This window comes from Pseudoclavibacter helvolus (assembly GCF_014191305.1).
Lineage (GTDB): Bacteria > Actinomycetota > Actinomycetes > Actinomycetales > Microbacteriaceae > Pseudoclavibacter > Pseudoclavibacter helvolus.
In genome coordinates this window covers 1-222,658 of the sequence record NZ_JACHWJ010000005.1, presented here as the reverse complement: position 1 = coordinate 222,658, position 222,658 = coordinate 1, and the positions used below count along the sequence as shown (strand labels likewise).

The 222,658-nt window shown below is 67.9% G+C and carries 213 protein-coding genes, 5 tRNA genes, 1 other RNA gene, 6 pseudogenes and 1 riboswitch (1 of these 226 cut by a window edge); of the genes and pseudogenes, 127 read left to right on the top strand and 98 right to left on the bottom strand.

Annotated elements, in window-relative coordinates; translation table 11 throughout:
* Positions 1–1,617, bottom strand: the 5' portion of a protein-coding gene (locus FHX72_RS15800; RefSeq protein ID WP_183626367.1) for an ABC transporter transmembrane domain-containing protein. The gene continues 162 nt to the left of window position 1, outside the view; the window shows 1,617 of its 1,779 coding nt (coding positions 1–1,617); the start codon lies at positions 1,615–1,617; its stop codon lies beyond the left edge, outside the window.
* Between the two features lie 85 nt (positions 1,618–1,702).
* Here FHX72_RS15800 and FHX72_RS15795 point away from each other — a divergent pair, with 85 nt between their 5' ends.
* Positions 1,703–2,488: a helix-turn-helix domain-containing protein gene (locus FHX72_RS15795; protein WP_068492706.1), complete on the top strand. Its 786-nt coding sequence runs from the start codon at positions 1,703–1,705 to the stop codon at positions 2,486–2,488.
* A gap of 337 nt (positions 2,489–2,825) precedes the next feature.
* On the opposite strand, the gene FHX72_RS15790 is transcribed toward FHX72_RS15795, so the two are convergent.
* Positions 2,826–3,620 (bottom strand): hypothetical protein, encoded by a 795-nt coding sequence (locus tag FHX72_RS15790; protein ID WP_183626365.1) that lies wholly within the window; start codon positions 3,618–3,620, stop codon positions 2,826–2,828.
* A 181-nt stretch (positions 3,621–3,801) separates the two neighbouring features.
* Between FHX72_RS15790 and FHX72_RS15785 the strand changes: the two genes are divergently transcribed.
* From FHX72_RS15785 to FHX72_RS15770, 4 genes are read left to right on the top strand one after another with little or no spacing between them, the layout of a single operon-like run.
* Entirely contained in the window at positions 3,802–4,920 is a 1,119-nt protein-coding gene (locus tag FHX72_RS15785; protein ID WP_183626363.1) for an ABC transporter substrate-binding protein, read from the top strand.
* Positions 4,917–5,846, top strand: a complete 930-nt coding sequence (locus tag FHX72_RS15780; RefSeq protein ID WP_183626361.1) for a siderophore-interacting protein — start codon at positions 4,917–4,919, stop codon at positions 5,844–5,846. The genes FHX72_RS15785 and FHX72_RS15780 overlap by 4 nt, the downstream gene beginning before the upstream one ends.
* Before the next feature lie 7 nt (positions 5,847–5,853).
* Positions 5,854–6,663 (top strand): iron chelate uptake ABC transporter family permease subunit, encoded by an 810-nt coding sequence (locus tag FHX72_RS15775; RefSeq protein ID WP_221186993.1) that lies wholly within the window; start codon positions 5,854–5,856, stop codon positions 6,661–6,663.
* Complete coding sequence (locus FHX72_RS15770) at positions 6,663–7,538, top strand: ABC transporter ATP-binding protein (protein ID WP_183626357.1); 876 nt, start codon at positions 6,663–6,665, stop codon at positions 7,536–7,538. Before FHX72_RS15775 ends, FHX72_RS15770 begins: the two co-directional genes overlap by 1 nt.
* 435 nt (positions 7,539–7,973) lie before the next feature.
* On the opposite strand, the gene araA is transcribed toward FHX72_RS15770, so the two are convergent.
* The 4 genes from araA to FHX72_RS15750 all read right to left on the bottom strand — a co-directional run bounded on the left by araA (position 7,974) and on the right by FHX72_RS15750 (position 13,160).
* The gene (gene araA, locus FHX72_RS15765) at positions 7,974–9,491 is read right to left on the bottom strand and encodes an L-arabinose isomerase (protein ID WP_183626355.1); all 1,518 of its coding nucleotides are present in this window, start codon (positions 9,489–9,491) and stop codon (positions 7,974–7,976) included.
* On the bottom strand, positions 9,488–10,198 hold the full coding sequence (locus FHX72_RS15760) for an L-ribulose-5-phosphate 4-epimerase (RefSeq protein ID WP_183626577.1): 711 nt from the start codon (positions 10,196–10,198) through the stop codon (positions 9,488–9,490). Before FHX72_RS15760 ends, araA begins: the two co-directional genes overlap by 4 nt.
* Before the next feature lie 2 nt (positions 10,199–10,200).
* Positions 10,201–11,976 carry a ribulokinase gene (araB, locus tag FHX72_RS15755; RefSeq protein ID WP_183626353.1) on the bottom strand — a complete coding sequence of 592 codons (1,776 nt, stop codon included), beginning with the start codon at positions 11,974–11,976 and terminating at the stop codon, positions 10,201–10,203.
* Positions 11,977–12,152: 176 nt separating this feature from the next.
* Positions 12,153–13,160, bottom strand: coding sequence for a substrate-binding domain-containing protein (locus FHX72_RS15750; protein WP_183626351.1), 1,008 nt, complete (start codon positions 13,158–13,160; stop codon positions 12,153–12,155).
* Between the two features lie 135 nt (positions 13,161–13,295).
* On the opposite strand from FHX72_RS15750, the gene FHX72_RS15745 reads away from it, so the two are divergent.
* Both FHX72_RS15745 and FHX72_RS15740 read left to right on the top strand, forming a co-directional pair.
* Positions 13,296–14,567, top strand: coding sequence for a M23 family metallopeptidase (locus FHX72_RS15745; protein ID WP_183626349.1), 1,272 nt, complete (start codon positions 13,296–13,298; stop codon positions 14,565–14,567).
* A 301-nt stretch (positions 14,568–14,868) separates the two neighbouring features.
* Entirely contained in the window at positions 14,869–15,978 is a 1,110-nt protein-coding gene (locus FHX72_RS15740; protein WP_183626348.1) for a type III polyketide synthase, read from the top strand.
* Between the two features lie 32 nt (positions 15,979–16,010).
* On the opposite strand, the gene FHX72_RS15735 is transcribed toward FHX72_RS15740, so the two are convergent.
* Positions 16,011–16,148: a hypothetical protein gene (locus FHX72_RS15735; protein WP_183626346.1), complete on the bottom strand. Its 138-nt coding sequence runs from the start codon at positions 16,146–16,148 to the stop codon at positions 16,011–16,013.
* Between FHX72_RS15735 and FHX72_RS15730 the strand changes: the two genes are divergently transcribed.
* The 3 genes from FHX72_RS15730 (at position 16,147) to FHX72_RS15720 (ending at position 18,179) form a co-directional block, all read left to right on the top strand.
* Positions 16,147–16,812, top strand: coding sequence for a methyltransferase domain-containing protein (locus FHX72_RS15730; RefSeq protein ID WP_183626344.1), 666 nt, complete (start codon positions 16,147–16,149; stop codon positions 16,810–16,812). The genes FHX72_RS15735 and FHX72_RS15730 overlap by 2 nt on opposite strands.
* A gap of 71 nt (positions 16,813–16,883) precedes the next feature.
* A complete protein-coding gene (locus FHX72_RS15725) occupies positions 16,884–17,222 on the top strand; it encodes a hypothetical protein (RefSeq protein ID WP_183626342.1) in 339 nt (112 codons plus the stop codon).
* A 144-nt stretch (positions 17,223–17,366) separates the two neighbouring features.
* The gene (locus tag FHX72_RS15720) at positions 17,367–18,179 is read left to right on the top strand and encodes a nitroreductase family protein (protein WP_183626340.1); all 813 of its coding nucleotides are present in this window, start codon (positions 17,367–17,369) and stop codon (positions 18,177–18,179) included.
* Between the two features lie 165 nt (positions 18,180–18,344).
* Here FHX72_RS15720 and hutH read toward each other — a convergent pair whose 3' ends face one another.
* The gene (gene hutH, locus FHX72_RS15715; protein ID WP_183626338.1) at positions 18,345–19,973 is read right to left on the bottom strand and encodes a histidine ammonia-lyase; all 1,629 of its coding nucleotides are present in this window, start codon (positions 19,971–19,973) and stop codon (positions 18,345–18,347) included.
* A 319-nt stretch (positions 19,974–20,292) separates the two neighbouring features.
* Between hutH and FHX72_RS15710 the strand changes: the two genes are divergently transcribed.
* Entirely contained in the window at positions 20,293–20,997 is a 705-nt protein-coding gene (locus FHX72_RS15710) for an IclR family transcriptional regulator (protein ID WP_221186992.1), read from the top strand.
* A 239-nt stretch (positions 20,998–21,236) separates the two neighbouring features.
* Positions 21,237–22,142 (top strand): SDR family NAD(P)-dependent oxidoreductase, encoded by a 906-nt coding sequence (locus FHX72_RS15705; RefSeq protein WP_183626336.1) that lies wholly within the window; start codon positions 21,237–21,239, stop codon positions 22,140–22,142.
* A gap of 433 nt (positions 22,143–22,575) precedes the next feature.
* Here FHX72_RS15705 and FHX72_RS15700 read toward each other — a convergent pair whose 3' ends face one another.
* A complete protein-coding gene (locus FHX72_RS15700) occupies positions 22,576–23,598 on the bottom strand; it encodes a VOC family protein (RefSeq protein WP_183626334.1) in 1,023 nt (340 codons plus the stop codon).
* Positions 23,599–23,773: 175 nt separating this feature from the next.
* Here FHX72_RS15700 and FHX72_RS15695 point away from each other — a divergent pair, with 175 nt between their 5' ends.
* The 3 genes from FHX72_RS15695 to FHX72_RS15685 are packed head-to-tail and all read left to right on the top strand — an operon-like array spanning position 23,774 to position 25,286.
* On the top strand, positions 23,774–24,523 hold the full coding sequence (locus tag FHX72_RS15695; RefSeq protein ID WP_183626332.1) for an IclR family transcriptional regulator: 750 nt from the start codon (positions 23,774–23,776) through the stop codon (positions 24,521–24,523).
* A gap of 57 nt (positions 24,524–24,580) precedes the next feature.
* On the top strand, positions 24,581–24,754 hold the full coding sequence (locus FHX72_RS15690) for a hypothetical protein (protein ID WP_183626330.1): 174 nt from the start codon (positions 24,581–24,583) through the stop codon (positions 24,752–24,754).
* A 22-nt stretch (positions 24,755–24,776) separates the two neighbouring features.
* Entirely contained in the window at positions 24,777–25,286 is a 510-nt protein-coding gene (locus tag FHX72_RS15685; protein ID WP_183626328.1) for a MarR family winged helix-turn-helix transcriptional regulator, read from the top strand.
* Between the two features lie 81 nt (positions 25,287–25,367).
* On the opposite strand, the gene msrA is transcribed toward FHX72_RS15685, so the two are convergent.
* The 18 genes from msrA to FHX72_RS15595 form a co-directional block, all read right to left on the bottom strand.
* Positions 25,368–25,877, bottom strand: coding sequence for a peptide-methionine (S)-S-oxide reductase MsrA (gene msrA, locus FHX72_RS15680; RefSeq protein WP_068481693.1), 510 nt, complete (start codon positions 25,875–25,877; stop codon positions 25,368–25,370).
* Positions 25,877–26,332: a peptide-methionine (R)-S-oxide reductase MsrB gene (gene msrB, locus FHX72_RS15675; RefSeq protein WP_068481697.1), complete on the bottom strand. Its 456-nt coding sequence runs from the start codon at positions 26,330–26,332 to the stop codon at positions 25,877–25,879. Before msrB ends, msrA begins: the two co-directional genes overlap by 1 nt.
* A 206-nt stretch (positions 26,333–26,538) precedes the next feature.
* Positions 26,539–28,083, bottom strand: coding sequence for a sugar porter family MFS transporter (locus tag FHX72_RS15670; RefSeq protein WP_276510532.1), 1,545 nt, complete (start codon positions 28,081–28,083; stop codon positions 26,539–26,541).
* Positions 28,080–28,964: an ATP-binding cassette domain-containing protein gene (locus FHX72_RS15665; protein ID WP_183626323.1), complete on the bottom strand. Its 885-nt coding sequence runs from the start codon at positions 28,962–28,964 to the stop codon at positions 28,080–28,082. Before FHX72_RS15665 ends, FHX72_RS15670 begins: the two co-directional genes overlap by 4 nt.
* Entirely contained in the window at positions 28,961–30,001 is a 1,041-nt protein-coding gene (locus FHX72_RS15660) for an ABC transporter permease (protein ID WP_183626321.1), read from the bottom strand. Before FHX72_RS15660 ends, FHX72_RS15665 begins: the two co-directional genes overlap by 4 nt.
* 63 nt (positions 30,002–30,064) lie before the next feature.
* Positions 30,065–31,060: a substrate-binding domain-containing protein gene (locus FHX72_RS15655; protein ID WP_183626319.1), complete on the bottom strand. Its 996-nt coding sequence runs from the start codon at positions 31,058–31,060 to the stop codon at positions 30,065–30,067.
* A gap of 181 nt (positions 31,061–31,241) precedes the next feature.
* Positions 31,242–33,137 carry a 3D-(3,5/4)-trihydroxycyclohexane-1,2-dione acylhydrolase (decyclizing) gene (iolD, locus tag FHX72_RS15650; protein ID WP_183626317.1) on the bottom strand — a complete coding sequence of 632 codons (1,896 nt, stop codon included), beginning with the start codon at positions 33,135–33,137 and terminating at the stop codon, positions 31,242–31,244.
* A 48-nt stretch (positions 33,138–33,185) separates the two neighbouring features.
* Positions 33,186–34,031, bottom strand: coding sequence for a 5-deoxy-glucuronate isomerase (gene iolB / locus FHX72_RS15645; RefSeq protein WP_183626315.1), 846 nt, complete (start codon positions 34,029–34,031; stop codon positions 33,186–33,188).
* Between the two features lie 26 nt (positions 34,032–34,057).
* Positions 34,058–34,933: a sugar phosphate isomerase/epimerase family protein gene (locus FHX72_RS15640; RefSeq protein ID WP_183626313.1), complete on the bottom strand. Its 876-nt coding sequence runs from the start codon at positions 34,931–34,933 to the stop codon at positions 34,058–34,060.
* Positions 34,933–35,940 carry an inositol 2-dehydrogenase gene (gene iolG / locus FHX72_RS15635; RefSeq protein WP_183626311.1) on the bottom strand — a complete coding sequence of 336 codons (1,008 nt, stop codon included), beginning with the start codon at positions 35,938–35,940 and terminating at the stop codon, positions 34,933–34,935. Before iolG ends, FHX72_RS15640 begins: the two co-directional genes overlap by 1 nt.
* The gene (locus FHX72_RS15630) at positions 35,937–37,040 is read right to left on the bottom strand and encodes a Gfo/Idh/MocA family protein (RefSeq protein ID WP_183626309.1); all 1,104 of its coding nucleotides are present in this window, start codon (positions 37,038–37,040) and stop codon (positions 35,937–35,939) included. The genes iolG and FHX72_RS15630 overlap by 4 nt, the downstream gene beginning before the upstream one ends.
* Positions 37,037–37,945, bottom strand: a complete 909-nt coding sequence (locus FHX72_RS15625) for a sugar phosphate isomerase/epimerase family protein (RefSeq protein WP_183626307.1) — start codon at positions 37,943–37,945, stop codon at positions 37,037–37,039. Before FHX72_RS15625 ends, FHX72_RS15630 begins: the two co-directional genes overlap by 4 nt.
* 29 nt (positions 37,946–37,974) lie before the next feature.
* Complete coding sequence (locus FHX72_RS15620; RefSeq protein WP_183626305.1) at positions 37,975–39,189, bottom strand: Gfo/Idh/MocA family protein; 1,215 nt, start codon at positions 39,187–39,189, stop codon at positions 37,975–37,977.
* 192 nt (positions 39,190–39,381) lie between these two features.
* Positions 39,382–40,119, bottom strand: coding sequence for an IclR family transcriptional regulator (locus FHX72_RS15615; RefSeq protein ID WP_183626303.1), 738 nt, complete (start codon positions 40,117–40,119; stop codon positions 39,382–39,384).
* Complete coding sequence (locus FHX72_RS15610) at positions 40,116–40,892, bottom strand: IclR family transcriptional regulator (protein WP_183626301.1); 777 nt, start codon at positions 40,890–40,892, stop codon at positions 40,116–40,118. Before FHX72_RS15610 ends, FHX72_RS15615 begins: the two co-directional genes overlap by 4 nt.
* Before the next feature lie 130 nt (positions 40,893–41,022).
* Entirely contained in the window at positions 41,023–42,033 is a 1,011-nt protein-coding gene (locus FHX72_RS15605; RefSeq protein WP_183626299.1) for a 1-phosphofructokinase family hexose kinase, read from the bottom strand.
* A gap of 8 nt (positions 42,034–42,041) precedes the next feature.
* A complete protein-coding gene (locus FHX72_RS15600) occupies positions 42,042–42,977 on the bottom strand; it encodes a transketolase family protein (RefSeq protein ID WP_183626298.1) in 936 nt (311 codons plus the stop codon).
* Positions 42,974–43,861 (bottom strand): transketolase, encoded by an 888-nt coding sequence (locus tag FHX72_RS15595; RefSeq protein ID WP_183626296.1) that lies wholly within the window; start codon positions 43,859–43,861, stop codon positions 42,974–42,976. The genes FHX72_RS15600 and FHX72_RS15595 overlap by 4 nt, the downstream gene beginning before the upstream one ends.
* 195 nt (positions 43,862–44,056) lie before the next feature.
* On the opposite strand from FHX72_RS15595, the gene FHX72_RS15590 reads away from it, so the two are divergent.
* From FHX72_RS15590 to FHX72_RS15570, 5 genes are all read left to right on the top strand, one after another.
* Positions 44,057–45,571, top strand: coding sequence for a sugar ABC transporter ATP-binding protein (locus tag FHX72_RS15590; protein WP_183626294.1), 1,515 nt, complete (start codon positions 44,057–44,059; stop codon positions 45,569–45,571).
* Positions 45,558–46,511 carry an ABC transporter permease gene (locus FHX72_RS15585; protein ID WP_183626292.1) on the top strand — a complete coding sequence of 318 codons (954 nt, stop codon included), beginning with the start codon at positions 45,558–45,560 and terminating at the stop codon, positions 46,509–46,511. The genes FHX72_RS15590 and FHX72_RS15585 overlap by 14 nt, the downstream gene beginning before the upstream one ends.
* A gap of 65 nt (positions 46,512–46,576) precedes the next feature.
* Positions 46,577–47,536 (top strand): sugar ABC transporter substrate-binding protein, encoded by a 960-nt coding sequence (locus tag FHX72_RS15580; protein WP_183626290.1) that lies wholly within the window; start codon positions 46,577–46,579, stop codon positions 47,534–47,536.
* A 62-nt stretch (positions 47,537–47,598) separates the two neighbouring features.
* The gene (locus tag FHX72_RS15575; protein WP_183626288.1) at positions 47,599–48,648 is read left to right on the top strand and encodes a tartrate dehydrogenase; all 1,050 of its coding nucleotides are present in this window, start codon (positions 47,599–47,601) and stop codon (positions 48,646–48,648) included.
* Between the two features lie 46 nt (positions 48,649–48,694).
* Positions 48,695–49,726 carry a zinc-dependent alcohol dehydrogenase gene (locus FHX72_RS15570; protein WP_221186991.1) on the top strand — a complete coding sequence of 344 codons (1,032 nt, stop codon included), beginning with the start codon at positions 48,695–48,697 and terminating at the stop codon, positions 49,724–49,726.
* A gap of 120 nt (positions 49,727–49,846) precedes the next feature.
* Here the strand turns inward: FHX72_RS15570 and FHX72_RS15565 are convergent, their stop codons facing one another.
* Complete coding sequence (locus FHX72_RS15565; RefSeq protein ID WP_183626569.1) at positions 49,847–51,358, bottom strand: sugar porter family MFS transporter; 1,512 nt, start codon at positions 51,356–51,358, stop codon at positions 49,847–49,849.
* 144 nt (positions 51,359–51,502) lie between these two features.
* Here FHX72_RS15565 and FHX72_RS15560 point away from each other — a divergent pair, with 144 nt between their 5' ends.
* From FHX72_RS15560 to FHX72_RS15500, 13 genes are all read left to right on the top strand, one after another.
* Positions 51,503–52,516: a Gfo/Idh/MocA family oxidoreductase gene (locus FHX72_RS15560; RefSeq protein ID WP_183626286.1), complete on the top strand. Its 1,014-nt coding sequence runs from the start codon at positions 51,503–51,505 to the stop codon at positions 52,514–52,516.
* Entirely contained in the window at positions 52,513–53,340 is an 828-nt protein-coding gene (locus FHX72_RS15555) for a TIM barrel protein (protein WP_068481709.1), read from the top strand. The genes FHX72_RS15560 and FHX72_RS15555 overlap by 4 nt, the downstream gene beginning before the upstream one ends.
* Complete coding sequence (locus FHX72_RS15550) at positions 53,337–54,407, top strand: LacI family DNA-binding transcriptional regulator (RefSeq protein ID WP_068481712.1); 1,071 nt, start codon at positions 53,337–53,339, stop codon at positions 54,405–54,407. The genes FHX72_RS15555 and FHX72_RS15550 overlap by 4 nt, the downstream gene beginning before the upstream one ends.
* Positions 54,408–54,590: 183 nt before the next feature.
* The gene (locus FHX72_RS15545; RefSeq protein WP_183626284.1) at positions 54,591–54,953 is read left to right on the top strand and encodes a PadR family transcriptional regulator; all 363 of its coding nucleotides are present in this window, start codon (positions 54,591–54,593) and stop codon (positions 54,951–54,953) included.
* Entirely contained in the window at positions 54,950–55,378 is a 429-nt protein-coding gene (locus FHX72_RS15540; RefSeq protein ID WP_068481717.1) for an HAAS signaling domain-containing protein, read from the top strand. The genes FHX72_RS15545 and FHX72_RS15540 overlap by 4 nt, the downstream gene beginning before the upstream one ends.
* A gap of 108 nt (positions 55,379–55,486) precedes the next feature.
* Positions 55,487–56,194, top strand: coding sequence for a GNAT family N-acetyltransferase (locus tag FHX72_RS15535; protein ID WP_183626282.1), 708 nt, complete (start codon positions 55,487–55,489; stop codon positions 56,192–56,194).
* A 69-nt stretch (positions 56,195–56,263) separates the two neighbouring features.
* Positions 56,264–56,548 carry a hypothetical protein gene (locus tag FHX72_RS15530; RefSeq protein ID WP_183626280.1) on the top strand — a complete coding sequence of 95 codons (285 nt, stop codon included), beginning with the start codon at positions 56,264–56,266 and terminating at the stop codon, positions 56,546–56,548.
* Between the two features lie 9 nt (positions 56,549–56,557).
* The gene (locus FHX72_RS15525; protein WP_183626278.1) at positions 56,558–56,914 is read left to right on the top strand and encodes a nuclear transport factor 2 family protein; all 357 of its coding nucleotides are present in this window, start codon (positions 56,558–56,560) and stop codon (positions 56,912–56,914) included.
* A 200-nt stretch (positions 56,915–57,114) separates the two neighbouring features.
* Complete coding sequence (locus tag FHX72_RS15520; protein ID WP_183626276.1) at positions 57,115–57,789, top strand: hypothetical protein; 675 nt, start codon at positions 57,115–57,117, stop codon at positions 57,787–57,789.
* Between the two features lie 29 nt (positions 57,790–57,818).
* Positions 57,819–57,986 (top strand): RNA polymerase sigma factor, encoded by a 168-nt coding sequence (locus FHX72_RS15515; RefSeq protein WP_167349100.1) that lies wholly within the window; start codon positions 57,819–57,821, stop codon positions 57,984–57,986.
* Positions 57,987–58,007: 21 nt separating this feature from the next.
* Positions 58,008–58,340 (top strand): sigma factor-like helix-turn-helix DNA-binding protein, encoded by a 333-nt coding sequence (locus FHX72_RS19985; RefSeq protein ID WP_082775430.1) that lies wholly within the window; start codon positions 58,008–58,010, stop codon positions 58,338–58,340.
* Positions 58,341–58,527: 187 nt separating this feature from the next.
* On the top strand, positions 58,528–59,010 hold the full coding sequence (locus tag FHX72_RS15505) for a GNAT family N-acetyltransferase (protein ID WP_068481728.1): 483 nt from the start codon (positions 58,528–58,530) through the stop codon (positions 59,008–59,010).
* A gap of 252 nt (positions 59,011–59,262) precedes the next feature.
* Entirely contained in the window at positions 59,263–59,406 is a 144-nt protein-coding gene (locus FHX72_RS15500) for a hypothetical protein (protein ID WP_183626275.1), read from the top strand.
* Between the two features lie 72 nt (positions 59,407–59,478).
* Here the strand turns inward: FHX72_RS15500 and FHX72_RS15495 are convergent, their stop codons facing one another.
* The gene (locus FHX72_RS15495; RefSeq protein WP_183626273.1) at positions 59,479–60,180 is read right to left on the bottom strand and encodes a helix-turn-helix domain-containing protein; all 702 of its coding nucleotides are present in this window, start codon (positions 60,178–60,180) and stop codon (positions 59,479–59,481) included.
* Between the two features lie 70 nt (positions 60,181–60,250).
* On the opposite strand from FHX72_RS15495, the pseudogene FHX72_RS15490 reads away from it, so the two are divergent.
* The 4 genes and pseudogenes from FHX72_RS15490 to FHX72_RS15470 all read left to right on the top strand — a co-directional run.
* Positions 60,251–60,669, top strand: a pseudogene (locus tag FHX72_RS15490) (transposase); the annotation flags it as partial.
* A 48-nt stretch (positions 60,670–60,717) separates the two neighbouring features.
* Positions 60,718–61,703 (top strand): annotated as a pseudogene (locus tag FHX72_RS15480) (IS3 family transposase); the annotation flags it as partial.
* 40 nt (positions 61,704–61,743) lie between these two features.
* Positions 61,744–63,141 carry an IS30 family transposase gene (locus FHX72_RS15475; protein WP_183626269.1) on the top strand — a complete coding sequence of 466 codons (1,398 nt, stop codon included), beginning with the start codon at positions 61,744–61,746 and terminating at the stop codon, positions 63,139–63,141.
* A gap of 7 nt (positions 63,142–63,148) precedes the next feature.
* Positions 63,149–63,460: pseudogene (locus FHX72_RS15470) on the top strand (integrase core domain-containing protein); the annotation flags it as partial.
* Between the two features lie 368 nt (positions 63,461–63,828).
* Here FHX72_RS15470 and FHX72_RS15465 read toward each other — a convergent pair.
* From FHX72_RS15465 to FHX72_RS15445, 5 genes are all read right to left on the bottom strand, one after another.
* Positions 63,829–64,887, bottom strand: coding sequence for a YihY/virulence factor BrkB family protein (locus FHX72_RS15465; RefSeq protein WP_068481736.1), 1,059 nt, complete (start codon positions 64,885–64,887; stop codon positions 63,829–63,831).
* Positions 64,888–64,991: 104 nt separating this feature from the next.
* Positions 64,992–65,573 (bottom strand): DUF3618 domain-containing protein, encoded by a 582-nt coding sequence (locus tag FHX72_RS15460; protein WP_183626267.1) that lies wholly within the window; start codon positions 65,571–65,573, stop codon positions 64,992–64,994.
* Entirely contained in the window at positions 65,570–65,998 is a 429-nt protein-coding gene (locus FHX72_RS15455; RefSeq protein WP_068481741.1) for a phage holin family protein, read from the bottom strand. Before FHX72_RS15455 ends, FHX72_RS15460 begins: the two co-directional genes overlap by 4 nt.
* A gap of 11 nt (positions 65,999–66,009) precedes the next feature.
* Entirely contained in the window at positions 66,010–67,017 is a 1,008-nt protein-coding gene (locus tag FHX72_RS15450) for a hypothetical protein (RefSeq protein ID WP_183626265.1), read from the bottom strand.
* Positions 67,018–67,721: 704 nt separating this feature from the next.
* The gene (locus FHX72_RS15445; protein WP_095376864.1) at positions 67,722–68,345 is read right to left on the bottom strand and encodes a maleylpyruvate isomerase family mycothiol-dependent enzyme; all 624 of its coding nucleotides are present in this window, start codon (positions 68,343–68,345) and stop codon (positions 67,722–67,724) included.
* Between the two features lie 174 nt (positions 68,346–68,519).
* On the opposite strand from FHX72_RS15445, the gene FHX72_RS15440 reads away from it, so the two are divergent.
* The 3 genes from FHX72_RS15440 (at position 68,520) to nhaA (ending at position 74,430) form a co-directional block, all read left to right on the top strand.
* A complete protein-coding gene (locus FHX72_RS15440) occupies positions 68,520–69,758 on the top strand; it encodes a GMC oxidoreductase (RefSeq protein WP_338110147.1) in 1,239 nt (412 codons plus the stop codon).
* A gap of 240 nt (positions 69,759–69,998) precedes the next feature.
* The gene (locus FHX72_RS15435) at positions 69,999–73,004 is read left to right on the top strand and encodes an aminotransferase (RefSeq protein ID WP_183626261.1); all 3,006 of its coding nucleotides are present in this window, start codon (positions 69,999–70,001) and stop codon (positions 73,002–73,004) included.
* A 100-nt stretch (positions 73,005–73,104) separates the two neighbouring features.
* Positions 73,105–74,430: a Na+/H+ antiporter NhaA gene (gene nhaA / locus FHX72_RS15430; protein WP_183626259.1), complete on the top strand. Its 1,326-nt coding sequence runs from the start codon at positions 73,105–73,107 to the stop codon at positions 74,428–74,430.
* A gap of 213 nt (positions 74,431–74,643) precedes the next feature.
* Here nhaA and FHX72_RS15425 read toward each other — a convergent pair whose 3' ends face one another.
* The 4 genes from FHX72_RS15425 to FHX72_RS15410 all read right to left on the bottom strand — a co-directional run bounded on the left by FHX72_RS15425 (position 74,644) and on the right by FHX72_RS15410 (position 80,184).
* Complete coding sequence (locus FHX72_RS15425; RefSeq protein WP_183626257.1) at positions 74,644–76,113, bottom strand: alanine/glycine:cation symporter family protein; 1,470 nt, start codon at positions 76,111–76,113, stop codon at positions 74,644–74,646.
* A 245-nt stretch (positions 76,114–76,358) separates the two neighbouring features.
* Entirely contained in the window at positions 76,359–78,398 is a 2,040-nt protein-coding gene (locus FHX72_RS15420) for a PTS fructose transporter subunit IIABC (protein WP_183626255.1), read from the bottom strand.
* Positions 78,395–79,402 carry a 1-phosphofructokinase family hexose kinase gene (locus tag FHX72_RS15415; protein WP_183626253.1) on the bottom strand — a complete coding sequence of 336 codons (1,008 nt, stop codon included), beginning with the start codon at positions 79,400–79,402 and terminating at the stop codon, positions 78,395–78,397. Before FHX72_RS15415 ends, FHX72_RS15420 begins: the two co-directional genes overlap by 4 nt.
* Positions 79,399–80,184, bottom strand: coding sequence for a DeoR/GlpR family DNA-binding transcription regulator (locus FHX72_RS15410; protein ID WP_183626251.1), 786 nt, complete (start codon positions 80,182–80,184; stop codon positions 79,399–79,401). Before FHX72_RS15410 ends, FHX72_RS15415 begins: the two co-directional genes overlap by 4 nt.
* 125 nt (positions 80,185–80,309) lie before the next feature.
* On the opposite strand from FHX72_RS15410, the gene FHX72_RS15405 reads away from it, so the two are divergent.
* The 4 genes from FHX72_RS15405 to FHX72_RS15390 all read left to right on the top strand — a co-directional run bounded on the left by FHX72_RS15405 (position 80,310) and on the right by FHX72_RS15390 (position 82,974).
* The gene (locus FHX72_RS15405; RefSeq protein ID WP_235812800.1) at positions 80,310–81,179 is read left to right on the top strand and encodes an inositol monophosphatase family protein; all 870 of its coding nucleotides are present in this window, start codon (positions 80,310–80,312) and stop codon (positions 81,177–81,179) included.
* 228 nt (positions 81,180–81,407) lie between these two features.
* Entirely contained in the window at positions 81,408–82,697 is a 1,290-nt protein-coding gene (locus tag FHX72_RS15400; RefSeq protein WP_183626248.1) for a M23 family metallopeptidase, read from the top strand.
* A 96-nt stretch (positions 82,698–82,793) separates the two neighbouring features.
* Positions 82,794–82,868, top strand: a tRNA-Thr gene (locus FHX72_RS15395).
* Positions 82,869–82,900: 32 nt separating this feature from the next.
* A tRNA-Met gene (locus tag FHX72_RS15390) sits at positions 82,901–82,974 on the top strand.
* Positions 82,975–83,204: 230 nt separating this feature from the next.
* On the opposite strand, the gene FHX72_RS15385 is transcribed toward FHX72_RS15390, so the two are convergent.
* The 4 genes from FHX72_RS15385 to FHX72_RS15370 form a co-directional block, all read right to left on the bottom strand.
* Positions 83,205–83,681, bottom strand: coding sequence for a potassium channel family protein (locus tag FHX72_RS15385; protein WP_183626246.1), 477 nt, complete (start codon positions 83,679–83,681; stop codon positions 83,205–83,207).
* Between the two features lie 150 nt (positions 83,682–83,831).
* Entirely contained in the window at positions 83,832–84,104 is a 273-nt protein-coding gene (locus FHX72_RS15380) for a GlsB/YeaQ/YmgE family stress response membrane protein (protein ID WP_068483366.1), read from the bottom strand.
* 269 nt (positions 84,105–84,373) lie between these two features.
* On the bottom strand, positions 84,374–85,447 hold the full coding sequence (locus FHX72_RS15375) for an IS630 family transposase (RefSeq protein WP_183623125.1): 1,074 nt from the start codon (positions 85,445–85,447) through the stop codon (positions 84,374–84,376).
* A gap of 64 nt (positions 85,448–85,511) precedes the next feature.
* The gene (locus FHX72_RS15370) at positions 85,512–86,189 is read right to left on the bottom strand and encodes a fasciclin domain-containing protein (protein WP_183626244.1); all 678 of its coding nucleotides are present in this window, start codon (positions 86,187–86,189) and stop codon (positions 85,512–85,514) included.
* 283 nt (positions 86,190–86,472) lie between these two features.
* Here FHX72_RS15370 and FHX72_RS15365 point away from each other — a divergent pair, with 283 nt between their 5' ends.
* From FHX72_RS15365 to FHX72_RS15345, 5 genes are all read left to right on the top strand, one after another.
* Positions 86,473–88,269 (top strand): cytochrome c biogenesis protein DipZ, encoded by a 1,797-nt coding sequence (locus FHX72_RS15365; RefSeq protein WP_183626242.1) that lies wholly within the window; start codon positions 86,473–86,475, stop codon positions 88,267–88,269.
* Between the two features lie 112 nt (positions 88,270–88,381).
* Positions 88,382–88,942 (top strand): ECF RNA polymerase sigma factor SigK, encoded by a 561-nt coding sequence (sigK, locus tag FHX72_RS15360; protein ID WP_183626240.1) that lies wholly within the window; start codon positions 88,382–88,384, stop codon positions 88,940–88,942.
* Positions 88,939–89,934, top strand: a complete 996-nt coding sequence (locus tag FHX72_RS15355) for an anti-sigma factor (RefSeq protein WP_183626238.1) — start codon at positions 88,939–88,941, stop codon at positions 89,932–89,934. The genes sigK and FHX72_RS15355 overlap by 4 nt, the downstream gene beginning before the upstream one ends.
* A 134-nt stretch (positions 89,935–90,068) precedes the next feature.
* Complete coding sequence (locus FHX72_RS15350; RefSeq protein ID WP_082775539.1) at positions 90,069–91,748, top strand: SDR family oxidoreductase; 1,680 nt, start codon at positions 90,069–90,071, stop codon at positions 91,746–91,748.
* A 220-nt stretch (positions 91,749–91,968) separates the two neighbouring features.
* On the top strand, positions 91,969–92,754 hold the full coding sequence (locus FHX72_RS15345; protein WP_068483349.1) for an SDR family NAD(P)-dependent oxidoreductase: 786 nt from the start codon (positions 91,969–91,971) through the stop codon (positions 92,752–92,754).
* A gap of 823 nt (positions 92,755–93,577) precedes the next feature.
* Here FHX72_RS15345 and FHX72_RS15340 read toward each other — a convergent pair.
* On the bottom strand, positions 93,578–94,132 hold the full coding sequence (locus FHX72_RS15340) for a hypothetical protein (protein ID WP_156475840.1): 555 nt from the start codon (positions 94,130–94,132) through the stop codon (positions 93,578–93,580).
* An 804-nt stretch (positions 94,133–94,936) separates the two neighbouring features.
* Positions 94,937–95,500 (bottom strand): DJ-1/PfpI family protein, encoded by a 564-nt coding sequence (locus FHX72_RS15335; protein WP_068483343.1) that lies wholly within the window; start codon positions 95,498–95,500, stop codon positions 94,937–94,939.
* A 344-nt stretch (positions 95,501–95,844) separates the two neighbouring features.
* Between FHX72_RS15335 and FHX72_RS15330 the strand changes: the two genes are divergently transcribed.
* Genes FHX72_RS15330 through FHX72_RS15320 form a run of 3 tightly spaced genes read left to right on the top strand, consistent with a single transcriptional unit; the run spans position 95,845 to position 98,903 of the window.
* Positions 95,845–96,426: a gluconate 2-dehydrogenase subunit 3 family protein gene (locus tag FHX72_RS15330; RefSeq protein WP_183626236.1), complete on the top strand. Its 582-nt coding sequence runs from the start codon at positions 95,845–95,847 to the stop codon at positions 96,424–96,426.
* Positions 96,423–98,024, top strand: a complete 1,602-nt coding sequence (locus FHX72_RS15325; protein ID WP_068483341.1) for a GMC family oxidoreductase — start codon at positions 96,423–96,425, stop codon at positions 98,022–98,024. Before FHX72_RS15330 ends, FHX72_RS15325 begins: the two co-directional genes overlap by 4 nt.
* A 9-nt stretch (positions 98,025–98,033) precedes the next feature.
* Complete coding sequence (locus FHX72_RS15320; RefSeq protein WP_183626235.1) at positions 98,034–98,903, top strand: IclR family transcriptional regulator; 870 nt, start codon at positions 98,034–98,036, stop codon at positions 98,901–98,903.
* A gap of 169 nt (positions 98,904–99,072) precedes the next feature.
* On the opposite strand, the gene FHX72_RS15315 is transcribed toward FHX72_RS15320, so the two are convergent.
* Positions 99,073–99,558 (bottom strand): hypothetical protein, encoded by a 486-nt coding sequence (locus FHX72_RS15315; protein ID WP_183626232.1) that lies wholly within the window; start codon positions 99,556–99,558, stop codon positions 99,073–99,075.
* A 3-nt stretch (positions 99,559–99,561) separates the two neighbouring features.
* Positions 99,562–99,792 (bottom strand): hypothetical protein, encoded by a 231-nt coding sequence (locus FHX72_RS15310; RefSeq protein ID WP_183626231.1) that lies wholly within the window; start codon positions 99,790–99,792, stop codon positions 99,562–99,564.
* Between the two features lie 203 nt (positions 99,793–99,995).
* Here FHX72_RS15310 and FHX72_RS15305 point away from each other — a divergent pair, with 203 nt between their 5' ends.
* The 4 genes from FHX72_RS15305 to FHX72_RS15290 all read left to right on the top strand — a co-directional run bounded on the left by FHX72_RS15305 (position 99,996) and on the right by FHX72_RS15290 (position 103,343).
* A complete protein-coding gene (locus FHX72_RS15305) occupies positions 99,996–100,973 on the top strand; it encodes a DNA topoisomerase IB (protein WP_183626229.1) in 978 nt (325 codons plus the stop codon).
* 158 nt (positions 100,974–101,131) lie between these two features.
* Positions 101,132–101,554 carry a hypothetical protein gene (locus tag FHX72_RS15300; RefSeq protein ID WP_183626227.1) on the top strand — a complete coding sequence of 141 codons (423 nt, stop codon included), beginning with the start codon at positions 101,132–101,134 and terminating at the stop codon, positions 101,552–101,554.
* A gap of 137 nt (positions 101,555–101,691) precedes the next feature.
* Positions 101,692–102,966, top strand: coding sequence for a phosphotransferase family protein (locus FHX72_RS15295; protein WP_183626225.1), 1,275 nt, complete (start codon positions 101,692–101,694; stop codon positions 102,964–102,966).
* Positions 102,963–103,343: a hypothetical protein gene (locus tag FHX72_RS15290; RefSeq protein ID WP_183626223.1), complete on the top strand. Its 381-nt coding sequence runs from the start codon at positions 102,963–102,965 to the stop codon at positions 103,341–103,343. The genes FHX72_RS15295 and FHX72_RS15290 overlap by 4 nt, the downstream gene beginning before the upstream one ends.
* A gap of 15 nt (positions 103,344–103,358) precedes the next feature.
* Here the strand turns inward: FHX72_RS15290 and FHX72_RS15285 are convergent, their stop codons facing one another.
* Positions 103,359–104,015: a response regulator transcription factor gene (locus FHX72_RS15285; protein WP_183626221.1), complete on the bottom strand. Its 657-nt coding sequence runs from the start codon at positions 104,013–104,015 to the stop codon at positions 103,359–103,361.
* Positions 104,012–105,619, bottom strand: coding sequence for a sensor histidine kinase (locus FHX72_RS15280; protein WP_183626219.1), 1,608 nt, complete (start codon positions 105,617–105,619; stop codon positions 104,012–104,014). Before FHX72_RS15280 ends, FHX72_RS15285 begins: the two co-directional genes overlap by 4 nt.
* 142 nt (positions 105,620–105,761) lie before the next feature.
* Between FHX72_RS15280 and FHX72_RS15275 the strand changes: the two genes are divergently transcribed.
* Both FHX72_RS15275 and FHX72_RS15270 read left to right on the top strand, forming a co-directional pair.
* The gene (locus FHX72_RS15275; RefSeq protein WP_183626217.1) at positions 105,762–106,094 is read left to right on the top strand and encodes a tryptophan synthase subunit alpha; all 333 of its coding nucleotides are present in this window, start codon (positions 105,762–105,764) and stop codon (positions 106,092–106,094) included.
* Between the two features lie 69 nt (positions 106,095–106,163).
* On the top strand, positions 106,164–106,880 hold the full coding sequence (locus FHX72_RS15270) for a metal-dependent transcriptional regulator (RefSeq protein ID WP_068483313.1): 717 nt from the start codon (positions 106,164–106,166) through the stop codon (positions 106,878–106,880).
* Positions 106,881–107,076: 196 nt separating this feature from the next.
* Here the strand turns inward: FHX72_RS15270 and FHX72_RS15265 are convergent, their stop codons facing one another.
* From FHX72_RS15265 to FHX72_RS15255, 3 genes are all read right to left on the bottom strand, one after another.
* Positions 107,077–107,955 carry a metal ABC transporter permease gene (locus FHX72_RS15265; protein ID WP_183626215.1) on the bottom strand — a complete coding sequence of 293 codons (879 nt, stop codon included), beginning with the start codon at positions 107,953–107,955 and terminating at the stop codon, positions 107,077–107,079.
* Between the two features lie 130 nt (positions 107,956–108,085).
* Complete coding sequence (locus tag FHX72_RS15260; RefSeq protein WP_377604400.1) at positions 108,086–108,862, bottom strand: metal ABC transporter ATP-binding protein; 777 nt, start codon at positions 108,860–108,862, stop codon at positions 108,086–108,088.
* Complete coding sequence (locus tag FHX72_RS15255; RefSeq protein ID WP_183626213.1) at positions 108,859–109,809, bottom strand: metal ABC transporter substrate-binding protein; 951 nt, start codon at positions 109,807–109,809, stop codon at positions 108,859–108,861. Before FHX72_RS15255 ends, FHX72_RS15260 begins: the two co-directional genes overlap by 4 nt.
* Before the next feature lie 155 nt (positions 109,810–109,964).
* Between FHX72_RS15255 and FHX72_RS15250 the strand changes: the two genes are divergently transcribed.
* Positions 109,965–110,933, top strand: coding sequence for a pentapeptide repeat-containing protein (locus FHX72_RS15250; protein WP_221186990.1), 969 nt, complete (start codon positions 109,965–109,967; stop codon positions 110,931–110,933).
* 108 nt (positions 110,934–111,041) lie between these two features.
* Entirely contained in the window at positions 111,042–111,416 is a 375-nt protein-coding gene (locus FHX72_RS15245; RefSeq protein ID WP_183626210.1) for a VOC family protein, read from the top strand.
* A 78-nt stretch (positions 111,417–111,494) separates the two neighbouring features.
* Here the strand turns inward: FHX72_RS15245 and FHX72_RS15240 are convergent, their stop codons facing one another.
* Positions 111,495–112,340 (bottom strand): PhzF family phenazine biosynthesis isomerase, encoded by an 846-nt coding sequence (locus FHX72_RS15240; RefSeq protein ID WP_183626208.1) that lies wholly within the window; start codon positions 112,338–112,340, stop codon positions 111,495–111,497.
* A gap of 531 nt (positions 112,341–112,871) precedes the next feature.
* Here FHX72_RS15240 and FHX72_RS15235 point away from each other — a divergent pair.
* From FHX72_RS15235 to FHX72_RS15225, 3 genes are all read left to right on the top strand, one after another.
* Positions 112,872–113,456: a TetR family transcriptional regulator gene (locus FHX72_RS15235; protein ID WP_183626206.1), complete on the top strand. Its 585-nt coding sequence runs from the start codon at positions 112,872–112,874 to the stop codon at positions 113,454–113,456.
* Positions 113,457–113,560: 104 nt separating this feature from the next.
* The gene (locus tag FHX72_RS15230) at positions 113,561–114,406 is read left to right on the top strand and encodes a sugar phosphate isomerase/epimerase family protein (protein WP_068483406.1); all 846 of its coding nucleotides are present in this window, start codon (positions 113,561–113,563) and stop codon (positions 114,404–114,406) included.
* Positions 114,403–115,575, top strand: a complete 1,173-nt coding sequence (locus FHX72_RS15225; protein WP_183626204.1) for a Gfo/Idh/MocA family protein — start codon at positions 114,403–114,405, stop codon at positions 115,573–115,575. Before FHX72_RS15230 ends, FHX72_RS15225 begins: the two co-directional genes overlap by 4 nt.
* Positions 115,576–115,623: 48 nt before the next feature.
* Here the strand turns inward: FHX72_RS15225 and FHX72_RS15220 are convergent, their stop codons facing one another.
* Complete coding sequence (locus FHX72_RS15220; protein ID WP_183626202.1) at positions 115,624–116,391, bottom strand: maleylpyruvate isomerase family mycothiol-dependent enzyme; 768 nt, start codon at positions 116,389–116,391, stop codon at positions 115,624–115,626.
* Between the two features lie 9 nt (positions 116,392–116,400).
* Positions 116,401–116,718, bottom strand: a complete 318-nt coding sequence (locus tag FHX72_RS15215) for a putative antibiotic biosynthesis monooxygenase (RefSeq protein ID WP_221187027.1) — start codon at positions 116,716–116,718, stop codon at positions 116,401–116,403.
* Positions 116,719–116,900: 182 nt separating this feature from the next.
* Between FHX72_RS15215 and FHX72_RS15210 the strand changes: the two genes are divergently transcribed.
* From FHX72_RS15210 to FHX72_RS15195, 4 genes and pseudogenes are all read left to right on the top strand, one after another.
* The gene (locus tag FHX72_RS15210; RefSeq protein WP_183626199.1) at positions 116,901–117,434 is read left to right on the top strand and encodes a quercetin 2,3-dioxygenase; all 534 of its coding nucleotides are present in this window, start codon (positions 116,901–116,903) and stop codon (positions 117,432–117,434) included.
* Positions 117,431–118,276, top strand: a complete 846-nt coding sequence (locus FHX72_RS15205) for an alpha/beta hydrolase (RefSeq protein ID WP_221186989.1) — start codon at positions 117,431–117,433, stop codon at positions 118,274–118,276. Before FHX72_RS15210 ends, FHX72_RS15205 begins: the two co-directional genes overlap by 4 nt.
* 80 nt (positions 118,277–118,356) lie before the next feature.
* Positions 118,357–118,527: pseudogene (locus tag FHX72_RS19980) on the top strand (LysR family transcriptional regulator); the annotation flags it as partial.
* Between the two features lie 74 nt (positions 118,528–118,601).
* Positions 118,602–119,249: a LysR substrate-binding domain-containing protein gene (locus tag FHX72_RS15195; RefSeq protein ID WP_183626197.1), complete on the top strand. Its 648-nt coding sequence runs from the start codon at positions 118,602–118,604 to the stop codon at positions 119,247–119,249.
* A gap of 31 nt (positions 119,250–119,280) precedes the next feature.
* On the opposite strand, the gene ppk2 is transcribed toward FHX72_RS15195, so the two are convergent.
* Entirely contained in the window at positions 119,281–120,186 is a 906-nt protein-coding gene (gene ppk2 / locus FHX72_RS15190) for a polyphosphate kinase 2 (protein WP_068483279.1), read from the bottom strand.
* Positions 120,187–120,330: 144 nt separating this feature from the next.
* The gene (gene pcp, locus FHX72_RS15185) at positions 120,331–120,972 is read right to left on the bottom strand and encodes a pyroglutamyl-peptidase I (protein ID WP_183626195.1); all 642 of its coding nucleotides are present in this window, start codon (positions 120,970–120,972) and stop codon (positions 120,331–120,333) included.
* Between the two features lie 132 nt (positions 120,973–121,104).
* Here pcp and FHX72_RS15180 point away from each other — a divergent pair, with 132 nt between their 5' ends.
* Positions 121,105–121,665, top strand: coding sequence for a recombinase family protein (locus FHX72_RS15180; protein WP_183626193.1), 561 nt, complete (start codon positions 121,105–121,107; stop codon positions 121,663–121,665).
* 75 nt (positions 121,666–121,740) lie between these two features.
* On the opposite strand, the gene FHX72_RS15175 is transcribed toward FHX72_RS15180, so the two are convergent.
* Positions 121,741–122,193 (bottom strand): Lrp/AsnC family transcriptional regulator, encoded by a 453-nt coding sequence (locus FHX72_RS15175; RefSeq protein WP_183626191.1) that lies wholly within the window; start codon positions 122,191–122,193, stop codon positions 121,741–121,743.
* 110 nt (positions 122,194–122,303) lie between these two features.
* Here FHX72_RS15175 and FHX72_RS15170 point away from each other — a divergent pair, with 110 nt between their 5' ends.
* The 9 genes from FHX72_RS15170 (at position 122,304) to FHX72_RS15140 (ending at position 128,666) form a co-directional block, all read left to right on the top strand.
* On the top strand, positions 122,304–122,924 hold the full coding sequence (locus tag FHX72_RS15170) for a LysE family translocator (protein WP_183626188.1): 621 nt from the start codon (positions 122,304–122,306) through the stop codon (positions 122,922–122,924).
* 116 nt (positions 122,925–123,040) lie between these two features.
* Positions 123,041–123,163, top strand: a complete 123-nt coding sequence (locus FHX72_RS19480) for a hypothetical protein (protein ID WP_276510528.1) — start codon at positions 123,041–123,043, stop codon at positions 123,161–123,163.
* Positions 123,164–123,369: 206 nt separating this feature from the next.
* A complete protein-coding gene (locus tag FHX72_RS15165; RefSeq protein ID WP_183626186.1) occupies positions 123,370–124,632 on the top strand; it encodes a glycosyltransferase in 1,263 nt (420 codons plus the stop codon).
* Positions 124,625–125,404: a PIG-L family deacetylase gene (locus FHX72_RS15160; protein WP_068483256.1), complete on the top strand. Its 780-nt coding sequence runs from the start codon at positions 124,625–124,627 to the stop codon at positions 125,402–125,404. The genes FHX72_RS15165 and FHX72_RS15160 overlap by 8 nt, the downstream gene beginning before the upstream one ends.
* Before the next feature lie 89 nt (positions 125,405–125,493).
* Positions 125,494–125,618: riboswitch (FMN riboswitch) on the top strand.
* A gap of 109 nt (positions 125,619–125,727) precedes the next feature.
* Entirely contained in the window at positions 125,728–126,834 is a 1,107-nt protein-coding gene (ribD, locus tag FHX72_RS15155; RefSeq protein WP_183626184.1) for a bifunctional diaminohydroxyphosphoribosylaminopyrimidine deaminase/5-amino-6-(5-phosphoribosylamino)uracil reductase RibD, read from the top strand.
* The gene (locus FHX72_RS19975; RefSeq protein WP_377604385.1) at positions 126,831–127,007 is read left to right on the top strand and encodes a 3,4-dihydroxy-2-butanone-4-phosphate synthase; all 177 of its coding nucleotides are present in this window, start codon (positions 126,831–126,833) and stop codon (positions 127,005–127,007) included. Before ribD ends, FHX72_RS19975 begins: the two co-directional genes overlap by 4 nt.
* Positions 126,956–127,528, top strand: a complete 573-nt coding sequence (locus FHX72_RS15150) for a 3,4-dihydroxy-2-butanone-4-phosphate synthase (RefSeq protein WP_377604382.1) — start codon at positions 126,956–126,958, stop codon at positions 127,526–127,528. The genes FHX72_RS19975 and FHX72_RS15150 overlap by 52 nt, the downstream gene beginning before the upstream one ends.
* On the top strand, positions 127,525–128,019 hold the full coding sequence (ribH, locus tag FHX72_RS15145) for a 6,7-dimethyl-8-ribityllumazine synthase (RefSeq protein WP_183626182.1): 495 nt from the start codon (positions 127,525–127,527) through the stop codon (positions 128,017–128,019). The genes FHX72_RS15150 and ribH overlap by 4 nt, the downstream gene beginning before the upstream one ends.
* Positions 128,020–128,021: 2 nt before the next feature.
* Entirely contained in the window at positions 128,022–128,666 is a 645-nt protein-coding gene (locus FHX72_RS15140) for a riboflavin synthase (protein ID WP_183626561.1), read from the top strand.
* Between the two features lie 11 nt (positions 128,667–128,677).
* Here FHX72_RS15140 and FHX72_RS15135 read toward each other — a convergent pair whose 3' ends face one another.
* Positions 128,678–129,100, bottom strand: a complete 423-nt coding sequence (locus FHX72_RS15135; protein WP_068483400.1) for an arsenate-mycothiol transferase ArsC — start codon at positions 129,098–129,100, stop codon at positions 128,678–128,680.
* A 183-nt stretch (positions 129,101–129,283) separates the two neighbouring features.
* Between FHX72_RS15135 and FHX72_RS15130 the strand changes: the two genes are divergently transcribed.
* Together FHX72_RS15130 and FHX72_RS19795 are read left to right on the top strand one after the other, a co-directional pair.
* The gene (locus tag FHX72_RS15130; RefSeq protein ID WP_183626181.1) at positions 129,284–130,171 is read left to right on the top strand and encodes an aminotransferase class IV; all 888 of its coding nucleotides are present in this window, start codon (positions 129,284–129,286) and stop codon (positions 130,169–130,171) included.
* Positions 130,168–132,420: a chorismate-binding protein gene (locus tag FHX72_RS19795; RefSeq protein ID WP_183626180.1), complete on the top strand. Its 2,253-nt coding sequence runs from the start codon at positions 130,168–130,170 to the stop codon at positions 132,418–132,420. Before FHX72_RS15130 ends, FHX72_RS19795 begins: the two co-directional genes overlap by 4 nt.
* 202 nt (positions 132,421–132,622) lie before the next feature.
* On the opposite strand, the gene FHX72_RS15120 is transcribed toward FHX72_RS19795, so the two are convergent.
* Together FHX72_RS15120 and FHX72_RS15115 are read right to left on the bottom strand one after the other, a co-directional pair.
* Complete coding sequence (locus FHX72_RS15120) at positions 132,623–133,690, bottom strand: ABC transporter permease (protein WP_183626179.1); 1,068 nt, start codon at positions 133,688–133,690, stop codon at positions 132,623–132,625.
* Entirely contained in the window at positions 133,687–134,625 is a 939-nt protein-coding gene (locus FHX72_RS15115; RefSeq protein ID WP_183626178.1) for an ABC transporter ATP-binding protein, read from the bottom strand. Before FHX72_RS15115 ends, FHX72_RS15120 begins: the two co-directional genes overlap by 4 nt.
* 295 nt (positions 134,626–134,920) lie before the next feature.
* Here FHX72_RS15115 and FHX72_RS15110 point away from each other — a divergent pair, with 295 nt between their 5' ends.
* Positions 134,921–135,811, top strand: coding sequence for a class II glutamine amidotransferase (locus FHX72_RS15110; RefSeq protein ID WP_183626177.1), 891 nt, complete (start codon positions 134,921–134,923; stop codon positions 135,809–135,811).
* A 29-nt stretch (positions 135,812–135,840) separates the two neighbouring features.
* Here the strand turns inward: FHX72_RS15110 and FHX72_RS15105 are convergent, their stop codons facing one another.
* Entirely contained in the window at positions 135,841–137,241 is a 1,401-nt protein-coding gene (locus FHX72_RS15105; RefSeq protein ID WP_183626175.1) for an SLC13 family permease, read from the bottom strand.
* Between the two features lie 116 nt (positions 137,242–137,357).
* Positions 137,358–138,578: a glycerate kinase family protein gene (locus tag FHX72_RS15100; RefSeq protein ID WP_068483224.1), complete on the bottom strand. Its 1,221-nt coding sequence runs from the start codon at positions 138,576–138,578 to the stop codon at positions 137,358–137,360.
* A gap of 351 nt (positions 138,579–138,929) precedes the next feature.
* Here FHX72_RS15100 and FHX72_RS15095 point away from each other — a divergent pair, with 351 nt between their 5' ends.
* Positions 138,930–139,253, top strand: coding sequence for a hypothetical protein (locus FHX72_RS15095; RefSeq protein WP_183626172.1), 324 nt, complete (start codon positions 138,930–138,932; stop codon positions 139,251–139,253).
* Between the two features lie 126 nt (positions 139,254–139,379).
* Here the strand turns inward: FHX72_RS15095 and FHX72_RS15090 are convergent, their stop codons facing one another.
* Together FHX72_RS15090 and FHX72_RS18630 are read right to left on the bottom strand one after the other, a co-directional pair.
* A complete protein-coding gene (locus FHX72_RS15090; RefSeq protein WP_068483222.1) occupies positions 139,380–139,982 on the bottom strand; it encodes a hypothetical protein in 603 nt (200 codons plus the stop codon).
* Positions 139,979–140,566: an OmpA family protein gene (locus tag FHX72_RS18630; protein WP_068483219.1), complete on the bottom strand. Its 588-nt coding sequence runs from the start codon at positions 140,564–140,566 to the stop codon at positions 139,979–139,981. The genes FHX72_RS15090 and FHX72_RS18630 overlap by 4 nt, the downstream gene beginning before the upstream one ends.
* Positions 140,567–140,777: 211 nt before the next feature.
* On the opposite strand from FHX72_RS18630, the gene FHX72_RS19185 reads away from it, so the two are divergent.
* From FHX72_RS19185 to FHX72_RS15070, 3 genes are read left to right on the top strand one after another with little or no spacing between them, the layout of a single operon-like run.
* The gene (locus FHX72_RS19185) at positions 140,778–141,236 is read left to right on the top strand and encodes an FAS1-like dehydratase domain-containing protein (RefSeq protein WP_068483216.1); all 459 of its coding nucleotides are present in this window, start codon (positions 140,778–140,780) and stop codon (positions 141,234–141,236) included.
* A 4-nt stretch (positions 141,237–141,240) separates the two neighbouring features.
* Positions 141,241–141,732 carry a MaoC/PaaZ C-terminal domain-containing protein gene (locus FHX72_RS15075; protein ID WP_183626170.1) on the top strand — a complete coding sequence of 164 codons (492 nt, stop codon included), beginning with the start codon at positions 141,241–141,243 and terminating at the stop codon, positions 141,730–141,732.
* A complete protein-coding gene (locus FHX72_RS15070; protein ID WP_183626168.1) occupies positions 141,729–142,784 on the top strand; it encodes a UDP-N-acetylmuramate dehydrogenase in 1,056 nt (351 codons plus the stop codon). The genes FHX72_RS15075 and FHX72_RS15070 overlap by 4 nt, the downstream gene beginning before the upstream one ends.
* A 92-nt stretch (positions 142,785–142,876) precedes the next feature.
* On the opposite strand, the gene FHX72_RS15065 is transcribed toward FHX72_RS15070, so the two are convergent.
* From FHX72_RS15065 to FHX72_RS15055, 3 genes are all read right to left on the bottom strand, one after another.
* Positions 142,877–143,152, bottom strand: a complete 276-nt coding sequence (locus FHX72_RS15065) for a hypothetical protein (RefSeq protein ID WP_183626166.1) — start codon at positions 143,150–143,152, stop codon at positions 142,877–142,879.
* Positions 143,153–143,511: 359 nt separating this feature from the next.
* Positions 143,512–144,027: a GNAT family N-acetyltransferase gene (locus FHX72_RS15060; RefSeq protein ID WP_183626163.1), complete on the bottom strand. Its 516-nt coding sequence runs from the start codon at positions 144,025–144,027 to the stop codon at positions 143,512–143,514.
* 58 nt (positions 144,028–144,085) lie between these two features.
* Positions 144,086–144,529: a hypothetical protein gene (locus tag FHX72_RS15055; RefSeq protein WP_183626161.1), complete on the bottom strand. Its 444-nt coding sequence runs from the start codon at positions 144,527–144,529 to the stop codon at positions 144,086–144,088.
* A gap of 60 nt (positions 144,530–144,589) precedes the next feature.
* On the opposite strand from FHX72_RS15055, the gene FHX72_RS15050 reads away from it, so the two are divergent.
* On the top strand, positions 144,590–145,039 hold the full coding sequence (locus FHX72_RS15050) for a hypothetical protein (RefSeq protein ID WP_183626159.1): 450 nt from the start codon (positions 144,590–144,592) through the stop codon (positions 145,037–145,039).
* Between the two features lie 60 nt (positions 145,040–145,099).
* On the opposite strand, the gene FHX72_RS15045 is transcribed toward FHX72_RS15050, so the two are convergent.
* Genes FHX72_RS15045 through FHX72_RS15030 form a run of 4 tightly spaced genes read right to left on the bottom strand, consistent with a single transcriptional unit; the run spans position 145,100 to position 148,896 of the window.
* On the bottom strand, positions 145,100–145,765 hold the full coding sequence (locus FHX72_RS15045; RefSeq protein ID WP_068483194.1) for a response regulator transcription factor: 666 nt from the start codon (positions 145,763–145,765) through the stop codon (positions 145,100–145,102).
* Positions 145,762–147,015 (bottom strand): sensor histidine kinase, encoded by a 1,254-nt coding sequence (locus tag FHX72_RS15040; RefSeq protein WP_244964329.1) that lies wholly within the window; start codon positions 147,013–147,015, stop codon positions 145,762–145,764. Before FHX72_RS15040 ends, FHX72_RS15045 begins: the two co-directional genes overlap by 4 nt.
* Positions 147,016–147,070: 55 nt before the next feature.
* Complete coding sequence (locus FHX72_RS15035) at positions 147,071–147,955, bottom strand: ABC transporter permease (protein WP_183626155.1); 885 nt, start codon at positions 147,953–147,955, stop codon at positions 147,071–147,073.
* Positions 147,952–148,896, bottom strand: coding sequence for an ABC transporter ATP-binding protein (locus tag FHX72_RS15030; protein ID WP_183626153.1), 945 nt, complete (start codon positions 148,894–148,896; stop codon positions 147,952–147,954). The genes FHX72_RS15035 and FHX72_RS15030 overlap by 4 nt, the downstream gene beginning before the upstream one ends.
* Before the next feature lie 122 nt (positions 148,897–149,018).
* Between FHX72_RS15030 and FHX72_RS15025 the strand changes: the two genes are divergently transcribed.
* On the top strand, positions 149,019–149,540 hold the full coding sequence (locus FHX72_RS15025; RefSeq protein WP_082775529.1) for a helix-turn-helix domain-containing protein: 522 nt from the start codon (positions 149,019–149,021) through the stop codon (positions 149,538–149,540).
* Positions 149,541–149,695: 155 nt separating this feature from the next.
* Here FHX72_RS15025 and FHX72_RS15020 read toward each other — a convergent pair.
* Positions 149,696–150,715 (bottom strand): annotated as a pseudogene (locus FHX72_RS15020) (IS110 family RNA-guided transposase); the annotation flags it as partial.
* Between the two features lie 237 nt (positions 150,716–150,952).
* Here FHX72_RS15020 and FHX72_RS15015 point away from each other — a divergent pair.
* The 3 genes from FHX72_RS15015 to FHX72_RS15005 all read left to right on the top strand — a co-directional run bounded on the left by FHX72_RS15015 (position 150,953) and on the right by FHX72_RS15005 (position 154,452).
* Complete coding sequence (locus FHX72_RS15015; protein WP_068492670.1) at positions 150,953–151,357, top strand: VOC family protein; 405 nt, start codon at positions 150,953–150,955, stop codon at positions 151,355–151,357.
* 80 nt (positions 151,358–151,437) lie between these two features.
* Positions 151,438–153,171: a ubiquinone-dependent pyruvate dehydrogenase gene (gene poxB / locus FHX72_RS15010; RefSeq protein ID WP_183626149.1), complete on the top strand. Its 1,734-nt coding sequence runs from the start codon at positions 151,438–151,440 to the stop codon at positions 153,169–153,171.
* 69 nt (positions 153,172–153,240) lie between these two features.
* Positions 153,241–154,452, top strand: a complete 1,212-nt coding sequence (locus FHX72_RS15005) for a hypothetical protein (protein ID WP_183626148.1) — start codon at positions 153,241–153,243, stop codon at positions 154,450–154,452.
* Positions 154,453–154,543: 91 nt separating this feature from the next.
* On the opposite strand, the gene FHX72_RS15000 is transcribed toward FHX72_RS15005, so the two are convergent.
* Positions 154,544–155,755: a pyridoxal phosphate-dependent aminotransferase gene (locus FHX72_RS15000; protein ID WP_068482369.1), complete on the bottom strand. Its 1,212-nt coding sequence runs from the start codon at positions 155,753–155,755 to the stop codon at positions 154,544–154,546.
* 191 nt (positions 155,756–155,946) lie between these two features.
* On the opposite strand from FHX72_RS15000, the gene FHX72_RS14995 reads away from it, so the two are divergent.
* From FHX72_RS14995 to rplA, 5 genes are all read left to right on the top strand, one after another.
* A tRNA-Trp gene (locus tag FHX72_RS14995) sits at positions 155,947–156,019 on the top strand.
* A 70-nt stretch (positions 156,020–156,089) separates the two neighbouring features.
* A complete protein-coding gene (secE, locus tag FHX72_RS19180; RefSeq protein ID WP_068492650.1) occupies positions 156,090–156,401 on the top strand; it encodes a preprotein translocase subunit SecE in 312 nt (103 codons plus the stop codon).
* Between the two features lie 76 nt (positions 156,402–156,477).
* On the top strand, positions 156,478–157,407 hold the full coding sequence (nusG, locus tag FHX72_RS14985; protein WP_068482362.1) for a transcription termination/antitermination protein NusG: 930 nt from the start codon (positions 156,478–156,480) through the stop codon (positions 157,405–157,407).
* 112 nt (positions 157,408–157,519) lie between these two features.
* Entirely contained in the window at positions 157,520–157,951 is a 432-nt protein-coding gene (gene rplK, locus FHX72_RS14980) for a 50S ribosomal protein L11 (protein WP_068482359.1), read from the top strand.
* 103 nt (positions 157,952–158,054) lie between these two features.
* The gene (gene rplA, locus FHX72_RS14975; RefSeq protein WP_068482355.1) at positions 158,055–158,741 is read left to right on the top strand and encodes a 50S ribosomal protein L1; all 687 of its coding nucleotides are present in this window, start codon (positions 158,055–158,057) and stop codon (positions 158,739–158,741) included.
* Between the two features lie 97 nt (positions 158,742–158,838).
* On the opposite strand, the gene FHX72_RS14970 is transcribed toward rplA, so the two are convergent.
* Positions 158,839–160,533, bottom strand: a complete 1,695-nt coding sequence (locus FHX72_RS14970) for a 2-isopropylmalate synthase (RefSeq protein WP_183626147.1) — start codon at positions 160,531–160,533, stop codon at positions 158,839–158,841.
* A gap of 267 nt (positions 160,534–160,800) precedes the next feature.
* On the opposite strand from FHX72_RS14970, the gene FHX72_RS14965 reads away from it, so the two are divergent.
* On the top strand, positions 160,801–161,469 hold the full coding sequence (locus tag FHX72_RS14965) for a FadR/GntR family transcriptional regulator (RefSeq protein WP_183626133.1): 669 nt from the start codon (positions 160,801–160,803) through the stop codon (positions 161,467–161,469).
* 45 nt (positions 161,470–161,514) lie between these two features.
* Here the strand turns inward: FHX72_RS14965 and FHX72_RS14960 are convergent, their stop codons facing one another.
* From FHX72_RS14960 to FHX72_RS14945, 4 genes are all read right to left on the bottom strand, one after another.
* A complete protein-coding gene (locus FHX72_RS14960; RefSeq protein ID WP_244157453.1) occupies positions 161,515–162,516 on the bottom strand; it encodes an NADP-dependent oxidoreductase in 1,002 nt (333 codons plus the stop codon).
* Between the two features lie 62 nt (positions 162,517–162,578).
* Positions 162,579–163,607 carry a YqaJ viral recombinase family protein gene (locus FHX72_RS14955; RefSeq protein ID WP_244964314.1) on the bottom strand — a complete coding sequence of 343 codons (1,029 nt, stop codon included), beginning with the start codon at positions 163,605–163,607 and terminating at the stop codon, positions 162,579–162,581.
* 71 nt (positions 163,608–163,678) lie between these two features.
* The gene (locus FHX72_RS14950; RefSeq protein WP_183626131.1) at positions 163,679–164,929 is read right to left on the bottom strand and encodes an allantoate amidohydrolase; all 1,251 of its coding nucleotides are present in this window, start codon (positions 164,927–164,929) and stop codon (positions 163,679–163,681) included.
* Entirely contained in the window at positions 164,926–166,077 is a 1,152-nt protein-coding gene (locus FHX72_RS14945) for an FAD-dependent oxidoreductase (RefSeq protein ID WP_183626129.1), read from the bottom strand. The genes FHX72_RS14950 and FHX72_RS14945 overlap by 4 nt, the downstream gene beginning before the upstream one ends.
* Positions 166,078–166,188: 111 nt before the next feature.
* On the opposite strand from FHX72_RS14945, the gene FHX72_RS14940 reads away from it, so the two are divergent.
* The 5 genes from FHX72_RS14940 (at position 166,189) to FHX72_RS14920 (ending at position 171,287) form a co-directional block, all read left to right on the top strand.
* Positions 166,189–167,061, top strand: a complete 873-nt coding sequence (locus FHX72_RS14940; protein WP_183626127.1) for a LysR family transcriptional regulator — start codon at positions 166,189–166,191, stop codon at positions 167,059–167,061.
* A gap of 278 nt (positions 167,062–167,339) precedes the next feature.
* Positions 167,340–167,855, top strand: coding sequence for a 50S ribosomal protein L10 (rplJ, locus tag FHX72_RS14935; RefSeq protein WP_068482335.1), 516 nt, complete (start codon positions 167,340–167,342; stop codon positions 167,853–167,855).
* A gap of 45 nt (positions 167,856–167,900) precedes the next feature.
* Positions 167,901–168,284 carry a 50S ribosomal protein L7/L12 gene (rplL, locus tag FHX72_RS14930; protein WP_068482332.1) on the top strand — a complete coding sequence of 128 codons (384 nt, stop codon included), beginning with the start codon at positions 167,901–167,903 and terminating at the stop codon, positions 168,282–168,284.
* 250 nt (positions 168,285–168,534) lie between these two features.
* Positions 168,535–169,872: a hypothetical protein gene (locus FHX72_RS14925; RefSeq protein ID WP_183626125.1), complete on the top strand. Its 1,338-nt coding sequence runs from the start codon at positions 168,535–168,537 to the stop codon at positions 169,870–169,872.
* 266 nt (positions 169,873–170,138) lie between these two features.
* A complete protein-coding gene (locus FHX72_RS14920; RefSeq protein WP_183626123.1) occupies positions 170,139–171,287 on the top strand; it encodes a hypothetical protein in 1,149 nt (382 codons plus the stop codon).
* 376 nt (positions 171,288–171,663) lie between these two features.
* Here FHX72_RS14920 and FHX72_RS14915 read toward each other — a convergent pair.
* From FHX72_RS14915 to ffs, 3 genes are all read right to left on the bottom strand, one after another.
* Positions 171,664–171,751 (bottom strand) — tRNA-Ser (locus FHX72_RS14915).
* 105 nt (positions 171,752–171,856) lie between these two features.
* Positions 171,857–172,510 carry an SDR family oxidoreductase gene (locus FHX72_RS14910; RefSeq protein ID WP_068482323.1) on the bottom strand — a complete coding sequence of 218 codons (654 nt, stop codon included), beginning with the start codon at positions 172,508–172,510 and terminating at the stop codon, positions 171,857–171,859.
* A 100-nt stretch (positions 172,511–172,610) separates the two neighbouring features.
* An RNA gene (gene ffs, locus FHX72_RS14905) (signal recognition particle sRNA small type) lies at positions 172,611–172,707 on the bottom strand.
* Between the two features lie 102 nt (positions 172,708–172,809).
* Here ffs and pta point away from each other — a divergent pair.
* From pta to FHX72_RS14870, 7 genes are all read left to right on the top strand, one after another.
* On the top strand, positions 172,810–174,924 hold the full coding sequence (pta, locus tag FHX72_RS14900; RefSeq protein WP_183626121.1) for a phosphate acetyltransferase: 2,115 nt from the start codon (positions 172,810–172,812) through the stop codon (positions 174,922–174,924).
* A gap of 54 nt (positions 174,925–174,978) precedes the next feature.
* Positions 174,979–176,166 carry an acetate kinase gene (locus FHX72_RS14895; RefSeq protein ID WP_068482378.1) on the top strand — a complete coding sequence of 396 codons (1,188 nt, stop codon included), beginning with the start codon at positions 174,979–174,981 and terminating at the stop codon, positions 176,164–176,166.
* A gap of 159 nt (positions 176,167–176,325) precedes the next feature.
* Entirely contained in the window at positions 176,326–179,184 is a 2,859-nt protein-coding gene (locus tag FHX72_RS14890; RefSeq protein ID WP_183626119.1) for a DNA polymerase III subunit gamma and tau, read from the top strand.
* Between the two features lie 42 nt (positions 179,185–179,226).
* Positions 179,227–179,823: a recombination mediator RecR gene (gene recR, locus FHX72_RS14885; RefSeq protein WP_068476612.1), complete on the top strand. Its 597-nt coding sequence runs from the start codon at positions 179,227–179,229 to the stop codon at positions 179,821–179,823.
* 174 nt (positions 179,824–179,997) lie between these two features.
* A complete protein-coding gene (locus FHX72_RS14880; protein WP_183626117.1) occupies positions 179,998–181,269 on the top strand; it encodes an aspartate kinase in 1,272 nt (423 codons plus the stop codon).
* A 25-nt stretch (positions 181,270–181,294) separates the two neighbouring features.
* Complete coding sequence (locus FHX72_RS14875; protein ID WP_183626114.1) at positions 181,295–182,347, top strand: aspartate-semialdehyde dehydrogenase; 1,053 nt, start codon at positions 181,295–181,297, stop codon at positions 182,345–182,347.
* 188 nt (positions 182,348–182,535) lie between these two features.
* The gene (locus tag FHX72_RS14870) at positions 182,536–184,026 is read left to right on the top strand and encodes a malate:quinone oxidoreductase (protein WP_183626107.1); all 1,491 of its coding nucleotides are present in this window, start codon (positions 182,536–182,538) and stop codon (positions 184,024–184,026) included.
* A gap of 261 nt (positions 184,027–184,287) precedes the next feature.
* Here the strand turns inward: FHX72_RS14870 and FHX72_RS14865 are convergent, their stop codons facing one another.
* The gene (locus tag FHX72_RS14865; RefSeq protein WP_338110146.1) at positions 184,288–185,619 is read right to left on the bottom strand and encodes an APC family permease; all 1,332 of its coding nucleotides are present in this window, start codon (positions 185,617–185,619) and stop codon (positions 184,288–184,290) included.
* Between FHX72_RS14865 and FHX72_RS14860 the strand changes: the two genes are divergently transcribed.
* Both FHX72_RS14860 and FHX72_RS14855 read left to right on the top strand, forming a co-directional pair.
* Positions 185,612–186,121 carry a GNAT family N-acetyltransferase gene (locus FHX72_RS14860; protein WP_068476606.1) on the top strand — a complete coding sequence of 170 codons (510 nt, stop codon included), beginning with the start codon at positions 185,612–185,614 and terminating at the stop codon, positions 186,119–186,121. The genes FHX72_RS14865 and FHX72_RS14860 overlap by 8 nt on opposite strands.
* 109 nt (positions 186,122–186,230) lie before the next feature.
* Entirely contained in the window at positions 186,231–186,833 is a 603-nt protein-coding gene (locus FHX72_RS14855) for a thymidine kinase (protein ID WP_183626105.1), read from the top strand.
* A 48-nt stretch (positions 186,834–186,881) separates the two neighbouring features.
* Here the strand turns inward: FHX72_RS14855 and FHX72_RS14850 are convergent, their stop codons facing one another.
* Together FHX72_RS14850 and FHX72_RS14845 are read right to left on the bottom strand one after the other, a co-directional pair.
* Positions 186,882–187,916: a methionine synthase gene (locus FHX72_RS14850; protein ID WP_068476619.1), complete on the bottom strand. Its 1,035-nt coding sequence runs from the start codon at positions 187,914–187,916 to the stop codon at positions 186,882–186,884.
* A 20-nt stretch (positions 187,917–187,936) separates the two neighbouring features.
* Positions 187,937–188,929 carry a DUF1852 domain-containing protein gene (locus tag FHX72_RS14845; RefSeq protein WP_183626103.1) on the bottom strand — a complete coding sequence of 331 codons (993 nt, stop codon included), beginning with the start codon at positions 188,927–188,929 and terminating at the stop codon, positions 187,937–187,939.
* Between the two features lie 121 nt (positions 188,930–189,050).
* On the opposite strand from FHX72_RS14845, the gene FHX72_RS14840 reads away from it, so the two are divergent.
* The gene (locus FHX72_RS14840; RefSeq protein ID WP_068476601.1) at positions 189,051–189,992 is read left to right on the top strand and encodes a LysR family transcriptional regulator; all 942 of its coding nucleotides are present in this window, start codon (positions 189,051–189,053) and stop codon (positions 189,990–189,992) included.
* 31 nt (positions 189,993–190,023) lie between these two features.
* Here FHX72_RS14840 and FHX72_RS14835 read toward each other — a convergent pair whose 3' ends face one another.
* Together FHX72_RS14835 and FHX72_RS14830 are read right to left on the bottom strand one after the other, a co-directional pair.
* The gene (locus FHX72_RS14835; RefSeq protein ID WP_183626101.1) at positions 190,024–191,664 is read right to left on the bottom strand and encodes an amidohydrolase; all 1,641 of its coding nucleotides are present in this window, start codon (positions 191,662–191,664) and stop codon (positions 190,024–190,026) included.
* Positions 191,665–191,800: 136 nt separating this feature from the next.
* Complete coding sequence (locus FHX72_RS14830) at positions 191,801–192,922, bottom strand: MFS transporter (RefSeq protein ID WP_183626099.1); 1,122 nt, start codon at positions 192,920–192,922, stop codon at positions 191,801–191,803.
* 194 nt (positions 192,923–193,116) lie between these two features.
* Here FHX72_RS14830 and FHX72_RS14825 point away from each other — a divergent pair, with 194 nt between their 5' ends.
* The gene (locus FHX72_RS14825) at positions 193,117–193,731 is read left to right on the top strand and encodes a TetR/AcrR family transcriptional regulator C-terminal domain-containing protein (protein ID WP_183626097.1); all 615 of its coding nucleotides are present in this window, start codon (positions 193,117–193,119) and stop codon (positions 193,729–193,731) included.
* Positions 193,732–193,878: 147 nt separating this feature from the next.
* On the opposite strand, the gene FHX72_RS14820 is transcribed toward FHX72_RS14825, so the two are convergent.
* Both FHX72_RS14820 and FHX72_RS14815 read right to left on the bottom strand, forming a co-directional pair.
* Positions 193,879–194,550, bottom strand: a complete 672-nt coding sequence (locus FHX72_RS14820; protein ID WP_183626558.1) for an ABC transporter ATP-binding protein — start codon at positions 194,548–194,550, stop codon at positions 193,879–193,881.
* A gap of 77 nt (positions 194,551–194,627) precedes the next feature.
* Entirely contained in the window at positions 194,628–196,160 is a 1,533-nt protein-coding gene (locus tag FHX72_RS14815; RefSeq protein ID WP_338110145.1) for an ABC transporter permease, read from the bottom strand.
* 196 nt (positions 196,161–196,356) lie between these two features.
* Between FHX72_RS14815 and FHX72_RS14810 the strand changes: the two genes are divergently transcribed.
* Positions 196,357–197,040 (top strand): hypothetical protein, encoded by a 684-nt coding sequence (locus FHX72_RS14810; protein ID WP_183626093.1) that lies wholly within the window; start codon positions 196,357–196,359, stop codon positions 197,038–197,040.
* Complete coding sequence (locus FHX72_RS19790; RefSeq protein ID WP_183626091.1) at positions 197,037–198,707, top strand: polysaccharide deacetylase family protein; 1,671 nt, start codon at positions 197,037–197,039, stop codon at positions 198,705–198,707. Before FHX72_RS14810 ends, FHX72_RS19790 begins: the two co-directional genes overlap by 4 nt.
* Before the next feature lie 9 nt (positions 198,708–198,716).
* On the opposite strand, the gene FHX72_RS14800 is transcribed toward FHX72_RS19790, so the two are convergent.
* Positions 198,717–199,109, bottom strand: coding sequence for a DUF1801 domain-containing protein (locus tag FHX72_RS14800; protein ID WP_183626089.1), 393 nt, complete (start codon positions 199,107–199,109; stop codon positions 198,717–198,719).
* 62 nt (positions 199,110–199,171) lie between these two features.
* On the bottom strand, positions 199,172–199,780 hold the full coding sequence (locus FHX72_RS14795; RefSeq protein WP_244964325.1) for an SDR family oxidoreductase: 609 nt from the start codon (positions 199,778–199,780) through the stop codon (positions 199,172–199,174).
* A 115-nt stretch (positions 199,781–199,895) separates the two neighbouring features.
* On the opposite strand from FHX72_RS14795, the gene FHX72_RS14790 reads away from it, so the two are divergent.
* Positions 199,896–201,002: a glutathione S-transferase family protein gene (locus tag FHX72_RS14790; RefSeq protein ID WP_183626087.1), complete on the top strand. Its 1,107-nt coding sequence runs from the start codon at positions 199,896–199,898 to the stop codon at positions 201,000–201,002.
* Positions 200,999–201,511 carry a mycothiol transferase gene (locus FHX72_RS14785; RefSeq protein ID WP_183626085.1) on the top strand — a complete coding sequence of 171 codons (513 nt, stop codon included), beginning with the start codon at positions 200,999–201,001 and terminating at the stop codon, positions 201,509–201,511. The genes FHX72_RS14790 and FHX72_RS14785 overlap by 4 nt, the downstream gene beginning before the upstream one ends.
* Before the next feature lie 39 nt (positions 201,512–201,550).
* On the opposite strand, the gene FHX72_RS14780 is transcribed toward FHX72_RS14785, so the two are convergent.
* Positions 201,551–202,273 carry an aminoglycoside phosphotransferase family protein gene (locus tag FHX72_RS14780; RefSeq protein WP_183626083.1) on the bottom strand — a complete coding sequence of 241 codons (723 nt, stop codon included), beginning with the start codon at positions 202,271–202,273 and terminating at the stop codon, positions 201,551–201,553.
* A 25-nt stretch (positions 202,274–202,298) separates the two neighbouring features.
* Positions 202,299–202,448, bottom strand: coding sequence for a hypothetical protein (locus FHX72_RS14775; protein ID WP_156475545.1), 150 nt, complete (start codon positions 202,446–202,448; stop codon positions 202,299–202,301).
* 117 nt (positions 202,449–202,565) lie between these two features.
* Here FHX72_RS14775 and cysK point away from each other — a divergent pair, with 117 nt between their 5' ends.
* Complete coding sequence (cysK, locus tag FHX72_RS14770) at positions 202,566–203,522, top strand: cysteine synthase A (RefSeq protein WP_183626081.1); 957 nt, start codon at positions 202,566–202,568, stop codon at positions 203,520–203,522.
* A gap of 71 nt (positions 203,523–203,593) precedes the next feature.
* Here the strand turns inward: cysK and FHX72_RS14765 are convergent.
* The 4 genes from FHX72_RS14765 to FHX72_RS14750 all read right to left on the bottom strand — a co-directional run bounded on the left by FHX72_RS14765 (position 203,594) and on the right by FHX72_RS14750 (position 209,805).
* A tRNA-Pro gene (locus FHX72_RS14765) sits at positions 203,594–203,667 on the bottom strand.
* Between the two features lie 85 nt (positions 203,668–203,752).
* Positions 203,753–206,281 carry a transglycosylase domain-containing protein gene (locus tag FHX72_RS14760; RefSeq protein ID WP_068476792.1) on the bottom strand — a complete coding sequence of 843 codons (2,529 nt, stop codon included), beginning with the start codon at positions 206,279–206,281 and terminating at the stop codon, positions 203,753–203,755.
* A gap of 4 nt (positions 206,282–206,285) precedes the next feature.
* Entirely contained in the window at positions 206,286–207,248 is a 963-nt protein-coding gene (locus FHX72_RS14755; protein ID WP_068476794.1) for a metallophosphoesterase, read from the bottom strand.
* 34 nt (positions 207,249–207,282) lie between these two features.
* On the bottom strand, positions 207,283–209,805 hold the full coding sequence (locus tag FHX72_RS14750) for a transglycosylase domain-containing protein (protein ID WP_183626079.1): 2,523 nt from the start codon (positions 209,803–209,805) through the stop codon (positions 207,283–207,285).
* Positions 209,806–209,903: 98 nt separating this feature from the next.
* Here FHX72_RS14750 and FHX72_RS14745 point away from each other — a divergent pair, with 98 nt between their 5' ends.
* Both FHX72_RS14745 and FHX72_RS14740 read left to right on the top strand, forming a co-directional pair.
* Positions 209,904–210,068 (top strand): Sp36 family protein, encoded by a 165-nt coding sequence (locus FHX72_RS14745; RefSeq protein ID WP_167349022.1) that lies wholly within the window; start codon positions 209,904–209,906, stop codon positions 210,066–210,068.
* Positions 210,065–210,526 carry a RidA family protein gene (locus tag FHX72_RS14740; protein ID WP_068476798.1) on the top strand — a complete coding sequence of 154 codons (462 nt, stop codon included), beginning with the start codon at positions 210,065–210,067 and terminating at the stop codon, positions 210,524–210,526. Before FHX72_RS14745 ends, FHX72_RS14740 begins: the two co-directional genes overlap by 4 nt.
* Before the next feature lie 126 nt (positions 210,527–210,652).
* On the opposite strand, the gene acs is transcribed toward FHX72_RS14740, so the two are convergent.
* Both acs and FHX72_RS14730 read right to left on the bottom strand, forming a co-directional pair.
* Positions 210,653–212,620 (bottom strand): acetate--CoA ligase, encoded by a 1,968-nt coding sequence (gene acs, locus FHX72_RS14735; protein WP_183626070.1) that lies wholly within the window; start codon positions 212,618–212,620, stop codon positions 210,653–210,655.
* 328 nt (positions 212,621–212,948) lie between these two features.
* On the bottom strand, positions 212,949–214,022 hold the full coding sequence (locus tag FHX72_RS14730; protein WP_183623125.1) for an IS630 family transposase: 1,074 nt from the start codon (positions 214,020–214,022) through the stop codon (positions 212,949–212,951).
* A gap of 317 nt (positions 214,023–214,339) precedes the next feature.
* On the opposite strand from FHX72_RS14730, the gene FHX72_RS14725 reads away from it, so the two are divergent.
* From FHX72_RS14725 to FHX72_RS14685, 9 genes and pseudogenes are all read left to right on the top strand, one after another.
* The gene (locus FHX72_RS14725) at positions 214,340–215,512 is read left to right on the top strand and encodes a TadA family conjugal transfer-associated ATPase (RefSeq protein WP_183626068.1); all 1,173 of its coding nucleotides are present in this window, start codon (positions 214,340–214,342) and stop codon (positions 215,510–215,512) included.
* Entirely contained in the window at positions 215,509–216,549 is a 1,041-nt protein-coding gene (locus tag FHX72_RS14720; RefSeq protein ID WP_244964313.1) for a pilus assembly protein, read from the top strand. The genes FHX72_RS14725 and FHX72_RS14720 overlap by 4 nt, the downstream gene beginning before the upstream one ends.
* A gap of 87 nt (positions 216,550–216,636) precedes the next feature.
* Positions 216,637–216,855: a DUF4244 domain-containing protein gene (locus tag FHX72_RS14715; protein ID WP_082775001.1), complete on the top strand. Its 219-nt coding sequence runs from the start codon at positions 216,637–216,639 to the stop codon at positions 216,853–216,855.
* Positions 216,852–217,214: a TadE/TadG family type IV pilus assembly protein gene (locus tag FHX72_RS14710; RefSeq protein WP_183626066.1), complete on the top strand. Its 363-nt coding sequence runs from the start codon at positions 216,852–216,854 to the stop codon at positions 217,212–217,214. The genes FHX72_RS14715 and FHX72_RS14710 overlap by 4 nt, the downstream gene beginning before the upstream one ends.
* Positions 217,211–217,561, top strand: a complete 351-nt coding sequence (locus FHX72_RS14705) for an Rv3654c family TadE-like protein (protein WP_183626064.1) — start codon at positions 217,211–217,213, stop codon at positions 217,559–217,561. Before FHX72_RS14710 ends, FHX72_RS14705 begins: the two co-directional genes overlap by 4 nt.
* Before the next feature lie 152 nt (positions 217,562–217,713).
* A complete protein-coding gene (gene topA, locus FHX72_RS14700; RefSeq protein WP_338110144.1) occupies positions 217,714–220,608 on the top strand; it encodes a type I DNA topoisomerase in 2,895 nt (964 codons plus the stop codon).
* Complete coding sequence (gene tmk / locus FHX72_RS14695) at positions 220,605–221,243, top strand: dTMP kinase (protein ID WP_183626060.1); 639 nt, start codon at positions 220,605–220,607, stop codon at positions 221,241–221,243. Before topA ends, tmk begins: the two co-directional genes overlap by 4 nt.
* Before the next feature lie 2 nt (positions 221,244–221,245).
* Positions 221,246–222,415, top strand: a complete 1,170-nt coding sequence (locus tag FHX72_RS14690) for a DNA polymerase III subunit delta' (protein ID WP_183626058.1) — start codon at positions 221,246–221,248, stop codon at positions 222,413–222,415.
* A pseudogene (locus tag FHX72_RS14685) lies at positions 222,412–222,658 on the top strand (hypothetical protein); the annotation flags it as partial. The gene FHX72_RS14690 and the pseudogene FHX72_RS14685, both read left to right, overlap by 4 nt.

Genomic DNA, 222,658 nt, shown 5'->3' with positions numbered 1-222,658 from the left:
GCGAGTGATGAGCAGTGTGGTGACGGGATGCGCGCGAAGCGACTCGGCGACGCGCGCCTCGGTTGCCGGGTCGAGCGCGGAAGCGGGCTCGTCGAGCACCAGCACGTGCGCGTTGCTCGCGAAGGCGCGGGCCAGCAGGACGCGCTGGCGTTGGCCGCCCGAGAGGCGACGGCCACGTTCGCCGAGCTGGCGGTCCCAGCCGAGTGCCGAGACTTCCGTGAGGGCGGCGCGCTCGGCCGCGGATTCGAGGTCGGTGCTGGAGGCGGACGAGCGTGACTCCGACCCTGGCTCTGCCCCCGCCTCCACAAGCAGGTTCTCCTCGAGCGTCGCCGAGAAGACGGTCGCGTCGTGGGGCGGCGCGAAGACGAGGCGGCGGTAGGCGTCCGGGCCCATCGTGCGTGCATCCAGACCGGCGACGGTCAGTTCGCTGTCCTCAATCGCAGTCCGGAACGCGAGTGTCGACGCGAGCTCGCGCGCCGCCGCGGGCGTAGAAGGCCGGATGCCGACGAGCGATCCGGGGGCCACGTCGATGACGCGCCCGTCCGGGGCGCGCCACACAAACGCCGCGGGGGCGGCTGAGGATGCGCGGACCGCATCCACGAGTTCGGCCCCGCCGGTGTGCGTGTCCTCGATGGGCACGGCGTGATCCTCGGCGAGAACCGCGACGATGCGGACCGCCGACGCACGCTTGTGGAGCCAGTTCGACGCGAACGTGCCGACGTGCGCGAGCGAGCCCTGCAGGTACTGGCCGAGCCCGACGACGGCGACGAGTTCGCCGAGCGTGATCTGCCCGAGAGAAGCGAGGGCCGCTGCGGAGAAGGCGAGCAGCGCCAGGAACGCGCCGGATGCGATGCCGCTGACCGCGAGGTAGCGCTGAATGCCGCGGTTCGACGCGATCGCACCGATCTTCGCCTCGGCGCTCGCGTCAAGGTACCTGCGGGTGGCCTGCGGCTGGGCCCGGATGCCGCGGATGATGCGGAGCCCCGCCACGAGGTCGGTCGCCACGTCGCTGGCGGCGCTCGCGGACGCCTGCTCTCGCGCGCCGCGCGCCTCGATGGGCTTGGATGCCGCGTGCATGCCGACCAGGATCAGCAGCGACGCGACCAGGACCCCGACGCCGAGGGGCACCGAGATTGCGAGGAGGGCGGCTGACGAAACGAGGATCGCCGCGGCGCTCGCGCCCTGCTGCACGACCGACCACGAGACACCTGCGACCCGGTAGCTGTCTGACGTCGTGATCTGCAGCAGCTCGCCAGGGCTGCGGCGGCTCGTGACACCGTTCGGATGCAGGACTCGCGTCAGCAGTGAGCGCCGCAACTCCAGCTCGCCGTGGCCGTAGATGCGCACCATGAGCCGGGCCGCCCAGCGGTAGGAGAACGAGAGCACGAGGAAGTTGGCGAGCAGCACGGCGAGCCACAGCGCGAGTTGCGTGGCGTCGTTCGTGACGATGGTGCGGTCCATGATGACGCCCACGAGGACCGGCACGAGCGCCTCCGCGGCTTCGTGCACAACGTAGCCGAGGGTGGCAAGGGAGAGCCGCCAGTTCCGCCCGGACGCGAAGAGCGCGTCCCGCATGACGGATGCTGGGGTCGGGGGCAGGGGCTTCTCACGGGGCATCAGTTGATAGTAAGGTTGACCTAAGTCCCGTTAGTGATGCGTTCGGCCAACTTCTGTTGCGTTGCGGACAACCAGGAGATTCACCGTGTTCCAGGCGCTCGAACTCAGCCCAGGGCCTGCGACCGTCGAGGTCAGGCCGGCGGGCATCCCCGCACCCTTCCTCCTCACGACCGCCGTGCTTGCAGGCCCGAACCTCGGCGAACCCGAGCCGCACATGCATCCAGAGGGCATGATTATGTGGCCATCCCGGGGCAGTGTCGTCGTGCTCGTCGAGGGCGCCATGCGCACGCTCGCCGTCGGCCAGGGCATCTGGGTGCCGCCGTTCACGCCACACACGATGGAGGTCGACGCGTCCTCGACCGGATGCTGCACCTACTTCACGCCCGAGGTCGCCCCCGACTGGCACTCGGTTGGCACCGTGCAGCTGGGCGCCGCGTTCCGCGAGCTGCTGCTCCACCTCGCTGAGTCGCCCATGGAGGTCGACCAGCGATTGCGGGCGCAGACCGTCGTGATCGAGCTCCTCCCCGAAGCGACAAGCTACGTCGAGACCGTGCCCGTGCCGCGCGACGAGCGCCTCGCGCCGTTGGTGCGCCGCGTGCTCAACGATCCAGCGGATGACCGCGGCGTCGAGGCCTGGGCCTGGCAGCTCTCGCTCAGCGTGCGCACGATCGCCCGCATCTTCGCGGCTGAGGTCGGCATGACCTTCTCGCACTGGCGCACCATGGTGCGCATGGCCGCCGCCGCGCGGATGCTCGCCGACGACCTGCCCGTCGGGACCGTCGCGGGACGGGTGGGCTACGCCACGACGAGCGCGTTCAGCGCAGCCTTCCGCCGCGCCATGGGCTCGAAGCCAAGCGACTGGCGGCCGTAGCTCGTCACGCACCGGCCCCCGACCGCCGGCTCTAGTCGAGCGGTCGGAGGCCTTCGTCGAGCCGTCGAGCCGTCGAGCCGTCGAGCCGTCGAGCGGTCGAGCGGTCGGTCGGGCGAGCGGTCGGTCGGGCGATCGGTCGAGCCCCGCCCGCCGGTCCGCCCCTTCGTTTCGGGATGGCTTCCGCACTTCGGGATGGCTTGCAACCCATCCCGAGGTGCGGAACCCATCCGGAGTCGAATAGTTGCAGCGGTTGCAGCGGTTGCAGCGGTTGCCGGGGATGCTTTGGTTGCGCGCGGTCTGTGGGCAGGGCGCCGCGTGCTCGGCAGGGCGTCAGGCGTCAGGAGTCCGACGCGCGGCGCTCCGGGCCCGGAAGGAAATGCATCTGCTCGAACCTTCCGTACTTGACGACAAGCGCCTCGACGAGATCGCGCTGGTCCTCGTCGTCGATGCGGATCTGCATGTGTCCGTTGTAGAGCAGCAGGTCGTGGGCGTTGGAGAAGATGAGTCGCTCCCAGCGGCTGGACCAGAGGCGACGCCCGCGCTCGTCGAACGCGACGAGGTCCTCGTCCGTGAGCGTCACCATTGCGACACCGTCGCTGCCGCGCACGATGAGACCCACGGGGAACTCGCTCTTCTCGTACTCCTCGAAGTAGGCGTTGAAGCCGACGAGGGCCATCGGATGCACGGAGCGAAGTTCCCGGGAGACGCGGGAGACCCGCATCTGCCTCATCTCGGGGAGCTTCTCCGGGGCATCCTCCGCAGCTTTGTTCTTGGAAGCGCCTTTGTCTTCGGCGGCGCCCTTGTCCTCCGCTGCTGCGTCGTCTTCCGCGTCGGTCGTTTCGGCCGGTGCCACAGTCGATTCCTCGTCTTCGAGAGGGACCGCGACGAGAGTGCCGGGCTTGTGGGTCTCGAGCCACATCTCCCAGAGGCGCTGCTCACTTGCCGGGAACGAGCCGGCCGAGGTGACGTACGGCTGGTCCTTGCCGATCACACGGTGCTTGTACTGCCACACGGGCAGGCGCCGCTGGCGGGGGCGGATGCTGAGGTCGCCGAACGCGACGATCGCGCCGATCGCGATGACAGCGAGCACGAAAATGACGAGCAGTCCCCCGAACAGCGCGTCTTGATTCACTCTCGAAGCGTAGCGCGGCACGAGGCCGGTTTCGCGCCGTCGGCTCCGCGACGGGTGGGCGGGACCGTGGCAGGAATGCGACGCCGAGTGTCCGCGGAGCGATACGTCACATCCGTAGGCTCGGTGTGTTCTGAGGTTAGCCTTACCTCTAGCGTTTGTACTTCTGTCGAATGGAGCCACCTTGACCTCGACTGTCAGCCGCCGCCCGTCCACCTCCTCCCGGACCTCCCCGGTCCGGCCGGCGCACCGCCGCTGGACAGGAGCCCTCGCGGCGGCAACCGTTGCAGTCCTCGCCCTTGCGGGATGCGCATCCGGTGACGCCGCGGCGGCGGACGGCGTAACGGCAACGGCAGCCGAAGAAGGTGCCCTGCCGGTGACGATGAAGCACGCCCTCGGCGAGACGACGATCACCGAGGCACCAGAGCGCGTCGTGACGATCGGCTGGGCGACGCAGGACGTCGTCGCCGCGTTCGGCACGGTCCCCGTCGGGATCCCCGAGACGTGGGGCGGGGACGAAGAGGGCTACTCGCCTTGGTTCCGCGCTGAGGTCGAGGAGCTCGGCGGCACGATGCCGGAGATCCTGAACTACAACGACGCGAACGAGCTCGACTTCGAGCAGGTGCTCGCCCTAGAGCCCGACGTGATTCTCGCCCCGCACTCCGGCCTCACCGAGGTCGAGTACAACCGCCTCAGCGAGATCGCCCCGACCGTCGCGTACCCCGAGAAGCCGTGGGCTTCGGAGTCGTGGCAGTCGCTTGTCGAGATCGTCGGCGACAGCCTCGGCCAGCCCGCGAAGGCCGACGAGATCATCGCGGAGACGCAGAGCAAGCTCGACGCCGTCAAGGAAGAGAACCCCAGGTTCGCTGACACGACCTTCGCATACGGCCTCACCCTGAGCGACGGCGCAACGGAAGCCGGCATCTACATCCCGAGCGACCTGCGGGTGCAGTTCCTCACCGAGCTCGGCCTGCAGAACACGCCAGCCATGGAAACCGTGCTCGGCACCGTCGAGGGTGACAACTGGTACGGCGCCGTGAGCCTTGAGGAACTCGACACGATCCCCGCCGACATCTTCGTCGCCTGGTCCAACAGCGAGGAAGAGCTCGACTACACCCTGAACCACCCCACCTTCAAGCTGTGGGAGCCCATCGCGACCGGCCACTACCTCTTCCTCGAGAGTGAGCCCCTCGCGATGGCCACGAACGCGCCGACGCCCCTCTCCATCCCGTGGGCAATCGACGAGTTCGTTCCCATGCTCAACTCGGCCATCGACGGCAACGGCGTCGGAGGCGCAGAATGACCTACCGCACCGCATCCGGAACTGAAGCGACCGAGTACGAGGAGCGCATCCACCGCGCCGTCGTGACCGGGGTGAAGCAGCTCGGGCCTGGGATGATCCGCGTCACGCTGGGTGGCGACGACCTGCTCGACTACCCGACGACGGGCATCGGCGACGAGTACGTGCGCCTCTTCTTCCCCGACGAGGCACACCTCGAACCGCGCCTCCCCTTCGTCTCCGGCCGCGGCTGGGACTACGAGGAGGGCGTCGAGCCGTCGCAGATGCGCACGTACACGATCCGCGACCACCGACCCGGCGAGATCGACATCGACTTCGTCATCCACGAGAGGGGTATCGCGAGCACGTGGGTGCTCGGCGCGAAGCCCGGCTACGTGCTCGGCATCAACCCGCCGCGCGACCTCTACGCGCTGCCGGAGGGGGTCACGAAGCAGATGCTCATCTGCGACGAGCCAGCACTCCCAGCCGCCCTCCGCGTGGCCGAGCTCACGCCGGACGTCGAGACGGAGATCGTCTGTGAGATCCGGGATGCGGGCTACGAGCTGTTCCCTGCGGCCGACCTGAAGGCGGCGAATTGGGTGCGTGGCTCCGGCAACGGGCACCGCCCGAGCCGCCTCGTCGAGACCGTCAAGCGACTCGACATCCCAACAGACGGCAGCGTCTACGTGTGGGTCGCCGGGGAGACGCGCGTGACCCGCGAGGTGCGCAGCCACCTCCGTCACACGCTCGGCCTGCCAGGCTCCGCTTACAAGGTCGTCGGCTATTGGACCTACGAGGTCGAAGCCTGGACGGCCAAGTGGGAGGCGCTCGACGAGTCCATTAAGCAGCAGATCATGGACTTGTACGGGGAGTCCGAAGACGGCGAACAGGTCGATGAGGAAACCCGCATCGACGAGGTCTTCCGCATCTACGCCTCGGTCGGGCTCTAGTCGCATCGTGGTCGCAGTCAGCACTGCAGGGCCGCGGGCAACAGGGGCTATTCCAGGCTCGGGCGCCCGCGGCAGCCGCCCGGATTCTCGCGGCAGCGGCCTGGATGCACGTGGCAGCGGCCTGGCGAGCAGCAACGCGAAGCGCACCCTGGCGCTGGTCATCGCCCTCGCGGTGCTGGCCAGCACGGTGCTGTTGAGCATCTTCGTGGGTGCCCGCGCCATCGCGCCCGAAGTCGTCTGGGAGAGCCTCCTCGGCTCGCGGGCGACGGAGGAGCACGTCATGGTGCTCGACCTGCGCATCCCCCACACCGTCGTGGGACTCGTCGTCGGTCCGGCGCTCGGCCTGTGCGGCGCCCTCATCCAGGCGTTCACCCGGAACCCGCTCGCCGACCCCGGCCTCCTCGGCGTCAACGCCGGCGCGAGCTTCGTCGTGACGCTCGCGGTCGGGATCTTCGGTTTCACGGCTCCAGGCCAGTACGTGTGGTTCGCGCTCATCGGGGCATTCCTCGCGACCATGCTCGTCTACGCCATGGGATCCGTCGGCGGTGGCAAGGCGACACCCTTGGCTCTCACCCTGGCGGGGGTCGCGATCAGCGCCGTGCTCGGCGGGTTCACCTCGGCGATCGTGCTGAAGAACATCGACGCCCTCAATGTCACCCGCTTCTGGGGCGTCGGCTCCATCGGCGGCAGGTCGATGGAAGTTGTGCTCACGTGCCTTCCCCTCATCGTCCTCGGCGTGCTCACCGTGTGCGTCGGCGGCATCTACCTCGCCTGGCTGCTCGTCCACGAGCAGGTCACGAAGAAGGGACGTCAGTGATGACGATCAAAGCTCACACCATTCCGGACACCACCCAGGCGAAGCCAGCCGCATCCGCTGCGAGCGCAGCTGCCAGCGCTGCCGGCACCGCCGACCTGCAGGCCCGTTCCGTGCATGTCGGCTACGACGAGCAGCGGATCATCGAGGGCCTCGACTTCGACCTGCCCGCTCACTCGTTCACGGTCATCATCGGCCCGAACGCGTGCGGCAAGTCGACGCTCCTGAAGGCGCTCGCGCGGCTCCTCAAGCCGAGCGTCGGCGGCGTGCTGCTCGATGGCACCGACATCTTCACGCTCAAGACGAAGGACGTCGCGAAGCGCCTCGGCCTGCTGCCGCAGACGTCGCTCGCGCCGGAGGGCATCCGCGTCGCCGACCTCGTCGCGCGCGGCAGGTTCCCGCACCAGGGTATGTTCGACCGCTGGTCGGAGGCCGACGAGCGTGCCGTGAGCGCGGCGATGGCGGCGACGCGAGTGGATGCACTGTCGTCGCGGTTCGTCGACGAGCTGTCCGGCGGTCAGCGGCAGCGTGTGTGGGTTGCGATGGCGCTCGCGCAGGAAGCGCCAGTGCTGCTGCTCGATGAGCCGACGACGTTCCTCGACATCTCGCACCAGTACGAGCTGCTTGAGTTGTTCCGCCGGCTGCGAGGCGCGGGGCGCACGCTCGTCGCCGTGCTGCATGACCTCAACCAGGCGGCCCGCTTCGCGACACATCTCGTGATCATGCGCGACGGCGAGATCGTGGCGCAGGGCGAGCCGGGCGAGGTGCTCACGGCGGAGCTCGTCGAGGACATCTTCTCGCTGTCCTGCCGGATCATCGACGACCCCGAGACGGGCACGCCGCTCGTGATCCCACGCGAAGGGGTGTGGGCGGAGTAGGGGGCGGGGCCCTCTGCAGACCGGTGCTTTGCGTCGTTCCCCGTGCAGACCGGGGCTTTGCGCATCCGCTTCTCGCAAGCTGGCTGTAGAAGCCCTAGGGCTCGCGCGGCCCCTCTGCAGACATAGCTTCCGTAGACCTGGGGGGTTGCGCACCCGCTCCGCGCGGGGTGGATGAAGTAGCCCCAGGTCTGCGTTCGGCTCCTGCGCACATGTTGGGGGTTGCGCATCTACAGCAGGACAAGCGGATGCGTGAGGCCCAGGTCTGGGCCAGCGGGCGGGAGTTCGCGCCACGGGGTGGCGCCGTTGGCCCTCTCCGAAGAAGAGTGGCGCCACCACGTGGTCGTTGTTTGGGGCCGCCGACGCAAGGAGGCGCGTCGGCGACCCCGATCTCGGGGCGGCTCTGCCGGCGCGCATGCCGTGCAGAAGCCGCCCTGCTTAGAGGCCCTGCGCCAGGCGGTAGTAGGCCTGGTTCCAGCGCACTTCCTTGCTGAACTCGCGCAGGGTGGTGTCGGCGTCGATGCGCAGCAGCTCGGTCTTCGCGATGGTCGCGAAGTCCTCGAACACGTCGATGCCGACCGCGGTCGACATGACCGTGTGGTGCGCGGCACCCGCCGTCAGCGAGGCGGCGGCCGACACCTCGAACGAGGGCTCTGGCTTCCACACGGCGCGGCCGACGGGCAGCTTCGGCAGGGGAGCGGTGGGCTCGACGACCTCGACGACGTTCGCGACGAGGCGGAACCGGTCGCGCATGTCGCTGAGTGCAACAACCACCGCGGGGCCCGGGTCGGCCGTGAAGACGAGGCGCACCGGGTCGTCCTTGCCTCCGATGCCAAGCGGATGCACCTCGAGGGTCGGCTTGGCGACCGTCAGGGAGGGGCTCACCTCGAGCATGTGCGCGCCCAGGATGAGCTCGCTGCCCTCCGTGAGGTCGTACGTGTAGTCCTCCATGAGGCTCGCGCCGCCCGGCAGGCCAGCACCCATGACGTTCGCGGCCCGCACGAGGATGGCCGTCTTCCAGTCGCCCTCCGCGCCGAAGCCGTAGCCCTCCGCCATGAGCCGCTGCACGGCGAGCCCCGGCAGCTGCTTGAGCTCGCCGAGGTCCTCGAAGCTCGTCGTGAAGGCGCTGAAGCCGCCGGCCTCGAGGAACGAGCGCAGGCCCAGCTCGATTGCCGCACCGTCGCGCAGCGACTGGTGGCGCTCGGCGCCGCGACGCAGCTCGGGGGCGACGTCGTACAGCTCCTCGTATTCGGCGACGAGTGCATCCACGGCAGTGTCATCAACCGCGGCTACGGCGTCGGCGAGCTCGTTGACGCCCCACGTGTTGACCTGCACGCCGAAGCGCAGCTCGGCCTCCGTCTTGTCGCCCTCGGTGACGGCGACGAAGCGCATGTTGTCGCCGAAGCGGGCGAGCTTCATGGTGCGCACGGCCTGCCAGGCGGCCGCGGCGCGCGACCAGCTGTTGATCTGCCGCGTCACGCTCGTGCTCGACGCGTGTCCCACAACCGTCTTGCGGGGGATGCCGAGGCGCGTCTGGATGTACCCGAACTCACGGTCACCGTGCGCCGCCTGGTTGAGGTTCATGAAGTCGAAGTCGATGTCGGCCCACGGCAGCTCGACGTTGGCCTGCGTGTGGAGGTGCAGGAGCGGCTTCGCGAGCGAGTCGAGGCCCTGGATCCACATCTTCGCGGGGCTGAAGGTGTGCATCCACGCGACGATGCCGATGACGTTGTCGTTCGAGTTGACCTCGAGGGCAGCGCGGCGGATGGCGTCGGAGTCGGTGAGCACCGGCTTCCAGACGATCTTCACGGGCGTGTTCGGCGACTCGTTGAGAGTCTCGACGATGGCCTGCGACTGGTCGGCGACCTGACGCAGCGTCTCCTCGCCGTAGAGGCCCTGGCTGCCGGTGAAGAACCAGATCTCCGCAGCGTCGAAGGAAGTGGGGAGTGCGCTCAACTGAGGGCTCCTGTCGGGTCTTGTCCGTAGACGTTCTGGTAGCGGTCGAACAGCGAGTCGACGGCCTGCTGGGGGATGGGGTTAGGGCTGCCGAGCTGGCGGGAGATGTGCACGGTGCGGGCGACGTCCTCGACCATGACGGCCGCCTTGACGGCGTCGCGGGCGTCCTTGCCGATGGTGAACGGGCCGTGGTTCTTCATGAGCACGGCCCGCGAGCGGTGCCCGCGCAGCGTCTCGACGATGCCGCGCCCGATCGAGTCGTCGCCGATGATCGCGAACGGCCCGACGGGGATCTCCCCGCCGAACTCATCCGCCATGGCTGTGATGACGCAGGGGATCGGCTCGCCGCGCGCTGCCCAGGCAACCGCGTAGTCGGAGTGCGTGTGAACGACCCCGCCCACCTCGGGCATGTTCCGGTAGACGTAGGCGTGTGCAGCGGTGTCGCTCGAGGGGGAGCGATCGGAGCCGGGTGTGCCCGGAATGACCTCGCCGTCGAGGGTGCAGAGGATCATGTTGTCGGCGGCCAGGTCGTCGTAGCTGACACCGGATGGCTTGATCACGAAAAGCTCGGTGCCGGGCACTCGGCCGGAGATGTTGCCGCCCGTCCAGACGACAAGCCCGTAGCGCACGAGTTCGGCGTGGAGAGCCGCTACCTCGGCGCGGATCGTGTCGATGCTCGCCTGAGTTTCAGGCGTGATGGTCTGGATGCTCACGCGCTGACCTCCTCGTGGGTTGCGAGTGCGGATGCGGATGGGTCTGCTGCGGCGGCAGGGGATGCGGCTCCCTCGGCTGTCGATCCGCCGGCGATCGCCTCGCGGCGGCGCCGCTTGAGGCGCTTCATGACCTGGTTCGCGCCCCGCCCGAAGTGGTCGTGCAGCAGGTCGTACTCGGCGTACAGCTCGTTGTAGGCGGCCACGGCGTCGGGGTTCGGCGTGTACTTGGCGCGCGTCACCCGGCCTATGGCGGCGGCCGCGGCACGCGCATCCGGGTACGCGCCTGCGGCGATCGCCGCGTGGATCGCGGAGCCGAGCGCCGGCCCTTGCGCGCTGTCGATCGTCGAGATCGGCATGCCGAGGATGTCGCTGTAGGTCTGCATGAGGAACGCGTTCTTGAGCAGGCCGCCGGCCGCGATGAACTCGGTGACCGGGACGCCCGAGGCGTTGAAGGTCTCGACGATCTTGCGTGTGCCGAAGGCGGTCGACTCGAGCAGGGCGCGGTAGACGTCTTCCGCCTTGGTCGCGAGCGTTGCCCCGACGAGCAAGCCGGAGAGCTCGTGGTCGACGAGCACGGAGCGGTTGCCGCTGTGCCAGTCGAGTGCGATGAGGCCGTGCGCGCCGACGGGCTGCGCTGCCGCGAGGTTGGTGAGGTGCTCGTGCACCGAGATGCCAAGTTCGGCCGCCGCGCGCTCGTAGCGCGCGGGCACCTGGTTCTCGACGTACCACGCGAAGATGTCGCCCACGCCGGACTGGCCGGCCTCGTAGCCGTAGAGCCCCGCGACGATGCCGCCGTCCACGACCCCGCACATCCCTGGCACTTCCGCGAGCTTGTCGGAGCTCATGACGTGGCAGGTGGAGGTGCCCATAATGGCGACCATCTGGCCGGGCTCGGTCGCCGCGGCGGCCGGGGCGGTGACGTGCGCGTCAACGTTGCCGGCCGCGACCGCGATGCCCTCTGGCAGGCCGGTCCAGGCCGCTGCCTCCGCCGAGAGCGTCCCGGCGGCGTCGCCGAGCTGGCCGATCTCGTGCGCGAGCTTGTCGTCGGCGAAGCCCGCGAAGTCGGGGTTGAGGGTGGCGAGGAACTCGCGGCTCGGGTACTCGCCGTCCTGCAGGATGCCCTTGTAGCCGGCCGTGCAGGCGTTGCGGATGTAGGTGCCGGTGAGCTGCCAGACGATCCAGTCGGCCGCTTCCACCCAGTGGTCCATCGCGGCGTACACTTCGGGGTCTTCCTCGAGGAGCTGCAGGCCCTTCGCGAACTCCCACTCGCTCGAGATGAGGCCGCCGTAGCGGGCGAGCCACTTCTCGCCTCTGAGGTCGGCGAGGTCGTTGATGCGGTCGGCGTGGGGCTGCGCGGCGTGGTGCTTCCAGAGCTTCACGTAGGCGTGCGGGCGGGTTTCGAAGCCGGCAACCTCGCTGAGGGGAGTGCCGTCGGCGAGCGTCGGCACCATCGTGCAGGCCGTGAAGTCGGTGCCGATACCGATGACGTCGGCCGGGTCGATGCCCGCGTCGGCGATGGCGGCAGGCACGGCGACCTTGAGTACGTCGACGTAGTCGCTCGGCACCTGCAGCGCCCACTCGGGCGGGAGCTTCTCGCCCGTTGCTGGGAGCTGCTCGTCGACCACGGCATGCGGATACGGAAGCTCGCCGACGCCGAGCTCGGCGCCGTCGCGGACCCGGACGACGACCGCCCGGCCCGAGAGGGTGCCGTAGTCGACGCCGACGACGTAGGTCTCGCGCTGTGCTTCGCGCGTTTCGGTTGGCTCGCTCATCGTCGGCAGGTCTCCTTTGGCTGTGCCTCGAGGTCATGTGATCGATCACATTCTGTGGGAGAGGCTACGACAAGAACCTTGAAAAGGGAACCGGAGGCGCGTCCCGGGCCCGGGAATGCGTCGCATGGCCAAAGCGCGGCTTTGGGGCGAGGCGCGCTGCTCTGTCGGGCCGGCCGCTAGATCGGGGTGGGACCCGTGGATGCGCGCGTCACCAGCGTCAGCTCCGTTGCGGGTGTCGCGTCCCCGTCGTCCAGCAGCTGCTCGACGCAGCGGCGGCCCGCGACCGAGAAGTCCTGCCGGATCGTGGTCAGCGGCGGCCAGAAGTGGGCCGCCTCTGGGATGTCGTCGAAGCCGATGAGGCTGACGCGGCCCGGTATCTCGACGCCCAGCTCGTGGGCGGCGTGGAGCACGCCGAGCGCCAGCTGGTCGTTCGAGCAGAAGATCGCGGTGGCATCGGAAGTGAGCAATTCGCGGCCTGCCCCATAGCCGGCGGCCGGGGTCCAGGCCCGGGCGTCGACGTGCTGGGGTGACAAGCCGCGCTCCGTCATCGCGTGTTCGTAGCCATGCAGACGCGAGGTCGCGTCGAGCCAGTCGCCGGGCCCGGCGAGGTGCACGATCCTGGTGTGGCCGAGGTCGAGCAGGTGTTTTGTCGCGAGCTGGGCCCCGCGGAACTGGTCGAATGCCACCTCGACTCCATCGAGCGTCTCGCGGTTCTGCACCGTCACGAAGGGGATGCTCGTGTGCGTCGACTGCAGCGCCTCGAGTACCCGGGTCTGCGGGGCGACCGCGACGATGCCCTCGACCGCGAGCTCCGCGAGGCTCGCAAGGGCCGCATCCACCGAGGTCGGCGACAGCTCGTCGGCGTACTCGATGATCGTGCTGTAGCCGCGCGAGCGGGCCGCCTCGGTGATCGCCGAGATGCTCGATGCCGGCCCGAACTCGCCCTTCGACGTCGAGATGACGCCGAGCGTGCGGCTGCGCTTCGACGACAGGGTGCGGGCCGCGAGGTTCGGGCGGTAGTCGAGCTCGCGCATCGCATCCAGTACCTTCGCGCGCGTCGTCTCGCGCACGCTCGGGTGGTTGTTGAGCACGCGCGAGACAGTCTGGTGCGAGACACCGGCCGTCTTCGCGACGTCGAAGACGCTCGCGGCACGCGGCGTCGAGGCGGGGCTGGGAGTCGGCACGGGTTGATTATCTCCGATCGGCCGTCGGGCCCGGTCGGCCCGTGAAACGATGGTCACTTCGCGCTGGCCGTGTGCTGCCGCCAACCATTGCGTTTTCACCTGGCGAGCCTCCGTTCGCGAGCCTAAGCTCAACCCATGACCGGCATCAGGGCGGGGAACGCGCGTGTCTTCTCGGCCGCCCTCGCGGCGGCGGGCCTCCTGTTCCTCAGCGCCTGCTCGGCGAGCCCGGCCCTCACCATCGGGGCGGATGCACCCCCGTCCGTCAGCGAGACGCCTCCCGTCGAGACCGCACCCGGAGCCACCGGCGAGCAGTTCACGCCCGTCGTCGTCTCCGCCCTCGCCGCGCCCATCCCCGTGCTCGGCACGGATGAGCGCATCCACCTCGCCTACGAGCTGCAGCTCACCAACGGGTCGCCGTCGAAGGTGAAGATCCAGGCGGTCGAGGCGAGCAGCGGCGGAACGGTGCTGCAGGAGCTCGAGGGTGACGACCTGAACAACGTGATGCGCGTGGCCGGTGCCACCGACGGCGGAGGGCTTGAGCTCGGGCCTGGGCAGAACGCGACGGTGTGGATGGACGCGACCGTCGCATCCGACACCGACGTGCCTGACCGCATCGACCACACCGTCACCGTCGAGATGCCCAAGGCGCAACTGCCGCTGTACGAGAAGACCATCGCCGAGACCACGCAGGCCGTCGCCGTCGACAGACGCGAGGTTGCTGTCATCGGCCCGCCCCTCACCGGAAGCGGCTGGCTCGACGCCAACGGCTGCTGCGGCCTCACCGCGCACCGCGGTGCCGTCAGCCCCATCAACGGCACCTACTGGGCGCCGGAACGCTGGGCCATCGACTACGTCAAGCTCACCCCGACGATGAAGCTCTACGACGGGGCCCGCGACAACGCGCGCAGCTACCCCGGCTTCGGCGAGAACGTCATCGCCGTCGCCGACGGGCCCATCGTCGCCATCACAAGCGACCGCGAGGAGCAGAAGGCCGGCACAGCTCCCGGCCCCACGCTCACGCTCGACGAATACGGCGGCAACTATGTCGTGCAGGACATCGGCGGCGGCAACTACGCCTTCTACGCGCACCTCAAGACTGGAAACGCCTTCGAGCTCGAAGTCGGGCAGCAGCTCACGCGCGGAGACCGCCTCGGCCTGCTCGGCAACACCGGCAACACCGACGCCCCGCACCTCCACTTCCACATCATGGACTCCCCGAACCCCCTCGCCTCCAACGGGCTGCCGTTCGTGTTCGACACGTTCACGCTCGACGGCCAGGTCACCTCGCAGGCCGCCCTCGACGCCGGCGAACAGGGCAAGGGGTACGAGGTCGACAAGGCGAACGCGGGGGAGCGCACCGGCCAGGTGCCGCTCACCGGCGACCTCATGACCTACCCGGGCGAGTAGCGGGGGCGAGGCGGTGTGACCCGCGCCCTCTTTGACGGCTTCTTGCGGGTCTACCGGGTCTTGCGGGACTTGTGAGTCTCACGGGCACTCGCGGTTGCATCGCTGCCAGTCGATGTGCCCTTCAGGGGCGCCCCTCCGTGATCGCTGCCAGTCGATGTGCCCTCGAGGGTCGACCATGCGTGATCGCTGCCAGCCGATGTGCCCCTAAGGGGCGGCGTATAGGGCCATCTCTCTGGCAGCGATTGTGCTGGCTCGCGGCGGCGCGCGGGTGCTCTCAGGATGCGAGGCGTACCGTCGTGGCGTGAGCGTGCACATCCGCAGCATCGGCACCGCAGTACCCCCGACCGAGCTGCCGCAGACCCAGGCCCGTGACCTATTCGCAGGCCAGCCGGGCGTCAACCGCCTCGGTGCCCGCCTCATCGGCGCGGCGTTCGACGGCTCGGCGATCAACCGCAGGCACACGGTCGTGGATGCGCTCGCCGGCGGCTCCGACTCGGCCCTCGTCGCTGACGGGATCGTCCTCGACGCATCGACGGGTGCCCGCAACCAGCTCTACGCCGAGCGTGTCCCGGAGCTGCTGCTCGGCGCGGCCCGCTCCGCCCTCGACGGCAGCGGGCTCGAAGCATCCGACATCACGCACGTCGTCACCGTCTCCTGCACCGGCTTCTACGCGCCCGGCCCCGACTACGAGATCGTGCGCGGCCTCGGCCTGTCACCGCGCGTGCAGCGCTTCCACCTCGGCTTCATGGGCTGCTACGGCGCCTTCCCGGCGCTGCGGGCAGCGGATGCGTTCGCCCGCGCCGACCCGAACGCCGTGGTCCTTATCGTGTGCGTCGAGCTGTGCACCATCCACCTGACCAGCTCCAACGACCCCGAGCAGATCGTCGCCACCTCCGTCTTCGCCGACGGGGCCGCGGCAGCCCTTGTGACCGCACGCCCCGCGCCCGCTGGCACGAGCATCCTGAGCATCGACGCCCTCGAGAGCACCATCACCGACGAGGGCGAGTCGGAGATGGCCTGGACGATCGGCGACAGCGGGTTCCGGATGCGCCTCTCCGGGTACGTGCCGAGCATCATCGGGGCGTCGATCGAGGACGTCGTCGCGCCCCTGCTCGCGCCGACCGTGCCAGCTGAGACGCCGCTGTGGGCCATCCACCCGGGCGGGCGGAGCATCCTCGACAAGGTTGAGCAGTCGCTCGGGCTCACAGAAGAACAGCTCGCCCCGTCGCGCGGCGTGCTGCGCGACTACGGCAACATGTCGAGCGCCACCGTGCTGTTCATTCTCGAGCGGCTGCTGGCAGAGGGGGCCGACGACACGCACCTCGAGGGCGTCGGCGAGGCGCTCTGCGCGATGGCGTTCGGGCCGGGCCTGACGGTGGAGGTCGGTCGGTTCACGCGGATGCGCGCGTGAGGTTCGAGCGCGGCTTGGCGGTCTCGTGAACGTCACAGCTCCGAGGACGGTCCCGTCGGCAACCCGGTCGCTTGCCGCAACCCGCCGACCCCGAACGAGCGGCCCGCTGCAGTGAGTGCATCCCGTTCCCGCTTCTCGTTGCCACGCGACACGACCTCGCTCGAGCTCATGGACGACCCCGACTGCGACCGCGACCGCCTCTTCGCGACGTATGCCCAGTTCCGCGCCGTGAACGCGCTCGTGGCCGGGTGGCGGCGTGTGTATCTGCGCGACGTGCGGCCCGTGCTCGACCGGCGGCGCGCATCCAGGCTGCTGGATATCGGTTTCGGGGGCGGCGACATTCCGCTCGCCCTCACCTCGTGGGCGGCACGCGACGGACTCCGCCTCGAGGTGACCGCGATCGACCCCGATGAGCGGGCGCACGAGTTCGTGGAGTCGCGCGGGCTGACGCGGCTCGGCGTCGACTTCCGGGCGGCCTCGAGCGGCGAGCTCGTGGCGGCGGGGGAGCGCTTCGACATCGTCACCTCCAACCACCTGCTGCACCACCTCGACCCGGACGCGCTCGCCAGCCTGCTCGCCGACAGCGCGTCCCTCGCCCCGCTCGCCCTGCACAGCGACATCGAACGCGGACGACTCGCGCTCGCCGCGTTCGGCGCCGCGACGAAGCCCCTCGACCGCGGGTCGTTTGTGCACTACGACGGGACGCTGTCCATCCGCCGCAGCTACACGGCCCCCGAACTCCGTGCCGCGGTTCCGCAGGGCTGGCTCGTGCGATGCGAGCTCCCGTACCGGCTGCTGCTGACTCGAGACGAGACGCTCACACCGCAGGGGTGAGCGGATGCTCGTCCCGCCGAGAGCGCACGGCTCCAGCCTTCGCTTCAGGCCGCCCGTGTAGTTTCGGCGTCGTGAATGTGCCCCCGCTGCTGGTCGCCGCGACGACAAGCTACGCCGCCAACTGCGCGCTTGGGCTCAGCGTCGCGACCGGAGTGGTGCGAACCGGTCGCTGGCACTGGATCCACCACGCTCTCTACATCTGCACATCCGCGCTGACACTCGCCGCGGGCGTCGCGTTGCTCACGAGCCGCGACGAGCGCCGCCGCCGCGCCGGAAAGCTGCTGCTGCCGACCGCGGTGCCGCTCGCCGCGATCCCCTTCGCTGGCACCCACTCGCGGCGCCACCCGTCGCTCGCCCTCACCGCCGCACCCTTCTACGCGCTCGCGGTGCGCGCATCCACGCGCCGCTGACACCTGCAAGCCAAACACCCCTTCTTGGGCTTGTCCTGGCGATCGCTGGCAGCCGAATCGCCCTTCAGAGTGAGTGCTAGAGGGCCATTTCCCTGGCAGTGATCGCTCGGCACACGTTTCAGACTGATACGCCAGACTCAGCGCATGGAATTCCTCGACGTTCTGCGACGCCGCAAGACCACGAACGGCCCCTTCCTTCCCGATCCCGTCAGCGAGGAGCACCAGCGCCTCCTCATGGAGGTCGCCGGTCGTGCGCCTTCGCAGCTCAACAGCCAGCCGTGGCGATTCGTCGTTGTGGAGGCTCGCGAGACGATCGAGGCGATCGCGAGCATCAGCGGCGAGAGCATGACGACCGCGATGAGCAACGGCACGTTCTTCGAGCGCTACAAGCCGTACTTCCGGTTCAGCAAGGAGGAGATGGAGCAGCGGCGCGACGGGATGCTGTTCGACAAGCTCCCCGCACCGTTGCGGCCGCTCACGAGCCAGGTCTTCACGAAGCGTGGGCAGTTCCTCATGAACTCCCTGCGCGTGCCCAACACGCTCGGCGAAGAGAACCGGAAGCTCGTCGCCGGCTCCCCGCTGCTCCTCGGCGTCATGCTCGACCGCGCCGAATACCGGCCGGGCGAGCTGTCGTCGTTCTACTCGGTCTTCAGCATGGGCGCCGCGATGGAGAACATCTGGCTCACGACGGGCGAGATCGGCATGGGCATCCAGTTCGTGTCGTTCCCCATGGAGGTGCCCGGCCAATGGGACAAGATCGTCGACCTGCTCAAGGTGCCGGACGAGTTCGAGCTCATGGCCGTCTACCGCCTCGGCTACCTCCCCAAGGAGCAGCGCCGCCCCGCCATCGACTGGTCGTCACACCAGCGAAAGCTGCCCTCGCAGTACGTGTTCCGCGACACCTGCGAGACCCCACAGCGGGGATGGGACGAGGCTACGCCTTCGTCTGGCAGGTAGCTCGGGGCGGCCACGAACCCGCCGCAATTCCGTTTCGGGATGGGAACCTCGCTTCGTTGTGGGGAACTTCCCGCAACGAAGCGACTTTCCCATCCTGAGGTCGGGGGCTGCGCGTGAGCGAGCGGATGCGCGGGGTCGGGCCAGCGCGTCCGTCAGCTCGCGCGTTCAGTTCGCGGCTGAGTTCTCGAGCGCGGTCCGGGCGACCTCGCCGGAGAGCACGAGCTCAGCCACGGCCTCCATCTCGGGGCTGAGGAAGCGGTCGGGGCCTGCGCCGGCGGAGACGGTGGCGACGAGAGCGCTGACGGCTGCGGTCGCGGGCCCCGGCTCGAGCGGTGCTCGCAGCTGCAACGCGCGCGACCCGGTGAGCACCTCGATGGCGAGTACCCGCCCGAGTCCGTCGACGGCGCGGCGCAGCTTGCGGGCTGCGGCCCAGCCCATCGACACGTGGTCCTCCTGCATCGCCGACGACGGGATCGAGTCGACGGATGCGGGCACCGCCAGCCGCTTCAACTCAGACACGATGCCGGCCGCAGCGTACTGCGCGATCATGAGGCCGGAGTCGACGCCGACTTCGTGTGCGAGGAACGGCGGCAACCCGCGGTTGCGGGCCGGGTCGAGGGCGCGGTCGGTGCGCCGCTCGGAGATGCTCGCCACGTCGGCGACCGCGATCGCGAGGAAGTCGAGCACGTACGCGACCGGCGCCCCGTGGAAGTTGCCGTTCGAGGCGACCCGACCATCCACCGTCACGACGGGGTTGTCGACGGCGGACGCGAGCTCCCGCGACGCGATCAGGGTCGCGTGCGCGACCGTGTCGCGGGCCGCGCCGTGCACCTGCGGGGAGCAGCGCAGCGAGTAGGCGTCCTGCACCCGGCCGTCGTCGGCGCCGCGGTGGCTCGCGACGATGGGGGACCCGGCGAGGAAGCGGCGCAGGTTCGCTGCGGAGTCACCCTGCCCGAGCTGCGGGCGCAGTGCCTGCAGATCAGCGGCGAAGACGGCGTCGGTCGCGAACTGGCTCTCGACCGACATCGCCGCCGCGACGTCGGCCGTCGTGAGGAGCATCTCGATGTCGTGGATGGCGAGCAGCAGCATCCCGAGCATCCCGTCCGTGCCGTTGATGAGCGCGAGGCCCTCCTTCTCGCGGAGCACGAGCGGCTCGATGCCGGCCGCGACGAGCGCGTCTCGGGCATCCACCTCGGTGCCGGATGCGTCGCGCACCGTCCCCTCGCCCGTCGCGGCGAGCGCCAGGTGGGAGAGCGGGGCGAGATCGCCCGAGCAGCCGAGGGAGCCGTATTCGCGCACGATCGGCGTGATGCCGGCGTTCAACATGGCCGCGTACGTCTTGACGACAATCGGGCGCACCCCGGTACGCCCCGTCGTGAGCGTCTGCAGGCGCAGGAGCTGCAGCGCCCGAATCACCTCGCGCTCCACCTCGGGGCCCGTGCCCGCCGCGTGCGAGCGGACGAGGCTCGCCTGCAGCTGCACGCGCCGCTCCGGCGCGATGAAGGTCGTCGCGAGCGCGCCGAAGCCCGTCGAGATGCCGTAATGCGGGTTCGGGTCGTCCGCGAGGCGCTCGATGAGCTCACGCGAGCGGGCGACCTCGGCGAGTGCGTCCGGCGCGACTTCGACGAGCACGCCATGCCGCGCGACCGCGACCACCTCGGAGGGCTCGAGCGGGCGCAGGCCGATGGTGACGGTGACGCTGCCGGCTGTTTCCTCGGCGACGCGGCCGGTGCCTGGGCTGGCGACGTCTGCTTCGCGCTCATTGCGGCCTGCTGCGGGTACGGGTGTGCTCATGCCATCGATTCCACTCCAACCGTTGCGCGTTGTCTCCCCGGCGAGGACACTCATTGTCTGTGATCTCAGACATGACGGGCAAGGCTGACGTGTGCTCGTGCCGCGCTGCAAATCTCGGTGACGACTCGGCGGTTCTGGCTCGTTTCCGGCGCGTTCGGTGCGTTTTGTCACCGAAGTTTGTCGGTGGCGGCGTCAACGCCCGCGTGTCGCGCACGCAGGGCGCAGCCGGGGTCGGCGCGTGACCGCCCGGGGAGGCTCGGCGGCTCGGTCCAGCCCGCAGGTGCCCGCGGCCGATCAGACGCTTGCGATTCTCAGCTTCATGAGCTGGCAGCGAGGACCTGTGGCTGCGAGCACGATCGCGACGCAGCTTGGCATCCCACGCTCGACCGTCTATCACCTGCTGACGACGCTGCTCGAGCACCGTTTTGTCGTGCACCTGCGCGGCGAACGTCGGTGGGGACTCGGCACGGCGGCCTTTGAGCTTGCAGGCGGATACGCGCGGCAGGAGCCCCTCGCCCGCGTCGGACACCAAGTGGTCGCCGACCTCGTCGATCAGGTGGGAGAGAGCGCACATCTCGCGGTGATGAGCGGCCGCGATGTGCTCTACATCGTCGACGAGCGCGCCCCGCGCCGGCCCGTGCTCGTGGCCGACGTCGGCGTGCGACTGCCGGCGCACCTCACCGCATCCGGTCGCGCCATGCTCGCCGCGATGCCGCAGAAACAGGTGCGTGCCCTGTACCCCGACGCTTCGTCGTTCGCCGACCGCACTGGTCGCGGGCCGAAGAAGCCTCGTGAGTTGCGGTCGGTGCTCGACGAGATTCGCAGCGGCGGGCTTGCCTCCGAGAACGGCGAGGTCTCCGTCGGGATGCGCTCCGTCGGCATGCCCGTGCTCGACCACGCCGGGTGGCCCGCGGCCGCCATCGCCGTGACCTGGTCTGAAGATCGCCCGCAGGACGAGGACCGGATGAGGGGCCTGCTCGAGGTGGCCGCAGCTGAGATTCGCCGGCGCATCTCCGGCTCGTAGCCGACCGCGGTGCGGGTGCCCCGTGCCGCTCTGCCGTGCCGCTCTCCCGTGCCGCTTCTCCGTCTCGGGATGGGTTCCGCACTTCGGGATGGGTTCCGCACTTCGGGATGGGTTGCAAGCCATCCCGAAGTGAGGAAGCCATCCCGAAACTCCCGGGTTCACTCGCGAAGGCGGTGGCGCTGATGTGCGCATAGGCAGAAACGATCACGAGCGAGCGGATGCACGGACACAATCGAGAGATGACCTCCCCGGCAACGACGCCAGAACCTCCCGACCCGATATCGCCGCTTCCGGGGTTGCCGGATCCGTCTCCACCCGCTCCGACGGCGCCTGCTCCTGGGGCACCAGACTCGACACCCCCGGACCCGGCCACCCTCGCCCCCGCCGCGCTGTTCGACTGCAGCGGCCAGGTTGCGATCGTGACGGGCGGCGCAAGCGGCATTGGCCTGAGTTCGGCGACGGCGCTCGCGGCCGCCGGCGCGCACGTCGTGATCGCGGGACTCGCGGAGAGCGGGCCGGGGCGGGCTGCGGCCGAGCTGAGTGCATCCGGTCTCGATGTCGTCGGCGAAATCTGTGACCTCACCGACGACGATCAGCTCGCGAAGCTTGTCGAGCGCACCCGCGAGCGGGCTGGCCGCATCGATACCGTCCTCGCTAACGCAGGTGCGGCCCTCGACCGACCCGGCGGCCTCGACTCGGTGGAAACCCTCGACGCCATGTACCGCCTGCACGTGCGCTCGGTGGCGCTGCTCGCCGAGCTCACCCTTCCGACAATGGCGGCGGTGGGAGGAGGTGCGTTCATCGTGATGTCGAGCATCGCGGGGCTCCGCGGAAACCGCGCGCTCGCGGGCTACGGGGTGACGAAGGCCGCGAACGCGCAACTGGTGCGCAACCTCGCCGTGCAATGGGGCTCGAAGGGCGTGCGAGCGAACGCGATCTCGCCGGGCGTCATCTCGACCGACTTCGCGAAGCCCATCACGGGCGGCGGGGCGGCCGCCCTCGCCCGCCTCGCGAAGACGCCGCTCGGCCGCTTCGGTAAACCGGAGGAGGTCGCGGGAGCGGTCGTCTGGCTCGCGTCCCGTGCTGGCGCATTCGTGTCGGGCCAGAACATCGTCATCGACGGCGGCACCCTTATCGCCGACTGAGTGGCGATGGTGCGTCTCCCTCGTGAAGCCGGCGCTCCTCGGGAGGCCCGACATGCCACGACTCGGGAGGCCCGACATGCCACGACTCGGGAGGCCCGACATGCCACGACTCGGGAGGCCCGACATGCCACGACTCGGGATGCCCGACATGCCACGACTCGGGATGGGTTCCTCATCTCCGGATGGGTTGCAAGCCATCCCGAAGTGAGGAAGCCATCCCGAGATTCAGAAGTGGCCGGCCGCGCGCGCGAACGCGGGCCACGCGCATCCACCAGGAAAGGAGGAACCTGGTGGATGCGCGTGGCCCGCGCAGATCTCGGGAGCGCAGATCTCGGGAGCGCAGATCTGGGGAGTGCAGATCTGGGGAGCGCAGATCTCGCTCGTGCGGATCTCACGCCGCCGCTGGAGAAACGGCGACGTCGCTTGTGGCGGGTTAGCCGCGTCCCTGCACGGCGTATGGGTTGAGGATGGCTTCTTCCGTGCCCGGCAGGATGCCCTCTTCCGTGGCCGTGGGGCGGCCGGCGTCCGGCGGGAAGGACTCGGTCATCGAGATCGGCATGGCGCCGTTGCGGTAGAGGTTGTTGGAGCCGGTGGAGGGCTTCCAGTCGTTGGGCTCCCAGTCGGGGACGTAGTTGCGGTAGCCGCCGGTGTTGACCTCGATGCGCATGCCGCTGGGGTCGCGGAGGTAGAGGAAGCTCTGCTCACCGATGCCGTGGATGGAGGGGCCGTACTCGATGGGGATGTTGTTCTCCATGAGCACGTCGGCGCCCTGGAGGAGTTTCTCGCGGGTGTCGACCCAGTAGGCGTAGTGGTTGATGCGGCCGGGGCGCGACGAGCTGTCGAGGACAACGCCGAGGTCGTGCGACTTCTCGTTGGTGGTGAGCACGGAGAAGACGGTGACGGGGTGGTCGTCGAGCACCGTGTAGGCCATGATGCGGAAGCCGAGGACCTCGTTGTACCACTTGGCGAAGCCGCGCACGTCGGAGGCGGCGACGGTGACGTGGTCGAGCTGGCGGGGGCCGACGGCGTGCTTCGAGCGCTTCTCGGGGCGGTCGGGGAAGACGGAGGCGTGCTCGGCGTCTGCCTGGTACTTCTCGACGTCCCAGTAGAGCTCCATGGTGTGGCCGTAGGGCCCCGTGAAGGTGTACGACTTCCCGTGGCCGACGCTGCCCTCGGCCCACGTGCCCTGCACGCCTGCGGCCTCGACGCGCTTGGCGGCCTCGTCGAGCGCTTCGGCGCTGGAGGTGCGCCAGCCCATGACGTTGAGCGCCGCTTCCGGGCCCTCGGCGATGACGAGGCTGTACGTGTAGTAGTCGCCCCACGAGCGAAGGTAGACCTTGCCGTCTTCGCGAGCGACGACGCGCAGGCCGAATTCTTCTTCGTAGAACCTCACCGAGGCTTCGACGTCTGGCGTCGCGATCTCGATGTGCGAGAGATGGGAGAGCAGTTTGATCATCGTCGATCCTTTTCGTCTGGTGCAGTGCGTCTGTGGCGGTTCTCGGCCGCGGTGTGCACGTGCCGTTCTTGGGCACACCACAACTTTCGTCTCGAACCCACATATCAGGGAAGCTGAACTTCATGATGCCGAGCATCATCGATGTGGATGCTCCGCTCGCGGCTAGCATTGCGGCATGGCAGGTGGCGGTGGTGACGAGCGCAGCGTGGCGCAGAAGCTCTTCGCGATCGCCGAGGCGTTCGCCGCGAAGGAGGAGCTGACACTCACGCAGATCGCGGCGGCGGCGAACCTCCCGGTGTCGACGGCGCACCGGATGCTCGCATCCTGGACCGAGTGGGGTGGCCTCGAGCGCACCGACTCTGGTTCGTACCGCGTCGGTATCAAGTTGTGGCGCCTGGGTGCGCGTCGCACGACCGCCGAGCGGCTGCGCGCGATCGCGCGCCCCTACCTCGAAGACCTGCTGGACGCGACGGAGGAGAACGTGCACATCGCGGTGCGCGACGGACTCGGCGCTGTCTACCTCGAGCGCATCTCGAGCCCGAACGCGGTGCGGGTCATCTCAGATGTCGGCACGCGTCTGCCGCTGCACGCTACCGGCGTTGGGCTCGTGCTGCTCGCGCATTCGCCCATCGAGGTGTTCGACGAGGTGGTCGCGTCGAAGCCGCGACAGTATCTGCCGAATACGATCACCGATCCGAAGGCGCTGCGGCGGCGGCTCGCGGAGATCCGCGCGACCGGCATCTCGAGGTCGGTCGAGGAGATGACGCCGGGGGCCTTCTCGATGGCCGCCCCGGTGGTGGATGCGCACGGCGAGGTTGTGGCGGCCGTGTCGATCATCGCGCACGTCGAGCGGCTCGCCGAGCCGCAGTTCGCGCTCGGGGTGCGGATGGCGGCGCGCGGAATCTCGGGGGCGCTCGGGCGGTAGGGGGTGGCGGGGAGTTCTCACTTTGTCGCCTCCGAGGAATATAGCTAGGCTAACTACATGACTTCCGTAGCCCCCACCTCCCCCTCCGAGAAGTCCTCCCAGCGCTCCACCTCGGACCGCTACTGGGACGCCTACCAGCGCAGCACGCTCCCCAAGGAGTTCCTGGCACTGTGTGCGATCGGCGCGATGCTCAGCGTCGGCTTCATCGCCACCGTGTCCACGTTCCTCTGATGCCGGCCGCGAGCCGCACCTCATGACTGAACTCTCCAACAGCCGTGACAGCCGTGACAGCCGCGCGACGACGCGCGAACATCCCGAACCGACGGCTGGCGATGATGCGTCGGATGCCGTCGATGAACTCCGCCGCGCGGAGGCCCGCCTCGGTCGGCGGCGCCAGGCGACCGGCGAGCTGAGCGAGACGCACCGCTCTGCGATGAGGTTCATTCTCGAGCGCACGGGCGACGGGATCAGCACGAGCCCCGGAGGGCTTGCCGACTACCTCGACGTCACGAGTGCGTCGGCGACGATGCTCGTGCAGCGCCTCACGGACGCTGGCCTCGTCCGCACGATGCAGGACCCGGATGATCGCCGCCGCAAGATGATCGTGCCGGTCGACACCGACCTCGACGCTGATGAGATCGACCCGGTCACCGGGCAGATCCGTCACCTCTCCGAGGACCTGTCCCCGCAGGAGGCGAAGCTCGTCTCGCTGTACCTCGACCGGGTCACCGCGGTTGTCGACGGGGAGTCGTCGAACGCCTGACGGCGACCCGCTCGAGATGAGCGACCATCGAGCACGCCCAGTGCCCGACGGCGGACGCCCAGACGTGCTCGCGGCTCGCGGCTAGCTCGTCGCAGCCGACTCTTCGAGCACCCAGCCGGGGCGCACGTAGTGGCACGTGTAGCCGCCCGGGTGCTTGCGGAGATAGTTCTGGTGTTCTTCCTCCGCGTCCCAGAATTCGCCGGCCGCTTCGACCTGCGTGACGACCTTGCCGGGCCAGCGACCTGATGCGTCGATGTCGGCGATCGTCTCGCGCGCCACTCGCTCCTGCTCGGGGTTCAGCGTCAAGATCACCGAGCGGTAGCTCGCGCCACGGTCGTTGCCCTGCCGGTTCTTCGTGGTCGGGTCGTGTACCTGGAAGAAGAACTCGAGCAGATCACGGTAGGAGGTCTTCGACGCGTCGAACTCGATCTCGACGGCCTCGGCATGGTCGCCGTGGTGCCGGTAGGTAGCGTTCGGGGTGGTGCCGCCGGCGTAGCCGACCCGCGTGCTGAACACCCCAGGCAGGTCGCGGATGAGTTCCTCGAGCCCCCAGAAGCATCCGCCGGCGAGGATCGCGCGCTCGTCAGCCATCAGATTCCCGCCTTGTGCTCGAACAGTCCGATGTACTGGCCGTAGCCGTCCGTCTCAAGGTCTCCGAGCGGAACGAAGCGCAGCGCAGCCGAGTTGATGCAGTAGCGCAGCCCTCCCTGGTCGACGGGGCCATCGTCGAAGACATGGCCGAGGTGGCTGTCCGCGGCGGCCGAACGCACCTCAGTGCGCCGCATGCCGAGCGACGTGTCGGAGTTCTCGACGATGTTCTCCGCGCTCAGTGGCTTCGTGAAGCTGGGCCACCCGCATCCGCTGTCGTACTTGGTGGTTGAGGCGAACAGGGGCTCGCCGGAGACGATGTCGACGTAGAGGCCCCGGTCGTCGTTGTGCCAGAACTCGTTGTCGAAGGGGCGTTCGGTCGCCGACTGCTGGGTCACGGCGTACTGCTCAGGAGTGAGCCGAGCGATGGCGTCTTGGTCTTTCGTGTACTGCGTCATGGGTATGTCCTCTCCAATATCAGGACAACACGCGGGCGGGCGAAAGCGTTCCGACATCGGACGCACGTCTTCGCGCTTTTCGGCGGACGCTCAGGTAGGCGCGCACAGAAGCCCGCGGGGTCCGGCCAGGACGTCCAGATCTAAGCCGATCCCCGCGGGCGGGTCGGCCGCTCGCAGAAGCGGCCGAGTCTTGAATTCTCTTGTGCTTAGCGGCTCTTGCCGAGCACGTGGATGGCTCCCGTCGTGACGCCGACCTCGAGCTTCTCGAGGGTCACACCGCGGGTTTCTGGGACCTGCGTAATCGTGAACAGGAGCGCGAGAGCACCGACACCGGCGAAGAGGAAGAACACTCCGCTGATGCCGAGATTCTCGATGAGTGTCGGGAAGAACAGCGCCAGGAACCCGTTGGTCGTCCAGCCGAAGAACACCGAGATGCCAATGCCCAGGCCGCGCATGTGCAGCGGGAAGATCTCGGCGAGGTAGACCCAGACGGCGACATTCAAGAACGTCTGCATGGACGCCACGAACGCGACAACGAGGATCAGGATGACAAACGGGCGGGCAGGGTTGCCAACCGGGAGCAGCAACGAGGCGGCGCCGATGAGCAGATGGCACGTGGTGGTGAGCGTGAGCCCGATCGCGAACGTCTTCCGCCGGTCGACGCGGTCCATGAGGTACAGGGCGATGAATCCGCCGATGACCGCCACGACACCCGGTGCGATGTTCGCGATGAGAGCTGCCGACTCCTCGAAGCCTGATTCGATGAGCACGACCTGGCCGTAGTACATGATCGAGTTGATGCCCGTCAGCTGCTGCATCATGGCAACGCCGATACCGATCAGGACAATACGGATCAGCCATTTGTTGGTGAGCAGAGCACTCAGCCCGATCTTCTCCTCCTTCTGTTCCTCCTGGGCGATCTGCTCGACTTCGCCCAGCTCGGCGATGGCACGCTCCTCGGAGCGCACCGTCTTGAGGACGGCGAGCGCCTCCGCGTGCCGTCCCTTCTCGACAAGCCAGCGCGGCGACTCGGGCATGCGGAGCATCCCGAAGAAGAGAGCGATGGCAGGGACGGCGCAGACGGCGAACATGATGCGCCAGACCCCGTCGATGTGGCTGAGCGTGTTCCCGAGGATCGCGTTGATCACGAACGCCGAGAGCTGTCCGATGACGATGGCGACCTCGTTGCGCCCCGTGATGGATCCGCGGATCTCGAACGGCGCGAGCTCCGCGAGGAAGACGGGCACCACCGTGGATGCGCCGCCGACGGCGAGTCCGAGCATGATGCGCCCCACAACCAGGAGCGCGAAGTTGGGGGAGACGACGACCACGACGGTGCCGAGGAAGAACATGATCGCGAGGATCAGGATGGTTCGGCGGCGACCGATTGCGTCAGAGATGCGCCCACCGAAGAGAGCGCCGAAAGCCGCGGCGAACACCAGGGAGCTCGTGACGATTCCTTCGGTGAAGGCGTCGAGGCCGATCTCGGCGGCCATCGGACGCAGGGCGCCGTTGATGACGCCGGTGTCGTAGCCGAAGAGGAGGCCGCCGAAGCACGCGACGATGGAGATCAGGCCGAGGCGCTTGCGGTACGGCCCTGGGGTCAGCGCTGGTAGCGCTGGCCGCTCGGTGTGCGAATTGCTTGTGGTACTCATGTCGCTCCCTAATTGCTGTGGCGCATCCTGCGCCGGTTGGTCGCTGCCGGGCTCACATCGAACCCGGCAGCGACGCGGATCTCGGGCGGGGGTCAGTGCGGCTCGATCTCCTCTTCGACTCCACGGATGACGGCGATGTCCTGCGTGTAGCCGCCGAGCTGCTCGAGCTCGTGGGCGAGCTCCTCGAGCTCCGCGCCGCCGGCCATCTGGGCCGTGAGCTCGTCGAGCGTGATGTCGGCCTTGTCGTAGTAGCCGATCGACTTGCCGCGCTTGAGCAGCAGGAAGCGATCGCCCACGGGGAACGCATGATGCGGGTTGTGGGTGATGAAGATCACGCCGAGCCCCCGGTCGCGGGCCGCGAGGATGTAGCGCAGCACCACACCGGACTGCTTGACGCCGAGGGCGGCGGTCGGCTCGTCCAGGATCAGTGCCTTCGCGCCGAAGTACACGGCCCGCGCGATCGCGACGCACTGGCGCTCGCCGCCGGAGAGCTGGCCGATGGGCTGGTCGACGTCGCGGAGATCGATGCCCATCTCGAGCAACTCGTGCTTGGTGATGGTGCGCATCTGCTCGACGTCGAGGCTCTTGAACGGGCCGACGCCCTTCGTGAGCTCAGACCCCAAGAAGAAGTTGCGCCAGATCGGCATGAGCGGCACGACCGCGAGGTCCTGGTAGACCGCCGCGATGCCGCGCTCGAGGGCTTCGCGGGGCGACTTGAGCGTGACGGGTTCGCCCTCGATGAGGAACTCGCCGTCGGTGTGCTCGTGGCGTCCCGCGATGATCTTGATGAGCGTCGATTTGCCGGCTCCGTTGTCGCCGAGTACGCAGGTCACGCGTCCTGGATCGACGTCCATGTCGACCCCCTGCAGGGCGAGGATGTTGCCGTACCGCTTGCCCGCTTCCCGGAGCGAGATGAGGTGCGTGCCCTGGTCGACCGGAGGAAGGGTGTCGACTGGGGGGAGAGTGTCGGTGGTCATGCTTTCTGCTCCGCTCGCTTCTTGACGACGAGGTTCACGATCGTGGCCAGCAGGAGCATGAGGCCGAGGAAGAACTTGAACCAGTCCGGGTTCCACTGGGCGTAGACGATGCCCTTGTTGGCCATGCCGAAGATGAGGGCGCCGATGGCGCCGCCAATCGCTGAGCCGTAGCCGCCGGTGAGGAGGCAGCCGCCGATGACGGCCGCGATGATGTACAGGAACTCGTTGCCGACGCCCTCGCCCGACTGGACGACGTTGAAGGCGAACAGGTTGTGCATGCCGAGTACCCAGGCGCAGAAGCCGACGCCCATGAAGAGCCCGATCTTCGTGGCCGTGACGGGCACACCAACCGCGCGGGCCGCGTTCTCGTCGCCGCCGACGGCGAAGATCCAGTTGCCCACCTTGGTGCGCATGAGGATCCACGTGGCGACCGCGACGAGCACGATCCAGTAGATGACGGTGATCTCGACGTTGACGCCGAAGATGGGGAGCTTCGCGGCGAAGATCGCCTTTGCCGACTCGAACCCGTCGAGATCGCTGATCGAGGGGCTGGAGACGCCCCCGCCGATCAGTCGGGTCACGCCGAGGTTGATGCCGGTCAGCATGAGGAAGGTGGCCAGAGTGATGATGAACGACGGCAGCTTCGTCTTGATGAGCAGCCAGCCGTTGACGAAGCCGACGCCGAGGGCGAAGACGAGGCCCATGAGCACGCCGACCCACACGTTGGTGGCGAAGTACCAGCTGAACAGGGAGGCTGTGAGTGCCGACGAGATGACCGCGACGCCGGTGGAGAGGTCGAACTCGCCGCCGATCATGAGCAGCGAGACTCCGACGGCCATGATGCCGATGGTGGAAGCACCGTAGAGAACTGTGGCGATCGAGTTGATCTGGGTGAACGTCGGGGCGACGACGGCGAAGAAGGCGAAGACGGCGAGGGCGCCGACGATGGCGCCCATCTCTGGGCGCGCGAGGAAGACGCTGATCGGGGATTTTCGTCCGATGCGTTCGTCCGTGGTGGGGGCTGTGATGGTTGCCATGAGCGTGATCCTTTGTTCTGGGGCGCCGGCCGCTCTCACGGCCGGCGCCCACAGGCGACGTGGTTAGCGGATCCCCTTCTCGGCCTGTTCGAGCACAAGTGCCGCGTTCTCGGTCGTGATGATGTTGGGGCCAGTCGCGATCGGGCCGCCACCACCGAGCTCGAAACCGCCGTTGTTGTAGAGCCAGAGCGCATCCACCGACTCGTACCCCTGCAGGTAGGGCTGCTGATCGACGGTGAATACGACGGAGCCGTCGGCGATGAGCTTCGCGAGGTCGGCCGACATGTCGAACGAGCCCACCTTGATGTCGGAGCCGAGGTCTTCGACGGCACCCACTGCTGCGACGGTGAAGGGTGCGCCGAGGCCCATGACGATGTCAGCGTCGGGCGTGGACTGCAGCTTCGCGGTCAGCGTTGAAGTGACCTGGGTCATGTCCGTGCCCTGCACGTAGAGGATCTCCGTGCCCGGCACCTTCTCCTTGATGCCGGCGCAGCGTGCCTCGAGGCCGACGTGTCCCTGCTCCATGATCATGCAGATCGGGTGCGTGAAGCCGTCCTCGACCAGCTTCTCGCCCGCCGTCTGGCCAGCAACGAGGTCGTCCTGGCCGACGTACGTGACGACCCCGGCCTCGAGAGCTTCCTCCTGCCCGCCGTTGAAGCCGACGACGGGGATGCCCGCCGCAATTGCGTTCGCGACCGCGTCCTTGACGGCGTCCGCCTTCGCGAAGGTCACGGCGATGCCATCGACATCCTGGTCGATGGCCTGCTGGATGAGCTGCGCCTGCCGGCCTCCGTCCGGGTCGCCCGAGTAGACGAGGTTCACGTTGTCCTTGGCAGCGGCGGTCTCGGCGCCCTTGCGGACGATGTCCCAGAATGTGTCACCGGGGGCTGCGTGCGTGATCATCGCGATGGTGATCTCTGGGGTGTCGGCGACGGCTCCGCCGGTGCCTTCCGTGCTAGTTCCGGTGTCGCGTCCGCCGCTTGACGAGCAGGCGGCGAGTGCGAGTGCCGGGATGCAGGCGAGTATTGCGATGCCCTTGATGAGCTTTGTCTTCTTCACGAAAATCTCCTTTGGTTGACGTGAGGGTGCTGCGTTTTTGAGCGCACTGATGGTCGGCGTGACGTCGGTGTCGACGAATCTCAGTGAGGTGTGCGGGCCGGTATTCGGGCCGAGGGGAAGTAAGCGGATGCGCGGTGGGGTGTTCTGGGCCCGCCCCGCGCCGGCGGGCCCAGAACGACAGCTACAGGTAGAGACGCTGGTGAGCCTGTGCCTCCTCGTAGCGGGTGCGAGCCTCGAGGGTCGAGTCGAGGGTGGAAACCTCCGCGACAGGCACGTCCCACCACGCGCCGGACCCGCCGAAGCGGGCCTGCGAGTCGACCTGCACGTAGACGACGCTGGTCGCCTCGTGGGCCTTGGCCTCCTCGAGTGCGGCGCGGAAGGTCTCCGCCGTGTCCGCGCTCCAGACCTTCGCGCCGTAGCTGGCCGCGTTGGCGACGAAGTCCACTTCGAGGCGTGCGCCGTCGTGTCGCAGCGCTTCGCCGCGCTCGTTGAAGCGCGTCCCGAAGGTCTGCGAGCCGAGGGTGTCGGAGAGGGCGGCGATCGAGCCGTAGCCCTGGTTGTCGACGATGACGAACGTCATGTGCACGTGCTCCTGGACCGCGGTGAGGATCTCCTGCGCACCCATGAGGTAGGTGCCGTCACCGACAAGACCGAAGACGTGACGTTCCGGAGCGCCGAGGGCGTTGCCGATGGCACCCGGGATCTCGTAGCCCATGCAGGAGTTGCCGTACTCGATGTCGTAGCCCTTGACGGAGCCCGGTCGCCAGAGGCGGTGCAGGTCTCCCGGCATTGACCCGGCAGCGTTGACGACGACGTCCTCGTCGGCGGCCACGGAGTTGAGGATGCCGAGCATCTGGGCCTGCGAGAGGCTCGACGATGCATCTTCGACGGCGATGATGCGGTCGATCTCCTGCCGCCATTCAGCGGCGTTCGTCTTCACCTGCGCGACGGCCTCGGATGGCGCCGTGTGCGCGGCGAGCAGCTCGAGGAGCTCCTCGAGGGTGACGCGAGCGTCTCCCACGAGCGCGGTCGCCGACTCCTTGAGCGCGTCGATTTCGGCGACGTTGATGTTGACGAACTGCACGTTCTCGTCCCGGAACAGGGTGTTCGAAGCAGTCGTGAAGTCCGTGTATCGCGTGCCGACGCCGATGACGACGTCGGCATCCTGCGCGATGCCGTTCGCGAACCGGGAGCCGCTCGCGCCGAGTGCCCCGAGGGCGAGGGCGTGCTCGTGCGGGAACGAGGCCTTGCCGGCCTGCGTGACCCCGACGCCGATGCCAGTGGCCTCGGCGAACGCGACCAGCGCATCCGTCGCGTCGGAGTAGATGACCCCGCCGCCGGCGATGATGACTGGACGCTGGGCACCGCGGATGATCTCGGCGGCGCGCTCGAGAGCGGCGCGGTCGGCCCTCGCCCGGGCGATGTGCCAGACGCGGTCGCGGAAGAGATCGATGGGGAAGTCGTAGGCCTCGGCCTGGACATCCTGTGGGAGCGAGAGCGTGACGGCACCCGTGTCTGCCGGGCTCGTGAGCACTCGCATCGCCTCGAGCAGCGCGGATGCGAGCTGCTCGGGGCGCGTGATGCGGTCGTAGTAGCGCGAGACGGCGCGGAACGAGTCGTTCGAGTTCACCTCGAGCGAGTACGGCATCTCCTGCTGCTGGAGCACGGCACCGGTGCGCCTCGTCGCGAACACGTCCGCAGGGAGGAGCAGCACCGGCAGATGGTTGACGGTTGCAGTGGCTGCTCCAGTGACCATGTTGGAGGCTCCCGGCCCGACCGAGGTCGAGACGGCGAGCGCACCAAGACGGTTCTGCACCTTCGCGTAGCCGGTGGCGATGTGCACCATGCCCTGCTCGTTGCGCCCCTGGTAGTACGGGAACTGGTCCTGGTACTGCAGGAGCGCCTGGCCGAGGCCGGCGACATTGCCGTGCCCGAAGATGCCGAACGCGCCGCCGAAGAAGTGCTTCGTCTCACCGTCGCGTTCCACGTACTGCACGTTCAGGAACTCGACGATCGCTTGGCCGACGGTCAGTCGACGAGTCGTTGCCGGGGTTGGAGTGGTGTGGCTCTGCGACATCGCGTCACCCTTTCTCTCGTGTGCAGCGGAACGCTGCGGTCTCTGTGGTCAGTGCTGTGGGTGCTTCGGGACGAAGGGGACGCGGGCATCGATGCCGATGGCCTCCCAGTCGTCGGCGATCGCGGCGAGCTCGGGGTCCTGGCAGGCCTGCAGCGTCCGCTCCGGGGCCGGCCCCGCGAGCACGTTGAGGTAGTACAGGTCGTGGCCGTGGGCTGCGACGGTCGTGTGGTAAGCCCAGGGGAGGGTGCAGATGTCGCCGTCGTGCACGGTCTCGACGAGCTCGAATCCGCGCTCCGGCTGGTAGGCGCGCTGCACGGCCCAGCCCTTCTCGGGGTCACGGAGGCGGTAGTAGTAGGTCTCCTCGAGTTCGGCTTCGCCGTCTCCGTCGTGCTCGTGCTTGTGAGGCGGGTAGCTCGACCAGTTGCCACCGGGGGTCCAGACCTCGACGACCAGGAGGCGGTCGGCGGGGAAGCCCGGCGGGATGAGCGTGGAGACCTGGCGGCTGGCGTTGCCACCGCCTCGAGCTTCGACGCTGAGGTCGTCTGGGGTGACGAGGACGACCTCGTGCTTGGTCTGTGCCGGCGCGGACGCAACGGCGAGTTCGACGGTGCTGAGCGCTTCGATGGTCACCGCAGTGTCACGAGGAACGTAGAGGCAGTACCCGAGCCCGTCGAAGACGGATGCGCGTCCCCCGAGCTCGTGGCGTGTTCCGTCGATGTCGGCGATGACCTTGCCGGAGAGCGGGATGAAGGCCCGCTCTTCACCGTCGGCGTCGAAGTCTGCACTTTCCCCGGCTTCAAGGGTGAGGACCTCGAAGCCGACGTACGTCCACCCGGCTTTCTGCGGCGTGATCTTGTCCCATTCGCCGGCTTTCCATACCTGTGGCTGTGACATGTCTTGTCCTTTCGAGTCGTGTGGGGTTATGCGAGGGCCGATGAGACGGCGCCCGCATCGTGGAAAGTTGCCAGTGCGGTCTCGTGCGCGAGCTGGAGTGCTTCTCCGAGCGGGCGCGCGCGGTGTTCGCTGGAGAGGATCTCGACGCCCCACGGCCCGGTGTAGCCGAGCGCCGTGAGCATCGTGATGAAGCCGACGACGTCTTGATCTCCTTCACCGATGAGCGTTCGTCGATCGCGGGTGTCCTCGAACAACGTCCCGACGGGCTCAGCTGCAGCGTCGCTGAGCTCTACGCCGAAGATCGCTTCGAGGGGCACGGCTGCGGAGAGCTGCTCAAGGGTGGTTCCAGCTCGGAAGACGTGCCAGTAGTCGACGATGAGCCCGGCAGCCGGGTGATTGACACGCTCGATGAGCTGCGCACCCTGCGGCATCGAACCGATCATCGAGAACGGGAGCGGCTCGAGCGCTACACGTGTGCCTGCCTGCTCGGCCTGCTCGGCGAGGTCACGCATGGGCGCCACGAGGAAGTCGAGATTCTCGACGGGGCTGCCGAAGGCCGTACCGACTTTGATGTGCGCGGCGTCGAGCTGGGTCGCAGCTTCGAGCAGCAGCTGCCAGGTCGCCTCCCACGTCGAGCGGTCCTCGAGCCACCAGTCGCTGGCGAGCTCGATCTCGATGTGACCGAGTCCCAGTTCATCGGACGCGGACTTCAGCTCCTGGAACCCGATCGTGTCACGCACGTATGCCAGGTCGTGGTGGGCAAAGCCGTACCCGCTCCAGCCGGTTTCGGCGATGGCCCGCACGCGCTCGAGCGGCTCGAACGGGCTTCGCTCGTCGGCTGCTCCAGGCAGTGCGTCGCCTGCGCTGGTCCAGCAGGTCGCGATGAGACGTGGAGCCACCATCAGCTGAGATCCACAGCTACGGACTGGCCGGTTCGGGCGGACTCCTCGGCGGCATCCGCGAGGAGAAGCGCTGCGCGTCCATCTTCGAAGTCGGGGGTCGAGACTTCTGCGCCATGGATTCCGGAGATGAACTCTTCGAGCTCGAGGCGGTAGGCGTCGCGGTATCGCTCGAGGAAGAAGTTGAGGTATGGCTGACGGGCCTCGACGAGCGTGTCGTTGGAGTGGCGCACGACGGTTTCGGCGATGTTGCTGACGGAGAGGAGCCCACGGGAGCCGAAGGCTTCGAGGCGCTGGTCGTACCCGTAGGCGCTGTGTCGTGAGTTCGTGATGGTGATGAGCTCGTCGTGTGAACCGCGAAGCGTGACGGCGGCACCATCGAAGTCGCCGAGCTCCCGCGTGGTGTCGCTGAAGCTGTTGAAGCCGCGGGCCGTGACCTCGACGATCTCGGGCACGAAGAATCGGGCCATGTCGAGGTCGTGGATTGTCATGTCGCGGAAGATGCCGCCCGAGGTCGCGACGTATTCGGCTGGCTGCTCGGCGGGGTCCCGGCTGATGATGCTGAGCTGCTCGAGGCGCCCGATGTCGCCAAGCTGCACTCGCCGGTGGAGTTCTGCGAAGTGCGGGTCGAAGCGTCGGTTGAAGCCGAGGCCGACGAAGACACCAGCTTCGCGCACACGGTCGCGGATGGAGTCGACGCGGGTCATGTCGAGGTCGATCGGCTTCTCGCACAATGCCGGGATGCCAGCGGAGATGGCCTGCTCGATCAGGTCGACGTGTGTCGACGTGGGCGTGGCGATGATGACGCCGTCGACGCTCGAGTCGGCGAAGACCTCTGCGGCGTCTGCCGTCGCCCTGGAGCCGTGGCGAGCCGCGAGGGCTTCGGCGCCGGCGATGAACGGGTCGCAGGCCCAGGCGAGCTCGACGTGATCGAGCTCGCTGATGGAGCGTGCGTGGACCTGGCCGATTCGGCCGGTGCCGATGAGACCGATGCGTGTCGTCTTGGTCATGAGGTGACTGCTTCTCTCTGCGTCGCCACTTCGGGCTGAAGGTGGATGGTGGTGCCGGTGCGGCGGGATTCCTCGGCGGCGTTGGCGATGCGCAGGGCGGCGATACCCGAGCGCGGGGAGGTGTGGTTCGCGGTCGAGTCACCTGCGACAAGGCGCAGGAAGTGGTGGATCTCGCTTCGGAAAGCCGGCTCGAACCGGTCGATGAACTGTTCGTACGGCGCTGCCGGAGCTGGGACGTCTGGCTCCAAGGAGGTGATCGGCGTACGCGACTCGAGGCCGGCCGCGAAGGCACCCTCGGTGCCGATGACTTCCATCCGGCAGTCCTGGCCGGATTCGCTGCGCCGCAGACCACTGACGGTTGCGATTGCGCCGGAACGCAATTGCAGCAAGGCGACGCAGGTGTCGGTGTCTCCTGAGTCCGCGTATCGCGGTTCGTCCAGGACAGCCCCGGCCGCCTGCACTGACACGACCTCTTCGCCAGCCACCCAGGTGATGGCATCGAAGTCGTGGATGAGGAGGTCCCTCCAGCTGCCGCCCGAGGTCGGGATGTAGTCCAGGGAGAGGGGAAGGTGGTCGTGGTTGGTCGCTGAGATGACGCGGAGCGTGCCGATGTCGCCTGCAGCAACCCGCGCTTGTAAGGCTTGGTAGGCAGGGTCGTACCTGCGGTGGTAAGCCACCATGACCGGGGTGCCGATCTCATCGAGCTCGTCGACGAGCGCCTCCAGCTCGTCGATGTCGAGCGTGATGGGCTTCTCGACGAGCGTCACGAGCCCGGCCCTTGCTGCCTCCAGCGTCAGCTGCGGGTGACTTGGGGTGGACGTGGCGATCACAAGTCCGTCGAGCTCGGACGCGAGTTCGGTGATGCTCGAGGTCGACGTCTCGAGGGATGCTGGCGCGGTCTTTGGCGCGTGGTACCCCCGCACCTCCGCTGGTGCCCCAGCTGCGAGCATCTGCTCTAGTTCGAGTTTCGCCCGCATTACCCGCTCGGCGTCGCGCCCGATGAGCACGACGCTCCTGACGCCGGAGTCCTGAGCCAGGTTGCGCGCGTGCATGAGCCCGGCCCGGCCCAGCCCGACAATTCCGATGCGTGCTCCGGTCATGCTGACTGCGCCGCCAGGAACTCTGCGATCGTGCCGTTGAGGTACTCGATGCTCTCGCGAGCGTCCTCGATGGGCCCCTCACCCTCGGCGGGCTCGCCGCCGATGAGGACCTTGTCCTGCTCGGTGACGAACCAGCCCGTGTATCCGCTTTCGAGAAGCGCGTGCACGATCGTTCGGATGTCCACGTCTCCCTGGCCGAGCGGCGTGTAGAGGCCGTCGATGGACCCCTGGTAGTAACTGATCTCGCCGTTCTTGACGCGCAGCATCTGCTTGACGGACACGTCTTTGAGGTGAGTGTGGGCGATGCGATCAGCGTGTTGCTGCGCGAATGCGACGGGATCGGTTCCACCGATCATCAGGTGTCCCGTGTCGAAGCAGAAGGGGATCCTCGAGCCGTTCAGTACGCGGTCAACTTCTTCGGCGCTCTCGACGACCGATCCGACGTGCGGGTGGAGCGCGGTCGTGACGCCCACTTCGGCAGCGAGCTCGGTGAGGAGGTCGAGGTTCGAGAAGAGCGTGCTCCACTGCGCTTCCGTGAGCACGGGTCGGGGCTCGTCGTAGCCGTCTTGTCCCGTGACGGCGCAGAGGATGAGTGTGTCCGCGCCGACGGCCGCGTATGCCTCGAGTTCCCGACGGATGCGGGGTGCTGGATCGTTGTCTGCGTCGTGCAGCACGACAGGTACGAAGCTGCCGAGTGCGGTCAGGCCGAATTCCGCGAGGCGAGCGGCCTTCTCGGCAGGCGCGTCGGGCAGGAACCCGTCGGGTCCGATCTCGGTGGCCGTGTAGCCCAGCTCGGACATCTCACGCAGGACACGCTCGGGAGCGAGCTGGTGGCCCCATTCGGGAACTTCACTCACGCCCCAGGAGATGGGTGCGCTGGCGATGCGGGCGGTGGATGCTGCCATGGTTCTGATTCCTGGTCTCGTGGGAGCGATTAGGCGCTGACGGGTGCGAGGGCGCCGCGCACGGCTGAGTTGGTGCCTGGTTCGATGTCGAGGTCGACCCACTGGCCGTTCGCGGCGGAGGTTTCGACGGCGTCGAGGACGCGAGCGGATGCGACGCCGTCGTGGATGTTGGCAGCGCGGGGGGTGCCGTCGAGGAACGTCTGCAGGAACTTGGCCGCTTCAATGACCTTGAGGTCGTCGTAGCCCATGCCCGTGCCGGAGCTGGGCTGGAATCGCGCGAACTCCGGGAAGTGCGAGTTGGCGAAGACCGTGGTGTATCCCACGAAGGGCCCGTCGTTGGTCGTCGAGACTTCGAGCTCGTTCATGCGGGCGAAGTTCCAGCGCACGGCTCCCTTGGTGCCGTTGATCTCGAAGGCGTACTCGGAGGAGGAGCCGACGGCGATACGCGACGCCTCGAGCATCCCGAGTGCGCCCGCCGCGACGGCGTCGTCGCGGAAGCGGATAAGGAGGTTCGCGTAGTCCTCGTTCTCGACGGGGAGGAGTCCCTCGCCGCGGCCGGGGAGCGCTGGGCGCTCGGTGATGTACGTGCCGGTTGTGCCGGAGACGCTCGCGATAGGGCCAAGGACGTGGTGGACCAGGTCGACGAGGTGGCCCATCAGGTCGCCGAGCACGCCGGAGCCGGACGCTGAGCGCACGAAGCGCCAGGCGAGCGGGTCGCTCGGGTCTGCCGAGAATCCGCCGAAGAAGCGGCCTCGGACGTTCGTGATGGTGCCGAGGTGCCCCTCTGCGATGAGCTGCTTGGCGAGCTCGACGGCGGGCACATGACGGTAGTTGAAGCCGATGCAGGAAGCGACGCCTGCCGCCTCGACGGCGTCGGCGATGGATGCTGTCTCCGTGCCGCTGCGGCCGGCGGGCTTCTCGAGCCAGATCGCCTTGCCCGCCTTCGCGGCTGCGATGGCGGCCTCGGCGTGGAGGAAGTTCGGGGCGCAGATCGAGACCACGTCGACTTCCGGATTCGCGAGCACTTCGTGGAAGTCGGCGGTGCTCGTCTCGTAGCCGAGGACGTCCTCAGCCTCTCGGCGTCCGGATTCGAGCGTGTCGGCTGCGATCACGAGCCGGGGGCGGATGCCGAGTTCCGGGTAGCGGTGGTGCAGCGCTGAGTACGCGCGGCTGTGCAGGCGGCCCATCCACCCGACGCTGATGAGGCCGACGCCGATGGTCGTGGGGGTCGTGGACGTTGCCATGTTCTCTCCTCTGTGGGGCTGGTGCTCAGCCGCGCTGTCTCTCGCGCCCGGGGCTCCTGTGCCCACACTGAGCGGCGCTGCTCGCAAGATCTGGCATTACTTTCTCATACTTCGGACGACTCGTCCACTTTTGTTTTCGGCACGAGAAATCGCCTCCCGTGCGGGGTGATCGACTCAGGTGACTACCGCGGTTCAGGAAGCGGCGAGCGTCTCTTCGAGGTGCTGCGCCGCCGTCTTCAGAGAGTCGAGGTAGGCGTCGCGACTGCTGCGCACGGCGGGCGCGAAGCCCGCGACGGAGACACACGCTACGACTGTCCCCGATGGGTCTCGCACGGGAACCGCGAGTGCTCCGACGCCGACGGTCACCTCGCCTGCTGTCTCCGCGTAGCCGCTCTCACGGATGCGATCGAGTTCGCCGACGAGAGTTTCGACGTCTGGCGTGGTCGGGGGCGTGAGCGCATCGGATCGCACGTAGTCGTGGACGTCTGTGGCGTAGGCGAGCAGGACCCGACCTGCGACCGGCGCGTGCAGGGGGAGCGTGCGTCCGGGGCGGAGCAGCAGAATCGCGAAGTCGCGCCCCTGCGCCCACTCGACGCACATCGCCTCGTCGCCCGAGCGCACGCTGAGGTAGGCCGTCAGATGCGTCTCAGAAGCCAGGTCGAGCAGGATGCGGTCGGCGCCTTCCCATTCGCGCATCGTCGCGCGTGCGGCGTCCGCGAGCTGCAGGCAACGCGGCCCAAGCCCGATCGTGCCGTCAGTGCGGGGTTCCACGAGGCTGATAGCGGCGAGGCCGTCGACCAGCCGGTAGACGCTGGGGCGGGGGATTCCGGTGCGGTCGGCGATCTCGGCGTGGTTGAGCGCGCCATCCTGGGCGAGGAGCTGGATGACTGCATCGGCGTTGGCGAGGACCTTGGGGGCCGGCTTGTTCATGAGCGTGCGCTCTCCTCGGGCGTTGGGCGGTAGCCGAGCTCTTCGCTCGCGGCCGAGGCGGCGTCTGCGACGAGGCGCTCGATGTCGGCGCGATGCTCGATCAGCTGTTCGCGGAGGCCGCTCACCGAGAGAGCGCCTTCGAGTTCGCCACGGTGATTGAACACTGGCGCGCCGATCGCCGCGATGCCCGGAGTCACATCCTCATCGGACCAGGCGAGTCCGCGCGTGCGAGCTTCGTCGAGCCTCGTCGTCAGCGTCGTTCGCGCTATCTCGGTCGTGGCGAGGTTCGCGACGAGCTCCTCGCGTTCCTGCTCAGGGCTATTGGCGAGCAGCGCGATGGGCGCGCCTCCCCGGTCGAGCGGGAGCGAATCACCGATTCGCATACTGAGCGATCGCACGCCCTTGCCGTCGTAGCGATCGATGCACACGGCGCCCGTGCTGCGGAGCACGCAGAGGAATGACGTCAGCCGCGTTGCCTTCTGCAGTTCACGCAGAGCGTTCTCGCTGGCCTGTCGGATGTTGATCTGGTCTTCGAGGTATGAGCCGAGTCGAAGGAACGACGCAGAGACGCGGAACGTTCCACGCTCGTGGCCCTTGTCGACCCAGCCGACGCGCACGAGCTGCGCCAGCAGACGGTACGTCGACGAGACAGGTTCGCCTACATGTTCGGCGATGCCCGCGGCGGTGAGGTCGCCTTGGGTTTCGAGTGTCGTCAGCACCGAGCCGGCTTTGGCGAGGATGGCCATGCCTCCAGAGGTCGTGTCATCGCTCATTTCGCGATTTTCTCACAGCGCGGACCGCGCGGTCAGAATTTTGAACCGTGGGGGAGCGCCAGTGGCCCTTTTGGATAAAAGAAGCGCTCTCCCACGGCTCAGCTTGTGTTCGCCCAGGCCGTAGCTGATGTCAGGCGATGGCGAGATCTCGGTCGGGGGTTCGAAGGTCGACGTCGACCTCCGAGACCGTGTTGGGGTCGATGGTGGGCGCGGATGTCTCACAGGCGGCCCGCCCCCAGCGGACCGCGGAGGTGAGCGCCAACCCGAGTCGGCTTGCGCCGCCCTCTCCCTGCCAGGTCGAGAGGAGCCCGGCGAGGGCCGCGTCGCCTGCTCCTGTCGTGTTGACGACTCGCGCGGGCCTGGTGCTCGCCCAGAGCTGCTCGTTGCCGGTGATCAGCAGGGCTCCCGCCGCGCCGAGGCTGACGAGTACCGTCTCCACACCGCGGTCGAGGAGTCGCTGACCGGCTTCGCAGGCCTCACCAACGGTGGCGACCGACGAACCCACGGCTTCTTCCAGCTCGTGCACGTTGGGCGCGACGAGGCTCGGAATCGCGCCCTGCTGCATCCACTTCGCCAGGACAAGTCCGGGTGAATCGAGGCAGATGCGAGCATTGGTGTCCCTCGCGATCTCGAGCAGGGCGTTCGGGTCGAGAGGGGCACCGCCCGTGTCAGGCACGGTGCCTCCCAGCACGATCCAGTCGGGCGATGCCTGGTCGCTTGCATCCCGGACCGCCGCGTACAGACTCCGCCAGTCGCGCGAGGTCAGCGGGTTGGCGGCCTGATTGACGTTCGTGGTCTGGCCGTCGCCCGCGATCACGATCGTGTTGACGCGTGTCGCCTGGTGCACGGGCACCACTCGGAACATCGCCGCGTCTTCGACGTATTCCAGGGCGTCCTCGAAGTTCAGCGGGGCGACTGCGACGACCGTGTTCCCCGCTGCCCGGAGGTCGCGCGCCAGGTTCACACCGTTGCCTGCGATGTGCGCCTCGACGCTGCTCGCACGGTTGACGCGGTCGGCCTTGAGTTCGTCGACACGGTAGACGCGATCGATCGAGGGGGCAGGGGTCAGCGTGACGACACGAGACCTCCTGCCGTGCGTCTCGTTCGGACGTGCCTCGGTGTGCGTGGCGACAAGCGACATGACGTCGTCTACGCCACGGGAGCCGGGAGTGCGGCTTCGATGCTCTCGGCGACACGTTCGGCCGAGAGGCCGTATTTGTCGAGCAGGAAGTCGTTCGGGGCAGACTCCGACCAGCGGTCTTCGAGGCCAATGCGAGTCACTCGGGTAGTACCGCGCTCGGCGACGATCTCGGAGACCAGGCCGCCGAGGCCGCCGATTCGGCTGTGCTCCTCGACCGTGATGACGTGCGACTCGTCGTCGATGAGTGCAAGCAGCGCGTCCTCGTCGAGCGGTTTGATGGTCGCGAGGTGGATGACGCGTGCCTCGATTCCCCGCGCGCTGAGCAGCTCGGCTGCATCCACCGTGCGTGAGGTCTGCACGCCCGTCGAGATGAGCGTGACATCGCTGCCCTCGCGAACCACTCGCGGCTTGCCGAGCTTGAAGGTGAAGGTCTCGTCGAAGACTGGCGTGACCGCATCCCGGGCGAACCGGGCATAGACGGGGCCAGGGTGCGTCGAGGCCCAGCGGACGACGGCCGCGGCCTCGTATTCGTCGGCGGGGGCGATGACCGTCATGTTGGGCATGGCCCGCATGATCGCGAGGTCCTCGATGTCCTGGTGGGTCTTGCCGCTGGAACCGTTGAGCAGGCCGGAGTACGCAGCCGCGATCCGCACTGGCGCCTTTGTCTGCGAGACGAGCATGCGGATCTGATCGGCCGCTCGATGCGTCAGGAACACGCCGAACGTGGACAGCCAGGGGCGGTAGCCGAGGGTCGACATTCCGAATGCCATGCCGACCATGTTCTGCTCGGCGATGCCGACCTGGATGAAGGCATCCGGCTGCTCGGACGCGACGATGTCGGCCCGAGTGGATGTTGCGAGGTCGCCGTCGAGGACCACGAGGGTCTCATCGGTCGCGGCCAGTTCGGCGAGGGTCTCGCCCCACACCACACGCTGTGCTTTCATCGCTGGGAGTCCTCTACGTTCAGCTCGCCGCGGGCGAGGTCGAGTTGTTCCGGGGTGGCGACACCGTTGTGCCACTTGTACGTTCCGGAGGTGAATGAGACGCCGTGTCCCTTGGTGGTGTTCGCGATGATGACGGTCGGCTTGCCGTCGTTCCCGCGGCGCTGCTCGACCTTGTCGTAGGTCGCGAGGATCGCATCGAAGTCGTGACCGTCGACGGTCTCGGCGTTCCACCCGAAGCCGCGGAAAACAGCCTCGAGATCGACGTGGCCCATCGGCTCGCTGCGATCGAAGCGGTCGGTGTCGGCCGCCGGCCAGCCGTACTGCTGCAGGCCGTTGAGGTCGATGATGAGCGTCAGGTTGTCAAGGCCGAAGCGGGGTGCGGAGATGACGGTCTCCCACACCATGCCCTCTTCGATCTCCCCGTCGCCCACCATGACCCACGTGTGGAAGTCCTTGCCGAGGCGCTTCGCGGCGAGAGCCATGCCCGCGCCTGAGGCGAGACCCTGGCCGAGCGAACCGGTCGAGGAGTCGACGCCCGGCGTGAGCAGCATGTCGGGGTGGCCCTGCAGGCGGGAATCTCCGTGGTCGAAGCTGAGGAGCTCCTCTTCGGGGAAGTAACCACGGAGTGCGAGTACCGAGTACAGGCCGATCGCGGAGTGGCCCTTGGAGAGGATGAATCGGTCGCGGTCCGGGTCCTGGGGCTGCGCCGGGTCGATGCGGAGCTGGCGGAAGTACAGCGCCACCAGCAGGTCGGTGGCGGACAGCGGCCCGCCGATGTGGCCGGCCTTGCTCGAGGCCACGGTGTTCAGGATGTGCCAGCGCGCTCGTCGGGCGACGGCGTCCAGCTCTGTTTCCTCGGCGGTGAGGATCTCAGTTGGAGACATGGGGTAACCCCTCGGTTCGTCGTTCAGGTCAGTCGAAAGTATCACCTGACGAACAAACTGTCTAGAAATTGATATTCAAGATCCAGCCCCTTGTCTCGCTTGAGTAACAAGTTGTTCGTTTCGCGAGAAAAAGTTTTGACTTGCCGACGTTCATGTTGTTACATACACCTCGTCCCACGATGCAAAGGTGCACCCATGAGCGAGACCCTTCTGGAGCTCGAGAACATCTCGAAGTCCTTCCCCGGCGTTCGAGTGCTCGACGACGTCTCCGTCGCCGTGCACGCTGGGGAGGTTCACTCGTTGATGGGAGAGAACGGGGCCGGGAAATCGACGCTCATGAAGATCCTCATGGGGATCTACAAGCCAGACGCCGGAACGATCACGATCAACGGCGAAGCGGTCGTCGTCGATGGCCCGCGCGACGCCCTCGACCGTGGCGTCGCGATGATCCATCAGGAACTCAACCCCGTCCTCGACCAGACGGTCTACGAGAACATCTACCTCGGCAGGGAGATCCGAGGGTTCGCGGGTCTCTACGACGCCACCCGCATGCGCGCACAGACGGATGAGCTCCTCCAGCGACTCGGCATCGCCATCGATGCGAACCGCATCATGCGCACGCTGTCCGTCGCCCAAATGCAGCTTGTCGAGATCGCCAAGGCCATCGCACTCGAGAGCCGGGTCATCATCATGGATGAGCCGACCTCGGCGATCACGGAGAGCGACGTGGAAGTGCTCTTTCACCACATCGCGCAGCTCCGCTCGTCTGGGGTCGGCATCATCTACATCTCGCACAAGATGGACGAGATCTTCCGCATCTCCGACACCATCTCCGTGCTGAGAGACGGCAAGCTGATCCGCACGGACAAGGTCTCTGCCTACGACGAGTCGACCCTGATCTCCCTCATGGTCGGGCGCGAGCTCGCCGAGTCGTTCCCCAAGCGTGAGGTCGAGATCGGCGAGACCGTCCTTGAAGTCAGTGGCTGGGAGAGCCCACCTCTTGTCCGCGACGTCAGCCTGAGCCTTCGTCGAGGCGAGGTGCTCGGCCTCGCGGGACTCGTCGGCGCGGGCCGTAGCGAGTTCGTGGAATCGCTCTTCGGCATACGTCCCGGAAGCGGGTCCGCGCCCGTCCGCATCAATGGCAAGGACGTACGCATTCGCCGACCTAAGGATGCGATTGCCCACGGACTGGCGCTCGTCACTGAAGACAGGAAGGTCACGGGCCTGAATCTCGAAGGCTCTGTTGCCGAGAACATCACCATCGTCAACCTGGCCAAGCTCTTTCCCTCCGGCATCGTTTCCGGCCGAACCGAGAACCGCATCGCGGACGGTTACATCGAACAGCTCCGCATCAAGACACCGAGACGCGAGCAGCTCGTCTCTCGCCTCTCTGGTGGTAATCAGCAGAAGGTCGTACTCGCGAAGTGGCTGCTCACCCAACCGCAGATCATCATCTTCGACGAACCGACCCGAGGCATCGACATCGGGGCGAAATATGACGTCTACACGTTGATCGGTGACCTCGTCGCCGCTGGCCGCTCCGTGATCCTCATCTCCTCTGAGATGAGCGAGCTCATGGGCCTGAGCGATCGCATCCATGTGCTTGCCGAAGGGCGCCTCACCGGCACGCTCGACCGACCCGAGTTCTCGCAGGAGCGCATCCTCGAGCTCGCCTCACAGTTTGGAAACACGACCAATGAAGATCGCTGAACGCCGTCTCAACTTGAACATCAAGGACGCCGGTCTGGCGGTGATCTTCGTCGTCTTAATCGTCGGGCTCACCATCGCCTCGCCAAACGCTTCGTTCCTGAGCGTCAACAACATTCTTCTCGTCCTGATCCAGACGTCCATCAACGGGATCCTCGCGATGGGAATGATGTACGTCATCATCTCCGGTCAGATCGACCTCTCGATCGGCTCGACGGTGGGCCTGGCGGGTGTCTCCGCAGCGCTCTTCGCTCATCCGGGCGAGTTTCCGATCTTCGTGCCGATCCTTGTCGGGGTCGCCGTTGGAGCCATCGTCGGTCTCGCGAACGGCATCGGTGTCGCCTACGGTGCGATTCCCTCGTTCATCGTCACGCTCGGGTCGCTGACAGCGGTCCGCGGACTCGCCCTCATGGTGTCGGGCGGTGCACCGATCTCCGACCTCAGCCCTGAATTCCGCGAACTCGCCTCCGGGCGTCCGTTCGGTGTTCCCGCCCTGGCCATCTATTTCGTGATCATCGCCATCATCGCCGGTCTGGTGCTGCGCAAGACGGTTTTCGGGCGCAGGATCTATGCGCTCGGCGGCAACCCGCAGGCGGCGGAAGTCTCCGGCATCAACGTCAAGCGGCTCGCCGTCGCTCCCTTCCTCATCGCCGGCACGCTCGCGGGCCTGTGCGGCGTGCTCCTCGCGTCGCGTACCTTCACCGGTTCGCCAACGGCGGGGGCCTCCTACGAGCTCGACGCGATCGCCGCAGTCGTCATCGGCGGCGTCAGCATGGCCGGGGGTCGGGGGCGAGCAACAGGCGTTGTCATCGGTGCCCTCATGATCGCCGTCATTGCCAACGGCCTCGACATCCTCGGCATCGATTCGAACGCGCAGATGCTCATCAAGGGCGCGATCATCGTGCTCGCAGTGCTCATCGACGTCAAGACAAGGCGGAAGTGACCTCGCGAGATCACGAGGCCATCCGCACCGACCACCCGCATCCGCGGGCCCAGAAAGGATCAACAATGAACAAGCAGCGAGTACTGCGCTTCTCGGTGGCTATGGCAGCCGCGAGTGCGCTTCTTTTGACCGGATGTGCGAACACAGGTGAGAGCGGGGATGGTGCAGGCGGAGGAGAGAACGGCCGAATCGCACTGGCGATGAGCCACATGTCCAACGAGTTCGTGAAGACCGTAGCGGAGGCCGCTCAAGCGAAGGGCGAGGAGCTCGGCTACGAGGTTGTGGTGTTCGATGGCGCCCAGGACGCGTCCACGCAGGTCGGCCAGATTGAGCAGGCTGTCTCTCAGGGCTACGCCGGGATCCTCGTCGAACCCGTCTCCAAGGACGGCGTCGTCCCAGGGCTGATCGCCGCGAACGATGCAGGTATTCCCATCGCCACGATCGTGCAGCAGGCGCAGGACCAGTCTCTCGCGGCCGCGTACGTCGGCGGCGACGAGGAAAAAGCCGGAGAGCTGCAGATGACCGAGGCTATCGAGGCGATCGGAGGCTCTGGCGAGATCGCCCTCCTGTACGGGCCCATGGGCAGCGACGCGCAGCTCGCACGCAAGGCCGGCTATGACCTGGCGCTCGAGAAGAACCCCGGCGTGACCATCGCTTTCGAGCAGACGGGCAACTGGGTGACGGCCGAGGCCCTCGAACTCACCGAGAACTGGCTGTCCACGGGGACAGCGCTCAAGGGGATCGTCGCGCAGAACGATGGAATGGCAGTCGGAGCTGCGCAGGCGGTGACCAACGCGGGAAAGACGGGTGAGATCCCTGTCTTCGGTATCGACGCGACAGCGGATGGTGTCGCCGCGATCAACGACGGATCGCTCGCCGGTACGGTCTCGCAGGACACCGCCGGGATCGGCGAGCTCGGCGTGGAGACGATCGTGAAGGTCATCAACGGTGAGCAGGTTGAGTCGGAAGTTCTCACAGAAGCAACCTGGATCACCAAGGAGAACGTCGACACTCTCGGCAGCTAGCCTCCACGTTGGCCTACGCCGAATGGCGTAGGCCAACGCAATCCGACGGAGAGAAGATCTTGATGCACACATACTCAGTCGCGCTCATTCCCGGAGACGGCATCGGCGTCGATGTCGTAGAGGCCGCGCTCGAGCCCCTCCGGGCTGTCGCCGACAAGCGCGGGTTCCAGATCTCAACCACGGCGTTCGATTGGTCGTGTGAGCGCTACGAGGTGACCGGCTCGATGATGCCGGAGGACGGTCTCGAGCAGCTGCGGCCGCACGACGCGATCCTGCTCGGTGCTGTCGGCTGGCCCGCGCGCGTTCCCGACAACGTCTCCCTGCATGGTCTCCTGCTCCCCATCCGCAAAGGCTTCGATCTGTACGTCAACATGCGACCGCACCGGCTCCTGCCGGGGATCACCGGTCCGCTGCGCAAGAGCGAGTTCGACATACTGTGTATCCGCGAGAACACGGAGGGGGAGTACTCGGGCGCTGGCGGCCGCGTGCACGTCGGGGACTCCTCGGAGGTGGCCGTCGAAACTGCGATCTTCACGCGCAAGTCGGTCGAGCGGATCCTTCGGTACGGCTTCGAGCAAGCCAGGACTCGATCCGGACGCCTCGCATCCGTCACCAAGTCGAACGCGCAGCAGTACTCGATGGTCTTCTGGGACGACGTGACCCGAGAGCTCGCCGCCGAGTACCCGGACGTCGAGGTGACCAGCTACCACGTCGACGCGATCGCGGCCCGGATGATCACGCACCCTGAGACGCTCGACGTCGTCGTGGCCTCGAACCTGTTCGGCGACATCCTGACTGACATCGGGGCCGCGATTCAGGGCGGTCTGGGCTTCGCCGCGTCGGCGAACATCAACCCGCTTGGCGGCGTGCCCTCGATGTTCGAGCCCGTGCACGGGTCCGCGCCGGATATCGCAGGGAAAGGCCTTGCGAACCCGATCGCGACGATCTGGGCAGCGGCGCAGATGCTGGAACACCTCGGTGAAAAAGTCGCGGCCGATGACCTGATCTCGGCGATCTCGCGAGTGACAGCGACGGCCGAGCGGCTGACTCCCGACTGCGGGGGTCGCGGCACGACGGTCAGCGTGGCTCGGGACATCGCGAATGCCCTGTGAGCACCACCCCACTTCCAAGCACTTTCTCGATTGAGGAGCCCCTCCGATGACCAGTACTCTCCAGCAGACCGAGGCTCGCATGCGCGCTGTCGTCAAGACAGGAGCTGGTGCTGAGGCCGTCCGGGTTTCAGACGTATCGGTGCCGGCCGTGGACGAGGGGCTTGTGCGTGTCCGTGTGACTGCGACCGGGATCTGCGGCACGGACGTGCACGTCGCCCACGACCAATACGCGCATGAGGCTCCCGTCGTGATGGGTCACGAGATCGCCGGCATCGTCGACACCGTCGGCGAAGGTGTCGACGAGGTGTGGCTGGGGCGCGCGGTCGCCTGCGAGACCTACTTCTCTGTGTGCGAAGCCTGCCGCTGGTGCAGGGAGGGGCGTCGCAACCTCTGCCCGCAGCGGCGTTCGCTCGGCTCGTATGAGAATGGTGGCTTCGCGGAGTTCGTGGTGCTTCCCGCACGCAACCTTCACGCCCTCCCTGATTGGCTCCCCGCCGAGGCCGGGGCGCTCGCGGAACCGCTCGCCTGCGTGACGCAGTGCTTGCTGGATCCTGCTGTGATCCAAGTCGGCGACCGAGTCCTCGTGACCGGCCCGGGAGCCATGGGGCAGCTTGCTGGCCAGGTCGCCAAGGCGATGGGCGGAGTCGTTACAGTCGCCGGTCTCGAACGTGACAGCGATCGCCTGGCGGTTGCCGAGGGGCTGGGGCTGAACGTCACGACGTCGCCTGTTCAGGACGAAGCCTTCGACGTCGTTCTGGAGTGCTCGGGAAGCGGCCCGGGCGCCTCAGCTGCGCTCGCAGCAGCGCGACGAGGAGGTCGCTACGTGCAGGTCGGTATCTTCGGAAAGGATGTGCAGCTCCCGTTCGATCAGGTCCTCTACAAGGAGCTCAGCGTCAGCAGTGGCTTCGCTTCCACTCCGAAGTCATGGACGTCGGCCATGAGATTGATCGAGCAGGGCCGCATCGAGCTTGTCCCGCTCATCACGAAGCGAGTCGCGCTGTCTGACTTCGCCTCTGCGCTCCAGGCGGCCGAGCGTGGTGAAGGCCTCAAGACGATCGTGCTGCCCGACCTGCGCTAGCGCAGGCTGGGTGCATCCGCCTCGTAAAGAAGCCCGTGGGATCGGGCAATGATGTCCAAGTCTGTGCCGATCCTACGGGCTGGTCGACCGCTCGCAGAAGCGGTCGAGTTTGTGGGGTGCTTAGCGGTTCTTGCCAAGCACGTGGATGGCTCCCGTCGTGACGCCAACCTCGAGCTTTTCGAGGGTCACGCCGCGGGTCTCCGGAACCTGGGTGATCGTGAAGAGGAGCGCGACCGCGCCGATGCCGGCGAAGAGAAAGAAGACCCCGCTGATGCCCATTCCGGCGATGAGGCTCGGGAAGTAGAGGGCGAGGAAGCCGTTGGTCATCCAGCCGAAGAATACCGAGACGCCGATGCCAAGCCCACGCATGTGCAGCGGGAAGATCTCGGCGAGGTACACCCAGACGGCGACGTTCAAGAACGTCTGCATGGACGCGACAAACGCGACGACCAGAATCAGAATCACAAACGGGCGGGCCGGGTTGCCAACGGGCAGCAGCAGCGAGGCCGCGCCGATGAGCAGGTGGCACGTTGTGGTCAGCGTGAGGCCGATCGCAAACGTCTTCCGACGGTCGACGCGGTCCATCATGGAAAGCGCGATGAACCCACCGATGACCGCAACAACGCCGGGCGCGATGTTGGCGATGAGCGCCGCATCCGCTTCGAAGCCAGACTCGATGAGCACAACCTGGCCGTAGTACATGATCGAGTTGATGCCGGTGAGCTGCTGCATCATCGACACACCAATGCCGATGAGCAGGATGCGGATGAGCCACTTGTTTGTCAGAACGGCTCCGAGGCCAACCTTTGCCGCGGTCTGCTCCTCGTGGGCGACCTGCTCAACTTCGCCGAGCTCGGCGATCGCGCGCTCCTCAGACCGCACCGTCTTGAGCACGGCCAGTGCGTCAGCGTGGCGTCCCTTCTCGACAAGCCAGCGTGGCGACTCGGGCATGCGGAGCATCCCGAAGAACAGGCAGATCGCGGGGATCGCGCAGACCGCAAACATGATGCGCCAGACGCCGTCAACGTGGCCGAGGGTGTTGCCGAGGATCGCGTTGATCACAAACGCCGACAGCTGGCCCGTGACGATGGCAACTTCGTTGCGGCCCGTGATCGACCCGCGGATCTCAAACGGGGCAAGCTCCGCGAGGTAGACGGGCACAACGGTGGATGCACCGCCGACGGCAAGGCCAAGCATGATGCGTCCCACAACGAGCAGCGCGAAGTTTGGCGACGCGACAACGACAACCGTGCCGAGGAAGAACAGGACGGCGAGGATGATGATCGTGCGGCGGCGGCCGATGGCATCGGAAATGCGACCGCCGAAGAGGGCGCCAAACGCCGCTGCGAAGACGAGCGAGCTCGTGACGACGCCCTCCGTGAACGCGTCGAGGCCAATCTCGGCGGCCATGGGGCGCAGCGCGCCGTTGATGACGCCCGTGTCGTAACCGAAGAGCAACCCGCCGAAGCACGCGACGATCGAGATGAGCCCGAGTCGCTTGCGGTACGGGCCTGGGGTGAGTTTGGGCAGTGTCGTCTCTGACGCGGATGCCCCATGGGTGGAAGTGATGAGAACTCCTTTGTCTCGGCTGGTCGCGGCTGGCTCTGGCGCTTGAAGCGGCCCTGGTTTCAGGGATGCGGCCCGTGTCGCGGTGGCTGACTGGACGCAACCTTATACGTACTAGACGCCGAGCGCTAGTACGTAATAGGCTGACCCTGCTGGGCGCACCCAGCAGCACAGTGTCGTGTCGGCACGGCCGTCCCCAGGAGAAACACCATGACCACGAACCCCCTCATCCGCGTCGCCCTCATCGGTGCCGGCCGCATCGGCAGCAACCACGCAACGCTCATCGCCCGCGACATCCCGAACGCCGAGCTCATCGCCATCGCCGACCCCGTCGAGGGCGCCGCGGCGAAGCTGGCCGAGTCGCTTGGCGTCGAGCAGTCCTACACGGACATCGCCGAGCTCCTCGCCCGTCCCGACCTCGACGCGGTCGTCATCACAGCCCCGCCCCGCTTCCACACCGCGCTTGTCGAGCAGGCGGCAGCGGCCGGGAAGGCGATCTTCTGCGAGAAGCCGACCGGCGTCTCGCTCGAGGAGCTGCGCCGCGTCGAGGCCGCCGTCGAGCGCCACGACGTCGTCTTCCAGGTCGGCTTCAACCGCCGCTACGCGAACGGCTTCCCCGAGCTGCGCTCCGCCCTCGATGCGGGAGCCCTCGGCACGCCGCAGCTGCTCCGTTCGGTGACCCGCGACCCGGGCCTCGCGAACCCCGCCGCGATCCCGCCGTTCACGATCTTCCTCGAGACGCTCATCCACGACTTCGACACCCTCAACTTCTTCAACCCGGGCGCCCGAGCGACTTCGGTCTACGCGGTCGCGGATGCGCTTGTCGCTCCGGACTTCAAGGACAAGGGCCTGCTCGACACCTCGGTCGTCACGATCCGCTACGACAACGGCGCCATCGCCACAGCTGAGGCGAACTTCTCGGCCGCCTACGGCTACGACACTCGCGCCGAGGTCTTCGGCAGTGCCGGCATGGCCACGGCTGGTGAGCTCGCGGCGTCGAGCCTCCGCCTCTACGGCGCGGCCGGCGCATCCTTCGACACCGTGCGCGCCGACACGCAGCTCATGCGCGCCGCCTACACGGGCGAGCTGCAGGCGTTCGTCAACGCGGTCGCCGGCGTCGAGAGCCCGCGCCCCGGCACGGAAGCCGCGCTCGAGGCCATGGTCATCGCGCTCGCCTGCATCGAGTCGGTCAAGACCGGCGCACCGTCTGAGGTCGTCCGATGAGCGCGGCAGTTGCGGGTACGGACGCTGGCAGCTCCGCGGCCTCACCGTTTGTGCTCGCCGCCTGCGCGGAGATGCTCTTCCTCGACCTCCCGTTCGAGGAGCGCGTGCGGCGCATCGACGAGGCCGGGTTCGAGGTCGAGATCTGGCGCTGGTGGGAGAAAGACCTGGAATCGCTGGTCGCGACCGGCGCGACGTTCGGCTCGATGTCTGGGTACATCCGCGGCGAGCTCATCGACCCGGACGGGGCCGACGCGATCGTCGCCACCGCGCGCGAGTCGCTTGAGGCGGCGCAGGTGCTGAACGTGCCGCGCCTCGTGATCCACGGCACGGGCCTCGACAACAACGGCCTGCCGGTGCGCCCGAGCGCGCACACGACCCCCGCCGACTGGCTGGCGGCGCTGCGCACGCTCGAGCGCCTCGCGAAGCTCGGTGAGGAGTACGGCAAGGTCTTCACGCTCGAGAACCTGAATCACGCCGTCGACCACCCCGGCGTGCCATTCAACCGGGCGAGCGACACGATCGCGCTCGTCGCGGCCGTCGACAGCCCGCACCTCCGGCTGAACCTCGACCTCTACCACGCGCAAATCGGCGAGGGTGACCTCGTCGACCTGTGCGGCCGCGCGCTGCCGTACATCGGTGAGATCCAAGTGGCGGACGTGCCGGGTCGTTGCGAGCCGGGTACGGGTGAGATCCACTACCCGCGGGTCGCGCGGGCGCTCGACGAACTCGGCTACACGGGGGTTGTTGCGATGGAGGCGTTTGCGTCCGCCGACTCCGACCTCGCGCTGCGGAGGTTCCGGGAGGCCTTTAGCATCGGTGTATGAGCGACGCTGACGCACGAGACGCCCGCCGCCCGGTGCGACCGGGCGGCGGCAAGCGCGTCACGATGCGCGACGTCGCCGACGCGGCCGGCGTCTCGCAGCCGCTCGTCTCGATCGTCATGCGCGACGTGCCGGGCGCGAGCCCGGAGTCACGCGCGCACGTTCTCGAGGTCGCGTCCCGCCTCGGCTACCGCCGCGACGAGCGGGCGCGGATGCTCAAACAGGGTCGGTCGCGCCTCATCGGCATCGTCTTCCACGCCGCGCAGCCGTTCCACGGCGAGCTCATCGACGAGCTGCAGCTCGCGGCGCGGGAAGCCGGCTACAACGTGTCGCTCGCCGCGGTCACGAGGCGTCGAGGCGAAGCGGACGCGATCGAGGCGCTCCTCGGCGAGCGAGTCGAGGGGCTTGTGCTGCTTGGCGCGTCGCTGGCAGAGGAGGAGCTCGAACGCATCGCCGACGAGGTCCCGGTTGTCACGGTGGCCAGCCAGTACTCGTCGGCGAGGTTCGACAGCGTCTCCATGGACGACGCCCGAGGCACCGAGCTCGCCGTTCAGCACCTTCGAGAGCGCGGGCATACGCGCATCCTGTACCTCGGGGCGCCCGGCGTTTCTGGCGACGAGGTGCGCACGGCGACGTTCCTCGAGGCAACGACCGCGGCCGGGCTCGGTGACGAGGTCGCGGTCGTCGCGGGAGGAGCGTCGGAAGCAGCCGGCGCGAAGGTGATTGAGGACGCGCTCAAGCACCACCCGGACGCCACCGCCGTGATCGCCTTCAACGACCGCAGCGCGCAGGGGGTAGTCGCGCAGGCGCGGCTCCTCGGCAAGCGCATCCCTGAGGACCTCGCGGTTGTCGGCTTTGACAACTCAGAGCAGGCCGAGCTGCCGTACCTGCAGCTCACGAGCCTCGCCCAGGACCCGGCACAGCTCGCCTCCACCGCCGTCGAGATGGTGGTGGGGCGAGTGGATCCGACCGCCGAAGGGGAGGCGCCACGGACTGGCGAGCACCGCATCCTGCCGACGAAACTCGTGGTGCGCAGCAGTAGCGGCGACCCGGCACCGAGCTCAAGATGACGGCTCGTGGAAAGTCGGGCTCCGATCAGCTCGGAGGTCTGCTGCATGCTTGCGGCGGTCACGCTGCGGGGCGAGCTCTCGTCCGACCGCCGTTGCGATGGGTTTTCCTCGAGCCTCTGGAGCACGAACCGATCCTCCCGCTGCTAGGTAGAGATTCGTACTAGTCCGTGCCATGATCTAGTCATGGAATCGACCAACTGGCCCAGCGAGTGGGTGCGAGCCGCGCTTCCCAGTGCCGTGCTCGCTCTCGTGAGCGACGAAGACGCCTACGGCTACTTGATCGCGCAACGACTTGGAGCGGCAGGGTTCGGCGCGATCAAGGGCAGCACGCTGTACCCGCTGCTGGCGCGCCTCGAGCAGGACGGCACCCTCGCGTCGACGTGGCAAGAGGGCGATGGAGGGCCGGGTCGCAAGTACTACTCGATCGCTGAGTCGGGCAGGCGTCTGCTCGATGAGCATCGGTCCGCCTGGGCAGATTTCACGACGAAGACGTCGGCGCTTTTCGCCGACGGGAAGCCTCTTGACCTCGAGAAGGAGACATCATGATCCGCACGGAGCACGACGACTACGGTGCTGAGCTGGCGGAGGAGCTCGAGCTGCGCGACGTCCCGAACGAGGCCATCGAGCGCATCGTCCGTGAGGTCAGGAGTCACCTCGCAGAATCTGGGGAGGATCCGCGTGACTCATTCGGCTCGCCACAGCACTACGCAGACCAGCTCGTCCCGCGTTCGTGGACGCGTCGGATGCTCTGGCCGATCGTCGCCGTCGCGGGGCTGCTCGGGGCCGGCGCGGGGTTCATGTTCCTGAGCGGCGCCTTCGGGCTGATCGACCCCTCCGTGCAGCTGTGGGGATTGGCTCCCGGTGTGCGCGTCGCCATCAGCGGGGTGTTCCTCGCCGGATTTGTCGGTCTTGTGGCCTGGATGGCCGTCGGGTCGCGTCGGCGGGCTGCGTCGTGGAGGGTTCGATCGTAGATCTCGCGCTGTGTATCGACGCTGGAAGACGCCGGTGACGGGGCAGTTGTTGTCGAGTGATCAGCACCACTGGCGCAGTCCTCCCCAGTGTCGGGCAGTATGAATGCCGTGTTCTCCTCGTTCGTGACCGACCAGTGGATGCCGGCTGCGCTGGATGCGGGCGTCAGCGACCTGGCTTTCGTTGTGGTCGACCCCTCACTGCCCGAGAACCGATCCGGTGCTCGTCTGCGTGTGGAGGCGGGTCCGGTGCTCGTCTCGCTGACGCCAGCACGCGCCCGTGAACTCGAGCTTGCCGATGGGCATCGCATCGACGATGCAACGCTCGGGGGTGTTCTCGATCGTGCCGGCGTAACGCTGAACAGCCCGGATCACCTCTTCTATCTGACGCTCGACGAGCAGGCCGCGCTTCGTGGCGAGGGGCCCCGCCACGGAACGCGGCAGCTGACGGAGGCGGACGCTGCCGCCTTCGAAGAGTTGGTCGCTGCGGCGCCCGAGGCTGATCTCGACGAGGCGTTCGTCGAACTCGACCACTGGCTCGTGTTCGGCACCTTCATCGGTGACAGGCTCGCATCCGCCGTGAGCATGTACCCATGGGACGGCACTCGGCTGGCTGACCTCGGCGTGATCACGCTTCCCGAATTCCGCGGTCGAGGCCTCGGTCGCACGACGGTCCGAGCAGCGAGCTCGGCCGCTCTGGCGCTGGGGTACGAGCCGCAGTACCGCTGCCAGGTGGACAACTTCGCGTCCGTTGCGCTCGCGCGGGCCGCTGGTTTTATGAGCTTCGGGCTCTGGGAAGTCATCATCGATGAGGCATGACGAGGCATGACGAGGCATGACTGGCTCGCACAGGGAGGCTAAGTCGGTAGCTCGTGCCAGACTCGCGGCATGAAGAGAGCATTCTTGATCTCGGCTGGCTTCTTCCTGCTCGGCGCCATCGGAGTCGCCGTGGGCGCCGGCTACGGACACGTCTCGCGTCTCGACCCGAGCTTCGGTACCGAATGGCTCTCGGAAGTTGCGCTCGGCGCCCGGTACGGGGGATTGCTCTTGCTGGTGCTGAGCATCCCCGCCGTGGTCGTGCTGGGCCTGCTCAGCTTGTTCCAGATAGCTCGGGCGGATGCGAAGACCGCTACGTCAGCCGTGGCTCATTCCGACGAGCTGACGCGTCGATAGGGTCGCTCTATGTGGGAGACGGAGAGCGAATGCTTCGCGGACATCAAGAACGTTGAACTCGCGCTGCTCTCATCGTCTGTTCGGGCGGACTCCGCCCAAACGTCCTTGTTGCTCTCCGCGGACTTCGCGGAGGTCGGACGATCCGGGCGTCGTTGGACCTATGCGGAGTCGGTGGCGGCCCTGGAACTCGAGGAGGAGCGCCCGCGTCCACGCACATCCGAGTGGCTCTTCAATCGTGTGAGTGAGGAGCTTGTGCTCGTCAACTACGTGATCCACGAGCCCGGCCAGGACAGTCGGCATGTGTCGCTCTGCGACACGCGAGGTCCCACCCTCCGGTATCACCAAGGGACGCTCATCCCGAGCTAGCCGTCCGTGACGACGAGCGCAGAGAATTTCACAACCCTCGCGTGCGGGTGACTTATCTGGTGGATCGGGAAGTGTCACGGGTCGCTCACCGCCCCGTGAGCCTCGTCGGGACACTCAGCGAGGAGTTTTGCTTGCCGCGTTAAGAATGGGGCGCATCCGGACATATTCGTAGTGAAGGGCAGCCACTGAGGAGGGACGACATGGCCGACATGGATGAGATCGACGATCTGATGCGCCGAAGCGCGCCGCCGGCGCTGGGATCGGACCCCAAGAATGCAACGGAGGCGCGCTTGATCGCGCGCGCAGTCGCGACCGAGCGACGGCCACCCCGCTCGCGGTTACGCACGGGGCTCGGAGCCGCGATCCTCACCGTCGGACTCGTGGGCGTGGGCACGACGGCTGCGGTTGCCGGGCCGACGCTGCTGGGCTGGGTCGGGTGGGTGCCGGACGCCTCCGTGCAGCGCACGTTCGAACTCGACGCTGGGAGCGAGATCGGGTTCTGCGCTGTCGTCGCTCGCGTTGTTCCCGAATACGGCGGAGGACTCTCCGACACCGAGGTAGACGGCCGCACCGAGGAGGCGCGCGAGTTCCTGGCCGACTACGACTGGGGTCCGGTCGTCGCGTCGATCAGCCCCGAAGATATCGGAGCCGCCTTGAGAGCGGAGCAGGCCGAGCGCGAGGCCTCGGAGGAGCGAACCGGAGGTGGAGGAGGAGCCTTGACGGACGTCCCCGATGCGGACCACGGCGTGGTTGTCAGCTCGCTCATGGGTGACGAGATGATGCGGGTGTTCGAGGAGGCCGGTTATCTCGACGGGGGAGTGTCCCTCGAGATGGCAGGCGAGTGCGGAGCCGAGACGCCCGGGGGTGCCGCGTGATCCGCAGACGTGGACGCGATCACCGGGAGGTGAAGCTCGAAGCACTCCACGATGCGAACGCGGCTGACCTGCTCAGTTACTTCGGGAGGCGCGTAAGCATCCCGGCCGACGCCGCCGATCTGCTCAGCGAGACGTTCGTCGTGGCATGGAGGCGCATCGACCACATGCCCTCCGATCCCGAGCAGGCTCGGATGTGACTCTTCGGAGTCGCACGCCGCATCCTCAGCAATTCGATCCGCGGTTCAGCTCGCCACGCGTCCCTGACCCTCAAGCTTCGTCAGCGCCTCGAGGAGCAACCCAGCCCCGCGACCGATACCGAGACGCTCAAGGCACGCGAGACGCTCGACTGCCTACCGTCCGAGCAGAGCGAGCTCGTGCGCCTGATCCTCTGGGATGGCTTCACCCTGCCCCAGGCCGCCACGATCCTCGGGATCAGGGAGTCGACAGCTCGAGGTCGCTACCAGCGTGCCCGTTTGCGGCTCCGAGAGCTGCTGCGCCCAGATGAGCCCTCAGTAAGCACGCCCGGATCGCAGCGTGAAGCTGGGACTTGAGGTTTCATGGGCGCCCGCACGCGCGCGGATGTGTCGGAGCAGCTCAGGAAGGTGCCCGTGGATGATGACTCAGTCGCCCTCAGCCGGCATGTGACGGCGCGAGGCCCGATCCGGTGGAGGCAGCCGATCCGGGCACGAAGCGCAGCTCTCCTGGACGCGGCTCTGACGAGTCGTGCAGACTGCGGCCATGACAATCAGGGTTCGCTTGGCGCTGCCGGAAGACGTGCATGCCGTCAGGTTCGTCGGGCACGCCACCTGGCCCGCCACCTACGGACCTGAGATGGGTGCTGAGTACGTCTTGGCCGGACTCGACAACTACTGGAACTCTGACGCGATCACAGATGCGATCCAGAGGGGGTGCATTGATGTCGCGGAGTCAGCAGACGTCATTGTTGGCATGACCCACGTCGAAGAGCTCGGCCCAGATCTCGTGATGTGGAAGCTGTACGTCGTGCCTGATCAGCAGCACCAGGGCACCGGGCATGCCCTGGTCGGCTCGGCGAAGGTTCGGGCCGTGGCTCACGGCAGTGACCTCCTGACGGAGTACGAGCCAGGGAACGAACGCGTGCGCGGCTTCTATGAGCGTGAGGGCTTCGACGCGACGCCGGCCCCGTGGCCTGGCACAGATGCCATTTGGCTGAGGTGGCGAAGCGGGACAGTGCCGCACTAGTCGGGCTTCTGGTCCAGGCTCTTCGGCGGGGAGAGACGCGGGCCGCTCCGTCTCCGGCGTCGCGGCACGCTTTCTCTGGCGAGTGTCCTCGTCCTCAGATCCCGCGGGCAAGTCGAGGCACAGGAGCCATCCGCGCGTCGGGAGCTCCACTGGCTCAGCGGTTACCATCGGCACATGGCTGCGAACGAGGACACGCAGACACCGATCGCGATCTGGTACTTCGTTGGTGCGACGTTCATCTTCGCCTGACCGATGACGCTGTTCCCTGACATGGAGTGGTGGGTGCGCGTCGGCACCCTCGTCGTTGGCTTCGCCCTGGTCGCGGTCGGCGGTTGGCAGCTCAGTCGTGAGATCCGCGGTCGGAACCGCCGCCCCGACCAGCCACCGCAGGCGTGACGAACAGCTTCCTGGGCTGCCCTTCGCTCTAACGAGGCGCAGCGCCGCAAGGGTGCGTCAGTCGCGCGGGGATCAGGCGAAGAGCAGGCGGTCGTCCGCGCACTCCAGTGCCTGGAACTCTCGCGGTCCGATGCCGTGGAAGCGACTGAAGGCGCGACTGAAGTTCGACAGCATGGTGTACCCGACCCTCGAGCTGACGCTGCTCGCCGAGGCGCCCTCGTGGAGTAGCTTGCGCGCTATCCGCATCCTGGCCGCAAGTTGCCACTGGGTGACCGAGAGCCCGGTGTCGTGCTGGAACGCGGCGCGCACCTCTGCTGCCAAGTCGTTGTGGGCAGCCTCGGCTGACGTCCCGAGCGTCTGAAGAAAGCGCGTTGCCACCGCCCGCGCCGCGGCATGTTCAGGCATGGGCACGGAGCGTGCACGATCGACGGCTACCTGCGTCTCAAAGGCGTCGATGACGTGAGCGTGCAACGGCCACTCCAGTCGAGGGTGGAAGCCGTGGTGGTAAGCGGGGCGCACGAGGGTGCTCGTGCTCGCCAATGCCCACAGCAGCCATTCGTCCCGGACGCGGGAGAATCGCGCCCGTTGCGGGCGCTCCAGCCGCACACAATCGGTGCAGAGGATGCTCAGTGATACCGCCGCGCGCGGTACCTGCTCTACCACTGCGCCCGCTGGTAGCCACAGGACTTCGCCCTGTCTCCCAATCCAGACACGGTCGTCGTAGCGAGCGTGCAGCTCACCATCGCGAAGCCACACCATGACGTTTTCGGTCAAGGGACTGCTGAGGGTTCGGTTGACTCCTGATGTGTGGTGACCGATGGTCGCTGCTGGATGGATGGCAGTCATGCCAAAGCCGTATCCGGAGGAGTTCCGCCGGGATGTCGTCGCCGTCGCGCGCAAGGGAGAGGCACCCCTCGCGCAGATCGCGAAAGACTTCGGGATATCGGAGAACTCGATCACGAACTGGATGAAGAAGGCCGATATCGAGGACGGGGTCAAGCTCGGTGTCGCCTCGGCCGAGTCGACTGAGATGCGTGATCTGAAGCGTCGCAATCGCCTTCTCGAGCAGGAGGCGGAGGTGATGCGGCGGGCGTTGGCGTACTTCGCTTCGCGCGAGGTCGGCCCAAAATGATGTTCCCGCTGGTCCTTGACCTTGCCGCTGACGGGATCGCTGTCGCGGTGGCCTGCCGGGTTCTGGGGTTCACGAAACAGGCGTTCTATGCCTGGAAGAAGCGAACGTTCTCCGACCGGGATTGGGACGAACCGTCCTAGGTTTGGTGCCGTTTCCTTTCGAGTTGAAAGGATGGCGTCATGCCAAAGAAGATTGATCCCGCGCTGCGTGAGCGAGCAGTGCGGCTCGTGCGGGAGCACGGCAGTGAGTATCCGTCGAGAGCGAAAGCGATCGCGGCCATAGCCCGGCAGGAAGGTGTAGGCCCGGAGTCCCTGCGGCGGTGGGTGCTGCAAGCCGAGATCGATGCCGGTGACCGTGACGGTCCGACCAGCGATGAGCATGCGGAGATCCGCCGCCTGAAGGCGGAGAACAAACAGCTCAGAGACGACGTCGCGGTCCTGAAAGCGGCGACGACTTTCTTCGTGGGGGAACTCGACCCCCGCAACCGCTGATTATGGCCTTCGTCGATCAGCTCCGCGCCGAGGGGCTCGCGGTCGAGTCGATCGTGCGCGTCCTGCGAGAGCAGGGCGTGCAGATCGCCGCGCGCACCTACCGAGCCTGGAAGCAGGGGCGCGTCTCGCCGCGAACCGTCACCGACGCCATCGTCGAGGACGCGGTCGGGGACGCCGCGTGGAAGACCAGCGCCGACGCGAGCGGGACGAGACGTCGGAAGCTGACTCCGGAAGGCCTGTACGGGCGGAAGAAGATGACCGCCCTAATCCGTCGCTCCGCGATCGCCGACGCTTCGCGCGGCGCGGTCGACCGGGCCATGCGTTCACTGGGCCTCGAAGGTGTGACGCGCGCGAAATCGACCCGGACCACGATCCAGGCCAAGGACGGCATCCGTGCGGGAGATCTCCTCAACCGCGACTTCACCGCTCCCCGCCCTGACCACACGTGGGTGACCGACTTCACCTACGTGCGCACGTGGGCCGGTTGGGTGTACGTCGCGTTCATCCTGGACGTGTTCTCGCAGCGCATCGTCGCCTGGCACGCGCAGACCGGGAAACACGTCGATCTCGTTCTGACGCCGCTGCGGTTGGCGCTCTGGGAACGCGAACGACAAGGCCACCCCGTCGGGCCGCAGCAACTGATTCATCACTCCGATGCTGGCTCTCAGGGCGGATTCAATCGGTCGTCGCAACACCCTCATCCGGAGGTGTTCGATGGTTCGACGACAGCAAGCAGCAGACAAGGCGATTCGACCGAAGCTTCGGTCTCCCGGGCATCCCAAGTTCCAGCGGCCGGTCGAGGCGGCGTTCTGGGGACACATGGCGGCGGGATTGTTGGCGGAGGAAGCAGCTCTTCTTGTCGGCGTGGCGCCCGCAGTCGGCGCCCGCTGGTTCCGTCACGCTGGCGGCATGGCACCGTTCGACATCACCCAGCAGCCAACAGGCCGCTACCTCTCCTTCGCGGAGCGTGAGGAAATCGCGCTGCTAAAAGCGCAAGGCAAAGGCGTGCGTGAGATCGCACGCTCGATCGGTCGTGACGCGGGAACCATCTCTCGTGAGCTGCGACGCAACGCCGCGACACGGGGCGGGAAAGTGGAGTACCGGGCCTCGGTCGCCCAATGGAAAGCTGACCTGACCGCGAAGCGACCGAAAGTCGCGAAGCTTGTTGCATTCCCGCGATTGCGCGCCTACGTCGAGGACCGCCTCTCGGGAAAAATCACTCGCCCGGATGGCACGGTCGTCACGGGGCCCGAGCCGCCACGGTTCACGGGCCGAGGCAAGCCGCACCGCAAGGACCGAGCGTGGTCATGGGCATGGAGTCCGGAGCAGATCTCGCACCGCCTGAAGATCGATTTCCCGGATGATGAGTCCATGCGCATCAGTCCCGAAGCGATCTATCAGTCGCTCTACATCGAGGGGCGCGGCGCGCTCAAGCGCGAGCTCGTGTGGTGCTTACGCACCGGACGGGCGCTGCGCGTCCCACGGGAGCGATCACGGCGAAAGACCTGGGCGCACGTCACACCCGAGACCCTCATCAGCGAGCGCCCGGCAGAAGTAGAAGATCGCGCCGTTCCAGGGCACTGGGAGGGCGATCTGGTGATCGGGCTCGAGCGATCGGCCGTGGGCACCGTCGTCGAACGCAAGACTCGATACACGTTGCTCGTTCATCTGCCTCGCGAGGAAGGCTACCAACACAAGGCGACACCGAAGAACGGCCCGGCGCTGGCCGGCTACGGGGCGCTCACGATGAAGAACGCCCTCGCAACCACGATGTCCAGGCTGCCCGCGCAACTGACACGCTCGCTGACCTGGGATCGCGGCAAAGAAATGTCCGCGCACGCGCAGTTCCGCGTCGAGACGGGCATCCCCGTGTTCTTCGCCGACCCACAATCTCCATGGCAACGCGGCACGAACGAAAACACCAACGGGCTGCTGCGCCAGTACTTCCCGAAAGGCACCGACCTCTCCCGCTGGGATGCCGAGGACATCGATGCCGTCGCTCACGCGCTCAACACACGCCCCCGCAAATCACTCGATTGGAAGACACCCGCGGAAGCACTCAACGAGCAGCTACTCTTGCTCCAACAACTCGGTGTTGCAACCACCGGTTGAGTCCGGTCAGTACACGTCTGTTCGCCTTACCGAGCACCTCGCGATCGAGGGCATCGCTCCCTCGATCGGGACCGTCGGCGACGCGTACGATAATGCACTCATGGAGACCATCAACGGCCTCTACAAAGCCGAGTGCATCCGCACGACCGTGTTCCACGACGGTGCGTACAAAACGGCCGCGGACGTCGAATTCGCCACCGCCGGCTGGGTCGATTGGTACAACCACCGAAGGCTCCACGGTAGCCTCGGAATGGTCAGCCCCCAAGAATACGAGGCGGCCCACTACGCGACTCTCAACAGAGAGCCGATCCCCGCATAGAAGCGGCACAGAACCTGGGACGGTTCAGCAACGGCGTGGCGAACAGAACCACACACACCCAGTCAGCGTGCATTCCCACTCGCCCCCCTCTCGTCTGCGTGTCGATGGACAGCCAGACCAGCTCCTGGCCTCAACGCACTCTACGCACGGAGACTCCATCACGAACCACCACGCTGCCGGGGAGAACAGGACTGTGGGCAACCCGCAGTTACGACGAAGATCCCATCTTCGTTGCCGTCGCACGGGATACGTCCTGTGGCCGGGCATCCGCCCCGCGAGACCGCTCGGTATGTGGAACATGGGGGTGGCGATTGCGCCTCGGCTCACGAGTCGGCAACCGCCACCAGGGGGCCTGCGAAGACCCCCGGTTACTGGGTGTCCTTCGCTTCGGTGCGGATGCGGCGTCCTTCGGCGATGTCTTCCGCTTCTTTCTTGGCGGCTTTGTCGCTGCGTTTCGTGTCTCGTGGGGGCAGCTGGATGTCTTCTTCGGCGGCGATGCCGGCCTGCAGTTGTCGGCCTCGTTCGAGCTCAGCGTCGAACTCGGCGCCGAACAGGAGTGCGTTGTTCGCGATCCACAACCACAGCAGGAAGATGATGACCCCGGCCAGGGAGCCGTAGTTCTTGTCGTAGTTGGAGAAATTCGCGACGTAGAACCCAAACGCGACGGTCGCGATGCCGAGGATGAGGATCGCGAGGAACGCCCCCATGCTCATCCACCGGAACTTGGGTTGCTTCGCATTCGGGGTCGCGTAGTACAGGATCGCAACGACCAGGATGACGACCAGCGCGAGCACCGGCCATTTCGCGATGGACCAGATGGTGGTGACGGTCTCGCCTACCCCGAGGGCGCTTCCGATTGCCTCGGTCACGGGGCCGGAAACCACCAGAATGATCGCTGCGATCGCGATCAGCACGATCGCGATGAGGGTCACCAGTAGCTGCTGGGGCTTGAGCTTCCAGAAGGGGCGGCCTTCTTCGATCTCGTAGATGCGGTTCATGCCGCGGCTGAACGCACCCACATACCCGGATGCGGACCAGATCGCGACAGCGAGACCCGTGATGAGCGCGAATCCTGCCGCGGGGGAGGACGCGAACTGCTCGATGGGGCCGCGGATCACGTCCGCGGCGCCACCTGGGGCCGCTTCGTCGACGATGCCGAGGACCGCGTCGGCGGCGGCCTGTCCCTGGCCGATGACGCCGAGGAGCGAGAACAGTGCGATGAGGGCTGGGAAGAGCGCCAGGACGGCGTAGTAGGTGAGGGACGCGGCAATGTCGGTGCATTGGTCAGCGGAGAACTCGCGCACGGTCTTCCCGGCGACGTATTTCCAGGACCGTTTGTGGATGTCCGTGGGGCCGTCGGGCTTGCGCGCGTCGTCCGGGTCTGGAGCGGTGAGCTTTTCGCTGGCGCGTGGGGTGTCGGTTGTCATCGTCGTGCTGCTTTCTGGATCGTGCGGAGATGAGGTGGAAAGGGCAACGGCCGGGATGCGCAGTATGCGCATCCCGGCCACCGCCGTCTCGGCGTAGTGCGGGGTCAGGAGCCTTGCTGCTGCACGGTGTGTTTCGCGTCCTGGGCGGAGCCCTTGACGGTTTCCGTGGACGAGCTCGCCTCCGACTTCACCGTCTCCGCGGAGCTCGTCGCCTCACCCTTGACGTTCTCCGCGGCGCTCGTGGCAGTGTCCCGAACGGCGTTCACAGCGTCGGTAGCTGGTTCTTTGAGTTCGGCGGCGACGCCCTTTGCCGCATCCGTCACCTCGTCGACGAGCGGCTGGGCCACATCCTTGGCTTTTGACGCGACCTCCTTCTCTTTCTCGCTCACCGGGATAAGGGAGGACAGGAGCCAGCCGGCTCCGAGCGCGATGAGGCCGACAGCGAGCGGGTTGCCTTTCGCTTTCTGCACCACCGTGTCGGATGCGTCGCTGACGGCACCGCCAGCGTCATCGCGGGCGCCCATGATGGAGTCGCGGACGCTGCCCAGCTTGTTCTTCACTGCCTCTGTCTGCCGGTCCACGATGTGTGAGGGACTGACCTTGTCGGCGAGGGCGTCGACGTCACTGCCGAGGCTGGAGCGGGTGCGTTCGATGTCAGCGCGGATCTGGTCTGGGTCGTTCGTCATCGGTGATCTCCGTTCGGGTTGAGCGTGTCGGGAATCTGCTTAAGGGTGTCGACGGTCTGCGGAGCGCCGTCCACCGTCTTGAGCTTGCTGCGGCCGACCGCGAACAAGGTCGCGGCGATGATGCCCCAGATGACGGCGACGACGACCGCGGACCAGGCGTTGCCGATCAGGTAGCCGAGGCCCCACCAGGCGGCCACGGAGAGAAAGAACACGGCCATGAGGCCCGCGTAGCCGCCACCGCCGAGGAGGCCAGCGCCCGCACCGGTCTTCTTCGCCGATTCGGTGAGCTCCGCTTTCGCGAGTGCCACCTCCTGGCGCATGAGGGTGGAGATGTCGGAGGTGACGCGGCCCATCAGATCACCGAGGGAGGTGTCTCCGACGGGTTCCGCGGGGCGGTGGGGAGGGGGTGCTGGATAGTCGCTCATGCGCGCGCCCCTTAGAGTCCCGCGCCGCGCGGCGGGAGCGTGTCGTCGTCGTCGGCTGCTCGGTGCAGTGGCGTGTCGTCGGTCGTGTACGCGGGGGTGTCGTCACCGAACGCGTACGTGTTCGGCTCGGTCACCGGGGGCGGGGTCGACCCGTGTTGCGGGGGAGTGCCGATCTGCGGGCCCGCCTGCGTCCCGGTGCCGACCGCGCCGGATCCGCCGTCGCCGATCGAGGTCGTCCCGCTGTCCGCGGTGTCGTACGTGTCTGCGGCGGTGAACGTCGCTCGCGTCCGGGACTCCTGCGGGGTGGCGGCGGCCGTGCTGCCGTCCTCGTGGTCGTCCTTCGCGGCTTCCGCGAGAGACCGGGTGAGGCGGCCTGCGACGAGGCCGGTGATGGCCGCGATCGCGATGAACGTGCCGGGCTTGCGGCGAGCGAAGGACTTGACCTCGTTCACGACCTCGCCTGGTCCGCGCGCTTCGAGCCAGTCGCCGACAGCTCCCGTCAGCTCGGCCGATCGGCGCACGAGTTCACCGGCGATGCCGTGCGCTTCCGACTTCTCGACCATGTCGTGGAACTCGCCGCTGAGGGACTTGAGCCCGGACGCGGCGCGCTCCTGCTGCTGGGAGGCCTGCTCGGTCAGCTGCCGAGTCGTCTGCCGGTACAAATCCTTGGCCTGCACTTTCGCCTCGCCCGCGACGTTCTTCGCCTCAGCCTTGGCGGTACCCGCCACATTCTTGGCTTCCGCCTTCGCCGTACCGGCGACGTTCTGCGCCTCAGCCTTCACAGTGTCTTTCACCTCCGAGGCCTGCTGCTTCGCGGCATCCGTGCGCGACGACGAACCATCGCTGGGCGTCGTAGACGTTAGAGCAGGCGGCGGCGTACCGGGGGCGACGCTGTCGAAGAGCGGGGTCGGGTTGGGGGCTCTGAGCCGCGCTTCGTCGCTCAGGGGCCCGGCTTCGGCGTCGCTCCTCGACTCGAACGGCTCATCCGAGGGGGAAGCCGGGGGATACAGATTGGACATTGTGGTCCTTTCGTTCATGAACTCCGGGGACGTTGCTCGCGACAGACGCAACTGACTCCACCATTCCCCTCCCCCAGTGCCAGAAAGATGGCAACACCGCACGCACTCGGGCAGAAGTGAGGCGTCTAGGCTCCAGAAACACCAGATGAAACACGCTTTTACGAGGCCACGGCCACCGATCCTGATACTTGGATGGGAGAACCCACCCTTCCCCTCCCATGGTGTGATCTGCTATGTACCGGCAGTCCTATTGCGATGGTGGCCGCCAGAATGCCCCGCGCCCATCCGATCGCCGCTGACAACTGAGAGCCAGTGTTCTCAGATCAGAGGTACGCGAATGCTGTGACGCCCGTGCCAAGAAGCGTGAGTAACACAGTGACGCTGATGAGGAGCGCTTCGAGCGGCATAGCGCGGCCCACGCCCCAAGAGGACACGACGCGACGAACGACCCGTGTGAGCCCTCCATGGCGCCAGTCATGCCCCCAAGGTCTCCTTCACTCCTCACGGGGGTGTCCTGTCCGCAGCATGGCGAGAGGGGCAGCCCGTTTGAGCCGGGCCAGATGCGTGGGACTCGTGCTGCGGGCACGGGACCCCCACCCACAAGGACCCCCGAAGTGTTCGCGAAACCCATGGGTTTTGGGTCGTCCCGATGCGACAGCGGTAGCCACCGACGAACACTCGGTCGTCCGAGAGGTAGGTTCGCGCTACTTCGCAGCAAGAACCGACGCGCCGGACCCCGAAAGTTGCGGGAGGAACGCGCTCCGCCCGACCATGGCCATAATGAGCGCGAGCGCAGGTCCTCGAACCACGTCCCCCCGTCCCACGACAATGTCCTGATCGGTCGCTTCAAGCTTGAGGCCTCGAACCCGCTTCTTGGCGACCACCACCTGGTCCGTGCTCGCGTAGTACCGCAACAGTGCCGCAAGGACTACGGGCGGATACGTCCGCTCAATCCCCAACGACCAACGGATGTCCTCACCGTGCACGACCATCTCACCCAGCAGCGCCAACCTCGGCAGAGGAGGCGACACACGACTGCCGACCGTCGCCGCGAACCGGCGCAAGGTGTCCACACCGTCACGACCGAGCTGCTCGCGGAGACGATCATGCACCTGCTGATCGAAGTCGAACCGCGCACGAACGACGCCAGCAAACCATCGCGGCCCAGACACCGCCCCGCTGACCGTCATATGCGCCAGTACCTCTCGCACCGAAAGCCCCGCGCACAGCGAAGGCAGCGCCCACCGTGACGGCTCCAGCGACTCGAGATCCGCTACCACCGACCTTCGCTCGGCATCAACACTGGACCAGACGTCATCCCGATTCACTCCACCATTGTTTCTGGAGCAGTCAACAAAGTCCACGCCTCACCGTCGCACACAATGGCCTCTGTGCCCGACTTCAAGCTCGCGAAACCCTAGGGTTTCGCGACGTCTCACCTCTGAAGCAAGGTGTCTGGGTGTGGGTGCGAGGGTCCGCGACCTCCGGAATCTCATAACTATGTGTCAGAACTTCTCCGCCGGAATCCGCCGGCGCACTGGACGTGCGCGACGCCAGCCCCGGAGTTCAGCGAGCGCGTCGACTTCATCGAGAGCGACGAGTGGGAGGAGCTGCTCGCCAACGCCGAGCAGCTGCTCCACGTGCAGTCGGCGGCCTTCGCCGACTCCGGGGTCGGCGAGGCCATCCGCTCGCTCCTGGCCGAGGAGTTCGCCGCCGAGCTGCCGGACGGGTTCGGTCCAGGCACCCTGCCCGTCGCGGGCGACCAGCAGCCAGACGGCACGGTGCGCTGGGCGGGCGCCGACGTCGTCTTCGGCCCGCTCGTCGAGGCAGGGAACCCGCTCGCCGAGCGCTTCGAGCTGCGCGACCTCACCCTCGTGCGTCGGGTCGAGCGCGACGGCGACGGCAAGGGCACGCGCGTCACGGGCGTCACCGTCGAGGACCTCCGCACGCGCGAGCCGAGCTTTTTCGCCGCGGACGCCGTCGTCGTCGCGGCCGACGCGTTCCGCTCCCCGCAGCTCCTCTGGGCATCCGGCATCCGCCCGGCCGCGCTCGGCCGCTACCTCACGGAGCACCCCGTCGTCATCTCGACGGTGGCGCTCGACCCGGAGGGCATGGCCCGCTTCGCCGCGGACGCCGACCTCAAAGAGGAGCTCGCGCGGCGCGCCCTCAACCCCGCCGACCCCGTGGGCGCCGTCAACCGCATCCCGTTCTCGGAGCCAGACCACCCCTTCTCCCTGCAGGTCATGTACGCCGAGAACCCGCCGTTTCCGCTCGACCCCGCGCATCCGCACGCCGGCAACCGCTGGGGCTACGTCAACATGGGGTACGGGATGCGCAAGCATCCGCGCGTCGAGGACGGCATCACGTTCCACGACGACGAGCTCGACTACCGCGGCTTCCCGAACATGACGGTCGAGTATGCGCTTACCGACGTCGAGAAGGCGGAGATCGCCGAGGGCGAGGCGCACCTGCGCCGGGCCGGCGAGAAGCTCGGCACGTTCATCGCCGAGCCGCGCCTCCTCCCCAACGGGTCGAGCCTCCACTACCAGGGCACGATGCGCGCCGGATCAGCCGACGACGGCACGACGGTCGCCGACCCGTACTCGCGCGTCTGGGGCACGGACAACCTCTACGTCGGCGGCAACGGGCTCATCCCCACCGCCACGACCATGAACCCCACCCTCATGAGCGTCGCCATCGCCGTGCGCGGCGCCCGCAAGCTCGCGGAGGAGCTGGCGTAGGGCGAGGGTCTTCCGGGCGTCGTTCGGCCCGGGACTCCTTCGGCGTCGTGCTCTTTTCTCGGACTCCTTCGTCGGAGTCTCGGGATGGGTTCCTCACCTCCGGATGGGTAGCAACCCATCCCGAGATGAGGAACCCATCTCGAGTCGTGGGCGCCACTCCCCGCCCGTAATGTCGGCGGCCGCCGCTAGCATTGCCTCGGTTCGACCGCTTATTGGTCGACGACTCGAAGGGGAGCAGCCTTGGCCGAATTCTCAGAGGGCCTTCCACGGCCGAACGTCACCGTCGACGAGGTTCGTCGCCTCGCGAGCGAGCTCTACGGCGTCTCCGGCGAGGTGCGCGAGCTCGGCAGCCAACAAGACCGCAACTTCTTGTTCACGGAGCCAAGCTCAGCCTCCGAGCCCGATGGCCGTCGGGTCCTCTTCAAGATCAGCAACCGCGCCGTGCGCCGCGACGAGATCGAGGCGCAGAACGAGGCGATGCAGCGGATGCACGCGGCAGGCCACCCGTCGCCGGCCCCGATCCCGAGCGTCAACGGCCGCGAGATCGAGGCGGCCGAGGTCGACGGGGCCCCGCACAGCATTCGCCTCCTGACGTTTGTCGAGGGAACGCCGCTCATCGACTTCGAGCACTTCTCGGCAGAGACGATCGCCGCGATGGGCACACTCGTCGGGCAGGTTGTCGCGACGCTCGGCGACTTCGAGCATCCGGGACTCAACCGCGAGCTGCAGTGGGACTTGCGAGTCGGCGAGCGGCTCGTCGAAGAGCTCATCAACTACGTCGCAGACCCGGAGCGGCGGGCACTTGTGCTCGGCGCGCTCGAGGACGCCACGGCAGTGCTGGCACCGCTCAAGGACTCGCTGCCCCTGCAGGCCATCCACGGCGACCTCACCGACGACAACCTCGTCGCGACCGCGGGCGAACTCGGGCGACCCCAGCTCTCGGGCATCATCGACTTCGGGGACGTCGGCACCGGCTGGCGCATCGCCGAGCTGGCCGTCGCGTGCACGGCGGTGTTCCACCACGACCCCGCGCGCCCGCTCGCCGTGCTGCCGCTTATCCGCGCGTTCGACGAGGTGGTGCACCTCACCGACGCGGAGGTCGACGCGCTCTGGTCGCTCATCGTGCTGCGCGGTGCGACGCTCGTGGTCAGCGGCTTGCAGCAGGTCGCCATCGATGAGGGCAACGACTACGCCGAGGAGGCGCTCGAACGCGAGTGGACCATCTTCGCCGTCCCCGCCGGTCTCGACTCGCGCGTCGCGACGGCCGCCATCCGGCGTGCACTCGGCCGCAACGTGGTGCCCGGGCCCGGGCCCGGTTCGGCTTCTGGCGGCGTGACGATGCTCGACGCGCAGCTCGCGCGGAGCGCCCGCGTCGTCACGCTCGACTACACGAGCACGTCCCTGCGCGACGGGTCCTGGCTCGGTGAAGAAGGCGCCGAGGCAGAAGCCCAGTTGCTTCTCCTCGCAGCGCGGAGCAGCGGGGTAGCGGCGACTCGCTTCGGCGAGCCCCGGCTCACGCGATCGGTCGGCGTCACCCACGACGCCCCCGTCAACGTCGCAACGGGGGTCGAGCTGTACAGCACAGGCGACCTCGCGCTCGTCGCTCCCTTCGACGGGCTCGTGTCGGCGGCCGATGGTCACGTCACAATTTCCGACGGGGCTCGCACAATCGTCGTCGCCGGTGCGCGAGGACTCATCGAGGGCCGCTCCTTGGAAGGCGAGAGCCCCGAGGAATCCACGCGAGTCCAGGCGGGGGAGCCGTTCTGCGAGATCGCCGGCTGGGCGCAGGTCACCCTGCAGCTCGGCGAAGTATCGGCACTGGATGCGGCGGCTGCGCCCGTCCCGCGCTTCGTGACGACCGAGGAGTTCCCCGCCTGGCTCGCGGTGATCGGCGACCCGAGCGAGCTCGTCGGGCTCACGCCGAGCGACGTCCGTGCGGGTGGAGCCGAGGAGACGCTCCGCGCGCGACTCGACGCCTACGCGCCCTTGCAGGGCCACTACTACGCGCATCCGCCGCAGATCGAGCGCGGCTGGCGCGAGATGCTCATCGACACCGACGGCCGCCACTACCTCGACATGGTCAACAACGTGACGGCGCTCGGCCACGGGCATCCCGTGCTCGCCGACGCCGTCGCGCAGCAGTGGCGCATGCTCAACACCAACTCCCGCTTCAACTACGCGTCGGTCGCCGAGCTCGGCCAGCGCCTCCTCGACACACTGCCCGACACCTTCGACACGGTGCTGCTCGTCAACAGCGGCACCGAGGCGGTCGACCTCGCGCTGCGGCTGACTAAGGCGTTCACGGGCCGCGACGACGTGGCGTGCGTCGAGGAGTCGTACCACGGCTGGTCGTACGCGGCCGATGCCGTCTCGACCTCGACGTCGGACAACCCGCTCGCCGCCGAGCGGCGCGCGCCGTGGGTGCACGCGTTCGACGCTCCGAACGCCTACCGGGGCACGCACCGCGGCGATCGCGCTGGCGAGCTGTTCGCGGCGGATGCGATCGCCGAGCTCGACCGCCTCGCCGCCGCCGGCACTCCCGTCGGCACGTTCATCGCCGAGCCGCGCAACGGCAACGCCGGCGCCATCGAGGTGCCGGCCGGCTACCTCCCCGCCGTCTACGACGCCGTGCGGGCCGGCGGGGGAGTGGTGATCTCCGACGAGGTGCAGGTCGGATACGGGCGCCAGGGCGACGTGTTCTGGGGCTTCGAGCAACACGCTGGGCCCGACGGTGAGGCGATCGTCCCTGACGTCGTGACGGTCGCCAAGGCCATGGGCAACGGGCATCCGCTCGGCGCCGTCATCACGCGCGCGGAGATAGCGCAGGCACTCGCCGATCAGGGCACCTTCTTCTCGTCCGCCGGCGGTTCGACCCTCAGCGCGAAGCTCGGCGTCACCGTGCTCGACATCATGCGCGACGATCGCCTGCAGGAGAACGCACGCGAGGTCGGCGGCCACCTGCGCGAGCAACTGCTCGCCCTCGCCGAGCGACAGCCGCTCATCGGCGCGATCCACGGGCGAGGCCTCTACCAGGGCATCGAGCTGGTGCGCGACCGCGAGACGCTCGAGCCCGCCGCCGCCGAGACGCGGGCCCTCTGCGACCGGATGCTCGCCCTCGGCATCGTCGTGCAGCCTACGGGAGACCGCGGCAACGTCCTCAAGGTGAAGCCGCCGCTCTGCTTCACGAAGGAGAGCGCCGACACCTTCGTCGCGGCCCTCGACGAGGTCCTCACCCGCGGCCTCTGACCGGCATCGTTCGGCGGTAGACTCGAATCCCGGTGTGCCGGGAAGTCTGGTCGGCGGCCGAGCCGCACTTCGCTGGCCGGTCTCAGACGTCAGGAGAACCATGACAGCACCCGCCACACGACCGACAGGCTTCGCGCGACTGAACGCGTGGATCATGCGCGAGACCACTGGGGGAGCGCTCCTCCTATTCGCGGCCGCCATCGCGCTCATCTGGGCGAACTCGCCGTGGCGCGGCGGCTACGAAGCGCTCAGCGCGATCAGGATCGGGCCCGCCGCCATCCACCTCGACCTGTCGCTCGCGACCTGGGCCGCCGACGGCCTGCTCGCGGTCTTCTTCTTCACCGTGGGCGTCGAACTCAAGCACGAGTTCGTCTCGGGCAGTCTCCGCAAGCCCAAGGAAGCTGCCGTCCCGGTCCTCGGAGCGATCGCCGGAATGGCGATGCCAGCGATCTTCTACGTGATCGCCGTCTCGGTGCTCGGCGACACCTCTGCGCTCCACGGCTGGGCGATCCCGACCGCCACGGACATCGCCTTCGCGCTCGGTGTCCTCGCCATCTTCGGGCGCGGCCTCCCGCGTGGAGTGCGCACCTTCCTGCTGACGCTCGCGGTTGTCGACGACCTCCTCGCGATCGTCATCATCGCGATCTTCTACACGGCCGGCATCAACGTGCTTGCACTCCTCGGCTCGCTCGTCGCGGTCGGCGTGTTCCTGCTTGTCGTGCGCTCAAAGCGTCCTTCGTGGTGGCTGCTCATCCCGATCGCCATCGTCGCCTGGGTGCTCATGCACGAGTCCGGCGTGCACGCCACCATCGCGGGTGTGCTCCTCGGCTTCTGCGTGCCCTCAAAGAAGGTCCACGGCGAAACGGATTCCCGCACGCACCGCTTCGGCGACAAGATCGGGCCGTTCTCGTCCGGCTTCGCGCTGCCCGTCTTCGCCTTCTTCGCTGCGGGCGTGAACATCGTCGACGGCGACGGTCTGGGAGCCGTGCTCTCCCAGCCGGTGTTCGTGGCGATTGCGGCGGCGCTTGTGCTCGGCAAGCTCATCGGCGTGCTCGGCATGACGGCGCTTGTCGTGAAGCTCACACCGCTGCGGCTACCAGACGCGATCGGCGTGCGCGACCTGCTTCCAGTGGGCTTCCTCACAGGCATCGGCTTCACCGTCTCGCTGCTCATCGCCGAGCTGTCCTTCCCCGACTCGGAGCACACGGCAGCGGCGAAGCTCGCCGTGCTCGGTGGCAGCCTCCTCGCGGCGGTCCTCGCGGCCTTCACCCTGCGCCACGATGCGAAGCGGGCCCGCAGCGACGACATGAACGAGGACGGCATCCCCGACGTCGACAGGACGCCGATCGGCAGCGAAGGCGACGAATCGGACATCGACGCTCAGCTCGACGGCCGCGACGCTCAGCCGCACACCAAGGAAAGCTGACGCGGGCGTCAGAAACCGCCCCCGCCCTCGAACCGGCTGGAGTTGCGCTGAAACGGTTGGAGTCGCGCTGAATCGGCTGGATTCGCGCTGAACTCGCTGAACTCGAACCCGGTTGGCGCATGCTCGGCCGCAGGGGAACAGACGAACCGGGCCCGCATCCACTTCGCATGTGGATGCAGGCCCGGACCGGTTCTGAGCGTCAGGTGGCTGGCGTCAGGCGCGGGTTCTTGTTGCGTCGATGACGGTGAGCGGCCCGGTGACGCTGAGCTCGTTCTCCCAGCAGTGCACGCCCTGCAATTCGGGGAGGCGCGAGCGGGTGAAGACCGGGTCGCGGCCTTGCTTGCGCTGGTCGGTGTAATCCTTCAGCAGCTTGAAGGCGACGCCGGACAGCAGGCCTATGGCAACGAGGTTTACGAGCGCCATGAGCCCCATGATTCCGTCGGCCGTGTTCCAGATGAGGTCTGCCGAGGCGATGGAGCCGAGGAGGACGACAGCCACGACGGCGAATCGGTACACGGTGAGCACCGTCTTGTTGGGGTTGATGAACTCGATGTTCGACTCGCCGTAGTAGTAGTTGCCGATGATGGAACTGAAGGCGAGCAGGAAGATGATGATGCTCAGCAGTATGTTCGCCCACGGCCCGAGCGCCCCGACGACGGCCGCCTGCGTGAGCGCGATTCCTCGTTCAGCGCCTGCGAGATCCGGCGTCGAGACGAGGACGATGAAAGCCGTGATCGAGCAGACGAGGAACGTGTCGAAGTAGACGCCGAGGGTCTGCACGAGGCCCTGCTTGACGGGGTGCGTGACGGCGGCGCTCGCGCCGGCGTTCGGGGCGGAGCCGAGGCCTGCCTCGTTCGAGAACATGCCTCGCTTCACGCCCGTCATGATGATCGTTCCGACCGTCGCTCCGAGCACCTCGTTGAAGCCGAAGGCCTGCGTGAAGATCTGCCCGAACACGACTGGGAGCTGGTCGATGTTCATGCCGACGATGATGATGCCCATCAGCAGGTACATGAGCGCCATGAGTGGCACGACTGCCTGCGTGATGGAGGCGATGCGGTGCACGCCGCCGAAGATGACGAGCGCCGTGAGCACAGCGAGGACGATCCCGACGACCCAGGGGATCCAGCTGACGTCACCGTCGAAGCTCGCCGAGACCGTGGCCGAGATCGTGTTCGCCTGAAGGGAGCTGAACGCGAACGGGAAGCAGATGACGAGGATGACGGCGAAGAGGATGCCCATCCACCGAGACTTGAGACCGTACTGCATGTAGTAGGCGGGGCCGCCGCGGAAGCTGTCCTTGTCCCGCACCTTGTAGAGCTGGCCGAGCGTTGACTCGACGAAGCTCGACGCGCCCCCGATGAAAGCCATCGCCCACATCCAGAACACGGCCCCAGGTCCGCCGATGGCGATTGCGGTGCCGACGCCGGCGATGTTGCCGACACCGACGCGCGAAGCGGCGGAGATGGTGAACGCCTGGAAGGCGGAGACCGACTGAGGCTCACCCGCATCGTTGAGGGGAGTCTTATCGGTCAGCGTGCGGAACATCTCCGGGATGAGACGGAACTGGACCACTCCGGAGCGGACGGTGAAATACACGCCGAGCAGGGCGAGGATGGGCAGCACTAGCCACGTCCACAGCACGTCACCGCCGGTGAGTATGAGTTCGTTGATGAAGTCCATAGTGTGAGTATGCCCGCAGCGTAGTTTCGCCGGAGTAACGATGCGGACTACCTCGATGGACGAGTGCGTTGACACGGCCGCACGTTAACGAGTCTCGGGATGGGTTTCGCACTTCCGGATGGGTTGCAACCCATCCCGAAGTGAGAAACCCATCCCGAGACCGAGGGGGCGTCCGCGACGCGAGCGGCCGACGCGAGCGGCCGTGCGAGTGGCCTAACGGGCCTGCGACCGACCGCGCGAGCGACCTAGTGCGCGAGCTCTCCCTGCAGCGATGCGGCGACGGGCACGTCAGCGTCGACCGGCGCCTTGCGCACCCACTTCTTGAGGGCGATGACGGTGAGGCCGGAGATGACGGTTCCGATGAGGATCGCGAGCACGAACCAGAGCAGGTTGCCGATGGCGAAGAAGACGAAGATTCCGCCGTGGGGTGCCTGCGAGGTGACGCCCGTCGCCATGGTGATGGCGCCGGTGGCCGCGCCGCCGAGGATGCTCGCGGGGATCACGCGCAGCGGGTCGGCTGCGGCGAACGGGATGGCGCCTTCTGAGATGAAGGCCGCTCCGAGGAGCCAGGCCGCGCGTCCGTTCTCCTTCTCGACGGGGGAGAAGAGGCGGGGTGCGATCGTCGTGGCGAGTGCCATGGCGAGGGGCGGGACCATGCCGGCTGCCATGACGGTGGCCATGATCATCCAGGGTGCCTGGTTGTCGAAGGATCCGGCGCCGAGCCCGGCGACTGCGAACGCGTAGGCGACCTTGTTGACGGGGCCTCCGAGGTCGAAGCACATCATGGTGCCGAGGATGATGCCGAGGAGTACCGCGCTGGCGCCGGTGAGGCCGGTGAGCCAGGTGTTGAGGCCGTTGGTGAGGGCCGCGATGGGCCCGCCGAGGAGGATGACCATGAGGCCGGAGGCGATGATGGAGCCGACCAGCGGGATGATGACGACTGGCATGAGGCCGCGCATCCAGCGGGGCACGTTCCAGGAGCCGATCCAGTAGGCCGCGCCACCGGCGATGAGGCCACCGACGATGCCGCCGATGAAGCCTGCGCCCATGATGCCTGCGACGGCACCGGCGACGAAGCCGGGCGCGATGCCTGGCCGGTCTGCGATGGCGTAGGCGATGTAGCCGGCGAGGGCTGGCACGAGGAAGCCCATCGACGCCTGCCCGATGGCGGATGCGACGGCACCGAGGTAAACGAGGAGGCCCGAGCGGGTTGCCTCGTCCGGCGGCAGGTTGAAGAGCGAGTTCTGCAGGATGATGTCGGTGTTGCGCCCGTCGCTGACGATGTCGTAGCCGCCGAGGAGGAAGCCGAGCGCGATGAGGAGTCCGCCACCTGCGACGAACGGGATCATGTAGCTGACGCCCGTGAGCAGCCAGCGCTTGATGCGGGCGCCGACGCTCTCGTTGGCCGTGTTCTCGGAGGAGTCGGCGGCGTCGGATGCGGGGACGCGCTTGGCGTTCGGGTCCTTGGCTGCTGCAACGGCTTCGTTGAGGAGCTCATCCGGGTGGTCGATGCCGCGCTTCACGGGCGACTGCACAACCGGCTTGCCGGCGAAGCGGCCGCGGTCGCGCACGTCGACGTCGTTCGCGAAGATGACGGCGTCGGCGCGCTTGATGATGGCGGGGTCGAGTGGCGTGACCTTCGAGGAGCCCTGCGGCTCGACGTAGAACTCGATGCCCATCTCCTTGGCCTTTGCCGTGAGGGCATCCGCTGACATGAAGGTGTGGGCGATGCCGGTTGCGCAGGACGTGACGGCCACGATGACGGGGCCGGTGGATGCGCCGCTCGCGGCGGGTGAGGGTGCGGGTGCGGCTGCCGCGGCCGGCTTCTCTTCCTCTGGCTCGAGCGCCTTCTCGACGATCGCGACGATCTCTTCCGGCGTCTTCGCGGCGCGGAGCGAGTCGTTGAACTCGGGAACCATGAGCGAGCGGGCGAGCTTGGAGAGCATCTGGAGGTGCTCGTCGTGGGCACCGTCCGGGGCAGCGATAAAGAAGACGAGGTCGCTTGGGCCGTCGTGAGCTCCGAAGTCGACGCCCGGGTTGAGGCGCGACATGGCGAGGGTGGCTTCGGTGACGGCTCCTGAGCGGCAGTGGGGGATTGCGATGCCGCCTGGAACTCCGGTAGAGCCCTGCTCTTCGCGGGCGAGGGCGTCGGCGGCGAGCCCTGCGGCGTCGGTCGCGCGGCCCTGGGAGACGACGCGTTCGGCGAGGTTGCGGATGACATCGGTCTTGTCCGCACCCAGGTCGACGTCGAGGGCGACGAGCCCTGGCGTGATGTAGGTGGTCATGATGCGTTCTCCTTGGTGCTGGTTGCGATGCTGTTGCTGTGTTCGCCGGTGACGGCGAGGTGGGTGATGCGGACGAGGTCCGGCTGTGTCTGCTCTGGGGATGGGACTCCGCTGCCCGGCAGGGAAGCTGCGGCGCTTCCGTGGGCGACGGCTTGGGCGAGGGCGCGCTCGGGGGTGGCCCCGGTGACGCTCGCGAGCAGGTAGCCGGCGAGCGACGAGTCGCCTGCTCCGACGGTGCTGCGCACGCGAGTGGGTGGCGGGGTGGCGAAGAGGCTCGTGGTGGCGTCGCGGTAGATGGCGCCTGCTCCACCGAGGGTGGCGAGGACGGCGTCAGCGCCGTTCTCGAGCGCCCAGCCGGCGGCGTCTGCGGCGAGTTGCGGGTCGGCCTCGAGGGTGTCTCCGTCGGCGATGCCGCTCAGCTCGGCGAGCTCGAACGCGTTGGGCTTGATGAGCTGCACGCGGGTTCCGGATGCGAGGAGCGCTTCGAGTGGGGCGTCTGAGCTGTCGACGGCCACACGCGGAGCAGCCTCGCCGAGTTCGGCGCGTACGGCCTCGATGAGCGTTGCATAGAAGGAGGAGTGGAGGCCGAGCGGGAGGGAACCGGCCAGCACAAGCCAGTCGGCGTCGCGGGACGCGGAGACGACGGCGGCGACGAGGGCGGCCGCTTCGTCCGTGCTGAGGTGCGGGCCCGGCTCGTTGAGCTTGGTCGTGGTCCCGTCGGTCTCGGTGACGGCGAAGTTGGTGCGCACCTTGCCTTCGATGCGCACGGGGAGCATCCGCAGTCCTTCGGCTTCGACGAGGTGCTTGAAGTCGTCCTCGGCGGACGCGGGGAAGACGGCGAGGTTGTCGAGCTTCGATGCGCGGAGGGCGCGGGACACGTTGATGCCCTTGCCGCCTGCCTGCGATTCGCTGCCGGTGAGTCGCTGGACCTCGCCGCGGGCGAGTTCGTGCGGGAGGGCGAGGGTTCTGTCGATGGCCGGGTTGGCGGTGACGGTGACGATCATGCGAGCACTGCTTCCACGTCGTTCTCGGTGAGCGCGGCGGCGAGTGCCGCACGCGGGGGCTGGTCGGTGACCAGGGCATCGACGCTGGAGAGCGGTGCGATGTGGGTGAGGGCGTCTTGGTCGAACTTCGATGCGTCGACGGCGACGACGACGCGGCGTGCGCCTCGGCACATGGCCGACTTCACGGCCGCTTCGTCAGGGTCTGGCGTGCTGAGCCCGAACTCGGCGCTGATGCCGTTGGTGCCGATAAAGGCGAGGTCCGGGCGGAGGGCCGCGAGCTGAGTGAGGGCGCTTGGGCCGACGGCGGCGCTGGTGAGGCCTCGCACGCGACCGCCGATGGCGATCGTCGTGAGCTCGCTGTGTGCCACGAGGAGCGCGAGGATGGGCAGCGAGTTGCTGATGACCTGCAGTCTCGCGAGCTCGTCGGCGGGGCGTCGCACGAGGGCGGCTGCAATCTCGGCGGTGGTCGTGCCCGCGTCGATGAGGATGCTGCCCGTGAACCCTCGGGGGATGAGGCGTTCGGCTGCCTCCCCGATGCGCACCTTGGCGTCGTGGTTGAGGGGCTGGCGGTCGGCCACGGCGGTCTCGGCGAGGCTGCCGAGTGCGCTGCTGACGGCGCCGCCGTGGACTCGCCTGACGAGGCTCTCGAGTTCGAGCTGGTCGAGGTCGCGGCGGATGGTCTCCGGCGTGACGTCGAGGTCGCCCGCGAGTTCTCGCACGGCGACTTTCCCGTGCTGCGCGATGCGTTCGAGGATGAGCGCGTGTCTCTCCGTTGCGTACATGGATGCTCCTGTGCGATCCGAGTGTTGGTTCTGATGGAGAGCGTACGCGGCAAACGGAAACAAAACAAGAGAAACAAACACAAACACAGAAGCGGGCGGAAACGCGGCCTTGCTACGCTCCAGAAGTGACTCAACTCGACGCCTCCTCGCCCACGCCAGACGCTGACCAGCTCACTGCGGAGCAACTGCAGGAGCTCCTCGACATCGCGCTCACACTGGCCACCGAGGCTGGCGAGCTCGTCGCCGCGCGGCGCAAGGAAGGGGTAGCGGTCGCGGACACGAAGTCGTCGTCCGTCGACATCGTCACGGCGTCCGACCGGGAGTCCGAGGCGCACATCCGTCGTCGACTCGAGGAGCTGCGGCCCGGCGACGGCTTCTTCGGGGAGGAGTCCGATGCTACGGCGAGCACGACGGGGCTGACCTGGGTGGTCGACCCCATCGACGGCACGGTCAACTACCTCTACGGCTACCCCAACTACGCGGTGAGCGTCGCTGTCGTTGTTGGTGACCCGGGCTCGGAGCCGGCCAGCTTCACAACGCTCGCCTCGGCCGTGGTTAACCCGGAGGGGCGCGAGTCCTTCACCGCCATGCGCGGTCAGGGCTCCTGGTGCAATGGGGTGCAACTGCGAGTGGATGCCGCCCCGCCCCTCGAGTTCGCTCTTGTCGGCACGGGGTTCAGCTATTCGGCCGAGCGTCGTGTGCAGCAGGCGGAGCAGTGGAAGACCTTGGCGGGTCGCGTGCGCGATCTACGCCGCGTCGGTGCCGCATCCCTCGATCTCTGCAACATTGCGATCAACCGACTTGATGCGTACTACGAGTCTGGACTGAACCCGTGGGATCACGCTGGGGCGGCGCTAGTGGCCCGTGAGGCCGGCGCGGTTGTCGTCGGCGAGGGACTGGGGCGCGAGGGGCGACGCCTGATCATCGCCGCGAAGCCGGGGCTCGAGCTTGAGCTGGCCGATCTGGTCACGGTTCTTCCTGGGGCCGGGCTCTGAATCTGCACCGGCGGCACGCCCGACGCGTTCGGGTCGGGGCGAAAAGCGGCGATCTTGGCTCGACCGCGCATCGCGCTTCATCCCTTGCGGTTGCTGGCCAGGAGGCTGGTGGGTCGGCCGTCGGGATGGACTAACGCGGGCGTCGATTCCCCGGAGACCTTGAAGTTTCCGTGACCTGCGCGTTACTATTTACCAGTTCGTTATAAACCGCGGTAAGGATATGAATCGTTGACTTCCCTTCTCACATCGGGCCAGGAGCAGGCTCAGTCGGCGCCCATGACCCGTCGAGAACTCCGCGAAGCAGAGCGTCTCGCATCGCTCGCAGCTAGCGCACCAGAGGCAGCGCCGGAGGCATTCAGCTCCCGCCGTGCCCGTCGCGAAGCTGAGCGCGCAACGGCTCCAGCTCAGACAGCTCCGGTCATCACCGCGGCGCCTCTCGTCACTGCGGCGCTGGCCCCGAAGATCGTCTCGGTTGTCGAGACGGCCCCCGTCGCCAAGGCTGCCGCGGTTGTCTCGGCGCCGGCTCCTGCACCCGCTTCGATCGTCACGCCGAGCATCGCCGAGGTCGCGCAGATCCGCTCCGACGCGACCGAGTCGACCGCACGCATCGAACGCGCATCCGTCGCAGTCCTCGAAGTTCCGCTGAGCTTTGCTCGCAACGAAGAGGCCCTCCGTCCCGAGGTCGACAGCAAGACGGGCCGTCGCGGCCTCGTCCGCGTCAAGAACTCCGAGAAGTCGCACAAGAAGCGCGGCGCTCTCCTCCGCGGCGCAGCTGGCGTCACGGCCCTCGGCTTCGCAGCGACGATCGCCGTCGTCTCGACGATGCCGGCAAACGCCACCTCCACCCAGGAAGACCAGGTCGCAGGCGACAGTGCAGCAGCGCTCGCCGACGCCGTCTCCTCGGTTCCCGGCCAGACCCTCACAGTCTCCGGTGGCGAGGCTACGACGGTCGAGCGTGAAGGCGCCTACGCCGTCACCACGATGGGTTCGGCCACGGCTGCCAACCTTATGAGCCTCGTCGACCGTGGCACGTACAAGAACGACCTCTCCTCGACGGTCCAGTGGCCCTTCCCGGTCGGCGTTGCGATCACCGACGACTTCGGTCCTCGCGTCTCGCCGGGTGGCATCGGCAGCACGAACCACATGGGCATCGACTTCGCTCCTGCGCAGGGCACCCCGATCGGCACGATCGCGGGCGGCACCGTCAAGAGCGTCACCCCGACCGACAACGGCGGCCTCGGCGTGCACGTCATCGTTCAGCACGTCATCAACGGCCAGAGCTACGAGAGCGTGTACGGACACATGCTCACGGGCTCTATCGCCGTCAAGGTCGGCGACGTCGTCAAGGTCGGCGACGAGCTCGGCAAGGTCGGCAACACGGGCGCATCCACTGGCCCCCACCTGCACCTTGAGGTGCACACGGCTGACGGCAACAAGATCGACCCGATCGCGTTCTTCACGCAGTTCAACGTCGTTTCCACGGTTGTCACGATGCCTGGCGAAAGCTCGGGCGCGTAACACGCGGCACGCCACGAGGGTGGTGGTCTCACGGGGTTCCGTGAGGTGCTATCCTCATCTGGTGCCATTCGGAGCCACAAGCTCGATTGGCATCTTGCCCCGATAGCTCAGTGGTAGAGCACTTCCATGGTAAGGAAGGGGTCGTCGGTTCAAACCCGACTCGGGGCTCCATTCTGGAGCAGTTGAATGTTGCAGAAACCCTTGGCTGGGTAGCTCAGTTGGTGAGAGCGCACGACTCATAATCGTGAGGTCGAGAGTTCGAATCTCTCTCCAGCTACAGATGAAGACCCGGTTGCCGTTCTGGCAGCCGGGTTTTTTCGTTGGCCGCGTTGCCCCGTGCGTTGGTGCCGCGTCGCGTCGTCGCCGAGACGCGTCGAAAGTGGACTTGTGGCTGCTTCCATGGCGTTTTGACGACCACAAGACCGCCCTCGACGCCGAGAAGTGGGAAACAAGGGGCAGGGGTAGGTGGGGAGGAGCGGGGAGCGGGGCTGTGCACCGCGTGGGGGCTCAGTGAGGGGCGCGTTCCGGATGTGCCGCGTCGAGCTCGCCGGGCACCTTCGCGGTGAGCTTCGCCGCGATCGTGCGCGCGTCTTCACGGATGGCCGACATGATGGCCTCGCTCACGAAGCCGACGATGAGCACGCCGGAGACCACGAGGGAGACGGCGAGTGCGCGGCCGGCGACGGTGACCGGGGTGAAGTCGCCGTAGCCGACGGTGGTGATGGTCGTGAACCCCCACCAGAGGACGTCACCCATGCTGACGATGTTCGCGCCGGCGGTGTTGTGCTCGACCAGGTACACGCCGAGCGAGGCGGTGTACACGTACAGGAGCGATGCGATCGAGACGGCGAGCACGTTGCGGGTTGGCTTGGCCCTCGCGCCACCGTCACGGAAGAACGGGAGCCGCCACAGGTAGGTGACGATGAGGACGCGCCAGCGGGCCGCGGCACGGTCGGAGTGGGGGACGGTCGCGCTCGTGGTCATGCAACGAGCGAACCGCATTTCCTCGTAGGAGCACGAGTTTCCGTCGCAGGAGTTCGAGCAGCTCGATCGCAGCGGATGCGTGTGAACTGGAGCGCACACAACAGCGGACCCCGGCCGAGGCCGAGGTCCGCTGTTGAGGTCGTAAGGGGGTTACGCCTTGTTCTTGCTGCCGCGGCTCGTGATGAATCCCCAGATGAGGAGCACGATGAGCGAGCCACCGATGGCGAGGAGCCAGCTGCTGAGCGAGAAGAACGCGTCAACGCCCTCGCCGAAGAGCATGCCGCCGATCCATCCGCCGAGCAGTGCTCCGATGACGCCGAGAACGAGGGTTGCGATCCATCCGCCGCCCTGCTTGCCGGGCAGGATGAGCTTCGCGATGGCCCCGGCGATGAGTCCGAGAAGGAGGAATGCGAGGAATCCCATGAGAGCTCCAAAGTTCGATGTTGACTGTAGTCGCCGGTGTTGGACGCTGGCTGCCCCTGTTGCGCCTGTGGCGCTCAGTTGACTGAACCGCGTTCTTCACCGGACAACCCATTGTGTCCCCCGGATATACGAATAGCGAAATCCTGTGCGTAAATACTCGGAAAGCCGTGCCCGACTTGTGATATTCGCGCGCATATCCGCCAGAAATGCGAAAATAAATCAGACAAAGGCCCCGGATGCAAGATCCGGGGCCTTATTCGTTGTCCGTGCTAGTGTCGCGTTTCTGAAGTTGGTTGACGGTTCGCTTTCGCGAGGATCTCGTCGCTGGTCTTGGTCCAGACGAATGGGTGCTTTCGGTCGTTCCAGCCAGTGATGAACTGCCGGATCTTCGCGTTGAGGTCTTTCACCGAGGTGAAAATCCCGCGACGGATCGCTTGCCGGTCGATGATCCCGAACCACACCTCGACCAAGTTCAACCACGACCCGGACGTCGGCGTGAAATGAACGTGGAAGCGGGGTCGTTTCTCGAGCCAGGTCTTGACCTCTGGCGTTTTGTGGGTGGCGTAGTTGTCCATCACGAGGTGCAGGTCCCGTTCCGGGTAGGCGCGGTCGAGTTGCCGGAGGAACGAGAGGAACTCTTGCCGGCGATGCTTGGGTTTGACCGCTCCGGTGACGTGTCCGGTCGCGACGTCTAATGCAGCGAACAGTGTGGTCGTGCCGTGGCGCTTGTAATCATGCGTGCGCTTCTCGGTGTCCCCGATCCGCATCGGCAGCATGGGTGCGGTCCGGTCAAGGGCCTGGATCTGGGACTTCTCGTCCACGCAGAGCACGATCGCGTTCTCGGGCGGCGCGAGATACAAGCCGACAACGTCGGTGACCTTCCCGACGAGCTCCGGGTCGGTCGAGAACTTGAACGTCTCCGACTTCCATGGCTGCACCCCGTACTCCCGCCACGCCCTGGCCACCGTCGCGTTCCCAACCCCCAGGCGCTGCGCGAGCAGGCGCGAGGACCAATGTGTCACGCCGTACTTCTTCGGCGGGGCCGTCAAGGTCGCTGCCACGATCTCGGCATGATCGAGATGCTTCGGCCGGCCAGAGCGCGGCGCATCGGAGAGCCCCGCAATTCCGGCCTCGGCATACCGTTTCCGCCACTTCCACACCGAGGTCGTCGTAGTCCCAACCTCGGCCGCGATCCGCGAGTTCGCGACACCTTCCGAGGCGAGCAGCACGATCCGCGCTCGCATCGACAGGCCCGCACGAATACTCGTCGACCGAGCCCACGACACCAACTCAACACGATCCACGTCAGGGAGTAGCAGAGCCGCAGCAGGAGAATTCGCCATTCCACATTCTCCCAAACACAAACCGTTTAGGAACTAACGACACGCAGCACTAGGAGCTGCTGTCTTACATCTTCGACGGCGGCATGAGCACCGTGTCGATCAGGTAGACGGTTGCGTTCGCGGTCTGGACTCCACCGCAGATGACCTTGGCGCCGCCGACGGTCAGGTCATCGCCCGAGCCCTCGACAGTGACGGTCTCGCCCTGAACGGTCGTGTGGTCGCCAGCGATTTCGTCAGGCAGGATCTGTCCCTCGACGACGTGGTAGGTCAGGATGCCCGAGAGCAGGTCCGCGTCGGTCTTGAGCGTCTCGATGGTGCCGGCGTCGATCTTGCCGAAGGCCTCATCCACCGGTGCGAACACCGTGAACTCGCCGCCGTTCAGCGTCGAGACGAGGTCGACGTCAGGATTCAGCTGGCCGGAGACGGCTGCCGTGAGCTGCGTGAGCAATGGGTTGTTGGAGGCCGCGACCGCGACCGGGTCCTGGGACATGCCCTGAACCGAGCCGGCGCCGTCCGGCACCTGTGCCGCGTAGTCGGCGCAGCCGGGGCCGACGAGGTTGGCTGCCGGGTCCATGGTCTCCATCGTGGTCTCCATGGGGGTGGCCATCTCGGAAGCTTCAGTCGATGCTTCCGTGGTCGCTTCCGTCATGGGTGCAGAGCTTGAACAGGCTGCCAGGCCGAAGGTCGAGATGGCCGCCAGCGAGAGGAGGGCGAGTGAGCCCTTCCTGGTGATAGTGCGCATAACTTCACTCCTCATTTCTCGGCCGGGGGGCCGGAGCCGCATCCGTTGCGGTTCACTGAGACATTCGGAGGCCCTCCTGAACCGGATTGGAAAAGTTCGGAATAAATTCTGGGTGACCGAAATCACGTGCTCGGATACCTCTCATAAGGGGGCTCTCCGCGCATCCTTTTCGGACCGCTCCACGCATTTCTCGGCTCTGAGACCAAACCGAAAGCGGTGCCGCTCCGAACTTCGAGCACAGGCATGAATGACCGCCTGACAGCCACGCTGCAGGGAGCGCAACATGATCTCGCTAGGACTCATCGGCTTCCTCGGAGGCCTCATCACGGGAATCTCACCGTGCATTCTCCCCGTGCTCCCCGTCATCTTCTTCTCGGGCGGCGTGCAGGGCGCGCGCAGCGACGAGGAGATGCAGGCCGAGGCCCAGGATCCCGGGGTCGATGGGCCTGACGAGGGCGCGCTCAAGACGAGAGTCAAGAGCGAGCAGGCGACGAAGCGGCGCGCATCTGCACGTCCCTACCTCGTCATCCTGGGCCTCGTTACGAGCTTCAGCGTGTTCACGCTGCTCGGCTCGCTGCTCCTCAGCCTTCTTGGGCTTCCCCAAGACGTGCTGCGCTGGGCAGGCATCATCGTGCTGGTGCTCATCGGAATCGGCCTCATCGTGCCGAAGTTCGAGCACCTGCTCGAGAAGCCGTTCTCCTGGATTCCGCAGAAGCAGGTCAATACCGACCGCGGCGGCTTCCTCCTCGGCATCGCCCTGGGCGCCGTGTATGTGCCGTGCGCCGGCCCCGTGCTCGCCGCCATCACGGTCGCGGGTTCGACCGGCCAGATCGGCATCGAGACGGTCATCCTCACGGTGACGTTCGGCATCGGCGCCGCCATCCCGCTGCTCATCTTCGCGCTCGCAGGGCGCCGAGTGGGCGAGCGAGTGAAGGCCTTCCGCAAGCACCAGCGCGGCATCCGCATCACCGCGGGCGTCGTCATGATCGCCCTCGCGATCGGCCTCGTCTTCAACCTCCCGCAGATTCTGCAGCGCCTCGTGCCCGACTACACGGCCGGCCTTCAGGAGCAGTTCAACTCGAACGAGCAGGTCGAAGAGGCCCTCGCATTCGGTGGCCTCGTCAACGAGCAGAACGAGCAGCTCACGAACTGCACGCCAGGCGACCCCGAGCTCGGCGACTGCGGCCCGGCGCCGGAGATCCTCGACATCCAGGAGTGGATGAACACCCCCGACGGTGAAGAGGTGCAGCTCGCGGCCCAGGCTGCAGAGGGCAAGGTCGTGCTGATCGACTTCTGGGCCTACTCCTGCATCAACTGCATCCGCTCCATCCCTCACGTCACCGCCTGGGACCAGGCGTACAAGGACTCCGGCCTGCAGGTCATCGGCGTGCACTCGCCCGAGTACGCGTTCGAGAAGGAAGCCTCGAACGTCGCGAATGCGATCGACGAGTTCGGCATCGAGTATCCGGTCGCCCTGGACAACAACCTCGGCACCTGGACGAACTACCGCAACCGCTACTGGCCCGCCCACTACCTGATCGACGCGAACGGCACCGTGCGTGCGATCCACTTCGGCGAGGGCGGATACGCGGAGACGGAAGCGCAGATCCGCGACCTCCTCAAGGAGGCCAACCCTGACGTGCAGCTGCCAGGAGAGACCGACACGTCCGACACGACGCCGGAGCTCGGCAGCACAACGCCGGAGACCTACCTCATGCCGACGAAGGTCGTGAACTACAACGGAGAGGGCGACTACGGTCAGGGCGACCGCAGCTTCACCTTCCCCGCGGAGCAGCAGCAGGACACGTTCTCCCTCGAGGGTGATTTCAACCTCGACTCGCAGGGCATCCGCAGCGACTCGGACGGCAAGATCAAGCTCTCGTACACGGCCTCGACCATCCGAATGGTGCTCGGCGGCTCAGGAACGGTCACCGTCGACGACGGCACCGGCCCGCGCGAGATTCAGGTGGAAGGCAACCCGGGCTCCTACCTCCTCTTCGAGGGAGACGAGAGCAAGCAGGGCGAACTGACCGTGACGCTGGGGGGTGGCGTGGATGCTTACTCATTCACCTTCGGTTGAGGCCTGGCAGAACGTCCCAGCCACGGTCTTCCCCGGAAGCCCAAGCCCCTTCCTCGAAACCCAGATCGAAGTCAACCGAATTCGCGAAACCTTCGCGAGATGGCAAGCTGAGATGGTGAGCGAAGCCATCGGAGAGATAGAGGACCTTCTCGTGCGCACCGCCACAGGAAGCAAGGAAGCCTTCTCCACCCTCTACGACCTCATGGCACCTCGCGTGCTCGGGCTCATCCGGCGAGTTCTCGTCGATCAGGCGCAGTCCGAAGAGGTCGCCCAGGAGGTGCTGCTCGAGATCTGGCAGACCGCCGCGTCGTACTCGCCGAGCAAGGGCAAGGCGACCAGCTGGATGCTGACTGTCGCGCACCGCAGAGCCATCGACCGGGTGCGTGCATCCCAGGCGTCGAAGGACCGCGACCTGAAGATCGGGGTGCGCGACTTCGAGGGCGAACGCGACGACGTCGCCGAGTCCGCGGAGATCAGCATCGAGCACAAGCGGGCCCAGCAGGCCCTCAGCAAGCTCAGCGATCAACAGCGTGAAGCTGTCACCCTTGCCTACTACGGGGGTCTCACGCAGAGTGAGATCGCGGAACGGCTCGAGGTGCCGCTCGGCACGGTGAAGACAAGAATCAGAGACGGAATGAATAGGTTGCGACGAGAGTTGGGGGTGGAGTCATGAGCAACGGACAGGATCGCGAACGCGAAGAGCTCGAGCAGCTGCTGGCTGCCGAGGCGCTCTCCGCCAACGACTTCGACGACGCTGCCGACCGGGCGCTGCTCAACAAGCTCCTGGTTGACGGTGACCTCGGCGAGGAGCTCGAGAGCTACCAGGAGGCGGCCGCGCAGCTTGCGCTCGCCACCGAGCCCATCCAGCCGCCAGCTTCTATGAAGGACGCGCTCTTCGCGAAGCTCGACAGCTTCCCACAGCAGAACCCTGTTGGGGGCGAGCGGGAGACCGAGGGCTCGAACGGTTCTTCTGCAGCGGCGGATGCACCGCAGGGCGCCGGTCCAGCGGCTGACGGCTCCGAGAACGAGACGCGGCGCACGTTGTCCGCAGTCCCAGAACTCGAGGGACAGGACGACGACGACATCGACGAGGACCGACGCCTCGTCTCGGTGGGCGGAGGAGCATCCAGTCTCGGAAACAGCGAGGACGACTTCGGGCCTGTTGAGACCCGCGCTCGCGGCCGCTGGTTCCGCAACGGCGCCCAGGCGATGCTCGCGGCCACCGCGGCCGTCATCGTCGCGGTTGGCCTGTTCATCGGCGGGGGCTTGGCCTTCGGCGGGTTCGGTCAAGACGGGCAGGAGCCGCCATCCGCCGACAGTGAGGTCGCGATGATCCTCGCGGCCCCGGACGTCGACAGCGCGCGCACTGAGGTCGCAGGCGGCGGAACCGTCACCGTCTACTGGTCAGAGGAACTCGGCCAGTCGGCCGTTGTCGCCCACGGCATGGCCCAGCTGCCGGCCGAGAACGACTACGAGCTCTGGTACATCGACGGGGAGGGCCCGGCACCAGCCGGCATCCTGACCATGGCCGAAGGCTCCCCGGCGGTGCGCGTGCTCGACGGCACGTTTGCGCCAGGCATGGCTGTTGGTGTCACGGTCGAGGACAAGGGCGGCTCTGAGACCGGCCTGCCGACGACCGACCCGGTCGCGGTCGTGCAGAGCTAGCCAGCAGTTTCAGAACGACACGAAGCCCCGAGCGGAAGACCGCTCGGGGCTTCGTCGTTCCCGTCAGCAGCCCAGGCGCGCGGCCTTGTCAACCCATCACCTTGCAATCAGTCTGGGGTCATAGCCTGGCGGGCATGGCATCCCCTGGCACGCCCCCATCCGCCCAGTCCGGCAACGACTTCACAACCGGCGACGCCCCCGCCAACAGCACCACCCCCGCGACGCCCGCGCCGACGGGCAACGAGCCGGCTCTCAAGGCCGTGCCCCGGAGCGATGGCTCCGCCCCGCGCGTGCTCGTCTTCGGCTCGACCGGCTACCTCGGCGGGCGCCTCGTGCCGCGCCTCCTCACCGCCGGTTACCGCGTGCGCGTGCTGGCCCGCAACGCCGGACGCGTCGCCGCCTACGACTGGGGCGACCACGTCGAGGTGGTCGTCGGCGACGCCGACGACCCGAAGGCGGTCGGCGAGGCCATGCAGGACATCGACGTCGTCTACTACCTCGTGCACGCCATGGGTTCCGGCTCCGATTTCGAGCGCACCGACCTGAAGCTCGCCGAGAACGTCGCAGAGCAGGGCGCGAAGGCGGGCGTCTCCCGCATCGTCTACCTCGGCGGCCTCCACCCCGACGACGCGAAGCTGTCGAAGCACCTGCGCTCCCGCAAGGAGGTCGGCGAGGTCTTCCTGAACTCGCCGGTGCCGACGATCGTGCTGCAGGCGGGCATCGTCATCGGCTCGGGCTCGGCGTCCTTCGAGATGGTGCGGCACCTCACTGAGGTGCTGCCGTACATGCCTGCGCCGCAGTGGGTGCGCAACCGCATCCAACCCATCGCCGTGCGCGACGTGCTCCACTACCTGCTCGGGGCCGCACGCATCGAGGGCGAGGAGAACCGGCCGCTCGACATCGGTGGGCCCGACGTGCTCAGGTACGGGCAGATGATGAACGGGTACGCCGTCAAGGCCGGGCTGCGGCAGCGCGCCATCGCCTCGCTGCCCGTCTTCACGCCCGGCCTCGCATCCCGCTGGGTGAACCTCGTGACCCCGATCCCCAAGTCGATCGCGCGCCCGCTCGTCGAGTCGCTGCAAAACGAGTGCGTCGTCAAGAATCGAGACGTGGATGCGCTCATCCCGCCGCCAGAGGGCGGACTCACGACGTACCTGCGGGCCGTCGAGCTCGCGCTCGGGCGGGAGAAGCAGCGCGCCACCGAGACGAGCTGGCGCGACGCGAACGTGCACAACTCGCCAAGCGACCCGCTGCCCGCCGACCCCGACTGGGCTGGCCAGACTGTCTTCACGGACGAGCAGTCGAAGGAGAGCACGGTGCCGCCAGAGCAGCTGTTCCGCGTCATCGAGGGCATCGGCGGCGACAACGGCTGGTACTCGTCGAAGCTGCTCTGGGGCGCGCGAGGCGTCATGGACAAGCTTGTCGGCGGCGTCGGGCTGCGCCGCGGCCGCACCCACCCCGACCGCCTCGCCGAGGGCGACGCCCTCGACTTCTGGCGCGTCGAGACGATCGAACGCGGCGGCGAGCGAGGCTCGCTCTTGCGGCTCCGCGCCGAGATGCGGGTTCCCGGTCTCGCGTGGCTCGAGATGCGGGCCGTGCCCGTCGGCGACGGCGAGGGCGAGTCGGATGCGCGCGGCGACGACGAGAAGGACGGGGAGCGCATCCGTTCCCGCTACGAGCAGCGCGCCGTGTACTTCCCGCAGGGCCTGCTCGGCCGCCTGTACTGGGCCGCGGTGTTCCCGTTCCACGGCTTCATCTTCGCGACGATGGCCTCGCGCATCGTGGCGGCGGCGAGCAAGAACGCGGACGACTGACCGCGCGGCTCTCCCTCCCCGCTCCAGCCGCATCCACACGGGAGATGCAGGTTCGCTCGCGCGAACATGCATCTTTTGTGTGTCTGTCTCTTCGCGGCGTGCATCCGGCCCGTTCTCGCTCAGTGAGAGGGCTTCTTCCGACGCGAGGTGCCCGCTTCGTAGCGCTCGCAGCGAGCGCCGCGCATCGGAGCGCAGGCGCCGCTCGAGTCAAGGAGGACCCATGAGCACCGAACAGCGCGTCGCCATCGTCACGGGAGCAGCACGAGGCATCGGCAAGGGAATCGCGGAACGCCTCGGTCGCGACGGCCTGCACGTCATCGTCGCCGACCTGGAGGGCGCCCAGGCGGGCGTCGAGGAGACCGTCACCGCGATCGAGCACGCGGGGGGCCGAGCGACGGGAGCCGTCGTCGACGTCACGGACGAAGCATCCGTCGACGCGCTCGTCGCCTTCACCGCCGAGAAGGCGGGGAAGCTGGATGTGTTCATCGCCAACGCGGGCATCGCGCAGGTCGAGTCGCTGCTCGACTACTCAAGTGCCGACTTCCAGCGGGTGCTCGACGTGAACGTCACCGGCGTCTTCTACCAGTACCGCTCGGCAGCGAGGCAGTTCATCAAGCAGGGCGGGGGCGGCAAGATCATCGGGGCGGCGTCGATCGTCGTGTTCCGCCCGTTCGCGCTGCTCGGACCGTACTCGGCGTCGAAGTGGGCCGTGCGCGGCCTCACGCAGGCGGCGGCCATGGAGTGGGCCGAGCACAAGATCACCGTCAACGCGTACGGCCCCGGCATCGTCGGCACCGCCATGTGGGACCTCATCGACGAGAAGCTCGGCGCGAAGCAGGGGCTCGCGAAGGGCGAGGCGCTCGCGGAGAACGCGAAGTCCATCCTCCTCGGCCGGGTCTCCGTGCCGAACGATGTCGCGCAGCTCGTCTCCTACCTCTCCTCAGAGGACTCCGACTACGTCACCGGCCAGACGATCCTCGTCGACGGCGGCATCCAGTTCAGCTAGGCCGCGGGCCGGCTGGCGGCCGCGCGCTCTTCCGCCGGCTCTGGAGCTCGCTGGCCCCTCCGCGCGTGCGCTGCGCGCCCCGCCTCCGCCGCCTCCCGGCCAGTCCCGCCTTCCCATGAGCCCTCCCACAGACCTGGGTCTTGCGCATCCGTTTCCCGGAACGTAAGTGCGCCAGCCCCGGGTCTGTGACCTTGGCGGGCTGAGACCTACGGGTTGCGCACGCGGGCCGCGCGGAGTGGATGCGGTAGCCCCAGGTCTGCGCGAGGGCTGGCTGGTGGGTCAGGGCTGAGGGCTGAGGGCTGAGGGCTGGCGGATGCACGCGCCGCCCGCCACAGCCAGCCCGCCATAAGCGCCCCGCCTTAGCCGCCCACGCCGCCGGCTCTGGTCCCGCGCCCGCGTTGCTGAAGCCCCGTCCGCAGACCTGGGTCTTGCGCATCCAGTTTCCGGAGCGCACATGCGCGAGCCCCAGGTCTGTGGCGTTGTCAGAGCGAGACCTGTGGGTTGCGCACGCGGGCCGCGCGCGGAGGATGCGGTTGCCCCAGGTCTGCAAGGGCAGGCTGAGGGGTGGGGCTGGGGGTTGAGGGCTGAGGGCTGAGGGTTGAGGGCTGAGGGCTGGGGGTTGAGGGCTGAGGGCTGAGGGCTGAGGGTTGAGGGGTGAGGGTTGAGGGCTGGCGGATGCACGTGCGCCTCGCAGACCTGTGGGTGGCGCGTCCTTCTTGAGCTGAGCGGGCTACTGCGTTGAGTGGACGCGCAAGGTACGCCCGGCCTACACGGGCCGCGGGTGTGCAGTCGCCGCGCCTCAACGTTCAGAGCGCGAGGCGAGTCACATCTCGCTGAGCAGACGTAGCCGCCGCTCGCGGAGAGCGTGCGCGTGCCTGATGAACTCGCTCGGGTCTGGCCAGAGGTCTGCGAGCGTGAGGCGCTCGCCGTGCCACCCGAGGTTGGTGACCAACCGCGCACGCTTCACGTCTCGTCGCCACTGGCTTGGGCTCACCAGGTGGCCGAGTCCTTCGAAGTCGTAGGCAATCTTGGCTCTGAGATCCGCGCAGTCGGGCCGCGCAAGCTCCACGCCGCCGACCTGCAGCGAGTGCTGCACCGCAAGCTCCGGATACCCGGAGTCGTGGAGCACGAAGCGCATGAGGCTTTCATACGGCGACTCCACCTCCTCTCGGATTTGCGGTGTCATTTCTCGAAGCAGGGCGGAGCCGTAGCCTGGCGACCACTCAGCAACTGCGTCGGCGAGGGTCGCCCGAGTCGCGAGGCTGCCTCTCCAGATACGGTTCGGGTAGTTCGGTGCGGCGGTCACGAGAGCGTCGCCAAGGCTGAGCAGGTCCGATCTCGCAGCGGAGGCCTTTGACCGCAGCAGGTCACGGCTCATCAGGCAATAGAGCAGTGCGGGGTGCGGCAATGGGACCCCCTCGAACATGAACGTGCGCCAAAGCCTCAGCGGCACGATTCGTGTGACGACGCCGGGTCGCCTCGGGAGATTTCTGCCTTCCGGCACGATGAGATGCACGCGTGCGTCGTTAAGCAGCGGCCAGGGCAGTGGCAGACCGAGGACGCGAGCCGCTGAGATCGCCCCGTAAGCCTGAGACTCTTTCAAGAGAGGTGCGTAGTGCAGGTCGTGGGCTCGCCGTTCGCGGCGAATGGCAGCGGCCCTGGCCTCATGCTCGATCGTTGGCTGCGGTGCTATGGCATCGACGCGCACCCCGCGAAAGGGGCGATCAAGGCCGCGGTTCTGCAGCCGGCCCCTGCCCACCCCGAGCGCTTGCGCATCCGCGACCGTGAAGCTCTGCCCACGGAGCTCCGACGGGAGCTCTGTCCGGAAGCGCGGAGGTCTCTGGTCGGAAGTCACACGCCGACGGTAGAGGCGGTGCAGCGTCAACAGTCGCGCTGAGGTACCGGCTGTGGAGAGACGACGGGGCGAGCAGCCTGTGACAATGCAGTCAAGCCGGGCACCGATGGCGTCACGCGTGGCGAGACCTGGGGCTTGCGCGTGCTGTTGGGGTTGTTTGGGGGCGTGGGCCCGAGGTTTGCGCTGGCGGGGTGGGCGGCCTCTGTGAGACCTGGGGCTTGCGCGTGCTGTTGAAGCAAAACGGATGCGCAAGCCCCAGGTCTGCGCCGAGGGCGTGCGGCCGGCCGGCCGGCCAGGCCGGCCAGGCCGGGGCGGGCGCCCCGCGCGCTACGCGGAGAGGGGGGCTTTCTCGCGGAGGAGGGCGATGAACTTGCCGAACCAGGGGCCGTTGTCGTTCCAGGCGCGGGAGCTCACGAGGTTGCCGTCGACGAGCGCTTCCGAGTTCTGGTAGGTGCCTCCGCCTGCCTCGATGTCGGCGGCGATCTCCGGGAAGCCCGACGTGGTGCGGCCCTCGAGAACGCCCGCCTTCGCGAGGATGATGGGCCCGTGGCAGGTGACGGCGACGGGGGAGTCTTCCCCGAAGAAGTGCTTCACGATGCGCTTCACATCCTCGTTGTTGCGGAGATACTCGGGGGCTCGCCCGCCTGGCACAACAAGCGCGACGTAGTCGGACGGGTTCACGTCGGCGAGGGCGATGTCGGCGTTCCAGCCGTGCCCGAGCTTCTCCGTGAACGTGTCGTAGCCCTCGAAGTCGTGCACCACGAACTGGAGGCGCTTCTTGGTGGGCGCTGCGATAACGGGCTCGTAGCCCTCTTCGCGGAGCCGCTCGTACGGGTAGAACACCTCGAGCGTCTCGGAAAAGTCACCGGCGAGGATAAGGACCTTGGACATCGCTGTCTCCGTTCTCTGTTGCTGCAAGCGCGAAAGAGTGCTGCAGGCGGGATTCGCGGGGCTTGCTTCATCCGCCCCGACAGGTCCAAGACTCCCGCCGCGGCGACGACCCAGGCAACGCCGTTTCTTGCATGTCGAGAATGCGGCTGGTGAGGGAAGGAACGCGCGGGGCACCGTATGAGCACGGCATCCGCACTCTCGTCACTGCTGACAGGAGCACTCTCGTCACTGCTGACAGGAGACGGATGCTGGCACCCAACCGCCGGGCATTCGCGCCTGGCCTCGATGGACCTACCAGTGACCACCGAACACCGAAACCTCAACGACGAGGAGAGCGATACCCCATGGCATATCCGGCCAAGTACCCCCAACTCAACGAGACGGAGCTCACCGAGCACGCGCGAGATCTTCTTGTGCGTGTGATCAGGGTGGCGTTCCCACATCCGTCCTTCCCAGATTCGCCGTATGAGCGGACCGCGCAGATCATCCTCGAGGAGTCGAAGTCGTCGACGTGGCTGAGGGTGACGCTCACGCAGGGCCTGTTGACGCTCGACTCGCTGTCGGCTGGCGACTTCACGGCCCTCGATGAGGACCAGGCGACGGCGGTGCTGCGCAGCATCGAGCACACCGACTTCTTCGGCTTCATCCGCCGCACGACGGTGCTGAACCTCTACGACGACCCGGAGGTGTGGAAGGCGGTCGGCTACGAGGGTTCCTCGTTCGAGCTGGGCGGTTACGTGAACCGTGGCTTCAACGACCTCGACTGGGTGCCTGAGCCGCTCATCGAGGAGCCGGCGGATGTGCCCTTCGCGCCGCTCCCCGGGCTGCAGCGTCCGCAGACGGGTGCCGTGCGCATCCCGAACGCCCCCATCTCAACGAACCAGCCAGGCGATCTCGCCGCGAGCCACCAAGGAGTCGAGCGATGACCGAGGAGACGGGCGCACGCCCCACGCAGTTCGGGAAGCCGATCTCGCAGGACGACGACGTCGTCGTGGTCGTCGGGTCGGGCGCTGGCGGCGGCACGATCGCGCACGAGCTGACGGCGAAGGGCATCCCCGTTGTGGTGCTCGAGGCCGGCCCGTACCTGCGCAACGAGGACTACGAGAACAACGAGTGGCAGGCGTTCAACCAGATGGCCTGGCTGGATGCGCGCACGACGAGCGGGTCGTGGCGCATCGCGAAGGACTTCCCGAACCTGCCCGCGTGGATCGTCAAGGCGGTCGGCGGCACGACGACGCACTGGTCTGGCGCGACGCCGCGCTTCTACGAGCACGAGTTCAGGGCGCGCAGCACGTACGGCCGCGTCGACGGCGCGAACCTGCTCGACTGGCCGATCACGCTCGACGAGCTCGCGCCCTGGTACGCGAAGGCGGAGGACGCGATCGGCTCGACCCACACGGGCGGGCGAGCGCCGCTGCCCGCGAACAACAACTACAAGGTCCTCGCCGAGGGGGCGAAGCGGGCTGGCTACGTGCACTACTCGACGGGCCCGTACGGCACCAACGCGGAACCGTACGACGGTCGGCCCGCATCCATTCAGGACGGCTTCAACTTCCAGGGCGACAAGAACAAGTCGAAGTGGAGCACGATGGTGCGCGAGATCCCGCGTGCCCTCGAGACGGGGCTGCTGGACCTGCGCACCGAGAGCCACGCCGTGCAGGTCACGCACGACGTCGACGGGCGAGCGGATGGGGTGCTGTACCTCGACAGGGACGGCAACCTCCAGCGCCAGCGCGCCCGAGTCGTGGTCGTGGCCGGCAACTCGATCGAGACGCCTCGGCTCCTGCTGCTGAGCGCCAGCTCGCTGTTCCCGGACGGCCTCGCGAACTCCTCCGGACAGGTCGGCCGCAATTACATGCGCCACACGACCGGCTCGCTTTACGCGCGCTTCGACAAGCCAGTGCGCATGTACCGCGGCGAGACGATGGCCGGTGTGATCCGCGACGAGTCCGGCCACAACCCGAGCCGCGGCTTCGTCGGCGGCTATTTCATGGAGACTCTGTCGCTCGGGCCTGCGTTCCTCGCGAACTTCGCCGACCCCGGCGCGTGGGGCAAGTCGTTCACCTCGGTGCTCGACGCCTACGAGAATACGGCTGGCATGTGGATCGTCGGCGAGGACCTGCCGCAGGAGTCGAACCGCATCACCCTCAACCGCTCGGTCACGGATGTGAACGGCCTGCCGGTCCCGAACGTGCACTACGACGACCACCCGAACGACGCGGCCATGCGAGAGCACGGCTACGACAGGGGCACGCTCCTCTACGAGGCGGTTGGCGCGGAGCACGTGCACCGCACCCCGCCGTACCCGTCGACCCACAACCTCGGGACGGCCCGCATGAGCGAGCGGCCGGAGGACGGGGTGGTCGACAGGTGGGGCGCATCCCACGACGTGCCGAACCTGTTTGTGGGCGACGGCTCGGTGTTCACGACTAGTGCCGCGGCGAACCCGACGCTCACGATCGTGGCGCTTGCAATGCGCCAGGCCGATTACCTGGCGTCTCAGTTGCGCGCCGGCGAGCTATAAGGGGACGTCATGAGCCACGCGACACTCACCGCGGGTCCAGTCTTCACTGCGCATACTGTTGCGGTGAGTGTCGACGTGGATTCCCCCGCCCAACGCGCAGTACCGATGCTGGCCGAGGTGTCGGCCGTGCCATCGTCGAGCACGCTCAAGGCGCTGTCGCTGCTTGAGCTTGTCGCCCAGAACGGAGGCGCGAGCGCGACGGAGATCAAGGACACGCTCGGCTTCTCGCTGCCGACCGTGTACAGGCTGGCCCAGCTGCTGGTGGATGCGGACTATCTCGTGCACCTGCGCGAGGAGCGCCGTTTCGAGCTTGGCTACAAGGTGCACGAGCTCGGTCGGGCGCTGCACCAGCAGCTCGGGGTCTCGCCGCCGATGCGCGCCGTCGTGCAGGCCCTGCATGAGGCCGGTGACGTGGCCGCGTACTTCGCCGTCTACCGGGGCACGGACGTCGTCGTGGCGCACGTCGCCGACTCGGCTTGGGCGCAACGCATCCGGCCCCTTGAGTTCGGCTTCCACGAGGCGACACACGCGACGGCGTTCGGCAAGATCATCCTGGCTGGCATGAGCGTCGAGGAGCGGGACTCGTTCCTCGACGCGAACGGCATGCCAGCGTTCACGGATGCGACCATCACGTCGCGTGCGGAGCTCGAGCGGCACCTCGAACGGGTACGGCTGCGCGGCGTCGCCTGGGAGCGCGAGGAGTTCGTGCCGGGACACACGTGCGCGGCGGTTGGGGTGCGCAGCGCCTCCGGCGAGGTCATCGGCGCGGTCGCCCTATCGCTCGAGTCGCCGCGGCTCGGGCACCGGTCCGACGAGCTGGAGCGTCTGCTCCGGGGCGCGGGCGCCCGGGCGAGTCACCTCGTGCGCCGCGGCCGCTGAGGCGGACGCGCGCGGCCCGGACCTCATCGAGCTTGCCGGGCGCATCCACACGAGGCATGCAGATCCACCACGACACGAACGTGCATTGTCCGTGTAGATGCACTCGGAGGGCGCGTGAGTGACGGACGCTCAGTAGAGGGGCCGGGAGCGTGTGGCCAGTTTGGTGGGGTCAGTCGGCCGATGCGCCCAGGAACTCCACCTCGGTGCTCGCCGTCAACGGCTCGTCGGTGAGACCGGAGATCGAGACGGTGATCGTGTAGGTGCCGGGCGTTCCCAGCTCGACGGAGATGTCGCCGCAGACGGTGTCGGAGTTGCTCGGCAGTGCCTTCGCGGTGCGCGTGATCGTGTCGACACCCTCGGCGCTCGCGGTGTACTCGCACGTGCCCGACTGTGTCACGCCCTTGACACGGGCCTCCGCCGTGATCCACGAGTGGCGGTCGTCTGCGGTGGCGGCGAGCACGAGCTCGCCGGTGTTGCCCTCTCCCGCGAAGGTCGGCAACGTGACGGTCTCGCCGGGTGCGGGAGAAGACGTCTCAATCGCCGGGCCGCTCTCGATGAAGAGCGAGCATCCGCTCATCGTGAGAACGACAGCAACCACGACCCCGAGGCCCGCTGGTGTCCAGCGGGCCGAGGAGGTGCGGCGAGGCGGCGTCATACGTCAGGCTCGGTCTTGGAGCCCCTTGACGGCGCGATCAAAGTCGCGAGTCTGCAACACTTCGAGCGCTGCCCCGGAGTCGGAACCAGCCGAGACGACGCAGAGTTCGTCGATCTTGTTGATGAAACCGACGATGCGCCCGTCCTTGACGACCCGGTACGTGTTCTCAGAGAGGCGGTCGACGCGGCCCTCTGCGGGCATCCTCGCGGTGAGGGGTGGAACGGGGAATGGCATGCGGCTCCTGCCGTCGTTGGCGACCGTCTCGAACGGATAGTCGCATCCTCGCGCACGGACATGTGCGGAAGGGCGGTTTCCAAGGGATCTGTGGATGGTTCTCACGACATCGTTGGAAACTGGATACCTCCAAGAAATACGCCATCTCGTTTCGCAGCATCCAGGCCTTGCCCGACGGCACGCTCGAGTGCTACTCAGAGGGGATGGTTCGACTGCGAAGGTGGACATCTGCGGACGCCGCGTGGACTCGGCATCCGGCCGGAAGCGGCTTCAGCTACCGGGATGAGCACGGCGAACGCATCGTCGATGCGGAGGTGCGCGATCGGCTCGCATCCCTCGCCATTCCAGCTGCCTGGCGGGATGTTCGCATCGCGCCTCGGGAGAACGCGCACGTGCTCGCGGTCGGCGTGGATGCGCTCGGACGCACCCAGTACATCTACCACCCGGACTGGACGGCGAAGCGGCAGCTTGTGACCTTCGACCGGGCCCTCGAGCTCTCTCGGGTGCTGCCGACCGCGAGGCGCTCGGCGACAAGCGCCCTCCGCACGGCGAGTGATGGGCGGGATGCGTCGCTCGCCGCGAGCTTCAAGCTGCTCGACACCGCGTTCCTGCGTGTCGGGAGCGAGCGGTCGGCGAAGCAGTTCGGGCACAGGGGCCTGACGACGCTCCTGAATCGGCACATCTCGCTGCAGGAGGAGCTCGTGCTGCTCGAGTTCAAGGGCAAGAGCGGGGTGCCGTGGAGCGCACTCATCGAGGACGTCGAGCTCGTGTCGTTCCTCGGGGAACGGAAAGGGAGCGGGGCGCCGGGCCGGCGCATCCTGTCGTGGAAGGACGGGCGCGTGTGGCGTCGGCTCTCGGCGCGGGAGGTGAACGACGACATCAGGGCGCGCACGAAGGGCGAATTCACGGCGAAGGACTTCCGCACACTGCACGGCACCGTCTTCGCGGCGGGGCGCCTGGCCGAGCTGGGCGTCGGCGACACGGCGCGGGAGCGGAAGTCGCTCGTCGCGCAGGCGGTGCGGGACACCGCCGAGCTGCTGGGCAACACCCCTGCCGTCGCGAGGTCGAGCTACATCGACCCACGCGTCATCGACGCGTACGACGAGGGCCGCGTGGTCGACGCACGCAGGGGATCGGGCGAAACCGAGCTGCGCAAGCTGCTGCTGGATTCGTCCAGCTGAGGGCCGGGCCTCAGTTGAGAGGCGGGTTCAGCTGAGGGCTGGTCGCGGAACATGAGGCCGCTCTCATCTTCGGAGCACTGTGCGTCTCATGAACGCTCACGAAGCTTGGGGCTACCGAGACGAACTCGCGACTCGGCAGCCAACAGGAGGCAACTGCCATGAAGAAGAACAGCTGGATCATCGTCGGATCAGCAGGTGCCCTCGGGCTCGGCATCCTCGCCGTCGGAGGCGCCGGCGTCGCCAACGCCCTCGAGGTGCGCGATGTGCCCGGAGAGCAGCTGAACCTGTCGACGCCGTCGGCGACGAGCAGCCCGGCAGCGTCTGCGAGCCCGTCAGCTTCTGCGTCGCCGAGCACCGGCGCCAACGCGTCGCCGACCGCGACGCCCGTCTTCAGCTCGCCGAGCCCCGTCTCCGCGCAGACCCCGCAGAGCGTCCCGACGACGCAGAGCCCGGTGTCGGCGCAGAGCCCGGTGTCGGCGCAGAGCCCCGTGTCGGCGCAGAGCCCCGTGTCGGCGCAGAGCCCGGTGTCCGCACAGAGCCCCGTCAGCGCTCAGACGCCGCCGTCGGTGCCGAGCGCGTAGGCGCCAGTTCTCCACAGCCTGGCAAGCTCCCCGGAGATGCCTCGACCTGCCCCGGTAGGTTCGAGGTCACGCACAACGACGACGCTGCGCAGGCCAGCAGCGCACGATACGACGGTCTATCTCCGCAGGAGGAGCTCATGTTCGCAGCAGCCAGGCAGGTGATCGAGGCCGTCGCCGCGGGCACCGGTCGCGAGGTTGCCTCGGTCACCCTGGCCTGCGCTGAGCCGAGCGGCGACGGCGTGCTCGCCGGGTACGATGTCGAGCTGGCGTCCGTGCAGGGGCCGGATGAGCGCATCCGCCTGTTCATCGACACGGCGACGAACCCGTCCGCGGCGTCGGTCGCGGGGGAGTCCCAGCAGTGGACCACCGTGCAGAACCCGGCGACTCACGAGCAGGTGCGCGTGTGGCGCTACCCGCACGACCCCGCGCTGCCCGCCCTCCCGGCGACGGCGTTCCCCGACTCCGCGCGTGAGACCGCGGCCCGCTTCGGAGCCGTCGGTGAGGGGCAGCTCGAGATGCTCGCGTACCGGCCCGGACGCCGCGCCGTGCTCCGTCTCGCTGGCCCGGACGGAACCCTGTTCTTCAAGGTCGTCCGCCCCGGGCACGCGGAGCCGCTGCACCGCATCCACGAAGAGCTTGTCGGGGCCGGGGTCGCGGTGCCGCGCAGCCGTGGCTGGAGTGATGCGGGTCTTGTCGCCCTCGAGCGCATGCCCGGTCTGCCCGCCGACTCCCACGTGCCCCGTACCCCGGATGCGCGGCTCGCGTTCCTGCGCGAGCTGCAGTCGCTTGTTGCGTCCATCGGCGCAGCCCGTGTCTCCCGAGGGGCCAGGGCGAGCCTGACGGCGGGACTCGACTGGTACCTGCTCCGCCTGCACGACCTTCTGCCGAGCCGCGGTGGCGACATCGACGCGGTGGCCGCGCACATCCGCGAGGCGCTCGCCACGGCCAGGCCGGGACCGGCCAGGACCGTCCACGGTGATCTGCACCTCGGGCAGATCTTTGTCGAGCCGAACGCCCATGCCGGGGGCGGCGTGATCACCGGGGTCGTCGACATCGACACGGCCGGCGTTGGTGACCTCGCCGATGACCTCGGCGGTCTCTACGCGCACGCCATCGTGACGGCCCTCACCCACGACCTGGGCGGTCGGGCCGAGGTCCGCACCGCCACCTTTGAGCTCGCCGAGCTCGTGCGGCTCGCCTGGGGCGAGTTCGCGCACACCTGGAATCAGCCCGGCGACGGGGGAAGGGTCACTGACGACCCCGACCTGAGCGTCCGCGCGAACGCCGTCGCCCTGACCCACCTCCTCTCGCACGCCTTCGGCGCGGCGGTCCGTGGCGGTGTGGGGCTCGACGCGCTGCCCGACCGCATCCTCGACTTCGCCGTCGCACTCTCGAAGGAGCCGAGACGATGACCCTCGAGAAACCCCGCCCACGCTGGCTTGTGCTGGCCCTCGCGGGGGCTGGAGCGATTGCCGTGGTGCTCGCCGGAGTCACGTTCGCGCAGGCCACGTCCCTGCGCTCTTCGCCGGGCGAGGCCGTCGACCTTGGGCCCATCGTCGGCGCCCAGTCGCCGGTGACGACGGTCAGCGTGACGCCGGCCCCGACCGGCCCCGTCTCCACCGCGTCACCCTCGCCGAGTGCCGTGCCGGACCAAGCGCAGCCCGTGCTCCCGACCGGGGGCATCCAGGCGCCGGTGCCCGTCGACCCGGTCGGTCCGGCCCAGATCGACGACGACGACGATGATGATGATGATGATGGGGACGACGACGGGGACGACGACGGGGACTGAACGCCCGCGCTCGTCTCAGCGCAGGCGGTAGCCCATGCCTCGCACGGTTTCGATGCGGTCAGCGCCGAGCTTGCCGCGCAGGTACCGCACGTACACGTCGACGACGTTTGAGCCCGGGTCGAAGTCGAAGCCCCACACGCGGCTCAGTAGCTGCTCACGGCTGAGCACCTGCCCGGGGTTGGCGAAGAACTGCTCGGCGAGCCCGAATTCGCGCGCCGAGAGGTCGACGTCTGCGCCGTTGACGCGCACGCGCCGCGTTCGGAGGTCGAGCAGCAGGTCGTCGTGGACGAGCTCGGTGGTCGCCGCCTGCCCCGCATCCCGCAGCCGAAGGCGGATGCGCGCGAGCAGTTCGTCGAACTTGAACGGCTTCGCGAGGTAGTCGTTCGCGCCACCGTCGAGGCCGCGCACGGTCGCCTCGACGGAGGTGCGGGCCGTGAGCATGATGACGGGGACGGTGTGCCCCTCGGCGCGCAGCCGGTCGAGGACTTCGAAGCCGTCCATGCCGGGGAGTCCGACGTCGAGGAGCACGAGGTCGAAGTCGCTGCCGCGGGCGAGCTCGAAGCCGTCGGAGCCGTTGGCCGCGACGGTCACGGCGTACCCGGCCGACTTCAGGCCCTTCTCGACAAACGAGGCGATTCGGGCCTCGTCCTCGACAACCAGGATGCTGCTCATGCGATGTCCTCTCGCTGGGGTTCGTAGCTCGGGTCGACGCGGGGGTCGCCGATTCCCGGGTCGCTGTCCTCGCCAAGGCTGGGGAGCACGATCGTGAACGTTGACCCGACGCCGGGTTGGCTCGTGAGCTCGACGCGGCCGCCGTGGCCGCGCGCGATGGACTGCACGATCGACAGCCCGAGGCCGGACCCGGTCTGGCTGCGGCCGGTCTCGGCTCGCCCGAAGCGGTCGAAGATGCGCTCCTGCGCCGAAGTGGGGATGCCGACGCCCTCGTCGCGCACCCACAGGCGTAGCTCGCCGCGCGCATCCACGAGGCTGCCGATGCCAACGGTGGAGCCGGCGGGAGAGTACTTGGCGGCGTTGTCCGCGAGCTGCAGCCACGCCTGCGTGATGCGGCGCGCGTCGACGTCGGCAACAACAGGTGCAACCTGCTCGAGCACCCAGTTGTGGCCGGAGAGGGCGCTCGCCTTGGCGTGCACCTGCTCGGTCAGCTCGAGCACGTCGCACGGAGCGATGCTCAGGAGGCCCTGCTGCTCGCTGACGGCAAGCGCCTCGATGTCATCGATGAGCTCGCTCATGCGGTCCAGCTCGTCGAGGGCGAGGGCCACAGCCTCGCGTGTCTCGGCGGGGTCGTTCGGGTCAAGGATCTCGAAGTGCCCCCGCACGATCGTGATCGGGGTCTTCAGCTCGTGACGCACGTCGTCGAGCAGTTGCCGCTGGGAAGTGAGGGAGTCATCGAGGCGGTCGAGCATCCCGTTGATCGTGGCAGTGAGGGCCGAGACGTCGTCGTGGCCGACAACGGGGATGCGCGCCGAGCGGTTGCTGCCAGTGATCGACGCCGCGGTCTCCCGCAGCTCGCGCAGCGGCCTGAGGAGGCGACCGGCGACGAACCAGCCGACAAGCCCGACGACGATGAGCGCCGCGACGGCGACCAGCGAGTAGGTCTGGAAAGTGCTGTTGGTGTCCGCGAGTTCGGCTCGCAGGTCGTAGGCGGCGAGGTACAGGGCGGTGCTCGCGCCGTCGCCCACCGTGAAGGGAACGGCAACGTAGCGCAGCGCGTGCGTGGCATCCACGAACGTGCCCATGCGCACGGAACCGTCGGCCGTCTCAGCGACGGCCCGCTCGACGAGGCCGGGCAGCTCGGCGATGGAGAACGGTGTCGCCGTCGACGGGATGAACGTGGGGACCCCGTCGATGAGACCGATGGCTCCCTCGTTGCGTTCCGGGACGAGGCGCTGCATGACAAGCTCGAGCGCCGCGGTGCTGCTCGCGAAGGTTCGCGTGGCATCGGGGGAGGGAACCGTCGGGCTGGCCGAGGCGGTCGGGGCCGCTGGGTCCGCAGGGTCCGCAGTCTCGGCCGGACCCGGCGACGTGGGCACGGTGAGCTCCTGCCCGCCTACGAGCCCGCGCACGCTCTCGGCCACGGTGATGAGGCGCTCGTCAACCCCGCTGAGCACGCGCTCGCGGGCGGCGACGTAGCTCGTGGCGCCGGCCGCCACCATGCCGAGCAGCGTGACGAGCAGGATCGACGCGAGGATGCGGACGCGCACGGATACACGCGGCCGCAGCTCCTGCCGCCCCTTGTGTGCCGTGGTCACCCGCATCCACTGATTATCTGGGGCCCAGGAGTCCGGATCCTGGCAGGTGAGAAGACTCTCACGCAGAGGCGTTGTCCTCGCGAGAAGGCAGCGCGGTCGGATTCCACAGGACCAAGCGGGATGGCGAGGTGGCGCGTAGGCTCGTCGAGTGGAAACCGAGCGCTACGAACTGACCAGGCGAGCCAGCCTCGAGGTCCTGCGCGCCGAAGCGCAGGACGAGCGCGAGACCATGATCTACGGCCGGGCACGCCGAGGCGAGGATCCGTGGCGCTTCATGCAGGAGCTGCCGAGCGTCGACGAGCTTGTTGTGCTGCTCATGCGCGCCGAGGCGTTGGAGCGGGGCGGCGACGAGGCGCCGGAGAGCGGCACGCACGACGCGCAGCTCATGCGCCGCATCGCGACGGAGTACCCGCCGCTGAGCCCAACGGTGTGGACGATGCTGGCGGGCGAGAGCCGCTTCGGCGACCGCTGGAGCGCCTGACCCGCTGCCACATTCCGGGCCGCGGTCTCGCAGCCCGGCGGCGTGCACCGTGCCCGTAGGCTTGTCGACATGTCGGTGTCAGAACTCTCGGTGAGCGCGCAGAACTACCTCAAGGTGGTCTGGAGCCTGCAGGAGTGGTCGGATGCGCCGGTGACGGCCACGATCGTCGCCGAGCGGCTGCAGCTCCGGCTCTCGACCGTGTCGGAGGGCATCCGCAAGCTCGCAGACCAGGGCCTCCTCGAGCACGCGCGCTACGGCAGCATCTCGCTCACGGCCGAGGGTCGCGCACATGCGCTCACCATGATTCGCCGCCACCGGCTGCTCGAGACCTTCCTCGTGGAAGTGCTCCAATACGGCTGGGACGAGGTGCACGACGAAGCGGAGAACCTCGAGCACTCCGTCTCCGACCTCATGGTCGAGCGCATCGACGCGATGCTCGGGCATCCGGAACGCGACCCGCACGGCGACCCGATTCCGTCGGCCGCCGGTGAGGTGCGCATCCCTCAGGCTGTGCTGCTCAGTAGCCTCGGGGCGGGCACGCGGGTCGTCGTGGAGCGCATCTCGGATTCCGACCCGGAGCTGCTCAAGTACTTCGCCGCGAAGGGCGTCACGGTCGGGGCGCGCCTCGAGATCGGCGAGAGTGACCCGTACTCGGAGTCGATGCTGCTGAGCGTCGCGGATGCGGTTGCCGTGGGGGCAGCGGATGCCGCGCTCCCGTCGCCCGTTTCCGCTCCGTTTGCGCTCGGCCCCGTCGCCGCCCGCGCCGTCTGGGTCACGAAGCGCTAGGTCAGGAGCGTGCCCTCGGGCATTCCTGTTTTCCGGCCGCCCTGTTTTCCGGTGGCGCGACCCGCCGCTGCGCGACCCGCCGCTGCGCGACACGGGCTGCGCGACTAGCCGCTGCGACCCGCCGCTACGCGACTCGGGCTGCGCGACCAGCCGCTACGCCCCGTCGCTACGCGGACTCGGGCTGCGCGCCCCGCCGCTAGGCGGACTCGCGTGCCGCCGCCCTGGCGCGGCGCCGCACCAGGATGCGCGACGTGACGAGCCCCTGCGTGGGCGAGAGCAGGTAGGCGAGCAGGAACGCGACGCCCTGGGCGAGCACGATCATGCCGCCGGATGCGGCGTCGAGGTAGTAGCTCGCGTACAGGCCGATGGCCGAGCAGACAACGGACACGATGGGGGCGATGACAAGCATGCGCGCGAAGCTGCGCGTAAGCATCGTCGCGGTGGCGCCCGGGATGATGAGCATCGCGACGACGAGGATGACGCCGACGGTCTGCAGGGCCACGACGGCGGTCAGGGCGAGCAGCCCGAGGAGCGCGCCACGCAGGAGGCGCGGGTTGAGACCGATCGCGTGGGCGTGGGTGGCGTCGAACGCGACCAGCGTGAAGTCTCGCCGCTTGACGAGGAGGACAACCGCGACGATCGCCGCGAGGATCCCGATCTGCACGAGGTCGGCGTTGCTCACGCCGAGGAGGTTGCCGAAGAGGATGTGGCTGAGGTCGGTCTGGCTCGGCGTGACCGAGATGAGCACGAGCCCGAAGGCGAAGAGCGTTGTGAAGACGATGCCGATCGCGGCGTCCTCCTTCACGCGGCTGGTGTCGCGGATGACGCCGATGAGGCCAACCGCGAGGAGGCCGAACACGAGGGCGCCAAGCGCGAATGGCGCCCCCAAGATGTAGGCGAGCACGACACCGGGGAGCACGGCGTGCGAGACGGCGTCGCCCATGAGGGACCAACCGATGAGCACGAGCCAGCAGCTGAGCAGCGCGCAGACGATGGCCGTGATGACGGTCGTAATGAGGGCCCGCACCATGAATTCGTAGCCGAGCGGCTCGAGCAGGAGGTCGACGAGGTTCATGCGCGGTCTCCAGTTCGGGTCTCGCGGTGCGCGTCGCGCTCGCAGCGCTCGCGGCGCAGAGTTGTGGATGCTTGCTGTTGCGGTGGCGGGGAGCTGCAAGTTGCCACAACTCTGGCGGCGGATGCGGGGCTCATGCGGCCGCACCCTTGCCCGGTTCGATGCCGAAAGCCAGGGCGAGGTTCTCTGGCCGGATGATCTCCTCGGGGCTCGAGTGCAGCAGTACGCGCCTGTTGAAGAGGACGGCCTCGTCGGCGAGTTCCGGCAGCGAGCCGAGGTCGTGGGTCGCGATGAGGATGCACACGCCCTGCGCCGCGAGTTCGTGGAGGAGCCTCGTCATGGTGGCTTGGGAACGGGTGTCGACGCCGGCGAACGGCTCGTCGAGGAGGAGCACCTGCGCTTCCTGGGCGATGCCGCGGGCCACGAAGGCTCGCTTGCGCTGCCCGCCGGAGAGCTGCCCGATCTGGCGGCTCGCGAGGTCGGTGAGCTCGACGCGCTCCAGCGCGGCATCGACGGCCGCGTGGTCGCGGGCCTTCGGCCTCCTCGTGATGCCGAGGTGCCCGTAGCGGCCCGTCATGACGACGTCGCGCACCGAGAGCGGGAAGTCCCAGTCGACTTGCTCGCTCTGCGGGACATAGCTGACGCTGCCCCGCTTGCGTGCATCCGCCGAGGAGCCGCCGAGGATGCGAACGGTGCCAGCGTCGGGTCGCACGACGCCCATGATTGACTTGAAGAGCGTCGACTTGCCTGAGCCGTTCACGCCAATGAGGCCGCACACGCGGCCAGGCGAGATGGCGAGGCTCGCGCCGTCGAGGGCAAGCACCTCCCCGTAGTGGACGGTGAGTGACGAGACCTCGATGGCTGCCGGGGCGGCCACGGTTTCAGGTGAGTTTCTGGATGCGGTGCTCACGACTCGTTTCCCTTCTTGCCGGTGAGACCAGCGACGATCGTGTCGACGTCATGCCTAATGAGGTCCAGGTAGCTGGGGACTGGGCCGTTTTCCTCGCTGAGTGAGTCGACGTAGAGGGTGCCGCCGAACTCGGCGTCGGTGGCGTCGACGACTTGCCGCATCGGCGCATCCGACACGGTCGACTCGCAGAACACCGCGGGCACGTTGTTGTCGCGTACGTGGTCGATGACCCCCGCGATCTGCTGCGGCGTCGCCTGCTGTTCGGCGTTGACTGGCCAGATGTAGACCTCCTCGAGCCCGGCGTCCCTCGTCAGGTACGAGAAGGCACCCTCGCACGTGACAAGAGCGCGTTGCGAGGCGGGCAACGGTTCGATGGCGGCGACAAGCTCGTCGTGCACGGACTGCAGCTCGGCCTTGTAGCTGGCCGCGTTTTCCTCGAAGACGCTGGCGCTCTCCGGCGCGAGCTCCGAGAAGGGCGTGACCATGTTGTCGACGTAGAGCTGCACGTTGAGCGGCGACATCCAGGCGTGCGGGTTGGGTAGGCCCGCGTAGGCGTCTCCCGCGACGGGCACCTCTTCGACGCCGTCGCTGACGACGACGTGGGGCACGTCCGTGCTCGCGACGAACTGCTCGAACCACGCTTCGAGGTTCATGCCGTTGTCGAGGATCAGGTTGGCCTCCGAGGCCTTCGCGATGTCGAGGGGGGTCGGCTCGTAGCCGTGGATCTCGGCGCCGACCTTCGTGATCGACTCGACGCGGAGCTCGTCGCCGGCGACCTGCCTCGCGATGTCGGAGAGCACCGTGAAGGTCGTCAGGACGACGGGACGGTCATCCTCTTCGGCGGCGGGGGAGCAGGCGGTGAGGGAGGCGAGCGCGACGAGGGTGAGGCCAGCCGCGACGATGCGGAGGCCCTTCCGTCGGGCTGCGTGCAGCACGGGGGTCAGCATGACCTGAGCATAGCGCTACGGCGAGAAGAACAACAATGTTCGGTGCGCCGAACTTTTGGGTCGCGCCCGTCTCACCCTGCGGCCCCGCGGAGTGATCCACAGAGTGAAAGGTGCACAGCGAGCTCGTGTGGATGCGAACGTAGTCTGTGGTCACGATGTCACCTGACGACCCCCGCGAGCAGTTGCGGCACCGGCCGAGCGTGCCGATGCCGGTGGCTGGCGAGCACGTTTCCGGGCGGCCCGCCGGAGGCCCAGGCGGGGAAAGTGCGCCGGGGGCTGGCGCGGGCCGTGGGGCGGCTGTCGACGAAGCCCGCTTCAAGAGCGACTGCGCGAACTGCGTGGCGCTCTGCTGCTCCGCGCTCGGCTTCTCCCGTGGCGACGACTTCGCGCACGAGAAGCCAGCGGGGCGGCCCTGCCGCAACCTCGATGCGAACCTCGGCTGCAGCATCCACGCGGTGCTGCTCGAGCGCGGCTACCGCGGCTGCACCGTCTTCGAGTGCCACGGTTCGGGTCAGCGGGTCACGCAGGAGACGTTCGGGGGAGGCGACTGGCGCGAGAGCGACGAGCTGAGGGACGCCATGTTCGCCGTGTTCCCGCTGGTGCGTCAGCTGCACGAGGTGCTGTGGCTCTTGAGCGCGGCAAGGCGGCGCACCACCGACCGGCGCCTGCTCCAACGCATCGACGCGCTCTTCGAAGAGATCGACGCGCAGGCCGCATCCCCCGACGTCGCCGCACTGCGTGCTGCCGTCGAGTCGAGCAGGCCAGCCGCTGGCGAACTCTTCGGAGCCGTGAGTCGCGAAGTGAGGCGGGTGCACGCGCCCCGGCGCCGCGCATCCGGCGCCTGGTCGACGGTCGAGGCGCGCGGTGTCTACCTCGGCACCGACTTCTCCGGCGGCGATCTCAGGGCCGTCGAGCTGCGCGGGGCGCTGCTCATCGCGGCCAAGCTTCGTGGCGCGGACCTGCGCTGGGCCGATCTCCTCGGGGCCGACCTGCGGGACGCGGAGCTGCACGGTGCGGACCTGCGCCACGTGCTGCACCTCACACAGACGCAGCTCGCGGCGGCGTTCGGCGACGAGCACACGCAGCTGCCTGACTCGCTGACGAGGCCTCGCCACTGGGCGTAGGGCTAGGGGCCGGGGCGGCCTCGGGATCCACCGTGCGCGCTGGTAGCTGCTCGTCAGGGTTCTCTCGTAGCTTGGCGGCGTTCCGATCGCCGACTTCTTGGAGGAGCCGTGAAGATTCGCCGCACGATCGTCGTGTTCGACGCCGCCGACATTGAAGCAGAGAGCGCGTTCTGGACTGCGCTGCTCGAGGGAAAGGTCGAGAAAGACGACGACTGGCACAGCATCTACGCCGACGGCGAATGGCGCCTCGGCATCCAGCTGGCACCCGACCATGTGTCGCCGCAGTGGCCGGACGGGCAGCAGCGGCAGCAACTGCACCTCGACCTCTACATCGACGACCTCGACGCGGGTCGCAAGCGGGTGCTCGAGCTTGGCGGTCGTCTCCTGAAGGAGAGCGAGAGGCCCGGCAGCCCCGACGAGTTCGTGGTCTGCGCCGACCCCGCGGGGCATCCGTTCTGTCTGTGCAAGGCGCCGCAGGGCTGAGGCGGGGCTTGCAGGCCATGCCTCGCGCCCAGAAGCGGGGCTGACGACCGCAAGTCCCCTTTTCGATGCTCCGCCCGTCTACGCGAGCGCCGTCCCCGTGAAGAGGGTCGTCGTGACACCGCCGACCCACACGGCGCCGGAATCGTCGACAGTCACCGTGATGTCGCCGGCGCGGCCGAGGCGCGCGCCCTGGGAGACCCGCCAACTCGTGCCGGGCGCGGTGCCCGTGCAGTGCATCCACTGGGCCGTCGAGGCGTTCATGCTGCCGCAGACCGGGTCTTCGTCGACGCCGATCGCGGAGGCGAAGCTGCGCAGCTCGAACGCGTGCGCCGAGCCAGGAGGGTGCGCGCCGACAGCCCCGACCATGTCGTCGGGAAGCAGCGAGAAGTCGGGGTCGAGATCGAGCACTTCCTGAGCGGATGCGAGCTGCACGATCGCCCAGCCCGGCCCGTTGTCGATCCACTGGTGTGCCACGACCTGGTCGGCGGTGATGCCGTACGCGGCGACGATGCGGGCGAGGAGCTCTGGCTCGAGCGGGCCCGTGCGGATCGTCGGCGGGGCCGCGAACGACAGACGGCCAGCGTCGATGCGAACCTCCACGAGCCCCGCGCCACACTCCTGGACGACGCGTCCCTCGGATTTCGGCGTGCCTCCGTGTTCGAGCCAGGCGTGCGCCGAACCGAGCGTCGGGTGTCCTGCGAAGGGCAGCTCCCCGCCTGGCGTGAAGATGCGCAGCCGGTAGTCGGCGGAGTCATCGGTCGTGGGGAGCACGAAGGTCGTCTCGGAGAGGTTCGTCCACCTCGCGATGCGCTGCATGTCGTCGGTGGTGAGTCCGCTGCCGTCGAGGATGACCGCGACGGGGTTACCGAGGTAGGGGGTCTCCGAGAAGACATCGACTTGGGCGAACGGGCGCGAGGTGGTCACGATGCGGGCCTTTCGAGGTGGATGCTGCGCGAGGGTGATGCGCGTCCCGTCACCGTAGGGCAGCGGCGTTCGGGAGTGCTCGTGCCACTTTCGAGCCGGTGGACTTGAGGTCCAATCGGGTGCGTGTGGACTGCTCTCCGAGGCGAGCCGCGCGCAAGGGGATGGCTCCGCGGGTGGTTCCGCGGTCGGGTGTGTGGGGGATTCTGCGGGTGGCTCCGCTCCCGGCCGTGCGTGACTTCGCGGCGGCTGCGCGAATGGCTCGGCGGCGGTTGTTGTGCGAGTGACCCCGCTCGCGGCGCTGCGGTGACTTTGCGCGCGAGCGCACGGGGTACCCAGGCGAGGCCGCCACAATCACGGCATGAGCGATCACGGGCGTGTGCCGACAACCGAGGACGATCCGCGTGAGAAGCCGAGTGCCCAACACCTGCCGCCGCACGGCGTCGACCAGGCGACTGTCGCCGCGGTGGGGAAACTGACCGAGGCCTTGGAGATGGTCGAGCAGGCGTCATGGCCCCGGCTACGATGCATGGCGTGGCAGCAGACGGAACGCGCGGGCGGTACGCGAAGGGGGTCGAGCGGAAACGCGAGATCCTGGCGCAGGCCTACGAGACGCTGCGTGCCACGGGTGCGAGCGGTGCCTCGCTGCGCGCGATCGGGGAGTCCATCGGCGTCTCCCACGGCATGCTGACGCACTACTTCGGCTCCCGTGAAGGTCTGCTCGTCGCGGTGATCCGTGAGCACGACCGCGTCAACGACGAGCGCATGCCTGCCTCGGTTTCGTTGGTGCAACGGATGCGCCTGAGTGCCGAGTTCAACGTGCAGTTCCCCGGAATGGTTTCGCTCTTCACTGAGATGCTGGCGAAGTCCGTCGAGCTGGGAGACGGGCCGGCTCGCGAGTTCTTCACGGCTCGGTTCGCCCGCGCGAGGGTCGAGCTCGCGGCCGAACTGGGTGGGCAGCTCGCGGCACTCCCGGAGGGTCGCCGCGCCGAGGCTGCAATGCTCGTCGACCTCATCATGGCCGCGTCGGACGGGCTCCAGGTGCGTTGGCTGCTCGACCCGAGTGTCGACGTCGCGGCGACGCTCGGGCTGCTCGAGCGTCTCGGCCACGACGGCTGACCCCTCCCCAGCAAATTGAAAGTTGCCAACTGGCAATTTTCTAGTAGCGTCTTCAGTGAGAGCGAGCCGCGATGTGGCGGACGCCCACCGACACAGGAGTCACCGTGCCAACCACTCGACCAGAAGCGCCCTCCGCTGGCCACGGCGCCCAACGCCCGGCGACCTCGCTGCAGCTCTACAGCATCAACTCGCACCTCGAGGCCGACCTCGACGGCACACTCGCGCGCCTCAGCGGGATCGGCCTGCGCAACGTGGAGGCGTTCGCGTTCGTCGACCGGGCCGACGAGCTCGCCGAGGCCTTCGCGAGGCACGGCATCGCAGCTCCAACGGGCCACGCCATGCTCGTCGCGAAGGAGGTCACCCGCGAGGGCGTGACGACGCAGGTGCCGAGCCACGCGGCGACGTTCGAGGCGGCCAAGAAGCTCGGCATGGAGTTCGTCATCGACCCGGCCGTCTTCGACTGGTCCACGCGCGAGGCAGTCGAGGCGACGGCGGCCGCGCTCAACGAGGCCGCCAAGGCAGCCGCCGAGCACGGCCTCCGCGTCGGGTACCACAACCACGCGTGGGAACTCAGCAACACGATTGACGGCGTCCCCGCCCTCGAGTTCTTCGCCGGTCTCCTCGACGACGAGGTGGTGCTCGAGGTCGACGTGTACTGGGCGCACATCGGGGGCGTGGATGCTCCGGCCCTGCTCCGACGGCTCGGCGACCGAGTCAAGGCGCTGCACATCAAGGACGGCCCGCAGGTCCAGAACCCGTTCCTGACGGATGCGCCCTTCGACCCGTCCGGGCTCGGCCAGGTGCCGGCGGGGCTGGGGGTCATCCCGCTCGATGCGGCGCTCGTGGCTGCGCCCTCCGCCGAGTTCGCCGTCATCGAGTTCGACCACTTCGACGGCGACATCTTCGCCGCGATCGCCACCAGCTTCGATTACCTGGAGAACCGCGCATGAGCAGCGCGCAGGCCACGAACGCCGACTCTGTCGCGAGTGCGAGGACGGGCCCAGTCGGCATCGGCATCATCGGAACGGGCATGATCAGCAATGCCTACCTCGACAACCTGACGCGGTTCCCCGACGTCAGAGTTGTGGCGCTGGGCGACCTCAACGAGGCGCTCGCTGCCGAGAAGGCCGAGACCTACGGGGTCCCGTTCTCGGGTTCGCCCGCCTCGGTGCTCGCGAACGACGACGTCGAGATCGTCATCAACCTCACGATCCCGGCGGCCCACGTGCCGGTGGCGCTCGACGCTATCGCGGCGGGTAAGCATGTGTGGATCGAGAAGCCCATCGGCATCAACCGAGAGGAAGCCAAGGCGCTCCTCGCGGCGGCCGACGCGGCGGGACTGCGCGTGGGGGTCGCGCCGGACACGGTGCTGAACCCGGGCATCCAGACCGCCCTGCGGCACCTCGCGGCCGGGGTGATCGGCACACCGATCTCGGCGCGCACGATGATGCGCTACTCGGGTCCAGACCTCTTCCACCCAAACCCCGCGTTCCTTTTCGCGAGAGGCGGCGGCCCGCTGCTCGACATGGGCCCGTACTACGTGACGACCCTCGTGAGCGCGTTCGGCCCGGTCTCGAAAGTGTACGCGACCGGCTCGACGGCCAAGGAGACCCGCACCGTGAAGATCGGCCCGAACGCCGGGCAGTCGTTCCCTGTCGATGTGCTGACCCACGTGGATGCCCTTGTCACGTTCGAGAGCGGGGCAAGCGCGCAGCTCACCTTCAGCAACGACTCGCCGCTCGCCGAGATGGGAACCGTCGAGATCATCGGCGAGGGTGGCATGCTGCTCACGCCGGACCCGAATCACGCCGACGGGGGAACACGAGTCGCGAGGCATCCGCAGACGTATGCGGAGAAGCTCGAGCCGACCTGGGAGGACTACCCCGAGGAGGGCACGGTCACGGGCCGCGGCTACGGCGCGCTCGACATGGCGCGCGGCATCCGCGAGGGGGCCCCACACGTCGCCACGGGCGAGCTTGCCCTGCACGTGCTTGACATCATGCTCGCCATCGAGGAGTCAGCAGCCGCGGGCGAGGTCGTCGCCATCGCGAGCACGGTCGAACCGGTTCCGCTCGTCGACTACGAGCGCGACCCGTTCGAGGCGACGCTCAGCTCCTGAGCGATCGGCCCTGAGCGTTCTTGGTCTGAGCGTTCGTGGCCCGAGTGCTCAGGGCACAAGCGGGTGCGAGAGCACACGCTCGAGGGTGTCCCGGGAACCCGCGAGCCGTGCATCCACCGTCGCGAGGTCGCGCCGCTTCCAGAGCAGGAGCAGCGCATCCTGGGCGGAGACCTCGAGCGTCGCGTCGGCAGGTGTCGGGGCGCCTGCCGACGCTTCGCCGAGTTCCCCGACCGCGCGGAGCCGAATGACGGGCCTGGCCGTGGCGTCTTCGACCCCGGCGGCGTCCTTGAGCCTGAAAACGACGACGGCATCGAGCGACGGCATTCGGCCGAGCGCAACCTGCCTCGGGTACATGTCGTTCGCGACCTCGGCGACTCCGGCCGCCGCGATGCGTGACGGGATGGGCACGGCGATGCCGAGGGCCTCGGTCGCGTCCCACAGGTGCAGGGTCGTCTCGAGCGCCTGCCGCTTGGCCCAGGTGGATGCGCGTGCCGGCGGGTAGAGGGCCCAGCATGGCGCGTCCTCCGGCAACTCGCGCAGCGTCTCCACGAGAGCGGTCGCGCCCTCTCGGAACCAGGCGGCGAGCGCCTGCTGGTCACTTAGCGGTGCATCCGCTGCCTGCTCGTCGACCTGGGCCCCGCCGGCGAGCAACTGCGCGCGAGCCCACCGGTGCACGCCGCCGAGGTGCTCGGCGAGCTGGGCGAGCGACCAGCCGGGGCACGTGGGCACTGGCGTCTCGAGGTCAGCCGATCCGAGCAGCATCGCGAACCCGGTCGCCGCGTCCTCGGTCACTGCGATGAACTCTGCGTGGCGCATGGTCAGATCCTAGAGACGCGCCACAGGAAGTGGTGCCGAAGCCGGCGCGTTCAGCGGCGGCGGATGCGCCCAGAGCTTCACGAGGTTGGGCACGACGAGGTAGACGGCAAGCTGTACGACGACCAGCGTCACGACGCAGGCGCGGGCGATCGGGTGCCACGTGCCGACGAGCGGCTCGGTGGCCATCGAGGTGATCGACACCAGCGGGAAGATCGCGAGCCACGTCAGCACGGCCCGAACGTGGATCGACGGCGGAGCGGGTGGACGCCCCGCGGGCTGCCCACCCGGGCTGATCGCGTCGCCCGCTGGAGCGCCACTGCCCGTCATGCTGGTGTCTCGTGACTCATGAAAGCCGATGGTAGTTCCCCGGTGCGGCGCAGTCTGGCCGCGGTGATCTCCAGACGTTAGGAGCTGGCTCACGCGCGTTAGGCAGGACCCCGTCGCGCTCGGCGGCCCGAGTTGCGAGGTTGAAGCCCAGGGCCGACCGGCCCGCAACAAGGAGGTTGCCGATGTCAGAACTCGCCCCGCTCGAGAGCCTGCTCCCCACAGCTCCGCTGCCGTACCTGCTCGGCGATGGTGAGGGCGACAAGCTGGTGCTCTTCGACCAGCTCTTCACTCTGCTCACGACGTCGCCGCAGACGGCCGGCCAGTTCGACGCCTTCATCACGGAGGGGCGACCGGGCCGCCCCGTTCCGCCGCACTTCCACGCCGAGACGCACGAGACGTTCTTTGTGCTCGAGGGCGCCATACGACTGTGGATCGATGACCAGCGGGGCAACCGTGAGACGCGCATCCTCGAGGCCGGTGGCTTCGGGTTCGCGCCGAAGGACACCATCCACTCGTACCGCATCGAGCGCACTGGGAAGATCTTCGGCGTCACGAGCGCCGGCTTCACCGACTTCTTCCGCGCCGTCGCGCGCCCGACGAGCAAGCCCGGCATTCCCGCGGAAGCCGAGTTCCACATCCCGGCCCCGGAGGTCTTCGGCCCGGAGGGAGCGAAGCACGACGTGCACTTCGTGCAGGGATACGAGCTGTTCGATTGAGCGGCGACGTGCCTCCTGGCTCCCCAACCGCACCGTTGCGCTCCCGGGTCGAGCGCGATCTCGTGTTCTCGGAGCCGCCGGGGTTCCGCCCGTTGACCCTCGACCTGCACCTGCCGGAGGGCGAGCATCCACCCGTCATCGTGTTCGTCCACGGCGGCGGCTGGTTCCGCGGAAGCCGGCGGATGTTCTGCCCCGGACGCACAGAGGCAGAGACCTTCGGGCGGCTCACGCGGGAGGGGTGGGCGGTCGCGTCGATCGACTACCGGCTGAGCGGGGAGGCGACGTTCCCAGCCCCGCTTGCCGACGTGGAGGCCGCGATCGGCTGGGTGGCTGGTGAGGGTTCCGAGGCGTTCGGGCTGGACGCCTCGCGGATTGCGCTCTGGGGCGAATCCGCGGGCGGGCACCTCGCCGCGCTCGCTGCAACCGCAGCCGATACGCCGGTGCGGGCCGTCGTCGACTGGTACGGCCCGAGCGACCTCGCCGCCATCCCGAAGCCGCCCGCGCAACCTGGGCAGCTCGCGGCGCCGAGCCGGGAGGAGATGCTGATCGGCGGGCTCCTCGCCGAGCATCCGGAGCTGACGAGAGCCGCGAGCCCCGTGCACGCGGCCAACGCCGCAGTGCCCCCGTTCCTCCTCGCGCACGGCACCGCCGACAGCATGGTGCCGACCGAGCAGAGCCTGCTGCTCCGGGATGCGCTCGAGGCGGTCGGCGCACACGTCGAGCTCCAGCTCGTGCCAGGGGTCGAGCACATGTGGCGGGGGCTCGACGACTTCGAGATCGTCCTGGCGCCTGCCCTCCGGTTCCTCGACGAGCAGGTCCGGTCTTCGCAGGGGAACCGCTGACGGCTGCCGTCGTCGCCTCGGCCGCCCCGGGCACGGGAAGGTCGGCGGCGGTCTCGGCCTGCCCGTCTAGTGCTCTGAGCATGGATATCCCGGTCCACGCCGTGCAGTACTTCTGCGTGCTCGCGGAGGAGTTGCACTTCGGTCGAGCCGCCGAGCGGATCCGCATCGCGACACCCTCTCTGAGCCAGCAGATCGGCCGCCTCGAGCGGCAGCTGGGGGTGAAGCTGTTCGACCGCGACTCGCGGCCGCTGACGCTCACGCCGTTCGACCTCGAGTTCCTGCCGCTCGCGCGGCGGCTCCGCGACGACCACCGCGAGATCCTCGCGTGGGCGCAGCGGCTGGCGGTGAGCAGGCGGTGCCACAGCTGCGGCTCGGCGTTGTGGCCTCCGCATCGGGTTCCCTGGCGGCGTCGGCGATCGGCTCGATGCTGCAGCGGGTGCCGGATGCTCGGCTCGAGATGCGGCGCACGGGCTTCTTCGAGGTTGTCGACGATCTCGTCGGCGACCGCGTCGACGTCGTGCTCGCCCCATCGCCTGTGAGCGCCTCGGGCGAGGTCGCCTGCGAGCCGCTCTGGACCGAAGGGCGGATGCTCGTGGTGCCGGCGGGGCACCGCCTCGCCGGCCGGTCCTCCGTGTCGATCGCGGAGACCAACGATGAAGTGTTCGTCGCCGCCTCGGCGGGCCCGCAGGAGATCCTGGACTGGTGGGTCGTGAACCCGAGGCCGGACGGGAGTCGGATCGTGCCCGGTACATCCGCCGACAGTATGGAGGGCCTGCTGGAGCTCGTAGCGGCCGGGGTCGGCGTCAACATCGCCGGGAGCTCGGCCGCCCACCACTACCAACGCGACGACATCGTGTTCGTGCCTATCGACGACATCGAGCCGGTCACGGTCATGATGTGCACGCTGCGCTCGACCGAGAACCCGCTCGTGCCCGTCTTCCGCGACCTGATGCGGGGGCAGGTCCCGGGCTGACCCCGCCCTGCCTTCCCGACGCGCGAGGCGCCTACTCGTCGGCCGTCTCCTGCTTGCCGCGCATGACGAGCAACGGGTCGGGCTTCGTGACGACGTCGTGGTCCTTGCCCTCGTAGTCGAACTGGCCGAGCCAGAAGCGCATCGCGTTGAGGCGCGCCCGCTTCTTGTCGTTGGAGCGGATGATCGTCCACGGTGCGTGCTTCTTGTCGGTCAGGCGGAACGTCTCCTCCTTGGCCGCCGTGTAGTCGTCCCAGCGGTCGAGGGATGCGAGGTCCATGGGGGAGAGCTTCCAGCGGCGCACCGGGTCGAGCTGGCGGATCGCGAAGCGCGTGCGCTGCTCGGTGCGGGAGACCGAGAACCAGAACTTCGTGACGTGGATGCCAGAGTCGACCAGCATCTTCTCGAACGCGGGCGCCTGCTGCATGAACTGCGAGTGCTCAGCGTCGGTCGCAAACCCCATGACCCGCTCGACACCGGAGCGGTTGTACCAGGAGCGGTCGAACATGACGAGCTCCCCGTCGGTGGGGAGGTGCTGGATGTAGCGCTGGAAAAACCATTGGCCGCGCTCGCGGTCACTGGGCTTCGCGAGGGCCACCACGCGGGCCTTGCGGGGGTTGAGGTGTTCCGTGAAGCGCTTGATGGTGCCGCCCTTGCCGGCCGCGTCGCGCCCCTCGAAGAGGATCACGGCGCGCTGATTCGTGTCCTCCATCCAGTACTGGCACTTGAGCAGCTCCACCTGCAGGCGGTACTTCTCGCTCTCATACTCGTCGCGGCTGAGGCGCTCCTCGTACGGGTACCCCTCCTGCCACGTGTAGACGGGGTTGCCCTGCGGGTCGATGAGGTCCGGGTCGTTTGTGTGGCCGTCGCGCACCGAGTAGCCGAGCGTGCGGAGGTGCTCGATGTACTCGCGCAGGTCCTGGGGTTGGTCGATAGCCATGCGTTCCTCCGGGGTCAGGTGCAGCGCATCTGCTCGTTCTCCGCGTGGATGCGGTGGGGAGAGCGGATGCGGCGCCCATCGTGGCGGAGGAAAGCGAACGGGATGTGTACGGGCCGCCCGTGCAGCGTTCGGGCCCTCCGCGCCTCAATCGAGGGCGCCACCGCCGATTTTGACGTCGGTCTGGTTCGAGAGCGCGGCTTCCACCACGGCGGTGAGGCCGGCAGTGAGCTGCTCGAGACTCAAGTGGAGGCGGTCCGTTCCGGCCGCTTCCACCGGGGAGTATGGGATGTGCACGAAGCCGCCGCGCGTGCCTGGCCGCTGCTGGAGCTCGTGCATGAGCAGGTAGAAGACGTGGTTGCAGGTGTAGGTGCCTGCTGTCTGCGAGACCGCGGCCGGGATGCCTGCCGAGCGGACGGCCTCGACGGCCGCCTTGATGGGCAGCGTGCTGAAGTACGCGGCGGGGCCGCCGTCGACAACCGGCTCGTCGATGGGCTGGAATCCGCCGTTGTCTGGGATGCGGGCGTCGTCGACGTTGATGGCGACCCGTTCGACCGCGAGCGACGCGGAGCCGCCGGCGAGTCCGACGCAGACGACGACGTCGGGGTCCACCTCGGCGAGCGCTGCTCGCAGCGCGTCATCCACCTTCGCGAAGTCCACGGGCAGCTGGCGCACGTGAACCTCGGCGTCGCCGACCCAGGTGTCGCGCACACCCTGCACGGTCGTCCACGAGGGGTTGCTGGTGTCGCCGCCGAAGGGTTCGAAGCCGGTGAGGAGAACGGTGGGCATGCGGGGCTCCTATTGGTGAATGTGTCGGCCGGGAAAGCACGGCCAACGCTACGCGGTGCTGTCGGACCGCCAGGCAGTGCTGCGCGATTGGTAGAGTCACGGTCTCGACGTTGGTTCGGCGACAGGAGAACCGTGGCAAGACTCATCGGCTACGCCCGAGTCTCGACCCGACAGCAGGGCGCCGATCAGCAGGAAGTTGACCTTCGCGCAGTCGGCGTGGCCTCGGAGAACCTGCACGTCGACCGGTTGGAGAGCGGCGGGCACGCATCCCTCCCCGCGCTCGACGCAGCCCTGCAGGTCCTCGAAGGCGGCGACACATTGGTCGTCCCGACCCTCGACCGGCTGGGGCGCTCGACGGTCGACCTGATGACGCTGGCCGCAGCGCTTCGTGCCGAGGGCGTCGCACTGCGGGTGCTCGACCTCGACGGGCTCGACGTGGACACGGCGACGCCGGCGGGGTCCATGCTCTTCACCGTGCTGGCCGCGCTTTCGAAGACGGAGTCGGAGCTCAAGCGCGAGCGTGTCCTCGAGGCGCTCAGCAAGCGACGAGCATCGGAGGTTGACCTCGGAGAACGCCCACGCAGGGCCTCAGACGGCAAGTCCCGGATCAGCGGGGGCGAGTTGCCCGAGGTGGCCGGCGGCACCCATCCGCCTGCTTTGCACGGCCTCACGATGCCGATCAAGCGACTCTGACCGAAGGCGTCGACAGGGAGCCGCACTCCCGCAGCTTGCCCGGACAGCTTCCCGCACGCCACCGCGGAGTTGTGCTCACAACGGCAGTGGCCGCCCCTGCAGAAGGTTCTTCATGACAAGCGTGGTGCTGAGGCGCAGGACGCCAGGGAGCGCGCCGAGCGTCTCGTCGTAGAGAAGGCGGAACGAGTCGAGGTCCTTGGTGGCCACGCGCAAGAGGTAGTCGGGCTGACCGAACAGTCGCTGCGCATCCGTCACCGCCTCGATCTCTGTGACGGCCGTCTCGAACTCGACGAGGATGCGCGAGTCGCCCTCGCGCATCGTGACGAACACGATGGCCTGGAAGGCGAGGTCGACCGCTGCCGGGTCGAGGTGCGCGCGGTACGCGGCGATGACGCCGGACGCCTCCAGATCGCGCAGCCGACGGTGGCAGGCGGAGACGCTCAGGTGCACCCGGTCGGCGAGCGCCGTGACGCTCACGCGAGCATCATCCTGGAGTTCAGCAAGGATTTCCCGGTCAAAGCGATCCATGCGAACTATTCTCCCGCAGAACTCTGCTCGGGTGGGTAAACCGAGGCAAATTTGCCGCCGGATCGCTCATAGTCTGCGCGCATGACGCTTCTCACCCACGCGCGACGACCATGACGCTCGCGACCCTTGCCGCGTTTTGGGGCGTCTCCCTGCTCTTCATCGTCACCCCAGGGGCCGACTGGGCGTATGCGATCTCTGCCGGCCTCCGCAATCGGTCGCCGATCCCAGCAGTCGCAGGCATGCTCACCGGGCACCTCGGCGCGACCCTCGTCGTGGCGGCAGGGGTTGGTGCCCTCGTTGCGAGCTGGCCCATCGCACTGACTGCGCTCACGGTCGGCGGGGCCGGCTACCTCATCTGGCTCGGCATCGGGATGCTCCGCTCGCCTGGCGTCGCCCCCGGTTCGGATTCGACGGTCGCCCCGGCGGCGCCCATCGCCCAGTTCGGCAAGGGTGTCGGCATCAGCGCCCTCAACCCGAAAGTCTTCCTCCTCTTCCTCGCACTGTTGCCCCAGTTCACCGACCCGCAGGGCGTGCTGCCGCTGCCCGTGCAGATCATTTCGCTCGGCCTCGTGCACATCGCAAGCTGTTCCGCCGTCTACCTCGGCGTCGCGTACGGGGCCAGGAAAGTGCTCGGTGCGCGCCCTGGCGCGGTGCTCTGGGTGATGCGCGCCTCTGGCGGCATCATGATCGGAATCGCCATAGTCCTGCTCGTGGAGAAGTTCTGCTTCTGACCCGTCGGGTGCACGCGACGCATCCGGGTCGCTCTGCAGACGACCCGAACACGGACCCTGAACTCGAACCGCACTCGACCCCACGACAGGCTACCGAACGCCGACAGGCTGGCCTCATGCACGGCGGCACGTCGCTGCGTCAGCAGATGCACTTCGGTGACTACCTGCGGGCGCGCGCCGAGCGGGGCATCGGCTTCCGCGAGCACCTGCGCGGACTCGGCGGGGCGATCGAGGAGTAGTCACGAAGCTTCTCGTTCAATTTTCGGGCGAAATGGACCTGGGCCGACCGGCAGCCTCCGTGAAACTCCCGGTTTCCCAGGTCTCCGAAAAAGGCGGCTGGTACTTCGCCCGAAAATTGGCAAGGAACGGCGGACGGCCCCCGCCGTCGCGTAACCGAGCGCATCCCGAATGGCGAACTGCGGCCGCTGGCTCTACGGTCGGAAGCATGCCTGACGTCCTCCCCGCTGAGCGCCCCCTCCGCATCGCGTTTGTTGTGCTCCACACCTCGCCCCTCGACGAGCCGGGCACGAAGGACGCGGGTGGCATGAACGTCGTCGTGCTAGCCCAGGCGGAGGCGCTCGCGGCTCGCGGCCACCAGGTTGAGCTCATCACGCGGCGCAGCGACCCCAACTCGGCGCCTAAGGTGCAGCTCGGCGACAACATGCGGCTCCACAACCTCGCCGCCGGCCCGGCGCGGCTCATCGCGAAGGGTGAGCACGAGGGCGTCATCGACGAGTTCCGGGATGCGCTCGCCGCGCTCCTGAACACCCTGCCCGTCGACGTGCTGCACGCGCAGCACTGGTTCTCGGGCGTGGCCGCGCTCCCCGTCGCGCGCGAGCTGGGGATTCCGCTCGTGCAGAGCTTCCACTCCATCGCCGCCGACAGCTCCACGCCTCTCGCCGACGGCGAGCGTGCCGAGTCGCCAGGCCGCCTCGCGGGCGAGGCCATGCTCGCAAAGTCGGTCGACGCCATCGTGGTCGTGAGCCGGGCGGAGCGCGACACAGTCCTCACGCGACTCGGCGGCGACCCGGCGATCACGCACATCGTGCCGCCCGGCGTCGACGCCGACCTCTTCTTCCCCTCCTGGGATGCGCGGGCCGAGCCAGCCGCGCGCGAGGCGCGACCGCGGCGTGCCCTGTCGGCTGGGCGCTTGCATCCGCTCAAGGGTTTCGACCTCGCCCTCGACGCGATCGCCGAGATCGACGACGACGTCCGCCCCGACTACGTGCTCGTGGGTGCCGCCCCGCCGGACGAGGACGGGCGCGCCTACGAGGCGAAGCTGCACGAGGCGGTCGAACAGCATGGGCTGGCTGACCACGTGCACTACATTGGCTCGCTCAGCAGGCACGCCCTCGCGGCGCAGCTGCGGCTCGTCGACATCGTGCTGATCCCCTCGCACTCCGAGACGTACGGGCTAGTGGCGCTCGAGGCTGCAGCGTCGGGCGTGCCGGTTGTGGCCTCCGCAGCTGGCGGGCTGCGGGAAGCTGTCGTCGACGGCGTCACCGGCACGCTGCTCGAGAGTCGCGAGCCGGCGGACTGGGCCGCCACCATCGCCGGTATCCTCCGTGACCCGGTACTCGCCGAACGCATGAGCGTCACCGCCCGCGAGCACGCGCTTGCCCACTCGTGGGACCTCAGCGCCGAGGGGCTGCTGGCCGTGTTCCGCGAGCTGGTCGCCAAGGCTGAGCCGGGCTCGGCGCATGCCTGAGGCGAGCCCGAGTCTGCTCGACTCCGTGCGCCACGCGCTTGTCGTGCATGCGCATCCAGACGACGAAGCCCTCGCCGGCGGAGCCCTGCTCCGCGAGCTGCACGATCGCGGCGCCCGCGTCACCCTCGTGACCTGCACGCGTGGCGAGCTCGGCGAGATCGTGGCCGGAGTGCTGCCCGAGGACACCCCTGTCGCGGAGCTCGCGGCAGTGCGCGAGCGCGAGCTGCGCGGTTCGCTGGATGCCCTCGGTATCGATGAGCACCGCTGGCTCGGCACCGCCCCGGCCCGCGCGGCGGGCCTCGAGCCTCGCGAGTACCGCGACTCCGGGATGCGCTGGCTGCGGCCGGGGCTCGCGGGTCCCGCCGACGAGACGGACCTGCGCGCGCTGAGCGTCGCCCCGGTCGAGGAGGTCATCGGCGACCTTGCCGCCGTCATCGCGCACGACACCCCAGACCTGGTCATCAGCTACGACGCAACGGGCGGCTACGGGCACCCCGACCACGTTCGGGCCCGTGAGGCGAGCCTTGCCGCCGCGCGGGCGGCCGGAGTGCGCTTCGCGGAGCTTGTCGAGCAGAGCGAGCGCGGCCTCGCAGCCGAGATCGGCGACCTCGAATGGTTCGAGCTCGAGCAGCACCGGGCGGCGGTCGTCGCGGCGCTCCGCAGCCACCGCACGCAGCTCACGGTCGACGACGACGGTGCAGGTCTTGTGCACTCCGGCGGGCAGCGGCAGGACGTGCACCTCGCGATCGGGCTGCGGGAAGTCGTCGCGTAGGCCCGACCTGACCCGTGGCCTCGAGTGGCAGACGATCTCCGGCGTCACACTCTGACATCGCGCAGCACGCTCGCTTAGGCTCGCCGTGCAACATGCTCCGGGGTCGGTGAAAGTCCGAACCGGCGGTGAGAGTCCGCGACCCGCTCGTCCGCGAGCGGTTGACTCAGTGAAATTCTGGGACCGACGGTTAAAGTCCGGATGGTAGGTGCATGGGAGGCGCTCGTTTCGGCGAGGGCCTTCGTTGGCGTCGGCTGCCGGAATCTCCGGCTGCGCCGGCACCGGGATATGGCCCCGTGGCACGCGATATGCGGAGGTCACCGGCGATGCCGATCCAACAACCCAACCGCGTCGATACCGTCGACGCCGCCATGCAACTGGCGCTCTCCCTCGCGGCCCGAGGGCCGGCCCGAGATCCGAACCCACAGGTCGGCTGCGTGCTCCTCGCGCCACCCGCTGCGGGCGGCGAGCCGCGCCGCATCCTTGGTCGCGGGTTCCACCGCGGCGCGGGAACGCCGCACGCCGAGGCCGCCGCGCTCGCGGATGCGCGTGCAGACGGGGCGGATGTGCGGGGCGCGACGGCCGTCGTCACCCTCGAACCGTGCGCCCACAGCGGCAGGACGCCGTCGTGCGCCGACGCGCTGCTTGAGGCTGGCGTCGCCGAGGTCGTTTACGCCGTCGCCGACCGTAACCCGATCGCCTCCGGGGGAGCCGAGCGGCTCCGCGCCAGCGGGGTGCGTGTGCGTGAGGGTCTTCGCGCTGCCGAGGGAGAGTCGCTCCTACGCGTCTGGCTCACCAACGTCACCGAGCGCCGGCCGTTCGTGACGCTCAAGCTCGCATCCACTCTCGACGGCAAGGTCGCCGCCGCCGACGGATCGAGTCAGTGGATCACGTCGGACGCCGCGAGGTCGCACGCGCATCAGCGGCGTGCCGAGGCTTGCGCGATTCTTGTCGGGACGGGCACGCAGCGCGCGGATAACCCGTCGCTCTCCGTTCGCGGCCCCGCGTCCAAGGTCGCCGCGCAGCCGCTGCGGGTGGTCATGGGGCTGCGTGATGTTGCCGCCGACGCGGCCGTGCGCGCCCAGCCCGAGCTGTTCGTACACCTGAGAACCCACAACCCTGCCGCCGCGCTCGAAGAGCTTCGGGCGAGGGGCGTGCGCCACGTCATCGTCGAGGGTGGCCCCACCATCGCGGCCGCGTTCCTCCGTGCGGGTCTCGTCGACGAGATTGACGCCTACCTCGCGCCGATCCTGCTGGGAGACGGCGCGAGTTCTGTCGCCTCGCTCGACATCGGGAGCCTTCGCGACGCGAACCGGTGGGCCACCGAGTCGGTGCATCCACTGGGCGTGGACACGCTCATCCACCTGGTTCGGGAACCGCAGGCAGCCAGCGCGCCCAGCCGTACCGCAGGGATCGAAGGGGTCGCAGCATGAACGGCGGGCTCGCCCGCGCGCTGGAGGCGCTGAGAGCCGGCCGCCCGGTGCTTGTCGCCGACGCGTCGTCGCGCGAGAACGAGGTCGACGCGATTCTCGCCGCCGACACGGCGACTCCCGAGTGGATGGGGTGGATCATCCCCACTCGTCCGGCCTGCTCTGCGCGCCACTGACGGGTGCACTGGCCGACCGGCTCGAGCTACCGCTCATGGTCGAACGCAGCGAGGATGCCCGCGGCACCGCCTACACGGTCACCGTCGACGCGGCGGTCGGCGTGACAACCGGCATCTCAGCGAGCGACCGGGCCACAACCGTGCGGGCACTCGCGGCGGTCGACGCATCGCCACGCGACCTGATCCGGCCCGGCCAAGTGTTGCCCCTCCGGGCCGTCGACGGCGGCGTGCTCGAGCGGCCCGGCCACACGGAAGCGGCCGTCGACCTCGTGCGCCTCGCGGGCACGGGCGAAGTCGGTGTCATCGCCGAGCTCGTGCGCGACGACGGCGAGATGCTCTCGTTCGACGAGGCCGTCGAGCTCGCGAACAATGCCGGCCTCGTGCTCTTGCACGTCGACGACATCGTCGAGTTCCGAAGGCAGTACCCGGGCTTCCCGGAGGCCGACGCACCAGTGAAGAACCACTACAAGAACACCAGCACGCGCGCCGCAGAGGCGCTGACAAGAGGAGCACGGCGATGAGCGGACACGGGGCCCCAGCGGTTCAGGCAGACGGGACGGGGATGCGGGTTGTGATCGTCGCGGCCAAGTGGCACGAGACGGCCATGGCGGCGCTCCTGGACGGCGCCCACCGGGCCCTCGCAGCATCCGGCGTCACCGACGTCCGGGTTGTGCGCGTGCCCGGCTCGTTCGAGCTGCCCGTCGCCGCCAGCCGGATCGCGGCCAGCCAGCCGGACGCGATCGTCGCCCTCGGCGTCATCATCCGCGGCGGCACCCCGCACTTCGAGTACGTGTGCTCGGCCGCGACAAACGGGCTCACGGACGTCGCCGTCCGCACGGGCATCCCTGTCGGGTTCGGCGTGCTCACCTGCGACGACGAGGAACAGGTACAGGCTCGAATCGGCCTGCCCGGCAGCTTCGAAGACAAGGGGGCTGATGCGGCACTCGCCGCGATCGCGACGGCCGGCGCCCTGCGCGACTTCCCGACCGCATCCGTACGGGCAGGTGAGTGACCGTGTTCACGGGCATCGTCGAAGAGCTCGGGCAGATCACGGGCATCGTCAGGCGTGACTCGGATGCGCGGCTCACAGTGCGCGGGCCGGGCAGCGTGAGCGACGCCCAGGTCGGCGACTCCATCTGCGTCGACGGCGTGTGCCTCACCGTCGCCGAGCTGCACGGCGACGGCTTCACGGCCGACGTCATGGGGGAGACGCTGCGCGCCTCCGCGCTCGGCGACCGTTCGGAAGGGAACGCCGTGAACCTCGAGCGCGCCATGCGCGTGGGCGACAGGCTCGGCGGGCACATCGTTCAGGGCCACGTCGATACAACGAGCGAGGTGCTTGAGATTGAGCGGTTCGACGCGTGGCGTCGCATCCGCTTCGCCGTCGACCCGGCGCACGCCAGGCTGCTCGTCGATAAGGGGTCGGTCGCAGTTGACGGGGTGTCGCTCACGGTGAGCGCCGTCGGGGCGGCGGGACCGAGCGGTGCGCCCGGTGACGGCGACTGGTTCGAGGTGTCGCTCATCCCCGAGACGCTCAACGCGACGACGCTGGGCGCACTCGAGGTGGGCGACCGGGTCAACGTGGAGACCGACATCCTCGCCAGGCATGTGGCGAGGCTCGCCAGCTTCACGAGCCCAGGGAGCTCAGAGCGGGGCTGATTGGTCGTCCGTTACGCGTCGCGGAGCCGCTTGTGTAGCTCCGCGACGCGGGCGCGGATGTCGTCGCGCACGAGCCGCATCCGCTCCATGCCGGTGATGCCGCGCGCCGACGGCTCGTCGGTGATCCACCGCTCGACGGGTACCGTCACGCCCGCCGGGAGCTGCGCCTCGTCGCCCAGCAGCACGACCAGGTCGGCGGCCTCGAGGATCGCGGGCGTGAGCGGCTTCGGGTGCTCGTAGCCCACATCGATCCCGAGTTCAGAAAGCGACTCGACGGACTCGGCATTGAGCGAGCCGCCCGGTGCGGTACCGGCCGAGACGACGCTCACCGACTCGTCGCCGAGCGCACGCATGAGGGCGGCCGCCATCTGCGATTTGCCGCCGTTCTTCTTGCAGACGAAGACGACATTGCTCGGGGTGCTTGAGGCGCTCATGACAGCATTCTCGGCCACGCGGGTAACGCGAGCAGCGATTCGTTGCCGTCGAGGGGCGGGGTTGTGGTCGCCAAAACTCGCTGCAAGCAACCACAAGTCCGCTGCCGCTTCAGTGACTCGCCAGCGAGGGCCAGGCCTGCACAGCGTCGATGATGCGCCGGGCACCTGGGGCAGAATGGGGCGATGCAGGGTCAAGACGCAGCCGAACGCGACGATGGCGCCGCGGGTGACGACAACACGCATCAGCACGCGGCCCAGAACACGGCCGTGAGCGTCGTCGAGTCATGGCGGGTCGAGTCAGGTCGCGTCATCGCGCATGCCGCCCACCGGGAGCGCTTCGAGCGTTCCGTCGGCGAGCTGTTCGGGGAGGCCGCGACCGAGCGGTCGCTGCTCTGGACGGGGAGCCCCGCGGGGAACAACGCCGGCGATGCCGACTGGGCGCGCGTCTGGACCGATGTGTCTGAGAGCGTGCCCCTCGCCGACACCTGGTTCCCACGACTCTCCGCCAGGCTCGACGGGGATCGCGTGCTCGTCGAGCTCAACCTGCGGCCTGCCCCCGAGGCGAGGCCCCTCACCAAGCTCGTGACACGGCTCGACGAGCGACGATGGCCGACCGTCAAGGGGCCCGACTTCCCCTACCTTGCAACGCTCAGGGCGGGCGCGGTCGAAGCAGGGGCCGCAGACGCGCTCCTTGTCGACGAGCGCGGCGTGATCACCGAGGCCGCCCACGGGACAGTGGTGGGTTGGCGCGGCGAGACCCTCGTCGTCCCAGCCGCGAGTCGGCGCGTACCGGGAACCACGCTCGGCGTCCTCGAGAAGCTGCTCGCCACGGCGGGTGTGCCCCGGGTCGAGGGCGAGCTGCTCGCCGACCCGCTGGCCGCATCCGCCGACCGCGGCTGGGACGAACTCTGGTACCTCAATACCCTCCATGGCATCAGCCCAGTCTCGATGCTCGACGGCACGCGCCTCGGCCTCGACGTGGCTCGCGTGCGGCGGTGGCGGCCGCGACTCGAAGAGGCGAGCGCAGTTCCTCTGTTCGAAGGCCCGCAGCCAGACGGGCGCTCCGCGTGATCGTCGTCGTCGACAACCGCGACTCCTACACTTACAACCTCGTGCAGCTCCTGCTCGAGCTGAGCGACCACGAGGTGCGTGTTGTCGATGCCGGTGACCCGGCCGCGATCTGCGACTGCCTCGGCTGGATCTCCGCCGGCCTCGTCTCGGGCCTTGTCATCTCACCCGGCCCTGGGCATCCCGCGAATCTGATCGATTTCGAAGGCTCGGCGAGGGTGCTGGATGCTGCACTCGCGCCAAGATCGAACCTGCCCGTCTTCGGGGTGTGCCTCGGGCACCAGGGCATTGCCCTCTCCCTCGGCGGCGAGGTCGTCGCGGCTCCCGAGGCGAAGCACGGCTGGCGCTCGCCGCTCCGGCACGACGGGGTCGGCCTCTTCGCCGGAATCCCGCAGGGCACCCTCGTCACCCGCTACCACTCGCTCGCCGTGCGCGAGCCGCTTCCGGCTGGCCTCCGCGTGACCGCGCGCAGCGAAGATGGCGTCGTGCAGGGCCTCGAAGTCGAAGGTCGGCCCGTCTGGGGCGTGCAGTTCCATCCCGAGTCGATCGCGAGCGAGCACGGACGGCAGCTCGTCGCGAACTTCGTGGCGGCAGTCGATGCGGCGGATGCGGTGGGGCACGGCCCGGCGGACCACGCCCACCGGGATTCGCCAGACAGAGAGGGCGTCGACGCGACCGCCGACGGGGGAGCCTCCGCGCGGTCTGAAGTCAGCGAGCTCTTCGTCGCGAGCCGCCTCGTCCGGGGCCCTCGGGCAGACGGGCGAGCTGCCGCCGAGTCCGCCGCGACGATCGTCTACCGCGACGTGCTCAGGCGTGCGTCCGCGAGCGTCTGGGTCGACGTGCCGGACGAGAACGGCAGGCAAGCGCGGTGGAGCATCCTCGCCGACGACGCACCGATCTCGGACGGGCAGTCGACCAGCGAACCGGCCCGAGTGCTGAGGCTGCTCGGTGACGGCAGCTTCGAGGCCGCGCAGCGCACGCTCGAACAGATGCGACCCGTCGGCGCCGAAGGTCTCGCGTTCCGGGGTGGTCTGCTCGGCTACTTCGGCTACGAGCTCGGGCTGCGGATGCTCGGACTCGAGCCGACAACGGGCGGCGATGACAACGCGGAAACACTGCCAGACGCTTGGTGGCTCGACCCGCGCAGGGCCGTGCTCGTCGACCGGGCGACCGGGGCCGTCACCGTCATCGCGACCGCTTCGACCCTCGCGCTCGCGGAGGCGGCGGCCGAGCTCTTCGCCGCGGAGGTGGACGCCGCGCTCGACAACGAAGACGGTGTTCGGGCGAGCCGCGCGGCGCGCTCGGCCCGCGCGCTCGCCTCGGCCCGCTCGGCCGACTCGGCCCGCGCGCTCGACTCGGCTCGCGCATCCGGCCGAGTCGACAGCGGCGACTTGCCCGACGCCGGCGGCACCCTCGTCCGGGGCACCTGGCGCACGTCTCGCGAGCAGTACGCCGCCGACATCGCGCGCTGCCGCGAGTACCTGCTCGCGGGCGACTCCTACGAGCTGTGCCTCACGAACGAGTTCAGGCCAGACACCGACGCAGATCCTGACGCGCTCGACCTGTTCCTCGAACTGCGCGCCTCCGATCCGGCGCCATACGCGGCGCTGCTCGAGTTCGACGGCGGTGCCGTCGTGAGCGCCTCACCTGAGCGGTTCTTGCGCGGCACAACAGGCGGCGACTACGAGACCAAGCCGATCAAGGGCACCGCGGAGCGCGCATCCGACCCGCTCGTCGACGCGGCGGCCGCCCGCGACCTCGCGAACGACCCGAAGGTGTTCGCCGAGAACCTCATGATCGTCGACCTGCTGCGCAACGACCTCGGCCGCGTCTGCACGCCGGGGTCCGTGCACGTGCCGAGCCTCATGGCCGTCGAGTCGTACGCGACCGTGCACCAACTCGTCACCACCGTGCGTGGCTCGGCGCCCGGGGTGCCACCGCTCGACGTCGTGCGGGCGCTGTTCCCCGGCGGGTCCATGACCGGGGCTCCCAAGCTGCGCAGCGTCGAGCTGCTGCGCGATATCGAACGTCGCGATCGGGGCGTCTACGCGGGCGCGCTCGGCGTGCTCGGCGCCGACGGTTCAACTGAGCTGAGCATCGTCATTCGCACAGCCGTGCGGGATGCGCGGGGCTGGTCGATCGGCGCGGGAGGCGCGATCGTGCTGGCGAGCGACCCGGAGGCCGAGACGCTCGAGGTCGAGCTGAAGGCGAGCGCCCTGCGCCGCGCGTTCGCGAGGGCCGCGCGGGGCTGAGCGTGTGGGGGGCCTGCAGCGCTGAGGGGTTGCTCGGATGTGCGTGCGGGGTTTCTGCAGACGGAGATGGGAAAGATCCCATCAGCCGTGCGAAAAGTCCGCACGGGCACGGGCGAGCCTTCGACGCAGCGCGCACCCTCGGCGGCGGCGCTGGTCGCCTCGACGCCACCACGTCTGCGAGGGCGAACATCGCGTCGCCCGGTCAGGCTACGCGCGTGCCCGGCGGGAGGCGCTTCGCTGGCGTCCTCGTGCGGGCCCAGGCACCTCCGAGTAAGCCACCGGCGAGCAGCAGTTGGAGCGCGAGGCCGACAAACCAGCTTGGCACCGTCGACGCCATGACCTCGTCGGGCGTCGGCCCCGCGTCGTAGTTCATCGCGTTGGGGTCGACGCAGCCGTCGTAGCGCTGCTCGCCCGTCTCTGGGCCGATCTGCGCCTGGCGGAGGAGGAGCTTGGCGCCTGCGAAGAAGTCGTCGGGCTGACCCCACTCGCCGAAGGTGACCGGGGTGGCGTCGGTGAGCACCGCGAACGGGTTCGCGGCCAGCACTCCCCAAACCAGGTCGTAGCGGGGCACCTCGTAGGTGTAGGTCTCCCAGGGGCCGCACGTGAAGTTGTCCTCGTCGAACTCCTCGTCCGGTGCAAGTTCCTCGTACACCGGGTAGCGCGAAGTGTTTGTCACCTCGGCCGTCACGGCCGCACCACCGAGCCCGAACGCGATGCCGGTGCCCACGGTGAGTGCAGCGATCGTGAGGTAGCTCGCCGCAACCGAGAAGAGGGGACGCGCGAGGATGCCGCTGAAGCCCACCCCGATGGCAGCGACGATGCCGACTTCCACGAGCAGCACGAGCAGCGAGACGACCACCTGGATCGGCGCGACGGCGCCTACGACCCCGGCGAAAATGAGGAAGGGTGCGGCGACGACAAGGAACGCGAGGCCCGTGATCCAGGCGGCAACGAACTTCGCCGCCACGATCTCGGCGGTCGTCGCGAGGGTCACCTGGATGGGCGCGAGCGTCGCCGCATCCCGATCGCCGTTGATCGCGTTGCCGCTGAGCGTCGGCGACACCAGCAGGGCGAGCAGCAACACGAAGTACACGATGATCGAGTACATCCACGAGCCCGACTCCTGCAGGTCACCGAACACCGCAAGCGACAGCGCCGTCATTCCGAGGAGCAGCACGGCGAAGATGCCGAGCAGCACGTACCAGGCGACGTTGCGCAGGCGCTGGCGCAGTTCGAGGTTGACGAGCGTCGTGATGCGGGCGGGGCTCATGACTGGTCTCCGAGGTCGAGGTAGGTGTGCTCGATGTCGCCGAGGGCGGGCGCGAACTCGGCGACATCGATGCCTGCCGTGAGGATCGTCCGCAGCCCGGCGGCAGCTGCGGCATCCGAGGAGAACGGCACGAGGAAGCCCGTCCGTTCGACGCGGATGCTCGGGGTCGCGGCCCCCAGGACTGCAGCAAGCTGGTCGGGCCCGACGTTCTCCGTGAGCACTCGAACTCGCCACTGCCGCTCGCGCGCAGACGCCCGCGCCAGCCGGTCGGCCCTCACCGTCACACCCGCCTCGATGAAGACGGCGTCGTCGACGATCTCGTCGAGCTCCGAGAGGACGTGGCTCGAGATGAGGATCGTGCAGCCGTCCGCCGCGAGCTCTCGCAGGTGCTCGCGCAAGCCGACCCGGGCCCGCGCATCCAGACCAGACGCCGGCTCGTCGAGCAGGAGCACGTTGGGGCTGTGCACAAGAGAGCGAGCGAGGCCGAGCAGCTGCTTCTGGCCGCGGGACAGCACTCGAGCCTGTACCTTCGCGAGGTCGCTGAGGCCGACCCTTGCCAGCAGCTCGGTCGCGCGCGCATCGGTCGCGGCGCGTGGCAGGTCGTAGAGGCGGGCGGTCGTCACGAGGGTGTCGTGCACCGTGAGCGAGGGCCAGGCGCCGAGCGAGTCTGGCATCCACCCGACTTGCGCCCGCACCTCCGCGGTCGACGTCGCCGGGTCCAGCCCGTTGATGCGGATCGTGCCGGCATCAGGCTGCAGGAGCGACGCGAGCATGAGCAGCAGCGTCGTCTTGCCGGAACCATTCGGCCCGACGAGACCCGTGACCGCGCCGGCGCGGGCACTGAAGCTCACGTCTCGGACCGCATGCGCTGCCCCGAAGGAGCGCCTGACGTTCTCGACGATGATTCCGCGCTCTGGGATTCCGCGTTCTGGCATGCGCCCCAACGTAGCGAGCCGACGCGTCGCCACGCTGGGAGGTGTCGCGCGTGACCAACTTCAGTGCATTATCAGCCCGTTTCGACGGCTGGAGCCGGATAACGCCCGAAATTGCACTCATGTTGGACAGAGGCCGTAGAGCCGAGCTCCGTAGGCCGCCGCAATCGTCCGTCACACAACGTCGCGAAGGTGGACGGCGCGACGGCACTGTCACAGGATGGACAGATGCTCGTGAGCCGCTCGGCTCCGAACAACACACATCAGCCCGCTCGACAACATTGGAAGGAGTTCGCACATGTGCCGTCTGCTCGCTTACGCAGCCCCACGTGACACCACCGTCACGAAGGTGATCGGAGACATGAACAGCGACGCCTTCCAGCGCATGACCAGCGTGCACAACGACGGCTGGGGCACCGCGTGGCTCGCGGCAGGCTTCGGTGAGACCGAGCGCGAGATTGAATCGCTGCGCATTTCGACGCCCGGCCAGAACGACCCGCTGCTCTCGACGCTACTCGCGGATGCGCCCTCCAACGCGCGCATCGTGCACCTGCGCCTCGCGACCGACGACTTCAAGCGCACCAAGGTCAACACGCACCCGTTCGTCGCCGACGGCCTCGCGTTTGCGCACAACGGCTCTATCGTTCCCACGTGGCGCTTCGATGATCTGCTCCGCCCGGACATCCGCGCGACAGTCGCCGGCGACACCGACAGCGAGCTGTACTTCGGCCTCGTCCGTCAGAACGTGCGCGACGAGCTCTCGCTCGAGGACGCGGCTGCCGCAGCCGTCCGTGTGCTGCGCGCAGAGTTCCCCGAGTCGAGCCTCAACGCGACCATCCTCTCCGCAGACGAGCTGGTTGTTGTGCATGCCTCGAGCACGGCGCACGTCACCGAGGAGACGTTCGCGCGCTATGGCATCGACGCCTCCACGCTGCCAAACGGGCACACCGACGAGTACTACCGACTGAGCATGCTCCGCGCAGCCGACGGCACGACCGTCTTCTCGTCAACCGGCATCGACACGGCCGGCTGGACCTCGGTTCCCGAGGACACCATCTCGCGCGTCGACCTCGAGTCGCTCGACTTCACGCAGCGCGCGCTCTTCTCGAGCGCGGCAGAGGCACGCGCCTCCGTCTCGGGATCTGCCTCGGTCGCCGCATCCACGCCGCCGCACCTCGTCGCCGTCTGAGTCGCGCGGCGGGATGCGCGGGGCTTGGCCTACAAGGCCAGGCCCGTGTGCTTCCACCACACCTCGTACATGACGACCATCAGGCCGATGTAGGGCGGGAGCACCACAAGCGAGAGCCGGAGCAGGTCGCGAGGGGCGAGCCCCTCTCCGCGACCCTCCGCATCGGTGAAGACGAGCAGTGCTTTCGAGCTCACCGGCAGGGTGAGGCAGTAGTCGAGCCCGATGCTCACGACGAACACCACGGCGACGGGTGAGAGGTCGGCCGTCGCGGCGAGCGCGAGGAACGGCGGGATGAGCGCAATCGCCCGCACCGTGTGCGATGTGACGTAGACGTGCGCTGTCACGGAAAGCAGGGCGATGATCGCGACTAGGGCGAGAGTCGAGGCCAGCTGGTCGATGCCGCTCAGCGCGAAGAGGCTCGACACGATCCAGTCGCCTGCCCCCGTCTCCACGAGCGCGCTGCCGAGCGCGAGCGCCCCGGCGACGAACAGCACGAGTGGCCACGACACCGAGGCCACGCCTTCCTTCCACTTCATCACGCCGATACCCGGCGCGCAGAGCACGATCGCGGCGATGATCGTGACGGCCGCGATCCCCAGCCCGTGCAGCGGCTCCGTGAGCCAGCCCACAAGCGCCAGCCCGACCACGGCGGCGACGGTGCGCTCGGCACGCGTGAGCGGAGCGCGGCCGCTTGTCGCGGCCGCCGGCGGCTGCGCGATCGGCCGCCGCCGCTCCTCGCGACGGAGGAACAGGACCTGCACGGCGACGCACACGAGGACGCTCGCGGCGATGCCGAACGGGGCACCCCACAGCGCCCACTGCAGGTACGAGATGGTGTCACCGGTCGCCTGCTGCAGGAGGTCGACGGCGACGAGGTGGGAGGTGGCGCCGACAAGAGTCGCGGTCGTCGAGACGAGAACCACGGTTGGCATGAGCAGGCCGAGCGCTTTGGAGACCCGCACGTCGCCCAGCCGCTCCGTCAGGGATCGGTAGACGGGGAGCAGCACGGCGGCGCGACCGGATGTTGACGGCACGAGAAACGACAGCGGCACGATTGCGGCCGTGACCAGCCACATCAGTCCGCGCACCGATCGTGCCCTGCCGATGATCGCGCCGGTCAAGCGGGCCGCGAGTCCCGAGCCTGCGGTCGCACCGCCGATGATGAAGGCCCCCACGATGAGCCACACGACGTCGTTGCCGAGCGCGGAGAAGAACTCCTCCTGGCGTCCGGTCGGGATGCACGCCAGCAGGCCCGCACCGAGCGCTACGTAGCCGGGCTCCAGGTCCGTCAACGTCCACAGCACCGTGGCGGCGGCGAACGCGAACAGCGCCAGGCGCACCTCCGCCGGGAGATCTCCGGGCAGGCAGACCACGGCGCCGATGACCGCTATGAGGGCGACCGCCCAGCGCGTGCGGAGGGAGAGGCGCATCCACGCACGGAGGGGAGCCCGAAAGCGGAAGGGGCGACCTGGTCGCTCTCCTTGCTCGCTCTTCCCCGCCGGACTCGCCGCTCGGGCCTGGTCGTGCGCCACCGCAACCGGCCCGCTCACGACACGCTCCGCAGCAGCGGGACTGGCTCGGGATGCTCGACCTGTCCGAGCTGGCAGCCGATCATCATGAGCCGCATCGAACGCTCGGCCGCATCGGTGAGCAGCTGCGGCGATCGGGCGATCGACTCCTCAAGGGTCAGGGGGAGCGGCACGATCGAGACGATCGCGTCGATGCCGATGTCGTGCACGTCCCGCGCATGACGGCCGATGGTGCCGGCGAGGGCGAACACCGGCTTCCCCTGCTCCTTTGCGCGTCGCGCGACCTCGGCGGGCACCTTGCCGTGCGGTGTCTGCTCGTCGATGGAACCTTCGGCCGTGATGACGAGGTCGGCGAGCCTGACAAGCGCGTCGAGGTCGACGTGGTCGAGCATGACCTCGAACCGCGGCATGAGGCGTGCGCCGAGGCCGCCCGCGAGCCCAGCACCGAGGCCGCCGGACGCTCCGGTGCAGCTGCCGGTGGCGAGGTCGTAGGACTTCGGCTGCACCCCATCCCGGCTCAGCACGCCAGCCCAACGCTCGAGCGCCGCGTCGAGCACGTCGACCTGCTCGGGCGTAGCCCCCTTCTGCGGACCGAAGACGCGGGCGACGCCGCGAGGTCCCGTGAGGACGTTGTGCGGGTTGCATGCGACGAAGATGTCCACGCCAGAGAGACGTGCATCGAGCCCGGAGAGATCCAGCGCCGAGACATCGGCGAGAGCGTTGCCGCCGTCTCCGATCTCGGCGCCGCTCGAATCCGTGATGCGTGCGCCCAACGCCTGCAGCGCTCCCGCCCCTCCGTCGCAGGTGCCGGAGTCGCCGCAGCCGACGAGGATTCGCTTCGCACCCTCATCCAGCGCGGCGCGGATGAGTTCCCCAACTCCACGGGTGGTCGTTGCCCCCGGATCCCGCAGGTCCTGCGGCACAAGACGCAGGCCAGCAGCCTCCGCCATCTCCACGACTGCCGTGCCCTTCGCTTCGCCCCCAAGGAGCGCGAGGACGGCCGTCACCGGGAGGCCGACGGGGCCCGTGACTGTGCGCTCAACCAGACGCCCACCCGTGGCGGCCGCGAGCGTTCGTGCCGATCCCTCGCCGCCGTCGACAACGGGGACGCGGTCGATCACCGCGCCTGGCAGCACTCGGCGCACACCGGATGCGATGGCGTCGGCGACCTGCTCGGCCGAGAGGCTCTCCTTGAAACCGCTTGGGGCGACCAAAATGCGCCCGGGTACCTGTGTCATATCCGCCGACCTCCTCGAGGCCGCAGCGCCAGTCGCCGCGACGTAAGGACGACACTGGTCACCGTTCATAAGCCGTTCATGACCCGTTCATGAGGAACGTCTCACAACCCGTCGGCCCGGGTTCCTGCTCGGCTTGGCTCGTCTCGTCTCGTCTCGTCTCGTCTCGTCTCGTGTCGTGTCGGCTCGATTGGCTCGGCTTCGTCTCGGCGATTCTTCTTCGTCTCGGGATGGCTTCCACGCTTCCGGATGGGTTGCAAGCCATCCGGAAGTGCGAAACCCATCCCGAGACTCGTGGGCGGGATGCTGCGGAGTCAGTGCCGACTTCCCACCGGGGTACGACATGATCTGTGTATGCGTTCAGACACCGTCGCCGAGTACTTGCGCAGGTACCTTGCGCCCGAGGGGATGCCGCATGCGCCAGTAGTTCTCGAGCTCGGCGTCACGAATGAGGACTCGGTGTACGTCATCGCCCGGTACTCGTACCTCACGTTTCCCGTTGGTCGGGAGGAACACTGGATCGAAGGTCACTTCGGTGACGAAGAGTCGTTCGCGAACTACCTCTCGGAGGTTGTGTGCGAGCCGCACGGCGCTCCGAGGTCGACGTTTCGCTTCGACGATGAAGGCGTCGGCTGGGTCGGCGTCGTCCCGAACTGGCGGACGCCAGAGCGAACCTAGTCTCGGGATGGCTTCCACGCTTCCGGATGGGTTGCAAGCCATCCGGAAGTGCGAAACCCATCCCGAGACTGAGACCGAGACTGCGGGGCCGCGACCGGGCCGAGCTCTCTGCGCGGAAAGCGTCGGCTACTCGACGGGGATGTTCTCGAAGCGCGGGTAGCTCTCGCCGATGACCACGTCGAAGCTCGTCGCGCCGTCCTGCGGCGCCGCGAATACGGCCCAGACAGGCATCGGGACGCCGTCAGTGCCGACGGCCGTGATGTAGTCGGTGGTCCAGAAATCCAGACCGGTGTTTTCGAGGGGTGAGTGCTGCTTGACATTCCCCTGATCGATAAGGACAGGTTGCCATCTGCGCTCGCCGTTGAAGTCGTAGAGCGTGAACATGTCGCTAGGGGCGGCCGTCGGGTCCGGGTTCGTGAGGTGCGGCGTGATGAACGCCGTCATGATCTGCGTCTTGCCCTCAACGTTGAGCGGGTAGATCTCGACGGTCGCGGTGCCGAGGCCGTTCGGCATCGTCACCACTTGCGTCGCGACGACCTTCGACTTGTCGTAGGCGACGACCCCCGGTTCGCCTGAAGGCTGGCTCTGCTGGCCGTCGGTCTGCGAGGTGCTGTCGGTGCCTGTGGTCTGCGAGGGGTCGCCGTTCCCGCCGAACAGCGAGCTTCCGTTGAGTGTGAGGGCGCCGACGAAGAGGAGGCCCGCGAGGGCCGTGGTGCGTGTTCTGCTCATGATGGTGCTCTAGGCCTTCGCGTACGTGATCTCGACGCGGCGGTTCTGCGCGCGTCCGTCTGGGTTGTCTTCGCCGCCGGTGGTGTTCTCGGCGATGGATTGTGTGTCGCCGTAGCCGTAGCCGTGGCCGTGATCTGCAGGTCGGGGCGTTCGGTGCGGATGATCGTGGCGACCACGTCTGCGCGCTGCTGCGACAGGGTCAGGTTCGACGCCGGGTCGCCGACGCTGTCGGTGTGCCCGCCGATCGTGACGGCAGCTCCCTGCGGCGCGCCCTTGACGGCCTCGACGATCGCGACGCCGGCGGTGTCCGGCACAGCCGCGCTGTTGAAGTCGAAGAGGATGTCGCTCTTGAGCGTCACCACAGTGTTTGGCCCCTCGTCGACCTCTTTCGAGAGCTCATCGACGCTGCCCTCCAGCGACCACTGGGTGACCGAGCCGTCCGGGTTCCACTGGGTGACAGAGGCGTTGAGCATCTCCTGCGTCGGCTCCGGCAGATCGTCGGGTGAATCAACGGTGAGCGGATGCGCTCCGAGAGCGAGCGCGGAGACGAGCGCGATCGCGCCGAGCGCGCCTGTGGCGCTCACGAGGTCGACACCTCGATCCGGCCGTTCAGCCGATTTTGTGTGCGTGGCAAGACGGAACCCCAGGAACTTGGTGCAGCGGCGCTCTCCACCCGAACGCCGTCACCGCACCCTAGAACGGGCCACCATCACTGGAAAGGGCAGAACTGCCCTCGCGGTGCTCCTGAGGCGGCCTCCAGCGCCACTGTCGGTGCCGCCACGTAGACTGGCGGCCGTGTCTGTGAACCCTGAACTTGCCGGCCGCCGGTACGAGCTCCCCGAGCCGTACCTCGTGGGCCGAGAGCACATCCGTTCGTTCGCGAAGGCCGTGCTGGCCTCGCACCCGACGCACTTCGACGTCGCCGCGGCGCAGGCAGCCGGCTACGCCGACCTCGTCGCGCCAGCCACGTTCCCTGCCGTGCTGCAGGACGCGGGGCTGCAGCTGCTGCTCTCCGATCCTGAGGCGCAGATCGAGCTCTCGCACATCGTGCACGGCGATGAGCGGTTCACGTACGTGCGCCCCATCGTCGCTGGCGACGAGCTGCGCGCCGCCCTCGAGGTGAAGAGCGTCAAGTCGCTCGGCGGCAACTCGATGATCAGCGCCGAGACGGTGCTGACGGATGCGGCCGGCGAGCAGGTCGTGACCGCGTCAGCCACCCTCGTGGTCCGCGCAACGCCGAGTGAGAGCGAGTAACCGCATGACCGACACAACCGCCGCAGCTGTGCTCCCGCGCCCCGACTTCACGGGCCTCGACGCCGGAACCGTCATCGCCGAGCGCACCGTCACCCTCACGCGCGACAACCTCGTGCGCTACGCAGGCGCATCCGGCGACTTCAACCCCATCCACTACCGCGACGACGTCGCCCAGGCAGTCGGGCTCCCCGGCGTGCTCGCGCACGGGATGCTCACCATGGGCGTCGCGCTGCAGCCCGTCGTCGACGCGCTCGGCGACCCCGGCCGTGTCGCCGACTACCAGGTGCGGTTCACGCGCCCCGTCGTCGTCGACCCGCAGGGAGGTGCCGAGGTGTCGATCGTCGCGAAGATCGGTCAGCTCGCCGGGGAGGATGGCGTCGGTCGCATCGACCTTGTCGTCTCTTTCGGCGGACAGACCGTGCTCGCGAAGTCTCAGGTGCGCGCCGACTTCCGCGGCGAGGTCCCGGCAACTCTGCCCGCAGAGGCCACCGCGTGACGAGGCTCTCCGAGCTGACGACCACGCAGGTCGGGGGCGAGGCGAAGAACCTCGTCGCTCCGGCAACGCGCGACGAGCTCGTCGCGGCGGCCGGGGAGCTGTTCGCGAACTACGAGCAGCCGCTTGTGCTGGGCGGCGGCTCGAACACGATCGCCACCGACGACCGCATCGACGAGCCCGTCCTGCACGTCGTGACCAAGGGCATCCACCAGCTCGACGGCCCCATCGACAAGGTCGGCCAGGCGCGCATTCGTGTCGACGCCGGCGAATCGTGGAGCGCGCTTGTCGACTACGCCGTGGCCCGCAACTGGAGCGGCATCGAGGCGCTCGCCGGTATCCCCGGCTCGGTCGGCGCGACCCCCGTGCAGAACATCGGCGCGTACGGGCAGGAGCTGTCCGACGTGCTTGCGCGCATCGAGTTCTACGACGCCGACCTCGACGACGTGCGCTGGATCAACGCGGCCGACCTCGGCCTCGGCTACCGCACGTCCGCGATCAAGCGCGGCGAGCTCCGCGGCATCGTCACACGCGTGGAGCTCGACCTCGTCGAGATGCCGGAAGGCCAGAGCGAGCCCGTCAAGTACGACCAGCTTGCGAACGCCCTCGGCGTGCCGCTTGGCGAGCGGATGCCTGTGCACGTCGTGCGCGATGCCGTCATCCGCCTCCGTGCCTCGAAGGGCATGGTGCTGGATGCGCACGACCAGGACTCAGTTTCGTCCGGCTCGTTCTTCATGAACCCGGTTGTGCGTTCGTCGTTCGCGAGCGAGCTGCCGGAGATGCCGAAGTTCGAGGCAGGCAAGGACGAGGACGGTTCGCCGCTCGTCAAGCTGAGCGCAGCTTGGCTGATCGACCACGCCGGCGTGAAGAAGGGCTACTCGCTGCCGGGCTCGAACGCCGCCATCTCGTCGAAGCACACGCTTGCGATCACGAACCGTGGGGGAGCGACGGCCGAGGAGATCGTCGAGCTTGCCCGCTTCGTGCGAGCCCGCGTCGAAGCGGAGTACGGTGTGCGGCTCGTCAACGAGCCCGTGCTCGTTGGGTTGACGCTCTGAGGGCCGACGACACCAGGTGAGGCGGAAGCCCCGAAGCGCTGCACGCGCTTCGGGGCTTCCCTGTTGGTGCCGGCGGCCCGTGAGGGCCCGTCCTAGTGATGCATGGACTGCGTGCACCAGGCGCGGAGCGCGTCGTGCTCACGGCGGGCTCGCGCGGCGCTGTTCGCGAGGCGGCGGCCCTGCTCAGCGTGGTCGAGGGCGACTTCTTGACGCCGAGCGTTGCGCAGGAGCAGCCAGAGCGCGATGCGCAGCTCGATGCGGTGCAGCAGCGATGGTTTCCCTGTTTCGGTCGTCGCGGAAGTTGGCGTGATGGTGACGAGCAGGCTGCTCGGATTGGAGGTGGTGACGGTGGTCAGGACGTGATTCATGAGAGGTGTTTCTCCTGCAGAAGGCATGCAAAAAGGAGGCGCTCGATGGAGCGGGGCCGCGTGAACGCAGCGCGAGAAACGTGACTGCCGTGCAGTCGACGGAAGCGACGGCTACTGCGCCGAAGGGCATCCGTCACGGGTGGGGACAGACTCCACCCAGGACACGGAGCTTAGGAGATGTGGGCGCCCAGGGGACGAGTCACCAACGGCTGGTTGCTAAATGTGAACGTACGCATCATCGGGACTCCTCTCTGTCTAGGCGCGTGTTGCGACCCTATCGATTCTGCAGTCGAGGGTCAATGGCATTCGGGCGAGGCGCCCTTTCCGATGTGAGGGAGGGCCCGGAGTGGGGGAGGGCCTCACGCAGAGGTGCCGCGCGCGCTGGCGGCTCGGAGCATCCGGATCTCACGGATGCCGTCCTCGACCTTGACCGTGCCGTCTGGGACGAAGCCATGTTTCCGGTAGAACGCCTGCGCTCGGGGGTTGGGGTCGCCCACCCAGAGCGTCGTGTCTTCGTCGTGACGTGTCACCGCGTGGAGCAGGGCGGTTCCGCTTCCGTCGCCGTGGTGCCTGGCCAGTGCGTAGAGCACAAAGAGGTGCTGGGATGCGGCATCCGGGTCGGACGGGCCAGACATGGCTATGCCGGTGATCTCGCCCTGGTGCACGCTGACCGCAACTCGCATGTGTGCCCAACGTTCCTCGGTGAGCGCGCGCGTCCAGAAGAGTTCCCGATCGGGAAGGAACGTCGGGGCATCGAGGACTGAATCGGAGACGAGAGTCCCGCGATAGGTCTCGCGCCAAGACGTTGCGTGCACAAGCGCGATCGCCGCCGCGTCGTCTATACGGGCAGGTCGAACCGTGAAGGCTGACGTCATCGAGGCACTCCAAGAGATCGTTGGCTCGTCACAGCGGACAACCGCGCAGGCGCGCGGCTCAGCCGAGGATGACGGACGCGCGCGGGCCCTTCCCGTCGAAGCTGACGGTGACCGTGAGGGGCGTGCCGGTCACGTCGGAGGGCAGCTCGATCTCGCTCGTGTGCGGTGCGTAGTCCGCGGTGCACGCCTGGTCGGGGTACGCCGTCGCCTCGAGGTACTGCAGGTCGAGCGTCTGCGCATCGACGGCGTTGACCTCGGTGAGGATTGCAGGGCAGCCCGAGCTCCCCCAGGTCGTGACCGTGATCGAAGAACCCTGGTCGAGCCACTGCACAAGCGGGCCTTCCATGTCGACGTCCACATCCGTCGACTGGCCTGCTGGCAGTCCCCCGTAGTTGCTTGTCGCGACGCTCGTTGGCGGGGTGGCGGGTGCGCATCCACTCAGCCCGAGAGTGGCGACGGCGATTAGGGGGAGCGCGAGCAGGGCGCTGCGTGCAGGCTTCATGGCTGCCAGCCTAGAACTTCCACACTCCGAAGTTGAGGTGGACAGCAGGAGAATGAAGTCATGGGATCACGACAGCTGACGCCGCAGCAGGCCGCCAACCTCGTCTGCGAGACCCTGGATCCCCTCATGGTGGAGTTCGGCTTCCAAGAGGGCCAAGGTGGCATGGACCTGCCAGCCGATGTCGTGAAGTTCGACATCGTCTTCTGCGCGCCGTCTGACGTCTTTCACCTTCGCCTCCCTCGCCTAGCGCCGCACCTGGAATGGGGTGACGGCGAGTGCACCGACGTCATCGTCGAGGTCAGTTGCGCGCCGGAGTGGCAGCTGAGCGAGGCTCGCCTCGAAGGTGAGTCGATCACCGACCTGCTCGCTCGCCGCGGTCGCGACCTGGGGGTCGAGGCGGATGCGCTCCTCGGCCTGCCGCTGCACGCGGCCATCGGTCGCCTTCGCGCGTTGCTGCGTGCAGCGTTCGAGCAGACTCGGTCATCAAGGCTTGACTGGCGCGACCGCTGACATCGGAGGCCCGGGCCCGGCTCGGTGCGGGGTGCTGGGCGGCGTGGCCGCGATGGGGGTCTACCGCCGCCGGAGCAGCCCAAGGTCGAGGCCGCGCGTCACGGCCCGAACCCGCGAGTTGACCTCGAGCTTCGCGAAGACCTTCCCGAGGTGCGTCTTCACGGTTGCTTCGCCGATGTGGAGTCGCGCCGCGATCTCGGGGTTTGAGAGACCGTCGGCCACGAGCTGCAGCACCTGCAGTTCGCGGCCGCTGAGTGCCGGCACCGAGCCTGGGGAGCCAGTAACCGGATGCTCGCCACCCGCCCCTGCGGCCCGGGTCTGCGCGACGAGCTTGGCCGTCACGGAGGGCGCGAGCGCAAGTTCGCCGGCCGCCACACGGCGCACGGCTTCGACGAGCTCCGCACCGCTCGCCGTCTTCAACAGGTACCCGCTCGCGCCGGCTTCGATGGCCCCGATGATCGCGTCGTCGCTGTCGTAGGTGGTCACGACCAGCACGCGCGTTTCGGGTAGAGCTTTCAGGATCAGCCGCGTCGCTGCGACCCCGTCCGTGCCGGGCATGCGGAGATCCATGACAACAACCGCCGGCGTCGTCGCGAGGGCGCGGGCTGCGGCCTCAGCTCCGTCCGATGCCTCCGCGACGACCTCGATGTCCTGCTCGTCCTCGAAGATGCCGACCAGGCCAGCTCGAACGATCGGATGGTCGTCGGCGACCAGGATGCGGATCACGCCCCACCACCCGCCTTCGCCGGAATCGTCACGGTCACGATCGTGCCACGGCCGGGCGTGCTGGAGATCTCGACGCCGCCATCGATGGCGTTCGCGCGGTCGCGCAGGCTCGCGAGGCCGTAGCCGATCGGCTCGTCGGCGAGCTCGAAGCCCCGTCCGTCGTCGGCGACCTGCAGCACGACGTCGCCGTCCTGAGCCTCGACGGAGAGGTGCACGTTGGAGGCTCCAGAGTGGCGACGAGCGTTCGAGAGCGATTCCTGCGCGCACCTGAGCAGCACCACTTCGCTCTCCCGGTTGAGCGCGGTCGGCGCCAGGTCGATGCGCGCCTCAGCGAGCACGCCGGTCTCGCGGCGGAACCTCTCGACGAGGCGTCGGAGCGCATCCGAGAACGTTGCCTCCGCGGAGTCGCCAGTATCAGCGGAGTCCGTCGACCGCACTGGAGCGTTTTCGGCGATGAGCACGCGCGCCTCGGCAAGCGCGTCCCGGGCGAGTGACGCGATGAGGTCGGCGCGTTCCTCCTGAGCCCGCAGTGCGGCCTGCGCGTCCGCCCCGGCTGCGGCCTCTTCTTCTCGCAGGCGACCGATCTCCTTCGCGCTGCGGTCTGCGAGCATGGCGAGCCCGGCGAGCGTCTGCGCGAGCGTGTCGTGCAGGTCGCGCGAGATGCGTTCGCGTTCGAGGGATGCGCCGCTCAGCCGAGACAGCTCCTGCACGTGCTCCTGCGACGCGGTCAGCTGTTCGAGCAGCTCGCGGCGCTCGTCAGCTACGCGCCAGGCCCGGGTGATCGACAGCCCGATGCCGCACGTCGCCGCGACGCTGAACAGCTGGCCGGGGAGGATGTCGGGGATCTCGTCGACGCCGTTGTAGAGGGCAGATACGACGCCGATCCCGAACGCGATGGCGATCGACACGAGGATGCTCCGGCGCGCGCTCACGCAGACCAGCCAGACCAGCGGGTAGATCAGTGTCTGCACAAACCCGGTCCATGGCACAAGCACCATCGCCACGGTCACGAGCAGCGTGACGAGCGCTATGAGCACCGCGCCCTTGCGCGGATCCCCGATGGACCTGACGCCGAACGCGAGCCACACCAACGGGATGAGCAGCAGCGCTCCCACGGCGACAAGGGCCTCCGCGCGCTCGGCCTGGGTCTCGGCGCCGACCGCGACGAACCCCGCAACGAGCACGTTCGCGAGCGCCGTGCCCACGATGAGCACGTGCCACCAGCGCCCGTTTCGAACCAGGAAGTCCATCACGCCCTCATCCTCTCGCGTCCCACCGACATCAACACCCGGACGCCTGAGGGGCCTAGCTGCGCCCCCGACTCCACCGGAACGTGAGCAGGCTCGCCACGAGCCCGATGACCGTCCACACGCCGAGCGTGAGCGCCGCGGAGCCGAGGCCCCACGTCCCGCCAACCTCCGCCGCCGCGAAGGCGTCTGGCAGGAACACGCTGCGCATGCCGCGCACGAGCCCGGCGAGCGGGAAGAGGTTCGAGAGCTGCTGCATCCACTCGGGGAGCACGGAGAACTGCACGTAGATGCCGGACAGGAACTGCGGCACGAGTACAAGCGGCAGGACGATGGCGGATGCCGACCGCGCTGACCGGGGGATCGCCGAGATCGCGATGCCAAGCGAGGCGAAGCAGAAGATGCCGAGCAGCGACAGCCAGGCGAACCGCATCCACAGTTCGCTGGAATCCGGCAGCGTGATGTCGAACGCGACGACGCCGAGTGTCATGACGAGCGCGAGCTGGAGCGTGCAGGTGATGAGAACAAGCCCGATCTTCCCCATGAAGAACGACACAGGGCTGAGCGGCGTCGCGCCGAGGCGCGCGAGCCCACCCTCGTGCTTCTCCGTGGCGATGTCGATGCCGAGGAACTGCATGCCGGAGAGCAGGATGGCCATCGCGAGCATGCCCGTCAGGTAGTAGTGAGACATCGTCACGTCGGCGAACCTCGGGTCGTCGACCACCGTCTCACCGCTGAAGATCGACGCGAACAGCGCGAACATGACGAGCGGGAACAGGAAGACGAAGAAGACCTGGTCGGTCTGGCGGAAGTAGCCGCGCAGCTCGAAGGAGATACGGCGCAGCCCGTTGCCGACCGTCGACTTGGGCTGCTCGGGCGTGCGCTTCGGTGGGACACGGTGAGGCGCGCTGGCCCCTCGACCGGTTGCGGCGATCTGAGTCATTTCGAGCCTCCGGCGAATGCGGCAGCGTGTGCTGCGTGATGGGTGTCGGCGCGGCCAGCCTTTGCAGCTGGCTCGCCGTCGGTCTCAGCGCTCGGATGCTCGCCGATGATCTCGAGGTACACGTCCTCGAGTGATGGCCGCGTGATGGTGAGGCCGACCGGCTCCGGGCCGAGCCGGTTGGCGAGCGCGGCTACGAGCTGAGCTGGCGCGTCCGTCTTCTCCTCGCGCCACTGGCCATCCGGTTCCTGCCAGCGCACTCGGGGCGTGCGCGACGCCGGACCGCCGATCGTCGTGATGTCGCCGATCTCCACGAGCTTGCCTGCCGCGATGATTCCGGCTCGGTCGCTGAGTTGCTCGGCCTCGTCGAGGTAGTGCGTCGTGAGCACCATGGTCATGCCCTCGCCCTTCAGCTGCTGGATGAGCCCCCAGAACTCGCGGCGTGCGTTGGGGTCGAAGCCCGTCGTGGGCTCGTCGAGGAAGAGGACCTCCGGGTTGCCGACGATGCCGAGCGCCACGTCGACTCGGCGCTTCTGGCCGCCGGAGAGGAATCCGACGCGCTGCGTCGCGAACGGTGCGATGCCGCAGCGCTCGATGGTCTCGGCCACGTCACGCGGGTGCCGGTACAGGCTGGCGAAGTGACGCAGCACCTCTCTCGCCGAATAGCGTTCGATGTCGGCGCTCGACTGGCTGACGACGCCGATGCGTCCCCGCCACTGGGCGTCGCCGTGTGCCGGGTCGTGCCCGAGGACGCGAGCTGTGCCGGACGTAGCAGCGCGGAAGCCCTCGAGGATCTCGATCGTGGTGCTCTTGCCGGCGCCGTTCGGTCCGAGCAGGGCGAAGGTCTCGCCGTGGCGCACGTCGAAGGAGAGCCCGTCGACGACGTCGCGGTCTCCGTAGCGCTTGACGAGGTCGGTGACCTCAATGGCGGCTGGTGTGTTCATGCTTCTATCCAACGGCTGACGGTTCGCGCCGGGGAGGGGCCGACCGGTTGATTCGCATCCACCGATCGGGGGATGCGGCGGCGGGCCGCGTTTTGGGCAAGGCGTCCGCGCATACTGGAGACATGGCCTCGACCGACCTCGACGAGCTGCGTCACCTCCGCCGCGCTCGGGACTTCATCGACCGCGAGTACGCGCGGCCGCTCGATGTCCCTGCCATGGCGAAGGCGGCCCACATGTCGACCGCCCATTTCAGCCGCCGCTTCCGGGAGGCCTACGGCGAGACCCCGTACGCGCACCTCATGACGAGGCGCATCGAACGCGCGAAGGCGCTGCTGCGCAGGGGCGATGTGAGTGTGACGGATGCGTGCACTGCGGTTGGGGCCACGAGCCTTGGGTCGCTCAGCAGTCGCTTCACGGAGATCGTGGGGGAGTCGCCGAGCGCCTACAAGGCGAGGGGTCACAGCGGAAGCATCGTCATCCCGAGCTGCACCTCGCAGATCTGGGGTCGGCCTCGGCGAGTCCACGAACGGGCAAAGAAAGGCGAGCTGAGCCCCGAACCTTCCGACGCTGAAGCTTCGAGCAGTTTCCAAGAAGTGAATGATGCTCCTATTGGTTGTCAAGCCGCGGTGAGCCATTCGCGGTAGCTGTTCGCGAGGTCGTCATCGCGGTGCGTGCCGCGCTCGAGTTTCGAGATCGTGGCGGGCCAGACGTTGAAGTGTTCCGCGACGGTCGTGAGGCTCAGTTTCCGTGCCTGTCGCAGCGGGCGAAGGTCATCGGTCACTGGGACCTCGACGATCGTGGTGAGCAGGGTGAACACCTCGCGCGCGATCGCTCGCTTCAAGCAACGGATGATCTCCTTGTTGCTGTGCCCCAGCGCGCGTTTACGAGCGACGTAGTCGCGCGTGCGAGGCTCGTACGACATACGAACCAACGCGATCCGGTGCAACGCGGCGTTCGCTTGCCGGTCCCCGCCTCGATTCAACCGGTGCCGGTTCGTCTTGCCGGACGAGGCGGGGATCGGGCTCACCCCGGCGAGAGCCGCGAATGAGGCCTCGCTGCGGAGCCGGTCCGGATTGTCGCCCGCGGTGACCAACAACTGCGCAGCCGTGATCGTGCCGATGCCTTTCGCCGCGACAAGAGCCGGGTTCGCGGCCGCAGTCAACGCCGCCAGCGCTTGATCGAGGTCGCTGACCTCCTCGCCCAACAGCTGGTGACGCCTCGCGAGCGATCGCAGGCCCTGCCCGACCGCGGCGAGTAACGGATCGGTCGAGAGCCGCAACCGGGCCAGCGCCGCGATCAGTGCCTTGTCGCCCAGCGACCGGTAACGCTCCCGGATCAGGTCCGGAGCCGTGACCAGGAGAGACTTGATCTGGACTATCGCGGCGGTGCGCGCCTTGACCGCGCTGCGACGCGCGACCAGCAGATACCGGATCGCCTCGACCTGCCCGGCCCCCGCTTTCGGTGTCGCATGCTCCTCCTGGGCGAGCGCCGTGCGGGCAGCGGCGTACGCATCCAACGGGTCGGACTTCCCGCGCGTTCGACGGAGCTGTCGATTCGGGCGCAACACCTCAGCGACCACGAACCCAGCCTCCCCAAGATGACGCGCCAGCCCAGCCCCGTAGGAACCGGTCCCCTCGACCCCGACGCGGACGACCGTCCCGAAGGCGGTCAGGAACGCGGCCAGCGCCGCGTAGCCGGCCGGTGTGGTCGGGAACTGCGCATCACCGAGTTGTTTCCCGTTGGAATCGATCACCGCGGCATGATGCGTGTCCGCGTGCGTATCGACACCCGCGAAGATTTTCTCGAGTCTTGTTGTCATGATGGTCCTGCCCTTCTTGATCGGATCGGCAGCCGACCGGGCGGGCAGACAGGACGTTGATGGGGCCTCTTCGACCAGGCTCCTATGAGGTCATGTCCGCCTGGTCGGCGCACTCACAAAGCGCCCCGTCCCAGCCGACGGATCAAAGCAAAGACACGAAGTCAGTCGGTGGCAGAGTCAGACCAAAACGAGGCCCTATAAGCATCAACGTCGGTGGCCGGTCCTAGCATCGGAGCCATGACACTCTCACTCAGCCACGTGCACGTGTTCACCGACGATCCGGATGCGGCTCTCGTGTTCTACCGAGACGCCCTCGGCCTCGAGGTGCGCAGCGAGGTCCCCAACGAGGGCTTCCGCTGGATCACCCTGTCTACGGAAGAGCAGCCCGAGCTCGAGATCGTGCTCTCGCATCCCAAGGCCGGGCGCTCCGAGGAAGACGGCGAGACGCTCTCGGCGATGCTCGCCAAGGGCGAGTTGCCTGGTCTCCTCTTCCGCACGAGCGACCTCGACGCGCTCTTCGAGAAGGTGCAGGCGACGGGCGGAGTCGAGGTGCTGCAGGAGCCGACCGACCAGTTCTGGGGCGTGCGTGACGCCGCATTCCGCGACCCGTCGGGCAACATGGTTCGGGTCAGCCAGGCGTAGTCGACGCCCTAGCACGCACGGCCGGTAAGAGGCGGCCGATTGCTCAGCTGGCTCACCGGTTCGAGGCAGAGGATCGCGCCATGACTACAGTCGCTGACACGATCGTCGATATCCTCCACGACGCAGGAGTTGAGCGGGTCTACGGGCTTCCCGGGGACTCGCTCAACGGATTCACCGACGCCATCCGCCGAAACGGCGACGTCGCCTGGTCGCACGTGCGCCACGAGGAGGCTGCGGCGTTCGCGGCCTCCGCGGACGCCGCCTTGACGGGAGAGCTGGCGGTGTGCGCCGGCAGCTGCGGGCCAGGCAACCTGCACCTCATCAATGGGCTCTACGACGCCAACCGCAGCCGTGTCCCCGTGCTCGCGATCGCGGCGCACATCCCGTCGGCCGAGATCGGCAGCGGGTACTTCCAGGAGACGCACCCGCAGGAGCTGTTCCGGGAGAGCAGCGTGTACTGCGAGATGGTCAGCGTGCCGGAGCAGCTGCCTCGCGTGCTCGAGATCGCCATGCGGGCAGCCGTTGAGAAGCGCGGCGTCGCGGTTGTTGTCATCCCAGGCGAGATCTTCCTGAAGGAGAGCGCCGGGCGACGCAAGTCGGCGCCCATCCTGTCCGCCAAGACGGTGGTGCGCCCGGCCGACAGCGAGCTCGCGAGGGCCGCCGGCATCCTCAACTCGGCGAAGAACGTCACGATCCTCGGCGGCGCCGGCACACAGGGCTCACACGCGCAGCTGCTCGCGGCGGCCGAGGCGTTGCAGGCTCCCATCGTGCACGCGCTGCGCGGCAAGGAGTTCATCGAATACGACAACCCCTACGACGTCGGCATGACGGGGCTGCTCGGCTTTTCGTCGGGGTACCGGGCGATCGAAGACTGCGATGCGCTCCTCATGCTCGGCACCGACTTCCCGTACCAGCAGTTCTACCCGTCGAAGGCGAAGATCATCCAGGTCGACCTGCGCGGCGAGCAGCTCGGCAAGCGCACGCCGCTCGACCTCGGGCTGGTCGGCGACGTGGGGGACACGCTGGACGCGCTCATCCCGCTGCTTGAGCAGAACAAGAGCAGCAAGCACCTCGAGTCCTCCGTGAAGCACTACCGGAAGGCACGCAAGGAGCTGGACTCGCTGGCGGACAACGACCGCGGGCGCGCTCCCATCCACCCGCAGTACGTCGCACGACTCGTGAGCGAACTCGCGACCCAGGATGCGGTGTTCATCCCGGATGTGGGCTCGCCAGTCGTCTGGGCCGCCCGCTACCTCGAGATGAACGGGCAGCGGAGGCTCATCGGCTCGTTCAGCCACGGCACGATGGCCAACGCCCTGCCACAGGCCATCGGCGCGCAGTCCGCGTTCCCGGAGCGCCAGGTGATCGCGCTCGCGGGCGACGGCGGGCTGGCGATGCTCCTCGGCGAGCTGCTCACGCTCAGGCAGAGCAAGCTCCCTGTGAAGATCGTCGTGTTCAACAACTCCTCCCTGAACTTCGTGGAGGTCGAGATGAAGGCGGCCGGCTTCGTCAACTACGGCACGGACCTCGAGAACCCGAACTTCGCCGACGTCGCGAAGGCCGTGGGCATCCACGGGCAGCGGGTCGAGAATCCGAACGACCTTGAGGGCGCGTTGCGCGCAGCCTTCGAGCACGACGGGCCGGCGCTCATCGACGTCGTGACCGCTCGGCAGGAGCTGTCGATTCCGCCGACCATCACTGCCGAGCAGGTCAAGGGGTTCACGCTCTACGCGCTGCGCACCGTGCTCTCCGGTCGGGGCGATGAGCTTGTGGACCTCGCCGACACCAACCTCCTGCGCCGCATCTTCGACTGAGCTCGAAGCCTCGGCATCGTACCGCCCGCGTCAAGGCAGCTGCCTGACGCGGGCGGTACTCTCGCAGGCATGACGCAACCGCCCATCACGCCACCGCCAGGTCAGAACGGCGGCCAAGACCCGCGCCGGCAGCAGCCAGGAAGTGCTGGGCAGAGCGGCCAGAGCGGTCGCCCTGGTCAGGCGCAGGCGCCAGGGCAGATCCAGTGGGGAGCGCCGTCCGGCGCCGCCCAGCGTGGACAGTACCTCCAGCAGGGCCCGTACCCCGCGCCGGGCCAGCCCCAGGGCTCACCGCAGGCCTGGGGCAATGGGCAGCTCTCGGCACCGGGCCAGGTGCCCCAGCAAGGGCAGCCGCCGCGGCAGCCAGGACAGATCCCTCCCGGGCAGTTCCCGCAGCCGGCCCAGTACCCCGGGCATCAACGGCAGCAGCCGGGGCAGTTCCCGGGGCAGCAGGTCCCTGGGTCCGGTCAGGCTCCGTTCGGGCAGATGCCGCCGTCGAACCTGCCGCCTGGTGCTCCGCCGCCCCGCTTCGCACCGCAGCAGCAGGCTGCTGCGCAACCGAAGCGCCGTGACCTCGGCGAGGACCCGGAACTGCAGAAGCAGCGCAAACGTCCCATCGGCTTGCTTGTCGGCATCGGCGTGAGCGGTCTCGCTATCCTCGCGCTGGTCGTCGGCCTCTTCATGGCGTTCAACTCACCGAACGACCCCACGATCCCCGTCGGCGGTGCGGATCCGCAGGGCGCGACGTCGACCCCCGTCCCGACAAGTACGCTCATGCCGGCCGCACCCCAGGACGCGGTACCGGGGTACATCCCGATCACGACCGACGTCGTGTTCCCCAACGGCCTCACCGTCGTGAATCCGCCCCTTGGCGGGTGGGAGCAGGACATCTCGGAGCGTCAGCCGAACCTCTACATCCTGAGCGACCCCCAGTCCGGCGCCTACTTCTCGGTCGCGCAGGAGAACTTGCACAAGAACGAGTACCGCGACGAGGACATGACGCGTTCGGAGCTGAACTCGGCCTCGCTGCAGTTCACGGCGAAGCCGGAGCCCGTCGGCGACCCGGTACCTCTCGTCATCAAGGGGCAGGGCGGGTACGAGCTGGAGCTGCTCGCGCAGCGCCTCCGCTGGTCGGACGGGTCAGAGGGCATGATGGCGACGCGCTACATGCCGTCGACCGGCACGAAGATCACGATTCTGGCGAACGCGTGGGGCGGCGAACTCGACGACCCGACCTCGCGCATCTCGCAGAAGGTCGCGGAGATCTCCTTCACGACGCCCTAGCGGCGCGTGCACGAAGAGGCCGGCCCCACCTTTCCTGGTTGTCAGGATGGGTGGGGCCGGCCTCGTTGGTGAAGCGGCTGCGCGGTACTGCCTAGAGCTCCACACCAGCGAAGAGCTTCTGCAGTCGCTGCACGCCCTCGAGGAGCGCTTCGTCACCGAGCGCGTAGCTCAGGCGCAGGTAGCCGGACGGGCCGAAGGCCTCTCCTGGGACGACTGCCACTTCGGCGACATCCAGGATGAGGTCGGCGAGGTCGAGCGACGAGGTGATCTGGCGGCCCTCGATCTCTTTGCCGATGAGCTGCTGCACGTCGGCGTAGACGTAGAAGGCGCCCTCGGGCGTTGGCACGCGGAAGCCGTTGACCTTGCTGAGCTCCTCGACCATCGTCTTGCGGCGGCGGTCGAAGGCGAGGCGCATCTCCTCGACGGGCTCGGTCGGCCCGGTCAGGGCCGCGATGGCTGCGCGCTGCGCGATGTTGTTGACGTTGCTCGAGAGGTGCGACTGCAGGTTGCCTGCACCCTTGATGGCGTCAGCGGGGCCAACCATCCACCCCACGCGCCAGCCGGTCATCGCGAACGACTTCGCGACGCCGTTGACCAGGATGGTGCGGTCGGCGACAGCTGGGGCCGCCTCGACGATCGAGACCGCGCGGACGCCGTCGTAGGTGAGGTTCTGGTAGATCTCATCGGCGATGACCCAGATGCCGTGCTCCGCGGCCCACTCGCCGATGGCGCGGGTCTCCTCGGCGGAGTACACGGCGCCGGTCGGGTTGGACGGCGAGACGAAGAGCATCGCCTTCGTCGCGGGGGTGCGTGCGGCCTCGAGCTGGTCGACGGTGACCTTGTACTCCTGGTCGGCTCCAGCGAACACGGGGACGGTGGTGCCGCCTGCGAGCTGGATGACCTCGGGGTAGGTGGTCCAGTAGGGGGCGGGGAGGAGGACCTCGTCGCCCGCGCCGACGACCGTGTTGATAGCCTGGTAGACGGCCTGCTTGCCGCCGTTCGTGACGATGACCTGCGAGGCGGGGACGTCCCAACCCGAGTCGCGCTTGGTCTTCTCGGCGATGGCCTCGCGAAGCTCCGGCAGGCCGGGAGCCGGCGTGTAGCGGTGGTTCTTCGGGTCGCTGACTGCCACGAGGGCTGCGTCGACGACGTGCTGCGGAGTGGGGAAGTCAGGCTCGCCAGCTGCGTAGCTGATGACGGGTCGGCCGGCGGCCTTGAGGCCCTTGGCCTTTGCGTCGACCTTGAGCGTTGCGGATTCGGCGATCGCGGCGATGCGAGGAGAGAGACGTGAGTCGGAAACCATGGCTTTGAGTCTAGGTCCGGAGGCGCTTCGCCGTCCGCGAGTTGCGCCCGCGTTGGACTTCCGGCTCGCACCTGTCGTATGCTTTCCTGGTTGCCGAAAGCGACATACTGGAACGCGCCTGAAACTGTTCCGTTGGAGCAGGTGCAGACGGTATCAGGGTGAACGGATGCGCGCATCCGGTTTTCACGCAAAGGGCGGTGGCTCAATTGGTAGAGCAGCGGTCTCCAAAACCGCAGGTTGCAGGTTCGAGTCCTGTCCGCCCTGCATTTCGGTGCTGAACGCACCCACTACGGGGCCCACCATCGAAGGTCTCAACCATCGAAAGGGAGAGCGCGTGAGTCCAAGCAAGTCAGACGAAGCGACAGATGTCGCCGAGTCAAAGCGAGGCTCCGAGCCCAAGCGCGGCCTTGTCGGCCGTATCGCTCTTTTCTTCCGTCAGGTCATGGGCGAGCTCAAGAAGGTCGTTACTCCGACGCGCTCCGAGCTCTTCAAGTTCACGGGCGTCGTGCTCGTCTTCGTCATCTTCATGATGGCGCTCGTCACGTTGCTCGACCTGCTCTTCGGGTGGGGCGCATCGTGGGTCTTCGGCCAGGGAAGCTCGCTCTTCCCGAGCGAGCCGGCGGCGACGCCGGTCCCGACGGAATAGCCGCAGCGCGCCGGCCCACAAGCCTCCACCGACAACGGGCGAGCAGCCCAGCACCACAGAATCGAGATGAGGAATCGTGTCAGACCCGAACGTCGCCGACCCGAACGGTCTTTACGAGACCGCACTGGAGCAGGACTCCGAAGTCGTAGAGGCTCAGGAGGGTGACCGCGACATCGACGCAGAGCTCGACGCGGCCCACGAGATCGAAGAGTCCGACGAAGTCGTGACCGACGAAGACCTCGACGATGGCGAAGGCGCGGATGTCGTCGACCCTGAGGTCGACGCGATCGTGAACGACGTCCTCGAGATCGACACGAGCGAGGAAGAGGCAGCCGCGGCTGCTGCGACCGAGGACGAAGAGGTCGAGGCCCGCGAGGAAGACCCCGACGTCGACCCGTACGAGACTTTCAAGCGCGAGCTGCGCCTCAAGCCAGGCAAGTGGTACGTCATCCACACCTACGCCGGCTTCGAGCGTCGCGTGAAGCAGAACCTGCACCAGCGCACCGAGTCCATGAACATGAGCGACTTCATCTACCAGGTGGAAGTGCCCATGGAAGACGTGGTCGAGATCAAGAACGGCCAGCGCAAGATGGTCACGCGCGTCCGCATCCCCGGCTACGTGCTCGTTCGCCTCATGCTCAACGAAGACAGCTGGTCGGTTGTCCGCCACACCCCGGGTGTGACGGGCTTCGTGGGCAACGCCCACAACCCGACCCCGTTGCGCTTCAACGAGGCATTTGAGATGCTGAAGAGTCTTGTTGAGATCGCCGAAGCACCCGCGAAGGCGAATGCTTCCGGTCAGGGCGGCGTTCAGAAGCGCCAGCCCATCGCTGAGATCGACTTCGAAATCGGCGAGACCATCACGATCAAGGAGGGCTCCTTCGAGGGGCTCACCGGTTCAATCAGCGAGATCAAGCCAGAGAGCGGCAAGCTCACCGTGCTTGTGTCGCTATTCGAGCGCGAGACCCCGGTCGAGCTCAGCTTCGACCAGGTCACGAAGCTCTAGCACTCGCTCCAGCAGGGCGACTGCCCCCTAAACCACCGGAGTCCGGAACCGCCGGGCCACCGGGAGAGCGCCGCGCATCAGCGCGGAGTTCGAATCGAAAGAAGGAAAAGACATGGCACCCAAGAAGAAGGTCTCGGGTCTGATCAAGCTTCAGATCCAGGCTGGCGCCGCTAACCCGGCTCCTCCTATCGGCCCCGCGCTCGGTCAGCACGGCGTCAACATCATGGAGTTCTGCAAGGCTTACAACGCGGCTACCGAGTCGCAGCGTGGCAATGTGATCCCCGTTGAGATCACCGTGTACGAAGACCGTTCGTTCACCTTCATCCTGAAGACCCCTCCTGCTGCCGAGCTCATCAAGAAGGCTGCCGGCGTCAAGAAGGGCTCCCCGACGCCTCACACGGCCAAGGTCGGCAAGCTCACTGCCGCCCAGGTCCGCGAGATCGCCGAGCAGAAGCAGTCCGACCTGAACGCGAACGACCTCGACATGGCTTCGCGCATCATCGCCGGTACGGCTCGCTCCATGGGAATCACGGTCGAGGGCTAAGGCCTTCCCGCTCCCAACACCACACGTCGCGCCTCGGGCGCGGTACTGAACATCGCGGGAGAGCCGGCCAGGCTCGCAACCGCAACTCTTGAAGGAGAACAACATGGCTAAGTCCAAGGCATACCGTGCCGCGGCAGAGAAGATCGGCGAGGACAAGTTCTACGGTCTCGCCGAGGCCGTCGAGCTCGCACGCGAGACCGGCTCGTCCAAGTTCAACAGCACCGTCGAGGTCGCTCTTCGCCTGGGTGTAGACCCGCGCAAGGCTGACCAGATGGTTCGTGGCACCGTCAGCCTGCCGAACGGCACAGGCAAGACGGCCAAGGTCATCGTCTTCGCGACGGGTGACAAGGCTGAGGCAGCTATCGCTGCTGGCGCCGACGAGGTCGGCGGCGACGAGCTCATCGCTCGCGTTGCTGACGGCTGGACCGACTTCGACTCCGCAGTCGCCACCCCTGACCTCATGGGCAAGGTCGGACGCCTCGGAAAGGTCCTCGGACCCCGTGGCCTCATGCCGAACCCGAAGACCGGAACGGTCACGACCGACCCGGCCAAGGCTGTCACCGAGATCAAGGGCGGAAAGATCGAGTTCCGCGTCGACAAGCACTCCAACGTGCACTTCATCGTCGGTAAGTCGGCGTTCACGTCGGAGCAGCTCGGAGAGAACCTCCGCGCAGCCCTCGACGAGGTCGTCCGCCTCAAGCCGTCGAGCTCGAAGGGTCGCTACATCCAGAAGGCTGTCGTCTCGACGACCTTCGGCCCCGGCATCCCGCTGGACGTCAACGCGATCTAGTCTGTCGCGAGCTGCATAGCTCAGGTGGATGCTCGCATCCACTGCCAAGAACGGCCCAGTCCTCGGACTGGGCCGTTCTTGCGTTCCCCGGCCCGGCTCAGGCTCTGGCGAACTCCGCGAGGGTGCTTCGTGCTGCGCTCAGGATTGCGTTCACGGTCGACGACAGCACCGACCGGTCACGGCCGGCGACCCAGCGTGGCCCTGAGCTATCGCGATACTCGAGGAGCGTCAACGCCTCGCTGTCGTTCCCTGTTCCGGGTGACGTCTGGTGCAGCGAGAGGACGTCGACGGAGACGCCAACCTCGTGGAGGAGCCGGGTGACGGCCTCCACGGGGCCTATCCCGTCGTAATTGCCGCTCTGCTCGCTCCCGTCGACGCGGACGCGGATGCTCGTGCGTGACACCTCGTCGCGTGTCTCGACGCTCAGCTCGAGGAGCTCGAGCTCAGGTGCCGCGGCCAGCAGGTAGCTGCGCTCGAAGAGCTCGAGCAGCTGCGCCGCCCCGACTTCCAGGCCGCTCGAGTCAGTGAGTTCCTGGACGCGCCTGGCGAAGTCGATCTGCAGGCGCCGGGGCAGTTCGATTCCGTAGTCGGTTTCGAGGAGGTAGGCGATGCCGCCCTTTCCTGACTGCGAGTTGACGCGAATGACGGCGTCGTAGCTGCGCCCGATGTCTGCCGGGTCGATCGGCAGGTACGGCACTCGCCACTCAATTTCGTGCTCTGGACGCTCCTCGCGCGCGGCACGGGAGCGCTGCTCGGCGAACCCCTTCTTGATTGCGTCCTGGTGCGTACCGCTGAATGCGGTATCGACGAGGTCGCCCACATACGGGTGCCTTGGGTGGATCTCGAGGCGGTTGCTGTATTCGACTGTGCGTCTGATCTCGTCGATGTCCGAGAAGTCGATCATCGGGTCGATGCCCTGCGCGTGCAGGTTCAGGGCCAGTACAGCGATGTCGACGTTGCCGGTGCGTTCGCCGTTGCCGAAGATGCAGCCTTCCACTCGCTGGGCGCCGGCGAGCACCGCGAGTTCCGCGCAGGCGATCCCCGTGCCTCGGTCGTTGTGGGGATGCACCGAGAGGATCGCGGAGTCGCGCCTCGCAAGGCGCTTGTGCATGTACTCGATCTGATCCGCGTACACGTTCGGGGTCGCGACTTCGACGGTGGCAGGGAGATTCAGGATGACCGGTCGCTCGGGGGTTGCTGCCCAGAGTTCCGTCATGGCGTCGCAGATGTCGATGACGTAGTCGGGTTCGGTGAGGTTGAACACCTCGGGGGAGAACTCGAAGCGCACGTTCGGTAGGTGGCCGGCGAGTTCGAGCACGTCTCGCCCGCCGGAGAGGATCAGTTCCCGAAGCTGCGCGCGGTTCTTGCCGAGCACCACGTCGCGCCAGGCGGGTGCCGTGGCCGTGTAGAGGTGGATCACCACGGGGTTCGTGATCCCCTGGATCGAGGCGACCGTGCGTTCGATCAGGTCCCGTCGTGCCGAGGTGAAGACGACGATCGTGACGTCGTCCGGTGCGATGTCGCTCGCGGCGATATGCCGGACGAAGTCGTAGTCGGTCTGGGAGGCGGAGGGGTAGCCGACCTCGATCTCCTTGTAGCCCATGCGAATCATGAGCTCGAAGAAGATGCGCTCGCGGTCGGGGTCCATGGGCTCCGAGAGCGCCTGGTTTCCGTCGCGCAGGTCGACCGGTACCCAGAGCGGCGCGGTTGTGAGGCGGTTGGAGGGCCAGTCTCTCCCGGTGAGGGGCACATCCACTCGTGAGTACACGTCGAGGTACCTGTGGGATGGCATCTGCGAGTGTCGCTGACGGTTCCAGTGTGGTGCGTCGTTCGGTATCGGGCCGGCCGGTGTCGAGATCTGAGATGCAGTGCTGTGCACTGGTGTTTCCTTGGCAGTCGTTGCAGGGTGACGACCGGGGCGCGATTCGACTCCACGTCGGAGAGCCGGTCAGGCTAGGCCCCGCCGTGGCGGCGAAGGAGGAGTGTGCGCTGCATGAGGAGGCGGTAGCACAACTCCTCAGATAAGTAGAGGAGTTCGTGGATGAGGGATGATGGGGGAATGAGCACACTTCGCCGGGAACCACTTGCCGAACAGGCGGCCGAGGTCCTCTTGGAGCGCATCCGCGGTGGCGAATGGGAGGTGGGCCAGAAGTTGCCGGGCGAGACGACGCTCGCGCCGCAGCTCGGGGTCGGACGGTCAACGATCCGCGAGGCGATCCGTCAGCTCGCGGGCAGTGGCGTGCTCGCCACCAGGCAGGGTGCCGGAGTGTTCGTCACCGCGCTGGACGTGCCGGAGGGGCTGGATGAGATGCTGAGGCGCGCCGACATCGAGACGGTGATTGAGGCGCGCATCGCAATCGAGGTCGAGGCGTCGGCGCTCGCCGCTGAGCGCCGCACGACCGCTGATCTCCACGAGATGAGGCGCGCAGCGGATGCCCGCGACGCGCAGCGCGCAAGCATCGAAGCGCACGTCGACGCGGACACGGCGCTGCACCGCAGCATCGTCGTCGCCGCGCACAACGAGATCCTCACGGAGCTCTTCGACGGCTTCGCTCCGCGCAACAGGAAGGCCATGATCGGGATGCTGCAGCGTCGTGGTGAGTTCGGCAGCGACAGTGACCAGCTCGTCCACAGCCGGATCCTGGATGCGATCGCCGAGCAAGACGCCACCGCGGCGGCCGAGCTCACCCGTGCTCACCTGTTGGACCTCAAGGCAAGCGTGGCGTAACCGCGGCCTGCACTCTCAGCGCCGCCGCGGGGTGGCGCCAGTGGCCTACGCGTCGATGTCGAGGACGACCTTGCCGCGCACGTGCCCTTCGGCGATGAGCTCCTGCGCCGCTCCAGCTTCGGCGAGCGGGAAGACGCGGTCGACGTGCGTCTGCAGCGCGCCCTGCTCGAAGAGCTGCGTGATGGTCTGCAGGATGCGCCCCTCGGGGGAGAGCTTCAGGGTCGAGGCGACGATGTCGCGGTTCTCGGCGGCAGCCTCCTCGAAGAGCTCGGGGTAGCTGCCGGTCGGCACGTTGATGAGGGTGCCACCGTCGCGAAGGACTCGGAGCGAGCGCGTGCCGGTCGCATCCTTCACGTTGCCGATGAGGTCGATGACGACGTCGACGGGCTCGGTGATGACGTCCTCGAAGCGCTCGTTGCGGTAATCGATGACCTGGTCGGCGCCGAGCTCGCGCAGCCACTCGTGGTTGCGCTCGGAAGCCGTCGTGATGACGTGCGCGCCGTAGTAAGAGGCGAGCTGCACGGCGAAGTGGCCGACTCCGCCCGCGCCGGCGTGGATGAGAACGCGCTGGCCCGTGTAGACGCCGCCAGCCTCCACGACGGCGGCCCAGGCGGTGAGCACTGCGAGGGGGACCCCGCCAGCCTCGATGAACGAGAGGTTCTTGGGCTTTTTGGCGAGGCTCATGAAGGGCACAGACACGTACTCGGCGTACGCACCCGAGTAGCGCGGGAACAGGAGCATCCCGTACACCTCGTCGCCGGGCTGGAACGGCGCGAGCTCGTAGGAGGCGCGAACGACAACCCCGGAGAACTCACCACCGAGGGTCGAGGGGAAGCTCGAGATCGCCTTCGAGGCACCGGCGCCCGAGCGAGTCTTTCCGTCGATGGGGTTCACGCCCGCCGCTTTGACGCGCACCAGCGTGTCCGAGTTGAGAGTGAGGGGGATGGCCGTTTCTCCGAGCTGCATCATCTCGGGTCCGCCGATGCCGGTGAGCAGGGCCGCGCGCATGGTGTCGGAGGTCGGCTGGAGATCTGGGGCGTCAGTCATACGGGCCATTGTCCCCCGAACGCGGGCGGCGTTCCCATGAGGGGGAGCAACGAGTCCGGGTCTTACGCGTAGGTCTCGGCGTCGTAGAACGACTGCGTGTAGTCGCTGCTGCTGTGCGTGTTCCCGTATCCCTGGAAGGGCCCTGCATTGCCGGTGGAGTACTGAGCGAACTCGCCCCGGTACTTCTCGACGTCCTTGAGCACCTCGTTCGCGAGTGTCACGAGTTTGGCGATCTCTGCCTCGTCGCGGTCGATCCACACGAACTTCGGCTCGCGGTCGACGACGATGAAGTCCTGGTGCCGCTCCCACACCATGAGGGTGCGCTCGGCGCCGAGCACGTACTGCTGCCACCAGATCTGGCGCATGTACGAACGGGGGATGCGCTTCCACACCTTGTTGGTGGTCTTGATCTCAGCGAGGAGGATGCGGCCCTCCTCGTCGCAGTGCAGGCCATCGGGGGTTGCGAGGTGGCTCATCGACGCCTCGGCATGGAAGAGGAGGCCGCTCGCCGGGATGCCGTGGCGCTCCATGACCCACCTGGCGATCTCGGGTTCTCGCTGCCGGCCGAAGTCGGTGTAGGCGTTGCCGCTGAACGAGTTGCCCATGACCTTGTCTTTGACGACCTGCTTCACGGAAGCCGGGGTCGCGAGGCGCGCCGCGTCGGTTGCGGTGACGCCGTCGGCGCGAGCCTTGAGCCACGCAGCGCGGTCGTTGGAGTCGGCAAGCACACGGAGCAGATGCGCGCTCATGGCTTCGACCTCGGGGGTCGCGGGCAGCTCGATCGCGGAGGTCTCCGCCGCGGGGCCGTGCGCGCGCCAGACGCCGACTTCGCTGGCCGAGAGTGGAGTTGTCGCTGAGGCGGGCCGAGTCTCCGATGTGCAGAAGCGCGGCAGCGCTTCCTCCTGGGGCACTGGCCCGGCGCCGGTCGTCAGCGGATGCTCCTGACGAACGGGCGCGGGCGCGGATGCGTAATCCATGAGCGCGGCCGGGCCGTAGATATCGCGGTCGCGTCGACGCGACTTGGGCGCCGGCTGGGGTTCGCCGAACCAGGACGTCTCATCGACGTCGTGGCTCGGGCGGAACATGACCATCCACCTATTCTTTCCCACACCACCGACACTGCGGGTACCAAGCGCCGATGTGCCGAAAGAATCTGCTGGGTTCAGGCCCCGACCGCCCCGACGGCCATGATCGCCATGGCGAGCGCGCGTGCCCCGTGGTCAGCATCCACGTCTTCGACGTATTCCTCGGGGGAGTGCGAGATGCCGCTCGGGTTCCGGATGAAGAGCATGGCGGTTGGCAGGTGCGCGGCGAGCACGCCGGCGTCGTGACCCGCCCCCGTGTCGAGCACGGGAGCGTCCGGGAGTGCGAGCTGGATCGTGTCGCGGAGCTGCTGGTCGAAGGACACCGTCGGCGAAAGCGACTCCTCCACGAGGACCGCCTCGCAGCCCTGGTCGGCCGCGACCTCGGTCGCCCGCCCACGGATGCGCTCGACGATCGCGGCGGTCACCTCGTCGTCGGGGTGGCGGACGTCGAGCCACGCGTCGACCCGGGATGCGATGACATTCGTCCCTCCAGGCACCGGCTCGAGCCGGCCGACGGTGGCGCGGGCTCCCGGCACGGATCGCGCGATTTCCTCGATGCCGATGACGAGCCGAGCAGCGGCGACCATCGGATCGCGCCGGTCGGCCATGAGGGTCGTGCCGGCGTGATTGCCCTGGCCCGTGAAGCTCACACGCCAGCGGCCGTGGCCAAGGATCGAGGAGCCGATCGCCACGGGGCCGGCGAGATCGATGAGACCGCGCCCCTGCTCGACGTGCAGTTCGATGAAGGCGCCGAACTGCGCGACACGTGCGGGATCGACACCGAGGTGTCTCGGGTCGAAGCCGGCGGCGGCCGAGGCCTCCGCGAAGCTCGTACCGTTCGCATCCCGCAGCGACCGAGCTCTGTCGGGGTCGATCGCCCCGGTGAGGAGCCTGGACCCGAGGCAGGCGACGCCGAAGCGAGACCCCTCCTCTTCGGGGAAGACCGCGATCGCCACGGCGACACTCGGCTTTTGGCCCTCGCTGCGAAGCAGGTCGACGGCGGCGAGCGCGGCAGTCACGCCGAGCGGCCCGTCGAACGCGCCGCCGCCTGGTACTGAGTCCAGGTGGCTGCCCGTGATGAGCGCGCCGGTGCGGTCGCCGTCCGCGCGGTCCCACCAGGCCCAGATGATGCCGTTGGGGTCGACCTCGACATCGAGCCCGCGCGCCTCGGCTGCCGCGAGGAACCATTCGCGGAGCTCGAGTTCGGGATGTGAATACACGGGCCTGCTGTAGCCGCCGCGCGTGAGGTCGCGGCCCAGGTGCTCGATCTCGCGCATGAGCGAAGACACGGAGGTCGGCCGAGCGGAGTTGGGCGTCGGGGTGCTCATGCTGTGGCTCCAGTCTCCGCGCCGACGCGGAACTCGTCCGGCACCGAGCCGGAGCCGGTGATCAGGTCTGCCGCGAGTTCCCCGAGCAGCGGCGCGAACTTCCCACCGTGACCTGAGCAGGCCGACAGCACAACAAGGTTGTCGACGCGGTCGATCACGAAGTCCTCCGTCGGCGTCGTCGTGAAGAGGCACGTCGTCTCCGCGTACGGCTCCGGCACAACGCCGGGGAGGAATTCCTCGGCATAGGCGATGAGTGCGCGCCGGTTCGCCGCATCCACAACCCCGTCCTGCTGGAGTGCCGAGTCGATGAGCTTGCCGCCGTTGAACTGCGCGACCTTCTGCCCGCGCCAGTCTGCGTCGCGGCCGCCCGGCAGGCCGTAGGTCTGCAGTTTGTGTGACTTGGAGATGAAGGTGGGCCACGGGTCGGCGTCAGCCCCGGCATCGCCTGGGTCGAGGTAGGGGAAGTGGAATGCCTGCTCTTGCCGAACCTCGAGCTCGGGGAACTGCGCGAGGAACGCGCTCGGGAGCGAGAGCTCGCCGAGGAGGGCCGGGAGCCAGCCGCCTGCCGCGACGACGATGCCGTCCGCTTCTGCCGTCTCGCCCGTGGCTGAGTGCACGAGGTAGCCGCTGCCGCTCCGGTCGACACGGGCGACGGGCCAGGACGTTCGCAGGTCGAGCCTGCCGGTCGCGGATGCGGTGGCAAGCATCGCGTTGACGGTTCCGCCGGCATCGAGCACTCCGGCGCCCGGGTGCCAGAGCACGTCCGTCTCGAATCTGAATTGGGGCCAGCGCTCCTGCGCCGCCGCGGCAGAGAGGAGTTCGTGCTCGACGCCAGCTGCTTCCAACACTCTCGCGAGCGCAGTGGGGTTTCGGATGTCGCCGTGGTCGAGAGCGCCGGTCGACCGGATGAGCTGGCTTCCGCTCACGCGTTGGAGTTCGTCCCAGCCCGCTTTCGATCGGACGACGAGGTCTGTGTAGACCTGCTCGGGATAGGCGTAGCGGAAGATGCGGGCCGAGCCGTGCGAGCTGCCGTGCTCGTTGGCCGGGGTCGTGCGCTCGAGCACCGTCACGTGGTGGCCGCGCTCGGCGAGGTGCCAGGCTGCCGAAGCGCCCGCGAGTCCCGCACCGATGACGATGGTGTCGGTCATGTCCGCTCCCTGAAGGTCGGTCGAGTGGTGCCTGCCTCGATTACGCCAGAACAAGTGGTGCGCGTCCAATATCATTTGAAGTCATATTGATAGTCATCGCGAATGGATGTCATGGAGCTTCGTCAGTTGAGGTACTTCGTCGCCGTCGCGGACGAGCTGCACTTCGGCCGCGCGGCCGAACGCCTGCACATGACGCAGCCGCCGCTCACGGTCGCAGTGCGCAAGCTCGAGGCAGAGCTCGGCGTCGAGCTCTTCGAGCGCACGACGCGGAGCGTCTCGCTCACCGCCGCAGGTCGCATGTTCCGCCAACGAGCCGGTGCCGTGCTCGACGACCTCGATGCCGCCGTCGCTGACCTCGGCGACGTGGCTGCCGGGGTTTCCGGAAGGGTGCGCATCGGGTTCGTGAGCTCGGCGAGCTACAGCGTGCTGCCCCGAGGCCTGCAGGCATTCCAGGAACTCAGGCCGCGCATCCGCCTCGAGCCGCGATCGCTCACGAGCGCCGAGCAGATCACCCTCCTCCTCGAGGGGGAGCTCGACGTCGGGATCCTCCGCGACCCTCTCGCGGTGCCCGGCCTGCGGGCGACGTTGCTGGAGAGCGAGGACCTCGTGGCGGTGCTGCCGGCGAACGACCCACTGGCTGCCGAGTCGACCGTCACGCCGTTGGGCTTCCACAGCAAGGACGTCGTGCTGTTCCCGTTCGAGCTCATGCCCGGATTCGTCTCCGCTGTCATGTCGTGGCTTGGCGGAGCCCAGGCCGTCCCGCGAATCGTGCAGAGCGTCATCCACCAGGAGACGGTGCTCGGCCTCGTCTCGGCAGGGGTCGGGGCGTCGATCTTGCCCGCCTCCGTTGCCCGATTCCACATGCCCGGCGTTGTCACGCGCCCGCTCCTCGGCTCGCCCAGCACCGAGCTCTACGCCGTCGAGGGCCAGCGCCCGCACCCGAGCACAGGCCTCCTCATCGACAGCCTCCGCGACTCGCGCTGAAGGGAGCGTTCGCCTCGCGTTGACGAAACCCGTGCGAGGAGGTACGCTTTCGGAAGCCCAAGACCGCAGGTCTTCGTTGTGCGTGAGAACGTACACGAACGAAGGTTCGCAAGAACGCCCCGCGCAGGTGAACGAAGCAGATCTGCTCTGCGCGCAAGCGCATCCTCTCAGCTCCGGTCCACCTGCGACCGGAGCTTTTTTGTGTGTTGTGCATCGAAGATGCGCCTGCGGTGCGTGAATGACAAACGTGGTTCACGTGCAAGAGAGAGAGGAGTGCCATGGCGACCAAGGAAGCAACTGTTGCCGAGCTTCAGGACTTGTTCCAGAACTCGACCGCCGTCCTGCTGACTGAGTACCGCGGTCTCACTGTTGCGCAGCTCAAGACGCTGCGTCGCACGATTGGTGAGCACGCAAGCTACGCCGTGGTGAAGAACACGCTGACGAAGATTGCGGCGAACAACGCCGGAATCACCGCGTTCGACGACGAGCTGACCGGACCGAGCGCAATCGCGTTCGTGCACGGCGACCCCGTCGCAGTCGCGAAGAGTCTTCGTACCTTCGCCAAGGACAACCCTCAGCTGGTTCTGAAGGGCGGTTTCTTCGACGGAAACGCTCTCAGTGCAGAAGAGGTCAACAAGCTCGCCGACCTCGAGTCCCGCGAAGTTCTGCTCGGCAAGCTTGCCGGCGCCTTCAAGGCCTCGCTGTTCGGTGCCGCATACCTGTTCACCGCGCCTGCAGCCAAGGCTGTTCGCACGGTCGAGGCATTGCGCGAAAAGCAGGAGTCCGCGAACTAGTCCTACGGGATCTCGCGGCTAGAACAACACACAAGGAGAAAACACATGGCAAAGCTCACGACTGACGAGCTCATCGCAGCATTCAAGGAGCTCACGCTCATCGAGCTCTCCGAGTTCGTCAAGGCGTTCGAGGAGACCTTCGAGGTCACCGCTGCTGCTCCCGTTGCAGTTGCAGGCGTTGCTGCTGCAGCAGCTGACGCACCTGAAGAGGAGGAGAAGACGGAGTTCGACGTCATCCTCGAGGGTGCTGGCGACAAGAAGATCCAGGTCATCAAGGAGGTGCGCGCACTCACGAGCCTCGGTCTCGGTGAGGCGAAGGCACTCGTCGACGGCGCTCCGAAGCCCGTCCTTGAGGGCGTCAACAAGGAAGCTGCTGACAAGGCAAAGGAAGCCCTCGAGGCTGCCGGCGCTTCGGTGACCGTCAAGTAGTCATCCCGCAGCGGTTCTGCGCGGCGTGTTCCGACACGCCGAAGGAACTTTTTTTCGCGAGGCATCGCATCCGGTTTCCGGATGCGGTGCCTCGTTCCGTTTCTCCAGAAAATCCCTGTTGAAGATGCGATTCCTGAGGTCAGTGTGACCAATGTGACTGGTGTGTCGACCGGGAATCGAAACTTTCCGCGTGTCGCTTGACCCTATTTCGGCCTCGACGGACAATAATCCGCCGTGTTAGCGTCCCCTCATGCTTTCCGACACCTTCAAGAGCGCCCGCGCTCGCACCACGGCCCTCGTCATCGCCTTCGGCGTCGTCGCCGGTGGGGTTGCAGTCACGGCCGCGCCTTCTTTCGCTGCGAACGGCGACCAGGTAGACGCGAGTGTCGACGGAGACACGAGCGCCGCTTCCGCGTCTGTCTCTGAGGACACGATCGCCGCGGACGCTCCAGGTGTCACGGTCACTGGCTCCGGCTTCACGCCGGGCAACCTCGTCTACGTCAAGGTCGTCGGCCCTGAGGGGCAGACCAACTGGTCTTGGGGCACCGAGTCGCACAAGGTCGACGAGTCAGGAGTCGTCAGTGCTGAGCTGACCAGTGACGAGGCTTGGAGCGAGGGTGACTACTCGGTTGTGCTCTTCGAGTCCGACGATGTGCAGGCTTCGACCGCGTTCGCCGCCGCCGCTCCCGCCGGAACCGAAACGCCCGCCCCGACTGAGACGACAACTCCTGAGCCGACGGAGACGTCGACGGAGACCGCAACTCCCGAGCCGACAGAGACCGAGACGGCCACGGCTGAGCCGACTGAGACGGCTACCGAGACGCCCGAGCCCACGCTCACCGAAGAGCCCACGCTCGAGCCGACCGAGACGGCGAGTGTCACGCCGACCGCCACCGAGACGGCCACGCCTGAGCCGACCGAGACCGAGGCGCCCGTCGCAGCTCCCGCAGTAGCGACCGAGCAGGTGAGCTACACGCAGGAAGAGGCCGCTGAGGGCATCACGTACGTCGCTACGGGCTTTACGCCAGGCGTCGAGCTCGGGCTCACGCTCCGGCTCCCTGACGGCACCTCCGCCGAGTTCGAGTCGGCCGAGCCGATCACGCCGGATGCTGACGGCAACTACGCGGGCATCATCACGTACGACGCGGCTTGGGCTGTCGGCGACTACGGCATCACGCTCACCACCATCAGCCCTGAGGCTGGTGAGGAGACCGACGCGCCTGCCGCGGACTCGGCCCGCGCTGTTCCGCTGATCGTCCAGGAGGAGTCGGAGCTCACGGCGACGACCGAGTCGCCCGCGGCTGTCGAGCTTGAGGCTGACGCTCCCGCTGAAGAGCAGACGGCAACAACGTCCTTCGCGGTCACTGGTGAGACCCCGGCAACCGTCGATGCATCGCCAAGCACCACGTCAGCGCCAGCTGGCAACGGCGGCGGCAGCGACACCAAGGGCAAGGCGCAGAGCAAGTCGCTGGCGACCACCGGCGCTGAGGACGCGTTCGGTGCTGCAGGCATCGGCCTCCTGGTGCTCGGCCTCGGTGCCGCAGTAGTGACTGGCGCTCGTTTCCTGAGCCGTCGTCGCGAGAGCTAGGACAACGTAGGTAACGCGAGAAGTGAGCGGGACCGGACACCGAAAGGTGTTCGGTCCCGCTCGCTTTCGCTTGCGGCCCGAATCTCTATGAATACTCACGTGACCGGGTAGAACTCCCCACGGTCAAAACTGGTCCAGACTTTGTGCGGAAATCCGCTCAGGATCAGGTATTTTAGGGAGTCACTCCCTGGGTGCTGAACGCATAGCCCGTCGAGATCGTCCGTAATCTTCTGGACATCACCTGTGAGTCAGGCCACTCTTTAGTTATGGCTTCCTCATTCTCTTCTTCGTCGCGCAAGTGCGCTTCTGCCCTCACGATCGCTTTCGGTGTGCTCGCCAGTGGCGCCGTGCTGACCGCTGCGCCTGCCTACGCAGCGACCACCACGCCCCCAACGAGCCCCGCCGAGACGACGCCAGTCGCCACGGAAACGGCCACGCCGTCCGAGTCGACGACGCCCACCGAGACGACGCCGGCTGAGACGACGCCCGCTGAGACGACCCCGGCCGAGGAGTCGACCCCCGTCGAGTCGACGCCGGCTGAGCCCACTGAGACGGCAGAGGCGCCCGCGGCCGAGGGTGCCGCCACCAAGCCGAGCTTCACGCCTGACGAGGGCGTCACGTACGTCCTCACGGGCCTCGCGCCGAACACCAAGCTCTCGAGCATCACGCTCACGCTGCCTGACGGCAGCGCCGTGGCGGTTCCCGCCGCTGCCGACAACAGCTGGACGACTGACGCTGAGGGCACGTACTCGGGCGAGATCACCAGCACCGGGCTCCTCCCTGAGGGGGACTACTCCGTCACCGTCACGCAGAACTACAACGACGCTGCCGGCCAGCCTGCTCAGAACGTCGTCACGTTCGGCTTCAACGTCGCCGCACTCGCGACGGCCACCCCGACGCCGACCGTCGACCCCACTCCGACGGTTGAGGCGCCTGTCGCCTACGCAACTGCCGGAAGCTTCCTCCCGACGGAGAACATCACCTACGTCGCTCAGCACTTCACGCCTGGCGTCGCGCTCGACATCACGGTTGTCTACCCCGACGGCACGTCCGTCGAGGTCGAGCCGACCGATGACTCGGTCGTCGCCGAGGACGGCACCTACTCGGGTGAGCTCATCAACCAGTCGGGCGTTCCGCTGCCCCTCGGTGAGTACACCGTGCAGCTCTCGCAGGAGGGTGGCCTCTCGGCTTCGTTCACGTTCCTCGTCGCCGAGGCGACGCCTGGCGCGACGACGGCTCCCACCGCGACCGCAGCTCCTGCAGGCAACGGGGGCACGAACACGGGCCACAAGACGCCTGAGCTCGCCACCACGGGTGCTGAGGACGTCTTCGGCGCAGCCGGCATCGGCCTCCTCGCGCTTGCGACCGGCGCTGGCGTGCTCGTCGCGCGCCGCTTGGCAGCCAAGAAGGCCTAGTAGCTCACCGAGCTCTTCGCTGAGAGGGCGTCACCTTCGGGTGGCGCCCTCTTTCGTGCGTGCGTGCGCGCCGCCTCATTCGCTCGCCGCGCGCGCCGCCGCATCCGCATCCGCTTTCCGCGCGCGCCGCCGCATCCGCATCCCCCTTCCGCGCGCGCCGCCGCACGTGGCGGACGCACGTGGCGGGGCGCAGCCTGGGCAGGGCAACGCTGCCCAGGGCGGCCTTGTGGTCGTCAAAACTCGCGTGAGGCGACCTCAAGTCCGCCCTCGGCGTGGGTCGCGTTGCCCAGGGCGGAGCTGTGGTCGTTTTGTCGAACAAGGCGGGCGCATGACAAGAGCCCCGACCTGGTTTCCCTGGTCGGGGCTCTTGTGCGCGTGGCGGAGGATAGGGGATTCGAACCCCTGAGGGCTTTCACCCAACACGCTTTCCAAGCGTGCGCCATAGGCCACTAGGCGAATCCTCCACGGGAGCGCCAGGCGCTCACCTCGAAAGAGCATAGCGGTTCTCGCGACCGTTCGTGAACGCGAGCGCCAAAACGCTCCAATAGATAGGCCCGACGGGCTCCCGGCTACAGCTTCTTGACCGCTGATCCGATCTCCACGTCGCCCGAAACGACCTCGAACTGCTTGTGGATGCCAGCGTGGCGGTCGAGGAGCGCGGCGATCACGGCGGCGACGTCTGCGCGAGGAATCGATCCGCGCTCGACCTGCTCGCCCACCTTGACGAGGCCAGTGGCCTCGTCGTCGGTGAGGCCGCCAGGGCGCACGATGGTCCAGTCGAGCTTCGCGCTCCGTGCGCGGATGTTCGCATCGGCCTCGCTCTTCGCCCTGAGGTACACCTGGTACACGTCGTCCGAGTCGCGGTCGAAGGTGTCGGTGCCGATCGCGGAGACCACGACGAACCTGCGGATGTTCGCGAGTTCCGCCGCATCCGCTGACAGGATGGCGCCGTCGCGGTCGAGCGTGAGCTTGCGCTCTGCCGTGCTCCCTGGCCCTGCGCCGGCTGCGAAGACGACGGCGTCGACGTGACCGAGTTGCTTCGCGAGGTCCGTTGGCGTGCTCTGCTCGAGGTCGGCGACGACGGGGTCTGCGCCGAGCTCCTCGAGGGAGTCGACATAGTCCGGGTTGCGGATGACGCTCGTGACGCGGTGACCGCGCTGAATGAGCTGGGTCGTTAGAAGGCGTGCGATCTGACCGTTTCCACCGATGACTGCAATTCTCATGTCTGCCAGTCAAGCCGGTCAGCCTGAGTCCGGGGCCAGCGTTCGCGGCGGGCGATCTGCGAGGGGCGACGCGGTGAGCTGCGGAATGCATAAGGCAAAAAGAAAAGACCCCCCGCGCACCCGCCAGAGCCCGGTTACCCTTGCTGCGTTTCCGCCCTGGGGGAGTTGGCCTGGATGGCGCCACGCGAGGAGCCGTCGACCATCATAGCGCGCCGGAAGCGGTACGCGAATTCCAGCCCTCCACAATTGGCAGGATCGCGACAGCTCGCCGACTCTTCGCCCGACTACCATTGTTTGACGTGGGGACAAGCATCTACATCACGTCATCAGAGGGTCACTCTGGCAAGTCAGCCGTCGCTCTTGGCGTCGTAAACGCCCTGAGCCGCTCGATCGGCCGGGTCGGTGTGTTCCGGCCCATCGTGCAGAACGCCGAGGCGAGGGACGACATCCTCGATCTCCTCCTCTCGCAGCTCGACCCGCAGAACCGCGGCCTCGAGTACGAGTCCGGCTTCGGCGTCACCTATGACGACGTGCACGCGGACCCCGACGAGGCGCTCTCCCGCATCGTCACCCGCTACCGCGCCCTCGAGCGCCGTTGCGACACCGTCGTGATCGTCGGCAGCGACTTCACCGACGTCGGCAACCCGGCCGAGCTCGGCTTCAATGCTCGTGTCGCCGCGAACTTAGGCGCACCCGTCCTGCTTGTCCTGACCGGCCTCGACGCAGACAAGGGTCAGCCGCGCACGCCGGAGCAGCTGGCGCAGGCGCTCGAGGTGACGCTGCCGGAACTCGACGCGGCTCACGCGACCCTGCTCGCGATCGCCGTCAACCGTGCCGACGAGAACGCGACGGAAGAGGTGCGCCTGGCGGTCGCCGAGCGCGCCCTTCGGGAGCTCGGGCACAAGGTGCCAGTGTGGGCGATCCCCGAGACGCCGCTCCTCATGGCTCCCTCGCTGTCCCAGCTTCTGGATGCCGTTGGCGGCGAGCTCGTCTACGGCGACCGCGAGCTCCTGGGTCGTGAGGTCCTCGGCATCGTGCTCGCCGGCATGTCGATGCAGAACGTCCTCGAGCGACTCAAGGAGGGCGCGGTTGTTGTCATCGCGGCAGACCGGACGGACGTGCTGCTGGCCGTGCTCCTGGCCCAGGGCGCGGAGACCTTCCCCTCGCTCGCTGGCATCGTCGTGAACGGGCCATTCGAATTCCCGCCGGCCGTGGAGCGCCTGATCAACGGCCTCAACGTTCAGGTGCCGATCATCCGCACCAACTTAGGCACGTACGACACTGCCCAGCGCATCATGCAGACGCGCGGGCGTCTCGCGGCGGCCGGCATCTCGCGCCGCAAGATCGACCTCGCCCTCGCGAAGTTCGAGCAGCACATCCCGGCTATCGAGGTCGTCGCTCTTCTCAACGTGAAGCAGTCGCTCGTCGTCACGCCGCTCATGTTCGAGAACACGCTCCTCGACCGAGCTCGCTCCGACCGGAAGCACATCGTGTTGCCAGAGGGCAGCGACGACCGTATTCTCGTCGCCGCCGGCTCGCTGCTGGCCCGCGAGGTCGCAGAGATCACGATCCTGGGTGAGGAATCCGAGGTTCGTGGCCGTGCATCCGCCCTCGGTGTCGACATCTCCGCCGCCAACGTGCTGAGCACGAGCAACCCCGACTACGTGGCGCGCTTCGCGGAGGAGTACGCGAGGCTCCGCGCGCACAAGGGCGTCACGATCGAGGCAGCGACCGAGCGCGTGCGCGATGTGAGCTACTTCGGCACGCTCATGGTGCACCTCGGCCTCGCCGACGGCATGGTCTCCGGTGCCGCGCACACGACGGCGCACACCATCCGCCCTGGATTCGAGATCGTGAAGACCAAGCCGGGCGTATCCGTCGTCTCGAGCGTCTTCCTCATGGCACTCGCCGACCGCGTGCTCGTCTACGGCGACTGCGCCGTCAACCCCGACCCGACCGCTGAGCAGCTCGCCGACATCGCGATCTCCTCGGCCGAGACGGCAAACCAGTTCGACATCGCGGTTCGTGTTGCGATGCTGTCGTACTCGACGGGCGAGTCGGGCTCAGGCGCCGACGTCGACAAGGTGCGCACGGCGACGGCACTCGTTCGCGAGCGCATGCCCGAGCTGCTTGTCGAGGGGCCCATCCAGTACGACGCGGCGACGGATGCAGCGGTCGCGAGCAAGAAGATGCCAGGCAGCGAGGTGGCTGGGCGAGCGACGGTGTTCATCTTCCCCGACCTCAACACTGGCAACAACACGTACAAGGCGGTGCAGCGTTCGGCTGGCGCCGTCGCGATCGGTCCCATCCTGCAGGGACTCAACAAGCCCATCAACGACCTGTCCCGTGGGGCGCTCGTCTCCGACATCATCAACACCGTCGCCATCACGGCGATCCAGGCGCAGCGCTCGTAGACGCGTCCGCCGCACATCCTGCCCGCTCCTCGCGGGTCTCGAGAAAGGGTGCTCATGAGCATCGTCCTGGTCGTCAACTCCGGCTCTTCGTCCTTCAAGTACCAACTGATCGACATGGACCGCGAGGCGACGCTCGCGTCAGGCCTCGTGGAGCGCATCGGTGAGCCCGTCGCGAGCGTCACGCACAAGACCGGGGGCGAGACCTTCGCCCGTGAGGCCGATATCCCGGACCACACGCGCGGCTTCGAAGCGATGCTCGAGGGCTTCGAGGAGCACGGGCCGAGTCTCGCCGAGTTCCCACCCGTCGTGGTCGGCCACAGGGTTGTGCACGGCGGGCGCCGCTTCTTCGACGCCGCCGTCATCGACGGCAAGGTGCTGCAGGACATCGAAGACCTCATCCCGCTCGCGCCGCTCCACAACCCGGCCAACCTCGAGGGCATCGTCGGCGCGCGAGACGTCTTCGCCGAGACGCCGCACGTTGCCGTCTTCGACACGGCCTTCCACACGACGATGAGCGAGGCCTCGTCGCTGTACGCGCTGGATGCTGAGGTCGCGAAAGAGCACCGGGTACGCAAGTACGGTGCACACGGGACAAGCCACAAGTTCGTGTCTGAGGAGACCGCGCGTTTCCTGGAGCGCGACCTGGACCAGCTCAAGACGATCGTGCTGCACATCGGCAATGGCGCGAGCATGTGCGCCGTCGACGGCGGCCGATCGGTCGAGACGAGCATGGGCATGACGCCGCTTGAAGGACTTGTCATGGGTACGCGCACCGGCGACCTCGACCCCGCGGTGCTTGTGCACCTCTCGCGCCGAGGCGGCTACACGATCGACCAGCTCGACGACCTCCTGAACCGCAAGTCGGGGCTGCTCGGCCTCACCGGCTCGGGAGACATGCGCGACGTTCGGCAGAAGGCCAACGCCGGCGACGAGCGGGCGCAGCTCGGGCTCGCGGTCTACACGCACCGCATCCGCCACTACCTCGGCGCCTACATGCTGCTGGTCGGCGGAGCCGACGCGATCGTCTTCACTGCGGGCATCGGCGAGAACGACGCGCAGTTGCGCGCCGACGTGCTCGAAGGCCTCGAATGGCTCGGCGTGAAGCTGTCGCCTGAGCGTAACGAGTCGCCGTCGCGGGATGCTCGGCGCATCTCCGCCGACGACTCGCGTATCGAGGTGCTCGTCGTTCCGACCAACGAGGAGCTCGAGATCGCACGCCAGAGCCTGGCCGCCATCGCCTGATCCGCGCTCGCGGCGCGGCGCTCCCGCGTCATCGCTGCCCGGAGTTTCACCCTTGCGGAGCACTCGTAGAGGGCGAAACGCCGGGCAGCGATCGCGTTTGTCGAGCGCAGTCATGCGGGCCCGCGCCCCATGTCGGTGGTGCCGTCTACGATGGTGCGCATGGCCACAGCCCTGTACCGCCGCTATCGGCCTGAGAACTTCGCCGAGATGATCGGGCAGTCGCAGGTCACGGAACCCCTCATGACCGCGCTCCGCACCGGCCGCGTCAACCACGCCTACCTCTTCTCCGGCCCGCGCGGCTGCGGCAAGACGAGCTCCGCGCGCATCCTGGCCCGCTGCCTGAACTGTGCCGAGGGCCCGACCGACACTCCCTGCGGCGTCTGCCAGAGCTGCGTCGAGCTTGCCCGCGACGGTGGAGGCTCGCTCGACGTCTTCGAGATCGACGCGGCCAGCCACGGTGGCGTGGAAGACGCGCGCGAGCTGCGCGAGCGCGCCATCCTCGCGCCTAGCCGCGACCGCTACAAGATCTTCATCATCGACGAGGCGCACATGGTGACCTCGGCCGGCTTCAACGCCCTGCTCAAGGTCGTCGAGGAGCCGCCGGAGCACGTGCGCTTCGTCTTCGCGACGACGGAACCCGAGAAGGTCATCGGCACGATCCGCTCGCGCACGCACCACTACCCGTTCAGGCTCATCCCGCCGGCGCTCATGCTCGAGTACGTCGAAGAGCTCTGCACGAGCGAGAACGTGACGGCCGAGCCCGGAGTGCTTCCGCTTGTCGTGCGCGCCGGTGGCGGCTCCGCGCGAGACACGCTCTCGCTGCTCGACCAGATCATCGCGGGTTCCGAGACGGGCCTCCTCGGCTACCAGCGGGCTGCTGCACTCCTCGGCTTCACGGGCCAGGAGCTGCTCGACGAGTCCATCGACGCCTTCGCGGACGCCGACCCGGCCGCGGCCTACACGGCCGTCGACCGCGTCATCCAGTCAGGACAAGACCCTCGCCGTTACGTCGAGGACCTGCTCGAGCGCCTTCGTGACCTCATCGTCGCGAAGGCGACGGGTCCGGGTGCCGGCGCGGTTCTGCGCGGCCTCGGGGCAGATGAGGTCGAGGCCCTGCGTGTGCAGGCAGGTCGGTTCTCGCCAGCCGCGCTCACCGGCATAGCCGACCTCGTCAACGAGACCCTCACTGAGATGAGCGGCGTCACGTCGCCGAAGCTCCACCTCGAGCTGCTCGTCGCGCGCATCCTCGTGGCGTCTCGCGCCGACTTCATCGACAGCGGCACGCTGCTTGCCGTCGCGGATGCACCAGGCACGTCGCCGACGCGCCTCGCGGCCGCTGCTCCTGCCGTTGCTCCGGCGCCGGCTGAAGCTCCTTCGCTCGCCGCTGCACGGGTCGAAACGCCTCCTGCAGCCCCGGCTCCGGAACGCGAGACCGGGATCGCTCCGGCGGCACGCCCCGTGCAAGGTGCCAACGGGGTGCCAAGCGAAGGCGCCGCCGCTCCCGCCGCATCCGCTGCTTCTGCTCCACCTGCACCTGCACCTGCACCCGCACCCGTCGCGAGCGAGCCAGACACGGCCTCGGCCGCGCGTCTGGCCGCCGCATCCTGGGCAGCGGCGACGCCCGGTTCAGGAGCGGCTCCGGCAACTCCCGCGCCGGCACCGAAGGCGGAAGCGCTTGAGGTGTCGCAGACACCCGCGCCGGTCGTACTGCCGCCGGCCAACGCCGACGAGCTAGACCACGCTGAGCCTGCGGCGATGCCCGCGTCCGAGCCTGTGGCGTCGTCCGCGTCCGAATTTGCGCCGGAGCCTCAGCCAGAAAAGGTTCGCGAGCAGCCCGCGCCCGAACCGGAGGGTGCACCGGAATCGCAGGCCGAGCCTGAGCCTGCCCCGTCGTCGGAAGCTGGCTCGTCGCCTGAGCCCGCTTCGTCGCCGGCGTCTGCCCCTTCGTCCGAGTCACCCCCGTCTTCCGGGCCTGCCTCCGTCGATGCTCCGGCTCCGGACGCGTCGCCGAACAGCGCTCCGGCTGCGGCTCCCCAGTCGAGCCCTGCTCCGCACGCGACGGCTGCCCGTGCATCGGCTGAGCCTCCCGTGTTCGCGCAGTTGCGCGACGCATGGCCGACCCTGCTTGAGCGCATGCGCGACCTCGGCGGCACGCACGCCTGGAGCGTCGCGCAGTCAGTGCACCCACGCGACCTCGCGGGCGACCTGCTCGTCTTCGAAGTTCCATCCCGCGCCGTGCTCGACCAGTTCCGCGGCGAGCGAGGCGCGACCGACTCACCGAGCGCCGTGCTGCGCACCGCGATCAACGAGATGTTCGGCATCACCGTCAAGTTCCAGCCGCAACGCCCGGGCGGCGCCAGCGCATCGGGCGCGCCAAACGGTGCACCGGCGCCGAGCCGCACCGACGAGGCGACGCCGGCACCCGCGGAGCCCGACCCGGCCCAAGCCCGAGCGGCGTCTCGCCGAGCCGCCTCCACACGACAGCAGCCTGCGGAGGGACGGACCGCAGCGCCCGCTTCCAGCGCGCCAGCGGCGAAAACGAAGCCCGCGGCCGCGGCAACTCCGAACTCCGGCGCACCCTCGTCGAGCGGCCTCAACTGGACCGTCGCGAAGATCCCAGGCGAGGCGTCCGTTCCGGACGACGGGCCAGGTTCGGGATGGGCGACCGCCGCGATCCCTGGAACAGCGACAGGACCAGACGCGAACGCCGCCGCCCAGGCGACGACTGTGTCGGCCCCGACGGCGACGGCGCCCGGAACCGCGACTCCGTCCGAGCAGCCCGCATCCAGGCACGAGGAGCCAGCCCCAGCTCCGCCGCCCGCGGCGAAGCGCACGCAGCGAGTCGCGAGCGCCCCAGTCATCCCCGGCGTCGAGCGCTACGGTGAGGCGATTGTCCGCGAGCGTCTCGGTGCCCGCTTCATCGGCGAGGACCTCATCGCCCCTGAGCCCGAAGCCGTCGAGCTTCCGCCGGAGGACGACTTCTCCGCACCACCACCACCGGAAGACGGGGGCTACTGAGCCGTGTCTGCACCATCACTCGAAGACCGGGGACTCTGACCCATGTACGAAGGCATCATCCAGGACCTCATCGACGAGCTCGGGCGCCTGCCCGGCGTCGGTCCGAAGTCGGCGCAGCGCATCGCGTTCCACATCGTTCAGACGCAGTCGTTCGACGTGTCTCGGCTCGCGCAGATCCTCGCCACGGTTCGCGAGCGGGTGCAGTTCTGCACCGTCTGCGGCAACGTCAGCGAAGGGCCGGAGTGTAACGTGTGCCGCGACCCGCGCCGCGACCGCACCGTCATCTGCGTTGTCGAGGAGCCGAAGGACGTAGCCGCCATCGAACGCACCCGCGAGTTCAGCGGCCTCTTCCACGTGCTCGGCGGCGCCATCAACCCGATGGAGGGCATCGGGCCGGACGACCTGAACATCCGCACCCTCCTCGCCCGGCTCGAATCCGGCGAGGTGAAGGAAGTCATCGTCGCGACCGACCCCAACCTCGAGGGCGACGCGACCGCCTCGTACCTCAGCAGGCTCCTCACGAGCATCGGAGTTCCCGTCTCCAGGCTTGCCTCCGGACTTCCCGTCGGCGGCGACCTCGAGTACGCCGACGAGATCACGCTCGGCCGCGCCTTCTCCGGCCGCCGCGCCATCGACTGACCGACGTGCGCAACCAGCAAGCCGACGGGCGACAGTCCGCCGCGGGCCGCGCCGCAATCAATGGAAACGAACGCCGCCCGCGCTAGGAACCGCATGCCCCCGCCGGATAGGATGGGAGCTTGTGGCGCGCGAGCGAAGCTCGATGCGCATCCCGAACCGGAGGAGACAAGACACGTGAGTCTGATCGTCCAGAAGTACGGCGGATCATCGGTCGCGGATGCCGAGAGCATCAAGCGAGTGGCCCGCCGAGTAGTCGAGACCCGCAAAGCGGGCAACGATGTCGTCGTGGCCGTCTCAGCAATGGGCGACACCACCGACGACCTCATCGACCTGGCGCACCAGATCGCGACGATTCCGGATGCACGCGAGTTCGACATGCTTGTCACCACGGGCGAGCGCGTCTCCATGGCGCTCCTCGCGATGGCCATCAAGGACCTCGGCATGGACGCCAGGAGCTACACGGGCAGCCAGGCTGGCATGATCACCGACTCCACGCACGGCGACGCGCGCATCGTCGACGTCACGCCAGTGCGTGTGCGCGAGGCGCTCGATGAGGGTGCCATCGCGATCGTCGCGGGCTTCCAGGGGTTTAACCGCGACTCCAAGGACATCACCACGCTCGGCCGCGGCGGCTCAGACACGACCGCCGTCGCGCTCGCCGCTGCGCTCGGCGCCGACGTCTGCGAGATCTACACCGACGTCGACGGTGTCTTCTCCGCCGACCCGCGCATCGTGCCGAAGGCCCACAAGCTGAACTACATCTCAAGCGAGGAGATGCTGGAGCTCGCCGCCTCGGGCGCGAAGGTCCTGCACATCCGCGCCGTCGAGTACGCACGCCGACAGGGAGTCACGCTCCACGTCCGCTCGTCGTTCTCCGACCACGAGGGCACCATCGTCTACAACCCAGACCGGGCAGAGGAGTACGAAGTGGAAGCAGCAATGATCGCGGGTGTCGCCCACGACCTGAGCCAGGCCAAGATCACCATCGCGGGGGTCCCGGATGTGCCAGGCAAGGCGGCTGCGATCTTCACGATCGTCGCCGAGCAGGGCGCGAACATCGACATGATCGTGCAGAACGTGTCCGAGCAGGACACGAAGGTCACCGACATCTCGTTCACCCTGCCGAAGGCGGATGCGCAGCGTGTGCTCGACGCCATCGCGGCCGAGGGCGAGCGGATCGGCTACGCGTCGCTGCGCCTGACTGAGGACATCGGCAAGATCTCGCTCGTCGGGTCCGGCATGCGCACCAACATCGGCGTCACCGCGAAGCTCTTCACGGCGCTCAAGGACGCGGGCATCAACATCGACATGATCTCGACGTCCGAGATCCGCATCTCGATCATCACGCAGGCCGACCTCGTCACCGAGGCCACCCGCGTCATCCACACCGCTTTCGGCCTTGACGGCGACGCCGAGGCAGTCGTCTACGCAGGCACCGGCCGCTGACGCGGCTGAGCAGAAAAGAGCACTCATGAGCACCAAGTTGAACGTCGCCGTTGTCGGCGCAACCGGCCAGGTCGGCGCCGTGATGCGCACCCTCCTCGAGGAGCGCGACTTCCCCGTCGAGAGCATCCGCTTCTTCGCCTCCGCCCGTTCGGCCGGCACAACCCTCCCGTTCCGTGGCGAGGACATCACGGTCGAAGACGTCGCCGTCGCCGACGTGAGCGGCATCGACATCGCCCTCTTCTCCGCGGGCGCGACGACGTCGCGCGCGCAGGCGGAGCGCTTCGCCGCCGCCGGTGCCGTTGTCATCGACAACTCGAGCGCGTGGCGCCGCGACCCAGAGGTGCCGCTCGTCGTCTCCGAGGTCAACCCGGAAGCCATCGTCGCACCTCCCAAGGGCATCATCGCGAACCCCAACTGCACGACGATGGCCGCCATGCCGGTCCTGAAGGTGCTGCACGAGGCCGCCGGCCTCGAGCGCCTCATCGTCTCGACCTACCAGGCCACGTCTGGTGCTGGCCTCGCGGGTGCGCAGGAGCTTTCTGGCCAGGCAATCGCCGCGGTCAACCAAGGCGAAGAGGCGCTGCTCGGGCTCGTGCACGACGGCGCGTCCGTCGAGTTCCCCGCTCCGGAGAAGTTCGCCGCCCCCGTCATGTTCAACGTGCTGCCGCTCGCCGGCTCGGTTGTCGACGACGGCTCGGAGGAGACCGACGAAGAGCAGAAGCTGCGCAACGAGAGCCGCAAGATCCTCGGCCTCCCGGAGCTGCGCGTGAGCGGAACCTGCGTGCGCGTCCCCGTCTTCACCGGCCACTCGCTGTCCATCAACGCCGAGTTCGCCGAGGCGCTCACGCCCGACCGCGCGCGCGAGCTGCTCGCCGCCGCCCCGGGTGTCGCCCTCGTCGACGTGCCGACGCCCCTCCAGGCCGCGGGCGCAGACCCGAGCCTCGTCGGACGCATCCGCCAGGACCAGTCGGTCGACGGCAACCGCGGCCTCGCGCTGTTCATCTCGAACGACAACCTCCGCAAGGGTGCAGCGCTGAACGCCGTCCAGATCGCCGAGCTCGTCGCAGCCAAGGCGTAGACGCCGAACTCGCACGGAAAACGGACGCCCGCTGAGGGCGTCCGTTTTTGCGTTCTCGGTAGAGAACACGACGGACGGAGGGTCGTGCGCAGGCTGCGGCATTCGAAAACAGCAAAAATCGACGATTGTGCACCGTGCCCGCTCCTCGTGAAGCGGACGTGCATCCGCCCCGGACGTAGACTTGTTCGGTGACTGATTCACAGAAGATCTACGACGTCGTTCTGATCGGCGGGGGCATCATGAGTGCCACCCTCGGCTCGCTTCTTAACAAGCTTGAGCCCGAGTGGAGCATCAAGATCATCGAGCGACTCGACGGGCTCGCTCAGGAGAGCTCGAGCCCGTGGAATAACGCAGGCACGGGGCACGCCGCGCTGTGCGAGCTCAACTACACGCCAGAGAAGGACGGCGTCATCGACGCGTCCAAGGCGATCCAGATCAACGAGCAGTTCCAGGTGTCGCGTCAGTTCTGGGCCACGCTCGTCGAGGCCGGCGAGCTGCCAGAGCCGTCTGGGTTCATCAACTCCGTGCCGCACATGACGTTTGTGCGCGGCGCCGAGAACGTCGACTTCTTGCGGCGTCGGTTCGAGCTGCTCAAGACGGAGCCGCTCTTCTCGACGATGGAGTTCTCCGACGACCCCGAGGTCATCAAGGGCTGGGCACCGACCCTCGTCGAGGGGCGCCCAGCTGGCGAGAAGGTCGCGGCGACGCGCGTCGCCGCAGGTACCGACGTCGACTTCGGCTCGCTCACGCACAAGCTCGTGCAGGGCCTCGTCGACCGCGGCGCCGTTCTGCGCCTCAACACCGAGGTCATCGCGCTCCGCCAGCAGCGCGACGGCATCTGGCAGATCGCGACTCAGCAGCTCGCGGGTGAACAGAAGGGCCGCAAGAACGTCACGCGTGCGCGCTTCGTGTTCGTCGGCGCGGGCGGCGGGGCGCTTCCCCTGCTGCAGAAGTCGGGCATCGAGGAGATCAAGGGCTACGGCGGATTCCCGATCTCCGGGCAGTTCCTGCGCACCGACAACCCAGCCGTGGTCGAGAAGCACCTCGCGAAGGTCTACGGCAAGGCGTCAGTCGGTGCCCCACCGATGTCGGTGCCGCACCTCGACACGCGCGTCGTCGATGGCAAGCCGGCGCTCATGTTCGGGCCGTACGCGGGCTTCAGCCCCAAGTACCTCAAGACGGGCAGCTACCTCGACCTCGTCAAGTCGCTGCGCCCGCACAACCTCATCCCGATGCTCGCCGTCGCGAAGGACAACTTCGACCTCGTCACCTACCTCGTGGGCCAGGTGCTCGCGAGCAAGGACAAGAAGTTCGAGCAGCTCAAAGAGTTCTTCCCTGAGGCGGACCCCGCAGATTGGCGCCTCATCACGGCCGGCCAGCGCGTGCAGGTCATGAAGAAGGACCCGAAGCGCGGCGGAATCCTGCAGATGGGCACCGAGGTCGTCGCGAAGAAGGACGGCTCCATCGCCGGCCTGCTCGGCGCCTCGCCCGGAGCATCCGTCGCCGTGCCGGTCATGATCGACCTGCTCGGCCGCTGCTACCCGGAGAAGAAGGCGGAGTGGGCGCCGAAGCTCGAGGCACTCGTGCCGAGCCTCGGCACCGACGTCAACTCGTCCGCTGAGCTCGCCGATTCGACGCAGAGCGCGAGCGCAAAGGCACTCGAGCTCAACGCGCACTAGGGCGTCCGTTCGGCTGAGTCCGACACGAGCACTGCAGAGAAGCCGTCCCGCAGCAGCGGGGCGGCTTCTCTGCGTCACCCGCGAGCGGACGTGCCGGTTCTTGCGGTGGCTCCTGCTCAAAAATCGGGCGAGTTGGGCTTGGCACACGGATGAACTTCCTGCCGGCCCCGGAACTCCGGGCCTGTTCGGAAGTCGCCGAACCGCTCACGTGAAGTCCGCCCGATTATTGGCCGGAGTTTGGCGTACCGGTGGGGCGTGCCGTCAGTTTCGTCGTGCGCGCACGGCGATGACGCGAAGCACGACGCCCAGGAGGAGAACCCCGAGCGCCGACACGAGCGCGGGCAGGGGCAGCGCGACAACAAGCGTGATGCAGCCGAGTGCGCCGAGCACCGAGACTGCCCGCGGAACAACGCGGTGCGAGCGGCCCTGCGTGAGCGCGCTGAGGTTGGCGACCAGGTAGTAGACGAGCACGCCCGCGCTCGAGAACCCGATGACCTCGCGGATGTCGCCCAGGCAGATCAGCAGGGCGGCACCGACCGCGACGGCGAGCACCGCGACCCGCGGAACCGCGTTCGAGGGATGCTGACGCGCCAGCAGGCGGGGTAGGTCGCGTTGCCTGCCCATCGCCATGGCGGTACGGGAGCTGCCCGCGAGTACTGCCGAGAGCGCCCCGATCGACGACACGGCCGCGAGTATGCTCACCGCGGCGACCGCCACAGGCTGCGTCTCGACAAGCGCCGCGACGGGAGCTGGGGCGTGAGAGAGCCTGCCTGGCCCGAGAGTGGTCAGCAGCACCCACCCGAGCGCCGCCAGTACGGTGCTCACGACGAGGAACGACAGCAGCATCGCTCGGGGCACGGTGTGCTGCGGGTCGCGCACCTCCTCCGATAGCGTCGCGACGCGGGCGTAGCCGGCGAACGCGAAGAAGAGGATCCCGGCGCCTTGCAGGACCCCCGGGGCCGAGAACGCGGCGTCGTCTCCGTCGGCCGGCCCGAACAGCGGCGGCGAGACCCGCGCGACAACAAGCACCCCGATCAGCCCTGCGACCACGACGCTGCCGATGACCGTCGCGACGGCCGCGGTGCGCGTGATGCCGAGCATCCCCGCAGCCGTGACCGCGACAAGCACGGCGAGGGCGACGGGCCGCGCGAACGGCTCTGGCACAAGGTAGGCGGCCGCCGTGATGGCCATGGCCGCGACCGACGCGGTCTTGCCGATCACGAAGCCCCAGCCGGCGAGGAAGCCCGGCCACTCGCCGAGCTGCTCGCGACCGTACAGGTACACGCCGCCAGCTCCGGGATGCTGCCGAGCGAGCTGCGCAGTCGACGCTGCGTTGCTCGCGGCGACGACCAGCGCGACGCCGAGGCTCAGCAACAACCAGCTGCCGGCCGCTTGGGCCGCTGGCGCGAACGCCGAGAACACCCCAGCGCCGAGCATCGCGGAGACGCCGATCGCCGTTGCGCCGACTGTGCCGGTCTTCCTCGGTCCTGCCGGGTGCTGCATCCGCTGGTCTCCTTCTGCGCTCGCCACGAGGTTGCCTGCCCGACGATAGGTGGCACGGGTGAACGGCGAGTATTCTCGTGCGATGACCACGGCCCAGTTCACGATCCGCGCGACGACGCCAGACGACTGGCGCAGGGTGCGGGCGATTCGGCTCGAGATGCTGAAGGACACCCCGCTCGCGTACACCGAGACCCTCCAAGAGGCCTTTGGCCATAGCGAGGCGGAGTGGCGCAGGCGAGGCGCGAGGGGCGACGCGGCCGACGGCATCTCGCTCGTCGCGGAGCTCGGCGAGGGCAGCTGGGTGGGCACGATGGGCTGCGTGTCGTTCCGGGACGAGCCGTGGCCCATGCTCGTCAGCGTGTACGTCGCGGGGGACTACCGGGGCAAGAGCGCGGGGGTGACGGATGCGTTGCTGGCCGAGGTCGAGGCCTGGGCCGGTTCGCGCGCATCCGGTCTCATGCTGCACGTGCACGAGGACAACGCGCGGGCTCGGAGCGCCTATGAGCGGCGTGGGTTCGTCGCGACGGGCGCCACGATTCCTTATCCGCTCAACCGTCGGCAGCGGGAAATCGAGATGGTCAAGCGGCTCTGAGCGCGGCGACGAGGAGCGGCCGTGTGGCCTCGCTCCCCCGCCGTGAGGTGAGCGGATGCCCCCGGTGCGGGTACGATCGACCGGGCTCAGCCCTGAAATGAGGAGGACCATGGCCAAGCTGTACTTCCGCTACGGGGCGATGAACTCGGGCAAGTCGACGGCGTTGCTGCAGGCGGCGTTCAACTACGAGGAGCGCGGGCACCGGGTGGTGCTCGCGAAGCCCGCGATCGACACGAAGGCCGAGGGGGAGATCTCGTCTCGCCTCGGCATGACGAGGCGCGTGGAGATTCTCGTCGGTACCGAAGACAGCCCTCGTGAGCAGCTCGCGGAGCTCGTCGCCGAGGGTCAGCCGATCTCGTGCCTGCTGGTCGACGAGGCGCAGTTCCTGACGACCTGGCAGATCGACGAGCTGCTGCGTATCGCGGTGCTCGACGGCATCCCGGTGCTGGCCTACGGCATCCGCACCGACTTCCAGACGATCGCGTTCCCTGGCAGCCAGCGGCTGCTCGAGATCGCGCACTCGCTCGAGGAGCTCAAGACCATCTGCCGCTGCGGGCGGAAGGCCATCTTCAACGGCCGCCGCGTTGCAGGGGAGTTCGTGTTCGACGGCGGCCAGGTCGCGATCGACCAGGGTGAGGTCAGCTACGAGTCGATGTGCGGCAACTGCTACCTCGAGGCGTCGCAGGGACGACTCGGGGCCGGGCGCATCTAGGTCATAGCTGACCGGCGCACCCGACCCCGTCGCGTTCTCGCGAGCTCGTTACGCCTGCTCGCCGAGCTCTGCTCGCAGGAGCGCGGCTCCCGCCGACAGCGCGCTGAGCTTGCCGTAGGCGACGTCGCGCGGCAGGGGCGCCATGCCGCAGTTCGTGCTCGCGATGAGCTTGTCGGCATCCACGAACTGGAGTGCCTTGCGGAGCGTGTCGGCGACCTCTTCCGGGGTCTCGATCTGCTCGCTGGCCACGTCGATGGCGCCGAGCATGACCTTCTTGCCGCGGATGAGCTCGACGAGGTCCGTCGGTACGTGCGAGTGGTGGCTCTCGAGCGAGACGATGTCGATGGAGGACTTCTGGATGAGCGGGAACGTCTTCTCGTACTGACGCCACTCGGCCCCGAGGGTCGCCTTCCAGTCGTTGTTCGCCTTGATGCCGTAGCCGTAGCAGATGTGCACAACGGTCTCGGCGCGGAGCCCTTCGGCCGCGCGCTCGAGGGCTGCGACTCCCCAGTCGGCCACGTCGTCGAAGAAGACGTTGAACGCGGGCTCGTCGAACTGGATGATGTCGACGCCGGCCGCCTCGAGCTCCTTGGCTTCCTGGTTGAGGATGGTCGCGAACTCCCACGCGAGCTTCTCGCGGCTCTTGTAGTGCCGGTCGGAGAGCGTGTCGATCATTGTCATCGGCCCGGGGAGCGCCCACTTGATGGGCTGGTCGGTCTGCGAGCGCAGGAACTTCGCGTCGTCGACGAAGACGGGCTGCTTGCGGCTCACGGCGCCGATGACCGTGGGGACGCTCGCGTCGTAACGGTCGCGGATGCGGACCGTCTCGCGGTTCTCGAAGTCGACGCCTTCGAGGTGCTCGATGAACGTCGTGACGAAGTGCTGACGGGTCTGCTCGCCGTCGCTGATGATGTCGACGCCGCGGCGCTGCTGTTCCTGGACGGCGATGCGCAGCGCATCCTGCTTGCCTTCGACGAGCGTGTCACCCTCGAGCTCCCAGGGCGACCAGAGGACCTCCGGCTTCGCGAGCCACGACGGCTTGGGCAGGCTGCCAACGCTGGCAACGGGGAGGAGCTTGTTCATGATCGTCGATCCTTCGTCGGTCATCGGGGGGAGACGGAGTAGTTGGCGGCCCACGCATCCAGCACGTCGCCGTGCGGCTTCACGAAGTGCTCGGCCGTGTACGCGCCCTGTGTTTTCGCGAGCTGGCTGCGCTCTTCTCGGTCGTAGCCGATCTCGGTGCGGGAGAAGTCCTGCTGGTCGAGCGTGGGGCTATAGACGTTCGCGGCGGCGGAGTTGGCGTTGTAGATCTCGGGTCGGTAGATCTTCTGGAACGCCTCCATCGTGCTGATCGTGCCGATGAGCTCGAGCGTCGAGTAGTCGCTGAGCAGGTCGCCGCGGAAGTAGAACGCGAGCGGTGCCACGCTACCTGGCGGCATGAAGTAGCGGACCTGCAGGCCCATCTGGCCGAAGTACTGGTCGGTCAGCGAGTAGTCGTCCTGCCGGTACTCGACGCCGAGGACGGGGTGGTGGTTGTCGGTGCGCGTGTACGTCTTGCTCGTCGAGACGCTGATGCAGATGACGGGCGACTTCGGGAACCGGGCCTTGTAGGCGGCCGAGTCGAGGAAGTGCTGGAACAGTTTGCCGTGCAGCTCGCCGAAGCCGTCTGGCAGGGTGAATCCGCCCCCGCCGGCGTTTGCGGCTGGCAACAGCACGCTGAAGTCGTAGTCGCGCAGGTACGAGGAGAAGTTGTTGCCCACGATGCCCTGGTGGCGCGTGCCGGTCGACTGGTCGACGATCCCGATGTCGAGGACCTCGAGCAGCGGGAACTCACGGTCGTCGCCTTCGTCGTCGAACTGCAGCGAGGCGGAGATGATGTCGAGCTCGAGCGTGTAGCGGTCGCCGGTCGGGTTGTCCCAGCGGGCGAGGTCGTTGAAGCGGCGGTCGATCATGGTGAGCGCGTTGCGGAGGTTCTGCTGACGGTGCTCACCGCGGGCCAGGTTGGCGAAGTTCGTGGTGATGCGGGAGCTGTCTGACGGCGCGTAGTGCTCGTCGAAGCGGGTGGTGGTGATGTTGAACGTGATGTCGTTCGCCATGTGAGGCCAATCCGGGAGTCGAGAGGCCGGCAGGCCTGTGGTCGTGGATGCGTCCATTGTGCAGGTGGCCAGAAGCTATCGGGTAATTCGCCGCAACTATTCGTCACTATAGGCTTCGGCTATGACTCGGCGATCGAACGGCGTGACCCTGCAGCAGCTCCACTACTTCGTCGAGGTCGCCGAGGAGCGCTCGATCAGCGCCGCAGCCGACGTGCTCTACGTGGCGCAGCCGACGATGTCCGCGGCGATGAAGGACCTCGAGACGCGGGTGGGCCGCGCACTCCTCGTGCGATCGGCCCGAGGGGTCTCGCTCACGACCGACGGCACGGAATTCCTCCGATACGCCAAGCAGGTGGTGGAGCAGATGGCGCTCCTCGAGCAGCGGTACCTCGGCCGCCCGCCGTCGCGGCGTCTGCTCGCGGTGTCGGCGCAGCACTACTCGTTTGCCGTGGATGCGTTTGTGCGCATGGTCAAGGGCACGGGAGCTCCCGAGTACGAGTTCTCGCTGCGGGAGACGCGGACGTGGGAGATCATCGAGGACGTGCGCACGCTGCGCAGCGAGCTCGGCCTGCTCTACCGGAACGACTTCAACCGGAACGTCATCGACAAGCTGCTGCGCGACTCGGGCCTGGTGTTCCATCCGCTGTTCCTCGCCCAGCCACACATCTTCGTCTCCCGGCGGAACCCGCTGGCTTCCCGGAAGCGCGCGACCCTCGACGACCTCGCCGACCTGCCCCGCCTCACCTTCGACCAGGGTGCGAACAACTCCTTCTACTTCGCCGAGGAGATCCTCTCCACGCTGTCGAGTAAGCGGGAGATCCGCGTCTCCGACCGTGCCACGATCTTCAACCTCATGATCGGCCTCGACGGCTACACCATCTCCACGGGCATCATCAGCGACGACCTCGACCCGGGCATCGTCGCCGTGCCCCTCGACGTGGATGAACGCATCGAGATCGGCTGGATCGGCCACTCCGCGATCCCGCTCACGGAGCAGGCGCAGCGGTATCTGGAGGAAGTGCGGGCGGTTGTCGAGGAGGCAGGGGTTGAACTGCTCGGGTAAGCGAGTCGGCGTGGGTTGCTGGCGCGCAGCCTCAGCTCTCGAACGTGACGCGCCCGCCGACAACCGTCAGCACAGCCCGCGCCGTGAGCAGACTCGCGGCGGGCTCGCTCAGCACGTCCGTGTCGACGACGAAGAAGTCGGCGGCGAAGCCCTCGCGGATCTCGCCGCGCCAGCTCGCGTCGCCGACCGAGGCGGCGGCATCCCGCGTCGCGTGGGCGAGCGCGCGCTCGATCGGCACCGTGCGGCCCATCACCCGCGTCGCGGCGAAGCTCGGGTCGAGCGCTGACCCGCGGGTCGCCGCGACGTAGAGGTTCGCGAGCGGCCCGTAGGGCGCGGTCGGTGCATCCGTCGAGAAGGCGAGCGTGGTCTCCGCCTCCTCGTACTCGTGCCACGCGAAGCCGCGCTCGACGCGGTCGTCATCGAGCTGCGCGATCCAGTTGCCGAGGATCGCCGGGTCGGCGTGCACGGGCTGCATGGATGCGGTGACGCCGAGTGCCGACATCCGCTCGGCCGTGCCTGGCGCCGCGTATTCGAGGTGCTCGATGCGGTGGCGTCGCGCGATGTCGCCGTTCGCCTCGAACGCGGCCTCGAGCGCATCGAGTGCCATCGTGCTTGCGGCGTCGCCGATCGCGTGCATCGCGATCTGCAGGCCCGCCACGTCCGCCGCGGCGACCACCGGGAACAGTCGGTCGGCGGGCCAGATGGCGTCGGCGTTCGAGCCGTCCGCGTACGGCAAGCTCATCGCCGCCGTGCAGGCGTCGATCGTGCCATCGAGGATCAGTTTGATGCCCACGACCCGCAGCCACGGGGAGGTGTGCGCGCCTGCGAGCTCTCTGGCGCGCTCGACCTGCTCGAGGTTCGCCACGTCGTCGTCGGTGTTGGAGACAAGCCAGTGCGCGGCGACGCGCAGCGGAAGCTCGCCGCCTCGCCGCTCGGCCGCACGCTGCAGAGCGTCGAGGGCGACCTCATTGAGGGCCATGTCGACGACGCCCGTCACGCCGGCCTCGCTGTAGGCAGCGAGCACGCGCTCGACGGCCGCGTCACGGTCGGCATCGGTCATGGCGAGGTCCCGCTGCACCCAGGCGTACTCGACGGCGGCGGTCTCGAAGAGCATGCCGTTCGGCTCGCCGTCGACGTCGCACTCGATGCGGCCGCCGCTCGGGTCCGGCGTCTCCCTCGTGATGCCGAGCTCGCGCAACGCCGCGCTGTTGACCCAGCACGAGTGGTAGTCGTTGGCGTCCAAGTAGACCGGGATGTCGGCGATGACCTCGTCGATCATGGCCGCCGTCGGGGCGCCGTCCGGGATCGAGTTGAAGAGCCAGCCGCGTCCGCGCAGGACGCGGGCGTCGGGGTCTGCGGCGCGCGCCTCGGCGAGGAGGCGCTGGATCCCGGCAAGGTCGCGGGCGTCCGTGAGCCCAACCTGCCCGAGGGCCTCGCCCATCATGACGAGGTGCGTATGCGCATCCGTGATGCCGGGAAGCACAAGCTGCCCGCCGAGGTTGACGGTCGCATCCGGCTCCGGAGCGAAGGAACGTGCATCCGCCTCGCCGCCGACGAAGGCGAAGACGCCGTCGCGCACGACGAACGCACTCGCGGGTGACGCTGCCGCCTCCGAAGGGTCGGGTGCGTGTGCCTGGAAGACGCGTGCGTTCAGGTACAGGGTGGTGGTCATGCGAGAGCCTCCGCTTCGGTGGGGATGGAACGTTCGGTGCGAGTCGAGATGGCGGCGATGATGCCGGTCGGCACGGCGAGGACGAAGCTCGTGATGCCGAGCGCCAGCGTGAAGCCCTGCGCGCCGAGGAGCTCGCTCAGGCTGGCGCCGATGAGGGGCGTGAGGGCCGAGCCGACGAGGTAGACCGAGAGCAGGGGCCCGACCAGCGGCCACGAGCATCCAGTGCCGCGGCCGTCGACAGGAAGTACATGAACGCGACCGCGTAGATCGAGTTCCAGGCGATGAACGCCACGATGAGCGCCGTCTCGTCGGTGAGCGTGCCCTGCACGATCTTGAGGATGCCGCCGAGCACCAGCAACACGACAAGCGGGACGGCCCGCCCGAGGCGGTTGCCGACGGCCATGAGGGCCAGCGAGCCGAGCAGGCCCCCGGCGGTCGCGCCCGCTAGCGCGATTCCGAGCCCTCCGTCCGTGAGACCGCTCGTCTCGGCACCGATGATGCCGATCATCGCCCAGAGCGAGTCCTCGCTGATCGCCCAAAGCGCGAAGACGATGAGGATCCCGAATCCGCTGATCGTCAAGAGGCGAGACGATGCCTCGCTCTGCGTGCGAATGGCGCCGGTCGGCGGAATCTCGATGGGCATGGCCTCGCCGGTTGCGGCTCCCGCGGTGCCGAGGGTGGCTGGCGCGTCAATCATGGGCGCGCGGGGAAGCCACCTCGTCATGACCAGGCCGATGGCGCTGAACAGTGCGAGCGCGCCGAAGACGTTGAGGGGCGCGAGGCCAAGGAGGGGGAGCGTCGCGAGGACGATCGAGATGACGCCGCGGTTCGTGAAGCCGTTCCAGCCAGCCACGCGGTCCGGGTTGCGGAACGAGGCCATCGCGGCTCCCGCGGAGGCGACGGCGCCGCCTGCCCCGAGGCCGCCGATGAGGAGGCCGGGGATCGTGAGGGCGGGCACAAGCGCGGCCGCGAGGAAACCGACCGTCGCGAGGGCAAGGCCGATGCGGGCGACCTGGTGGCGACGGGCCCCGGCGCACAGGCCGGCCGTGGCGAGCCCAGCAACCGCGGTGAGCAGGAGCGTTCCCGTCACGAGCCAACTCGCCGCGAGGACGTCCAGGCCGATCGCCGCCTGCGTCGCTGTGATCATGTACGGCGACAGGTTCACGGCGAGGTAGCCCGCGATCGCGATGGCGAACGTCGCCGAGGCGGGTGCGAGGCGCAGGGGCGTTCGCGCGCTGAGTTCGGCTGCAATTGTCATGGGGCTCCTGGGGTCTGGGCTCGGCGGGGGTGCCGGGCCGCTGCGTGCAGGGATCGAGCGGTTCGAGTTTGGCGAACACCATTCGCCAGCGAATGGTGTTCGCTAGTATGCACGGAGACGGGGCCAAGCGGAAGGCATCCGGAACATTTTCCTCGAATGAGGGAACGCGACAGTGCACGACGAGAGGGTGGCCGATGGACGGACGCAGGATCGTCGGCCTCACGCCGACGCTCATCGCCGACGCCGGCCTGCAGCTCGTGGAGGCGGGGGCGCCGTTCGGCGTCAATGCGATCGCGAGGGCGCTCGGGGTGCGGCCGTCGTCGCTCTACAAGCACGTCTCAGGACTCGACGACATCGTCGAACTCATGCGCGGACGCCTCGTCGAGCGCTACCGCGTCGTCCCGGAACGGCAGGCGTGGGACACGTATGTCGAGCAGGTCGTGCGACTCCAACGGCGCATGTACGCCGACCACCCGGCGCTGCTTCCGTTCCTGATCGGCAAGACCATCACGAGTCCATCCGTCATCGAGGCCTACGACGACCTCGCCGTGGTGCTGCAGTCTGGGGGATTCCCCGACGGCGAGATTCTCACGCTCATCGGCATGATCGACGCGTTTGCGATCGGCTTCGGGCTCGAGCTCGCGTCGCCCGAGCAGGTCTGGCAACCGGATGCGCCGACCAGGCTCTTCGGGCAGCTCCTCGCCGAGTCTCGGTCCGGCTCCGAGCGCGTCGAGCGTTCGTTCGAGCTTGCGCTCGAGGTGCTGCTCGGTGCGCTGCGTGACCGCCTCCCCGCGGTAGCCCAGGGCTGAGTTGTGGTCGTTCTCACGCCCGGGAAACGACCACAAGTCCGCCCTGGGCTGCGGGATGCGGCGCCAGGGCGGACTTGTGGTTGAGAGGGCGAGCGTGGGTTGCGGGCGCGCGGCGCGAGGCAGCGAGCGAGGCGGCCCGGCGCGGGCTTAGCCCAGCTCGGTCACTTTGCCCTTCGCGAGGCGCAGCCGACGCTCGGCCCGTTGCGCGACGGCGGAGTCGTGCGTGACGACGATGAGCGTGAGCCCCCGGTCACGCCAGGCGGACTCGAGGAGGTCCATGATGTCGTCCCTCGTCTCCTCGTCGAGGGCGCCCGTCGGTTCGTCGGCGAGCAGCACCTTCGGGTCCTTCACGAGAGCCCTGGCGATGGCCACGCGCTGCTGCTGACCGCCGGAGAGCTGCGACGGCAAGTGCCCAGCGCGGTCGGCGAGCCCAACCGAGGCGAGCGCATCCTCTGAGCGCGTGCGGCGCACATCCGCCGCCAGGCCGAGGGGCGCGAGCGCCATCTCGACGTTCTCCAGGGCCGTGAGCGTGGGGATGAGGTTGAAGCTCTGGAACACGATGCCGACGTCGGTCGCGCGCACGCCCACGAGCCGGGCGTCGCCGCACGTCGAGAGGTTGGTCTCGGCGAGCACGACGTCGCCGCTGCTGGGCCGGTCGAGCGCCCCCAGCATCTGCAGCAGCGTCGACTTGCCGCCGCCGGTCGGGCCCTGGATGGCGACCATCTGCCCCGCTGGAATCGTGAGCGACACATCGCGCAGTGCCTGAACGCTGCCGCCCGCCCCTCCGTAGGTCTTCGTGACGTTCGTGAGCGTGTACATGGGGGTTGGGGTCCTCTCGGCTGCTGTGGTCGTGGATGCTGCTGCGTCTGCCACAGGTTCCGTGGCGGTTGTCGGGGTCACGCGATCGACCGCAGCGCTTCTGCGGGGCGGAGGCGGGAGGCGCGCCAGCCGCCGATGGCTCCGGCGACGAGTCCGCCTGCCACCGCGAGGCCAACCGCGAGCCCGATCATGGGGACGTTGACGGGGAGGTTCAGCACGATGTCGGTTGCTGTCTGCACGACTTGGCCCGGCATGCCGCCCGGCGCCCCACCCGCGGCCTCGCCGCCGGGCCCGCCGGCGGGCATCCCTTCTCCCGCGCCGCCGGCTGCCGCGGTGCCCGTGCTGAGCGTCGGTGCGATGAGGTTGACGATCGCGATGCCGCCGAGGCCGAGCGCGATGCCGAGCGCGCCGCCGATGAGGCCCTGCACAAGCGACTCGCCCATGACCTGGCGGAGCACCTGACGGTTGGACCAGCCGATCGCCTTGAGGGTGCCGAACTCGCGGGTGCGTCGCGCGACGCCGGAGACGGTGAAGAGCACGGCGATGAGGAAGGCCACGGCGAGTACCAGCACGGAGAGCCACGTGCCGAGGCCAGCGACGAGCGAGCTGGCGGTCGCAAGCGAGCCGGAGACGCTCGCCGCGAGGTCGGCCTGGGTCGAGACGGTCGCGTCGGGGAGTGCCGCCTCGATGTCGGCGCTGACCTGCTCGATGGCGTCGGCGGATGCCGCAGTCACGTAGACGGAGGAGAGCATGTCCGTCTCGCCTGAGATGCTCTGGGCAACGTCGAGGGGCAGGTACACGTTCGCCGCGGTCGTCGCGTCAGCGCCGCCCGAGGCGACGATGCCGATGACGGTCATCTGCGTGCCGCCGACGTCGAGGGTTGAGTCGACCGAGAGGCCCGCGGACGTGGCGTAGCTGGAGTCGAGCACAACGACGTTGCTGCCCGCATCGGAGGCTTCGAGGGTGCGACCGGATTCGATCGTGGCCTCCGCGAGCGGCCCCCTCGCCGACTGCGCCGGGTCGAGTCCGAGCACGGTGAAGGAGTTGATATCGAAGGCGGAACCGCCGCCCGCACCCGGCTGGGCGTCGGCATCGGGAGCAACGGGCGCCTCGCCGGAGGAGGACGAGGACGACATATCAGGCATCTCGCCGTTGAACGTCGTGTTCGTCAGCGACAGCACGCCGATCGCCTGCGAGACGCCGTTGACCCCCAGGATCGATTCGAGCGAGTCGGCCGCGAAGGTCGACGTGCCCATTCCCGTCGAGAGCCGAGACTGGCTCACTTCCGTGGTGCCGCTTTCGATCGCGGCCTGGTCCTCGGTGCCGAACTCGAAGCGCTCGCCCGGAGCCCCGCCGCCGCCCTCTCCCGGTCCCGTTGGGGCGCTTGTCACGGTGATGTCCGTGCCGACGCCGTACACCGACTCCAGGGCCGAGGCCTGAGCTGTGCGGATGCCGACAGCAAACGAGTTGACGAGGATGACGAGCGCGATGGCGACCGCGAGTCCGATCGCCACAATGGACGTCTGCTTTCGCCGGTTCGAGAGCTCGCGCCTGAGGTAGGTCGTGAACATGGAGGCCCTTCCGTGAGGTTCGGCGCCGTCTCGGCGCATGCCTGCAAGCTAGGGGCGGTGTCTATCCCGGTTCGAGCGAATCCCTATGGAACACCTATGGGTCCGGGTTCCGTCTCATCCTTCAGGCCGATTTTCTGGCGCTTGGCGGGAAGTTCCGCGTCATCACGGGGTAGGGCCGCCACGGAATCAGTAGCCTGGTGGGACCCGCCCGCGCCCCCGACCGCTCGGAGCCCCGATGACGACCTCGCACAGTGCCGCCCCCGAGCACAGTGCCGCCCCCGAGCGCACTCGTAGCCCCTGGCTGTATGTCGTGCTCGGAGTTGTGCTCGTCGCGGCGCTCGCGGTGCTTGGGTTCTTCTTCGGCGGATCGCTCCTCACGCAGATGACGAGTCGGGCGGCGGAGGCAGACGAGACGGTCACCGTCGGGAGCGACGAGGCCGCGGTCTCGGTCGTCGCGCCGACGGGCTGGGTCATCGTGCCCCATTACTTCGGCACAGACGTCGTGACGCTTCGCAGCCCGGATGCCCGCCTCGAGATCACCCTGCAGGTGCCGGATGCTCCCCAGTCGCTGGTGGAGGCCGCCCAGGCGGGGTCCGCCGAGACATTCGAGGCCCTTACCGACGAGAGCGACGCACTGGAAGGGGTGCCCTTCTCCGGCTCTGAGAACCTGTTCTGGATTGACGAGACACCCAAGGAGGGGCTGCTTGTGCGGCACGCGAGCGTCGAGTACGCGACCCCGGTCGCTGAGGGGCAGGGCGCTCCTGGCGTCATGGTCGGTTCCGTGGCGTTCGCCAGCGTCGGTTCCGGGGCAGAGCCTTCGCACGCGTCTGTGGTGTTTTCCGCCGAGGCCGAAGATCTTGAGCTGTACCGCCCCGCGATCGCCCAGATTCTCGAGAGCATCGGCGGGCCGGTCGCGTGACGGCTGGAGGTCAGCGCTCGCGGGCCCAGCGCACGCAGCCCCGCCCGCTCCGCCGCCTGATTGCAGGTGCGATGCTCGCGGCGGCGACGCTCGCGCTCTCGGCCTGCACACCCGCGCCGGACCTCGCCTGGCAGCCGCCCGTGCGCGCCGCCGTCACGAGCTTCGACGAGGCCGCGGGCGACGTTGCCGGCGGGGAACCCGGCGCGACGCCGCTCGACCACTACCGCATCCGTGACTCCGCACCCGCCGTGGACGCGAGGTGGACGGAGGTGCCGGGGCAGACCGATCTGAATGCGCGCATCCGCTCGCTGGTCGTCGATAGCGTCGGTGCGTTCGCGACACGACTCGGCACCGCGTACGCGCCCGAGGCCGCCGCGGCAGGCGCCGGGCTCGGCAGCCGAGGCTGCGAGGCTGGCTCGAGCAGCACACCGGCAGCCGAGGTGCTCGCCCAGGGTGGCGCTACCGAGGGGGAGGCACTGGTCATCACGTGCGAGATCGTCGTCGCGAGCGGTAGCGAGTTCGGCGAACGCGTGCGGGTCGTCGAGGGAACCGTTGGCTCGACGCCGGCCGTGACGCGCGACGAGAGCTTCGTGTTCTTCGCCGACACCGCCACCGCCCAGCAGGCCGGCGGCGCCGATGTCATCACCGCCGACGCGGCCCTCGCCATCTGGAACGAGCTTGTGCTCGCCGCCCGGCGCGAACTCGGCGCGCTCTGGGACACGCAGGTCGCACCGCCGAGCGAGGCGCACGCGGCCGTGCTCGCGCAGGGCTTCGCCGACGTCACGCCGACCCCGGACGGCGGCCTGCGCATCGGTATCCCCGCTGGCCTCCTCACCCCAGAGATGGACGTGTCCGGAGGCGAAGGCGCGGCCCCGCCCGTCTCCCCGGACGGCGAGACCACGCTGGTGGTTGGCGAGCCTATCGCCCATCGCTTCCCGAGCATCCACATCGGTCCGGAGGCCGCGTCGCCCATGCTCACCGACCTGGGGCGGGAGCTCGTCGCCGCTTCGGCGACGCCCCTGCCGCTCATCGCCGGCGAGCGGCCACTCGCGGGCGACCGAACTGTCGACTGCGACCTCTTCCCGTGCGTCGCGCTGACCTTCGACGATGGGCCGGCTCCGGTCACGACGACGCTGCTCGACCAGCTCCGTGAGCACGATGCCACCGCCACGTTCTTCCTCGTCGGCCCGAACGTCCAGCGACACCCCGAGATCGCGCGTCAGATTGACGACGACGGTCACCAGCTCGGCAACCACTCGTGGACGCATCCGCAGTTCACGACCCTCGACGACAAGAAGATCGAGGAAGAGGTCAAGAAGACGAACGACGCCATCGTCGCCGCGACGGGCGAGCGGCCGAGCGTCTTCAGGCCGCCGTACGGTGACCTCGACGCCCGTGTGCTCACGAAGCTCGGCATGCCGGCGATCCTGTGGGACGTCGACACGCTCGACTGGGAGGGGCCGCCCCACGAGACGCTGGTCGACAGGGGCGCAAACGAGGCTCAGGCGGGGTCGATCATCCTCATGCACGACATCCACGACTCGACGGTGGATGCGGTGCCGGAGATCCTCACCGGGCTGCACGATCGTGGGTTTGTGCTCGTCACGGTCGAGCAGATCTTCGGAGGCGCCCCGGCCTCCGGCAACAGCTACACCTCGGCGCGCTAGGCCTGCAGCTTAGGCTCTGACCTGCGCGGCCCAGGAACGCACGATGCCCGCGAGGGCGCCTCGCGCATCCTCGAACTCGGCGATGCTGCAGAACGACGCGACGGCGCGGTTGCGGTCAGGCCACTTGAGCAGCTTGGCGGGGGCATCGACCGCCACCTCGGGATGCTCCGGCTTCACCTTCGCGCCGGTGTGGAGCACGAGCTGCACGGCCGTCGGGCGGCGCAGGCTGAGCGTCGCGAAGTCGTCGGCGACCTCGTAGTTCGGCGCCTTCCACTTGATGCTCTCGACGACCTCGGGGTGCGAGTCGAGGAGCACTTCCCGCAGGCCGAGCGCGACCTCAAGCAGCGGATGCTCGAGCTCGGCGAAGTAGGCGTCAACTTCTGGAGACGGGGTGGCGGTCATGCCGCCAGCGTAGCCCTGGGGCCGGCTGGCGGCTCGACCGCGTGCGAGGGGCCGGGGGCTCGCTAGTACTTCGCCGACTGACCGCCATCGATGGGGACAACAGCCGCGTTGATGTAGCTCGCGTCGTCGGAAAGAAGGAACGCGACAGCCGCGCCGATCTCGTCGGGCTGGCCGTAGCGCTTCGTCGGGTTGATCTGGATGAACTGCTCGGCGGCCTTCTCCGGGTGCTCGGCGTCGAGCTGGCGCATGGAGTTCTCGACCATGGGAGTCCAGATGGCACCGGGCGCGATGGCGTTGATACGCACACCGAACTGGCCGTACTCGATGGCCGAGTTCCGGGTGAGGCCAACAACCCCGTGCTTTGCGGCGGCGTAGCCCGACTGGTTGCCGACGCCGCGGATGCCGCCGACGGACGCCGTGTTCACGACAAAGCCGTAGCCCTGCTCGCGCATGACCTTGAGCACCTTCTCGAGGCCGAGGAAGACGCCGCGGAGGTTGATGGCAATGACGCGCTCGAACTCAGCGGCGCCGAAGTCCTCGGTCAGGTTCTGGCGGCCCTCGATGCCGGCGTTGTTGAAGAAGCCGTCGATGCGGCCGAAGCGCTCGAGCGTCGCCGCGACGTAGGCGTCGGTGTCGGCTTCGCTGGAGACATCTGTTGCATCGCCCGGCAGTCGCAGGACGACACTTTAGTTATGTCATGAGTCAGTGAATTTATTCCGAACCCGCCGGGGCGTCCTGCGACACCGCCCCCAGGGAGCATCCACATCCGCTTCCTAGGATTGGTGCATGACTCAGGCGACACAGGATGCACGGCCAGGCGACGAACAAGCGGCCAGCGAGGAAGCGGCGGAGCAGGGCGTGTACTCGAAGGCCGGGCAGCCCTTCGACCGCGACACGAACTACATCGGCGACCGCATCACGAAGAACGCGCGCTCGGTCGGCGAGGGCATCCAGACCTGGCCCGTCGAGGCTGGTCGTTACCGGCTCGTCGTCGCCCGCGCCTGCCCGTGGGCGAACCGCGCGACGATCGTTCGCAGGCTCCTTGGCCTCGAGGACGCTATCTCGATGGGCATCTGCGGTCCCGTGCACGACAAGCGCTCGTGGACGTTCGACAAGGACCCGGGCGGGCTCGACCCGGTGCTCGGCATCCCGCGCATTCAGGACGCCTATCTGAAGCGCTTCCCCGACTACCCGCGAGGCATCACGGTTCCGGCCATCGTTGACGTGCCAAGCGGCGGCGTCGTCACCAACGACTACCCGTGGATCACGCTCGACTTCTCGACCGAGTGGACGGAGTTCCACCGTGACGGGGCGCCAGACCTCTACCCGGAGGCGCTCCGCGACGAGATGGACGCCGTCATGAAGCACATCTACACGGAGATCAACAACGGTGTCTACCGCTGCGGCTTCGCGGGCTCGCAGGAGGCCTACGACGAGGCCTACGACCGCCTCTTCACCGCGCTCGACATCGTCTCGGAGCGCCTCGAGACCCGTCGCTACCTCATGGGCGACACCATCACGGAGGCCGACGTGCGGCTCTTCACCACGTTGGCGCGCTTCGACGCCGTCTACCACGGGCACTTCAAGTGCAACCGGCAGAAGCTCAGCGAGATGCCGGTGCTGTGGGCGTACGCGCGCGACCTGTTCCAGACGCCCGGGTTCGGCGACACGACCGACTTCGTCGACATCAAACGCCACTATTACGACGTGCACCGCGACATCAACCCGAGTGGCATCGTGCCGGCAGGCCCCGAGCTGCACAATTGGAACCTGCCGCACTTCCGCGAGCAGCTCGGCGGATCGCCGTTCGGCGACGGCACCCCGCCAGGCCCGAACCTCGAGCCCATCGAGGCCGACCACGACCTCGTGCACCTCGGACGGTCGCGCGCATGAGCGTCGACGCACGCGACGTGCTCGACGACTTCGCGAGCCGCCCCGTCGAGGCAGCCGAACGGTTCGCGGGCAAGCTGACGGCCGAGGCCCTCAACGCCCACCCTGGCGGCCACGACAACTCCATCGCCTGGCTGCTCTGGCACACCGGCCGCGAGATCGACGTGCAGCTCGCGGCGCTCGCGGAGGTCGACGAGGTGTGGCCCTCGCAGGGGTTCGACGCCCGCTTCGGGCTCGGTAAGCTCGGCGACACCGTCGGCTACGGGCACTCGCCCGCCGACGCGCGTGCCGTGGTCGTGGATGACGCGGCGCTGCTGCTCGACTACCTGCGGGCGACGACGGACGCACTGCGCGCGCACATCCGCTCGCTCAGCCCGGATGCCCTCGGCGACATCATCGACGAGAACTGGGACCCGCCCGTGACTCGTGCGGCCCGCATCGTGAGCATCATCGACGACGCGGCTCAGCACGTCGGCCAGGCGGCCTACGCCGCGGGGATCCTGCGGGGCTGAGGCCCCAGGGCCTCGCGGCCCGGTTGGGCCGTCGGATGCTCAGATATCCGACAGGGCCTTTGCGATCGCGAGGTGCAGCGTCACGAGCGTCGGCCATCCCTCCTCGGCAACCTGGTGCGCGTTGAGCACGGCGTGCGCGGTGCACCATTCCCTGGCGTCGTCGAGATCGATGCCAGCCTCGTCGCTGATGAGCTCAACCCTGCTGCGGACCTCGGCGTGCATGAGCGCGCCACCTCGGTAGTCGTCGACTCGAGTGCGCAGCGCTGGGTACACCTCGAAGCCCGACGGCCCCGCGACGGGCTTCGGGTCGATCGCCAGCCACGGCTCCCGCTCGGCCGCGAGCACGTTGCCGTAGTGCAGGTCCAGGTGCAGCAGCTTCGGCTCGTAGGGTCGCGAGTCGAAGGTGTCGAGTGCGCGGTCGACCCAGCGGCGGGGCACCGACGGAGGATATGCGCGGAGCGGCTCGATCCATCCGCTCGCCTCCTCGCGGAAGTCGGGGACGGAGTGCGCGGGAGCGACGTTCAGCCGACGCAGGAGCCCGCCTATGGTCCGGCAGGCATCGTCGGTCTCGATCGAGTGCAAGTCACGGGTGGAGTCGAGCGGCTCCAGGAGAAGAGCGAAATCAGCCGGGTGCGCGGCTGTGAGACGCACGATTCCATTGCCCTTCCAGTGGCGGAGCCCGAGGTGCTCGGCGGCGGCCTCCTGGTGCGGCCAGCTCAGCTTCAGCATCTGCGGCTCACCTCGCCGCGTGACCGGCAGCACGACCGCGTTGTGGCCGTTGCTCGATTCACCGGCGACCGGTGAGGTCCCAGGCGTCCAGGCGCTCGTCTATGAGCGCAGGTAGCCTCGCGAGCCACGCGTCGCCGTCGTCGCCGACATCCGCGGGGCGCCCCGTCAGGCGGCGCACGAGGTCGTCCGGGATCAGCACGAGGGCCACGCGTTCGGCATGGGCCGAAAGTACACCATGCCGAGCGACCGCCCGCTGGCCCGGCGAGGGTTACGTTGTTCGGCCTGCACGAGTGACCCGGCCGTCCTGAGGTGTCATCCTGCTGGCATGACACGCATCGCCGCATCCCTCGCAGAGCTGGTCGGGGGCACTCCGCTGCTCGACGTCACCGCCGCCGTCCACGGAGCACGCGCACGCATCCTGGCGAAGCTCGAGTTCTTCAACCCGGCGTCGAGCGTCAAAGATCGCACGGCGCTGGCGATCGTGCGGGCGGCGGAGGCGGACGGGCGTCTCAGGCCGGGCGGCACGATCGTGGAGGCCTCGAGCGGGAACACCGGCATCGCGCTGGCCTGGATCGGAGCTTCGCTCGGCTACCGCGTGATCATCGCACTGCCAGAAGACGTGTCGCTCGAACGCCGGGGTCTCCTCGCCGCTCTCGGCGCGGAGGTGGTGCTGACACCGGGCGTTGACGCCATGGCAGGCGCGAACCAGCGTGCCGGTCAGATCGTCGAGGCGACGCCGGGCGCCTTCCTTTCAGGGCAGGGCGGCAACGCCGCAAACCCGGCGACGCACCACGACACGACGGGGCCCGAAATCTGGCGCGATACAGACGGGGGCGTGGATGCGCTGGTAGCGACCGCGGGAACCGGCGGCACGGTCACGGGCGCCGGGTCGTTCCTGCGAGAGCAGAAGCCGGGCATCCACGTCGTCGCCGTCGAGCCCGCCGAGGCGCCCGTGCTCAGCGGCGGGGAGTTCCAGCCGCACCTCATCCAGGGCATCGTTGGTGGGAACGGAATCCCGCCCGTTCTGGACCTCGACGTGGTCGACGAGATCATCGCGGTGCCCGGGGCTGACGCCTACGAGGCAGCCCGCGGACTCGCGCGCTCGCACGGCCTGCTCGTGGGCATTTCCTCCGGCGCCGCGCTGCTGGCGGCAGCCGAGCTCGCACGACGTGAGGCATTTGCCGGCAAGACCATCGTCGCCGTCTTCCCGGACGGGGGAGAGCGTTACCTCTCGACCGGGCTCTACGAGGGGCGGACACCGCAAGCCGGACAACGAGTCTGAGGGCGACGCGACAGGGCGCGGGTGTGCGCACAAAAAAGGCCCGAGTTCGCGTGCGAACTCGGGCCCATTTGTCGGGGTAGCGGGATTTGAACCCACGACCTCTTCGTCCCGAACGAAGCGCGCTACCAAACTGCGCCACACCCCGATCGCTCACCGCTGAGCGGCGAACTCCCCAAGAGTACCCGAAGGTTGCTCGCGCCGCCAACCGAGGGCGCGAGCAACGAGAACTCCTAGGGCCCTGACGAGACGAACAGTCTGATCTGGCCGGTCGGCTCGATCGGCGTGCCCGTCGAGGGGTCGGTTCGGATGACCTGACCGCTCGGCACGGTGGCGTTCTTCTCAGCGATGACGGTCACCGTTCCACTGAAGCCGGCGCCTGCGAGGAGCGCCGTAGCTTCATCCTGCGTCTTCCCGGCGACGTCGGGGGCGAGCAGCCCGCGAGTGGCGTCCTCGGGCAGCGCGGAAGGGTGGATGGTGATGGTCGTGCCCTTGTCGACGCGTGTGTTCGCGGTCGGCAGGGTATTCGCGACGCTGCCAGGGGACTGGTCGGAGTCGACAGACGGCCCAATCGAGACGCCGAAGCCGAGGCCTTCGAGCACCTGCCGCGCCTCCTCCGTGGAACGACCCGTCAGATCCGGGACAGTCGCGAGGACAAGCGCGTCCTCGTCTTCGACGTACTCGGGGAAGGCGCCGCCGCCATAGGTGCTCATCGCGTGCCCGATGATCTCGTTGAAGAGCACGTGACGGGTCTGGCTCCCCGCCGCGAGCGGCAGGTCGACGTCGTACATGGGCAGCAGGCCGTTGGCGTTGCCGACCCAGACGGCGAGGCCGACCTTCGTCGTCGCGCCGACCATCCACGTCTGCAGGCCGTTGTCGGTGGTTCCCGTCTTGCCGATGAGCGGCACGATGCCAGGGTTCGACCGGGAACCGGTGCCTCCCTCGACAACACCCGCAAGGGCCTCGTCGACACCTGCGGCTACCTGCGGCGTAACGGCTTGGATGCAACGCGACTCTGGGCCCGCAACCTCGGTGCCGTCGCGCAGCGTGACGCGGTCGATGCCCGTCGGTGTGCAGGTGACGCCGCTGTTGGCGAGTCCAGACATGACGGTCGCCATCGAAAGCGGGGCCATCTCGTTAGCGGCGCCCAGGATTGCCGAGGGCAGGGAGGAATTGATAGCTCCGTCTGCGCGGTGGCCACCAAGGGCCATCGCGGTGTCGCGGATGCGGCACTGGTCGAGGCGCTCAGCCATCGACACGTAGGCGGTGTTGATTGATGACGCCGTCGCCGACTTCACCGACACCGTGCCAACCCGCTGGCCGCTGTCGTTGGTGGGTGCCCAGGGCCCGTCGGTCTCCGCCTCGCACGTGTTGGAGAAGTCCTCCTGGTAGAACGTTCGGTTCTGTCCGGGGATGGACGAGTACAGCGACTTCCCGGAGGCGAGCCATTCGGCGAGCGTGAAGATCTTGTAGGTCGAGCCGGTCTGGAAGCCCGTCGAGCCGCCGTACTCGTAGTCCGCGTTGTAGTTCACTGAGGTCACGCCAGGGAGGCCCTGGTTCTCGGCCACCTCGCTGAACTGGGTGTTCTGCACCATCGCGAGGATCCGCCCAGTTCCGTTCTCGACCATGGAGGCGGCCGCTCCGAGCTCGGTGCCGGGGTAGGTCGCCGGTACCGCGTTCTGCATGGACTGCGTTGCGACGCCCTGCATATCGAGGTCGAGCGACGTGTAGATCTTGTAGCCCTTGCCGGCGAGGTTGAACATCCGCTCCGCCTCAGTGGCGCCGAAGGCCTCGTCCTGGAGCACGGAGAGCTGCACGAACTTGCAGAAGTACTTCGCGTTACCTTCCGCGAACTCGCAGCCGTGGTTCGGGTCCTTGACGTTGGGCTCGACGGGTAGCGCGATGGTGGCCTCGTAAGTCGCCTGGTCGATGGCGCCTTCCTCCATCATGCGCATGAGGATGTAGTCGCGCCGCTCCTTGTTGCCGGCGATGTTCTCTTCGCGGTCGAGGCGGTACGCGTTCGGCTCCTGCACGATGGCGATGAGGCTTGCTGCCTCCTGAAGATTGAGGTCGAGCGCTGGCTTGCCGAAGTAGCGCTGGGCGGCCGACTCGATGCCGTACGTGGTGCCACCGAAAAGAGCGATGTTGAGGTAGCCCTGGAGGATCTCGTCCTTCGAGTACTGCTGCTCAACACCGATGGCGAGACGCATCTCCTGGAGCTTGCGGCCCGTGTTCGGGTCGGTCGCCTCGATGTACGCCTTCTCGCTCTCGGCGGGGTCGAGGATCGCCTCGGCCTCCTGCACGCGGACGTTGCGGACCCACTGCATCGTGATGGTGGATGCGCCGGCCGACGCGTCGCCGATGACCGAGGTCACGAGTGCGCGGGCGGCGGAGATGACGTCGACGCCGTCGTGCTCGCGGAAGCGCGGGTCTTCCACCGAGATTGCCGCGAGCGGCACCCACGGGGAGATCTGGTCGAGGGGAACCTCGATGCGGTTCTGGTTGTAGAACTGGGCGAACTTGACGTCCTGGCCGCCCTGCTTGGCGTAGAGCTCGGTGACCTGCTGGAGTTCGTTGATCTCCAGGTAGTCGGGGAGGCTCTCGAAGAGGTTGATGGAGCTGTTCTCCGCGATGTTGGCGACGGAGACGAGCGGAGTTACCAGTGCGGTGATCAAGACGGCGGCAAGGCCGCTCACCCCGACCAGTCCGAGGACGCGGGTCAGAGGACCGCGCTTCCAGCTTCCACGTTTCTTTGTTGCCATGGCGTCACGATACCCGGGGTAGGAAGGTCAGGAGAGTCGCCTCAGGCGGGCACGCGAATCGCACGGGTGCGTAGATCGACGTGCCGAGGCCTGCGGAGACGTGGAGAGCGGCGCTGCGGCCGCGCGAAGTCCACGTGCTCAGGCCCTTGACCTGTTCGCGTGGAATGTCGCAGTTGGTGACGAGCGCGCCGTAGCCGGGCACACAGACCTGGCCGCCGTGCGTGTGGCCGGCGAAGATCGCATCCGCGCCCAGATCGACGAGGCCGCTGAGCACCCGCTGGTATGGCGCGTGCGCGAGCGCGATGGTGAGGTCCCAGTCCTGGCCCTCTGAAGCCTCGCGGAGCGCTTCACTCGTCGCGGCGAAGTCGTCGCCGTCGATGTGCGGATCGTTGACGCCGAAGAAGCGGATGCGCCTGCCTGCGACCTCGAGGACGGCCGCCATGTTGTTGAGCGGCGTCCAACCGAGACGGTTGAAGTGGCCAGTGAGACTCTTCGTGTCGAGGTGCGGGGCCTTCTTCGCGACGTGAGCCGAGTGACCGAAGTACGTGAAGGGGTTCTTGAGGACTGGGCCCAGGTAGTCGTTGGAGCCGTAGACATGCACGGAGGGGATCCCCTCGAACGGCTCCAGCATGTGGGCGACGGTCGGGACAGCATCCACGTGTCCGAGGTTGTCGCCCGTGCCCACGACGAGGTCGGGCTTCAGAGCGGCGAGGCCCCTGACGAACTCCTGCTTCTTGCGCTGCCAGGGAGCGACGTGGAAGTCGCTCAGGTGCAGCACGCGCAGCGGAGCTGAGCCGGGGGGCAGGATGCGGGTCTCGACCCGGCGGAGACGGAAGGCCCGGCGCTCGATCATCGTGCCGTAAACGGCGGTCGCCGCCCCCACCCCGAGAAGGGTGAGGGCGACGGCGCTGGCAGGTCCGAGACGGGAAGTTCTCCCGGAGCTTGAGTTGGCGAGTGAATCCGCCATGGTGAAACTCGTTTCAGTTGGTGCGATAGCCGCTTTACGGGCCGGAGGAGATGTAGACCTGGATGGATCCGCTTCGCTCGAGCTCTGAGCCCGGCGCCGGATCGGTGCGGATCACTTGCCCGCTCGGAACGGTCGCGTTCTTCTCCGTCAGGATCGACATGGTGCCGCTGAACCCGAGCTGCGAGAGCGTCGACTGTGCCTGCTCTTGGGTCTGCCCCGCGAGATCAGGCGCGACTAGCGTGTTTGTGGTCGGCTGCGTCTCGGGGCCGCGTGACGGGTTGATCGTGATCGTCGTGCCCTGCGTGACCCGAGTGTTGGCGCTCGGGAGCGTGCTCGCTACGGTGCCCTCCGGCTGGTCCGACTCGACGGGGTTGCCGACCGAGACGCTGAAGCCGAGGCCCTCCAGCGAGGTCTTGGCCTCCGCGGTGGACTTGCCGGTCAGGTCCGGAACCGTGACCTGCTCGTTCTGGACCGCACTGCCGGTCGGCTGCGGGAAGGCGTCGCCCCCGTACACGCGCATCGCCTGCGCGATGACGTCGTTGAAGATCACGTGACGGGTCTGGTTGCCTGCCGCGCGCGGGAGGTCGACGCCGTACATGGGCACCTGGCCGCTGGCGTTTCCGACCCAGACGGCGAGGCCGACCTTCGTCGTGGCACCGACCATCCACGTCTGCAGTCCGCTGTCAGTGGTGCCTGTCTTACCCATGAGCGGCACGATGCCGGGGTTGGAGTTGTTGCCGGTTCCACCGTTGACGACGCCCTGCAGTGCCGAGGTCACACCAGCAGCGACTTCTGGGGTCACTGCCTGGTTGCACGTCGACTTGGGCGCCTCGATCGCTGAGCCGTCGCGCAGCGTGATGCTGTCGATCGCGATGGGCGAGCAGGTGACGCCGCCGTTCGCGAAGCCGGCGACGGCAGTTGCCATGGAGAGCGGTGCGATGGTGTTGGTGCCAAGCACGGCGGCCGGGTTCGACTCGTTCACGGCGCCATCGGCGCGGTGCGCGCCCATGGCCATGGCAGTGTCACGGATGCGGCACTGGTCGAGCTGCTCGGCCATCGCGACGTACGCCGTGTTGATCGAGGACGAGGTCGCCTGTCGGACGGAGACGTTGTTGACCTTCTGCCCACCGTCGTTCGTGGGCGACCAGGAGCCGCCGTCGGCGCCGAGGCAGGAGTTCTGGAAGTTGATGAGGTTGAACGCCCGGTCCTTGGCATTCACCGAGGCGTTGAGGGACTTCCCAGACGCCAGCCACTCGGCGAGCGTGAACATCTTGTAGGTCGATCCGACCTGGAAGCCCGTCGATCCGCCGAAGTCGTAGTCGGTGTTGTAATTCACCGAGGTGTAGCCCGGTTGGGCGGCCAGCTCCTCCGTGTCCCCGAACGCAGTGTTCTGGACCATCATGAGGACTCGTCCCGTGCCTTCCTCAACCATGGAGGCGGCCGATCCCATGTCCATGCCGTCCACGTACGCGGGGACCGCCGAGGCCATCGTCGCCTGCCCCTGCGCCTGCATGTCGAGGTCGAGGGTCGTGTGGATCTGGTAGCCCTTGGTCTGGAAGTTGAACTGCCGTTCCTCGTAGGTCTCGCCAAACGCCGGGTCCTGCACCATCACGAGCCTGACATAGTCGCAGAAGTACTGGGCGTTGCCCTCAGCCGCGCCGCAGCCGTGCTTCGGCTCCGTGGGGTGAGGCTCGACGGGCGTCGCAACGGTCGCCTCGTAGGTCGCCTGGTCGATCGCGCCTTCTTCCATCATGCGCATGAGGATGTAGTCGCGGCGGACCTTGTTCGCCTCGATGTTCTCTGGCACGTCGAGGCGGTAGGCGTTCGGCTCCTGCACGATCGCGATGAGGCTCGCCGACTCCTGAAGGTTCAGGTCGAGCGCCGACTTGCCGAAGTAGCGCTGCGCGGCCGACTCGATGCCGTAGGTCGTGCCACCGAACAGGGCGATGTTGAGGTAGCCCTGGAGGATCTCGTCCTTGGAGAACTGCTTCTCGACGCCGATCGCGAGGCGCATCTCCTGGAGCTTGCGCCCGGTCGTCGTCTCGGTCGCCTCGAGGTAGGCCTTGTCGCGCTCCTCTTCGTTGGGGATCGCTTCTGCCGTCTGCACGCGCACGTTGCGGACGTACTGCATCGTGATGGTGGATGCGCCTGCCGCGCCATCGCCGATCACGGACTGCGCGAGCGCGCGTGCGGCGGAGATGACGTCGACGCCGCCGTGCTCACGGAAGCGCGGGTCCTCCACCGAGATCGCAGCCTGTGCGACGTATGGGGAGATCTGGTCGAGCGGGACTTCCTCGCGGTTCTGGTTGTAGAACTCGGCGAACTTCTGTCCGTTGGCGGCGTACAGCTCGGTCTTCTGCTGAAGCGAGCCGATCTCGAGGTACGTCGGCAGGTTCTCGAACAGCGAGATCGTGCTGTTCGCGGCGACACCGGTGACGGCTATAAGTGGGGTGATCATGGCCGTGACGAGCACGCCCGCGACTCCGCTCATCCCGAGCAGCCCTAGGAGGCCACCCAGAATGTTGCGTTTGGGCGCCCCTGGATTCGTGACAGACATAGGATCAAGGGTAAGTCACACCCGCTTGCGGCGTCTTCAGGAGTGTTCAATGAGAACCCCATGAGATGCCTGAGCGCTCACCGCACAGGAGGACGTCCATGCAGAAGTGGGAATATTTCATCACCCCGCTCCCGTTGCACACCCCCACTGTCATCCTCAACAACTGGGGTGCTCAGGGCTGGGAACTGGTGCAGGTTTCCACGAATGCCGAGGGCGGATCAGTCGCCTACATGAAGCGTCCGATCGCAGGGGAGCAAGCATGAGCCAGGTTGAAGAGCGTCTCGGCGCAATGGGGCTCGCGGTCCCACCGGTCGCTGCCCCGGTCGCCGCCTATGTCCCTGCCGTCGAGCACGGCGGCCTCGTCTACACGTCCGGCCAGCTGCCCTTCATCGAGGGAGCCCTCCCAGAGACGGGAAAGGTCGGCGCTGAGGTGCCTCGCGACGACGCCATCGAGTTCGCTGCCTTCGCCGGCCTCAACGCCCTCGCGGCGATCAAGTCGGTCATCGGCGACCTCGACCGCGTCACGCGCGTCGTGAAGGTCACCGTTTACGTCGCCTCCGCGCCAGACTTCACCGAGCAGCCGCTTGTCGCCAACGGGGTCTCCGAGATGCTCGGGCTCGCCTTCGGCGACGCGGGTACGCACGTTCGCGCAGCCGTCGGCGTGGCCGTTCTGCCGCTCGACTCGCCCGTCGAGGTCGACCTCATCGTCGCGTACGAGTAGCGAGCTCTTCACGAAGCTGTCAACCGAGCAGCTACACAGGCCGAAGCCCTGCATCCCTCTTCCGAGAGGTGCAGGGCTTCGGTCGTTCCAGCGCGCGCGGTGGTTGCGTCGTCGCGGCCGCTCCGGTCAGTCGTCGTCTGCGGTTCCGGATGTGACTCCGGCCGAGATCGCCGACATCACGGAGGCGTCGGTGAGGGTTGTGGTGTCACCGACGGCCTTGCCGTCCGCCACGTCCCGCAGCAGGCGGCGCATGATCTTGCCTGAGCGGGTCTTCGGGAGTTCCGCGACGACGTACACCTGACGAGGACGCGCGATCGCACCGATCTTCGACGACACGTGCGAGCGCAGCACCTGTGGCGCATCCGACGCTTCGATCTCCGCCTTCTTGCTCTCCTTCAGGACGACAAACGCGACGACGGCCTGGCCGGTCGTCTCGTCGCTCGCGCCGACGACCGCCGACTCGGCGACAAACGGGTGGTCGACAAGCGCCGACTCGATCTCGGTGGTTGAGAGCCGGTGGCCCGAGACGTTCATGACGTCGTCAACCCGGCCGAGCAGCCACAGATGCCCGTCCTTGTCGACACCCGCTCCGTCGCCCGCGAAGTAGCGGCCAGGGAACTGCGACCAGTAGGTCTCGATGAACCGCTTGCGGTCGCCGTAGATGCCGCGCGTCATGGATGGCCAGGGCTCCGTGATCGTGAGGAGGCCCATCTCGCCTGGGTTGACGCGCTCGCCCTTGTCGTCGACGACCTCGACAACCACGCCGGGCACTGGAACCTGCGCTGCGCCAGGCTTCAGGGCGACCTGGCTCGGGATCGCGGAGATCATGATGGCGCCCGTCTCGGTCTGCCACCACGTGTCGACCACCGGGACCCTGTTGCCGCCGATGACTTCTCGGTACCAGGCCCAGGCCTCAGGGTTGATCGGTTCGCCCACCGAGCCGAGGAGACGGATGGACGAGAGGTCGTACTTCGCGGGAATCTGCCTGCCCGACTTCATGTAGCCGCGGATGGCGGTGGGTGCCGTGTAGAAGATCGTGACGCCGTACCGCTCGATGATGTCGAACCAGCGGCCCAGGTCGGGGGTGTCGTGCGTGCCCTCGTACATGACCTGCGTCGCACCGTTGGCAAGCGGGCCGTAGACGAAGTAGCTGTGGCCGGTAACCCAGCCGACATCGGCGGAGCACCAGTAGACGTCCTGCTCCGGTTTGAGGTCGAAGATCGTGCGGTGAGTGAAGGATGTCTGCGTCAGGTACCCGCCCGTGGTGTGCAGCAGCCCCTTTGGCTTCCCAGTGGTCCCCGAGGTGTACAGGATGAACAGGGGGTGCTCGGCGGGGAAGGGCTTGGCGACGTGCTCGTCGCTGACCTGTGCGATCTCCTCGTGCCACCACAGGTCTCGCCCGGGGGTGAGCGTCGGGTCGTTGTCGGCGCGACGGACGACGAGCACGTGCTTGACGGTGTGCCCCTCCGCCTCGAGCGCCGCATCCACGGTCTCCTTGAGCGGGAAGACCCGCCCCTTGCGTATGCTGCCGTCGCTCGTGATGACGAGCTTGGCGTTCGCGTCCTCGACGCGGCTGCGGATCGAGTCGGCGCTGAAACCACCGAAGATGACCGAGTGAACGGCGCCGATGCGCGCGCAGGCGAGCATCGCGACGACAGTCTCGGGGATCATCGGCATGTAGATCGCCACGACATCCCCCGCAGTCACGCCAAGACTCTCGAGTAGGTTCGCGGCTCGCTTCACCTCTCCGAGCAGGTCGGCGTAGGTGATGGTGCGCTTGTCGCCGGGCTCGCCCTCCCAGTAGATCGCGACGCGGTCGCCGTTGCCGGCGATCACGTGACGGTCGACGCAGTTGAAGCTCGCGTTGAGCATGCCGTCGCCGAACCACTTGGCGAAGGGGGCGTCGCTCCAGTCGAGGACCTCGGTGAACGGCGTCGACCAGTGAAGTTCCCTGGCTTGGTCAGCCCAGAAACCGAGTCTGTCTTCTTCTGCGCGTGCCGCGAGGTCTGCGGGCACGGGGGAGGAGGACGTGAAGTCGTCGCTTGGCGGGAAGGTCTCGAGGTCTTCCAGGAGGTGTTCGATCTTGTCAGCCACCACAGGTCCTTTCGCGTCATTGCGATCCGGCACCGCCTCGTTGCGGCGCAGCGTGCCAGCAGTCTACGGAGCCAGCATGTGCCGCGACTCCCGCCTTTCGGGGGGATTGGCGAGGGGCTTACGGCCCACCGAGTCGTGCGGCTCGGACAAGAAGTGAATCGTGATCTGTGCCAAACATCCCGAATTCTGTGCCACCCGGATGGGCATTCGCTCGGCGTGTCGCGAGTGAAAAGCGCGACCAGATCCGTGATTCCATGCGGAAGCGCGGGCTGTGGTCGAACTTTTTCGATTGCGAGGGGCATGGATACTTTTCCGGACGAAATATGTACTAGTGTCGCGTTTCTGAAGTTGGTTGACGGTTCGCTTTCGCGAGGATCTCGTCGCTGGTCTTGGTCCAGACGAATGGGTGCTTTCGGTCGTTCCAGCCAGTGATGAACTGCCGGATCTTCGCGTTGAGGTCTTTCACCGAGGTGAAAATCCCGCGACGGATCGCTTGCCGGTCGATGATCCCGAACCACACCTCGACCAAGTTCAACCACGACCCGGACGTCGGCGTGAAATGAACGTGGAAGCGGGGTCGTTTCTCGAGCCAGGTCTTGACCTCTGGCGTTTTGTGGGTGGCGTAGTTGTCCATCACGAGGTGCAGGTCCCGTTCCGGGTAGGCGCGGTCGAGTTGCCGGAGGAACGAGAGGAACTCTTGCCGGCGATGCTTGGGTTTGACCGCTCCGGTGACGTGTCCGGTCGCGACGTCTAATGCAGCGAACAGTGTGGTCGTGCCGTGGCGCTTGTAATCATGCGTGCGCTTCTCGGTGTCCCCGATCCGCATCGGCAGCATGGGTGCGGTCCGGTCAAGGGCCTGGATCTGGGACTTCTCGTCCACGCAGAGCACGATCGCGTTCTCGGGCGGCGCGAGATACAAGCCGACAACGTCGGTGACCTTCCCGACGAGCTCCGGGTCGGTCGAGAACTTGAACGTCTCCGACTTCCATGGCTGCACCCCGTACTCCCGCCACGCCCTGGCCACCGTCGCGTTCCCAACCCCCAGGCGCTGCGCGAGCAGGCGCGAGGACCAATGTGTCACGCCGTACTTCTTCGGCGGGGCCGTCAAGGTCGCTGCCACGATCTCGGCATGATCGAGATGCTTCGGCCGGCCAGAGCGCGGCGCATCGGAGAGCCCCGCAATTCCGGCCTCGGCATACCGTTTCCGCCACTTCCACACCGAGGTCGTCGTAGTCCCAACCTCGGCCGCGATCCGCGAGTTCGCGACACCTTCCGAGGCGAGCAGCACGATCCGCGCTCGCATCGACAGGCCCGCACGAATACTCGTCGACCGAGCCCACGACACCAACTCAACACGATCCACGTCAGGGAGTAGCAGAGCCGCAGCAGGAGAATTCGCCATTCCACATTCTCCCAAACACAAACCGTTTAGGAACTAACGACACGCAGCACTAGGATGGACATCGATGGTTTCGCTCTCTGTCGCAACTATCGTGGCTCTGCAGCAATCAACCCCCCCTGAACGCTGCATGAGCTGAGGCGCTCGGATATCCCCCTGTCCGGGCGCCTCTTCAGTTAACTGCGCGACGCCCGCGCACGGCGCGTCCGGCCGTGCTGGCGCGATGCGACTCTGACGACCTCGGCCCTGTGCAGAACGCGCACTCCACAGCGAAGATGCCCGCCACACCATGAGGTGCCCGGTGTTCCTACGCTTCGGGCATGTCATACGGCTCAGCTCCTGGTCCTGCGTCCGCTCAGCGCTTCGTCGCACGTCCGGCGGCTCAACGGGCGGCGTCACTCACGCTGCCGCCGCGGGCAGCCCTCTACGATGGCACGGCGCGCCCCGTGCGCTCGCTGACGCGAGGCCAAGCGGATGCGTTCGGCCCCCTGGCGGCGTTCGTTGCAGACGGCGAAGTGACCGACCTCTTCGTCAACGGTGCCGACGGGCTCTACGTCGACCGCGGGAGGGGCGCAGAGCGAGAGGAGTCCTGGCTCGCACCGAGCGAGCGCGCGCTTCGTGAGCTCGCCGTCCGAATCGTCGCAGCAGGCGGCAGGCACCTCGATGAGTCTGCGCCGTGCGTCGATGTGCGGATCGCGGATGGAATTCGCGTGCACGCCGTGCTCCCACCCGTCTCGATCTCCGGCACCCTCCTCTCGATCAGGGCGCCGAGGGTGCGCCAGCTCACGATCGCGCAGCTCGACCGGCAGGCGTTCTTCTCCCCGGGAGCCGAGGAGCTGGTCCGAGAGGCGGTGCGAGCGCGAGCGAACGTGCTTGTCACGGGAGCTGGAGGCAGCGGCAAGACGACGTTCCTCTCCGCCATGCTCTCGGAGGCCGACCCGCGAGACCGCATCATCGTGATCGAGGACGTGGCCGAGCTCCGCATCGCGCATCCCCACAGCGTCTCGCTCGAGGCGAGGCAGGCGAACATCGAGGGAGCGGGGAGCGTGCCACTCGAGCGTCTGGTGCGCGAGTCGCTGCGCATGCGCCCTGACCGCCTTGTGCTCGGAGAGTGCCGTGGCGCCGAGCTCAGGGAACTGCTGGCTGCGCTCAACACCGGCCACGACGGCGGCGCGGGCACGCTCCACGCGAACTCACTCGCCGACGTGCCGTCTCGGCTCGAGGCGCTCGGCGCGCTCGCGGGGATGACGCAGGATGCGGTGGCTCGGCAGACGGTGAGCGCGATCGATCTTGTGATGCACGTCGAACGCACGGCGGCAGGTAACAGAAGGCTCGCAGACATCGGAGAGTTCCTCCTCGACGACGCCGGTCGTCTTGCCGTCGTTTCGGTCAAGGGCCGCGAGTCGAAGAAGACAGGGAACGTCACGACCATCGCGCCGTCGCTCGCCGGCGGTCCTGAGGCCGGGCGCCGTCGAGATCCGGGGCGACCATGACGCGGCGCGACGTCGACGCTGCGGAACACGCCGCCGCGGTCGTCGAACGGCTCGCGGCGCTGCTCGCGGGAGGCGCGACGCCGGTCTCCGCTTGGCAGCACGTCGCGAGCTTCGCGGCTTTCGAGCATCCGCGTCTGCCTGACCACAGCGGGTGGGCGCGGCGCGCGCTGAGGGGCGAGGCCCGACTGAGGGCACGGCTCACTGGCACCTTGCAGGGCCGAGCAGGAGAGATCGAACCCGTCGAGGTGAGTGTTGCGAGGGGCATGCGCGCGGGGCTGAGCGTCGGGGCCATCCTGCGGGACCACGACCAGTCGAGCTGGCGAGCTCTCGGATGCGCCTGGTCGCTCGCGGAGCGCACCGGGGCGCCGCTCGCGCGGGGCCTCTCCGATCTGGCCCAGACCTTCCGTGATTTCGGTGCGGCCGAGCGCGAGGTGGAGCTCGCGCTCGCAGGCCCGAGCAGCGCGGCCCGTCTCGTCATGGGCCTGCCCGCCGTCGGCGTGCTGCTGGGCCTCGCCCTCGGTTTCGACAGCCTCGGGATTCTCCTCGGGACGCCGATCGGCCTCGCGTGCCTTGCAGGAGGCCTCGCGCTCATGCTCGCCGCCCAGCTCTGGAACCGGGCACTCATTGCGGCGGCGTCGAGACGAGAACCCCTGCCCGGCCTCGCTCTCGACCTGACGGCGCTCGGCATGCTCGGGGGCGCCTCCGCGCTCGCAGTGCTGCTCCACGTGCGTCGAGTCCTCGAAGACGCGGGTCTCGCCGGCACTCGGCTTCACCGCGCGCGGAAGCCGCCCGCCGAGAGCCGAGTCGAGCGCGTGCTGACTCTCGCCCGAGAGGCAGGCGTACCCGCGGCGTCGCTCCTCCGCAGTGAAGCGGCCCTCGAGCGTCGCGATGCGCGTTCGGTGTCGAGCAGAAATGCGACCGAGCTCGGCGTGCGCCTCATGCTGCCACTCGGGCTCTGCGTGCTCCCCGCTTTCCTGCTGCTCGGCGTCGCGCCGCTCATCCTCGCCGTCGTGACCCAGACCATCTCGCAGCTCTAGGCCGTGTCTGTCAATGTCTCGCCCTGAGCCGCCCCGGACGCTCGTGCCGAATTCGAACTGGCAATACGTAATAAGAGAGGTACACCCATGTTCCAGATCCAGAACCTCATCGAGCGATCGAACGCCCGACTGCTCGGGGTCCACCGCCGACTTCGCGACGAGGAAGGAGCCGCGACCGCCGAATACGCGATCGCCACGATGGCGGCTGTCGCCTTCGCGGGGCTGCTCGTCGTCATCATGCAGAGCGACGAGGTGCGGGGGATGCTCGAGAACATCATCCGGACCGCCCTCACGCTGGACGAATGATGCGCCGGGTGTTGCGATGGCGCCCGGCGTCGGCCAGGGGGTCCGCGACGGCGGAGTTCGCCATCGTCGCACCCGCCATCGTCCTGCTGCTCGCGTTCTGCCTCGCCGGGCTCCAGGGCGTTGTGGTGCAGGTCCGGCTCCAAGACGCCGTTGCCGACGCGGTGCGGCTCATCGCAAGAGGAGACGATGAGGAGGTCGCGCGCGACAACGTCCTTGCCCTGGTGCCATCCGCAGAGCTTGAGATCAGTCGACCGGACGACCTGGTCTGCGCACGCGCATCCACATCGCTCGAACTCGGCGAGCGCGAGCTCCCGATTCGCGTGGCCGCCCGGGCCTGCGCGCTTGGCGGGGGTCGATGAGCGCCGCAGGCCTGAGCGGGGAGCGCGGGGCCGGCGGCGTCGTCGTACTCGCAGTGGCGTTGCTCATCCTGGCCGTCACCGTGGGGGCGGTCAGCGTGCTGGCCGCCTTCCCGGCGAGGCAGTCGGCGCAGGCCGCGGCCGATGCTGGCGCACTTGCCGCCGCCGATGTCGCCTCTGGCCTCAGAAGCGGCGAACCGTGCTCCGAAGCGGCCCGAGTCGTGAGAGCGAACGGGGCATTCCTCGTGGAGTGCACGGTCAGCGGCCGTGAGGCCGTTGTGCGAGTTCGTGTAAAGTCCGGCCCGTTCGTCTTTTCGGAACCGTCGAGGGCAGGACCGCCGCCGAAATGAGAAGTCGTGAGGCGGAGCCGCCAGCAGTTGGAGGCCTTCCGTCCAGCCAGCCCGTCCATATAATGACGACGACGGGTGGCAACAGCCCCCACATCACTCCGGCCAGCCGGAATCGTCGTGCGAAAGCACGCAGACCCATCCAAGGAACGCTTGTGTCAGGCAGCAACACACTGGTCATCGTCGAGTCGCCGACCAAAGTGAAGAGCATCTCGCAGTATCTCGGTGATGACTACACCGTGCTCGCTTCTGTCGGCCACATTCGCGACCTCATCGAGCCCAAGAACCTCCCGCCAGAGCTCAAGAAGGGCTCGCTCGGGAAGTTCAGCGTCGACGTCGACAACGGGTTCGAGCCGTACTACGTGGTCTCCGAACAGAAGAAAAAGACCGTCGCCGAGCTCAAGCGAGCTCTGAAGGATGCGGACGAGCTCATCCTCGCAACTGATGAGGACCGCGAAGGAGAAGCCATCGCGTGGCACCTTCTCCAGGTGCTGCAGCCGAAGGTCCCCGTCAAGCGCATGGTGTTCCACGAGATCACCCGCGAGGCGATCGAAGCCGCGAAGGACCGCACCCGCGACATCGACGTCCACCTCGTCGACGCCCAGGAGACCAGGCGCATCCTCGACCGCCTCTACGGCTACGAGGTGTCGCCCGTGCTGTGGCGCAAGGTCGGCCCCGGCCTCTCCGCCGGTCGCGTTCAGTCGGCGGCAACCCGTCTCATCGTCGACCGCGAGCGTGAGCGCCTTGCATTCGTGAAGGCCAGCTACTGGGGTGTCGAAGCTCGCTTCGCACCAGAGCAGGGCAAGGAAGGCTCCGCCTTCGTGGCCCGCCTGACGAAGCTCGACGGCGAGCGCGTGGCAACCGGGCGCGACTTCGACGACCACGGTGTGCTCAAGAACTCGTCCGTGATTCTCGGTGAGGCCGAGGCGACGACGTTGACCGTGCAGCTCGCTGCGGGCACCGTCCCTGTCACCGTCTCCTCGGTCGAGTCCAAGCCGTACACGCGCCGTCCCGCCGCGCCGTTCACGACGTCGACGCTGCAGCAGGAAGCTGCGCGCAAGCTGCGCTTCACCGCACGCCAGACGATGAGCGTCGCGCAGTCGCTGTACGAAAACGGCTACATCACGTACATGCGTACCGACTCCTCTTCGCTCTCGTCGCAGGCGCTCAACGCCGCACGCACGCAGGCGGCCAAGCTCTACGGTGCAGAGACCGTTCCCGCGTCCCCTCGCCTCTACGGCTCCAAGTCGAAGAACGCCCAGGAGGCGCACGAGGCCGTCAGGCCGGCCGGGTCTACGTTCGCGTTGCCGAGCGAGCTCCGCCCCAAGCTCAGCCCCAACGACTTCAAGCTCTACGACCTCATCTGGAAGCGCACGATCGCCTCGCAGATGGCGGACGCCAAGGGCCAGACGGCGACCGTCACGATCGACGCATCTCCGGTCGACGTGTCTGACGCTCAGGGCACGGTCACGAGCCGGGTCGCGGAGTTCCAGGCATCAGGCACCGTCATCACCTTCCGGGGCTTCCTCGCCGCCTACGAGGAGGGCAAGGATGAGGCCCGCGACGACTCGACCACCGCCGAGGCCAAGCTACCGCCGCTCACGAAGGGGCAGAAGCTCGACCCCGAGACGGCTGAGGCGAAGAGCCACGAGACGAGCCCGCCGCCGCGCTACACGGAAGCAAGCCTCGTCAAGACCCTCGACGAGCTCGGCATTGGCCGCCCCTCCACGTACGCGTCCATCATCTCCACCATCATCGACCGCGGCTACGTCGCGCCCCGCGGCAGCGCCCTTGTCCCCAGCTGGACCGCCTTCTCCGTGGTTCGCCTCCTCGAAGAGCACTTCCACGACCTCGTCGAGTACAACTTCACGGCGCAGATGGAGGGTGACCTCGACCGGATCGCCGCCGGCTCAGAGCAGCGCAACGACTGGCTGCGTGGGTTCTACTTCGGCACGGAAGACCACAAGGGGCTCCGTGGTGTCATCGACAACCTCGGCGAGATCGATGCGCGCGAGATCAACTCCACGCCGCTCGCAGAGGGCATCGTCCTTCGCATCGGCCGCTACGGCCCCTACCTCGAGGTCGCGCCGGAGACGGAAGGCGAGACTCCCCGCCGCGTCAACGTTCCCGAGGACCTCGCTCCAGATGAGCTGACGGCCGAGAAGGCTGTCGAACTCGTCGAGGCCCCCATCCAGACCGACCGCGTCCTCGGCGTCGTCCCCGAGACCGGCAAGCGCATCCTCGTGAAGGATGGCCGATTCGGACCGTACGTGACCGAAGGCCCGTCTGAGGCAGAGGAAGCGGCCGCTGAAGCGGAGGCGAAAGCGAAGGCGCTCGCAGAGGAAGCCGAAGCGAAGGCCGCAGCAGCCGAGGGTCGACCCGTGAAGAAGCCGCGCGCCAAGAAGGCCGCCGCTGCCGACAAGCCGCGCACGGCGTCGCTCTTCAAGTCGATGATCCCGGAGCAGGTCACCTACGAGCAGGCCATCGGGCTGCTCGAGCTGCCGCGCGTGGTCGGCGCGGACTCCGAGACGGGCGCCGAGATCACGGCACAGAACGGCCGCTACGGCCCGTACTTGAAGAAGGGCACCGACACGCGGTCGCTCACCAGCGAGGATGAGATCTTCACGGTGACGCTCGAGGCGGCGCACGAGCTCTTCGCGCAGCCGAAGTATGGCGCTCGCACCACAAAGGCGGCCATCAAGGAATTTGAAGCCGACCCGGTGAGTGGCAAGCCGATCAAGATCAAGGACGGCCGCTTCGGCCCATACGTGACCGACGGCGAGACGAACGTGACGGTGTCACGGGGCGCGAACCCCGAGGACGTCACGTTCGAGGAGGCCGTGCAGATGCTCGCCGACAAGCGTGCCAAGGGACCGGTGAAGCGCAAGACGACGGCGGCGAAGAAGCCAGCAGCCAAGAAGCCGGCTGCGAAGAAGCCCGCCGCCAAGTCTGCGGCCGCCAAGACGACGGCGGCGAAGAAGCCAGCGGCCAAGCGCGCACCGGCCAAGAAGCCGGCAGCCAAGGCCAGCGAAGCAGCAACCACCGAATGACGGGTCTCTTCATCACGCTCGAGGGCGGCGACGGGGCAGGTAAGTCGACGCACTCTGGCCTGCTCGAGAACTGGCTGACCTCGCTCGGCAAGACGGTCGTGCGCACCCGCGAACCCGGCGGCACCGACCTCGGCGCCGACATTCGCGAGCTCGTGCTGCACCGAAAGGGGCACATGGATGCGCGAGCAGAGGCACTCCTGTACGCCGCCGACCGCGCGCACCACATCGCGACCGTCGTCCGCCCGGCGCTCGAGCGCGGCGAAATCGTGGTGCAGGACCGCTACCTCGACTCGTCGATCGCCTACCAGGGCACTGGGCGCGAACTTGGTGCCGACGAGGTCAGGGACCTCTCGCTGTGGGCGGCGCGCGGTCTGCTCCCAGACCTCACGGTGCTCTTCGACCTCGACCCGGAGGAGGGGCGCCGACGCATCGGCGCCACCCGTGGCACCTACGACAGGCTCGAAGCCGAATCGAAAGCCTTCCACGACTCCGTGCGCACGGCCTTCCTCGGCCTCGCATCCGCAGACCCCGACAGGTTCCTCGTGATAGACGCAACTCAGCCGCGCGAGCACGTGGCCGAACGCATCCGCACCCGCGTCGCCGAGCTCCTCGAGCGGCGACCGGCAGGCGTCTAGCCATGACCGTGTGGGACGACCTCTCAGGTCAAGATGACGCCATCGCCCTGTTCACGAACGCGGCAAAGGCCTCCAAGCGAGGCGCCGTCGATACAAGTGGCATGACCAACTCCTGGCTCATCACCGGCCCTCCAGGTTCAGGTCGGAGCAACATGGGCTACGCCTTCGCGGCAGCGCTCCTGTGCCCGAACGACGGATGCGGGGTGTGCCCGTCCTGCGTGCAGGTGCGTGCTCGCTCGCACCCTGACCTCACGGCAGTCGTCACTGAGACCGTGCAACTCGACATCAAGACGGCGCGTGAGCTCGTGGAACGCGCATCGATGTCGCCCATGACGGGGCGCTACCGGGTCATCATCGTCGAGGACGCAGACCGCATGGTGGCGCGCACGTCGAACACCCTGCTCAAGGCCATCGAGGAGCCGCCGGAGTCGACGGTCTGGGTGCTCTGCGCGCCGAGCGAGGCCGACCTGCTGCCCACGATCCGCTCGCGCGTGCGCAGCGTCCGCCTGCGCGTGCCAGAGGTGCGCGACGTCGCTGGGCTGCTTGTGCGACGCGACGGCATCGAACCGGACATCGCCCTCCGCGCGGCGCGCGAGGCTCAGAGCCACGTCGGCATGGCCAAGCGGCTTGCCACCAGCGAGGAAGCCTGGGGGCGGCGCGACGCGTCGCTCGACGGCCTCCTCGACATCCGCACGACCGGCGATGCCGTCCGCAAGGCCGCGCAGCTCGTTACGATCGCCGACGAGGACGCGACCGCCAACGCGGCGGACCGCGACGACAAGGAGCGGGCCGCGGCATTCCTGTCGCTCGGGCTCACGCCGGGGCAGGCGGTGCCGAGGCAGCTTCGAGGGCAGATCCGCGAGCTCGAGGAGCACCAGAAGCGCAGGGCCAAGCGCGGCCAGGTCGACGCGATCGACCGCATCCTCACCGACTCCGTCTCCCTCCTGCGCGACCTGCTCATGCTCCAACTCCAGCTGCCGGTCGAGCTCGTCAACGAGCACAGAAGACACGAACTGGAAGCAGCGACGAACTCCCGCAGCTCGGACGACGTGCTCACGAGCATCGACGCGGTCAGCAAGGCCAGAGCACGACTCGCCGCAAACGTGCCCGTCGCGCTTGTCCTGGAGGCATTCTTGATCAGCTGGACGCCGAAGCAACAGGGAGCATCATGAAGACACCGACCACCCGTCGTCGCGTCGCGTCGCGCGGCATCGGCGCCTCGCTCCTGACTGGCGCCGCGATCTTCGTGCTCAGCGGATGCACGCTCATCACAACGCTCGCAGGCGGCGGCTCCGGAGGGGGGAGCGGCCCGCAGGAGGACGTCGACGTCATCCCGACCGGGCTTGAGCCGAGCATCCAGGCGTTCTACGAGCAGGACCTCGACTGGGATGCCTGCGGCAACGGGCGAGAGTGCG

Bases quoted from the DNA above. Each gene is read 5' to 3' on its own strand.
- FHX72_RS15780 (WP_183626361.1), top strand. From the start codon at position 4,917: ATGACCTACCGCACCGCATCCGGAACTGAAGCGACCGAGTACGAGGAG.
- FHX72_RS15770 (WP_183626357.1), top strand. From the start codon at position 6,663: ATGACGATCAAAGCTCACACCATTCCGGACACCACCCAGGCGAAGCCA.
- araB (WP_183626353.1), bottom strand. From the start codon at position 11,976: ATGAGCGAGCCAACCGAAACGCGCGAAGCACAGCGCGAGACCTACGTC.
- FHX72_RS15745 (WP_183626349.1), top strand. From the start codon at position 13,296: ATGACCGGCATCAGGGCGGGGAACGCGCGTGTCTTCTCGGCCGCCCTC.
- FHX72_RS15730 (WP_183626344.1), top strand. From the start codon at position 16,147: ATGGACGACCCCGACTGCGACCGCGACCGCCTCTTCGCGACGTATGCC.
- FHX72_RS15735 (WP_183626346.1), bottom strand. From the start codon at position 16,148: ATGAGCTCGAGCGAGGTCGTGTCGCGTGGCAACGAGAAGCGGGAACGG.
- FHX72_RS15720 (WP_183626340.1), top strand. From the start codon at position 17,367: ATGGAATTCCTCGACGTTCTGCGACGCCGCAAGACCACGAACGGCCCC.
- hutH (WP_183626338.1), bottom strand. From the start codon at position 19,973: ATGAGCACACCCGTACCCGCAGCAGGCCGCAATGAGCGCGAAGCAGAC.
- FHX72_RS15710 (WP_221186992.1), top strand. From the start codon at position 20,293: ATGAGCTGGCAGCGAGGACCTGTGGCTGCGAGCACGATCGCGACGCAG.
- FHX72_RS15705 (WP_183626336.1), top strand. From the start codon at position 21,237: ATGACCTCCCCGGCAACGACGCCAGAACCTCCCGACCCGATATCGCCG.
- FHX72_RS15700 (WP_183626334.1), bottom strand. From the start codon at position 23,598: ATGATCAAACTGCTCTCCCATCTCTCGCACATCGAGATCGCGACGCCA.
- FHX72_RS15695 (WP_183626332.1), top strand. From the start codon at position 23,774: ATGGCAGGTGGCGGTGGTGACGAGCGCAGCGTGGCGCAGAAGCTCTTC.
- FHX72_RS15690 (WP_183626330.1), top strand. From the start codon at position 24,581: ATGACTTCCGTAGCCCCCACCTCCCCCTCCGAGAAGTCCTCCCAGCGC.
- FHX72_RS15685 (WP_183626328.1), top strand. From the start codon at position 24,777: ATGACTGAACTCTCCAACAGCCGTGACAGCCGTGACAGCCGCGCGACG.
- msrA (WP_068481693.1), bottom strand. From the start codon at position 25,877: ATGGCTGACGAGCGCGCGATCCTCGCCGGCGGATGCTTCTGGGGGCTC.
- msrB (WP_068481697.1), bottom strand. From the start codon at position 26,332: ATGACGCAGTACACGAAAGACCAAGACGCCATCGCTCGGCTCACTCCT.
- FHX72_RS15665 (WP_183626323.1), bottom strand. From the start codon at position 28,964: ATGACCACCGACACTCTCCCCCCAGTCGACACCCTTCCTCCGGTCGAC.
- FHX72_RS15660 (WP_183626321.1), bottom strand. From the start codon at position 30,001: ATGGCAACCATCACAGCCCCCACCACGGACGAACGCATCGGACGAAAA.
- iolD (WP_183626317.1), bottom strand. From the start codon at position 33,137: ATGTCGCAGAGCCACACCACTCCAACCCCGGCAACGACTCGTCGACTG.
- iolB (WP_183626315.1), bottom strand. From the start codon at position 34,031: ATGTCACAGCCACAGGTATGGAAAGCCGGCGAATGGGACAAGATCACG.
- FHX72_RS15640 (WP_183626313.1), bottom strand. From the start codon at position 34,933: ATGGTGGCTCCACGTCTCATCGCGACCTGCTGGACCAGCGCAGGCGAC.
- iolG (WP_183626311.1), bottom strand. From the start codon at position 35,940: ATGACCAAGACGACACGCATCGGTCTCATCGGCACCGGCCGAATCGGC.
- FHX72_RS15630 (WP_183626309.1), bottom strand. From the start codon at position 37,040: ATGACCGGAGCACGCATCGGAATTGTCGGGCTGGGCCGGGCCGGGCTC.
- FHX72_RS15625 (WP_183626307.1), bottom strand. From the start codon at position 37,945: ATGGCAGCATCCACCGCCCGCATCGCCAGCGCACCCATCTCCTGGGGC.
- FHX72_RS15620 (WP_183626305.1), bottom strand. From the start codon at position 39,189: ATGGCAACGTCCACGACCCCCACGACCATCGGCGTCGGCCTCATCAGC.
- FHX72_RS15615 (WP_183626303.1), bottom strand. From the start codon at position 40,119: ATGAACAAGCCGGCCCCCAAGGTCCTCGCCAACGCCGATGCAGTCATC.
- FHX72_RS15610 (WP_183626301.1), bottom strand. From the start codon at position 40,892: ATGAGCGATGACACGACCTCTGGAGGCATGGCCATCCTCGCCAAAGCC.
- FHX72_RS15605 (WP_183626299.1), bottom strand. From the start codon at position 42,033: ATGTCGCTTGTCGCCACGCACACCGAGGCACGTCCGAACGAGACGCAC.
- FHX72_RS15600 (WP_183626298.1), bottom strand. From the start codon at position 42,977: ATGAAAGCACAGCGTGTGGTGTGGGGCGAGACCCTCGCCGAACTGGCC.
- FHX72_RS15595 (WP_183626296.1), bottom strand. From the start codon at position 43,861: ATGTCTCCAACTGAGATCCTCACCGCCGAGGAAACAGAGCTGGACGCC.
- FHX72_RS15590 (WP_183626294.1), top strand. From the start codon at position 44,057: ATGAGCGAGACCCTTCTGGAGCTCGAGAACATCTCGAAGTCCTTCCCC.
- FHX72_RS15585 (WP_183626292.1), top strand. From the start codon at position 45,558: ATGAAGATCGCTGAACGCCGTCTCAACTTGAACATCAAGGACGCCGGT.
- FHX72_RS15580 (WP_183626290.1), top strand. From the start codon at position 46,577: ATGAACAAGCAGCGAGTACTGCGCTTCTCGGTGGCTATGGCAGCCGCG.
- FHX72_RS15575 (WP_183626288.1), top strand. From the start codon at position 47,599: ATGCACACATACTCAGTCGCGCTCATTCCCGGAGACGGCATCGGCGTC.
- FHX72_RS15570 (WP_221186991.1), top strand. From the start codon at position 48,695: ATGACCAGTACTCTCCAGCAGACCGAGGCTCGCATGCGCGCTGTCGTC.
- FHX72_RS15560 (WP_183626286.1), top strand. From the start codon at position 51,503: ATGACCACGAACCCCCTCATCCGCGTCGCCCTCATCGGTGCCGGCCGC.
- FHX72_RS15555 (WP_068481709.1), top strand. From the start codon at position 52,513: ATGAGCGCGGCAGTTGCGGGTACGGACGCTGGCAGCTCCGCGGCCTCA.
- FHX72_RS15550 (WP_068481712.1), top strand. From the start codon at position 53,337: ATGAGCGACGCTGACGCACGAGACGCCCGCCGCCCGGTGCGACCGGGC.
- FHX72_RS15545 (WP_183626284.1), top strand. From the start codon at position 54,591: ATGGAATCGACCAACTGGCCCAGCGAGTGGGTGCGAGCCGCGCTTCCC.
- FHX72_RS15540 (WP_068481717.1), top strand. From the start codon at position 54,950: ATGATCCGCACGGAGCACGACGACTACGGTGCTGAGCTGGCGGAGGAG.
- FHX72_RS15530 (WP_183626280.1), top strand. From the start codon at position 56,264: ATGAAGAGAGCATTCTTGATCTCGGCTGGCTTCTTCCTGCTCGGCGCC.
- FHX72_RS15525 (WP_183626278.1), top strand. From the start codon at position 56,558: ATGTGGGAGACGGAGAGCGAATGCTTCGCGGACATCAAGAACGTTGAA.
- FHX72_RS15520 (WP_183626276.1), top strand. From the start codon at position 57,115: ATGGCCGACATGGATGAGATCGACGATCTGATGCGCCGAAGCGCGCCG.
- FHX72_RS15505 (WP_068481728.1), top strand. From the start codon at position 58,528: ATGACAATCAGGGTTCGCTTGGCGCTGCCGGAAGACGTGCATGCCGTC.
- FHX72_RS15500 (WP_183626275.1), top strand. From the start codon at position 59,263: ATGACGCTGTTCCCTGACATGGAGTGGTGGGTGCGCGTCGGCACCCTC.
- FHX72_RS15475 (WP_183626269.1), top strand. From the start codon at position 61,744: ATGGTTCGACGACAGCAAGCAGCAGACAAGGCGATTCGACCGAAGCTT.
- FHX72_RS15465 (WP_068481736.1), bottom strand. From the start codon at position 64,887: ATGACAACCGACACCCCACGCGCCAGCGAAAAGCTCACCGCTCCAGAC.
- FHX72_RS15460 (WP_183626267.1), bottom strand. From the start codon at position 65,573: ATGACGAACGACCCAGACCAGATCCGCGCTGACATCGAACGCACCCGC.
- FHX72_RS15455 (WP_068481741.1), bottom strand. From the start codon at position 65,998: ATGAGCGACTATCCAGCACCCCCTCCCCACCGCCCCGCGGAACCCGTC.
- FHX72_RS15450 (WP_183626265.1), bottom strand. From the start codon at position 67,017: ATGTCCAATCTGTATCCCCCGGCTTCCCCCTCGGATGAGCCGTTCGAG.
- nhaA (WP_183626259.1), top strand. From the start codon at position 73,105: ATGACAGCACCCGCCACACGACCGACAGGCTTCGCGCGACTGAACGCG.
- FHX72_RS15425 (WP_183626257.1), bottom strand. From the start codon at position 76,113: ATGGACTTCATCAACGAACTCATACTCACCGGCGGTGACGTGCTGTGG.
- FHX72_RS15420 (WP_183626255.1), bottom strand. From the start codon at position 78,398: ATGACCACCTACATCACGCCAGGGCTCGTCGCCCTCGACGTCGACCTG.
- FHX72_RS15415 (WP_183626253.1), bottom strand. From the start codon at position 79,402: ATGATCGTCACCGTCACCGCCAACCCGGCCATCGACAGAACCCTCGCC.
- FHX72_RS15410 (WP_183626251.1), bottom strand. From the start codon at position 80,184: ATGTACGCAACGGAGAGACACGCGCTCATCCTCGAACGCATCGCGCAG.
- FHX72_RS15385 (WP_183626246.1), bottom strand. From the start codon at position 83,681: ATGACCACGAGCGCGACCGTCCCCCACTCCGACCGTGCCGCGGCCCGC.
- FHX72_RS15380 (WP_068483366.1), bottom strand. From the start codon at position 84,104: ATGGGATTCCTCGCATTCCTCCTTCTCGGACTCATCGCCGGGGCCATC.
- FHX72_RS15375 (WP_183623125.1), bottom strand. From the start codon at position 85,447: ATGGCGAATTCTCCTGCTGCGGCTCTGCTACTCCCTGACGTGGATCGT.
- FHX72_RS15370 (WP_183626244.1), bottom strand. From the start codon at position 86,189: ATGCGCACTATCACCAGGAAGGGCTCACTCGCCCTCCTCTCGCTGGCG.
- FHX72_RS15365 (WP_183626242.1), top strand. From the start codon at position 86,473: ATGATCTCGCTAGGACTCATCGGCTTCCTCGGAGGCCTCATCACGGGA.
- sigK (WP_183626240.1), top strand. From the start codon at position 88,382: ATGGTGAGCGAAGCCATCGGAGAGATAGAGGACCTTCTCGTGCGCACC.
- FHX72_RS15355 (WP_183626238.1), top strand. From the start codon at position 88,939: ATGAGCAACGGACAGGATCGCGAACGCGAAGAGCTCGAGCAGCTGCTG.
- FHX72_RS15350 (WP_082775539.1), top strand. From the start codon at position 90,069: ATGGCATCCCCTGGCACGCCCCCATCCGCCCAGTCCGGCAACGACTTC.
- FHX72_RS15345 (WP_068483349.1), top strand. From the start codon at position 91,969: ATGAGCACCGAACAGCGCGTCGCCATCGTCACGGGAGCAGCACGAGGC.
- FHX72_RS15340 (WP_156475840.1), bottom strand. From the start codon at position 94,132: ATGAGCCGTGACCTGCTGCGGTCAAAGGCCTCCGCTGCGAGATCGGAC.
- FHX72_RS15335 (WP_068483343.1), bottom strand. From the start codon at position 95,500: ATGTCCAAGGTCCTTATCCTCGCCGGTGACTTTTCCGAGACGCTCGAG.
- FHX72_RS15330 (WP_183626236.1), top strand. From the start codon at position 95,845: ATGGCATATCCGGCCAAGTACCCCCAACTCAACGAGACGGAGCTCACC.
- FHX72_RS15325 (WP_068483341.1), top strand. From the start codon at position 96,423: ATGACCGAGGAGACGGGCGCACGCCCCACGCAGTTCGGGAAGCCGATC.
- FHX72_RS15320 (WP_183626235.1), top strand. From the start codon at position 98,034: ATGAGCCACGCGACACTCACCGCGGGTCCAGTCTTCACTGCGCATACT.
- FHX72_RS15315 (WP_183626232.1), bottom strand. From the start codon at position 99,558: ATGACGCCGCCTCGCCGCACCTCCTCGGCCCGCTGGACACCAGCGGGC.
- FHX72_RS15310 (WP_183626231.1), bottom strand. From the start codon at position 99,792: ATGCCATTCCCCGTTCCACCCCTCACCGCGAGGATGCCCGCAGAGGGC.
- FHX72_RS15305 (WP_183626229.1), top strand. From the start codon at position 99,996: ATGGTTCGACTGCGAAGGTGGACATCTGCGGACGCCGCGTGGACTCGG.
- FHX72_RS15300 (WP_183626227.1), top strand. From the start codon at position 101,132: ATGAAGAAGAACAGCTGGATCATCGTCGGATCAGCAGGTGCCCTCGGG.
- FHX72_RS15295 (WP_183626225.1), top strand. From the start codon at position 101,692: ATGTTCGCAGCAGCCAGGCAGGTGATCGAGGCCGTCGCCGCGGGCACC.
- FHX72_RS15290 (WP_183626223.1), top strand. From the start codon at position 102,963: ATGACCCTCGAGAAACCCCGCCCACGCTGGCTTGTGCTGGCCCTCGCG.
- FHX72_RS15285 (WP_183626221.1), bottom strand. From the start codon at position 104,015: ATGAGCAGCATCCTGGTTGTCGAGGACGAGGCCCGAATCGCCTCGTTT.
- FHX72_RS15280 (WP_183626219.1), bottom strand. From the start codon at position 105,619: ATGCGGGTGACCACGGCACACAAGGGGCGGCAGGAGCTGCGGCCGCGT.
- FHX72_RS15270 (WP_068483313.1), top strand. From the start codon at position 106,164: ATGTCGGTGTCAGAACTCTCGGTGAGCGCGCAGAACTACCTCAAGGTG.
- FHX72_RS15265 (WP_183626215.1), bottom strand. From the start codon at position 107,955: ATGAACCTCGTCGACCTCCTGCTCGAGCCGCTCGGCTACGAATTCATG.
- FHX72_RS15255 (WP_183626213.1), bottom strand. From the start codon at position 109,809: ATGCTGACCCCCGTGCTGCACGCAGCCCGACGGAAGGGCCTCCGCATC.
- FHX72_RS15250 (WP_221186990.1), top strand. From the start codon at position 109,965: ATGTCACCTGACGACCCCCGCGAGCAGTTGCGGCACCGGCCGAGCGTG.
- FHX72_RS15225 (WP_183626204.1), top strand. From the start codon at position 114,403: ATGAGCAGCGCGCAGGCCACGAACGCCGACTCTGTCGCGAGTGCGAGG.
- FHX72_RS15220 (WP_183626202.1), bottom strand. From the start codon at position 116,391: ATGCGCCACGCAGAGTTCATCGCAGTGACCGAGGACGCGGCGACCGGG.
- FHX72_RS15215 (WP_221187027.1), bottom strand. From the start codon at position 116,718: ATGACGGGCAGTGGCGCTCCAGCGGGCGACGCGATCAGCCCGGGTGGG.
- FHX72_RS15210 (WP_183626199.1), top strand. From the start codon at position 116,901: ATGTCAGAACTCGCCCCGCTCGAGAGCCTGCTCCCCACAGCTCCGCTG.
- ppk2 (WP_068483279.1), bottom strand. From the start codon at position 120,186: ATGGCTATCGACCAACCCCAGGACCTGCGCGAGTACATCGAGCACCTC.
- pcp (WP_183626195.1), bottom strand. From the start codon at position 120,972: ATGCCCACCGTTCTCCTCACCGGCTTCGAACCCTTCGGCGGCGACACC.
- FHX72_RS15175 (WP_183626191.1), bottom strand. From the start codon at position 122,193: ATGGATCGCTTTGACCGGGAAATCCTTGCTGAACTCCAGGATGATGCT.
- FHX72_RS15170 (WP_183626188.1), top strand. From the start codon at position 122,304: ATGACGCTCGCGACCCTTGCCGCGTTTTGGGGCGTCTCCCTGCTCTTC.
- FHX72_RS19480 (WP_276510528.1), top strand. From the start codon at position 123,041: ATGCACGGCGGCACGTCGCTGCGTCAGCAGATGCACTTCGGTGACTAC.
- FHX72_RS15165 (WP_183626186.1), top strand. From the start codon at position 123,370: ATGCCTGACGTCCTCCCCGCTGAGCGCCCCCTCCGCATCGCGTTTGTT.
- FHX72_RS15160 (WP_068483256.1), top strand. From the start codon at position 124,625: ATGCCTGAGGCGAGCCCGAGTCTGCTCGACTCCGTGCGCCACGCGCTT.
- ribD (WP_183626184.1), top strand. From the start codon at position 125,728: ATGCCGATCCAACAACCCAACCGCGTCGATACCGTCGACGCCGCCATG.
- FHX72_RS19975 (WP_377604385.1), top strand. From the start codon at position 126,831: ATGAACGGCGGGCTCGCCCGCGCGCTGGAGGCGCTGAGAGCCGGCCGC.
- ribH (WP_183626182.1), top strand. From the start codon at position 127,525: ATGAGCGGACACGGGGCCCCAGCGGTTCAGGCAGACGGGACGGGGATG.
- FHX72_RS15135 (WP_068483400.1), bottom strand. From the start codon at position 129,100: ATGAGCGCCTCAAGCACCCCGAGCAATGTCGTCTTCGTCTGCAAGAAG.
- FHX72_RS15130 (WP_183626181.1), top strand. From the start codon at position 129,284: ATGCAGGGTCAAGACGCAGCCGAACGCGACGATGGCGCCGCGGGTGAC.
- FHX72_RS15120 (WP_183626179.1), bottom strand. From the start codon at position 133,690: ATGAGCCCCGCCCGCATCACGACGCTCGTCAACCTCGAACTGCGCCAG.
- FHX72_RS15115 (WP_183626178.1), bottom strand. From the start codon at position 134,625: ATGCCAGAACGCGGAATCCCAGAGCGCGGAATCATCGTCGAGAACGTC.
- FHX72_RS15110 (WP_183626177.1), top strand. From the start codon at position 134,921: ATGTGCCGTCTGCTCGCTTACGCAGCCCCACGTGACACCACCGTCACG.
- FHX72_RS15105 (WP_183626175.1), bottom strand. From the start codon at position 137,241: ATGCGCCTCTCCCTCCGCACGCGCTGGGCGGTCGCCCTCATAGCGGTC.
- FHX72_RS15100 (WP_068483224.1), bottom strand. From the start codon at position 138,578: ATGACACAGGTACCCGGGCGCATTTTGGTCGCCCCAAGCGGTTTCAAG.
- FHX72_RS15095 (WP_183626172.1), top strand. From the start codon at position 138,930: ATGCGTTCAGACACCGTCGCCGAGTACTTGCGCAGGTACCTTGCGCCC.
- FHX72_RS15090 (WP_068483222.1), bottom strand. From the start codon at position 139,982: ATGAGCAGAACACGCACCACGGCCCTCGCGGGCCTCCTCTTCGTCGGC.
- FHX72_RS15075 (WP_183626170.1), top strand. From the start codon at position 141,241: ATGACCGACACAACCGCCGCAGCTGTGCTCCCGCGCCCCGACTTCACG.
- FHX72_RS15065 (WP_183626166.1), bottom strand. From the start codon at position 143,152: ATGAATCACGTCCTGACCACCGTCACCACCTCCAATCCGAGCAGCCTG.
- FHX72_RS15060 (WP_183626163.1), bottom strand. From the start codon at position 144,027: ATGACGTCAGCCTTCACGGTTCGACCTGCCCGTATAGACGACGCGGCG.
- FHX72_RS15055 (WP_183626161.1), bottom strand. From the start codon at position 144,529: ATGAAGCCTGCACGCAGCGCCCTGCTCGCGCTCCCCCTAATCGCCGTC.
- FHX72_RS15050 (WP_183626159.1), top strand. From the start codon at position 144,590: ATGGGATCACGACAGCTGACGCCGCAGCAGGCCGCCAACCTCGTCTGC.
- FHX72_RS15040 (WP_244964329.1), bottom strand. From the start codon at position 147,015: ATGGACTTCCTGGTTCGAAACGGGCGCTGGTGGCACGTGCTCATCGTG.
- FHX72_RS15035 (WP_183626155.1), bottom strand. From the start codon at position 147,955: ATGACTCAGATCGCCGCAACCGGTCGAGGGGCCAGCGCGCCTCACCGT.
- FHX72_RS15030 (WP_183626153.1), bottom strand. From the start codon at position 148,896: ATGAACACACCAGCCGCCATTGAGGTCACCGACCTCGTCAAGCGCTAC.
- FHX72_RS15025 (WP_082775529.1), top strand. From the start codon at position 149,019: ATGGCCTCGACCGACCTCGACGAGCTGCGTCACCTCCGCCGCGCTCGG.
- FHX72_RS15015 (WP_068492670.1), top strand. From the start codon at position 150,953: ATGACACTCTCACTCAGCCACGTGCACGTGTTCACCGACGATCCGGAT.
- poxB (WP_183626149.1), top strand. From the start codon at position 151,438: ATGACTACAGTCGCTGACACGATCGTCGATATCCTCCACGACGCAGGA.
- FHX72_RS15005 (WP_183626148.1), top strand. From the start codon at position 153,241: ATGACGCAACCGCCCATCACGCCACCGCCAGGTCAGAACGGCGGCCAA.
- FHX72_RS15000 (WP_068482369.1), bottom strand. From the start codon at position 155,755: ATGGTTTCCGACTCACGTCTCTCTCCTCGCATCGCCGCGATCGCCGAA.
- rplK (WP_068482359.1), top strand. From the start codon at position 157,520: ATGGCACCCAAGAAGAAGGTCTCGGGTCTGATCAAGCTTCAGATCCAG.
- rplA (WP_068482355.1), top strand. From the start codon at position 158,055: ATGGCTAAGTCCAAGGCATACCGTGCCGCGGCAGAGAAGATCGGCGAG.
- FHX72_RS14970 (WP_183626147.1), bottom strand. From the start codon at position 160,533: ATGCCATCCCACAGGTACCTCGACGTGTACTCACGAGTGGATGTGCCC.
- FHX72_RS14965 (WP_183626133.1), top strand. From the start codon at position 160,801: ATGAGCACACTTCGCCGGGAACCACTTGCCGAACAGGCGGCCGAGGTC.
- FHX72_RS14960 (WP_244157453.1), bottom strand. From the start codon at position 162,516: ATGACTGACGCCCCAGATCTCCAGCCGACCTCCGACACCATGCGCGCG.
- FHX72_RS14955 (WP_244964314.1), bottom strand. From the start codon at position 163,607: ATGGTCATGTTCCGCCCGAGCCACGACGTCGATGAGACGTCCTGGTTC.
- FHX72_RS14950 (WP_183626131.1), bottom strand. From the start codon at position 164,929: ATGAGCACCCCGACGCCCAACTCCGCTCGGCCGACCTCCGTGTCTTCG.
- FHX72_RS14945 (WP_183626129.1), bottom strand. From the start codon at position 166,077: ATGACCGACACCATCGTCATCGGTGCGGGACTCGCGGGCGCTTCGGCA.
- FHX72_RS14940 (WP_183626127.1), top strand. From the start codon at position 166,189: ATGGAGCTTCGTCAGTTGAGGTACTTCGTCGCCGTCGCGGACGAGCTG.
- rplJ (WP_068482335.1), top strand. From the start codon at position 167,340: ATGGCGACCAAGGAAGCAACTGTTGCCGAGCTTCAGGACTTGTTCCAG.
- rplL (WP_068482332.1), top strand. From the start codon at position 167,901: ATGGCAAAGCTCACGACTGACGAGCTCATCGCAGCATTCAAGGAGCTC.
- FHX72_RS14925 (WP_183626125.1), top strand. From the start codon at position 168,535: ATGCTTTCCGACACCTTCAAGAGCGCCCGCGCTCGCACCACGGCCCTC.
- FHX72_RS14920 (WP_183626123.1), top strand. From the start codon at position 170,139: ATGGCTTCCTCATTCTCTTCTTCGTCGCGCAAGTGCGCTTCTGCCCTC.
- FHX72_RS14910 (WP_068482323.1), bottom strand. From the start codon at position 172,510: ATGAGAATTGCAGTCATCGGTGGAAACGGTCAGATCGCACGCCTTCTA.
- FHX72_RS14895 (WP_068482378.1), top strand. From the start codon at position 174,979: ATGAGCATCGTCCTGGTCGTCAACTCCGGCTCTTCGTCCTTCAAGTAC.
- FHX72_RS14890 (WP_183626119.1), top strand. From the start codon at position 176,326: ATGGCCACAGCCCTGTACCGCCGCTATCGGCCTGAGAACTTCGCCGAG.
- recR (WP_068476612.1), top strand. From the start codon at position 179,227: ATGTACGAAGGCATCATCCAGGACCTCATCGACGAGCTCGGGCGCCTG.
- FHX72_RS14875 (WP_183626114.1), top strand. From the start codon at position 181,295: ATGAGCACCAAGTTGAACGTCGCCGTTGTCGGCGCAACCGGCCAGGTC.
- FHX72_RS14860 (WP_068476606.1), top strand. From the start codon at position 185,612: ATGACCACGGCCCAGTTCACGATCCGCGCGACGACGCCAGACGACTGG.
- FHX72_RS14855 (WP_183626105.1), top strand. From the start codon at position 186,231: ATGGCCAAGCTGTACTTCCGCTACGGGGCGATGAACTCGGGCAAGTCG.
- FHX72_RS14850 (WP_068476619.1), bottom strand. From the start codon at position 187,916: ATGAACAAGCTCCTCCCCGTTGCCAGCGTTGGCAGCCTGCCCAAGCCG.
- FHX72_RS14845 (WP_183626103.1), bottom strand. From the start codon at position 188,929: ATGGCGAACGACATCACGTTCAACATCACCACCACCCGCTTCGACGAG.
- FHX72_RS14840 (WP_068476601.1), top strand. From the start codon at position 189,051: ATGACTCGGCGATCGAACGGCGTGACCCTGCAGCAGCTCCACTACTTC.
- FHX72_RS14835 (WP_183626101.1), bottom strand. From the start codon at position 191,664: ATGACCACCACCCTGTACCTGAACGCACGCGTCTTCCAGGCACACGCA.
- FHX72_RS14830 (WP_183626099.1), bottom strand. From the start codon at position 192,922: ATGACAATTGCAGCCGAACTCAGCGCGCGAACGCCCCTGCGCCTCGCA.
- FHX72_RS14825 (WP_183626097.1), top strand. From the start codon at position 193,117: ATGGACGGACGCAGGATCGTCGGCCTCACGCCGACGCTCATCGCCGAC.
- FHX72_RS14820 (WP_183626558.1), bottom strand. From the start codon at position 194,550: ATGTACACGCTCACGAACGTCACGAAGACCTACGGAGGGGCGGGCGGC.
- FHX72_RS14815 (WP_338110145.1), bottom strand. From the start codon at position 196,160: ATGCGCCGAGACGGCGCCGAACCTCACGGAAGGGCCTCCATGTTCACG.
- FHX72_RS14810 (WP_183626093.1), top strand. From the start codon at position 196,357: ATGACGACCTCGCACAGTGCCGCCCCCGAGCACAGTGCCGCCCCCGAG.
- FHX72_RS14800 (WP_183626089.1), bottom strand. From the start codon at position 199,109: ATGACCGCCACCCCGTCTCCAGAAGTTGACGCCTACTTCGCCGAGCTC.
- FHX72_RS14790 (WP_183626087.1), top strand. From the start codon at position 199,896: ATGACTCAGGCGACACAGGATGCACGGCCAGGCGACGAACAAGCGGCC.
- FHX72_RS14785 (WP_183626085.1), top strand. From the start codon at position 200,999: ATGAGCGTCGACGCACGCGACGTGCTCGACGACTTCGCGAGCCGCCCC.
- cysK (WP_183626081.1), top strand. From the start codon at position 202,566: ATGACACGCATCGCCGCATCCCTCGCAGAGCTGGTCGGGGGCACTCCG.
- FHX72_RS14760 (WP_068476792.1), bottom strand. From the start codon at position 206,281: ATGGCAACAAAGAAACGTGGAAGCTGGAAGCGCGGTCCTCTGACCCGC.
- FHX72_RS14755 (WP_068476794.1), bottom strand. From the start codon at position 207,248: ATGGCGGATTCACTCGCCAACTCAAGCTCCGGGAGAACTTCCCGTCTC.
- FHX72_RS14750 (WP_183626079.1), bottom strand. From the start codon at position 209,805: ATGTCTGTCACGAATCCAGGGGCGCCCAAACGCAACATTCTGGGTGGC.
- FHX72_RS14745 (WP_167349022.1), top strand. From the start codon at position 209,904: ATGCAGAAGTGGGAATATTTCATCACCCCGCTCCCGTTGCACACCCCC.
- FHX72_RS14740 (WP_068476798.1), top strand. From the start codon at position 210,065: ATGAGCCAGGTTGAAGAGCGTCTCGGCGCAATGGGGCTCGCGGTCCCA.
- FHX72_RS14730 (WP_183623125.1), bottom strand. From the start codon at position 214,022: ATGGCGAATTCTCCTGCTGCGGCTCTGCTACTCCCTGACGTGGATCGT.
- FHX72_RS14725 (WP_183626068.1), top strand. From the start codon at position 214,340: ATGTCATACGGCTCAGCTCCTGGTCCTGCGTCCGCTCAGCGCTTCGTC.
- FHX72_RS14720 (WP_244964313.1), top strand. From the start codon at position 215,509: ATGACGCGGCGCGACGTCGACGCTGCGGAACACGCCGCCGCGGTCGTC.
- FHX72_RS14715 (WP_082775001.1), top strand. From the start codon at position 216,637: ATGTTCCAGATCCAGAACCTCATCGAGCGATCGAACGCCCGACTGCTC.
- FHX72_RS14710 (WP_183626066.1), top strand. From the start codon at position 216,852: ATGATGCGCCGGGTGTTGCGATGGCGCCCGGCGTCGGCCAGGGGGTCC.
- FHX72_RS14705 (WP_183626064.1), top strand. From the start codon at position 217,211: ATGAGCGCCGCAGGCCTGAGCGGGGAGCGCGGGGCCGGCGGCGTCGTC.
- tmk (WP_183626060.1), top strand. From the start codon at position 220,605: ATGACGGGTCTCTTCATCACGCTCGAGGGCGGCGACGGGGCAGGTAAG.
- FHX72_RS14690 (WP_183626058.1), top strand. From the start codon at position 221,246: ATGACCGTGTGGGACGACCTCTCAGGTCAAGATGACGCCATCGCCCTG.